This is a genomic window from Nonomuraea sp. NPDC049504, from assembly GCF_040676845.1.
GTDB classification, from domain to species: Bacteria; Actinomycetota; Actinomycetes; order Streptosporangiales; family Streptosporangiaceae; genus Nonomuraea; species Nonomuraea salmonea.
In genome coordinates this window covers 1-191,422 of the sequence record NZ_JBFAPT010000024.1, presented here as the reverse complement: position 1 = coordinate 191,422, position 191,422 = coordinate 1, and the positions used below count along the sequence as shown (strand labels likewise).

205 protein-coding genes and 7 pseudogenes are annotated in these 191,422 nt (G+C 70.5%); 95 read left to right on the top strand and 117 right to left on the bottom strand.

The features are described 5' to 3' along the window. Positions 1–91: 91 nt before the first annotated feature. The 9 genes from AB0K28_RS37725 to AB0K28_RS37685 all read right to left on the bottom strand — a co-directional run bounded on the left by AB0K28_RS37725 (position 92) and on the right by AB0K28_RS37685 (position 6,890). Positions 92–304, bottom strand: a complete 213-nt coding sequence (locus AB0K28_RS37725) for a hypothetical protein (protein ID WP_345407674.1) — start codon at positions 302–304, stop codon at positions 92–94. Between the two features lie 3 nt (positions 305–307). Further along, positions 308–1,042: an alpha/beta hydrolase gene (locus AB0K28_RS37720; protein ID WP_345407676.1), complete on the bottom strand. Its 735-nt coding sequence runs from the start codon at positions 1,040–1,042 to the stop codon at positions 308–310. Next, positions 1,039–1,656, bottom strand: a complete 618-nt coding sequence (locus tag AB0K28_RS37715; protein WP_345407678.1) for a LysE family translocator — start codon at positions 1,654–1,656, stop codon at positions 1,039–1,041. The genes AB0K28_RS37720 and AB0K28_RS37715 overlap by 4 nt, the downstream gene beginning before the upstream one ends. 55 nt (positions 1,657–1,711) lie before the next feature. Then, entirely contained in the window at positions 1,712–2,683 is a 972-nt protein-coding gene (locus AB0K28_RS37710; protein ID WP_364379524.1) for a YafY family protein, read from the bottom strand. Between the two features lie 51 nt (positions 2,684–2,734). Continuing rightward, positions 2,735–3,496 carry a TSUP family transporter gene (locus tag AB0K28_RS37705; protein WP_364379521.1) on the bottom strand — a complete coding sequence of 254 codons (762 nt, stop codon included), beginning with the start codon at positions 3,494–3,496 and terminating at the stop codon, positions 2,735–2,737. Between the two features lie 122 nt (positions 3,497–3,618). Further along, positions 3,619–3,852: a hypothetical protein gene (locus AB0K28_RS37700; RefSeq protein ID WP_364379518.1), complete on the bottom strand. Its 234-nt coding sequence runs from the start codon at positions 3,850–3,852 to the stop codon at positions 3,619–3,621. Between the two features lie 137 nt (positions 3,853–3,989). Next, positions 3,990–5,189, bottom strand: coding sequence for an MFS transporter (locus tag AB0K28_RS37695; RefSeq protein ID WP_364379516.1), 1,200 nt, complete (start codon positions 5,187–5,189; stop codon positions 3,990–3,992). A 42-nt stretch (positions 5,190–5,231) separates the two neighbouring features. Next, complete coding sequence (locus AB0K28_RS37690) at positions 5,232–5,876, bottom strand: GntR family transcriptional regulator (RefSeq protein ID WP_345407686.1); 645 nt, start codon at positions 5,874–5,876, stop codon at positions 5,232–5,234. A 36-nt stretch (positions 5,877–5,912) separates the two neighbouring features. Beyond that, the gene (locus AB0K28_RS37685) at positions 5,913–6,890 is read right to left on the bottom strand and encodes a WYL domain-containing protein (protein WP_364379513.1); all 978 of its coding nucleotides are present in this window, start codon (positions 6,888–6,890) and stop codon (positions 5,913–5,915) included. A 147-nt stretch (positions 6,891–7,037) separates the two neighbouring features. Between AB0K28_RS37685 and AB0K28_RS37680 the strand changes: the two genes are divergently transcribed. Further along, entirely contained in the window at positions 7,038–8,132 is a 1,095-nt protein-coding gene (locus AB0K28_RS37680) for a winged helix DNA-binding domain-containing protein (RefSeq protein ID WP_364379510.1), read from the top strand. A gap of 136 nt (positions 8,133–8,268) precedes the next feature. Then, positions 8,269–9,945 carry an AMP-binding protein gene (locus tag AB0K28_RS37675; RefSeq protein WP_364379507.1) on the top strand — a complete coding sequence of 559 codons (1,677 nt, stop codon included), beginning with the start codon at positions 8,269–8,271 and terminating at the stop codon, positions 9,943–9,945. Here the strand turns inward: AB0K28_RS37675 and AB0K28_RS37670 are convergent. Continuing rightward, positions 9,887–10,399 (bottom strand): GNAT family N-acetyltransferase, encoded by a 513-nt coding sequence (locus AB0K28_RS37670; protein WP_364379504.1) that lies wholly within the window; start codon positions 10,397–10,399, stop codon positions 9,887–9,889. The genes AB0K28_RS37675 and AB0K28_RS37670 overlap by 59 nt on opposite strands. Positions 10,400–10,701: 302 nt before the next feature. On the opposite strand from AB0K28_RS37670, the gene AB0K28_RS37665 reads away from it, so the two are divergent. Continuing rightward, on the top strand, positions 10,702–11,370 hold the full coding sequence (locus tag AB0K28_RS37665) for an HAD-IB family phosphatase (protein WP_364379501.1): 669 nt from the start codon (positions 10,702–10,704) through the stop codon (positions 11,368–11,370). A 62-nt stretch (positions 11,371–11,432) separates the two neighbouring features. Continuing rightward, the gene (locus AB0K28_RS37660) at positions 11,433–12,203 is read left to right on the top strand and encodes an SDR family NAD(P)-dependent oxidoreductase (RefSeq protein WP_364379498.1); all 771 of its coding nucleotides are present in this window, start codon (positions 11,433–11,435) and stop codon (positions 12,201–12,203) included. Here AB0K28_RS37660 and AB0K28_RS37655 read toward each other — a convergent pair. Further along, positions 12,179–12,547, bottom strand: coding sequence for a hypothetical protein (locus AB0K28_RS37655; protein ID WP_364379495.1), 369 nt, complete (start codon positions 12,545–12,547; stop codon positions 12,179–12,181). The two genes, AB0K28_RS37660 and AB0K28_RS37655, sit on opposite strands and share 25 nt — an antisense overlap. A 292-nt stretch (positions 12,548–12,839) precedes the next feature. Between AB0K28_RS37655 and AB0K28_RS37650 the strand changes: the two genes are divergently transcribed. Beyond that, positions 12,840–14,822, top strand: coding sequence for a hypothetical protein (locus AB0K28_RS37650; RefSeq protein ID WP_364379492.1), 1,983 nt, complete (start codon positions 12,840–12,842; stop codon positions 14,820–14,822). 25 nt (positions 14,823–14,847) lie between these two features. Continuing rightward, complete coding sequence (locus AB0K28_RS37645; RefSeq protein WP_364379489.1) at positions 14,848–15,213, top strand: hypothetical protein; 366 nt, start codon at positions 14,848–14,850, stop codon at positions 15,211–15,213. Between the two features lie 29 nt (positions 15,214–15,242). On the opposite strand, the gene AB0K28_RS37640 is transcribed toward AB0K28_RS37645, so the two are convergent. The 10 genes from AB0K28_RS37640 to AB0K28_RS37595 form a co-directional block, all read right to left on the bottom strand. Continuing rightward, a complete protein-coding gene (locus AB0K28_RS37640) occupies positions 15,243–15,863 on the bottom strand; it encodes a hypothetical protein (RefSeq protein WP_364379486.1) in 621 nt (206 codons plus the stop codon). 53 nt (positions 15,864–15,916) lie between these two features. After that, positions 15,917–16,075, bottom strand: a complete 159-nt coding sequence (locus AB0K28_RS37635; RefSeq protein WP_345407702.1) for a hypothetical protein — start codon at positions 16,073–16,075, stop codon at positions 15,917–15,919. Next, positions 16,051–16,197 (bottom strand): cytochrome P450, encoded by a 147-nt coding sequence (locus AB0K28_RS37630; RefSeq protein ID WP_364379538.1) that lies wholly within the window; start codon positions 16,195–16,197, stop codon positions 16,051–16,053. Before AB0K28_RS37630 ends, AB0K28_RS37635 begins: the two co-directional genes overlap by 25 nt. Before the next feature lie 502 nt (positions 16,198–16,699). Then, the gene (locus AB0K28_RS37625) at positions 16,700–16,933 is read right to left on the bottom strand and encodes a hypothetical protein (RefSeq protein WP_364379483.1); all 234 of its coding nucleotides are present in this window, start codon (positions 16,931–16,933) and stop codon (positions 16,700–16,702) included. 110 nt (positions 16,934–17,043) lie between these two features. Further along, positions 17,044–17,739, bottom strand: a complete 696-nt coding sequence (locus tag AB0K28_RS37620) for a hypothetical protein (protein ID WP_364379480.1) — start codon at positions 17,737–17,739, stop codon at positions 17,044–17,046. Continuing rightward, positions 17,736–18,641, bottom strand: coding sequence for an ABC transporter ATP-binding protein (locus tag AB0K28_RS37615; RefSeq protein WP_364379477.1), 906 nt, complete (start codon positions 18,639–18,641; stop codon positions 17,736–17,738). Before AB0K28_RS37615 ends, AB0K28_RS37620 begins: the two co-directional genes overlap by 4 nt. Next, the gene (locus AB0K28_RS37610; protein WP_345407710.1) at positions 18,638–19,012 is read right to left on the bottom strand and encodes a GntR family transcriptional regulator; all 375 of its coding nucleotides are present in this window, start codon (positions 19,010–19,012) and stop codon (positions 18,638–18,640) included. Before AB0K28_RS37610 ends, AB0K28_RS37615 begins: the two co-directional genes overlap by 4 nt. A gap of 283 nt (positions 19,013–19,295) precedes the next feature. Continuing rightward, positions 19,296–20,033 carry a Tn3 family transposase gene (locus AB0K28_RS37605; RefSeq protein WP_364379474.1) on the bottom strand — a complete coding sequence of 246 codons (738 nt, stop codon included), beginning with the start codon at positions 20,031–20,033 and terminating at the stop codon, positions 19,296–19,298. Beyond that, entirely contained in the window at positions 19,954–21,957 is a 2,004-nt protein-coding gene (locus AB0K28_RS37600; protein WP_364379471.1) for a Tn3 family transposase, read from the bottom strand. The genes AB0K28_RS37605 and AB0K28_RS37600 overlap by 80 nt, the downstream gene beginning before the upstream one ends. A gap of 74 nt (positions 21,958–22,031) precedes the next feature. Further along, positions 22,032–22,187: a hypothetical protein gene (locus tag AB0K28_RS37595; protein WP_364379468.1), complete on the bottom strand. Its 156-nt coding sequence runs from the start codon at positions 22,185–22,187 to the stop codon at positions 22,032–22,034. Positions 22,188–22,803: 616 nt separating this feature from the next. Here AB0K28_RS37595 and AB0K28_RS37590 point away from each other — a divergent pair. Together AB0K28_RS37590 and AB0K28_RS37585 are read left to right on the top strand one after the other, a co-directional pair. Then, positions 22,804–30,402 carry a polymorphic toxin-type HINT domain-containing protein gene (locus AB0K28_RS37590; protein WP_364379465.1) on the top strand — a complete coding sequence of 2,533 codons (7,599 nt, stop codon included), beginning with the start codon at positions 22,804–22,806 and terminating at the stop codon, positions 30,400–30,402. Continuing rightward, positions 30,395–30,640 (top strand): DUF2283 domain-containing protein, encoded by a 246-nt coding sequence (locus tag AB0K28_RS37585; protein WP_345407721.1) that lies wholly within the window; start codon positions 30,395–30,397, stop codon positions 30,638–30,640. The genes AB0K28_RS37590 and AB0K28_RS37585 overlap by 8 nt, the downstream gene beginning before the upstream one ends. Positions 30,641–31,655: 1,015 nt before the next feature. Here the strand turns inward: AB0K28_RS37585 and AB0K28_RS37580 are convergent. Then, the gene (locus tag AB0K28_RS37580) at positions 31,656–32,210 is read right to left on the bottom strand and encodes a hypothetical protein (RefSeq protein ID WP_364379462.1); all 555 of its coding nucleotides are present in this window, start codon (positions 32,208–32,210) and stop codon (positions 31,656–31,658) included. Between AB0K28_RS37580 and AB0K28_RS37575 the strand changes: the two genes are divergently transcribed. The 3 genes from AB0K28_RS37575 (at position 32,200) to AB0K28_RS37565 (ending at position 33,639) form a co-directional block, all read left to right on the top strand. Continuing rightward, positions 32,200–32,661, top strand: a complete 462-nt coding sequence (locus AB0K28_RS37575) for a hypothetical protein (RefSeq protein ID WP_364379459.1) — start codon at positions 32,200–32,202, stop codon at positions 32,659–32,661. The genes AB0K28_RS37580 and AB0K28_RS37575 overlap by 11 nt on opposite strands. Positions 32,662–32,845: 184 nt before the next feature. After that, a complete protein-coding gene (locus AB0K28_RS37570; protein ID WP_345407727.1) occupies positions 32,846–32,974 on the top strand; it encodes a hypothetical protein in 129 nt (42 codons plus the stop codon). 62 nt (positions 32,975–33,036) lie between these two features. Continuing rightward, positions 33,037–33,639 carry a superoxide dismutase gene (locus AB0K28_RS37565; protein WP_364379456.1) on the top strand — a complete coding sequence of 201 codons (603 nt, stop codon included), beginning with the start codon at positions 33,037–33,039 and terminating at the stop codon, positions 33,637–33,639. Between the two features lie 211 nt (positions 33,640–33,850). On the opposite strand, the gene AB0K28_RS37560 is transcribed toward AB0K28_RS37565, so the two are convergent. Both AB0K28_RS37560 and AB0K28_RS37555 read right to left on the bottom strand, forming a co-directional pair. After that, a complete protein-coding gene (locus AB0K28_RS37560; protein WP_364379453.1) occupies positions 33,851–35,398 on the bottom strand; it encodes a DUF885 domain-containing protein in 1,548 nt (515 codons plus the stop codon). A 100-nt stretch (positions 35,399–35,498) separates the two neighbouring features. Further along, positions 35,499–36,614, bottom strand: a complete 1,116-nt coding sequence (locus AB0K28_RS37555) for a hypothetical protein (RefSeq protein ID WP_364379450.1) — start codon at positions 36,612–36,614, stop codon at positions 35,499–35,501. A 119-nt stretch (positions 36,615–36,733) separates the two neighbouring features. Between AB0K28_RS37555 and AB0K28_RS37550 the strand changes: the two genes are divergently transcribed. Then, entirely contained in the window at positions 36,734–37,252 is a 519-nt protein-coding gene (locus AB0K28_RS37550) for a hypothetical protein (protein ID WP_364379447.1), read from the top strand. A gap of 118 nt (positions 37,253–37,370) precedes the next feature. Here AB0K28_RS37550 and AB0K28_RS37545 read toward each other — a convergent pair whose 3' ends face one another. Further along, positions 37,371–38,090, bottom strand: coding sequence for an SDR family oxidoreductase (locus tag AB0K28_RS37545; RefSeq protein ID WP_364379444.1), 720 nt, complete (start codon positions 38,088–38,090; stop codon positions 37,371–37,373). An 85-nt stretch (positions 38,091–38,175) separates the two neighbouring features. Here AB0K28_RS37545 and AB0K28_RS37540 point away from each other — a divergent pair, with 85 nt between their 5' ends. Next, positions 38,176–39,138, top strand: coding sequence for a YafY family protein (locus AB0K28_RS37540; protein ID WP_345407739.1), 963 nt, complete (start codon positions 38,176–38,178; stop codon positions 39,136–39,138). 86 nt (positions 39,139–39,224) lie between these two features. Here the strand turns inward: AB0K28_RS37540 and AB0K28_RS37535 are convergent, their stop codons facing one another. Next, a complete protein-coding gene (locus AB0K28_RS37535; protein ID WP_364379441.1) occupies positions 39,225–39,722 on the bottom strand; it encodes a hypothetical protein in 498 nt (165 codons plus the stop codon). A gap of 13 nt (positions 39,723–39,735) precedes the next feature. Beyond that, on the bottom strand, positions 39,736–40,644 hold the full coding sequence (locus tag AB0K28_RS37530; RefSeq protein ID WP_345409899.1) for a LysR family transcriptional regulator: 909 nt from the start codon (positions 40,642–40,644) through the stop codon (positions 39,736–39,738). Between the two features lie 96 nt (positions 40,645–40,740). Here AB0K28_RS37530 and AB0K28_RS37525 point away from each other — a divergent pair, with 96 nt between their 5' ends. The 6 genes from AB0K28_RS37525 to AB0K28_RS37500 are packed head-to-tail and all read left to right on the top strand — an operon-like array spanning position 40,741 to position 46,604. Further along, positions 40,741–41,688, top strand: a complete 948-nt coding sequence (locus AB0K28_RS37525) for a fumarylacetoacetate hydrolase family protein (protein ID WP_364379438.1) — start codon at positions 40,741–40,743, stop codon at positions 41,686–41,688. Next, positions 41,678–42,616, top strand: coding sequence for a cyclase family protein (locus AB0K28_RS37520; protein ID WP_364379435.1), 939 nt, complete (start codon positions 41,678–41,680; stop codon positions 42,614–42,616). Before AB0K28_RS37525 ends, AB0K28_RS37520 begins: the two co-directional genes overlap by 11 nt. A 7-nt stretch (positions 42,617–42,623) precedes the next feature. Further along, positions 42,624–43,736, top strand: coding sequence for an FAD-dependent monooxygenase (locus AB0K28_RS37515; protein WP_364379432.1), 1,113 nt, complete (start codon positions 42,624–42,626; stop codon positions 43,734–43,736). Continuing rightward, entirely contained in the window at positions 43,733–44,734 is a 1,002-nt protein-coding gene (locus AB0K28_RS37510; RefSeq protein ID WP_364379428.1) for an amidohydrolase family protein, read from the top strand. The genes AB0K28_RS37515 and AB0K28_RS37510 overlap by 4 nt, the downstream gene beginning before the upstream one ends. Continuing rightward, positions 44,731–45,663, top strand: coding sequence for a VOC family protein (locus AB0K28_RS37505; RefSeq protein ID WP_364379425.1), 933 nt, complete (start codon positions 44,731–44,733; stop codon positions 45,661–45,663). The genes AB0K28_RS37510 and AB0K28_RS37505 overlap by 4 nt, the downstream gene beginning before the upstream one ends. A gap of 2 nt (positions 45,664–45,665) precedes the next feature. Next, a complete protein-coding gene (locus AB0K28_RS37500; protein WP_364379422.1) occupies positions 45,666–46,604 on the top strand; it encodes a fumarylacetoacetate hydrolase family protein in 939 nt (312 codons plus the stop codon). A 22-nt stretch (positions 46,605–46,626) separates the two neighbouring features. Here AB0K28_RS37500 and AB0K28_RS37495 read toward each other — a convergent pair whose 3' ends face one another. Further along, positions 46,627–47,388: a class I SAM-dependent methyltransferase gene (locus AB0K28_RS37495; protein ID WP_345407754.1), complete on the bottom strand. Its 762-nt coding sequence runs from the start codon at positions 47,386–47,388 to the stop codon at positions 46,627–46,629. Between the two features lie 274 nt (positions 47,389–47,662). On the opposite strand from AB0K28_RS37495, the gene AB0K28_RS37490 reads away from it, so the two are divergent. Further along, complete coding sequence (locus AB0K28_RS37490) at positions 47,663–48,223, top strand: hypothetical protein (protein ID WP_364379420.1); 561 nt, start codon at positions 47,663–47,665, stop codon at positions 48,221–48,223. Positions 48,224–48,229: 6 nt separating this feature from the next. Here AB0K28_RS37490 and AB0K28_RS37485 read toward each other — a convergent pair whose 3' ends face one another. Both AB0K28_RS37485 and AB0K28_RS37480 read right to left on the bottom strand, forming a co-directional pair. Continuing rightward, positions 48,230–48,637: a hypothetical protein gene (locus tag AB0K28_RS37485; protein ID WP_345407758.1), complete on the bottom strand. Its 408-nt coding sequence runs from the start codon at positions 48,635–48,637 to the stop codon at positions 48,230–48,232. Next, positions 48,634–49,578, bottom strand: coding sequence for an alpha/beta hydrolase (locus AB0K28_RS37480; RefSeq protein WP_364379417.1), 945 nt, complete (start codon positions 49,576–49,578; stop codon positions 48,634–48,636). The genes AB0K28_RS37485 and AB0K28_RS37480 overlap by 4 nt, the downstream gene beginning before the upstream one ends. Positions 49,579–49,702: 124 nt before the next feature. On the opposite strand from AB0K28_RS37480, the gene AB0K28_RS37475 reads away from it, so the two are divergent. The 4 genes from AB0K28_RS37475 (at position 49,703) to AB0K28_RS37460 (ending at position 53,462) form a co-directional block, all read left to right on the top strand. Further along, entirely contained in the window at positions 49,703–50,359 is a 657-nt protein-coding gene (locus AB0K28_RS37475) for a hemerythrin domain-containing protein (protein WP_364379414.1), read from the top strand. Between the two features lie 32 nt (positions 50,360–50,391). Next, entirely contained in the window at positions 50,392–51,330 is a 939-nt protein-coding gene (locus AB0K28_RS37470; RefSeq protein WP_364379411.1) for a class I SAM-dependent methyltransferase, read from the top strand. 103 nt (positions 51,331–51,433) lie between these two features. Next, positions 51,434–52,621, top strand: coding sequence for a tetratricopeptide repeat protein (locus AB0K28_RS37465; protein ID WP_364379408.1), 1,188 nt, complete (start codon positions 51,434–51,436; stop codon positions 52,619–52,621). Between the two features lie 31 nt (positions 52,622–52,652). After that, on the top strand, positions 52,653–53,462 hold the full coding sequence (locus tag AB0K28_RS37460; protein WP_364379405.1) for a hypothetical protein: 810 nt from the start codon (positions 52,653–52,655) through the stop codon (positions 53,460–53,462). A 312-nt stretch (positions 53,463–53,774) separates the two neighbouring features. On the opposite strand, the gene AB0K28_RS37455 is transcribed toward AB0K28_RS37460, so the two are convergent. The 7 genes from AB0K28_RS37455 to AB0K28_RS37425 form a co-directional block, all read right to left on the bottom strand. Next, a complete protein-coding gene (locus AB0K28_RS37455) occupies positions 53,775–53,990 on the bottom strand; it encodes a hypothetical protein (protein ID WP_364379402.1) in 216 nt (71 codons plus the stop codon). Positions 53,991–54,081: 91 nt separating this feature from the next. After that, positions 54,082–54,708 (bottom strand): chorismate mutase, encoded by a 627-nt coding sequence (locus tag AB0K28_RS37450; protein WP_364379399.1) that lies wholly within the window; start codon positions 54,706–54,708, stop codon positions 54,082–54,084. Between the two features lie 34 nt (positions 54,709–54,742). Continuing rightward, positions 54,743–56,107 (bottom strand): FAD-binding oxidoreductase, encoded by a 1,365-nt coding sequence (locus AB0K28_RS37445; protein ID WP_364379396.1) that lies wholly within the window; start codon positions 56,105–56,107, stop codon positions 54,743–54,745. Positions 56,108–56,202: 95 nt separating this feature from the next. After that, the gene (locus AB0K28_RS37440) at positions 56,203–56,985 is read right to left on the bottom strand and encodes an alpha/beta hydrolase (protein WP_364379393.1); all 783 of its coding nucleotides are present in this window, start codon (positions 56,983–56,985) and stop codon (positions 56,203–56,205) included. 132 nt (positions 56,986–57,117) lie between these two features. Then, a complete protein-coding gene (locus AB0K28_RS37435; RefSeq protein ID WP_364379390.1) occupies positions 57,118–58,125 on the bottom strand; it encodes a CU044_5270 family protein in 1,008 nt (335 codons plus the stop codon). Next, positions 58,122–58,634, bottom strand: a complete 513-nt coding sequence (locus AB0K28_RS37430; protein WP_345407784.1) for an RNA polymerase sigma factor — start codon at positions 58,632–58,634, stop codon at positions 58,122–58,124. Before AB0K28_RS37430 ends, AB0K28_RS37435 begins: the two co-directional genes overlap by 4 nt. 69 nt (positions 58,635–58,703) lie before the next feature. Then, on the bottom strand, positions 58,704–59,288 hold the full coding sequence (locus tag AB0K28_RS37425) for a TetR family transcriptional regulator (RefSeq protein WP_345407786.1): 585 nt from the start codon (positions 59,286–59,288) through the stop codon (positions 58,704–58,706). A gap of 92 nt (positions 59,289–59,380) precedes the next feature. Between AB0K28_RS37425 and AB0K28_RS37420 the strand changes: the two genes are divergently transcribed. The 4 genes from AB0K28_RS37420 (at position 59,381) to AB0K28_RS37405 (ending at position 61,742) form a co-directional block, all read left to right on the top strand. Then, positions 59,381–59,602, top strand: a complete 222-nt coding sequence (locus tag AB0K28_RS37420) for a hypothetical protein (RefSeq protein ID WP_345407788.1) — start codon at positions 59,381–59,383, stop codon at positions 59,600–59,602. A gap of 60 nt (positions 59,603–59,662) precedes the next feature. Then, positions 59,663–60,217, top strand: coding sequence for a helix-turn-helix domain-containing protein (locus AB0K28_RS37415; protein ID WP_364379385.1), 555 nt, complete (start codon positions 59,663–59,665; stop codon positions 60,215–60,217). A 209-nt stretch (positions 60,218–60,426) separates the two neighbouring features. Next, positions 60,427–61,464: an MFS transporter gene (locus AB0K28_RS37410; RefSeq protein WP_364379382.1), complete on the top strand. Its 1,038-nt coding sequence runs from the start codon at positions 60,427–60,429 to the stop codon at positions 61,462–61,464. Next, positions 61,455–61,742, top strand: a complete 288-nt coding sequence (locus tag AB0K28_RS37405; protein ID WP_364379379.1) for a hypothetical protein — start codon at positions 61,455–61,457, stop codon at positions 61,740–61,742. The genes AB0K28_RS37410 and AB0K28_RS37405 overlap by 10 nt, the downstream gene beginning before the upstream one ends. Here the strand turns inward: AB0K28_RS37405 and AB0K28_RS37400 are convergent, their stop codons facing one another. Further along, positions 61,743–61,961, bottom strand: coding sequence for a hypothetical protein (locus AB0K28_RS37400; RefSeq protein WP_364379376.1), 219 nt, complete (start codon positions 61,959–61,961; stop codon positions 61,743–61,745). A gap of 349 nt (positions 61,962–62,310) precedes the next feature. Here AB0K28_RS37400 and AB0K28_RS37395 point away from each other — a divergent pair, with 349 nt between their 5' ends. The 4 genes from AB0K28_RS37395 (at position 62,311) to AB0K28_RS37380 (ending at position 65,361) form a co-directional block, all read left to right on the top strand. Beyond that, the gene (locus tag AB0K28_RS37395) at positions 62,311–62,724 is read left to right on the top strand and encodes a TOBE domain-containing protein (RefSeq protein WP_364379373.1); all 414 of its coding nucleotides are present in this window, start codon (positions 62,311–62,313) and stop codon (positions 62,722–62,724) included. A gap of 113 nt (positions 62,725–62,837) precedes the next feature. Next, positions 62,838–63,500, top strand: a complete 663-nt coding sequence (gene modA / locus AB0K28_RS37390; protein WP_364379370.1) for a molybdate ABC transporter substrate-binding protein — start codon at positions 62,838–62,840, stop codon at positions 63,498–63,500. Further along, positions 63,497–64,333: an ABC transporter permease gene (locus AB0K28_RS37385; protein ID WP_364379367.1), complete on the top strand. Its 837-nt coding sequence runs from the start codon at positions 63,497–63,499 to the stop codon at positions 64,331–64,333. The genes modA and AB0K28_RS37385 overlap by 4 nt, the downstream gene beginning before the upstream one ends. Then, a complete protein-coding gene (locus tag AB0K28_RS37380) occupies positions 64,330–65,361 on the top strand; it encodes an ABC transporter ATP-binding protein (RefSeq protein ID WP_364379364.1) in 1,032 nt (343 codons plus the stop codon). Before AB0K28_RS37385 ends, AB0K28_RS37380 begins: the two co-directional genes overlap by 4 nt. Here AB0K28_RS37380 and AB0K28_RS37375 read toward each other — a convergent pair. Next, positions 65,349–65,888 carry a hypothetical protein gene (locus AB0K28_RS37375; RefSeq protein WP_364379361.1) on the bottom strand — a complete coding sequence of 180 codons (540 nt, stop codon included), beginning with the start codon at positions 65,886–65,888 and terminating at the stop codon, positions 65,349–65,351. The genes AB0K28_RS37380 and AB0K28_RS37375 overlap by 13 nt on opposite strands. A 365-nt stretch (positions 65,889–66,253) precedes the next feature. Between AB0K28_RS37375 and AB0K28_RS37370 the strand changes: the two genes are divergently transcribed. Then, positions 66,254–66,385: a hypothetical protein gene (locus AB0K28_RS37370; RefSeq protein WP_364379358.1), complete on the top strand. Its 132-nt coding sequence runs from the start codon at positions 66,254–66,256 to the stop codon at positions 66,383–66,385. Positions 66,386–66,468: 83 nt separating this feature from the next. Here the strand turns inward: AB0K28_RS37370 and AB0K28_RS37365 are convergent, their stop codons facing one another. Further along, complete coding sequence (locus AB0K28_RS37365; protein WP_364379355.1) at positions 66,469–68,505, bottom strand: right-handed parallel beta-helix repeat-containing protein; 2,037 nt, start codon at positions 68,503–68,505, stop codon at positions 66,469–66,471. Between the two features lie 172 nt (positions 68,506–68,677). Between AB0K28_RS37365 and AB0K28_RS37360 the strand changes: the two genes are divergently transcribed. After that, positions 68,678–69,409 carry an SDR family oxidoreductase gene (locus tag AB0K28_RS37360; protein WP_364379352.1) on the top strand — a complete coding sequence of 244 codons (732 nt, stop codon included), beginning with the start codon at positions 68,678–68,680 and terminating at the stop codon, positions 69,407–69,409. A 57-nt stretch (positions 69,410–69,466) separates the two neighbouring features. Continuing rightward, a complete protein-coding gene (locus AB0K28_RS37355) occupies positions 69,467–70,327 on the top strand; it encodes an NAD(P)H-binding protein (protein WP_364379350.1) in 861 nt (286 codons plus the stop codon). Here the strand turns inward: AB0K28_RS37355 and AB0K28_RS37350 are convergent. Beyond that, on the bottom strand, positions 70,324–71,205 hold the full coding sequence (locus tag AB0K28_RS37350; RefSeq protein ID WP_364379347.1) for a LysR substrate-binding domain-containing protein: 882 nt from the start codon (positions 71,203–71,205) through the stop codon (positions 70,324–70,326). The two genes, AB0K28_RS37355 and AB0K28_RS37350, sit on opposite strands and share 4 nt — an antisense overlap. 75 nt (positions 71,206–71,280) lie before the next feature. Between AB0K28_RS37350 and AB0K28_RS37345 the strand changes: the two genes are divergently transcribed. Together AB0K28_RS37345 and AB0K28_RS37340 are read left to right on the top strand one after the other, a co-directional pair. Beyond that, positions 71,281–71,718 (top strand): nuclear transport factor 2 family protein, encoded by a 438-nt coding sequence (locus tag AB0K28_RS37345; RefSeq protein ID WP_364379344.1) that lies wholly within the window; start codon positions 71,281–71,283, stop codon positions 71,716–71,718. Between the two features lie 54 nt (positions 71,719–71,772). Next, the gene (locus AB0K28_RS37340; protein WP_345407810.1) at positions 71,773–72,270 is read left to right on the top strand and encodes a MarR family transcriptional regulator; all 498 of its coding nucleotides are present in this window, start codon (positions 71,773–71,775) and stop codon (positions 72,268–72,270) included. Here the strand turns inward: AB0K28_RS37340 and AB0K28_RS37335 are convergent. Continuing rightward, positions 72,265–73,107, bottom strand: coding sequence for a hypothetical protein (locus AB0K28_RS37335; RefSeq protein WP_364379341.1), 843 nt, complete (start codon positions 73,105–73,107; stop codon positions 72,265–72,267). The two genes, AB0K28_RS37340 and AB0K28_RS37335, sit on opposite strands and share 6 nt — an antisense overlap. Here AB0K28_RS37335 and AB0K28_RS37330 point away from each other — a divergent pair. Continuing rightward, complete coding sequence (locus AB0K28_RS37330; RefSeq protein WP_345407814.1) at positions 73,106–73,429, top strand: WHG domain-containing protein; 324 nt, start codon at positions 73,106–73,108, stop codon at positions 73,427–73,429. The two genes, AB0K28_RS37335 and AB0K28_RS37330, sit on opposite strands and share 2 nt — an antisense overlap. On the opposite strand, the gene AB0K28_RS37325 is transcribed toward AB0K28_RS37330, so the two are convergent. Beyond that, positions 73,422–74,489 carry a PEP/pyruvate-binding domain-containing protein gene (locus AB0K28_RS37325; RefSeq protein ID WP_364379338.1) on the bottom strand — a complete coding sequence of 356 codons (1,068 nt, stop codon included), beginning with the start codon at positions 74,487–74,489 and terminating at the stop codon, positions 73,422–73,424. The genes AB0K28_RS37330 and AB0K28_RS37325 overlap by 8 nt on opposite strands. A 56-nt stretch (positions 74,490–74,545) precedes the next feature. On the opposite strand from AB0K28_RS37325, the gene AB0K28_RS37320 reads away from it, so the two are divergent. Continuing rightward, positions 74,546–74,914, top strand: coding sequence for a DNA-binding protein (locus AB0K28_RS37320; protein WP_364379335.1), 369 nt, complete (start codon positions 74,546–74,548; stop codon positions 74,912–74,914). Beyond that, the gene (locus tag AB0K28_RS37315) at positions 74,911–75,546 is read left to right on the top strand and encodes a transcriptional regulator (protein ID WP_345407818.1); all 636 of its coding nucleotides are present in this window, start codon (positions 74,911–74,913) and stop codon (positions 75,544–75,546) included. The genes AB0K28_RS37320 and AB0K28_RS37315 overlap by 4 nt, the downstream gene beginning before the upstream one ends. 3 nt (positions 75,547–75,549) lie before the next feature. On the opposite strand, the gene AB0K28_RS37310 is transcribed toward AB0K28_RS37315, so the two are convergent. Further along, positions 75,550–76,170: a TetR family transcriptional regulator C-terminal domain-containing protein gene (locus tag AB0K28_RS37310; RefSeq protein ID WP_364379332.1), complete on the bottom strand. Its 621-nt coding sequence runs from the start codon at positions 76,168–76,170 to the stop codon at positions 75,550–75,552. Between the two features lie 67 nt (positions 76,171–76,237). Here AB0K28_RS37310 and AB0K28_RS37305 point away from each other — a divergent pair, with 67 nt between their 5' ends. Then, positions 76,238–76,711, top strand: coding sequence for a hypothetical protein (locus tag AB0K28_RS37305; RefSeq protein ID WP_364379329.1), 474 nt, complete (start codon positions 76,238–76,240; stop codon positions 76,709–76,711). Positions 76,712–76,759: 48 nt separating this feature from the next. Further along, a complete protein-coding gene (locus AB0K28_RS37300) occupies positions 76,760–77,500 on the top strand; it encodes a GNAT family N-acetyltransferase (protein ID WP_364379326.1) in 741 nt (246 codons plus the stop codon). Here AB0K28_RS37300 and AB0K28_RS37295 read toward each other — a convergent pair. The 3 genes from AB0K28_RS37295 to AB0K28_RS37285 are packed head-to-tail and all read right to left on the bottom strand — an operon-like array spanning position 77,475 to position 80,655. After that, positions 77,475–78,836: an amidohydrolase family protein gene (locus AB0K28_RS37295; protein ID WP_364379323.1), complete on the bottom strand. Its 1,362-nt coding sequence runs from the start codon at positions 78,834–78,836 to the stop codon at positions 77,475–77,477. The genes AB0K28_RS37300 and AB0K28_RS37295 overlap by 26 nt on opposite strands. After that, positions 78,797–79,798, bottom strand: a complete 1,002-nt coding sequence (locus AB0K28_RS37290) for a DMT family transporter (RefSeq protein ID WP_364379320.1) — start codon at positions 79,796–79,798, stop codon at positions 78,797–78,799. The genes AB0K28_RS37295 and AB0K28_RS37290 overlap by 40 nt, the downstream gene beginning before the upstream one ends. After that, positions 79,795–80,655, bottom strand: coding sequence for an NAD-dependent epimerase/dehydratase family protein (locus AB0K28_RS37285; RefSeq protein WP_364379317.1), 861 nt, complete (start codon positions 80,653–80,655; stop codon positions 79,795–79,797). Before AB0K28_RS37285 ends, AB0K28_RS37290 begins: the two co-directional genes overlap by 4 nt. 112 nt (positions 80,656–80,767) lie before the next feature. Between AB0K28_RS37285 and AB0K28_RS37280 the strand changes: the two genes are divergently transcribed. Both AB0K28_RS37280 and AB0K28_RS37275 read left to right on the top strand, forming a co-directional pair. Next, positions 80,768–81,658, top strand: coding sequence for a LysR substrate-binding domain-containing protein (locus AB0K28_RS37280; RefSeq protein WP_364379314.1), 891 nt, complete (start codon positions 80,768–80,770; stop codon positions 81,656–81,658). Between the two features lie 48 nt (positions 81,659–81,706). Further along, complete coding sequence (locus AB0K28_RS37275; RefSeq protein WP_364379311.1) at positions 81,707–82,132, top strand: nuclear transport factor 2 family protein; 426 nt, start codon at positions 81,707–81,709, stop codon at positions 82,130–82,132. 84 nt (positions 82,133–82,216) lie between these two features. Here AB0K28_RS37275 and AB0K28_RS37270 read toward each other — a convergent pair whose 3' ends face one another. The 6 genes from AB0K28_RS37270 to AB0K28_RS37245 all read right to left on the bottom strand — a co-directional run bounded on the left by AB0K28_RS37270 (position 82,217) and on the right by AB0K28_RS37245 (position 89,914). Then, on the bottom strand, positions 82,217–82,795 hold the full coding sequence (locus tag AB0K28_RS37270) for a YdeI/OmpD-associated family protein (RefSeq protein ID WP_364379308.1): 579 nt from the start codon (positions 82,793–82,795) through the stop codon (positions 82,217–82,219). A gap of 68 nt (positions 82,796–82,863) precedes the next feature. After that, entirely contained in the window at positions 82,864–83,859 is a 996-nt protein-coding gene (locus AB0K28_RS37265) for a C-terminal binding protein (protein ID WP_345407836.1), read from the bottom strand. After that, positions 83,846–85,606: an IlvD/Edd family dehydratase gene (locus AB0K28_RS37260; protein WP_364379305.1), complete on the bottom strand. Its 1,761-nt coding sequence runs from the start codon at positions 85,604–85,606 to the stop codon at positions 83,846–83,848. The genes AB0K28_RS37265 and AB0K28_RS37260 overlap by 14 nt, the downstream gene beginning before the upstream one ends. After that, the gene (locus tag AB0K28_RS37255; RefSeq protein WP_345407842.1) at positions 85,606–86,976 is read right to left on the bottom strand and encodes a glucose-6-phosphate dehydrogenase; all 1,371 of its coding nucleotides are present in this window, start codon (positions 86,974–86,976) and stop codon (positions 85,606–85,608) included. The genes AB0K28_RS37260 and AB0K28_RS37255 overlap by 1 nt, the downstream gene beginning before the upstream one ends. Next, positions 86,973–88,802, bottom strand: coding sequence for a glycoside hydrolase family 15 protein (locus tag AB0K28_RS37250; RefSeq protein WP_364379301.1), 1,830 nt, complete (start codon positions 88,800–88,802; stop codon positions 86,973–86,975). Before AB0K28_RS37250 ends, AB0K28_RS37255 begins: the two co-directional genes overlap by 4 nt. A gap of 59 nt (positions 88,803–88,861) precedes the next feature. After that, complete coding sequence (locus tag AB0K28_RS37245; protein ID WP_364379298.1) at positions 88,862–89,914, bottom strand: NAD(P)-dependent alcohol dehydrogenase; 1,053 nt, start codon at positions 89,912–89,914, stop codon at positions 88,862–88,864. A 297-nt stretch (positions 89,915–90,211) separates the two neighbouring features. Between AB0K28_RS37245 and AB0K28_RS37240 the strand changes: the two genes are divergently transcribed. Then, positions 90,212–90,913 carry a class I SAM-dependent methyltransferase gene (locus AB0K28_RS37240; protein ID WP_364379295.1) on the top strand — a complete coding sequence of 234 codons (702 nt, stop codon included), beginning with the start codon at positions 90,212–90,214 and terminating at the stop codon, positions 90,911–90,913. 166 nt (positions 90,914–91,079) lie between these two features. On the opposite strand, the gene AB0K28_RS37235 is transcribed toward AB0K28_RS37240, so the two are convergent. Continuing rightward, positions 91,080–92,066 carry an NAD-dependent epimerase/dehydratase family protein gene (locus AB0K28_RS37235; protein ID WP_364379292.1) on the bottom strand — a complete coding sequence of 329 codons (987 nt, stop codon included), beginning with the start codon at positions 92,064–92,066 and terminating at the stop codon, positions 91,080–91,082. Positions 92,067–92,201: 135 nt separating this feature from the next. Between AB0K28_RS37235 and AB0K28_RS37230 the strand changes: the two genes are divergently transcribed. Then, positions 92,202–92,654, top strand: coding sequence for a MarR family transcriptional regulator (locus tag AB0K28_RS37230; protein WP_345407856.1), 453 nt, complete (start codon positions 92,202–92,204; stop codon positions 92,652–92,654). A gap of 193 nt (positions 92,655–92,847) precedes the next feature. Here the strand turns inward: AB0K28_RS37230 and AB0K28_RS37225 are convergent, their stop codons facing one another. The 4 genes from AB0K28_RS37225 to AB0K28_RS37210 form a co-directional block, all read right to left on the bottom strand. After that, positions 92,848–94,041 (bottom strand): MFS transporter, encoded by a 1,194-nt coding sequence (locus tag AB0K28_RS37225; protein ID WP_364379289.1) that lies wholly within the window; start codon positions 94,039–94,041, stop codon positions 92,848–92,850. Between the two features lie 249 nt (positions 94,042–94,290). Next, a complete protein-coding gene (locus AB0K28_RS37220) occupies positions 94,291–95,109 on the bottom strand; it encodes a GNAT family N-acetyltransferase (RefSeq protein WP_364379286.1) in 819 nt (272 codons plus the stop codon). A 243-nt stretch (positions 95,110–95,352) separates the two neighbouring features. Next, entirely contained in the window at positions 95,353–95,670 is a 318-nt protein-coding gene (locus AB0K28_RS37215; protein WP_345407862.1) for a hypothetical protein, read from the bottom strand. A gap of 218 nt (positions 95,671–95,888) precedes the next feature. Next, complete coding sequence (locus AB0K28_RS37210) at positions 95,889–96,044, bottom strand: hypothetical protein (RefSeq protein WP_345407864.1); 156 nt, start codon at positions 96,042–96,044, stop codon at positions 95,889–95,891. A gap of 122 nt (positions 96,045–96,166) precedes the next feature. Here AB0K28_RS37210 and AB0K28_RS37205 point away from each other — a divergent pair, with 122 nt between their 5' ends. Beyond that, positions 96,167–96,607, top strand: a complete 441-nt coding sequence (locus AB0K28_RS37205; RefSeq protein ID WP_345407866.1) for a cupin domain-containing protein — start codon at positions 96,167–96,169, stop codon at positions 96,605–96,607. Positions 96,608–96,711: 104 nt separating this feature from the next. Next, positions 96,712–96,930: a hypothetical protein gene (locus AB0K28_RS37200; protein WP_364379282.1), complete on the top strand. Its 219-nt coding sequence runs from the start codon at positions 96,712–96,714 to the stop codon at positions 96,928–96,930. A gap of 138 nt (positions 96,931–97,068) precedes the next feature. Here the strand turns inward: AB0K28_RS37200 and AB0K28_RS37195 are convergent. Together AB0K28_RS37195 and AB0K28_RS37190 are read right to left on the bottom strand one after the other, a co-directional pair. Next, positions 97,069–97,892 (bottom strand): annotated as a pseudogene (locus AB0K28_RS37195) (NAD(P)-binding domain-containing protein). Positions 97,893–97,968: 76 nt separating this feature from the next. After that, the gene (locus AB0K28_RS37190; RefSeq protein ID WP_364379279.1) at positions 97,969–98,256 is read right to left on the bottom strand and encodes a hypothetical protein; all 288 of its coding nucleotides are present in this window, start codon (positions 98,254–98,256) and stop codon (positions 97,969–97,971) included. 198 nt (positions 98,257–98,454) lie between these two features. Between AB0K28_RS37190 and AB0K28_RS37185 the strand changes: the two genes are divergently transcribed. Continuing rightward, a complete protein-coding gene (locus tag AB0K28_RS37185) occupies positions 98,455–98,712 on the top strand; it encodes a hypothetical protein (RefSeq protein WP_345407875.1) in 258 nt (85 codons plus the stop codon). A gap of 206 nt (positions 98,713–98,918) precedes the next feature. Here AB0K28_RS37185 and AB0K28_RS37180 read toward each other — a convergent pair whose 3' ends face one another. After that, entirely contained in the window at positions 98,919–99,506 is a 588-nt protein-coding gene (locus tag AB0K28_RS37180) for a hypothetical protein (protein ID WP_364379276.1), read from the bottom strand. Positions 99,507–99,595: 89 nt separating this feature from the next. After that, the gene (locus tag AB0K28_RS37175; RefSeq protein ID WP_345407879.1) at positions 99,596–99,880 is read right to left on the bottom strand and encodes a hypothetical protein; all 285 of its coding nucleotides are present in this window, start codon (positions 99,878–99,880) and stop codon (positions 99,596–99,598) included. Positions 99,881–99,920: 40 nt separating this feature from the next. Here AB0K28_RS37175 and AB0K28_RS37170 point away from each other — a divergent pair, with 40 nt between their 5' ends. Both AB0K28_RS37170 and AB0K28_RS37165 read left to right on the top strand, forming a co-directional pair. After that, the gene (locus tag AB0K28_RS37170; RefSeq protein WP_364379273.1) at positions 99,921–100,619 is read left to right on the top strand and encodes an alpha/beta fold hydrolase; all 699 of its coding nucleotides are present in this window, start codon (positions 99,921–99,923) and stop codon (positions 100,617–100,619) included. A gap of 132 nt (positions 100,620–100,751) precedes the next feature. Continuing rightward, positions 100,752–102,530, top strand: coding sequence for an FAD-dependent oxidoreductase (locus AB0K28_RS37165; protein WP_364379270.1), 1,779 nt, complete (start codon positions 100,752–100,754; stop codon positions 102,528–102,530). A gap of 243 nt (positions 102,531–102,773) precedes the next feature. Here AB0K28_RS37165 and AB0K28_RS37160 read toward each other — a convergent pair whose 3' ends face one another. Continuing rightward, positions 102,774–103,886, bottom strand: coding sequence for a DUF5685 family protein (locus AB0K28_RS37160; protein WP_364379267.1), 1,113 nt, complete (start codon positions 103,884–103,886; stop codon positions 102,774–102,776). 752 nt (positions 103,887–104,638) lie between these two features. Here AB0K28_RS37160 and AB0K28_RS37155 point away from each other — a divergent pair. From AB0K28_RS37155 to AB0K28_RS37145, 3 genes and pseudogenes are all read left to right on the top strand, one after another. Then, positions 104,639–104,782 (top strand): CGNR zinc finger domain-containing protein, encoded by a 144-nt coding sequence (locus AB0K28_RS37155; RefSeq protein ID WP_345409903.1) that lies wholly within the window; start codon positions 104,639–104,641, stop codon positions 104,780–104,782. A 102-nt stretch (positions 104,783–104,884) separates the two neighbouring features. Further along, positions 104,885–105,001, top strand: a pseudogene (locus AB0K28_RS37150) (phosphotransferase); the annotation flags it as partial. A gap of 291 nt (positions 105,002–105,292) precedes the next feature. Continuing rightward, entirely contained in the window at positions 105,293–106,870 is a 1,578-nt protein-coding gene (locus AB0K28_RS37145; protein ID WP_364379264.1) for an FAD-dependent monooxygenase, read from the top strand. A gap of 49 nt (positions 106,871–106,919) precedes the next feature. Here the strand turns inward: AB0K28_RS37145 and AB0K28_RS37140 are convergent, their stop codons facing one another. Beyond that, positions 106,920–107,438, bottom strand: a complete 519-nt coding sequence (locus AB0K28_RS37140) for a carboxymuconolactone decarboxylase family protein (RefSeq protein ID WP_364379261.1) — start codon at positions 107,436–107,438, stop codon at positions 106,920–106,922. A gap of 230 nt (positions 107,439–107,668) precedes the next feature. Beyond that, positions 107,669–108,403, bottom strand: a complete 735-nt coding sequence (locus tag AB0K28_RS37135; protein WP_364379258.1) for a methyltransferase domain-containing protein — start codon at positions 108,401–108,403, stop codon at positions 107,669–107,671. Positions 108,404–108,430: 27 nt separating this feature from the next. Between AB0K28_RS37135 and AB0K28_RS37130 the strand changes: the two genes are divergently transcribed. After that, the gene (locus AB0K28_RS37130) at positions 108,431–108,733 is read left to right on the top strand and encodes a MerR family transcriptional regulator (RefSeq protein WP_364379255.1); all 303 of its coding nucleotides are present in this window, start codon (positions 108,431–108,433) and stop codon (positions 108,731–108,733) included. Here AB0K28_RS37130 and AB0K28_RS37125 read toward each other — a convergent pair. Beyond that, positions 108,727–109,215, bottom strand: a complete 489-nt coding sequence (locus tag AB0K28_RS37125) for a DUF4396 domain-containing protein (protein ID WP_345407897.1) — start codon at positions 109,213–109,215, stop codon at positions 108,727–108,729. The genes AB0K28_RS37130 and AB0K28_RS37125 overlap by 7 nt on opposite strands. Before the next feature lie 196 nt (positions 109,216–109,411). On the opposite strand from AB0K28_RS37125, the gene AB0K28_RS37120 reads away from it, so the two are divergent. Next, the gene (locus AB0K28_RS37120; protein WP_364379252.1) at positions 109,412–110,833 is read left to right on the top strand and encodes an MFS transporter; all 1,422 of its coding nucleotides are present in this window, start codon (positions 109,412–109,414) and stop codon (positions 110,831–110,833) included. 270 nt (positions 110,834–111,103) lie between these two features. Here AB0K28_RS37120 and AB0K28_RS37115 read toward each other — a convergent pair whose 3' ends face one another. The 4 genes from AB0K28_RS37115 to AB0K28_RS37100 all read right to left on the bottom strand — a co-directional run bounded on the left by AB0K28_RS37115 (position 111,104) and on the right by AB0K28_RS37100 (position 113,394). Then, positions 111,104–112,147, bottom strand: coding sequence for an NAD(P)/FAD-dependent oxidoreductase (locus AB0K28_RS37115; protein ID WP_364379249.1), 1,044 nt, complete (start codon positions 112,145–112,147; stop codon positions 111,104–111,106). 47 nt (positions 112,148–112,194) lie between these two features. After that, positions 112,195–112,914 carry an AraC family transcriptional regulator gene (locus AB0K28_RS37110; protein WP_364379246.1) on the bottom strand — a complete coding sequence of 240 codons (720 nt, stop codon included), beginning with the start codon at positions 112,912–112,914 and terminating at the stop codon, positions 112,195–112,197. Further along, positions 112,911–113,087: a hypothetical protein gene (locus tag AB0K28_RS37105; protein ID WP_364379243.1), complete on the bottom strand. Its 177-nt coding sequence runs from the start codon at positions 113,085–113,087 to the stop codon at positions 112,911–112,913. The genes AB0K28_RS37110 and AB0K28_RS37105 overlap by 4 nt, the downstream gene beginning before the upstream one ends. Positions 113,088–113,181: 94 nt before the next feature. Beyond that, positions 113,182–113,394, bottom strand: coding sequence for a hypothetical protein (locus AB0K28_RS37100; RefSeq protein WP_364379240.1), 213 nt, complete (start codon positions 113,392–113,394; stop codon positions 113,182–113,184). 208 nt (positions 113,395–113,602) lie between these two features. Between AB0K28_RS37100 and AB0K28_RS37095 the strand changes: the two genes are divergently transcribed. Continuing rightward, a complete protein-coding gene (locus AB0K28_RS37095) occupies positions 113,603–113,878 on the top strand; it encodes a hypothetical protein (protein WP_364379237.1) in 276 nt (91 codons plus the stop codon). Between the two features lie 108 nt (positions 113,879–113,986). Here AB0K28_RS37095 and AB0K28_RS37090 read toward each other — a convergent pair whose 3' ends face one another. Further along, positions 113,987–115,192, bottom strand: coding sequence for a cytochrome P450 (locus AB0K28_RS37090; protein WP_364379234.1), 1,206 nt, complete (start codon positions 115,190–115,192; stop codon positions 113,987–113,989). Between the two features lie 91 nt (positions 115,193–115,283). On the opposite strand from AB0K28_RS37090, the gene AB0K28_RS37085 reads away from it, so the two are divergent. Next, positions 115,284–115,910 (top strand): TetR/AcrR family transcriptional regulator, encoded by a 627-nt coding sequence (locus AB0K28_RS37085; protein WP_364379231.1) that lies wholly within the window; start codon positions 115,284–115,286, stop codon positions 115,908–115,910. Positions 115,911–115,914: 4 nt separating this feature from the next. On the opposite strand, the gene AB0K28_RS37080 is transcribed toward AB0K28_RS37085, so the two are convergent. From AB0K28_RS37080 to AB0K28_RS37065, 4 genes are all read right to left on the bottom strand, one after another. Further along, positions 115,915–116,610, bottom strand: a complete 696-nt coding sequence (locus tag AB0K28_RS37080; RefSeq protein ID WP_364379228.1) for an NAD(P)H-binding protein — start codon at positions 116,608–116,610, stop codon at positions 115,915–115,917. Positions 116,611–116,738: 128 nt separating this feature from the next. Beyond that, positions 116,739–118,340, bottom strand: coding sequence for an aldehyde dehydrogenase family protein (locus tag AB0K28_RS37075; protein ID WP_364379225.1), 1,602 nt, complete (start codon positions 118,338–118,340; stop codon positions 116,739–116,741). Between the two features lie 3 nt (positions 118,341–118,343). Further along, entirely contained in the window at positions 118,344–118,928 is a 585-nt protein-coding gene (locus AB0K28_RS37070; protein WP_364379222.1) for an EF-hand domain-containing protein, read from the bottom strand. 121 nt (positions 118,929–119,049) lie between these two features. Continuing rightward, positions 119,050–119,676: an NAD(P)H-dependent oxidoreductase gene (locus tag AB0K28_RS37065; RefSeq protein ID WP_364379219.1), complete on the bottom strand. Its 627-nt coding sequence runs from the start codon at positions 119,674–119,676 to the stop codon at positions 119,050–119,052. A 114-nt stretch (positions 119,677–119,790) separates the two neighbouring features. Between AB0K28_RS37065 and AB0K28_RS37060 the strand changes: the two genes are divergently transcribed. After that, the gene (locus AB0K28_RS37060) at positions 119,791–120,411 is read left to right on the top strand and encodes a helix-turn-helix domain-containing protein (protein WP_345407962.1); all 621 of its coding nucleotides are present in this window, start codon (positions 119,791–119,793) and stop codon (positions 120,409–120,411) included. Positions 120,412–120,427: 16 nt separating this feature from the next. Here AB0K28_RS37060 and AB0K28_RS37055 read toward each other — a convergent pair whose 3' ends face one another. Genes AB0K28_RS37055 through AB0K28_RS37040 form a run of 4 tightly spaced genes read right to left on the bottom strand, consistent with a single transcriptional unit; the run spans position 120,428 to position 124,905 of the window. After that, positions 120,428–121,558: an alpha/beta hydrolase gene (locus AB0K28_RS37055; RefSeq protein ID WP_364379215.1), complete on the bottom strand. Its 1,131-nt coding sequence runs from the start codon at positions 121,556–121,558 to the stop codon at positions 120,428–120,430. 13 nt (positions 121,559–121,571) lie between these two features. After that, complete coding sequence (locus AB0K28_RS37050) at positions 121,572–123,005, bottom strand: S41 family peptidase (RefSeq protein ID WP_364379212.1); 1,434 nt, start codon at positions 123,003–123,005, stop codon at positions 121,572–121,574. Next, a complete protein-coding gene (locus AB0K28_RS37045; protein WP_364379209.1) occupies positions 122,966–124,018 on the bottom strand; it encodes an ABC transporter permease in 1,053 nt (350 codons plus the stop codon). The genes AB0K28_RS37050 and AB0K28_RS37045 overlap by 40 nt, the downstream gene beginning before the upstream one ends. Beyond that, positions 124,015–124,905, bottom strand: coding sequence for an ABC transporter ATP-binding protein (locus AB0K28_RS37040; RefSeq protein WP_345407970.1), 891 nt, complete (start codon positions 124,903–124,905; stop codon positions 124,015–124,017). Before AB0K28_RS37040 ends, AB0K28_RS37045 begins: the two co-directional genes overlap by 4 nt. A 463-nt stretch (positions 124,906–125,368) precedes the next feature. Between AB0K28_RS37040 and AB0K28_RS37035 the strand changes: the two genes are divergently transcribed. Next, positions 125,369–126,031, top strand: coding sequence for an HAD-IA family hydrolase (locus AB0K28_RS37035; protein WP_364379205.1), 663 nt, complete (start codon positions 125,369–125,371; stop codon positions 126,029–126,031). Positions 126,032–126,085: 54 nt separating this feature from the next. Here AB0K28_RS37035 and AB0K28_RS37030 read toward each other — a convergent pair whose 3' ends face one another. After that, positions 126,086–127,108, bottom strand: coding sequence for an L-threonylcarbamoyladenylate synthase (locus AB0K28_RS37030; protein WP_364379202.1), 1,023 nt, complete (start codon positions 127,106–127,108; stop codon positions 126,086–126,088). 326 nt (positions 127,109–127,434) lie between these two features. On the opposite strand from AB0K28_RS37030, the gene AB0K28_RS37025 reads away from it, so the two are divergent. Next, positions 127,435–127,815, top strand: coding sequence for a helix-turn-helix transcriptional regulator (locus AB0K28_RS37025; RefSeq protein WP_364379199.1), 381 nt, complete (start codon positions 127,435–127,437; stop codon positions 127,813–127,815). A gap of 10 nt (positions 127,816–127,825) precedes the next feature. Here AB0K28_RS37025 and AB0K28_RS37020 read toward each other — a convergent pair whose 3' ends face one another. Next, a complete protein-coding gene (locus tag AB0K28_RS37020; protein ID WP_364379196.1) occupies positions 127,826–128,455 on the bottom strand; it encodes an HD domain-containing protein in 630 nt (209 codons plus the stop codon). Positions 128,456–128,534: 79 nt separating this feature from the next. Then, positions 128,535–128,687 (bottom strand): annotated as a pseudogene (locus AB0K28_RS37015) (UBP-type zinc finger domain-containing protein); the annotation flags it as partial. 273 nt (positions 128,688–128,960) lie between these two features. On the opposite strand from AB0K28_RS37015, the gene AB0K28_RS37010 reads away from it, so the two are divergent. After that, the gene (locus AB0K28_RS37010; protein WP_364379193.1) at positions 128,961–129,188 is read left to right on the top strand and encodes a hypothetical protein; all 228 of its coding nucleotides are present in this window, start codon (positions 128,961–128,963) and stop codon (positions 129,186–129,188) included. Here AB0K28_RS37010 and AB0K28_RS37005 read toward each other — a convergent pair. From AB0K28_RS37005 to AB0K28_RS36995, 3 genes are all read right to left on the bottom strand, one after another. Beyond that, on the bottom strand, positions 129,166–129,327 hold the full coding sequence (locus AB0K28_RS37005) for a hypothetical protein (protein ID WP_364379190.1): 162 nt from the start codon (positions 129,325–129,327) through the stop codon (positions 129,166–129,168). The two genes, AB0K28_RS37010 and AB0K28_RS37005, sit on opposite strands and share 23 nt — an antisense overlap. A 74-nt stretch (positions 129,328–129,401) precedes the next feature. Next, a complete protein-coding gene (locus AB0K28_RS37000; RefSeq protein ID WP_364379187.1) occupies positions 129,402–129,851 on the bottom strand; it encodes a group II truncated hemoglobin in 450 nt (149 codons plus the stop codon). Positions 129,852–129,871: 20 nt separating this feature from the next. Then, on the bottom strand, positions 129,872–130,798 hold the full coding sequence (locus tag AB0K28_RS36995) for an oxidoreductase (RefSeq protein WP_364379184.1): 927 nt from the start codon (positions 130,796–130,798) through the stop codon (positions 129,872–129,874). A gap of 78 nt (positions 130,799–130,876) precedes the next feature. Here AB0K28_RS36995 and AB0K28_RS36990 point away from each other — a divergent pair, with 78 nt between their 5' ends. Continuing rightward, complete coding sequence (locus AB0K28_RS36990; RefSeq protein ID WP_364379181.1) at positions 130,877–131,563, top strand: DNA-binding response regulator; 687 nt, start codon at positions 130,877–130,879, stop codon at positions 131,561–131,563. Here AB0K28_RS36990 and AB0K28_RS36985 read toward each other — a convergent pair whose 3' ends face one another. Then, entirely contained in the window at positions 131,564–132,640 is a 1,077-nt protein-coding gene (locus AB0K28_RS36985; protein ID WP_364379173.1) for a GNAT family N-acetyltransferase, read from the bottom strand. A gap of 30 nt (positions 132,641–132,670) precedes the next feature. Between AB0K28_RS36985 and AB0K28_RS36980 the strand changes: the two genes are divergently transcribed. Beyond that, the gene (locus tag AB0K28_RS36980) at positions 132,671–133,129 is read left to right on the top strand and encodes a MarR family transcriptional regulator (RefSeq protein WP_364379170.1); all 459 of its coding nucleotides are present in this window, start codon (positions 132,671–132,673) and stop codon (positions 133,127–133,129) included. A 199-nt stretch (positions 133,130–133,328) separates the two neighbouring features. Here the strand turns inward: AB0K28_RS36980 and AB0K28_RS36975 are convergent, their stop codons facing one another. From AB0K28_RS36975 to AB0K28_RS36965, 3 genes are all read right to left on the bottom strand, one after another. Further along, positions 133,329–133,793 carry a hypothetical protein gene (locus AB0K28_RS36975; protein WP_364379167.1) on the bottom strand — a complete coding sequence of 155 codons (465 nt, stop codon included), beginning with the start codon at positions 133,791–133,793 and terminating at the stop codon, positions 133,329–133,331. A 45-nt stretch (positions 133,794–133,838) separates the two neighbouring features. Then, complete coding sequence (locus AB0K28_RS36970) at positions 133,839–133,946, bottom strand: SDR family oxidoreductase (RefSeq protein ID WP_364379164.1); 108 nt, start codon at positions 133,944–133,946, stop codon at positions 133,839–133,841. A 171-nt stretch (positions 133,947–134,117) separates the two neighbouring features. Then, entirely contained in the window at positions 134,118–134,525 is a 408-nt protein-coding gene (locus AB0K28_RS36965; protein WP_364379161.1) for a hypothetical protein, read from the bottom strand. A gap of 108 nt (positions 134,526–134,633) precedes the next feature. Between AB0K28_RS36965 and AB0K28_RS36960 the strand changes: the two genes are divergently transcribed. Next, a complete protein-coding gene (locus AB0K28_RS36960; protein ID WP_364379158.1) occupies positions 134,634–135,302 on the top strand; it encodes a helix-turn-helix domain-containing protein in 669 nt (222 codons plus the stop codon). Positions 135,303–135,308: 6 nt separating this feature from the next. Here the strand turns inward: AB0K28_RS36960 and AB0K28_RS36955 are convergent, their stop codons facing one another. Both AB0K28_RS36955 and AB0K28_RS36950 read right to left on the bottom strand, forming a co-directional pair. Further along, positions 135,309–135,914: a flavin reductase family protein gene (locus AB0K28_RS36955; RefSeq protein WP_364379155.1), complete on the bottom strand. Its 606-nt coding sequence runs from the start codon at positions 135,912–135,914 to the stop codon at positions 135,309–135,311. A 64-nt stretch (positions 135,915–135,978) separates the two neighbouring features. Further along, the gene (locus tag AB0K28_RS36950) at positions 135,979–136,584 is read right to left on the bottom strand and encodes a TetR/AcrR family transcriptional regulator (RefSeq protein WP_345408008.1); all 606 of its coding nucleotides are present in this window, start codon (positions 136,582–136,584) and stop codon (positions 135,979–135,981) included. A 144-nt stretch (positions 136,585–136,728) separates the two neighbouring features. On the opposite strand from AB0K28_RS36950, the gene AB0K28_RS36945 reads away from it, so the two are divergent. Beyond that, a complete protein-coding gene (locus AB0K28_RS36945) occupies positions 136,729–137,292 on the top strand; it encodes a hypothetical protein (protein ID WP_364379152.1) in 564 nt (187 codons plus the stop codon). Positions 137,293–137,634: 342 nt separating this feature from the next. Then, positions 137,635–137,817, top strand: a pseudogene (locus tag AB0K28_RS36940) (phosphotransferase); the annotation flags it as partial. A gap of 115 nt (positions 137,818–137,932) precedes the next feature. Here AB0K28_RS36940 and AB0K28_RS36935 read toward each other — a convergent pair. Next, positions 137,933–139,516, bottom strand: a complete 1,584-nt coding sequence (locus AB0K28_RS36935) for an MFS transporter (RefSeq protein ID WP_364379149.1) — start codon at positions 139,514–139,516, stop codon at positions 137,933–137,935. A 104-nt stretch (positions 139,517–139,620) separates the two neighbouring features. Here AB0K28_RS36935 and AB0K28_RS36930 point away from each other — a divergent pair, with 104 nt between their 5' ends. The 3 genes from AB0K28_RS36930 to AB0K28_RS36920 are packed head-to-tail and all read left to right on the top strand — an operon-like array spanning position 139,621 to position 142,512. Next, a complete protein-coding gene (locus AB0K28_RS36930) occupies positions 139,621–140,514 on the top strand; it encodes a helix-turn-helix transcriptional regulator (protein ID WP_364379146.1) in 894 nt (297 codons plus the stop codon). A 1-nt stretch (position 140,515) separates the two neighbouring features. Further along, positions 140,516–141,208, top strand: a complete 693-nt coding sequence (locus AB0K28_RS36925) for a hypothetical protein (protein ID WP_364379143.1) — start codon at positions 140,516–140,518, stop codon at positions 141,206–141,208. After that, positions 141,205–142,512: a hypothetical protein gene (locus AB0K28_RS36920; protein WP_364379140.1), complete on the top strand. Its 1,308-nt coding sequence runs from the start codon at positions 141,205–141,207 to the stop codon at positions 142,510–142,512. Before AB0K28_RS36925 ends, AB0K28_RS36920 begins: the two co-directional genes overlap by 4 nt. Positions 142,513–142,617: 105 nt before the next feature. Here AB0K28_RS36920 and AB0K28_RS36915 read toward each other — a convergent pair whose 3' ends face one another. Continuing rightward, a complete protein-coding gene (locus AB0K28_RS36915; RefSeq protein ID WP_364379137.1) occupies positions 142,618–143,214 on the bottom strand; it encodes a DUF1707 domain-containing protein in 597 nt (198 codons plus the stop codon). 149 nt (positions 143,215–143,363) lie between these two features. Between AB0K28_RS36915 and AB0K28_RS36910 the strand changes: the two genes are divergently transcribed. Then, positions 143,364–144,527 carry a cytochrome P450 gene (locus tag AB0K28_RS36910; protein ID WP_364379134.1) on the top strand — a complete coding sequence of 388 codons (1,164 nt, stop codon included), beginning with the start codon at positions 143,364–143,366 and terminating at the stop codon, positions 144,525–144,527. Here AB0K28_RS36910 and AB0K28_RS36905 read toward each other — a convergent pair. Continuing rightward, complete coding sequence (locus AB0K28_RS36905) at positions 144,517–145,104, bottom strand: VC0807 family protein (RefSeq protein WP_364379131.1); 588 nt, start codon at positions 145,102–145,104, stop codon at positions 144,517–144,519. The two genes, AB0K28_RS36910 and AB0K28_RS36905, sit on opposite strands and share 11 nt — an antisense overlap. Positions 145,105–145,340: 236 nt before the next feature. Between AB0K28_RS36905 and AB0K28_RS36900 the strand changes: the two genes are divergently transcribed. Further along, positions 145,341–146,285 carry an MBL fold metallo-hydrolase gene (locus AB0K28_RS36900; protein ID WP_364379128.1) on the top strand — a complete coding sequence of 315 codons (945 nt, stop codon included), beginning with the start codon at positions 145,341–145,343 and terminating at the stop codon, positions 146,283–146,285. 283 nt (positions 146,286–146,568) lie between these two features. Here the strand turns inward: AB0K28_RS36900 and AB0K28_RS36895 are convergent, their stop codons facing one another. The 3 genes from AB0K28_RS36895 to AB0K28_RS36885 form a co-directional block, all read right to left on the bottom strand. Then, positions 146,569–150,789: a tetratricopeptide repeat protein gene (locus tag AB0K28_RS36895; RefSeq protein WP_364379125.1), complete on the bottom strand. Its 4,221-nt coding sequence runs from the start codon at positions 150,787–150,789 to the stop codon at positions 146,569–146,571. 3 nt (positions 150,790–150,792) lie between these two features. Then, positions 150,793–152,019 (bottom strand): hypothetical protein, encoded by a 1,227-nt coding sequence (locus AB0K28_RS36890; RefSeq protein ID WP_364379122.1) that lies wholly within the window; start codon positions 152,017–152,019, stop codon positions 150,793–150,795. Between the two features lie 164 nt (positions 152,020–152,183). Then, entirely contained in the window at positions 152,184–152,516 is a 333-nt protein-coding gene (locus tag AB0K28_RS36885; protein WP_345408032.1) for a hypothetical protein, read from the bottom strand. A gap of 275 nt (positions 152,517–152,791) precedes the next feature. Between AB0K28_RS36885 and AB0K28_RS36880 the strand changes: the two genes are divergently transcribed. Beyond that, positions 152,792–153,052 (top strand): CBS domain-containing protein, encoded by a 261-nt coding sequence (locus tag AB0K28_RS36880; RefSeq protein WP_345408034.1) that lies wholly within the window; start codon positions 152,792–152,794, stop codon positions 153,050–153,052. Here the strand turns inward: AB0K28_RS36880 and AB0K28_RS36875 are convergent. Then, positions 152,973–154,052 carry an aldo/keto reductase gene (locus AB0K28_RS36875; protein ID WP_345408036.1) on the bottom strand — a complete coding sequence of 360 codons (1,080 nt, stop codon included), beginning with the start codon at positions 154,050–154,052 and terminating at the stop codon, positions 152,973–152,975. The genes AB0K28_RS36880 and AB0K28_RS36875 overlap by 80 nt on opposite strands. On the opposite strand from AB0K28_RS36875, the gene AB0K28_RS36870 reads away from it, so the two are divergent. Further along, complete coding sequence (locus AB0K28_RS36870; protein ID WP_364379118.1) at positions 154,023–154,736, top strand: TetR family transcriptional regulator; 714 nt, start codon at positions 154,023–154,025, stop codon at positions 154,734–154,736. The genes AB0K28_RS36875 and AB0K28_RS36870 overlap by 30 nt on opposite strands. A gap of 134 nt (positions 154,737–154,870) precedes the next feature. Here AB0K28_RS36870 and AB0K28_RS36865 read toward each other — a convergent pair whose 3' ends face one another. From AB0K28_RS36865 to AB0K28_RS36855, 3 genes and pseudogenes are all read right to left on the bottom strand, one after another. Beyond that, entirely contained in the window at positions 154,871–155,596 is a 726-nt protein-coding gene (locus AB0K28_RS36865; RefSeq protein ID WP_364379535.1) for an alkyl sulfatase C-terminal domain-containing protein, read from the bottom strand. Next, positions 155,553–155,654, bottom strand: a pseudogene (locus AB0K28_RS36860) (hypothetical protein); the annotation flags it as partial. The gene AB0K28_RS36865 and the pseudogene AB0K28_RS36860, both read right to left, overlap by 44 nt. Before the next feature lie 23 nt (positions 155,655–155,677). Continuing rightward, positions 155,678–156,568, bottom strand: a pseudogene (locus AB0K28_RS36855) (MBL fold metallo-hydrolase); the annotation flags it as partial. Positions 156,569–156,737: 169 nt separating this feature from the next. On the opposite strand from AB0K28_RS36855, the gene AB0K28_RS36850 reads away from it, so the two are divergent. From AB0K28_RS36850 to narI, 6 genes are all read left to right on the top strand, one after another. Further along, positions 156,738–157,187, top strand: a complete 450-nt coding sequence (locus tag AB0K28_RS36850; RefSeq protein ID WP_345408038.1) for a hypothetical protein — start codon at positions 156,738–156,740, stop codon at positions 157,185–157,187. Between the two features lie 240 nt (positions 157,188–157,427). Beyond that, positions 157,428–158,069 carry a response regulator transcription factor gene (locus AB0K28_RS36845; protein ID WP_345408039.1) on the top strand — a complete coding sequence of 214 codons (642 nt, stop codon included), beginning with the start codon at positions 157,428–157,430 and terminating at the stop codon, positions 158,067–158,069. 133 nt (positions 158,070–158,202) lie between these two features. Beyond that, the gene (locus tag AB0K28_RS36840) at positions 158,203–161,790 is read left to right on the top strand and encodes a nitrate reductase subunit alpha (RefSeq protein ID WP_364379114.1); all 3,588 of its coding nucleotides are present in this window, start codon (positions 158,203–158,205) and stop codon (positions 161,788–161,790) included. After that, positions 161,790–163,421, top strand: a complete 1,632-nt coding sequence (narH, locus tag AB0K28_RS36835) for a nitrate reductase subunit beta (protein ID WP_364379111.1) — start codon at positions 161,790–161,792, stop codon at positions 163,419–163,421. Before AB0K28_RS36840 ends, narH begins: the two co-directional genes overlap by 1 nt. Continuing rightward, a complete protein-coding gene (gene narJ / locus AB0K28_RS36830; protein ID WP_364379108.1) occupies positions 163,418–164,026 on the top strand; it encodes a nitrate reductase molybdenum cofactor assembly chaperone in 609 nt (202 codons plus the stop codon). The genes narH and narJ overlap by 4 nt, the downstream gene beginning before the upstream one ends. After that, positions 164,023–164,730 (top strand): respiratory nitrate reductase subunit gamma, encoded by a 708-nt coding sequence (gene narI, locus AB0K28_RS36825; protein WP_364379105.1) that lies wholly within the window; start codon positions 164,023–164,025, stop codon positions 164,728–164,730. Before narJ ends, narI begins: the two co-directional genes overlap by 4 nt. Before the next feature lie 3 nt (positions 164,731–164,733). Here narI and AB0K28_RS36820 read toward each other — a convergent pair whose 3' ends face one another. Then, positions 164,734–165,912 (bottom strand): MFS transporter, encoded by a 1,179-nt coding sequence (locus AB0K28_RS36820; protein WP_364379102.1) that lies wholly within the window; start codon positions 165,910–165,912, stop codon positions 164,734–164,736. A 485-nt stretch (positions 165,913–166,397) separates the two neighbouring features. On the opposite strand from AB0K28_RS36820, the gene AB0K28_RS36815 reads away from it, so the two are divergent. Together AB0K28_RS36815 and AB0K28_RS36810 are read left to right on the top strand one after the other, a co-directional pair. Further along, positions 166,398–167,048 (top strand): pyridoxamine 5'-phosphate oxidase family protein, encoded by a 651-nt coding sequence (locus tag AB0K28_RS36815; protein ID WP_364379099.1) that lies wholly within the window; start codon positions 166,398–166,400, stop codon positions 167,046–167,048. Between the two features lie 77 nt (positions 167,049–167,125). After that, a complete protein-coding gene (locus AB0K28_RS36810) occupies positions 167,126–167,488 on the top strand; it encodes a hypothetical protein (protein ID WP_364379096.1) in 363 nt (120 codons plus the stop codon). 145 nt (positions 167,489–167,633) lie between these two features. Here the strand turns inward: AB0K28_RS36810 and AB0K28_RS36805 are convergent, their stop codons facing one another. Beyond that, on the bottom strand, positions 167,634–167,999 hold the full coding sequence (locus tag AB0K28_RS36805; RefSeq protein WP_364379093.1) for a DoxX family protein: 366 nt from the start codon (positions 167,997–167,999) through the stop codon (positions 167,634–167,636). A gap of 131 nt (positions 168,000–168,130) precedes the next feature. On the opposite strand from AB0K28_RS36805, the gene AB0K28_RS36800 reads away from it, so the two are divergent. Then, positions 168,131–168,508: a helix-turn-helix domain-containing protein gene (locus tag AB0K28_RS36800; RefSeq protein ID WP_364379090.1), complete on the top strand. Its 378-nt coding sequence runs from the start codon at positions 168,131–168,133 to the stop codon at positions 168,506–168,508. A gap of 128 nt (positions 168,509–168,636) precedes the next feature. Here AB0K28_RS36800 and AB0K28_RS36795 read toward each other — a convergent pair whose 3' ends face one another. Continuing rightward, positions 168,637–168,816 (bottom strand): hypothetical protein, encoded by a 180-nt coding sequence (locus AB0K28_RS36795; protein ID WP_364379087.1) that lies wholly within the window; start codon positions 168,814–168,816, stop codon positions 168,637–168,639. A gap of 114 nt (positions 168,817–168,930) precedes the next feature. Between AB0K28_RS36795 and AB0K28_RS36790 the strand changes: the two genes are divergently transcribed. Together AB0K28_RS36790 and AB0K28_RS36785 are read left to right on the top strand one after the other, a co-directional pair. Then, positions 168,931–170,136 (top strand): sensor histidine kinase, encoded by a 1,206-nt coding sequence (locus tag AB0K28_RS36790; RefSeq protein WP_364379084.1) that lies wholly within the window; start codon positions 168,931–168,933, stop codon positions 170,134–170,136. Then, on the top strand, positions 170,133–170,759 hold the full coding sequence (locus tag AB0K28_RS36785) for a response regulator transcription factor (protein ID WP_345408055.1): 627 nt from the start codon (positions 170,133–170,135) through the stop codon (positions 170,757–170,759). The genes AB0K28_RS36790 and AB0K28_RS36785 overlap by 4 nt, the downstream gene beginning before the upstream one ends. A gap of 314 nt (positions 170,760–171,073) precedes the next feature. Here the strand turns inward: AB0K28_RS36785 and AB0K28_RS36780 are convergent, their stop codons facing one another. From AB0K28_RS36780 to AB0K28_RS36765, 4 genes are all read right to left on the bottom strand, one after another. Further along, complete coding sequence (locus tag AB0K28_RS36780) at positions 171,074–171,970, bottom strand: class I SAM-dependent methyltransferase (protein WP_364379081.1); 897 nt, start codon at positions 171,968–171,970, stop codon at positions 171,074–171,076. A 332-nt stretch (positions 171,971–172,302) separates the two neighbouring features. Continuing rightward, on the bottom strand, positions 172,303–172,671 hold the full coding sequence (locus AB0K28_RS36775) for a DUF1622 domain-containing protein (RefSeq protein ID WP_364379078.1): 369 nt from the start codon (positions 172,669–172,671) through the stop codon (positions 172,303–172,305). Between the two features lie 28 nt (positions 172,672–172,699). After that, the gene (locus AB0K28_RS36770; protein ID WP_364379075.1) at positions 172,700–172,975 is read right to left on the bottom strand and encodes a hypothetical protein; all 276 of its coding nucleotides are present in this window, start codon (positions 172,973–172,975) and stop codon (positions 172,700–172,702) included. A gap of 73 nt (positions 172,976–173,048) precedes the next feature. Further along, the gene (locus tag AB0K28_RS36765) at positions 173,049–174,269 is read right to left on the bottom strand and encodes a helix-turn-helix transcriptional regulator (RefSeq protein WP_364379532.1); all 1,221 of its coding nucleotides are present in this window, start codon (positions 174,267–174,269) and stop codon (positions 173,049–173,051) included. On the opposite strand from AB0K28_RS36765, the gene AB0K28_RS36760 reads away from it, so the two are divergent. Continuing rightward, a complete protein-coding gene (locus AB0K28_RS36760) occupies positions 174,198–174,695 on the top strand; it encodes a hypothetical protein (RefSeq protein WP_364379541.1) in 498 nt (165 codons plus the stop codon). The two genes, AB0K28_RS36765 and AB0K28_RS36760, sit on opposite strands and share 72 nt — an antisense overlap. Before the next feature lie 169 nt (positions 174,696–174,864). Here AB0K28_RS36760 and AB0K28_RS36755 read toward each other — a convergent pair. The 3 genes and pseudogenes from AB0K28_RS36755 to AB0K28_RS36745 form a co-directional block, all read right to left on the bottom strand. Next, positions 174,865–176,114 (bottom strand): annotated as a pseudogene (locus AB0K28_RS36755) (IS701 family transposase). Between the two features lie 261 nt (positions 176,115–176,375). Continuing rightward, positions 176,376–177,107: a hypothetical protein gene (locus AB0K28_RS36750; protein WP_364379072.1), complete on the bottom strand. Its 732-nt coding sequence runs from the start codon at positions 177,105–177,107 to the stop codon at positions 176,376–176,378. Further along, a complete protein-coding gene (locus AB0K28_RS36745; protein WP_364379069.1) occupies positions 177,100–177,636 on the bottom strand; it encodes an RNA polymerase sigma factor in 537 nt (178 codons plus the stop codon). The genes AB0K28_RS36750 and AB0K28_RS36745 overlap by 8 nt, the downstream gene beginning before the upstream one ends. A gap of 226 nt (positions 177,637–177,862) precedes the next feature. Here AB0K28_RS36745 and AB0K28_RS36740 point away from each other — a divergent pair, with 226 nt between their 5' ends. Further along, positions 177,863–178,120 (top strand): hypothetical protein, encoded by a 258-nt coding sequence (locus AB0K28_RS36740; RefSeq protein ID WP_364379066.1) that lies wholly within the window; start codon positions 177,863–177,865, stop codon positions 178,118–178,120. On the opposite strand, the gene AB0K28_RS36735 is transcribed toward AB0K28_RS36740, so the two are convergent. Continuing rightward, complete coding sequence (locus tag AB0K28_RS36735) at positions 178,096–178,362, bottom strand: hypothetical protein (protein WP_345408069.1); 267 nt, start codon at positions 178,360–178,362, stop codon at positions 178,096–178,098. The genes AB0K28_RS36740 and AB0K28_RS36735 overlap by 25 nt on opposite strands. Before the next feature lie 182 nt (positions 178,363–178,544). On the opposite strand from AB0K28_RS36735, the gene AB0K28_RS36730 reads away from it, so the two are divergent. Continuing rightward, positions 178,545–178,685, top strand: coding sequence for a hypothetical protein (locus AB0K28_RS36730; protein WP_364379063.1), 141 nt, complete (start codon positions 178,545–178,547; stop codon positions 178,683–178,685). Between the two features lie 116 nt (positions 178,686–178,801). Here AB0K28_RS36730 and AB0K28_RS36725 read toward each other — a convergent pair whose 3' ends face one another. Next, positions 178,802–179,203 carry a hypothetical protein gene (locus AB0K28_RS36725; RefSeq protein ID WP_364379060.1) on the bottom strand — a complete coding sequence of 134 codons (402 nt, stop codon included), beginning with the start codon at positions 179,201–179,203 and terminating at the stop codon, positions 178,802–178,804. A gap of 388 nt (positions 179,204–179,591) precedes the next feature. Between AB0K28_RS36725 and AB0K28_RS36720 the strand changes: the two genes are divergently transcribed. Then, positions 179,592–179,858, top strand: a complete 267-nt coding sequence (locus AB0K28_RS36720) for a hypothetical protein (protein ID WP_364379057.1) — start codon at positions 179,592–179,594, stop codon at positions 179,856–179,858. 96 nt (positions 179,859–179,954) lie between these two features. Next, positions 179,955–180,833, top strand: a complete 879-nt coding sequence (locus tag AB0K28_RS36715) for an alpha/beta hydrolase (protein WP_364379054.1) — start codon at positions 179,955–179,957, stop codon at positions 180,831–180,833. Positions 180,834–181,422: 589 nt separating this feature from the next. Here the strand turns inward: AB0K28_RS36715 and AB0K28_RS36710 are convergent. Then, complete coding sequence (locus AB0K28_RS36710; RefSeq protein WP_364379051.1) at positions 181,423–182,100, bottom strand: phosphotransferase; 678 nt, start codon at positions 182,098–182,100, stop codon at positions 181,423–181,425. Positions 182,101–182,324: 224 nt separating this feature from the next. Beyond that, complete coding sequence (locus AB0K28_RS36705) at positions 182,325–182,801, bottom strand: DUF6326 family protein (RefSeq protein ID WP_364379048.1); 477 nt, start codon at positions 182,799–182,801, stop codon at positions 182,325–182,327. 403 nt (positions 182,802–183,204) lie between these two features. Between AB0K28_RS36705 and AB0K28_RS36700 the strand changes: the two genes are divergently transcribed. From AB0K28_RS36700 to AB0K28_RS36690, 3 genes are all read left to right on the top strand, one after another. Further along, positions 183,205–183,855 carry a TetR/AcrR family transcriptional regulator gene (locus tag AB0K28_RS36700; protein ID WP_364379045.1) on the top strand — a complete coding sequence of 217 codons (651 nt, stop codon included), beginning with the start codon at positions 183,205–183,207 and terminating at the stop codon, positions 183,853–183,855. A gap of 249 nt (positions 183,856–184,104) precedes the next feature. Next, on the top strand, positions 184,105–184,950 hold the full coding sequence (locus AB0K28_RS36695) for an alpha/beta hydrolase (RefSeq protein ID WP_364379042.1): 846 nt from the start codon (positions 184,105–184,107) through the stop codon (positions 184,948–184,950). 334 nt (positions 184,951–185,284) lie between these two features. Further along, positions 185,285–186,601 carry an acyltransferase gene (locus AB0K28_RS36690; protein WP_364379039.1) on the top strand — a complete coding sequence of 439 codons (1,317 nt, stop codon included), beginning with the start codon at positions 185,285–185,287 and terminating at the stop codon, positions 186,599–186,601. A gap of 43 nt (positions 186,602–186,644) precedes the next feature. Here the strand turns inward: AB0K28_RS36690 and AB0K28_RS36685 are convergent, their stop codons facing one another. Next, a complete protein-coding gene (locus AB0K28_RS36685; protein ID WP_364379036.1) occupies positions 186,645–187,742 on the bottom strand; it encodes a VLRF1 family aeRF1-type release factor in 1,098 nt (365 codons plus the stop codon). Between the two features lie 482 nt (positions 187,743–188,224). On the opposite strand from AB0K28_RS36685, the gene AB0K28_RS36680 reads away from it, so the two are divergent. Together AB0K28_RS36680 and AB0K28_RS36675 are read left to right on the top strand one after the other, a co-directional pair. Continuing rightward, positions 188,225–190,018, top strand: coding sequence for a long-chain fatty acid--CoA ligase (locus AB0K28_RS36680; RefSeq protein WP_364379033.1), 1,794 nt, complete (start codon positions 188,225–188,227; stop codon positions 190,016–190,018). Positions 190,019–190,077: 59 nt separating this feature from the next. Further along, complete coding sequence (locus AB0K28_RS36675; protein WP_364379030.1) at positions 190,078–191,163, top strand: acyltransferase; 1,086 nt, start codon at positions 190,078–190,080, stop codon at positions 191,161–191,163. Positions 191,164–191,263: 100 nt separating this feature from the next. Here AB0K28_RS36675 and AB0K28_RS36670 read toward each other — a convergent pair whose 3' ends face one another. Further along, positions 191,264–191,410, bottom strand: coding sequence for a DUF4383 domain-containing protein (locus AB0K28_RS36670; protein ID WP_364379529.1), 147 nt, complete (start codon positions 191,408–191,410; stop codon positions 191,264–191,266). Positions 191,411–191,422: the final 12 nt, after the last annotated feature.

Here is a 191,422-nt window from a genome sequence, read left to right as displayed (position 1 = left end):
TGGTCGTTGACTCATCTACCGGAGACCTCTTCTTTTGTCGATCTACGACACCTCAACGCGACCGTCACTCAGATCACTTCCGAAACGCGCCCTAGCGGCGGCCGTACTTCTTGTGGACCGCCTGCTTGCTCACCCCGATCGCGTCGGCGATCTGCGACCAGGCGAGCCCGGCGACCCGGGCCCGCCGCACCTGGACCGCCTCCAGGCGCTCGATCTCGCGCCGCAACGCGGTCGTGGCGTGCAGGGCCAGCAGCGGATCGTCGTCCTGTGCCTGCCTCATGAGGGTCGCCAGGTCGTTCGTCATGCACTAAAGGTAATCCAGCAGCAGCGCGTTGATCTCCTCAGGACGTTCGAGCGCCGGCAGATGCCCGGCCCACTCCAGCTCCAGCAGCCGCGCCTGGGGCAGCTCGGCGGCCAGGTGGCGGGCGCTGTCGCGGAAGTACGGCAGGTCGTGCCCGCCGGCCACCACCAGCGCGGGCACCTCGATGCCGGCCGGGGAGAACTCGCCTTCGACCTGCTCGGGCTCGGGGTCGGCGGCGAGCTGCACCTCGAACGCGTGCCGCTGCATCGCCACCACCTTGTCCCACGCCTCCTGGCCCGCGTCGGGGCCGAGCAGGGTGCGGGCGTTGAGCTCGGCCGCGCCCCGCACGTCGCCCTCCTCCAGCAGGCGGTTCTCCTCCTGCCAGTAGGCCCGCAGGTCGGGCGTCGGCTCCAGCGTCGAGAGCGGGTTGAGCAGCACCAGCCGCCCGGCGAGCCCGGCCGCCGCCAGCTCCAGCGCCACCCGGCCGCCGCCTGACGACCCGACCAGCGCCGCTCTGCTGACGCCGATCGCGGCCAGCACCTTGGCGACGTCGCCGGCGTCGCTGTAGGGGCCGTCGGAGCGGTAGGGGCTGCGGCCGTAGCCGCGGAAGTCCACCTTGATCACGCGGAAGCGGTCGGCCAGCGCCTCTTCCTGGGCGTCCCACATGCCGGAGTCGGCCGCCGTCGAGTGCAGCAGCACCACCGGCTCGCCGGCGCCGCGCTCGTCGTACCAGATCGTCATCGGGACTCCACCGCCATCCGCACGCCGAGGCCGATCAGCACCACGCCGGAGATCTGCTCGAGGCGCCGCTTGACCGACGGGCGGCCCAGCCACGCCTTGGCCTGGGCGACGGCCCAGATGAGCACCAGGTACCACAGCACGTCCACCGCCACCCAAACGACGGCGAGCGTGACGAGGGTGATCGGCACGTCCTGGCCCGCCGGGACGAACTGCGGCAGGAACGACATCGCGAACACCGCCGCCTTCGGGTTGGCCAGGCAGGTGCCGAGCCCCGCCAGGTACGCGCCGCGCCGGCCCGCCACCGCATCCCCCTCGACGGCGGTGACCGGCAACGGCTTCCTCGCCTGCCACAGCGCCTGCGCGCCCATCACGACGAGCACGACCGCGCCGGTGACGCGCATGACGTCGTAGGCCAGTTGCGAGGCCACGACCAGCGCGGACAGGCCGAACGCGGCGGCCAGGCCCCACAGCAGGATGCCGGTCTCGTTGCCCAGCGTGGCCGCCACGCCGGAGCCGCGGCCCGAGCGCAGGGTCTGCCGCAGGATGACGGCCGTGCTGACCCCGGGCGCCATGGCCACCAGGACGCACGCGCCGATGAAAGCGAGAAGGTACATGCGGGGATGCTGACAGAACCCGCGGCGGGGTGTCGCCTCATTTTCGCCGCGGGCGTCAGCCGTACAGTTTGGCCAGGTCCGTGACGGCTTCGCTCATCAGCGTGCGCAGCTCGGGCGGGCCGAGCACCTCGACGTCGGCGCCCATGCGCAGCAGCAGCCATCGGGCGTGCGTCAGCGACTCGACCGGGACGGTGAGCGTCAGCCAGCCCTCGGGGTCGGGCTCCTCGGCCGCGGCGAGCGCGGCGCCGACGACGTCCGCGCCCATCGTGTACGCCAGCAGGTCGCCCCGCCCGGGTGCGAGCTTGATGACGGCCTCGGCGGTGTACATCCGCTCGCGGAACTCCCGGGCGTACTCCCGCCAGAACGTGGCCAGCTCGAACCCCTCCGGCCTGGCGAAACGTCCCGGCATCGTCTCCAGGGTCAGGATGCGCGCCACCCGGTACGTGCGCGGCGAGCCCCCGGGCGGGGCGGCCACGAGGTACCAGGAGCCGCCCTTGAGCACCAGCCCGTACGGATGGATGACGCGGTCGACCTCCCGCTTGCCCCACCGCCGGTAGGTCATGTGCAGCGGCCGCTGGTCCCACACGGCCTCGGCCACCTCGCTCAGGTGCGGCACGTCGTCGGCGGAGCGGTACCAGCCGGGCACGTCGAGTAGGAACCGCTCGCGCATGCTCGCGGCCTGCGAGCGTGGCTCCGGCGGCAGCGCGGCCAGCAGCTTCAGCTCGGCGTTGGCCGCGAACTCGCCCAGGCCCAGCTCGGCGGCCGGCCCCGGCAGGCCGGCCAGGAAGAGCGCGGACGCCTCCTCGGCGGTCAGGCCGTTGAGCCGGGTGCGGTAGCCGTCGAGCAGCTGATAGCCGCCCGCGGGGCCGCGGTCGGAGTAGACCGGGACGCCGGCCGCCGACAGGGCCTCGACGTCGCGGTAGACCGTGCGTACGGACACCTCGAGCTCGTCCGCGATCTCGGAGGCCGTCATGCGGCCGCGCGTCTGCAGGAGCAGAAGCAGCGAGAGCAGGCGGCTGGCGCGCATGCCGGCCATTCTATTTGCGGCGGGTACGCGCCACCGGCCCCCGAGCGCGGGTCAGGCGAACTGCTGCCAGCCGAGCCTGATCACCATGGCCACGACCACGACCAGCAGCACGATCCGGACGAACGCCGTGCCCCGCTTGAGTGCCGTCCGCGCCCCGAACTGCGCCCCCGCCACGTTGCACACCGCCATGCCGAGGCCGAGCGCCCACTGCACGTGCCCCTGCACCGCGAACACGGCCAGCGCGCCGACGTTCGTGCCGATGTTGATGATCTTCGCGGAGGCGGACGCGGAGACGAAGTCCAGCCCGAGGATGGTGGTGAAGGCGATGATGAGGAACGTTCCCGTCCCCGGCCCCATGATCCCGTCGTAGAAGGCGATGCCGACCCCGGCCGCGGCCACCGCCGCCACCACGCGGGACGGGGTGCGCAGGTGCGGCACCGGCACCGCGCCCATGCCGGGCCGCAACGTCACGAACACCGCGACCGCGACCAGCACCACCATGACGGCGGGCCGCAGCACCTCGGCCGAGATGGACGCCGCCGCCCACGCTCCGAGCCCGGCGCTCACCATGGCCATGGCCGCCCCGGGGATCGCGACCTGGCGGTCGACCTTGGTGGAGCGCGCGTAGGCGACGGCGGCGGAGGTGGTGCCGAACACCGACGACAGCTTGTTGGTGGCCATCGCCTCGACCGGCGGCATTCCGGTGACCAGGATGGCGGGGAGTTGCAGCAGCCCGCCGCCGCCCACGACGGCGTCGATCCACCCGGCTCCGGCCGCCGCGGTCAGCAACAGAAGGACCTGCTCCAGCGGCACGCGCGATTCCCCCCGATTCCCCCAAGAAACGCCAAGAGTGTACAAGCCGGGATCTGGTCACTCCGTCTTCGGGGTCCGGACGCGGAACGGGACCCCGCGGCGGGGGTCCCGTTCCGGCGCGTTCAGAGGGTCAGGCAGCCGGCGAGGGGGACTTCGGGCGGGATGACTACGGCCCCGACGGGGTCGGCGACGGTGCCGGTGGCGCAGTTGGCCATCACGACCGGGTCGGTCTTCTGGAGCGACTCGAGCACGTTGATCTTGGCCGGGTCGACTATGGCGTGCGCGGCCGGCGCCGCCATCAGGAAGCCGCCCGACAGAGCGGCGACCACGGCGATGCTACGAGGGGATGGGCGCATGGATACCTCCATGGATCAGGGAACAGAAGCACGGCGTGACGCCGCGCACCTGCTGTGATTACCCTCCGCAACATTACTCACCGTAACCGTCGGTGACGTTGCGCTGTCGCGGGCTCGGCCTGCTTCTATCGCTCCGGCTAGGCCCGCGCGGTCACTCTCACGCCGGTCGCGACCACCGCGAGGCAGATCAGCGCCACGCCGGCCACTGCCGCCAGCATGATCGGGTACGACAGCCACGCCGACAATCCGGCCAGCAGGGCAGGAAGCAGGAATCCCGTGTACGCCAGCATGTAGTAGACCCCCGTCAGGCCGGCCAGGTCGTCCGCGCCGGCCATGCGCTGAATCTCCAGCAGCCCCGACACGACCGCGATCCCGTACCCCATGCCGAGCACGGCCGCCGCGGCGGCGGCCAGCCACGGCGACAGCAGCACCGCGTCCGCGGCGCACAACGCGGCACCGGCCAGCATCACGCTCATGGCCGCGACCGGCGCGCGCCCGCGCAGTCTCTTGGCCACCGGCTGGACGGCCACGCCCATGCCGAGCATCAGCACGGTCAGGCCCGTCGCGTACGCCAGGCCCCACTCCCCCACGCGGGTCTCCACGAGCTGCGGCATCACCGCGTACGCCAGCCCGGCCGCCCCGAACACCCACGGCGCCATCGGCAGCACCACCAGCCAGAACCGCCGCCGCGCCGGGGCCGGCACGCGCAGGTCGTCCACCAGCTTCGCCGGCAGCCCCGCCGGGTCCGGGCTGGGGGCGCGCGTCTCGGGCACGCGCAGCAGCAGCACGGGGACGGCCGCGGTGAGGAGCACGTGCACGACGTACGGGCTGACCATCGGCCACGGACCCCACTGGGCCAGCGCGCCCGCCACCCCCGCGCCCAGCCCGAACCCGGCCGTCTGGCACAGCGAGGCGCGCCTGGCGGGCAGTGCGCCGTCCTCGCCCGCTGACAGCTCCTTCACCCAGCTGCTGCCCACCGCCATCGCGATGCCCACCGCCACCCCGGCGATCAGCCGGCCCGCGTAGATCGCCCACGCGCTCTGGGCGCCGAAGCACAGCACGAGGCTCGCCAGCGCCGACGCCGCCGTGCCCGCCACGAGCACGGGACGCCGGCCGCGCCGGTCCGACACCGGGCCGGCCAGGAGGAGGCCGGGGACGAGGCCGACGACGTACGCGCCGAGGAAGGCGTCCACGTCGAGCGTGGAGTAGCCACCGAGGCGGCGGTACATGAGCAGCAGCGGCGTGAACTGGTTACCGCCCCACCCGCACAGGAGCATCGCCGCCGCCACGACCCGCCAGGAGAACGTGCGGCGGGCAGCCGGCTGGGTTTCGAGCATGAAGGAGGAACTTTCGAGGTCGTGACGAGCAGGGGTGAAGGGTCAGTGCGGGGTGCCGTGGGTGGCTGTCAGGTGGGCCTCGAGGGCGGCGGCGAAGGCGGCGGTGTCGCCGGCACGCAGATGCTCACGGAGGGTCTCGTGCTCGCCCGCCAGCAGCGGCAGCCGCTCGGGACGCAGCCGCAGGGCCGAGATGCTCATGCGGCGCTGACGGTCGCCGAGGGTGGCGTAGAAGCGGCCGGCCAGCCGGTTGCCCGACGCCTCGACGATGCACCGGTGGAACGCCTCGTCCGCCTCGGCGAACCCGCCGACGTCGGCCGCCGCCGCGAGGTCGCGCTGCCGGGTCAGCAGGTCGCGCATCCGCTGGTCGTACTCGCCGGGCAGACCGTTCCTGGCGATGCGCTCGGCGGCGGAACGTTCCAGGGCGAGGCGCAACTCCAGCACATCGGCCGCCTCCCCCGGCGGCACCGGCACGACCACCGCGCCGCGCTTGGGATGCAACGCCAGCAGCTCCTCCGACTCCAGCCGCAGGAACGCTTCACGCACGGGCGTTCTGCTCACGCGTACGCGCTCGGCGATCTCCCCCTCACTGATGAGGCTGCCACCGGGCAGCTCGCCGGAGAGGATCAGCTCCTTCGTGACGGTGTACGCGGTGTGAGCAGCGGACGGCCGCTTGGCGGTTTCGGGCATATGTCCAAATTAGCAGGCTTGGATGCAAGCTTGTATCTATGATGCCGCCGCGCGGGAGAAGCGTTCGGCGAGGTGGGCGAAGGCGGCCTTCAGCTCGGGCGGCCCGACGACCTCGATGTCGGCGTCGAACCTGCCGAGCGCCGCCGCCAGCCCCGGCCACGACCACGAACCCAGGACGAGCCGGCACCGATCCGGCCCGAGCGCCTCGACCAGACCTTCGCGGGTGTACTGGGACACGACGTCGGCGGGCAGATCGAGAATCACCTCACCCCGGCACGGCCAGTCCGCCCCCGATGTGGGACCCGGGTCGGGGGCGCCGCGGAAGCGGGCGGCCACGAAGGCGGCCACGTCACCGCCGGGCAGCTCGCGCGGGGTGAAGCGGGGGCCGTTCGGGGTGCGCGGGGTGATGCGGTCGGCGCGGAACGTCCGCCAGTCGTCGCGGTCGAGGTCCCAGGCGACGAGATACCAGCGCCCGCCCCAGGCGACGAGATGATGCGGCTCCACCCGCCGCAGCACCTCCTCTTCGGCGGAGCGGTAGCCGAAGCGGAGGACCTCGTGGTCGTGGACGGCGGCGCTGACGGCCATGAGCACGCCGGTGTCCACAGTCGGGGCGGGCCGGTCGGCGGGGCGTCCGACGGCGGTGACGCGTACGGTGTCGATGCGGCGGCGCAGCCGGGACGGCATGACCTGCCGCACGGTGGTGAGCGCCCGCGCCGCGGCCTCCTCGATGCCCGCGCCGGCGGCGGTGGCGAGCTGGAGCGCGACGGCCACCGCCACCGCCTGCTCGTCGTCGAACAACAACGGCGGCAACTGCGCACCCGCCCCCAGCCGATAGCCGCCGTCGGGCCCCTTGAAGGTCACGATGGGATAGCCCAGCTCGCGCAGCCGGTCGACGTCGCGCCGGACGGTACGCGGGCTGACGTCCAGCCGCTCGGCCAGCAGCGCCCCCGGCCAGTCGCGGCGGGACTGCAGCAGGGAGAGCAGGGCCAGCAGGCGGGCGGAGGTCTTCTGCATGCCTGCCATGATGCCCGCAGTAGCGGCCACACCCTGTCCCCTTCTCCTGCCAGGATCAGCGGCGCTCCAGAAGCGGCCACGAACTGGCCGCAATCCCTGCGAGTGTTGCCGGTGCAGCGCCGATCTCGTACCCCCAGAAGGATGCTCATGGTCGTTCTCAGCACGCGGGCGCTCAACCGCGCCACGCTGGCCCGGCAGTCCCTGCTCGAACGGGCCGCCGTACCGGCCCTCGACGCGGTCGCGCACCTGTGCGGGCTGCAGGCGCAGGAGCCGCAGGAGCCGTTCGTGGGCCTCTGGTCGCGGTTGTCCCCGTTCCGCCCTGAGGCGCTGTCGGACCTGCTGACGGGACGGCAGGTCGTCCGCGTCCACCTCATGCGCAGGACCGTGCACCTCGTCACCGCCGAGGACGCCCTGGCCTGGCGGGCCCGCCATGACGCGATGCTGCGGCAGAAGGTGCTGACCACGTACCGGCGGGAGCTGGCCGGCGTCGACGTGGAGAAGCTGCGCGAAGCGGCCATCGAGATCATGGCGGACGGCGAGCCGCGCTCGATGGGCGAGATGGGACGCGCGCTCGCCGAGCGCTGGCCCGACCCCGGCCCGCGGCCGCTGGGCGAGCTGGCGATGGCCGCGCTGGTCCCGGTGGTGCAGCTGCCGCCGCGCGGGCTGTGGCGGACCACGGCGGGGGTGCGGAACGCGCTGCTGGAGTCGTGGCTGGGCAAGGAGATCGAGCCGCTGCCCGCCGACGGCTCCGACCTCGCGGGCCGGCAGCTCGTCCGTCGCTACCTCGCCGCCTACGGCCCCGCCGCCTCAGCTGATCTGCGCGCCTGGTGCGGCCTGACCGGGCTGCCTGCCGCGGTCGCCGCGGTGCGGGACGAGCTGGTCACGTTCAAGGACGAGCGCGGGCGATTGCTGCTCGACCTGCCGGACGCGCCGCTCCCCGACCCGGACACGCCCGCCCCCGTACGCTTCCTGCCCGCCTTCGACAACGCGATCCTCGGCTACGACGACCGTACGCGGATCATCGACGACGCCCACCGGAACCTGTCGGTCAGCGGAGCCCGCGTGGTCCTCGTGGACGGCCGGGTGTCCGCCACCTGGATCACCGCCCGCGATGCGGGCGCGGTGGTCGTCACCCCTCTGCGCGATCTCACGGCGGCCGAGCGGGCCGAGCTGGTCGAGGAGGGGCAGGCGCTGGCGTCGTTCCTGTCGGACGGCGAGACCGACGAGGTACGCCTCACCTGAACGCCGGGTACGTCATTTGTCGCGTCCCGCACCGGGCATCCGCCTGTGTCCCTGGACGCGGCGCCGCGCCTACCGTGGGTCCGTCGCGCCTACGGCAGGCGCGGTCCCGCCCCGGTCCGAGTCGAGGACGATGCTGATGGACGTCTCCTTCGCCACGATCTGGGAAGCCGTCGCCCGCAGGTTGCCCGGCGCGGTGGCGGTCCAGGAGCCGGGCCGGGAGGTGACGTACGCCGAGTTCGACGACCGGGCGGCGCGGCTGGCGGAGGCGCTGGTGAGGGCGGGGGTGGGACCTGGCGGCCGGGTGGCCTGCTATTTGCACAACGGGGCCGCTTACCTGGTGACCGTGTTCGCCGCGCTGAAGATCGGCGCGGTGCCGGTCAACGCCAACTACCGCTACACCGGTAAGGAGCTGTCGGGGCTGCTGACGGATGCCGACGCGGAGGCGATCGTGTTCAGCGGGTCGCTCGCCACCGGGGTCGAGGAGGCGGTCAGGACCGTGCCCACCCTGCGCCTGCTCGTACGGGTTGATCGCCCCGGCCGAGCGGCGGCGCACGAGCAGATACTCCTCGACGTTCCCGGCCGGATATCTGCCGGCTTGGACGACCTGATCGCGACCACGCCACCAAGACCGGCGGAGCCGCGCCCTGGCTCCGACCAGCTGTTCCTCTACACCGGCGGCACCACAGGCCGCCCCAAGGGGGTGGTGTGGCGGCTGGCGGATCTGCTGCACTCCCTGGCGGTCCCGGTCTTCGGCCCGCTCGGCGTACAGGGGCTGCCCGCCACGCTGGAGGAGGCCGTGGAGATCGCGGTGGCGGCGCGCAAGGACGGGCGAGCGCCGGTGACGCTCCCGGTCGCGCCGCTCATGCACGCCACCGGCCTGTTCAACGCGATGGGCGCCCTGCTGACCGGCGGCCGGGTGGTGACCACGCGGCCGGGCGGGCTCGACGCGCGGCACGTCTGGGAGACGGTGGCGGAGCGGCGCGTGCGTACGGTGATCGTGGCGGGCAACGCGGTCTGCGCCCCGCTGGTGGCCGAACTCCAGGCAGGACGGCCCTACGACCTGAGCTCGCTCACCTCCCTGATCAGCTCGGGCACCGCACTGAGCGACGACCTCAAACAGGTCCTCCACGAACGCGCCGACGTCACGATCTTCGACGCGATCGCCTCCAGCGAGGGCGGGCCGTTCGCCTTCGCGGTCACGTCGTCGGCCGCCGACCTGCCCGCCCGTTTCTTCCCCGTACCAGGCACCAAGGTCATCACCCCGGACGGCCGGCGGCTCACCCCGGGCAGCGACGAGACGGGCGTGCTCGCGTACGCGGGCCCGATGCCCCTCGGCTATCACGGCGACCCGGCCAGGACGGCGGCCACGTACCGCGTCATCGACGGCGTCCGCCATGCGATCCCCGGCGACCTGGCACGGCTGGAGGCGGACGGCGCGATCCGCTTCCTCGGCCGTGGCTCCTCCGTGATCAACACCGGCGGCGAGAAGGTCTACCCGCAGGAGGTCGAGACCGCCCTGCTCACCCACCCCGACGTGACCGACTGCGTGGTGGTGGGGCTGCCGGACGAGACGTGGGGCGAACGCGTCGCGGCGGTCGTGGCCACCACAAGCCCGACCCTGACCGAGGACGTTCTCCGCGCGTGGGCCCGAAAAGACCTGGCCGGCTACAAGGTCCCCCGCCACATCCTCCTCCGCCCCGCCCTCCCCCGCTCCCCGGCGGGCAAGCTGGAACTGGCCTGGGCCAGACGTGTCCTCACAGATCACGGACGTAGTGGTCGTACCAGGTGCCGTCCTCGTCCTGGCTCCGCCTGACGTACCGGAAGCCGGACCGCCGGGCGACGGCGATGGACGGGGCGTTCTCCGGCTCCGCCCGGATCAACGCCCGTGTCGCCCCTTCCGAGGCCGCGAACCGGCAGGCCAGGTGGACCGCGCGGGTGGCCAGGCCGCGTCCCCGCCACCGCGGATAGAGCCCGTAGGCGAGGTTCACCTGGTCATTGGGCAGCTCCTCCGTCCTGAAACGCACGTCCATGGTGCCCACCAGGTCTTGATGGCCGACGACGTGGATCCCGAAGGCGCGATGCGGGCCCTTGGCGGCCCACAGCTCCATGCAGCCCCGTATGTACTCCTCGGTGTCGGCCCGGTTGCTCGGCCCGCCGTTGAGCCACCGTACGAGCTGATCATCCTCACCGGCCAGATGCGCATCGAGATCGTCCAGGCACAGCGGGGAAAGGGTGACGACACCGTCGGACAGCGATGAGACGCCCATCTGTCGATGTGTAGCCGCCGATACCCGCATGAGCAACCGAATATCGGCTGGAACCGGCCGCTGACTGGCGGACGACGCCAGGGGGTGTGAAGTGCGCGCTGGGCTGGGTCGCCGCGCAACGCCGGACGCTACGGCGCCGCGGGCTCCCGCCTACCCTGCTCGTCCAGGGCGGGCGGCAGGCAGATCACCCGGCGCGCGATCGAGCGGTTCCTGCGCGAGATCCGATGACTTCGACGCCTTGGATACGCTTCCTCCCGGAACACGACGAGCGGGACGGGGCGGGACGGGGCGGGACGGGGAACGTGCGGCACGAGACTGACGGGGGGACGCGGGCGGCGTCCCTGCACGTGTTCGACATGGACGGCACGCTGCTCACCGGCTCTTCGGCCAGCCTGCAGATCGCCCGCCGGCTCGGCACGTACGACGACCTGGTCGAATTGGAGGCCAGGTTCGCGGCCGGCGAGATCGACACGCGGGGCTTCGCCGCCGCCATCCACGAGCTGTGGCGCGAGCTGACGCAGGCCGCCGTGGCCGAGGCGTTCGCGGCCAGCCCGTGGCTGAACGGCATCGAGCAGGTCTGCCGCGACATCCGCGAACGGGGCGAGCGTTCCGCCGTCATCACCATGTCGCCGGACTTCTTCGCCCGCCACCTGCTCGACCTGGGCTTCGACGAGGTGGTGGCGTCCCGGTTCCCGGCGCCGCCGTTCGCCGAACCGCTCGACCCCGCCGCCATCCTCACCCCGGCCGACAAGGTCGGCATCACCGAGGAGTTGCGGGTGCGCTTTGGTCTGCCGTACGAGCGGTGCGTCGCGTACGGCGACTCCATGTCGGACGCGCCGCTGTTCCGCCGCCTGACGAACACGGTCGCGGTGAACGCCGACCACCACCTCGCCGACCTGGCCGCGCTCAGCTACCGGGGCGGCGACCTGACGGAGGCGTACGAGCTGGGCCGTTCCCTCCTGACCCCTTGACACCCCGCGCCGCCCAGGCAGAAGCTCTATTTCAGAACATTGTTCTAAAATAGGGAGTGGCCATGGGCGACCTTGACGGGCGAGTCGCGATCGTCACCGGAGCCAGCAGGGGCATCGGAGCCGCGATCGCGGAGGCGTTCGGCGCGGCAGGCGCACAGGTGGCGGTCACCGCCCGCACCCTGGAAGAAGGCACCAGCCGCCTGCCGGGCACCCTCCGCGACACGGTCGGCCGCATCCGCGACGCCGGCGGCACCGCCGATCCCTTCGCCGCCGACCTCTCGATCCCCGACGACAGAACTCGTCTGGTGAAGCAGGTCCTCGACCGCTTCGGCAAGGCCGACATCCTGGTCAACAACGCCGCGGTCACGTTCTTCACCCCCGTCGCCGACTTCACCCCCCGCCGCATGGCGCTGATGTTCGAGGTCCAGGTCAACGCCCCGACCCACCTCGCCCAACTCGTCATCCCCGGCATGCGCGAACGCGGTCAGGGCTGGATACTCAACATCAGCTCGGTGGCCGCCCGCCACCCGTCCCTGCCTCCGGGCCCGATGGCCGGCCTGGGCGCCACCGTCTACGGCATGTGCAAAGCCGCCCTCGAACGCCTCACCACCGGCCTCGCCGCCGAACTGTACGCCGACAACATCGCCGTGAACTGCCTCTCCCCCACCCAGGTCGTCCCCACCCCCGGCACCGTCTTCCACGGCCTGACCACCGAAAACGACCCGAACGCCGAACCGCCGGAAGTGATGGCCACCGCCGCCCTGGCCCTGTGCCGCGCCCCGGCAGCCACGCTGTCGGGCCGCATCGCCTACTCCCAGGACCCACTCCCCTGAAGACCCAGCCGTTCGATTCCTACCGGGTCGATGACCAGCAAGCCGTTCTGCCGGCGGCAACGTCCAGGCGCTTGCATGAACAGCGGATCCTCCTGCTGCAGAATCCCGGCACCGCCGAATCGGTCTCCGTCAAGCAGCCGCCCGCCCCCAGGCAACGCCACCCCGCGCCGCTCCCCCACCCGCAGCGGTGTCGCGCCTTGCGGCCAGATCGGCACCATCCTGCCGCTCTCCGTGTCCACGTACAGGCACGCTTCGCCGCCGATCCACTTCACCCGTCCAGTGATCGGGACGGCGCCTTCTTCTCGAGTGCCGTGCACCAGAATCTGTGGATCCACACCGACCATGCAGACCGCATTCGGACAAGCTTTTGAGGAGACTTCGAGCGCAGAAGGCTCAGAGGTGCATCCCGCCAATAGAGCCACACCGACCAGCGTGACAGCGAGGGGGACCGACCTCATCGAGGCTCCGCAAGCTTGAAGAGTGACTGTTTTCCCTCTTCTCCCTGGCACTCACTGAAGCGAGTTACGTCCGGAGGGTGACGGCGTAGTGAACGACATCATAGGTTGCCAAGCGCGGTGGTGACCTTGGAGCATCTCCTTACCTACCGATGCAGGCGACGTTCCCGGGAGCGGCCCCATGATCACCGAAGATCTGTCCGAGCCGGAGATCGCCCTCTGGAAGGCGTATCCCGCGGCCCGCCCGGTGAACCTCTCCGGCTCCCCCGTCCGGGCGACGGTCATCGCCAGGCTGCTGCTCGGCGCCCTCGACGACCTTCCCGGGCAGACGCCGGGCCTGCGCCTGTCCGGGGCGCGGATCACGGGCCGGCTGGACCTGTCGTACGCCGAGGTACACCATCCGCTGAACCTGACCGACTGCGACTTCGAGGAGGCCCCTGTCCTCACCGGCGCCCGCACCGGCCTGGTGCGCCTCGCCGCCTGCCGCTTACCGGGGCTGCTGGCCGGGAACGCGGTGATCGGCGGCGGTCTGCGCCTGGAAGGGTGCCGGCTGGACGGCCCGCTCCAGCTCGGCGGAGCGCACGTCAACGGGGTGATTGAGCTCAGCGGCACGGCGATCCACGCCCACCCCGCCGTCGACGCCGCGGGCCTGATCATCGATCGGGACCTGTTGTGCGCGAACGCCGTCCTCGACGGCGAGTCCCACCTCGCGGGCGCCAGGATCTCCGGGACGATGATCCTCGACGGCACGCAGGTCGGCTCCTCGGACGGCCGCAGCCTCACGGCCGACGGCATCGTCATCGACGGCGGGTTGTCCTGCGGCCGCGGCTTCCGCTCGTACGGCGAGCTGAGTGTCCAGGATGCCCGGGTGGGACGGAAATGCGCGTTCAGCGGCGCCCGGCTCTCCAACCCGTCCGGCATCGCCCTCAACGCGGAACGGCTCTCCGTCGAGGGCGGGCTGCACATCGACGAGGGCTTCACCGCCGAAGGCGAGGTCCTCCTGCGCGGGGCGCGCGTGACCGGCCAGCTCTCCCTGGCCCATGCGACCCTCGTCCACCCCGGTGGGCGCGCGCTCAACGGGCCGCTGATGGAGATCGGCAGCGGGCTGCGGGCGACGCCGGGGTTCGTGGCGGACGGAGTGGTCTTCCTGGACTCGACGCAGGTCCGCGGGTCGCTCAACCTCGACGGCGGGCGGCTGTCCAACCCGGAGGCGACGGCGCTCTCGCTGCGCCGGCTCGGGGTGACCGGCAGGTTCAGCTGCGGCGAGGGGTTCCGCGCCGACGGGGAGATCGTCCTCATCGACGCCAAGGTCGAGGGGATCATGGAGTTCCACGGCGCCGTCCTCAGCAATCCCGGGGCGCGGGTGCTGAGCCTGTGGGAGGTGAGCGTGGGCGGTGGCGTCGACTGCTGCGAAGGCTTCACCGCCCAAGGCGGCGTGTCCATCAGGGACTCCCAGATCGCGGGCGCGCTCTGCTTCGCGCACGCCACCATCGACGGTGATCTTCAGGTACGCCGTGTCCAGGCGGCCGCGCTGAAGATCGGACCGGAGACCGCGCTCCTCGGCGCCGTCGACCTCCGCAACACCCGGGTCGGCGTGCTCGACGACGTCCCCGGCCGCTGGCCCGCCCGGCTCCAGCTGAACGGCTTCACCTACGACAACCTGGAGCACGTCCTGCCCGTCCAGGAGCGGCTCGACTGGCTGGCCAAGGAGGACTACCTGCCGCAACCGTACGAGCAGCTGGCCACCGTCTACCGGCGCCACGGCCACGACGAGGCCGCCCGCGACGTGCTGCTGGAGGGACAGCGGCGCCGCCGCGCGGGCCAGCGCCTCGCCGCCCGGCTCTGGAGCTACCTGCAGGACTGGACCGTCGGCTACGGCTACCGCCCCCTCCGCGCCGCCCTCTGGCTCGCCGCCCTCCTCCTCATCGGTACGTTCGTCTTCGCCACCGACCACCCACCGGCCTTCAAACCCGGCGAAGCGCCCCCGTTCAACGCCTTCCTCTACACCCTGGACCTGCTCCTCCCGGTCATCAGCTTCGGCCAGGAGAACGCCTTCGGCCCCCACGGCACCCAGCAGTGGCTCGCCGCCACGATGATCGCCGCGGGCTGGCTGCTCGCGACGACCATCCTGGCCGGCCTCACCCGCGCCTTCTCCCGCCGCTGAGCCCTCGCAGTGAGGTGGACTGTACGTGCGATTCGCCATTGCCTACCGCGAACGCGAATTCCGGCTGTGGAGTTACGTCCCTTCGCACTCCAGGCTCCTGCTACGCAGTGGCCGGGAGACTTCCGGCACCACGCGCATCGACATCGCGTTCGGCGACGTCTCGGCCGTGAGCCTGCCCGTCCTGATGGACGGCCTCACCGTCGAGCAGCCGGATGCGCAGGCGACGCACGACGTGGCCGAGCGACTCGGACCTCGCGCGCAGCTCGATGATCTGCTGATCCTGCGCGGACACGGCTATCACGGATACGTCCTGGCGAGCCTGGTGGAGGTAGATGAGTCCGACCGTCCTCTTTGGGAGCCGGACAAGTGGGGGATCTGCTCGCCCGGCTGAAACCCGCTGCGCACCCGGGCGGTCTGCGATCAGTCGAAGGCGCACAGCCCGTTGAACTCCCTGATGTCCGTGTTGATGTCGGTGATCACCTGGTTGGGGTCGGCGTCGACCATGCCGGTCAGGCGGAAGCCCAGCTCCTGGAACTCCGCGGCCAGCCGTCTGATCTTCGCCGCGACCACTCCCTGCGCGCTGAGCCCCGCGCCCATCAGGTCGCGGTACGTCTGCTGAGCCGCGGCCGCCTGGCCGCTGCCGCTGGTGCCGGCGTCCCTGCGGTACGCGTTCAGCGCCGTAGCCGCCTCGTCACAGCCGGCGGGCCGGACCTCCGGCAGCGGCGGAGGGGAGTTTCGGGCCGAGGGCGTGCGTTCCGGTGATCGGGACGTGCTGCGCTCAGACGATGAGTCCCCCGGCGAAGAGTCCTCAGGCGAAGGCGATGGGGAGGGCCGGGCGTCTTCCCGGTCCGGCGAGGACGGCTCCGGGGACGGGCTCGAGACCGCGGACGGAGTGGAGACCACCGCGCCGGGCCCCGTTGCGGGCGGCCTCAGGTAGGTGAAGAGCGCCACCACGGCTGCGAGCGAACCCGCCACGGCGCTCACCGCCGTCCAGTTCAGCCGCGAACCCGCTCCCTCGCCGCGCGCTGATCCACTCCCCATGGCCCCATCGTGGCGGACCCGCCCAGCCCGGTCCAGGACACCACCGGCCTTCCCTATCGTGGTTCGACGCGCATGAGCAGCCGTCTCGGGTGCAGGGTGATGCCGATCTTGGTCCTGGTGTCGGTGCCTGGGGCAGGGACCAGGCGCCAGCGGCAGGTGAGCGTGGCCAGGATGATGGCCAGTTCGGTCAGTGCGACGTGATCCCCGGGCACTGCCGGTTGCCGACGCCGAAGGGGATCATCGCCGTTCTCGGTACGCCGGCGGCTCGGCCGGGTGTCCAGCGGTCGGGGTCGAAGGTCAAGGGCCAGGGGAAGGATGGCGGGTCACGCTGCATCGCGTACGGGCTGTAGGCGATGTCGGCCTGCGCCGGGATGCCGTACGCGCCCAAACGACCGCTACCTGCGTCTTTACACCAACCCACCCGACGACATCGCCGCCGACTACGTCGAAGACCTATGACCGCGAGACCTGGTCACGCCTCAACACGACGGGCAGCGTAGCCATCCGCCCAGTCGACGATCCGGTCGGCGAGTCCTATGACGGCAGCCGCGACGCCGGGAGCGCCTGGACCACCGGCTGCGTCGATGACTCTGAGTGTGGGCCGAGTATGGAACACCGCTTGGCCTGGCGTCGGTTCGACCAAGCTGTACCACTACCACATCGCCATGGTGGTGGCGCGCTCCGCGCCGGCTGCTGATCCAACTCAACCGCCACCAGATCTCGGCCCGCCGGGGCGCGATCATCCGTCACGGCCGCCATCGCCAGCGCCGTTGCGTTGCTTCCTGAACTTCCCGGTGGCGCCTACGACCCCGTAGCCGATACTCGGGCTCGACGGTTCAGGAGTCGCGGCGGCCATTCCTTCGCGGCGCGATGAAGACGGCCCAGGCGGCCACACCCAGGCCCGGACCGATGGACGAACCTAGCGCGACACCGTAAGCGAGGTTGTCGAAAAAGCCCCCGACGACGACGCCGACGAGGACGCCGAAGGCAGCGCCGAAGGCGATCCAGATCCCAAGATTCGCCCAGATCCCTAGACCTCCGGCGGGCGGGGGCGTGTTGTTGCTCGTCATTGCATCTCTCCTAAGGACGCGTGGACAGGGCTGACAATCTGGCGGCCCATCACGGCGGATGTTGGTGTTCACGTCGTCCGGTGTCCGGAGCGGCCGAGTGCCCGCCGCGCCTACGCCGTGGCACGGCGTATGAGCCTGTACCCGCCGACCGCGAACGCGGCGGCCACCAGGACCGGCCAGCCGGCGAGCAGCGCCGTGGGGGACTGGTCGAGCAACCAGCGGCCGATCGCGTGCCATTGCCGGGTCCACGTGATCAGCGCGGCGGCCAGCCCAAGCGCCGTGAACGCCAGGGTGAGGCAGGCGATGACGCCGGTGGTGCCCCAGCGCAGGTACAACGTGCCGAGCAGGATCCCGAGGTGGGTCACGACCAGCATGGGTACCGCGTACCCGAGCAGGAGCAGCACCGGGTGGGCGTCATCCATGAACGGCAGGCTGAAGAAGCGCATCCCCACCCCCCAGTAGCCGGTGGTCTGTTCCACGGCGCGCAGCAGGCAGAGCACCAGCGCGTAGAGCACCGACTGGACGACCGCGAGCAGCGACCAGGCCAGGTAGAACTCCCGGCGGGTCACGGTCATGCCCAGCGCGTACGGGAAGATCTGGGTGACCGAGACGGCGGCCATCCCGATTGCGACGCCGCACAGGCTGACCAGGCCGCCGGTGTTCGTCACGCCGTCGCCCAGGTCGTAGTTCGCCATGAAGGTCAACAGGTTGATGCCGAACACGACGGCCGTCATGCCCCACGTCCAGCCCAGGATCTGCGGCCAGGCCGGCATCTGGAGACGGGTCACCTGACGGATGCGGTTCATCGGGTGGCCTCCCGGCCCGCCGCCGCCGTTGTCGTCGGCGGTACGGTCAGGCGGACCACGAGTTGCTGCAACGACAGCGGCTCCAGCTCGACGTTCAGCGTCTGCGCGTGCGCCTTCGCGTGCGGTCCGAGCCCGCCGAGGATGGTCGACCGGACCAGGCCGCTCAACCGCTCGCGGTGCAACTCGGTGCGTCCGGCGGCGAACCCGTCCACGGCCTCCGCCCGTCCGGTGGCCGCCACCGCCCGCCCGCGCAGGTCGTCGGCGTCCTCATCGAGCAGCAGCCGGCCACGGTCGATGAGCAGCACCCGCTCGACCAGATCGCTCACCTCGTCGATGAGGTGGGTGGACAGCACCACGGTGCGGGGATGCCCGGCGTAGTCGGCGAGCAGGCGGTCGTAGAAAAGCTGCCGGGCGGCCGGGTCGAGCCCGAGGTACGGCTCGTCGAAGAACGTCAAGGGCGCCCGCGCGGCCAGCCCGACGGTCACGCCGAGGGCCGACAGCATGCCCCGCGAGAGCCTGCGGACCAGCCGCCCGGCCGGTAGCTGGAAGTCCGCGGCGAGGCCGTGCGCGAACGTGTCGTCCCAGTTCGCAAACAGCCGGCGTGCGGTGCGAAAGACGTGGCGCACGGTGTAGACGTGGGGGTAGCGCTGGCTCTCCCGGACGAAACAGACCTTCGACAGGACGGCCGGGTTCTCCACCGGTGGCGCGTCGAAGACCGACACGTTCCCCGACGACGCGAACGCCTGCCCGGTGAGGATCTGCATCAGGGTGGTCTTGCCCGCCCCGTTGCGCCCGAGCAGGCCGTAGATCGTGTGCTCGGCCAGCGCGAAGCTCACGTCGTCGAGCGCCGTGACGTCACCAAAGCGCTTGGTCACCCCGTGTGCGGTTACCACCGCCGTCATCCCAGGTCCCTCCCGACAACCGCACCAAATGAATCGATCATCTTCATCAGCTCGTCGTGGCCGATGCCGAGCTTGCGCGCCTCGGCGAGCAGGGGTTCCACGTACTGTTCGGTGAACCGTTCCCGTCGCCGCTCGCGCAGCCTGGCCCGGGCGCCACCGGCGACGAACATGCCGATGCCGCGTCGCTTGTAGAGCGTTCCCTCCGACACGAGCTGGTTGACGCCCTTGGCTGCGGTGGCCGGGTTGATCCGGTGAAAGGCGGCAAGCTCGTTGGTGGAGGGGACCTGGGCCTCCTCCGCCAGCGACCCGTCGATGATCGAGTTCTCGATCAGCTCGGCGATCTGAAGGAAGATCGGTCGGTCGTCGTCCATTGCTGGCTTAGCCGCCCAACTGGTTAGCTACATGTGTAAGCAACCATGCAACCTTGCGCTGCGGCTGTCAAGCCACCCGGGCGTCCCGCAACCTCAGCCGCCGGCGGCGCCGGGACCCCCGTTTCCCGCTCAGGAAAGGCCAGCCGGGGATGCATGGGCAGCGTCGTCTCGACGCAAGTGGCCATCTCGAAGTCCATGCCGCGCAACACACGCAGTTCCTTGTACGACTTCTCCAGGCCTGCACGCCTGCCAGGGGCGCGCACGCCCTACCACGATCATGAAGCTAGTCCGGGTTGCCCGCCTCCGGAGCTTGCGCAGCGCCGCCGAGCGAAAGGCGTTTGGCCACGTCCAGGCGGACCTCGCCGTAGGGCTGGACGTGCTGCCAAAACAGCGGGGTCAGCCCGCGCTGGTCGGCGGGCCCCAGCAGCTGAGCCCATTGGGGGTCGGCCAGGACGTCCTGCAGCATGAGGGTGTTGATGTACACGAGCGCGGCCTGCGAGCTGCGCAGGCACAACACGCTCATCTCCAGCTCCTCACGCCGATTGGTGGCGATGTCACCGCCCTTGCCGTAGAAGATCACCGAATTCGCTCCGTTGGAGGACTCCACCACGTTGAGCCCCTCCTGGATCTCCCGCTGCAGCTCACGCAGCCGCAGATAGCGGGCCACGAAGATGGTCTTCTGCGCACGGCCGACCTCCAGCATGGCCTGGTAGGTCGGATGGGAGGCGGACTCGGTGAACCGGCGCAAGATGGCCTCGGTGGAGGCGGTTCCCTGCTTGATCGCGGTCGCGTATTTGATCATCTGGTCATAGTTCTGCTCGATCAGGTCCCAGCGGATCGGCCGGGTCATCGCCGACATCAGCCGCGGATACAGATCGCTCTCGCCGCTCTCCACCCGGTACAGCTTGACCTTGTTGATCTGCTTGATGCGCGGCAGCAGGTCAAAGCCCAGGAGCCGGGTCACGCCGAACCCGATTTCGGTCTGGCCATGGGAGTCGACATAGTTGCCCTCGACCTTCATGGTGATGCCGGCCGTGCCGGACCGTGCCCTCGATCATCGCGTGCACCTCCGAAGCCGAGGCGCGCAGGGTCTGGGAGTGCACCACCATGGACCCGCGCTCGATGTGCCAGTAGATGAGGATGCCGCGGCCTCCATACCTGGAGTGCCACTCGGTGAAAATATTCTGATCGTAGGCGCGCACGTGCGTGGAGTCGGAGGCGACCGTGGTCGTCCCCTCGCCCCACAGCGCCACGTCCCGGGCAGTGAAGGTGGCGTTCGCGATGTCGGTGGCGACCTGCGGGGTCAAATAGCGGCGGCCCACCTCGTTCTTGATCCGGCGCAGGTTCCGCGGCTCATCCGCCGGGCCGAGCTTCGTCAGCTTGATCGCGCCGGACTTGCGCTCGGAGATCGCCAGCCAGTCCAGCTTCGGCAGCGCGGTGTCGAGCGCCTCCAGGTCGGCGCGCATCTCGGCCTTCAACTCGGCGGTGAAGTCGGCCGGGTCCAGCGGCTTGCGCAGCTCGGCGTAGTTCTCCACGCGGCGGGCGGCGAAATCCTTGGGCAGGTCCTCCTCCGGGTCGCGGAAGGAATGGGCGCCGACCACCCAGATCTCCTTGCTCCGCAGGGCCTCGCGCAGCGCCTGGAAGGTGACGATCTCATCCACCATCCGCACCACCCGCCGGCGCCCGCGCTTGTCGTTCTTGAACACCAGGTCCTCCCACTCACCAGCGGTGCCGCGGTGCTCGGGCACCACCTCGCCGCGCGGGTGGTAGGTGGTGTTGCCCGCCTTGGCGTAGCGGCGGATCAACTTCAGCGCCTCGATCACCGGCTGGAAGGCGGTGTTGTTGCTCTTGAACTCCAGGGTGTCCAGCAGCGCGATCAGGCCGCGCCGGTAGTGGTTGGTGTAGGAGGCGCGCAGCGTGGTCTGCACCGTGATTCGGTAGGCGGGGCCCTTGGTCTTGAACTCGTGCACCAGATCCCGCAGCGTCTGCTCGCCGCCGCTGACAGCCGGGAAGATGACCTGGCGGACCGAATCGTCGGGCTGGCCGAGCGCGGCGTCGGCGACCTTGAACAGGATGTTCTCCTTGCCGGTCACCCGCTTGAACGCGTTGATCAGCTCCTTGGTCACCTTGCTGTCGGCCCGCGCCTTGATCCGATGCACGGTGGCGATCAACAGTTCCACTAGCGCGTCGGTGATCTCCCGCTCCCGCTCCTGGACCAGCGCAGCAAGCAGCAGGACCGTCAGTTCGCGCAGATGTGTGCGCATGTGGGAGGGCGCTTCCACCGCCGCCCGGGCCCGCCAGGCGGCCAGCACCTTGGACGCCACGTCGGCGAACAACTCGGGCGGCAGTCCGATCGAGCGCGCCGCCGCCAGCTTGCGGATCTCGGTCATCATCGACTCCAGGCTCACGTTGCCCGGCGCGGACTTGATCAACGCCAGGAGGCCGGATTCGATGTCGTCATCGTCCTCGGCAGGTGCCTCACCCATAGTTTCCTGACGGTCACTGGCCCCCTCGTTCACCGCGCGGCTCGCATCTTCGATGCCGACCAGCGCATAGATCCGCTGCGTGGTCTCGGGACTCAACCGGGAGGCGATCCGCACCAACCAGGCGACCTCCGCGTTGCGCAGGGCCGAGGCCACGATCCGGGAGATCCGTCCAGGCGCCGGCGGTTCGATCCGCTCCTCGCGCAGGTGCTTGAGCAACTCCTCCCGAACCCGTTCAGGCCGTCGCTCGGCGTGCGCGACCTCCTCGGCCAGCCACACCGCCCGCTTCGTTGCGTCCTCGGTCGTGCAGGTGTGAAAGCCCAGGTGCGTACGGATTTGACTGCGGTGGTACTCGATCGTGGAGCCGGACCACTCATAAAAGCCGAGCTCCGAGGCAGCAATCTGGACCTGCTTGGCCACGTGCTGTCTTGTGAAGCTCTCCTCCACCGCCGGCAGGGCCACCTCTGGTGGGACGGTTGGTGGGACGGTGCGGCCAGAGCCCACCGCGCGATGGGCCTGCCGGCGGTAGCCGTCTGTCATGGCGGAGGCCAGGGCAGGACGCGGCCCAGGAACCAGTTGCCGGGAGCGTTGACGTCGTGACTGGTCAGGTATTCGCCGATGCTGCGGGGGAACTCGTCGCGGGCGAGGTAACCGCTGCCGTCGCGGTCGAGGTGCCCGAAGGCGTCGAGCACCTCCTCCTTGTCCAGCGTGGGAAGGTCGCCGCGTAGAGCGCGACGAACTCCTCCTGGGAGAGCCTGCCGTCGCGGTCGGCGTCCCCCGCCATGACGAACGCGTCCACCGCCATCCCCAGCGAACAGGCGTAACCGTCTCTCAGTAGTTATTCAGTTACCTTCAGTATCAACGTGCATCCGGTACGTCACACTCCGTACTAGTTGACGACAAAAAATCACTCTTGTCGCTTGATCTTGCAAAAGATACGCTTCTCCCGTTTGTCAAAGAGCTCCAGAGCTGCACGAGCCAGGTTGCACCCTGCCGGGTGGGTGGAGCGACGTTCGGCGCCCGCTGTGGTGTTCCTCGTTGTGGTTCGGAGTGTGACAACTCATGCGCAGGTTGTTTTCGCGTGCCATCTTCTCCCGTTCTGCGGCCCTTCTGCTTGTCGCCGCCCTGCCGGGGTTGCTGTCACTGGCAGCGGTTCCCGTGTCCGCGCAGACCGTTCGGGAAGGAGCGGTGAGCGTCGAGCAGGGCAGCGTTGTGACACCGGTGCAGCAGCTGGGCTCGGCAGGGGTCTTACCGAGCTTGACGGTCGCGTCTGGCTCTGCGGTGTCGGACGACGGTGGCGACCCGCCCGTGAAGGGCGCTCTGCCGCGAGATGGCGGGGCGTGGCCGCGTACGGCATTGCAGGACGAGTCCGGGTCCGGCCTGCCCGCGGGCACTCGCCGTGCCGAGCAGAAGGACCGGGCGACCGCGGCGAGCACCTTCCCGCTGATCTACGACGTGTATCCCGTCGCGGGATCGTTGGTAGGAACGACGACTCCGCTGCTCACCGTGCGGGCCGAGCGGGTCGGCGTGCCGACGGATCCGTTCAGCGAGTTGCGGTTCACCTACCACATCTGCGAGGTCCCGGAAGAGGACGAGGACGACACCGGCGCTTCCGACCCGACGCCGCCGTGCTGGAACTCCGGAGCTCTACCGGGCGCGGAGACCTGGCAGGTGCCGGCGAATCGGCTGGAGTGGGGCAAGCAGTACAACTGGTGGGTCCGCGTCGTTGACTCCGAGAGCAAGGCGGTCGACACCAGCGACAAGCAGTTGATCGCCATCAGGCCCGCGCAGCCGGTCAACGGCTCGCATCTGGGCGAACGCATCGGAGATCAGGAAGAGTTCTCCCTGGTCAACGGCAACTACACCACCACGGCGGTGGACGCGCGGGTACAGGTGGCCGGTCCCGCCCTTGCGGTGGTCCGCACATACAACAGCTCCGACGCGCGCACCAACGGGATCTTCGGGGCGGGTTGGTCGACCGCCTGGGACATGAAGGTCATGGCCGAGCGGTCGGGAACGGCCGTGACCGGCCTGCTGGTGACCTACGCCAGCGGCCGCCGGGTCCGGTTCGCGGCCAAGGGCGACGGCACCTACCAGCCGCCTCCCGGCATGAAGGACGCGCTGGCAGACGTGGACAGCGGCGGATGGCGGCTGAAGGACACCACCTCGACGATCTACGTCTTCAACGCCGACGGCCGGCTGGTCAGGCTGGAGGACAACCGCGGGCGCGCGCAGACGCTGAACTACAACACCGACGGCACCTTCGACACGGTGACCGGAGCCGGCGGCAGGAAACTGCACCTGACCTGGAACGGCCCGCGCGTCGCCACGGTGTCCACGGACCCGGTCAACGGCGAACCCCAGACGTGGACCTATGGCTACACCGGCGACAACCTCACCTCGGTGTGCACGCCGCTGGCCGCGCCGAACTGCACCGCCTACACCTACGAGGACGGCTCCCGCTACAAGGGCCTGGTGCTCGACTCCGAGCCGGTGGGCTACTGGCGGCTGGGAGACGCACCGAACAGCCCGGCCGAGAACCTCGGCAGCGACGGCGGCACCGGCCAGTACACGAAGGTGACGGTCGGCCAGCCGGGGGCGTTGGAGGGCAGCACCGACACCGCCGGCGGCTTCACCCAGTCCACGATGATGCTGCCCCTCAACCTGCTGGATCACCTGCGCGATCAGGTTACGATCGAGGGCTGGATCAAGACGACCAAGCCCGGCGTGATCTTCTCCGAAGACGACTTCGGCGGCGGGCTCGGCGGGACGAGGCCAGTCCTCTACGTCGGGACGGACGGGCGGCTACGCGGGCAACTGGGTGAGCTGGTCAGTGGCGGATACAAGCCAGTCACATCCGCAAATGCCGTCAACGACGACCAATGGCACCACGTGGTGCTCACAGTGGCGGGTGAGAAGCAGCGTCTCTACCTGGACGGTCAACTGGCCGGCGAGCTGACCGGTGCCGTCTTCGGCGACAGGCGCCCGTACGCCTTCGTGGGCAGCGGCGATCGCGCCAGTTCGTGGTCCGATGTCCCCGGCGGCACCACCACCAGAGGCGCCTGGCCGTTCCAGGGCACGATCGACGAGTTCGCGGTGTACGCAAAGCCGCTGACGGACACCGAGGTGCAATCCCACTGGGCCGCCCGAACCAAGGTCGGCCACGAGCTCTCCCAGGTGACGCTGCCTTCCGGCCGGATCTGGGCGAAGAACACCTACGACTCGGCGACCGACCGCCTCCTGACGCACACCGATCGGCACGGCGGCCTGTGGAAACTGAGTGATTCCACCATCGATTGGGTCAAGGGTCTCTACACGTTCACCTTGACCGATCCGCGCGGCGGCGCCCTGGACTACGCCTACGACTCGCTGCGCGATGAGCAGCCGGCGTACGTGACCGACCAGGCCGGCGCCCAGACCACCTTCGAGTACGACACCGGCGGTTTCTCCATCAAGACCACCGACCCGAACGGCAACGTGTTCCGGCGGTGGAACGACAAGCACGGTTATGTGATCAAGGAGAAGTCCTGCCGTAAGACCGGCGACTGCCAATTCACCCACCACGACTACTACACCAACGAGGACGACGACCTCGACCCGCGCAACGGCCGCCGGGTGGCGTTCCGCGATGCCCGCTCGCCTGACGCGACCAGCGACACGTACGCCACCACGTGGGAGTACAACGCGTCCGGCCAGCAGACCAAGCAGACCACCCCGGCCACGTCCGACTTCCCCGACGGCCGCTCCACCACGATCGCCTACACCGACGGCGGCGAACCCGCCGTCGGTGGCGGCACCACTCCCCCTGGCCTGGCCAAGACCCTCACCGACGCCGAGGGCAACGTCACCGAGTTCCGTTACGACGAAGCCGGCGACCTGGCCGAACGGAGCGACCCGTCCGGGCTGGTCACCAGGTTCACGTACGACGAACTGGGCCGTCTCACCGCCCAGACCACGATCTCCGACGCCGAACCCGACGGGGTCACGACCACCTTCACCTACGACGCCATCGGCCGGCCCGCCACCGCCACGACGCCCGGCGTGAAGAACGAGATCACCGGCATCACGCACACCGCCGAGACGAGCTACGCCTACGACGCCGACGGCAACACGCTCACCGTGATCGTCAAGGACCTGACCGGCGGCGACGCAGAACGCACCATCACCTACACCTACGACGACCACGGTCATCAAAAGACCATGACCGACCCCGAGGGCGGGGTGGTCACCACGACGTGGGACGCGTTCGGCCAGCAGGAGACCATCACCGATCAGCTCGGCTCGGTGTTCGGCTACACCTACACGCCGCGCGGCGAACTGGCCACCGAATCTCTGCAGAACTGGACCGGCAGCCCGGTCGACCCGCAGCCGGCCACGAAGATCGTCCTGAACTCCTATTCCTATGATCCCGGCGGGCGGCTGGTCGCCCAGACCGACGCGATGCGCCGCAAGACGACCTACACCTATTACGGCGACAACCTGCTGTCACAGGTGATCGCCGACGACGCCAAGGTCAACCCTGGTCTCACGACCAAGGACGTCATCCTCGAGAGCAACACCTACGACAAGGCGGGCAACCTCGTCAGCCGGGTGACCGGCGGCGGGACGGTCACCACCTCGTACTCCTACGACGCCGCCAACCGGCTCACCTCGGCCACGCTCGATCCGGACAAGCTGGCCCGCAAGACGGTCTTCGCGTACAACGCCAACGATCAGACCATCAAGGAGACCCGTACGGGAGCGGCCGGGGGAACCCGGCAGGAGATCACCACATACGCCTACAACGCGGCGGGCATCCTGACCCGTCAGACCGTCGAGAACGGCGATCAGGACCTGACCACCACCTGGGAGGTGGACGACCGCGGTCTGATCACCGCGACCACCGACCCGCGAGGCAACGCCGACGGCGCCTCCGCCGCCGACTACACCACCACGACCGGCTACGACCCGCTCGGCCGCGCGGTCGAGGTCAAGGCGCCCAGCGTCACGATCGAAAAGGCCGGCACGGCCGAGCAGAGCCGCCCCACGATCCGGATCGGCTACAACGCCGCGGGAGAGCGCACCCACGTCATCGACGCGGAAGGGCGCCTGTCCACCTCGGGCTTCGACCGCATGGGCCGTCTGACGTCCGTGACGGGCATGCCGTACACGCCGCCCGGCGGCACCCAGCTGGTCCCGAAGACGAGCTACGCCTACGATGCCGCCGGACGACGGATCACGGTCACGAACGCCCGCGGGCAGACCTCGACGACGGAGTACGACGCGCTCGGCAACCCGGTCAGGGTGACCGATCCGCCCGCGGCAGCAGGACAGCCGGCCGGGCAATGGATCTCGGAATACGACCTGCTCGGTGAGCAGCTCGCCACGGTCGACCCCACCGGCGCCCGCGTCCAGGCCACCTACGACGACCTGGGCCGCCAAATCACGCATACGGTGCTCGAACGCAAACCCGCGAGCGCCGCGTACGTCACCGAGCTGCACTACAACGACGCCGGCTACCTCACCCGGCAGGTCCAGCCGGGCGGTAAGACCACCGTCTACACGCCCAACGCGGCCGGCGAGCCGGAAAAGGTCACCGACCCGGCGCAGGACAGCGTCACCTATGCCTATGACCTGGCCGGACGAACGGTCAAAACCACCAACCCGCTCGGCAACGCCACGGTCGGCGACTACGACCTGGCCGGCCGGCTCACCACCGTCAAGAACCTGGACGGCACGGGAACCCCGGTCCGGACCATCGGCATGGGCTACGACGCCGCCGGCAACCTCATCCGCTCCACCTCCGGCGAGGGCCACGTCACCCACCGCCGCTACGACGCCACCAACCTGCTCTTGGAACTGATCGAGCCGGTCTCCGACAGCACGTCGATCACCACGAGCTTCGGCTACGACGCCACCGGCGCCCGCACCCGCGTCACCGACGGCCGCGGCAACGCCACCTGGACCGGCTACAACACCCTCGGCCTCATCGAGACCCTGACCGAGCCGGCCACCACCTCCCACCCCGACCTGGACGACCGCACCTGGACGCACGTCTACGACGCCAGCGGCAACGAGACCGCGCTGATTCAGCCCGGCGGCGTCCGCCATGACAAGCAGTATGACAACCTCAACCGCCTGACCAAGATCAGCACCTCCGGGGCGGGCATCGTCGCCGACGACAAGACCTACACCTACGACCTGGCCGACCGCCCCACGTCGGTGAGCGATCAGCGGCTGGAATACAACGATCGCAGCCTGCTCACCAAGCTCACCCCGCCGACCGGAACCCCCACCACCTACGCCTACGACTCCCTCGGCAACCCGACACAGCGCGCCGACGTCACCGGCACCACCACCTACACCTGGGACGCCGACAACCGCCTCAAAACCGTCACCGACCCGGTCAGCGGCCGCACCAACACCTACGACTACGACCGCGCCGACCGGCTCACCACGATCACCTCGGCCAACCCCGCCAACACTCAGGTCTTCACCTACGACGCCCTGGATCGACCGCTGACCCACACCCTGAAGGACAGCGGCGGCGGCCGGCTCGCCAAGATCGCCTACGGCTGGGACAAGGACGACAACCTCACCTCCAAGACCACCGAAGGCCTGGCCGGAGCCGGCAGCAACACCTACGGCTACGACCACGCCGGCCGCCTCACCTCCTGGACCGGCCCCGACGGCACCACCACCACCTACGAGTGGGACGCCGCAGGCAACCGCACCAGGGCCGGCGACAAGACTTACACCTACGACGAACGCAACCGCCTGATCGAAGGTGACGGCAACACTTACACGTACACACCGCGCGGCACCCTGGCCACGCAGACCAAGAACGGCGTCACCCGCAACCTCACCTTCGACGCCTTCGACCGGCTCATCAACGACGGCGACGCCTCCTACACCTACGACGCCTTCGACCGCATGGCCACCCGCCAGAAGAGCGGCTCCACAGAGCAGCGGTTCGCCTACGCCGGCACGGACAACGACGTCATCGCCGTCACCGGCCAGGACGGCGCCGTCCAGGCCAGCTACGGCCGTGACCCCCTCGGCAACCTGACCAGCGTCAAGGAAGGCATCGCCCCCGCCGCCGGCGCCTTCACCGACCTTCACAACGACCTGGTCGGCACCTTCACCGCTACCACCCTGTCCAGCACCACCACCTACAACCCTTTCGGCGAAGTCACCGCCCAGACCGGCAGCAAACCCGCCCTCGGTTACCAGAGCGAATACACCGACCCCGACACGGGCAACGTCAACATGCACGCCCGCTGGTACCAGCCCGGCACCGGAAACTTCACCAGTCGCGACACCTGGGACATCGCCCCCTCCCCATCCATTCTCGGCAACCGCTACTCCTATGGAGCAGGAAGTCCACTTCTCTATCAGGACCCGACTGGACACGCCCCGAATCCACGTTGCTACAGAGCTGCCTCGATTCCCATAGTCGGTGTCCCGCTCGCCACCATCTGTGACGTCTTCACCGACGCCAGGCCAACCGCCAGCGATGACGTCTGTAAGGACAAGTACGGCAGGACCGCCGCCTGTAACCCGCCCCCGCCACCTGACAAGTGTGCCGAGTTCAGCAACAAGTGCCCCGCCAAACCGTCCACGAACGGAAACGAACCGTCCACGAACGGAAAGAAGAAGAACCCGAAGACACCCGATCGCCCGTCCTCCGAACCTCAGCCGACGAATCCCCCACGTCCGAAGAACCCTACGGATCCCAAGAAGGTCAAAGACAAGGAGGATCCGTGTGAGATCTTCTGCTGGGGACGGTATTTTCCCGGGAAGAACTGCGGCAAGAAATGCATGGTCGACGGCCACGGCCCGCTGGCACCGGAGGACGACTGCCGCATAGGCGAGCCGTGCTGGTGGCTGCTGCCCGCGACGGTGGCGGCCACGGGACTCTTCGAGGCGGGCACCTTCGTCGCCGCCCACGCCGGTCCGGCGCTCGTACTCGGTGCGACCTTCGTCGCCACTACGGCCACCGAGACAGTCACCAGCCTTTTCACCGACGACCCGGTTCCCGCTGACATCCCGACCTACACCAGCGAACGGCCCCCATCCACCGTCGACTGCAACCCCAACAGCTTCGTCACGGGCACCCGAGTTCTCTTGGCCGACGGCAGCAGCAAGGCCATCGAGGACATCAAGGTCGGTGACCGTGTTCTGGCGACCGACGCGGCCACCGGCGAGACCGAGGCCGAACCTGTCACCGCGCTCATCACGGGCAACGGCACCAAACACCTGATCACGATCACCGTGAATGTCGGCGGTACGGGCGATGTCACCACCGACACGATCATCGCGACGGACCACCATCCTTTCTGGGTACCGGATCTGCACGCCTGGATCGACGCCGGCGATCTTCAGCCCGGCATGTGGCTGCGCACGTCAGCGGGCGCCTACGTGCTCGTATCCGCGGTCGAGCGGTGGACGGCCGTCCGGCAGGTCCACAACCTCACGGTCGACGACCTGCACACCTACTATGTGCTGGCAGGAACGACGCCGGTACTGGTACACAATGATTGCGGCACTTGGGACCACGCCGAGGATTGCTACTGCAATTACGAGGGCATGCCAGTGGTTCCGCGCTCTCAACCTGTGCGCGGAGAACCTGAGCCGGCTCAACCTGTGCGCGCCGAACCTGAGCCCGGCCCCGAGCCTGTCGCCGACGACCTCACCAAGCATGCGATCGAACGTTTGGCACGGCGCCAGGTACCAGAAGAGCAAGCTCGAGCCGTTCTCAACAGGGAACCATTTTCCTACTTCCATGAAGGCCAGTGGAAGCTGGGCTATTACCATCCAGGATCCAAGCTGTTCGTCGCCAAAACCATCGATGGGAACATCAACACAGTGATGATCAATGTCGACCGGGCCTACATCAGAAGACTCATGGACGGGCACCATGGCTGATCTCAAAGTCACTTACGATCTGGTGGCGAACGCGGCCTATATACAGCTCGCGGACCCGCAGGCCCGCCCGAATGTGGCAAGCATGTATCCCTGCGACCCCGTCAAAGTCGGCGGCATGATCAACCTTGACTTCGATGCGGGCGGGCGCCTGGTAGGCGTCGAGGTGCTGGACGCCAGGTCGAAGCTGCCCGCGTACATGCTTGAGGCGGCGGAGCGCATCGATCTTGAAGGCACCTGACCTGTGGCGGCCGGCGGGAGAGCCGTCTCTCGCCGAAATGCCGCCGGTTCTTGAACTCGCCTGAGACGCCTGCACGAGATTCGGAGCGGCGGGTGGTGGCGAGCATCGGGAATTGCCGGGCTTCCTGCGATCACTGGGTGCATCCGGGTGGTGGATTTCTGCGGCCCGAATTACAGGGGATCAAGACGACTTGGAAGGGGTGGAAGCGCTCTGGCAGGATCGGGATGTTGGTCTCCCGTTCAGGGGGCGACGTCGCCGAGGCGTACGCAGAGCGCCATGCGAAAATCCGCGCGCATGATCCGAAGCGGCGGCGGATAGCGCGGGCCATGGCGGAGTGCGCCGGCTGGGACGTGCGCTGATTTCCGCCCCACCCTCTTCGGGCGGTGGGGCGACCAGAGGTTTTTGGTAGATCTTTTTGCTCGTCGGTGTCGGCTGATGCGGCGACAGTGCCTCTCCTGCTTGGGTTTTCGCTCCCGGCCGGGGCTTTGATCGCGCCGTGTGACCTGCGAGGACATCCGGTACGCTCGCTGCACCCCACATGCTTCCGGTTTTAGCCCCAATAGTCCTTTCTGCGAGGTTAAGTCCGGTCTCGTCCCAGGAGGTCCCCCGCTTCCATGACGCACGATCTCCAGCAGTTCATCGACTCGGTCTCCTTCTTGACGGGTCAGCCGGACCACCGGCCCCCCTATGACCACGTGGGTCCGCCGGAGCGCGAGCCCCATGATGGGCCGCGCACCGGCACGGACGATGCCCAGGGAAGGCACCAGGGCTCGCATGGGAAGGGCTCGGATTCTCACGGGTTCGGATGGAAGGGCTCCCCGGAGGAGCCGGACTTCTCGCCGGCTCCTCCGGAGCGCGGCGACAGCGGCCATGACGGCCCGCATCAGCACGGATCCGATCAGGGCGGATCCGATCAGGGCGGCTCCCATCAGGGCGGGTCCCACCACGAAGGTGGCGGTCCGTCGTCTGCGCCGACTCGTCCCGGGCCAGAGCCGACTCATACTCCGAGGCCGACTCATACTCCGAGTACGTCGCCATCCGAGAGCACTCCGACGGCCACCCCCACCTCGACGCCGAGCGGGGCCCCCACCACAAATACGCCGCAACCCACCGCTTCGGACACCCCGACGTCCACCCCGTCCGATTCGTCCTCCCCCACGCCCACGGTCACCGAGTCCCCTTCGGCCACCCCCACGGAAACCCCTACAGAGACTCCGACAGCGACCCCCACGGCATCCGACTCGGCGTCGCCCACGGAGACCGCGTCCGAGCCGTCATCGCCCGCAGAGACCGCAACGGCCTCCGACGCACCGGCGCCCACCGAGAGCGCCGCGGCGTCGGAGTCGCCGGCCGCTTCGACGTCCGACGAAGCCGAGGCGTCCGCCACGTCCTCTTCGGAAGCGGCGGCGGGCACGTCGACGTCCACGTCGCCCACGCCGGAGGCCGAGGAGGACGAGGGCGGCGCCGCGGCGCCGTCGGCGTCCGCCACGGCTTCCAGCGCCGTCCCCACGCACCTCACCACCACGGTGGCCAGCCAGCAGCGGGACGTCTCCACCACGATGGTGATCACCTCGACCGTGCTCCTCGTGGCCGCCGTGCTGGCCGTGCTCGCGGTGGTCGTAACGAGGTCCCGCCGGACCCGCCTGGCCACCCCGGAACCCGTCGCCGACCCCGTGCCCCCACCACCGGCCCCGCGCCCGTACCCCGTGCAGGAGGACAACCCCTGGACGCGGCAGCTCCTCGAAGCCCTCGAGAACGTCGTCGCCCTCGACGACCAGAACAAGGCGGACGACCCGCGCCCCGGCTCACCCCCGCAGGACCCCGGCGCGGACCCCGACGCGGACCCTGAGGCGACCGCCGCCTGGAGGCCGCCCTTCGCGTCCTCTGATCCGCCTGGAGCTCTGGACTCCTGGTTCAAGCCCGTGCCACGCGATCCGGACGGGAACGCCGCCCCATCCGAAAGCCCCGCCGATGATGACGACGACACCCGACCTGGGAGCACGGGCAACCCCACGCCGTAACAAGGATCAGGCGCGCATCCGCCTTCGTTACGATGATCGCTTCATGACGGTCGACACACTCGCGTGTCGACGGAACGCGCGAGGAGTGCGGATACAACCAGATCACCGGCAGCCCGGTTTCCCCCAGTCTGGTCACGCACCGGCACCAGGCGGCCCCGCGCTGTGAGGTGGCCCGCCGAACCCGATGCCGCCCAAGCCGCCCGAACCGAAGGCCAACGCCCCGGCCGCGATCATCGCCGGCGTTCTGGCGGCGATCGTGGCGGCGATCGTGGCGGCGATCGCCGCGAACATGCGGTCGTATCCGCGTCCGTGACGGGAGGCTTATTGCGGGTCTATCGTTGTTGCGAATAGTTCGCAACAACGATGAGGAGCGTCATGGGTCAGTACTCGCTGCCCGACATGCCGTACGACTACGCCGCCCTGGAGCCCGCGATCACCGGCGAGATCCTGGAGCTGCACCACGCCAAGCACCACGCCGCGTACGTCAAGGGCGCCAACGACACCCTGGAGCGGCTGGCTGAGGCGCGGGACAAGGGTGAGTTCGGCGGGCTGGTCGGGCTGGAGAAGACGTTCGCGTTCAACCTGTCCGGGCACGTGCTGCACACGATCTTCTGGCAGAACCTGTCCCCCGACGGCGGCGACCGCCCCGGCGGCGAGCTGGCCGCGGCCATCGATGAGCACTTCGGCTCGTTCGAGGCGTTCAAGAAGCAGTTGACCGCCGCGACCAGCACGGTGCAGGGCTCGGGGTGGGGCGTGCTGGCGTGGGAGCCGCTCGGCCGGCGGCTCGTCGTCGAGCAGGTCTACGACCACCACGGCAACGTCGGCATGAACACCACCCCGCTGCTCGTCTTCGACGCCTGGGAGCACGCGTACTACCTGCAGTACCGTAACGTGCGGCCGGACTACGTGGAGAAGCTGTGGGATCTGATCAACTGGACCGACGTGATCGCCCGCTACGACGCCGCACGTAGCGCCTGACCCCTGAGCCGGCGGCGCCCACCCGGCCCGAGCTTGGTCCGCGGGGCCAGGCGGGCGCCGCCTTCAGGAACCGGTCCGCGCTCATGCCGGTTCGATCACCCATCGTCCGGCGACGAGCACCACGATGCCGCCGACGACGGCGAGGCCGAGCCGCACGTACCCCTCGCGACCTGGGCTGACGAGCCCAGGTGCGGCACTGACCGGCGGCGCCTCAGCCGACGTCCTTCAGGGCGTCGACCAGGCCGTCCAGCCCGATGGGGCCGAGGCCGACGGCGGTGGTGTGCCAGCGCCGGAGGTCGAAGCCCGGGCGCCGGCTCGCCGCCTGGCGGGCCGTCAGCCAGGCCCGCTCGCCGAGCTTGTACGAGATCGCCTGAGCGGGCCAGCCGAAGTAGCGGGCGACCTCGGGACGGATCCGGTGCGCGGCGGCGTGACCACGCTCGCGCAGCACCTCGCAAGCCTTGTCGAACGTCCATCGGGACCCGTCGGGCAGCGGCAGGTCCAGGTGGACGCCGATGTCGATGACCACGCGGGCCGCGCGCAGCGCCGACGCGGCCAGCATGCCGAGGCGGGTTCCCGGGTCGGAGAACCAGCCCAGCTCGTCGCCGAGGCGTTCGGCGTAGAGGGCCCAGCCCTCGCTGTGCGCGCTCACCCGGGACGTCTTCGCGAAGCGCGACAGCGTGTCCCCGGCCGCCATCATCCCGCCGATCTGCAGGTGGTGACCGGGCACTCCCTCATGGAAGACCGTCGTCAGCTCACGCCAGATCGCGAACCGCTCCCGGCCCGCCACCGGCCACCAGGTGCGGCCAGGCCGCGACAGATCCTCCGTCGGAGGCGTGTAGTAGGGGGACCCGGCGGTGGAGCCGGCCGCGATGACCACCTCGACCTCGCGCAACGGCTCGGCGATGTCGAAGTGCGTGCCGTGCAGCGTGCTGATGGCGCGATCGTGCTGGTCCTGCAGCCAGCCCCGGTAGGCGTCCACCCCGGTCACGCAGTGGGTCCCATCAAGGTACGCGGCCACCTCCGCCCAGCTCGCACCCGGGCGGATGCGCTCGATCTCGGCGGCCATCTCCGCCTCGATCCTGTCCAGTTCGGCCCAGCCCCACGCGTACGCCTCGGCCGGGTCGAGGTCGGCGCCGAGGATCTGCCGGGCCGCCACGGCGTAGCGTTCCGCCCCCACCCCGTCCCGTTCCGCCGCCCGGGGCGCGTAGTCCGTACGCAGGTAGCCGGCGGTCGCCGCGTAGGCCGCGTGCGCCACGGCCGCCGCCTCGGCCAGCTCTCCGGCCAGCGGCCCGTCGCCATAGGACGTCACCAGCGCGTCGTGCACCCCCGCGAAACGCTCGGCCTGGTCAGCGGCCTCCAGAGCCTGCCTCCGAGCCGCCACCAGCCCTTTCTCCAGGCCGAGATCGAGGCTCGTACGCCAGCTCGCGAGCATCTCCGGCACGGCCGCCAGGCGGGCGGCGACGTCGCGCCACCGGTCGTCGTCGCCGCGTGGCAGCAGGTCGACGCTGTCGCGGATGACGTTGATCAGCCCGAACTGGCCGCGCAGCATGCGCAGGGGCTCCCCGCTGTCGTGCCAGGCCAGCTGCGCTTCCAGCCGTTCCCGAAGGTGCGCGGCGGCGTGCCGATCGGCCTCCGAAGCAGGGCTCAGCCCGGCGAGCTCGGCCAGGGTGCGGCGGATCAGGTCGGCGCGGGCGGCATGGCCGTCGGGGCTGTAATCGGTGGCCGCGGCGAACTCACCGGTGACTCCACGGACTCCCATGCTGATCGGATCGAGGGCCGCCGACTTCCCGACATATCCCTCACAAAGCGCAAAAATCGGTGTCATCCGGACACAGTAACGGGGTCAGGGCGAGAGCAATTCAAGCTCGGGAGTTCTCCGGGGTGAGCCCGAGGTGGGCGAGCACGCCGGCCACCACGTCCGGCACCGGACGGTCGTCGGTGTCGATGCGCACGTCTCCGGCACCCGCCTGATCGAGGCGGGCCGCCTCGGCCGCCGCGCGGGCGGCGGCTTCGTGCAGGGCGTGCTCGTCCAGCCCGCGCAGCTCGTCGCCGGGGATCGTCGGGCCGCCGCCCCTCCCGCGGTCCAGGACGCGTCCGCGCAGCGTGGCCGGGGAGGCGTGCAGCCGGCACACCGTAGGCTGCGCGCCTGGCAGCAGGCCGAGGTAGTCGCGGACGGTCTCGTCGGTGTCCGCCTCGCCGCAGACGATCAGGTACGTCGCCCCGGCCGCGCGGTAGCCGGCCCAGAGCGCGGCGAGGTTGCGGGCCTTGAGCCGGTGTCCGTCGCCGGAGGCGGGCCGCAGCATGGCGATCTGCTTCAGGTCGACGTACGCGGTGCGCGTGCCGGTCCGTACGACGTGGCGGAAGACCTCGTACGCGACCGTCGACTTCCCCACCGCCGTCGCCCCCGTGAACCAGAGCAGCGGCACCGGCGCCGGCTCCGCCCGCACGGGACGTCCTGGGCCGGGTGCGGTGGCCCCCGGCCAGCCCGTGCTTTTTCTGATCAGGCGGGCCGTCTCCGGGATCGTCAGGCCGGTGGTGTCGAGGGTCAGGTCGGCGTAGGACGTGCGGTCCTGGGCCGCGGCCTCGGCCTCGGCGTGCTCCACCAGGTCCGGCTGCCACCCGCGGCCCAGGAAGCGCCGGCGCAGCTCCTCCGCCGGGGCCCGCAGCCGGCACACCGTGAACGCGACGTCGGGCAGGACGGAGGGGTATTCGCGTACCTCGTCCGGTGTGTCCACGAAGCCGGCCAGCACCAGGCACTCCGCGCCCTCCGCCCGGAAGCCGTCCCAGAGGGCGGCCAGGTTGCGGGCGCGAAGGCGGTGGGTGTTCTCGCCCGGCTCGGGGTGGATGAGGCTGATCTGGTCGGCGTCCACGAACGCCGTCCTGACGCCCTCCCGGCCGAGTTGCGCGCAGATCTCCCACCCGGCCGACGACTTCCCGACGCCTGAAGGGCCCGACAACCAGAGCACAGCGTTCATCCGCGCGATGGTAACGGGACGTCCGTGACGGACACGAACGCTTTTCCTGCGGGTGAACCGCGTGCGGACGGGCGTGCGTACCTCGGGTGGGAGCTTCCCTGAATCGGAGGAACATCGCCATGACGCTCACACCGCGGCCGCCGTCCCCCGCACGTGCACGGAGGCGGGTGACGGGCCTGCTGGCCGTCTCGGCGGGTGCGGCCGTGCTGGGCGCGTGCCTGGTGTCCTGCGGGAACGCGCCGACTCCAACCGCCAAAGCGGCGGCCCCCGTCGCCGCGCACCACCAGGCGCACCATCAGGGGCACGTGGCCGGCGGCGGCACGCAGCCCTCCGCGACCGTGAAGCTGCCACGCCGGAGCATGAAGAAGCTCAAAGCCAGCGCCGGCTGCCCCAAGGCACGCCTGCAGATCGACGCCGACGAGCTGAAGCAGACGGCCTGCCAGACCAAGCGCGGCCGGTACACGATCGCCACCTTCGCCGCCGACAAGGGCAAGCGTGACTGGCTCGATTACGCCCAGGCTTATGGAGGGACGTACCTGGTGGGCGACCGCTGGACGGTCGTGGCCGAGCCCGCGCTGCTTGAGGGGCTGCGCAAGAAGGTGGGCGGCAAGATCGAAACCGGCGCCCGGCACCACTGACCAACCCGCCCGGGTCGCCGTAGGCCGACGGGCGTGCCGCATGCCCTGCGCGCAGGGCGTGCGGCGGGTCATGCCGAGGAAGCCTCTGCGATCGTCGCCGCAACCACGGAGCCGGCGGTCACACGAGGCCGCCGTCCGCCCGGAGGTTCTGGCCGGTGAGCCAGGCCGCGTCCGGGCTCAGCAGGAGCGCGACCACCGATGCGATGTCGGCGGGCGTGCCGATCCTGCCCAGGGCCGTCATGTGGGCGACCCCCGCCATCCCCTCCGGCGGCACGTCGGCCCTCAGCAGGTCGGTGTCGGTCGGGCCCGGCGAGACCGCGTTGACGGTGATGCCGCGCCGGCCCAGCTCGCGGGAGGCGACGCGGGTGAGCTGCTCGACGGCCGCCTTGCTCGCCGCGTACAGCGACTCGCCGGCGCTGGGCCAGGCGGTGCCGGTCGAGGAGATCGTGACGATGCGCCCGCCGTCGGCCATCCTGGCGGCCGCCGCACGTACGGCGAGAAAAGCCCCGCGCACGTTGACCGCCATCACCCGCTCGAACGCCTCCGGCGTGACGGCGTCCACGGGCGTGTGATCCATCACGCCCGCGTTGCTGACCAGCGCCGTGAGCGGCCCGCCGAACACGGTGCCCGCCTCCTCGAACAATCGCTCCACCTGGGCGGGGTCGGCCGCGTCCGCCCGCACGGCGACGGCCCGCCCGCCGCACGCCTGCTCCACCTGCCGCGCCGCCGCCTCGTCCGCGACGTAGCTGAACACGACGGTCGCGCCGTCGCCCGCGAGCCGCTCCACCACGGCCCGCCCGATCCCGCGCGACCCTCCGGTCACCACCGCATTCGTCATCGGAACTCCTTCATGTAAGAGGGAGCCCACACCATGGCAGCCCTTGCGGAAGCAGGGCTTCCGCGAGGTGCGAGAGAGTGCGGGCATGAGCACGAAGGACCCTGCGGCCCGCCTGCTGCGGCTGCTGTCGCTGCTGCAGTCCCGCACCGACTGGCCGGGCCCCGAGCTGGCCGAACGGCTCGGTGTCAGCACCCGGACGATCCGCTCCGACGTCGAACGGCTGCGCGCGCTCGGCTACCCGGTGTCGGCCGTGTCCGGTACGGCGGGCGGCTACCGGCTGGGGCCCGGAGCCCGGCTACCGCCGCTGCTGCTGGACGACGAGGAGGCGGTGGCGGTCGCCGTCGGGTTGCGTACGGCGGCGGTGCAGGCCGTGGGCGGCATCGAGGAGGCGTCGCTGCGCGCCCTGGCCAAGCTGGAGCAGGTGCTGCCCGCCCGGCTGCGGCCCCGGCTGGCGGCGCTCGCCGCGTACACGGTGCCGGTGCCGGGCGGCGCCCGCGCGGACGTGGACGCCGACGTGCTGGCGACGCTGGCCGCCGCGTGCCGGGACCGGCGGCGGGTGCGCTTCGACTACCGCGACCACGACGGGAACGTGAGCGTGCGGGACGCGGAGCCGTACCGGCTGGTCTCGACCGGGCGGCGCTGGTACCTGGTGGCATGGGATGTGGGGCGGGACGACTGGCGGACGTTCCGCATCGACCGGCTGACCCCGCGCGTGCCACTCGGCCCCGTCTTCTCCGGACGGGAGATGCCGCCGGGTGACGCCATCGACTTCGTCACCAAGGGCGTCGCCTCGACGCTGGGCCCCTGCCGTACGGTGGCCACCGTCCACGCGCCCGCCGCCGTCGTCGGCGAACGGGTGCCGCCGGTCGCTCGCGTCGAGCATCTCGACGACGAGCGCTGCCTGCTGCACATCGGCGCCGGCACCCCGTTGACGCTGGCCGTCTACCTGGCGGCACTGGGCCTGCCGTTCACCGTCACCGAGCCGCCGGAGCTGCTGGAAGCGCTGCATCAGGTGGCGACGACCTGCGCCGGCGCCTTTACAAAGTAGATCAGCATCCACGCTGCCCGACCCGCCGCGGATGTTCCTGTCGCCCACCGGCCAGGCCGTCATCGCCGCGGGAACCCACCTCATGCTCACCGCCGGCGGCCTTGCACGACCGCCCTCCTGAACGGCTGCGCGGACAGCACCAGCAGGGCGGCCCCCAGCAGGCACGACTCGTACAGTCCCCAGCCGCCGGAGAAGGACTCGAACCAGTCTGCGGTGAACATGGGCAAGCGGGAGCAGATGTCATCATCCCGGTAGTCGGCCGAGAGCGGCCTGGCGGCCGCGATCACCACCAGCGCCCAGGCCGCGCGGGACGCGGACGTCCGCCCGACGAGGGCGGCCAGCACGACCAGCACCGGCACGGCCCAGGTCGTCGCCACCTCGGCGAGCGTGGCGAGGGCGTCGCGCAACGGCGCGGACGGCGAGAAGGAGTGGGGCGGCTCGCGACAAGCCACGAACCCCTCGACATGACCGCCGTAGTGCAGTTTCCCGGAGAACACCTCCAGCGGGATCCTCCAGCACTCCCACGTGGGATAGGCAGCGGCGGCGAGGGCCGCGGTCCAGGCCAACGGCGCTGAGCGTGACACGTGAGCGGCTCCTTCACAGGGCGGGCAGGCTCGCGGCGACGCGGGTGGCGGTCGTGCGGAGCCAGGTGTGGGCGGCGTCGTGGGTGTGCACCGGATGCCACCACAGCGCCTCCCGCAGCGGCACCGCCTCGAACGGGAGGGCCGGCATGCGTACGGGCGCGACGTCGCGGAGCAGCTCGGCGAGCCGCCGCTGGACGAGCGCGACCCGGCGGGTGCCCGCCACCAGGCTCGGCAGCAGCTGGAAGTGCTGCACGGACACCTCCACGTGCGGCTCCAGCCCGAGCATGCTGAGCTGCCGGGTGACGGGCGCGTCGAAGGTGCGCTGGTAGACCACCCAGGGCAGGCGGGCGAGGTCGTCGAGGGTGATCCGGTCGCCGATCTCGGGATGGTCGTCGGCGACCAGGCAGACCCAGGCGTCCTCGTACAGCTCGACGGCGGGCAGTCCGCTGATCACGCCGTGCGGCATCATCGCGCCGTCCACGGCGCCGAGCACGGCCTCGGGGGCCTCCACGAAACCGGGCGGCACGTGCCGGAAGTGCAGCCGGAGGCCGGGCGCCTCGGCGTGCAGGGCACGCGCCAGGGCGGCGCCGAAGACGGCTATGGCGTAGTCGGAGGACAGCAGCGTGAAGTCGCGCTCCTCGTCTCCGGGACGGAAGTCGGCGCGGCTGGTGAACAGGCGGTCGAGCATGGCGTACGCGTTGGCGGCCGGGGCGCGCAGGGCGTTGCCGAGCGGGGTGAGCTCATAGCGATTGCCCTGGCGGACGAGCAGCTCGTCGGCGAAGTGGTGGCGCAGCCGGGCCAGGGCGGCGCTCATGGCGGGCTGGCTGAGCCCGACGCGCTGGCCGGCCCTGGTGACGTTGCGCTCCTCCAGGAGGGCGTGCAGCGCGACCAGGAGGTTGAGGTCGAGGCTGGCCAGGTTCATGTCATCCACCGCATGGATAGTGCGCATCCAGAGAATCGATTTCCCCTATCAGGGCGGGTGGCTCAAGGTTAAGGCACGAAATCCGGAGGAAACCTCGTGGAATCATCCCCCTCTCTCGCCGGGCCCTTCGCGCTCGGCACGTTCGCCGCCGACGGACCTGCCTTCCCCGGCCTGGTCGCCGGTGATCGGGTCCTCGACCTGAGCGGCCTCGCGCCGGACACCCGGGCCCTGCTGGAGCGCTGGGACGACGTGCTGCCCCTGCTGCACGACGCCACGGGCGCGTGGCGGCCGCTGGACGGGCTGCGGGTGCTGCCGCCGGTCGAGCCGCGCCAGATCTTCCAGTCGGGCGCCAACTACCGCACCCACGTCGCCGAGCTGGCCGTGGCGCACGAACCCGCCGGCGGGCGGCCGGCCGAGCAGGTGCGGGCCGAGGTGGCGGCGATGATGGACCGGCGCGCGGCCGAGGACCTGCCGTACGTGTTCGCCGGGCTGCCGTCCTCGATCACCGGCCCGTACGACGACGTCGTCATCCCGTCCTGGTGCACCGAGCCGGACTGGGAGCTGGAGCTGGTCGCGGTGATCGGCCGCCCGGCCTTCCGGGTACCGGTGGAGTCGGCGCTTGGGCACGTGGCCGCGTACACGATCGCCAACGACGTCACCGCGCGGGAGGCGGTGTTCCGGCGGGACATGAAGGAGATCGGCACCGACTGGCTGCGGGCCAAGAACGCGCCGACGTTCACGCCGCTCGGGCCGTACCTGGTGCCGGCCGCGTTCGTCGCCGACCCCCAGGACCTGCGGGTGACGTTGCGGCTCAACGGCGCGACTATGCAGGACGAGTCCACCAAGGACATGATCTTCGACGTGGCGCGGCTGGTGTCGTACGTGTCGCAGACCGTCGAACTGCTCCCCGGTGACCTGCTGCTGACCGGCAGCCCGGCGGGCAACGGCCTGCACCACGGCCGGCTGCTGCGCGACGGCGACGTCATGGAGGGCACGATCAGCGGCCTCGGCACGCAGCGGAACAGGTGCCGCGATGAACGCTGAGCAGGCCGTGGCGCAGGCCGCCGCCGCGTACTCGAACTGGGGCCGCTGGGGCGAGGACGACGTGCTCGGCACCGTGAACTTCATCGACGAGGCCGCCCGCCGCCGCGCGGCGGCCCTGGTCAGGAGGGGCGCCGCCTTCTCTCTGGCGCAGCGCTTCGACGCCGACGGTCCGCAGAAGGGCTGGAAGCGGCGCACGAACCCGGTGCACACGATGACCTCGACCGGCCTGGACGCCGTGTACGGCGAGCCGGCCTTCCCGCACGGCATCGGCGGCGCGGACGACGTGATCTCCATGCCGCTGCAGTGCTCCACGCAGTGGGACGGGCTCGGCCACATCTTCGACCACGGCCGGGCGTGGAACGGCAGGCCCGCCGACAAGGTCGTCACCAGCGAGGGCGACCTGGTCACCGGCATCGAGCACCTGGCCGCCCCGGTCGCGGGGCGCGGCGTGCTGCTGGACGTGGCCGCCGTGTACGGCGAGCTGCCGGACGGTTTCGCCATCACCGAGGAGCACCTGACCGCCACCGCGCGGGCGCACGGCGTCGAGGTGGGCCGCGGCGACCTGGTGTGCGTGCGCACCGGGCAGCTGGCCAGGGCCAAACGGGACGGCTGGGGCGACTACGCGGGCGGCCCCGCGCCGGGCCTGTCGTTCTGGACGGCGGGCTGGCTGCACCGTACGGAGATCGCCGCCGTCGCCACCGACACGTGGGGCTTCGAGGTGCGGCCCAACGAGTTCGAGAACGCGTTCCAGCCCCTGCACCAGGTCGTCATCCCGCACCTCGGCCTGCTCGTCGGCGAGATGTGGGACTTCGACGCGCTGGCCGCCGACTGCGCGGCGGACGGCGTCTACGAGTTCCTCCTCACCGCCGCGCCGCTGCCGATCACCGGCGCGGTCGGCTCCCCCGTCAACCCCCTCGCGCTCAAGTGAGGCCCCCATGGCAGCAGTAGACAGCGTCCTCATCGTCGGCGCCGGCACCGCCGGCTCCGCCCTGGCGATCCTGCTCGCCCGCGCCGGCGTCGCCGTAGACGTCGTCGAGATCGAGCCGGGACCCGCCACGCACGGCTCCGGCATCACCCTCCAGGGCAACGCGCTGCGCGTGCTGCGCGACCTCGGCGTCTGGGAGCGGGCGAGCGCGGCCGGCTTCGCCTTCACTTCCGTCGGGCTGCGCGCCCCCGACGGCACGCTGCTCGCCGAGCCGCCCGAGACCCGCACCGGCGGCTCCGACCTGCCCGCCACGCTCGGCATGAACCGGCCCGAGCTGGCCGCCATCCTCGCCGCCGCCGTCCGCGAGGCCGGGGCCCGCGTCCGGTACGGCACGACCGTCACCGGCGTCGCCGAAAGCGGCGAGGCACACCTGTCGGACGGCACCACCGGCCGCTACGACCTGATCGTGGGCGCCGACGGCATCCGCTCGGCCGTACGCGGCATGCTCGGCATCGACGTCGCGCCCGAGCCGACCGGCATGGGCATCTGGCGGCTGCACACCCGCCGCCCCAAGGAGGTCGAGCGCACCGACCTGATCTACGGCGGCCCCTGCTTCATCGCCGGCTACTGCCCGACCGGCCCCGACACCATGTACGCCTACCTCGTCGAGCAGGCTCGTCCCCGCGAGGCCGTGGGCGACAAGTGCGCCCACATGCGGGCGCTGGCCGAAGGCTATGGCGGCGTCTGGGCCGAGATCCGCGCCGGCATCACCGACCCGGCTCGCATCAACTACACGTGGTTCGAGTCGCTGCTGGTCGAGCGGCCGTGGAACCGCGGCAGGGTCGTGCTCGTCGGGGACGCCGCGCACGCCTGCCCGCCCACCCTCGCCCAGGGCGCCGCCCTGTGCCTGGAGGACGCCGCCGTGCTCGCCGAGCTGCTGCTCGCCGCCGACCGGCTGGACCAGGAGCTGTTCGACGCGTTCATGGACCGCCGGTACGCGCGGGTCCAGGCCGTGGTGGAGGCGTCGTTGCAGCTGGCGCGCTGGCAGCTCGACGGCGTGCGCGACGCCGACGTACCGGGGCTGATGGGGCGGATCTCGGCGATCGTGAGCGAGCACCCATGACCGGCCGCCCGCTCACCGTGGACGTGCACGCGCACGTCCTGCTGCCCGAGATCGACCGGGCCGTGGCCGGGCTGCCCGGCCACGAGCGGCAGCGCGAGCTGGACGCCCGCCGCAACGGCCCGGCCGCGCTGGAGGTCAGCGGCCCGATGGTCGCGGCCAGGATCCCCCTGCTCACCGACGTGGACGCCCGGCTGGCCGCCATGGACGCGGCCGGCGTGGACGTGCAGATCGTCAGCCCGTCGCCCTCCCACTACCACTACTGGACCGGCGAGGAGACGGCCGCCGAGGTGTGCCGGCTGGCCGCCGACGGGGTCGCCGCGCACGTCGCGCGGGCCCCCGAGCGGCTGCACGGCCTGGGCCTGGTGCCGCTGCACCACCCCGGCCTGCTGGTCGAGGCCCTTGACCAGGCGCTCGCCAGGGGCCTGAAGGGCGTGGAGATCTCCTCGCACGCGCCCGGTCGCGAGCTGTCCGACCCCGCGTACGAGCCGTTCTGGGCCCGCGCCGCCGAGACCGGCGCGGTGGTGTTCCTGCACCCGTTCGGCTGCACGCTGGACGAGCGGCTGGACCGCTGGTACCTGTCGAACATCGTCGGCCAGCCGGTGGAGAACGCCGTCGCGCTGTCCCACCTGATCTTCTCCGGCGTGCTCGACCGGCATCCTGGGCTGAAGCTGCTGGCCGCGCACGGAGGCGGCTACCTGCCGTACTACCTGGGCCGTTCCGACCACGGCCACCGGGTGCGGCCCGACGCCCGCGGCTGCGCCCGGCCGCCCAGCAGCTACCTGCGCGACCTGCACTTCGACTCGCTCACCCACGACCCGGCCGCGCTGCGCGAGCTGGTCAGGGTGGCCGGGCCCGAGCGGGTGCTGCTCGGCTCCGACTTCCCCTTCGACATGGGCGATCCCGACCCGCTCGCGGCCCTGCGCGCGGCCGGGCTCGCGGACACCCCCGTCCGTGGCGGCAACGCCGTCCGGCTGTTCGACCTGAAGGACCCTTCATGAGACTCATCACGCACCTGCGGCACGTCGATCTGGCCGTGCCCGACTACGACAGGCAGCGCGACTTCTACGCCGGCGTCTGGGGCCTGACCGAGGTCGCGAACGACAGCGGCATCACCTTCCTGGCCGCCGAGGGCTCGCCCGAGCAGTACATCGTCCGGCTGCGCAAGGCCGAGGAGAAGCGGCTCGACCTGATCTCCTTCGGCGCCGCCGCGCCGCAGGACGTGGACGCGCTGGCCGGGCGGCTGCGCGCCGCCGGCGTCCGGCTGATCTCCGAGCCCGGCAAGCTGGACACCCCCGGCGGTGGCTACGGCTTCCGCTTCTTCGACCTCGACGGCCGCACGGTGGAGGTCTCCGCCGACGTCGCCGTCCGCGCCCACCGCAGGCTGGAGGCGAAGGAGGCGGTGCCCGTACGGCTCTCGCACGTCGTGCTCAACGCCCCCGACATCGACGCCACCCGCACCTGGTACGAGACCCACCTCGGCTTCGCCCTGTCCGACACCCTCGCCCATCCCCGCATGGGCCAGGTCATGCACTTCATGCGCTGCAACCCGCAGCACCACAGCATGGCCATCGCCCGCGGCCCGCACGCCAGCCTGCACCACATCAGCTTCGAGCTGCGCGGCCTCGACGAGTACATGTACGGCACCGGCAGGCTGCTGCGCGCCGGCGTCCGGATGCTCTGGGGGCCCGGCCGTCACCTGGCGGGCGACAACACGTTCTCCTACTTCCTGGACCCGCACGGCAACACCGTCGAATACACCACGGAGCTGGAGGAGCTCGACGAGGACGCCTGGCACCCGCACGTGTACGACTTCTCCCAGCCCGAGGTCAGCGACCAGTGGGGCACCGCCAACCCCATGAACGAGCTGATCGCCAAGGAGTCGTTCAACGACGTCGACCGCGGCGTGTTCGTCGCCCCGCCGGTGTGATCATGCGCCTGGCCACCTTCACCCACCAGGGCCTGCGCGGCTGCGGCGTCGTCTCGGGCGACGCCGTCCTGCCCTTCCCCGGCGGGACCGTCCTGCTCGACGTCATCCGCACCGGCGACCTCCCGGCCACCGGGGAGCCGCTGCCGCTGGCCGGCGTACGCCTGCTGCCGCCCGTCGAGCCCCCGTCGGTCCGCGACCACGTCACCTTCGAGGAGCACGTCGAGGGCGTGCGCAAGAGCGTGGACGGCCGCGGCGGCGTGCCGGACGCCTGGTACGACGCGCCCACCTTCTACTTCAGCAACCCGTACGCGCTGATCGGCGCGCACGACGACGTGCCCGTCCCGCCCGGCTGCCGGGCCTTCGACTTCGAGCTGGAGGTCGCCGCCGTCATCGGCAAGGAAGGCGCGGACCTCAGCCCCGAGCAGGCCCGCGACCACATCTACGGCTACACGATCTTCAACGACTGGTCGGCCCGCGACCTGCAGTCCCGCGAGATGCAGGTCGGCCTCGGCCCCTGCAAGGGCAAGGACACCGCCACCACGCTCGGCCCGTGGCTGGTCACGGCCGACGAACTGGAGCCGTACCGGGACGCCGACGGCTTCCTGCGCCTCACTCTGTCCGTCAGCGTCAACGGCGAGGAGGTCGGCCGTGACCTGCTGTCCAACATGGCCTGGACCTTCGAGGAGCTCGCCGCCTACGCCTCACGCGGCGCCCGGATCCGGCCCGGCGACGTGCTGGGCTCGGGCACCTGCGGCAACGGCGGCTGCCTGGCCGAGCTGTGGGGCCGCAACGGCCGCCAGGACCCGCCGCCGCTTCAGGTGGGGGACGTGGTGGAGATGACGGTCGAGGGCATCGGCACCATCCGCAACACCGTCGTGCCCGGGACGTCCCCGCTGCCCCTGCCCAAGGCCCGGATCCGTCCCCAGGAGAACCCGCGGTGATGTGCGGGGCCTGAGCCGGTGTCTAGCCGGCCTCGAGAACGAAGAACAGGAAGCAGAGGAATCTCGTGCGATCGGGCCCGATGTGGCCGAGCTCCTCCGGGAACAGCTCGCGGGCCTCCGGCGCGAACGGCGGCTCGCTGATGACGTCGATGCGGAAGCCCGCGGCGGCGAAGGCCTCGGTCATCGCGTGCAGCGGCCGGTCCCAGAACCTCATCCGGACGGTCTCCCCGCCCATGACCCATTCCTCGGTGCGGGTGCGGGTCTCGAAGTACGCGGGCTTCTCCCCGGCCATCTGCTGGAAGAGCGCGATGGAGAAAGGATGGTCCACCGAGACGAGCAGCCGGCCGCCGGGCTTCAGCACGCGTCGCAGCTCGGCCAGCGTCGGCCCCCAGTCCTCCAGGTAGTGCAGCACGAGGGACGCGGTGACGTCGTCGAACGTGTCGTCGGGGAACGGCAGCGGCCCGGCCAGATCCACCTCGTGCAGGTCCGCGTCGGGGCCCAGCCGCCGCCTGGCCATCTCCAGCATCCCCGCGCTCGCGTCGATGCCGGTCACGATCGCCCCTCTGCTCCGCAGCTCGGCGAACAGCGGCCCTGAGCCACAACCCGCGTCGAGAACGCGCCGCCCGGCCACGTCCCCGGCCAGCTCCAGCATGGCGGGGCGCTCGTAGTAGGCGTTCGCGAGGCTGGTCTCGTTCTCGGCCGAGTAGCCCTCGGCCATCTGGTCGTAGTCGTTGTACGAGGACGAAGACGTGGCCTCGGCGAACCTGTGCGGGATGGTAGGCATCGGGCCATTCTGCCCAAGATCCACACAGAACGCGGACATCTTCGCGACTGGGCAAGCGGAACACTGCTCCGTATATTGATGCGGAGCAGTGTTCCGCTTTTGTTGGAAGGTCTCCCCTTATGAACGACATCGCCCTCATCTCCGTCCGCCCGGTCGTGCTCCCGGCCCCCGCTGGGCCTCGCCCCCGACGACCCCCGTACGCCGCTGATCTGGCGCCGCTCGCACCGGCGATCTGACCGGCGTTCTCGACCAGCTGGAGGTCATTGAGGCCCAGGTGCCGGGGCTGGCCGGGCGCGTCGATCGCGAACGCGTCGCCGTCGCCGGGCATTCGTGGGGCGCCCGGACGGCGAGCACCCTCGCCGGTGCGCGGGTCGGCGACGGTGAGAGCCTGATCGGCACGCGGGTCGCGGCGGCCGTGCTGCTGCGCCTGCCCGGAAGCGGCGGTGACGACCTGAGCCCGCTGGCCGCCCAGCACTTCCCCTTCATGAACCCCGACTTCTCCGAGCTGAAGACGCCGAGCCTGGTCGTGGCGGGTGACCGCGACCAGTCGCCGCTGACGGTGCGCGGGCCGGACTGGTTCGCCGACGGCTACCGGCTCGGCCCGGGCGCGACCGATCTGCTGACGTTGTTCGGCGCGGAGCACGGGCTCGGCGGCACCCAGGGGGCGTTCGACACCCGTACCACCGATGAGAGCCCTGAGCGGGTCGCCCTCGTGCAGGAGGCCACCCTCGCCTACCTGCGGACCGCGCTCGGCCTCGACGACGACGCCTGGCCCGCCGTCCGCCGGGCGCTGGCGGCGGCCGGCGAACCGCTGGGCCGGATCGACACGAAGTGACCCGCGTCAGCCCGCGTCGGACGGCCGGGGCCACCAGCGGCGCACCGCGTCCACGGTGGTCTGCGGGCCGGTGTTGAAGCAGAGCACGGACGCCGGCGAGTGCGTCCGCGCGATGTTGATGAGCTTCTCGAAGAGCGGGGTCATCGCGGGTTCGAGGCGCACTCCCCCGCCGAACACGATGACGTCGTAGTGCTTGCCGCTTACGGCCTCGCGGAACTTCTCCTCCGCCCCCGCACCCCGGCCGAGGAGGCAGGTCTCGAAGGCGAGACCCATGTCCGCCAGCTCGGCCGCGGCCTTGGCGAGACCGGCCCTGACCTGCTCCGCGTCTACCGTGGGGAACGCCTCGCTCGGCGCGCCGGGGTCGCCGACGACCTGCGGATCGAGTCCCACGTTGAGTACGGTGCCGTTCGTCACAGTCCCTCCCAGAAAGTTCTGACCGGCGCGCTCCCCCTGACTCTCGACCTGAGGCGGTCGAGCTTGTCGCCGAGGGTTCCGACGCCGATCGAGATGTGCCCGTGTCCGCGCTCTATATGAGCACGGACGTTCAGGAGGTGCGCGGTCAGCCACTGACCGTGCGCGACGGGCACCATGCGGTCGAGCGTTCCGTGCCACAGCTCGACGGGGACGGTGGCGACGCCCAGGTCGAAGCCCCACGGCGTGGTCAGCGCCTGGAAGTCCTCCAGCCAGCCCTCCTCGCCCGGCGCGAGCGCGTGGTGCATGTGGGCCATGTTCTCCGCGCCGTAGGCGCCGGCCAGCTCGGCGGCGTCCACCTCGGGGAACAGGCTCGCCATGCCGGCGGCGAGGTTGGCGGCGTCGCCGTCGCGTACGGCCGCGGCCAGCTGCGCCACGACCGCGCGCTGCTTCTCCTCGTCGCGGGACGCGACCCCGAACAGCACCTGGTTCTGCAGTCCCATGCCGTCGGCGAACGCCAGCCCCTCCCCGTCGTGGGGTGCGAACGAGGCGATCAGCAGCACGCCCATCACCCGGGGCGCGTCCCCTGCGGCGGTGGCGAGCGCGTACGGGCCGCCCGTCGACCATCCCGCCACCAGGTACCGGCGGGCGCCCAGGTGGTCCATCAACTGGCGGCACTCCTCGGCGGCGCCGGCGACCGTACGGCCGGGCGCCGGGGTCGAGGCGCCGTAGCCGGGACGCGAGTACGTGACGACCCGGTACCCCTTGTCGATGGCCGAGTCGAAGACGGACCCCATGGGGACCGCGGAGCCGGGCATGCCGTGGTGGAAGAGGACGAGCGGTCCTCGTTCCGGCCCTCGTACCGTGTACTCCAGGATCCGGCCGTCCTGGAGAGGCAGCGTCTCCATCGCCCCGACGTGCTCACTTGCCGGTTCCGTTCTCATATCTTCCCCCTCGCAATACCGAACGTTCTCCCCCAGCCTGGCGCTCGCGCCTCCCTCTGTCAATACCGAACGTTCTATCTCCTGCTGTAGTCTGGGCGGCATCCCTATGCAATGGAGAGTGCTCATGAACGCGAATCGTGCCGACAGCCGCGAGATGATCGCCGTCCACGACATGTTCAGGCGCGAGTTCTCCGCCATGCCCGACCTGGCGGAGAACGTGCGGCCCGGTGACGGCGGCCACGCGGCGGTGGTCGCCGGCCATGTCGAGTTCGTGGCGGGGCTGCTGCACGCCCACCACGCCGCCGAGGACGCCCTGCTCTGGCCGAAGCTCCAGGACCGCGCTCCGGGCGACGTCGCCCCGCTGCTCGACACCATGCAGTCCCAGCACGACGAGATCGACCACCGCCTGGACGCCGTCGCCGCCGCGATAAAGCAGTGGCGCGCCACCCCGGACCAGCCGAGCCATGAGGCGGCCGTCCGCTCCTTGCGCGACCTCCTGCCGGTGCTGCGCGAGCACCTGGCGGCCGAGGAGTCGGCCATCCTCACCCTCATCGACGAGCACCTGACCGCCGAGGAGTGGGCCGAGGTCGGCCGCCACGGCCTCGCCGGCCTGCCACCGTCGAGCCACGCACTGCTGTTCGGCATGCTGCTGCACGACCTCGACCCGGAGCTTTACGAGCTGGTACGCGGCACCGTACCGCCCGAGATCTTCGACGTGGTCTCCGCCGTCGGCCCCCAGGAATACGCCGCCCACCGGGAGCGGTTGCTCGGACGGGCCTGACCACCTTCTGGGCCTGCGGCAGAAAGGCGCACATGTCCCTACGAACCTCGCCATCCGCCCCGGATCCGTCCGCCACTCTGGAGGCGGCGACCTGGGCGCTGGCAGCCCTGATCGCGACCCTTGACGAGGCCGCCACGAAACCCCTGGCCGAGGTCCTGGCCGCCGACCCGCAACGCACCGCCGTCCTGGAGGCGGCCGGGCTGGCGCAGCGGGACGGCGACACCTTGACCCTGCACCCGGCGTATCAGTACGCCGACGGCCCCAGCTACCGCAGCTCGGCGCAGGCCCGGCTCAGCTCGCTGCGCCAGGCGGTGGCGGCGGCCGCGGGCGAGTCGGGCACGGCCGGCTGGGCGGACCATGACGACGAGGTCCTGCGCAACCAGGGCCGCGCGTCGGCCGGCACCGGCCGCGCCCTCGCCACCAAGGTCGTCCCCGCCCTGCCCGGCCTCGCCGCACGGCTGGCCGAGCCGGGCAGCCGCATCCTCGACGTCGGCACCGGCATCGCCGCCCTGGCTCTGGCACTGGCGGAGGCGTTCCCCGAGGCGGAGGTCGTCGGCATCGACATCATGGAGCGGGTGCTGCGCCTGGCTCGCGAGGAGCTGGCCACCGCCGGCCCCGCCGCCGACCGCATCACCCTGCGCCACATGGACGTCGCGGCCGTATCGGACCAGGCCGTCTACGACCTGATCTGGCTCCCCGCCCCCTTCCTCTCCGAACCCACCCTCACACAGGCCCTCCCCCGCCTGATCGAGGCCCTGAAACCCGGCGCCTGGCTCGTGGTCGGCACCAACCCGGCTCCGGCTGACGGCCTGCGCCGTGCGGTGGCGGGCTGGCAGTCGGTACGCAACGGCGGCAACACGTACGACGCCGACCGCACCACCGAGGCTCTCACCACGTACGGGCTGAAGGATCAGCAACGCTTCCCCACGGTGCCGGGCGGCCCTGTCCTGGTAGCGGCGCGACGTACCTGATTTATCGCCCGAAATGACGATAAACCAGGACCCAATGGATTTCACTGGTCACTTTTTGGAATCAGCACTTGGCGAAGCAGGGCGCGTCACTCATAAATGAGACATGCAAGAAGCGGATGCCGCGAGCCCAGCCCTTCCCTCGGATTCAGCCGAAAGCCGGGAGCAGGACACCCGAAAAGCCTACGCGCAAGCCAGCAAACTGCGCCGTAAGGGATTTCCGCAGCAAGCGCTGACCGTCCTGGAGGCCATTCTCCACCGCGACCCGGACGACGCCGCCGCGCGCTACGCGCTCGTCGTGTGCCTGAACGACTTAGGGCGCGCCGCCGACGCCGTCCCTCACCTTCGCCGCATCCTGGCCGCCGTACCCGAGCACCACGAGGCGGCCTACCGTCTGGGCCGCATCCTCCAGGCGACGGGAGATCGTACCGGGGCCGCTGACGCCTACCGGCGTGTCCTGGAGATCGCCGAGTTCGCGGACGCGCGGGTGCGACTGCGCCAGTGCGAGGATCCGCCCTCGGGCCCTGCTGCCTCCGAAGAGCTGAGCCACACTTTCCCCTCAGGCGAGGACGTTCCACCGCCGCTGCGCGCCCGCGTGGACGCCCGCCAGGTCATCGACCGGGGCGAACTGAAGGACGCGCTCCGGCTCCAGGCCAGGCATCTCGCCCCGACCATGGTCGGCAAGGCCCTCCTGGCCACGGTGGCCGCAGTCCTGCTGGTGGGCGCGCTGGCCGGCGAGTTGCCCGGCGTTGCCGTCTTCGTCGTCGCCGGCGCCCTGTTCGGAACGCCTCGGGTCGCGGGGGCGGCAGCGCTGCTCGTCATGGTGGCCGGGGTGATCACCGGGTACGTGCGGTGGCCGGTGCGGCTCTGGAGCAACCTCGGGGACGCGCTGGCGTCGCTGCCGTCTTTCCCGGCGCTGCTCTTCCTTTGTGGAGCGACCCTCGCCCTGATCATCATGGTCATCGGAATCCCGGGCGCCCTCCTGAATTCCCGCATCAATGGGTCAGACGTCTACGAATACGGCGTCGAGATACGTAGAGGGCTTGTCCGGCGTACCGTCCAATTCATCTGGTACTACCAGATCGTTGAGGCGCCCAGTTACCTGCGCACCCTCGGCAGCTACTTCACGCACACCGCGTCGCTGGGAATCCGTTACAACGACAACGGCGCGTCGTCCGTCACCGAGATCGAAATGTCCGGCGTCGGAACTCCGGCGCTCGTCAAAAGAGTCGGCCGCTACCTGGAGTCCCGTATCCCCGCCGAACGCCTGCCCATCCGGGGGCCCTGGACCTGACCGCCCGCACGACCAGAAGGGAATGGCGACGATGGCTCAATCCTCTGACAAGCACCCGCCGACCGAACACCAGCCGACCGACCATCCTGACAAAATGCCCATGGGTCAGGAGCCCGCACCGCCCAACGCGGCACAAACCCTGATCGACCACCAAGCCGTCGAACGCTACTCCCCGCCCTTCGCCCAGACCGATCACTCGGCCCTCCACGCCCCACACAAGGCAGACCTGGCACCGCAGCACGAAGGAACCCGCCCGCAGGAGCACCACCACGCCACGCCCGCACCCGCGCCGCAAACACCCGCCGACGGCGGCACCTCCGAGCCGTCGGTCCCTTTCGACGCGGGTCCTCCCGAGCTGTGGCAGGCCAGAGCACACCCGGCACACACCGGGGCGGACGGCGGCCCTCCCACGAACGCGGCGCCCCCGGCAGGAACCGGCCAGAGCGGGTTGGATCAGATACAGTCGCAGATCGGCATCGACAACTCGCAGCCGTTCACGGTCCCAAGCGCGGAGCCGCCCGGAGCCCCGGGTTACGGCGAATCTCGCGCGGCCCCCGCGCACAAGCTCACACCGTCGGCCGAACACGATAGAGATGCGCAGCCGGCGGCGAACGACGCGTTCAATCTCAAGGCGCCTATGACGGGAACGCTGCCAGGCCTGGACTTCGGCGGCACCTACCAGCAGCCAGGCGACGGCCCATCGCACGGCCACCTGCCAGGCCTGGACTTCGGCGGGCAGAACCCCACCGATCCACCCAACCTGGACCTCGCCCCCGGCCCCGATCACCTCGGCACCTTCGACCATGCCGCGGACATGGGCCCGCCTCCGGCCATCGCCTGAGGCTGGAGAACGGCTTGTTCTATGTGGCTTCACACGCGCCTGTACGCGGCGCTCCCACGTATGGGACGAACATGCAGCCTGGAGTGCGGCTCCTCTGGGTATCCCCGTGCCTACCTGGCGGGCGGCTCAGCACTCTCAAGGACACGTTCTGGACGCTGGCCCGCCGATGTGGCGTGGAACCCGACGAGGCGTCCCTCGAAACAGTGTGCGCGGCCTGCGAATCGGCGTGCTGAGCAACTGCACTGTTGACCTGGCCGAAGAGACATCCGGACACCAGCTCAACATGTTCTCAGTTGCAGGTGAGGTGGACCGTCACGCGTCGCCGAGCGCGAAGGTGACGCCGATGTCGTTCGCGATGCCGTTGTTCCAGACATAGACGCGCGCGGCGAGAAGGGCCAGCATCTCAGGAACGCTGACTTCGAGACCGTCCGCGGCGTGGGCGAGGTTGGTCGCCTCTTCTTCCGAGAGGTTGACGGTCAGCCGCGGGAGAGGAACTACCGAGCGGGGTCGGTTGGTCTGGTCGCTCATAGCCGGCCCTTCACGGAGGGACGCGAGCCCGTGCCACGGGGTGGGCACGTGTTCCCCGCGCTGCCACCCCTGCGGCGACGACCTTGTCCGGTCAGTTGCAGACCGAGGCGGTTGCGGTTCTGAGGGCCTGGCGGTGGAGGGTGTCCAAGTGTTCCCTTTTTGCGCCTGATGCGGTGGCCAGCGTCAGTTGGGTCGCGCAGGCCACCGGCTTCTTCCTGATGTGCTCCGTGGACTTCAGGCTGTCCAGGAGTTCCGTGGTGAGGCGGTCGAGGCGCCGGCGGATCTCCGCCAGGTCGGGGCGGGTGGTCGGGGCCTCTTCCGGGTGGGCGGTCCAGCGGGCGAAGAGGCCCTTCTGGACGACCTTGCTGGCGGTGATCTGGTCGCGGAAGAACGCCACCGCGGCGTCCCCGTCCACCCCCAGGTCCTCGGCCTGCCGGCGTACCTGGTCAAGGACCTGCTGCTCGCGGACCGGGTCCTCGATGGGCGAGTCGGTGCCGAACTTGGAGGCGGCCACGTCGTCGCTCACCAGGAGCCGTTCGATGACGAGGTCCGTCAACGGGCCGAGCTTGCCCAGCGACGACGACGGTGGCGCCGCGACCACGCCGCCCACGGCGGCCGGGGCCGCCGATGCCATCGCCTCGGGCACGGACAGGGCCGTCGTGGCTCCGAACATTCCGGCGATCACCGCGAAGCGGGTCATCCTCGTACGCAGGTTCATGCATCTACCTTTATCTCGTTAGGGAAGAGGGGGTTCAGGACGGGTCCGGCAGCGGGATCGCGCGGAAGATCCGGTCCGGGTCGTAGCGGTGTTTCACCTTCAGGAGCCGTTCGGCGTTCGGGCCGTAGGCGTGGGCGATCTGGGCTGATTCGTCGTCCCCGAGGAGGTTGGGGTAGCCGCCGGGCAGCGCGTCCGGTTCGAGGGCGCGGGCCACGTCGGCGGCCCAGGCGCGGTGGCCGGCCGCCTGCGCGTCGCCGGACTGCCAGAGGGCGATGATCTCGATCATCAGGTGCGGGTCGCGGTTGCCGAACGCCGTCTCCGTGACCGGTACGCGGGCCGCGGCCCCGTGCAGGTGGTGCACCGAGACCGCCGAGTAGGGCGAGGTCAGGGTGGAGCCGGCGACGCTCAGCACCTCGCGTACGCCCGGCGAAAGGGACGGCACGGAACGCGGACGGATCTCGACGTGCCGGCCGAAGGGGAACTGCGCGTCGATGCCCGCGAGCAGCTCGGGCATGGTGGCGGGGCCGATCTGGGAGAGGAGGGGCGTGCCGAGGCCGCCGAGCCGGGCCAGCGCTCGCTCCCCCGCCGCCGTGTCGTCGCCGCTCCAGGTCGGCGAGAGGAACACGACCGGCTTGCCGTCCGGGCCCGCCAGGACGCCGGACTGCACGGTCAGCTCGTCCGGGCTCCCGGTCAGGACGTCCTGCAGTCCGGCCAGTACGGCCCCGGCCTGTTCCCACGCGAACAGCACCATGCCGGACAACAAGGTCGGCACGGCGTGCAGCCGTACGCGCATCGAGGTGACGACGCCGAAGTTGCCCCCGCCGCCGCGCAGTGCCCAGAACAGGTCCGGCTCGCGTTCGGCGTCGGCGGTGACGAGGGAGCCGTCGGCGAGCACGACGTCCGCGGCGAGCAGGTTGTCCAGGGCGAGCCCGAACCGGCCGCTCAGCGGCCCGTAGCCGCCGCCGAGCGTCAGGCCCGCCATGCCCACGGACCCGGCGGAGCCGGTCGCGGCGGTCAGGCCGAACGGCTGCGCGGCGCGTACGACGTCGGCGGCCGTCGCCCCACCCGCGACCTCGGCGACCTTCGCCTCAGGGTCCACGGTCACCTGCCGCATACCGGACAGATCGATGGTGAGGCCGCCGTCGCTGAGCGATCGTCCCGCCCAGTCGTGGCCGCCGCCGCGCACCGACAGCGGCACCCCGGCCTCGCGCGCGGCCCGTACGGCGGTCTGGACGTCGGTGTGATCGCCGCACCGGACGATGACGCCGGGCCGGGCTAGGACGGCGCCGTTCCAGATGGCGCGGCCGGCGTCGTAGTCCGGCCCTGTGGTGATGACGCGGTCGGCGTGGATGGTCCGCCGCAGGGTGTCGGCCAGGCGGCCGATCTGGTGCTGGGTCATGGGTTGAGACCTCACTCGGGAGGAGCGTGCGGATCGGCTGGTCCGCCGCCGGCCGGAGGGTCCGTACCGGCCGGCGGGGAACATGAGGCCCATGCTCAGCGGGCGCTGCGGGCGGCCTTCTCGATCAGGTTCGTGACCGCGTCGGGGCGGCTGACCATCACGGCGTGGGAGGCGTTGACCTCCTCGACGCGCGCACCGGCCCGCTTCGACATGAAGCGCTGCAGGTCGGGCGCGATCGCCTTGTCCTGCCGGGTGATGAGGCTCCAGGACGGAATGGTCCGGTACGCCTCCTTCTCGCCGGCGTCGGTGACCGCCTTGGTGTTGGCGGGACGCTGGACGGTCGCGAGGGTGGCGGCCGTGGCCTTGTCGACGTCGCCGGCGAACGACTCACGGAAGTGGGCCGGGTCGATGGACACCTCGGCGCCGTCCGGGACGGTGGTCGTGACCAGCGGGATGGCCGGGGAGGACTTGGCGGCCAGGTCGCCGACGGTCTCGCCCTTGGCGGGGATGAAACCGGCGATGTACACCAGGGCCTTGACGTCGGGGTCGGAGACGGCGGAGTTGGTGATCACGGCGCCGCCGTACGAGTGGCCGACCAGCACCAGGGGGCCGTCGATCGAGGCCAGGTAGCTGGAGACGTAGGCGCTGTCACTGGTGAGGCCCTGCAGCGGGTTGGCGAGGGCGCGCACCGGATAACCGTCCTTGCGCAGCCGCTCCACCACCGACGACCAGCTCGACGACTCGGCCCACGCTCCATGCACCAGGACGATGGTCGGCTTCGCGCCGGTGGACTTCGCACTGTCCGCCATCGCCACGCCGGGCGCGGTGGCACCGATCAAGGCGAGGGCGCCGACGGCGAGTGCGGCACGGCGAAGCATACGGGTTCCCATGATGTGGCCTTTCAGGTCAGAACGACTTACGACGTTCCCCCAGACAAGGGAGAACGTTCGGTCTCATCATGGCACACCTGGCACACCAGTCAAGACCGAACGTTCTCCCTCACACCTGGATCAGTCCGCGGATGGCGGGGTGTCGGTCCAGCCGGAGTCCAGCACCACGGTGACCCGGTCCTCCTTCGACCCGCCGCCGGTGACCGCGTAGGTCAGCACCTTGGAGGTGTCAGGGTCGATGATCAGCCTGCCCTGAGCAGGTCCACCTCCCTGGAGCGGGAAGGTCACGGAGACGCCCGCCCGCCCCCGGACGTCGGTGGTCCGGCCTTCGACCCGCACCGCGGGCAGTTTCGCCAGCGCTTGGTACGCGGCGCCGCGCACCTGCGGGGAGGCGGGCAGCGCGTACAGGAGTGAGGCCAAGGTGGGCGGCAGGCCGTCCGCCACGGAACCGGCGAAGTCCCGATCGCGGCGGATCGCCTCAGCGGCCCGGTTCTTCAGCGCTTCCGGGTCGGCGGGCAGCGCCGCGATCTCCTTGATGGTCATGGGCATGGCGCTCCAGTAGAGCTTCCGCTCCCCCTTGAGCCGGGTGAGCGTGCCCGCGCCGGGCGAGGTGGAGTAGAGACCGCCGTCCCTTCCGATCGTCCACTCGGTCGGTGATCCGTCCCGGCGCCATGCCTCCCTGTCGAGGGGGCGTGCGGCGAGCCTCCTGCCGCCGATCCACGCCCGGCCGTCCTTGGCGAACCACGTCTCCGAGAGATACGAGGTCTCCAGACGGTAGGTGTCGCCGTCGCGGCCGTACGGTCCCGCCGAGCCCACGTACAGCTCCTTGAGATGCCAGTACGCGCCCTCCGGGGCGGCTTGGGCCTTCGCGGCGGCGGCCAGCAGGAGCGACGTCCCCGGCATGGCAGGTACGACCGTGGGCGTGGGCTGGACGAGGAAGACCGCCGTCGCGGCCGCGGCCGCGGCGAGCCCGATGGCCCCGGCCCGCCACGGCGTCCGCCTGGCCGTCCTGCGCGTGGGCGCCGGAGTCGCCATGATCGCCGCACGCAGGTCGCGCGCGGCGGGCCCCTGTTCCGGCGCGTGCGGTGCCGGGTCGATGGCCTTCATCAGGGTGTCGATGTCGCTCATGCTTCCCCCATCGCGACCGTCATGGACGTCTGCCGCTCCAGCGCCGCCGCCATCCGTTTGCGCGCCCGGTGCAGCCGGGTACGGGCGACGATCGGCGTACATTTCAGGACCTTGGCGATCTGCTGGCCGGTCAGGTCCTCCCAGCAGGCCAGCGCCAGCACCTCGCGGTCACGTTCGGACAAAGCGTCGAAGGCCGCGCGTACATGGTCCAGATCCACCGATCCGGCCGGCCGGTCGGCGGCCAGTTCCGCGCGCAGCCGTTCGGTGAGCGCGGCCCTGCGCGATGCGCCGCGCTGCTGGTTGGCCAGCACGCGGCGGGCCACCCCGTACAGCCATAACAGCGCCTCCTCGCCCTCGGGCACGTCGCCGATGCGCCGCCAGGCGGTGAGGAACGTCTCCGAGATGACGTCGGCCGCGTCGTCGGGCGAGCCGGTACGGCGGGCGGCGTACTGATGTATCGCCGGGTAATACGCGTCGTAGACCGCTTCGAAGCGATCTCGGTAGGTCACGAAGTCTCCTTGCCACAAGGTGTCGAACATCTGGTAAATGTCCGGCACCTTGCGGAATGTGGCGGCTCGCTAGGAGGAGGTTGAGCCGGCCAGTTTGGCGACCATGCGGACCAGGGCGTCGCGGGCGCCGCCGATGCCGTCGCCCATGATCATCTGGGCGAGCGGCGGGGTGGCGTACCACCAGCCGGCCAGGGCGATCACCGCGTACAGCAGCTCGCCCGGCGTGAACTCCGACGGCAGCGTGCCGTCCTTCTGTGCGGCGGCCAGGGCTGAGAGCTTGGCGGCGTAGTGGGCGGCGCGCTCTTCCCTGGCGGCGATGGGGTCGCCGCCGCGGTGCAGGCCCTCCCAGTAGAGCAGCCTGATGAACTGCGGGTGCTCGCGGTGGTAGTCGTAGACGCGGCCGGCGTACGCGGGCAGGTCGGCAGCGAGCGGCCCGTCCAGCGGCACGGCCTCGGCCAAACGCTCCAGACTCCAGCTCAGCACGGCGGCGAACAACTGCTCCTTGTTGCCGAAGTACTGGTAGATGCGCTCCTTGTTGACGCCGGCCGTGGCGGCGATGCGGTCGAGCCTGGCCGCCTCGGGGCCGTGCTCCGCGAACTCTTCGACCGCCGCGTCGAGCAGGAGTTGCCGGGTGCGGGCCGTGTTCCATGCCATGTTCCCAGCATAGCCGCACTATCCAACTCGACAGTTGGAGATTCGTGTGCAAAACTCCAACTGATGAGTTGGATTATCGAGGGGGACCCGTCATGCCTGCCACACCGTCCGTGCACCGCCGCGCCCTGATCACCTGGGCGGCCGTCTACGCGACGCTCATGCTGGTGCAACTGCTGCTGGAGCCGGTCATCAGCCCGCTGCCGCAGGCGCTGCGCACGCTGGTGGTGACCGCGATCGTGGTGCCCGTGGTGGTCTACCTGCTGGTCCCGGCCCTCCTGCGCGTCAACGCCCGCCTTCATCGGCGCGAGCGGTGAAGCACCATGACCGGACGGTCGTCAAGTCCCGTATGCTCGGCCCATGAAGAGGGTGATCTCGTGGCCGTAGGGGAACGCGACGGCGTCCGCACCCGGGCGCGCATCCTGGAGGCCGCGCAGGAGCTCTTCGTGGAGCGCGGCTACGCCGGCACCTCCATCGCCGACATCGCGGGGAAGCTGGGCACCAGCAAGGCCACGCTCTACTACCACTTCAACTCCAAGGAGCTGATCCTCGGGGCGCTCATCACCGAGCCGCTGTCGCTGTTCGCGAAGCTGGCCGAGCGCTGCGCGAAAGAGCGGCTCAGCCCCGAGGAGCTGCTGCGCGCCCTGATCGATCTGACGGTGGAGACGCACGCGGTCAACGCGCTGCTGAGCAGCGACCCGTCCATCTCCCGCGTCCTGCGCGGCATGTACGACGTCGAGGGCAGCACCCGTACGTTCATCCACGCCCTGGCCGGCCCCAACGCGAGCGACGAGGCCCTGGCCCGTGCCTGGGCCGCGTTCGCGGTGGCCAAGCAGGGCGCGTTCTGGGCGGTCGAGGCCGGAAACGGCACGCTCTCGCCGGCACAGAAGCAGGAGTTCCTGGCCGCCGCGCTGCGCTGCCTGGATCAGTGACCGCCCCCGGGGCAACGGCGGGTGGCCACCGGCGTGGCCGGTCGGCTCCCGCCTCGTGGCGCTTGCCCTGACCGCCGGGGCGGCAATCCCGCTCCATCCACCTATGCCGCCGTACCTTTCCATTGCCGCAAGAGCCTTGACGACCGTTCGGTCAGGTACCTACGCTGAGGCCAACTGACCGACCGTTCGACAAGTAGCGGGGGTGCCGCGTGACCGACGCACAGCAGGAGCAGGACGCGGCACCACAGGCAGGGGCGCGGTTCGCGTGGACGCGCCGTCACACGCTCACCGTGGTCGTCATCTGCGCGGCACTGATCCTGGACACGATCGACATCTCGATCATGAACGTCGCCCTGCCCCCGATCAAAAGCGAACTCGGCTTCACCGAAGCCGGGCTGAGCTGGGTCGTCAACGGCTACCTGGTCACCTTCGGCGGCTTCCTGCTGCTGTGCGGACGCATCGGCGACATCCTCGGCCACCGGCGCATGCTGATCGCCGGCCTCGTGCTCTTCGCCGCGTCCTCCCTGGCCGCCGGCCTGGCACCCAACGCGGAAACCCTCATCGTCATGCGCGCCGTCCAAGGCTGCGGCGCCGCACTCATCAGCCCCATGACCCTGGCCCTGCTCGCCAGGATCTTCCCCGAAGGCCCCCGCGCCAAAGCCATCGCCGCCTGGGGCATGGCCGCCGGCCTCAGCGGCATCCTCGGCCTCGTCCTCGGCGGCCTGCTCACCATCGGCCCCGGCTGGCGCTGGATCTTCCTCATCAACGTCCCCATCAGCGCCCTCGTCATCGCGGGCGTCCTGCTCTGGATCGCCCGCGACCACCGCCCAGCCCGCCGCACCCAGCGCTTCGACCTCACCGGCGCCGTCCTGTCCACCGCCGGCGTCACCCTGCTCACCATCGGCATCGTGCAAAGCAGCCAAACCGGATGGACCTCACCCACCACCCTGCTGCCCCTCATCGTCGGCCTGGCGCTGCTCGCCGCCTTCACCCTCCACGAAGCACGCGCGAAAGACCCCCTGCTGCCCTTCACCCTCCTCAAAATCCCCAACGTCGCCGGCGCCAACGTCACCCAGGCCCTCGTCGGCGGCGGCATGTTCGCCATTCTCTACATCGCCACCCTCTACCAGCAGGAAGTCCTGCACTACAACCCCCTGCAGACCGGGCTCGGCAGTCGGGACCCCAGGGCAGCTACCTCGTCAACATCCTCGGCCCGTCCATCGTCATCGGCGTCGGCATGGCCCTGACCTTCCTGCCGCTGTCCCTGGCCGCCGGCACCGGCGTGCCCGCCGACCGCCAAGGCATCGCCTCCGGCCTCATCAACGTCTCCCGCGTCACCGGCGGCGCACTCGGCCTGTCCGTCATCGCCGCCATCGCCGCCGCCCAGACCAACCGGCAACTCGACGCCGGAACAGACCCCCTCATCGCCCACACCAGCGGCCACCAGCTCGGCTTCCTCATCTCCGCCGCACTGCTCCTGCTGTCCGTCCTCACCGCACTGATGCTGCCGCCCAAACCCAGATGATCAGGACTTCTCGTCGCTCGTCAGGGAGGCCGTCAGCTGGTGCCAGGCGGCGCGTTCGGACGGGCTCAGGCGCAGGTCCGGTACGTCGTGCTCCGCGCGCCCGTCCCAGAGCAGGGGCAGCGAGGGCGCGTGGACACCGGCGCCCAGCATGACCAGACCTGCGTAAAGGTGCTTCCCGGCCTTGCGCGCCCACACCTGGGCTGAGCGAAGGAATGACATGAGGCTCTCCAGCGCGAGGGGACCGTCACGTTATCGAGCCGCACTCGAGGGACGCTGGTGCCGCCGCCGGGTGCTGGATCCGTTCCTGCATCACCCTCGTCCCTTCCCCCGAGCGCGGCTGGACGGCCCCTTGAACCGTGAGGGCCATCCGGGTGTTGAGGCCGTCGTCTCCTGGGAGAGCCAATGATCACGAAGCAGCAAGCGGCAGATCGCGAGCACGTCGTCAGCGGTCACAGGGGCCGGGTAACGCCTGACCTCGTGGATGCGATGGCTAGAAAGCGTAACGTGTCGCTCATGCTGCTTCTGACGGGTGTTCGTGCTCGAAAGTGCGGGGGTAGGGTGAGGGCTTGTGACGACGTTTCGGATCAGTGAGGCCGCGGCGCTGCTCGGGGTCAGCTCCGACACCGTCCGCCGGTGGGTGGACGCGGGCCGGTTGCGGGCCGAGCGCGACGAGCACGGGCATCGGCAGGTCAACGGCGCCGACCTGGCGGCGTTCGCCCGCGCGCAGGTCGGGGAGAGCGGCGGGGGCGGGCGTTCCTCGGCGCGCAACCGGTTCAGGGGGATCGTGACGGAGGTGGTCCGCGACGCGGTGATGGCGCAGGTGGAGATCGCCGCGGGGCCGTTCCGTGTGGTGTCGCTGATGAGCCGGCAGGCCGCCGATGAGCTGGGCCTGGAGGTGGGGGTGGTGGCGGTCGCGGTGATCAAGTCGACCAACGTCGTCGTGGAGATCCCTGACCACGAGCGCGTGGCCAGTCAGGTGTGAGGAGCCGGCCCTTGGTGTTTCGGCGCATGTCCTCGTGGGCGCTCGTTCTGCCCGTCGCGCTGGTCCTTGCCGGGTGCGGGTCAGGAGGGCCCGCCGCTGGAGGGAGCAAGGAGGTGACGGTGTTCGCGGCGGCGTCGCTGACCGGGACGTTCACCGAGCTCGGGAAGGTCTTCGAGGCCGCTCATCCGGGTACGTCGGTGCGGTTCAACTTCGGCTCCAGCGCCACGCTGGCCCAGCAGATCGTCCAGGGCGCCCCGGCCGACGTCTTCGCCGCCGCGAGCCCGGCCACCATGAAGACCGTCACCGACGCGTCCCTGGCGGGCTCGCCGGCCACGTTCGTCCGCAACAAGCTGCAGATCGCCGTCCCCGCTGATGACCTGGCGCACATCGACGAGCTGAAAGACCTCACCGACCCGAAGGTGAAGGTCGCGCTCTGCGCCGAGCAGGTGCCGTGCGGCGCGGCCGCCGCCAAGGCGCTGGACGCCGCCGGGCTGCAGGTCAAGCCCGTCACCCTGGAGCAGGACGTCAAGGCCACGCTGACCAAGGTCGAGCTGGGCGAGGTGGACGCGGCGCTGGTCTACAAGACCGACGTCATCGCCTCCGCCGGCAAGGTGCGGGGCATCGCGTTCCCCGAGGCCGACCAGGCGGTCAACGACTATCCCATCGCCACCATCACCGAGGCCCCGGCCGGTGACGCGGCCCGGCGGTTCGTCGACCTGGTGCTGTCGCAGCAGGGCAAGGACGTGCTGACCAAGGCCGGATTCGAAGCGCCATGACGAACGCTCCCGTCCAAGACCAGACCGGCCCCACGACCCGAGGACGCGAGGCGTCCGGCAGGCTGCCGTGGATGCTGGTGGTGCCCGCGCTGATCGGGCTCGTCTTCCTGGTGCTGCCGCTGGCGGGGCTGCTGGTCCGCGCACCGTGGACGACGCTGCCCGGCCGGCTGGCCGAGCCGCAGGTGCTGGAGGCGCTGCGGTTGTCGCTGGTCACCGCCACCATCGCCACCGCCGCGTGCCTGCTGCTCGGCGTGCCGCTGGCCTGGCTGCTGGCCAGGGTCGACTTTCCCGGACGGCGGGTGGTGCGGGCGCTGGTCACCGTGCCGCTGGTGCTGCCGCCGGTGGTCGGCGGTGTGGCGCTGCTGCTGGTGCTCGGCCGGCGCGGAATCGTCGGACAGTGGCTGGAGGCGTCGTTCGGGGTCACGCTGCCGTTCACGACGGCCGGGGTGGTCATCGCCGAGGCGTTCGTGGCGATGCCGTTCCTGGTGATCAGCGTGGAGGGGGCGCTGCGCGGCGCCGACCAGCGGTTCGAGGAGGCCGCCGCGACGCTCGGCGCCTCGCGGTGGACGGTGTTCCGGCGGGTGACGCTGCCGATGGTCATGCCTGGTGTGGTGGCGGGCGCGGTGTTGTGCTGGGCGCGGGCGCTGGGCGAGTTCGGGGCGACCATCACGTTCGCCGGCAACTTCCCCGGCACCACCCGTACGATGCCGCTGGCCGTCTACCTGGCGCTGGAGACCGAGCCCGAGGCCGCCATCGTGCTCAGCCTGGTCCTGCTGGCCGTGTCGGTGGTCATCCTGGCCAGCCTGCGTGATCGGTGGGTGAGCGCGCCGTGACCCTCGATGCCCGCCTGGTGGTCACCAGGCCCGCCTTCACCCTCGACGCCACGCTGCACGCCGCCGCCGGTGAGGTGGTGGCGCTGCTCGGCCCGAACGGGGCCGGCAAGACGACGGCGCTGCGGGCGCTGGCCGGGCTCACCCGCCTGTCCGCAGGTCACATCTCGCTGCGGGGCCGGGCGCTGCACACCCTGCCCGCCGAGAGCCGGCCGATCGGCATGGTGTTCCAGGACTACCTGCTCTTCCCGCACCTGTCCGCGCTCGACAACGTCGCCTTCGGGCCGCGCTGCCAGGGTGTGCCCAAGGCCGAGGCCCGCCGCGCCGCCGCCGAGCTGCTGGAACGCGTGGGGCTGGCCGATCGGGCCGGTGCCAGGCCGCGGCAGTTGTCCGGTGGGCAGGCGCAGCGGGTGGCGCTGGCCCGTGCGCTCGCCGTACGGCCCGAGCTGCTCCTGCTGGACGAGCCGCTGGCCGCGCTCGACGCCCACACCCGGCTTGCAGTCCGCTCCCAGCTGCGCCGCCACCTCGCCGACTTCGACGGCGCGACCGTGCTGGTCACCCATGACCCGCTGGACGCCATGGTGCTGGCCGACCGGCTGATCGTCATCGAGCAGGGGGCCGTCGTCCAGGAGGGGCCGCCCGCCGAGGTCGCGCGCCGGCCCCGTACGGACTATGTCGCCCGCCTCGTCGGGCTCAACCTCTACCGGGGCAGCGCCGACGCCGGCCGGGTCAAGGTCGGCGAGCTCCTGCTGCACAGCTCCGAGCACCTGTCAGGGCCCGCGTTCGTGGCCTTCCCGCCCGCCGCCGTCGCCCTCTACCGCTCGCGTCCCGACGGCAGCCCGCGTAATTTGTGGCGGGCCCGCATCGACGGGATCGAACGGCACGGCGACAACGTCCGCGTCCACCTCGACGGCCCGATCACGGCCTTCGCCGACATCACCCCGGCCGCCGTGGCCGACCTCGACCTCAGCCCGGGGCAGGAGATCTGGGCGTCGGTCAAGGCCACCGAGACGCACGCCTACCCCGCATGAGAGGTGTACGAGCAGGCTCCCAGCACGAGGGCTCCCCCGAGGCCGCCGAACGCCAGGCCCCCGAAGAGGATCATCCAGGTCACGTCCGCGCTGCTGGTGAAGGGCTCCGGCGGCGCGAACGCCGGTATCACCCCGGTCAGGGAAAGCGGCACCATGACGAGGAGGACGAGCCCGTACCCGCCCAGACACACCCCGGCCACCCACGCGGGGATCAGCGGCAGGAGGCGCGGCACCCGTCGCCCGGCCAGGAAAAGCGTCCACCGCGGAAAGATCTTCCCCCACCGATGCACCAGCCCGAGCGCGAGGAACACGCCGAGCAGGGCCGCCAGCACCGTCAGATCGATCCCCACGGCCGCCAGCGCCTCGTAGACCGCGCCGCCGTCGCTCTCGACGCTCCGTAACCAGTCCTGGCCGCTCACCCCGAGCGCGTCTCCCCCGAGGGTCCACACGGTCTTCACCACGGACCACGGCAAAAGCCCGCACAGCAACACGTACACCCACACCCTGACCCGCAACGACGCAGTCACGCCACCCCTCCAGCCCTTTCGAACGCTCGTAACGTGACCAGCGTCCTGTCATGGGCCCAGAGCGCGCCTCCCCCGCGCGAGGGAATCGACGGGATGTGAGGGTTGAGACGTTCGAGGTCGTAACGGAAGCCTGAACCGCATGACGTGACAAGCTACAGAGGGCGATATTTCGGAACTCGTCCGCCGTCACCGACCCGGCGTACCGGCGGCGCGGGCACAGCCGGGCGATCACGCTCGGCCTGCTCGACTGGTTCCGGGCACGCGACGCCGTACGGGTCGACCTCACCGCCTCCCGCGAAGCGGAACCGCTCTGCCGGGATCTCGGCTTCACCGACCACCCCGATCCACTGCCGTGCTGGATAGCCGTGACGGCGTCGCAGCACCGCTGGGTCACGGCGGCGGCCCACCTCGTCTCCCGGCAACCGGCCGAAGACCGCGAGCCGGGCGCGCCCGAAAGCCTCCTGATGCGCCGCCATGAGCCGGAGGCGGACACCTGAGACGTCCTTGGAGACGCTCAAGCGTCGCGCTGGATGCGGCGGAGAGGGTGGGAACGGGTGGTGGGCACCCGTTCCCCACTTATCTAGGCGTTCTCCTCGTCGGCGATCACGATGTCGTCGAGGTCGAGGATCTCGCCGACGGAGCCGTCGCCGCCCAGCTCCAGTGAGACGGCGGCAGTGCCCGACGGGGCGGTGAGCTGCTGGGTGAACTCCTTCCAGTTCGTCGTCAGGCCGCTCAGCGGGATCTCGTCGGTGCGGATCAGCTCCTGCTCGGAGTCGCGCCACAGCACGCTGATCGTCGCGTCGGCGATCCCCGGGGTGCCCTGCCGGGCCCAGAAGCTGATCTGCTTGGCGCCGGCCCTGGTCTCGAAGCCGGGCCAGTTGTCGAGGGCGACGCCCCAGCCGTTCGCCTCGGTCACCGCGATGCGCAGACCGTAGTCGCCCTCGTGGGCGGCATCGGCGGACCGCTCGACGGAGCTGCTGTACCAGGCGGACCACTGGCCGATCGAGCCTTCGAGGGTCGAGGTGTCGGCGTCGAGGGCGTTGGGCACCGGCGGCTCCTCGGTCGAGCCGTTGTAGGTGCTGCCGGCCTCCTGGTTGTACGGGGCCGAGCGCCAGGCGTCCCAGGAGATCGTCTCGCCCCAGCCCTTGGCGAACTTCCAGTCGCCGACGTAGGTGTTGCCGGTGAAGCTGTTGCCCGCGTCGAACATGATGTCCTGCTGGATCTCCGACACTGTGTACGGCGCCCACGGCATGTTGTCGGCGCCCTGGGCGTACAGGGCCTGGACCCCGCAGTAGGTGCCGGCGCAGGGCACGACCGAGCGGTCGAAGCGGAACTCGTTGCCCGTCACCTTCACGTTGCGCGAGTGCCAGCGGCAGTCGGTGCGCTGCGGCTCGTTCGCGATCGAGGTGTAGCAGGGGTGGGCGTCGTTGATCGGGTTGGGGTACTCGAAGTCGTACGGCTCCGGGATCACCGTCGGAGCGACGAACGGCGTGCAGTAGGTCTTGCTGGTGTTGCCGTTGGAGTTGCAGAAGCGGTTGGCGTTCTCGAAGATCGAGATGCCGGAGAAGTTGTCCTCGAAGTAGTTGTCGCTGATCCTCAGGTCGGTGCTGCCGCTGGTGTCGCTCGCGAGGCGCGCGTCACCGCCCGACTCGGAGATGTAGATGGCCGGCGCCGGCGAGCCCTGGTTGTCGTTGCCGCTCACCCAGGCGTTCCGCTTGAAGACGTTGCGGGTGATCGTGGCGTTGTAGCTGATCTCGTACCAGATGCCGATGCTCTCGTTGTGCTCGATCCAGTTGCGGTCGAACAGGAAGTCGATGTTGTTGGTGTCGGCCCAGAGGCCCACGCCCAGGTTGTCGTGGACGTAGTTCTGTGTGACGGTGGCGCCTTCGACGTCCCAGAACTTGACGCCGCCGGAGCAGCCGCACCCTTCGATCTCGGCCTCCCAGTCGTCCTGGTTGTTGCCGGAGATCTCGTTGTTGTGCACGACGATGTCCTTGATCGCCGCGTCGCCCTCGATCTGCGGGCGGTACATGCTGATGCCGTACTGGCCGTTGTCCTTCAGGCAGCTGTTGCGGATCGTGTTGGTGTTGCCGAGGAACACCGCGGCGCCGTCGTTGTGGTGCGCGTAGAGGTGCTCCATCACCCAGCCGCTGCTCGCGTCGTGGTTGATGACGCCCTCGTTGTTGTTGTCCTTGCCGCGGCCGAAGTTGCGGACCTCGAGGTAGGCGATGCGCACGTTGGAGGCGCCGCCGGAGAAGGCGTAGAGGTTCTTGTTCTGGCCGTCCAGGATGGCGCCGGGGGCGCCGAGGAAGACGCTGTCGTCCCCGGGGCTGATCTGGCTGTACTGCTCGTCGCCGAGGGTGTGGGTGCCCGGGGCGAACCAGTAGGTCTTGCCGCTCTGGCCGAAGTCGAAGCCGGCGTTGTCGCCCGCCGGGACCACGATGGCGCCCTGTGGTGCGCCGGCCGGTCCGTCCTGCCAGGTCGCGTTGTCGCAGACCTTCATGGTGTCCGGCAGTTCGGTGTACCAGCCGCCGGCCGCGCTGTCGTCGGCCACCGCGGCGGTGGCCGGTCCGGCCAGCAGGCCGGCGCCGGTCACCAGGGCGAGTAACGCACTCACGACAACAGGGTGTCGCATGAAAGCTCCCGTTCTACGAAACGTTGTTGATCGTGAAGGGTAGCGGTCAAGATCAATAGCAGTCAGCCGAATCACCTGCGAACGTCCGACCGATTTGTCCCGAACCTCCCAAGGACTTGACCCTGACGTCAGCGGTAGGTCTTAGCGTGCTCGCATGACCACGAAGAACCTGAACGGTTTCCGCATCGAGGGCGCGGTGGCGCTCGTGACCGGCGCCAACCGCGGGCTGGGCCGCCACTTCGCCCGGCAGCTTCTGAATCGCGGCGCGGCCCGCGTGTACGCCACCGCCAGGCGCCCGGAGACGATCGACCTGCCCGGCGTCGTGCCGTTGCGGCTGGACGTCACGGACGAGGCGCAGGTCCTGGCCGCGGCCGCCGCGGCGACCGACGTGACGCTCCTGGTGAACAACGCCGGCGTCAGCCACTCCACGTACTTCCTCACGACGGACCCGGCGGCCATCCGCGCGGAGATGGAGACGAACTTCTGGGGCACGCTGGCCGCCGTCCGCGCGTTCGCACCGGCGCTGGCGGCCAACGGCGGCGGGGCGATCCTGAACGTGCTGTCCGCGCAGTCCTGGCACGCCTACCCGGGCACGAACGGCTACCACGCCACCAAGGCCGCCCAGTGGGCGCTGACGAACGGCGTGCGCCTGGAGCTGCCGGGCACGCTCGTGACCGCACTGCATCTGGGGGCGGTCGACACCGACTTCAGCGCCGGTTACGACGGGCCGAAGGGCGACCCGGCCGAGGCCGTGCGGGCCGGCCTGGACGGGATCGAGGCGGGAGCGGCCGAGGTGCTCGCCGACGAATGGAGCAAGCACGTCAAGAGGTCGCTGGCGGAGGATCCCACCCGGTTGTACGACGAGATCCGGGCGGGCATGGTCTGACGTCATCTTGTATGAGTTTCGTATAATATGAACCTCATACAAGAGAGGGGACTCGTCATGATCCTTGTCACCGGCGCCACCGGCACCATCGGAAGCCGCCTCGTCGCCCTGCTCGCCGCCGAAGGCGCGAAGGTGCGCGCCGTCACCCGCGGCCCGCAGGCGTCCGGCCTGCCCGCGAACGTGGACGTCGTGGTGGGCGACCCGTCGCGGCCGGGCACGATGGTGGGGGCCATGGAGGGCGTCACATCGCTGTTCCTCCACCCGCGCGCCGTCGGAGACTCGGCGGCCGAGCTGTGCGCGCTCGCCAGGGAGCGCGGCGCCGGGCGGGTGGTGGCTCTCGCCGCGATCAACGTCGACGAGGACCTGGCCGCCCAGCCGTCCCGCTTCCAGGGCGACAGGAACAAGGAGGTCGAGGACGCCGCCGTCGCCAGCGGCATGGAGTGGGCGAGCCTGCGCGCCGCGTCCTTCGCGGTCAACACCCTGCACACGATGGCTCCGCAGGTCCGCGCGGGCGACGTCGTGCGGGGTCCGTACGCGGCCTTCGCCGAGCCCTTGATCCACGAGGAGGACCTGGCGGAGGTGGCCGCGCGGGCGCTGCTCGACGAAGGGCCGGCGTTCCGCAAGATGCCGCTCACCGGCCCGCAGGCGCTGTCGCACGAGGAGATGGCGACCGTCATCGGCGAGGTGATCGGCCGGCCGCTGCGCTATCAGGAGATCCCGCCGGAGGCGTACGCGCAGGGCATGGTCCAGCGGGGGTTCCCGCAGGCGTTCGTGGCGGCCCTGCTGGCCAGGTACGCCAGAGGCGCCGGACCGGCCGAGGCCGTCACCGACGAGGTGGCGAAGATCCTCGGCCGCCCCGCGCGCACCTACGCCGACTGGGTCGCCGACCACGCCACCGCCTTCCGCGGCGCGGCCTAGCCGATCGCGACGGGCCCGAGGCCGGCGGCGGTCCGTGCCAGCGCGCGGACGGCCGGGCTGTCGGTGACGGACGGCCAGATCAGGGCGAACTCGAGGATCGGGGCGTCGTGGATCGGGACGAACACGACGCCCGGCGGGTTGTTGTAGCGGGCCGCGAGCTCGCCCAGCGGGTGCACGCAGTGCCCGGCGGCCACCAGGGTGAGGATCTCGTTGAAGGTACGGGCGGCGGGCCCGCGCGGGATGCGGCGGCCCGACGGCGTACGGGCGGGGACCATGGACTCCAGCCAATACTCCGGGGCCGCCGGGCCGAGGTCGGCCACCCGCTCGCCGGCCAGGTCCTCCAGCGACACGCCGCGGCGTCCGGCGAGCGGATGCCCGGCCGCCACCGCCAGCACGCGCCCGCTGGTGAGCACGGTGGGGCCGACGGTGAGGTCGGGTTCGGCGATCGGCAGCCACAGCACGTGGGCGTCGGCCTCTCCCGCGCGCAGTGCGGCGAACGGGTCGGCGCCGGTGACCTCGCTGAAGAGCACGTCGCTGTCGGGGTGGCGGGCGCGGAAGGCGTCGATGAGCGGGCGCAGCTCGTACCCGGCGTGGCCGAACACCCCCAGACGCAGCGTCCGTCCCGCCGCCTCGGCCCGGGCGAGCCCCTGCTGGAGCAGGTCGTACGCCTGCGCCAGGTCCTCGCGCAGCCGCCGTCCGACCGGGGTCAGGGCGACGCGGCGGCTGGTGCGCTCGAACAGCGCCACGCCGAGCCGCCGCTCCTGCCGGGCGATGGCCTGGCTGACGCGGGCCTGCGAGACGTGCAGACGCTCGGCGGTACGGCCGAAGTGCAGCTCTTCTGCGAGCGTCAGGAAGATCTCGATGTCCCTCAGCTCCACGGATAACCCCCATGTTATGGATCGCCACACGAAGCCTACGTTGTTCTCTATGGCGCCGGCTTCGATGCTGGAGCCATGAACGACATGCGAGCGATCGCCGACCGCGTCGAGATCGAGGCCCTGCGCGGCGAGCTCACCGACGCCGTGATGATGCGCGACTACGACCGCGTCGAGTCCCTGTTCACTCCCGAGTGCGTGGTGCGGTGGCCGCACATCGGCAGGGAGTTCGCCGGCCGGGAGGCGATCAGGGCCGGCGTCGAGTGGGGGCAGGGCCTGTGGGAGTTCTTCGTTCAGAACGTCCACCCGGGCGTCATCAGGATCGACGGTGACACCGCGACCGGGCGGTCGTACATCCAGGAGTTCGGCCGGTTGCGCGACGGCGGCTCCCACCTGAACTACGCCATCTACCACGACCGCTACGAGCGCACCCCTGAGGGCTGGAAGTTCGCCGAACGCGTCTACGAGGTCAGGTACGCCGACTCCAGCCCTCTGCCGGGCTCGGCGTCCACATGATGTGAGTCACATACAATACGTGGGTCATATTTGTTCGCGCGGGAGGCCCACCGTATGACGTCCTCAGAGGCAGCCGACCCGGCGCGGTCACGGCGCCGGGTGACGAATGAGATCAAGGAGTCGCTGCGCGCCCTGAGCATCCAGCTGTCGCTGCTCAACCACCAGGTCGGCGCGCACGCGGGCCTCAAGGACGTCGATCTGTCCTGCCTCGACCTCATCAACCGGCACGGCCCGCTCAGCCCGACCGCGCTGGCCCGCCGCGCCGGCCTGCACCCCGCCACCATCACCGGCATCCTCGACCGGTTGCAGCGCGCCGGCTGGGTCACCCGCGACCGCGACCCGGAGGCGTCCGACCGCCGCGCCGTCATCGTCCGCGCCAACCGGGAGCGCAACGCGGAGCTGTTCGAGCTCTACGGCGGGATGAGCTCGAAGATGGACGAGATCTGCGAACAGTACGGCGACCACGATCTCGACCTGCTCGCCGACTTCCTCCGCCGCACCACCGACGCCGGCCAGGACGCGACCGGCGACCTGGCCCGCCGGTCATCATGACACGGGCCCCCGCACGATGCGCCGCCAGGCCGGCCCGCTGAGCGCGTACGCCCGCACGCTGCCGGCCGCGAACCAGCGCCACAGGTCAGGACGGGCGATCGTCGCGCCGGCGGCGAGCGCGACCAGCAGCGCGCTGCGCGGGTCGAACCCCGGTGTCAGCTCCTCCCTGCTGCCCGCGTAGCCGCCGCGGCGGGCGGCGACGGTGACGAGCTCGCGCAGCACCGCCTCGCGCCGGCCGGTGCGTTCACCGGCTCGACCAGGCGCGGGTTGAGGTCGATGAAGACGGGCCCGTCGGGGCCGAGGATGATGTCCGCCGACAGCGCGCCGTGCCGGCACAACGCCCGGCCGAGCTTGACCAGGTGGTCGCGGACGCCGGGCAGGGCGAGGCCGCGCTTGCGACCGGCTCCGCCCCGCGCGCCTTCGCCCTCCCTGCGGCAGGCGTGGAAGGCAAGCAGCTCCCCCTCGGAACACCGTCTGGATCATCGCCAGCGTGGCGGCGGCCGAGAGTTTGTCCTGTACGCGGGCGAGCGCGGCGAACGGGGGCACCACGGTGGCGGCCCGCCCGTCCGCCGCCCGGGACAGGACCGCCACCTGTTCCTGGGTGGGCGGGAGCACGTCGAAGCCGCCGGCCTCATATACGGTCAGTGCCGCTTCGAGCCAGGCGAACGGGTCGTCGCCGTAGGGCGGGACGCGGTGCAGGCGGCGTACGTGCCGGGTGAAGGCGCACACGCACAGCGGGTCGGACGTCAGCGCCTCGACCACGTGCCCGGCGCGCGACAGCACGGTGGCGCATTGACGTGAGGTGAGCCCTGAGCCGTCCGTCATCAAGATCCGCATGACCGCTCCTCAGGACCGCCTGCGGCACCTGGCCACCGGCGTACGGCGGTCGGCCGCCCGCCACCCCAGCGTGTTCCCGCTCCTGCTGCAGCGCCCCGCGGTCACCGAGGAGGCCCGCCAGGTCCGCGACCGGGCCCGCGCCGCCCTGCGCGAGGCGGGCCTGGACGACGAGCGGGCCGCCCGCGCGGAACGCCTCATCAGCACCGCCGTCCTGGGCTTCGCCACCAGCGAGGCGGCCGGCCGCTTCGACCACCACGCGCAGGACGTCAGGGACGCCGACTTCGCCTGCCTGCTCGACGCCCTGCGCGCCTTCGTCAGGTGATCGTGCCGGTGGTGCCGTCGATGGTGATGGTGGCGCCGTCGTGGAGGGTGTTCGTGACGTCCTGGATGCCGAGGACGGCGGGGATGCCGCGCTCGCGGGCGACGATCGCGGCGTGGGAGAGCACGCCGCCGGTCTCGGTGACGACGCCGGCGGCGATGCGCAGCAGCGGCGTCCAGGCGGGGTCGGTGAAGGGGCAGATGAGGATGTCGCCAGGACGCACGCGCGCGAAGTCGTCCGGGCCGCGGACGATCCGCGCGGTGCCGGTCGCTACGCCGTGGCTGCCCGGCATTCCGTTCAGCGCGGCCGACGCGAGCGGCGGGGGTGCGGCGGTGATCGGGCGTGCTTGGAGGATCCAGGTGCGGCCGCCGGCGATCGCCCATTCGACGTCCTGCGGGCCGCCGCGTACGGCGGCGATCGTCCTGCCCAGAGCGGCGAGCGCTGTGGCGGTCGCGTCATCGAGCGCCGGCCGATCGCGGGCATCGAGCGGCACGTCGGACGTGACCAGCTCGCCGCCGCGCCGGTCGAGGCGGGTGCGTTTGCGGGCGATCGTGCGCGTGACCGATTCGGCGACGAGGTAGGTGTCGGGGGTGACCGTGCCGCCGACGACGCTGGGGCCGAGCCCCCATGACGCCTCGATGCGGGCCGGGTCGTGCGGGGCCGCGGGGGTGAACAGGACGCCGGACACGTCGGCGTCCAGGTGGCGCTGGATGAGGACGGCCATGGCGCGGTCGCCGTGGTGGTCGAGGGCGCGTGGGGTGAACAGCGAGGCCCGGCAGGCGCGTACGGCCTCGATCACCGCGTCGGGCCCTCGTACGGCGAGAAAGCTCTCATACTGACCGGCTGCCGAAGCGTGCGCGGTGTCCTCGTCCGAGGCGGACGACCGCACCGCGACGGGCGCGTCACCGAACTCCTCGACCGCCCGCCGCAGATCCGCACCGGCATCGGCGAACGGCACGACGAACCCGTCCGGCACCGGCAGCCCCGCCCGCAGCAGCGCACCGAGCGCCCCGGCCTTGCCTCCGCACGTCTCGGGAACAGCCGCCCTCAGGGGTACGATCATCTGCCCTCATCAACAAAAGATTGACAACGATTTATTGATGTTGGACCATAACCGACATGTCACGCAACCCACGAGAGGAAGCCGACCGCGAGAAGGAGGCCCGTGAACGCCTCCTGCGCCTCGGCGCGGACGCGCTCGACCCCCGCCCCTGGCGCCCCGCGCCGGTGCCGCCGTCGGCGATCGACCTCGTCCAGTTCGCCGTCTGGCGCCACGCCGACCTCGGCCCCGGCGACGTGCTCGGCGCGCTGGCCCTCCTGCCCGCCGCCCGCGCCGAGGCCGAAGGACTGGAGTCCGCCCTGCTGTTCATCGCCCGGGGCGCCGGCCTCACCTGGGCACAGATGGCGGACGCGATGGGCTTCAACTCGCCCCAGGCCTGCCAGCAGCACTACACCCGCCTGACCGCGCGGCAGGACACCGGCTCATGACCCGCGACTCCGTACCCGACCTGCTGGTCCTGCACGCCGTACGCGTGCTCGGCTTCGCCGGCACCCCGGAGCTCGCCCGGCGCTACGACCTCGACGCGGCCGAGACGGAGGAACTGCTGCACGACGCCGAGGCGCACGGCTGGGTCGGCCGCTCCGCCTTCGCCGGCACCGCAGGCTGGTCGCTGACCGAACGCGGCCGCGCCGAGAACGAGCGCCGCCTCGCCGCCGAGCTCGCCGACGCCGGCGGCACGGACGAGGTCCGCGACGCCTATCGAGCGTTCCTCCCCCTGAACGCCCGTCTGCAGCAGGCCTGCACCGACTGGCAGCTCCGGCCCGCCCCCGGCGACCGGCTCGCCGCCAACGACCACACCGACCCCGCCTGGGACACCCGCGTCCTCGGCGAACTCGCCGCCCTCTCGGACGCGCTCACGCCACTGACCGACCGGCTCGGGCGCGTCCTGTCACGACTGCGCGGGTACGACACCCGCTTCGCCGCGGCCCTGGCCCGCGCGCGAGCAGGGGACACCGCCTGGGTGGACGGCAGCGAGGTCGACTCCTGCCACCGCGTCTGGTTCCAGCTCCACGAGGACCTCATCGCCACGCTCGGCGTCGACCGGCGCACGGAGATCTGACTTTCAGGGCGCGAGCGCGGCCAGGTGCGTGCGCAGGACGCCGAGGATGGTGTCGGCGTCCAGCCTGCCGGGGTGGAACGCGGCCTGCATCGCCAGCCCGTCGAGCAGCGCGCACAGGCGGCGCGCCTCCAGGGTGACGTCGCGGTCCTGGCGCAGCCGCCCCGACCGGCGGGCGCCCTCGAGGATGCGGGTGGTGAGCGCGAGCAGGCCGTCGTACAACTCGTCGGCGTGCGCGCGCAGGCCGGGCCTGGTGCGCGCGGCGGCGACGAAGGACAACCAGACGATGACCTCGGTACGCCGCTCGTCGTCCAGGGGCAGCAGCTCGGCCAGCATGCGGACGGCGATCTCGCGCTGCTCGTCGGGGGTGGGCGGCGCCGACGGGTCCATGAGGCGTTCGGCGTGGGCGTCCAGCCGGCCGATCACGCGCGCGGACATCTCCCGCATCGCGAACACCATCAGCTCGTCGTGCCCGTCGAAGTAGTGCCGCACCGATCCGATGGCCAGCCCGGCCTCGGCGGCGACGTTGCGCAGCGACGCCTGCTCCAGGCCGTCACGGCCGACCACACGGAACACCGCCTCGGCGACCGCCCGCCGCCGCTCCCCCGCATCCACGATCTTCGGCACCCTGCCTTTATAGCACGCTCATGCTACGTTCTTATTTAGCATGCTCGTGCTACAAAACGGAGGTGTCATGTTCGCGTTCATCGCGCTCGCCCTGGTCGTCGTCGTGGTGATCCGCCGCTTCAAAGGAGAGCCCCTGCGGGCCCGCGACCTGTTCGGCCCACCCGTGGTGCTCGTCGGCATCGGCGCGTACGGCCTGGTCAAGGACGTGCATCCGGTCAGCGCCGACCTCGCCTGGGTGCTGGCCGGCGCCGTCGTGGGACTGCTGCTGGGCGCGCTGCGCGGCCTGACCCCACGCCTGTTCGTCCGCGACGGCCACCTCTGGCAGCGCTACACCGTCTGGACCCTGCTCGTCTGGGCCGCCTCGGCCGCCGTCAACGCCGGCCTCGGCGCGCTGACCACGTCGGAAGAGCTGCGCCCGATGACGTTGTCCATCGGCGTCAGCCTCCTCGGCGAAGCCCTCGCCCTGGGCCTGCGCGCCCGCACCACCGGCGCCCCCTTCGCCCCGGAGGGCGGGAGCTCCCTGCTCGACCGCATACGCTGAATCACCTGGTCAAGCAGCCACACCGGACGCATCGGTGGAGGAGGAACATTGACGCCGGACCTCGAACCGCACCTGGCCAACTGCCGCGACTACTGGCTCGGCTGGGGCGCGGCGGCCCGCTCCGGCGGTGCCCTCGCGTACTACCGCAGCGACATCACCCACTCCCAGCTCAACGGGGTGCTCCGAGCCCAGGACCCCGGGCAGGTGAGCCAGGCCGCCGAGGCCATGGGCGACGTCCCGTGGCTGTGGTGGGTCGGGCCGGACAGCGCCGGCGGCATCGCCGACGAGCTCGTCCGCCACGGAGCCGAACTCGCGGGGGCGATGCCGATCATGGCCGTCGACCTTGACCGGCTCGCCCCCGTCGAGCAGCCCGCCGGCCTGGAGATCGCACCCGTGGACGCGCTGGAGGAGTGGGTGAACGCCTACGGCCCGTCCTTCGGCGTCACCGGCGACCTGATCGACGAGGCCGTCCGCAACGAGTCGGCGCGGACGGACGACGCACGCATCGTCCGCCTCGTCGGACGGATCGACGGCAGGGCGGTGGGCACCGCCCTGCTGTACGACGCGCACGGGGTGGCCGGCGTCTACGTCGTCGCGACCGCGGAGCCGTACCGCCGCCGGGGCATCGGCGCGGCGCTCACCGCCGCGGCCCTCCAGGCAGGACGCGAACGCGGCCTGGCCATCGGCACGCTCCAGGCCAGCGGCATGGGCGCCCCCGTCTATCGGCGGATGGGGTTCGTCGAGGTAGGGGAATACCGCCTGTTCAGCCCGCCGCCCCGGACCGGCTGAGGCCGGCGGCGCGGAACAGCCGGTCGCGGGAGGCCGCCGCCTGCTCGAACACCGTCTCCCTGCCCTTGAGCACGCCGCCCTCCTTCAGGACGCGGCCGGCCACGACCACGGTGTCCACGTTGCCCGCGTGACCGTTCGCGACGATCGCGGCCGCGGGGTCGGTGGCGGGCAGCAGGTTCGCGTGGTCGATCCTGATCATGATCAGATCCGCCTCCTTCCCCGGCGTCAGGCTGCCCGTACGGTCGTCGATGCCGCAGGCCCGCGCGCCTTCGATGGTGGCGAAGGAGAGCAGGTCGGCCGCGTCGAAGGTGGGCAGTCCCGGGGCGCGGTCCATCGGGCCGGCCGCCCCGGCGACGACGAGCTGCTGGTAGGCGAGCGCGGCCCGCATGACGCCGAACATGTCGCCGCTGACGATCGTCTCGGTGTCCACGCTCAGGCTCGGGCGTACGCCGGCGGCGAGCAGGCGGTTGGTGGCCGGCTGGCCGAGCCCCGGCATGAAGACCTCCAGCGCGGACGCCACGGACGCCGTGGCTCCGTGGGCGGCGATCATCCTGAGCTCCTCGTCGGTGGAGGTGCAGCAATGGATGAACGTCATGTCGGAGCCCAGCAGCCCGGAGCCGGCGAGCCTGCCGATCGCCTGCTGCTTCGCGCCCCACTCCCCCAGGCCCACGTGCATGCTGATGCGCAGCCCGAGCTCCCTGGCGAGCCGGATGTCGTGCTCGGCCACCTCGGGGGTGGACAGTTCCGGGCCGCGGAGCATCGCGTTCAGCGTGACGCGGGCGGTGTCGTCGGTGAGCACGTCGCGGCGTACGCGCCGGATGTCGTCCGGGTGCGTACGGTCGCTGCCGAACTGCCATGCCTCGGCCTCCGTGGACGGCCACCCGTGGTCGAACACCGCGCGGATGCCCGACTCCCAGTGCGCGGCGATCGCGGCGTCGGTGTGCTCGGGGCTGTTGCTGATGTGCGACTCGTCGCGCACCGTGGTCACCCCGGCGTCGATGGACAGCAGGTCGGCCGCCAGATTGCCGATGTGCACGTCGCGGGGCTCGAAGTACTGGCCGAGCCCGATCTGGACGCGGCTGCGGTACTCCTCGTAGGTCCAGGCGGGGCCCAGGCCGCGCAGCGCTCCCTGCCAGTTGTGCCGGTGGGTGTCGATGAAGCCGGGCAGCACGACGGTGCCGGAGCCGTCGATCACGCGGGCCTGCCCGTCCTGGAGGTCAGGGCCGATCTCCTGGATCGTTCCATCGGCGATGAGGACGTCCCCGGCGAGGTCGCCGAGCCGCTCGTCCTGGGTCATCAGATACGCGCCCTTGATGAGGATGCGGTCGTGGGGCACCGTGGTTCTTCCTTTCTTTCCTGCTTGCGATGGGCGGCGATCCAGACGGCCGCGAAGGTGAGGACCGCGCCGACGACGGTGAACGCTCCCGGCGCGTGGTCGCCCGAGGGCAGGACGGCGTCCAGGACGATGGAGCTCAGCAGTTGTCCCGCGATGGACGCCATACCCAGGAGCAGCACGCCGATCCTGCGGACGAGCAGGGCGGACGTCGCGATGAAGACGACGCCGCACGCGCCCCCGAGGTAGGCCCACCACTGCGTGGGCAACGGGTGGCCGCCGAGGCCGAAGGCCAGGGTCTTCACGGTCCAGGCGAGGCCGAGGAAGACCGCGCCGACGGCGAAGTTCACCCAGGTGGCGGCGAGCGGCGAGGCCACCGCCGCCCCGGTGGCGCCGTTCATGGCCTGTTGCAGGCCCAGCAGCAGGCCGGCGGCCACGGCGAGCAGCGCGGGAAGCAGCACCGTGGCCGGGGCGCCGGAGAGCCCCGGCAGCGCGGAGACGACGGCGGCCACCAGGGTGAGCGCCGCACCCGCCAGACGATGGACGCCGGGCCGCTGCCGGAGCACGCCGCCGACGCCCCGGGCGTCGACGATCAGCCCGCCGAGGGTCTGTCCCGCGATGGCCGACACCGTGAACACCGCGATGCCCGTGATCAGCGCGGTCGTCGACTGGGCCAGCGTGAACGTCCCGCCCAGCATCCCCGCCAGCAGGTAGCGGCGCGGCAGGCGGCGCTCCCGCGTGACGCGCGGCAGGCTCATCAGCGCCTGGCGCAGCCGCGGCAGGCAGAGCGCGAGCACGGTCATGATGATCGCGCCGCCGGTGAAGCTGATGGCGGCGGCGCCGACCGCGTCGCCGAGCCGGTGGGACAGCTCGGCGTTCACCCGGGACTGCACCGGGACGACCGCTCCGGCCGCGACGGCCGCCAGCACGGGCAGGGCGGGCGAACGCATCCATGGCCGCGTCATGGCGCGATGTCCTCGAGGATCGTGGGGTGTTCCGGTGCCCAGCCGAGGGTGCGCCGTGCGGCGTCCCCGGTGGCCTGCTGGTCGAGCAGCAGGGCCTCGCCGAGCAGCCCGAGCCGCTCCAGCGTCTGGACCACCGGCTCGGGCGCGACCCGGCCGGACAGGCCGATCGCCCGGCTCACCGCCTCGGTGATCTCGCGGACGGTGGGGTTCGCGCCGCTCGCCCCGATGAAGTACGAGCCCGCCGGCGCCTTTTCCAGTGCCCGCACGTAGAGGGCGGCGAGGTCGTCCACGTGCACGGTGCTCCAATGCTGGTCCCCGTGTCCGATCATGGTCAGGGCCCCGCCGGCCCTCGGCCCCGCGGCCACGACATCGAGCAGCCCGCCGCCGTGACCGTGGACCACGGCGGGAGCCACCACCACGCTCCGCACGCCCGGCGCGGACAGCACCCGCTCCGCGATCGGCACCCGCCAGGCCGTCAGGCGCGGCGGGTTCATCGGGCTCGTCTCGGTGATGGCGGCGCCGCTCCCGTGCACCCAGACGCCGGTGGTGTGGACGTACGGCCGGTCGCTGCCTTTCAGGGCGGCGATGATGTGCGTGGCCGCCGTGTCGTCGATCCGCGCACTGCTGCCGTCACCTGGTGAGGCCAGGTGGATGACGCCGTCGGCGGCGCCGGCGAGCCGGTGCACGGTCGCGCCGTCGGCCAGGTCGCCGATGACGGGGTCCGCCCCTTTCGCCCGTACGGCCTCCGCCTTGCCCGGGTCGCGGACCAGCGCGGTGACCTGGTGGCCTTCGCTGATGAGCCGGCCGAGAACCGCCGTGCCGATGTAGCCGGTGCCGCCGGTGAGAAATACGCGCATGAATCGTCCTTCGTGGAAGTGCCGTCATGGCCACTTTCACCGACGCTCACCTATCGTGTCCAACGAAGAATTTCGATGCTGTTATCGCTGATTTCGATTATTGGAGGCGTGGATGGACCAGCGCAGACTGGAGTACTTCATCGCGGTGGCGGAGGAGATGAACTTCACCCGCGCCGCCCAGCGCCTCCTCGTGACCCAGTCGACGCTGTCGGCGGGCCTCAAGGCGCTGGAGAGCGAGCTGCGCGTGGAGCTGGTGACCCGCTCGACCCGATCGGTCCAGCTCACCGAGGCGGGCGCGGCGTTCCTCCCCGAGGCCCGGGCCGCCCTGGAGGCGCTCGACCGGGCCCGCGCCGCCGTCGAGCCGGTCTCCGCCGGCCTGCGCGGCAGCCTCACCGTCGGCATGCTCACCAGCATGACCATCGTGGACGTCCCCGCTCTGGCCGGCGACTTCCACCGCAGGCACCCGGGGGTCCGGCTCCGCCTCGCCATGTCGCAGCGCGGCACCGCGGGACTGGCCGAGCAGATCAAGGACAGCCGCATGGACGTGGCCTTCGTCGGCCGGCACCTCCGCGACGAGCACCTGCACGTCACCCCGATCAAGAAGTACGACCTGCGCCTGCTCGTCCCCGAGGACCACCCGCTCGCCGGGCGTGCGGCCGTGGGCCTCGCCGAGGTCGCCGGGGAGCCGTTCATCGACATGCCGCTGGGCTTCGGCCAGCGGGAGGTGGTGGACGAGGCCTTCGCCCGCGCCGAGCTGAGCCGCCAGGTGACGGTCGAGGTCTCCGACGTCACCACCATCCCCGCGTACGTCGCGCACGGCCTCGGCGTGGCGCTCCTGCCCGAGGCGTTCCCCGCAGCCCCCGGCGTGCGGGCGCTGCCTCTGGACACGGAGCTGTCCTGGACCCTCAGCGTGATCCGCTCAGCCCGCCGCAAACCGACCCGGGCCCTCTACGCCTTCATGGACCTGCTCCCCCAGCACATCCATCGCGAGCGTGCATTCTGATCCCGTATGGTGTACGGTACGGCGTACGGCTTATGGAGGAGGACCCTTATGTACCAGCCCACCACCGAAGAACTGAAGAGCATCGAGGCATGGTTCGCCACCTATGACGCGCTGGCCGAGCAGGGCGCGATCGAGCAGCTGGCCGACCTGGCGGTCTTCCCGATGAACGTGGTCACCGACGTGCCCGACGGCCACGCGGCGGTCCGCCAGTGGACGCGAGCCGAGTACATCGAGGCGATGCGGCAGTCCATGGGCGGCGGCACCGCCGGTCTCGACCTGCGCTCGACCCGCACCCCGCGTTTCCTCAGCCCGAACCTGGTCGTCGTGGAGACCGAGGCCACGATGACCATCGACGGCCAGGAGCACCAGATGCACTACGCCGACCTGCTGGTGCGCACCGAGGACGGCTGGGCCTTCCAGACCATGGTCCAGGGCGGCTGGGGCCACGGCTGGGACCCCGCCAAGCGCGGCTGACGCCCGCCTCAGCAGCTCGCGGACCGAGCTCAAGCGGGCAGCGGCGGCGGACCCGGCACGGGTCCGCCGCCGCTTCATGACCGCTCAGGGATAGATCTTCTTGTTCTCCCGGAGCATCGTGACGAACTTCTCGATTCGGGCCGCCCGGGTCTCGGGCTTCTTGGCGTCGTTCACGCGGTAGAGGATCGAGTAGCGGTTTCTGCCGTCGAGGGTGGCGAAGAACTCCGCCGCCGCCGGGTCGGCGTCCAGGGCCGCCCGCAGGTCGTCGGGCACCGTCGCGGTCTTCTGCCCCGCGTACGCCGCCTCCCACCGGCCGTCGGCCTTCGCCGCCTCGATCTGGGCGAGGCCGGCCGGGCGCACCCTCCCCGCCGCGATCAGCTGCTCCGCCCGGCCGCGGTTCACCTTGGACCACTTGCTCCTGGCCTTGCGCGGCGTGAAGCGCTGCAACCAGTGGTCGTCGTCGAACGCGGCCTTCTGCCCGTCGATCCAGCCGAAGCAGAGCGCCAGGTCGAGCGCCTCGGCGTAGGTGACGGAGGGGATGCCGGACTCCTTCTTCGCGATCTGCAGCCAGAGCCCCGGCGACTCGTGCTCGGCCTCCAGCCATTTCTCGAACGCCTCTTGGGAGGGGAAGGCGATGATGGGCAGGCCTTGCTTCTCCGCCACGGCTGGAGCGCTCCTTCTCTCGGGGACTCGCACCAGCATTCTGTCTTAGAAAATGCCGCCTTGGCGCATCACGTCACGTCGTTGACGGGATGGCGGGGGCTCTGTCCGGTCAGGACCCGTACGGCCTCCTCCGCGGCGATGCGCCGCACCATCATGATGGCCTGCTCCGAGTAGTAGGCGGCGTGCGGTGTGACGATCACGTTGGGCAGCGCGAACAGCGGGCTGCTGGGGCGCCAGTCGCGCTGCTTCGCCGGTTCCTCCTCGAGGTCGTCCACGGCCGCGCCGGCGATCCAGCCCTCCGTGAGCGCCTGGTGCAGCGCCGCGTCCTCCACGATGGGACCGCGCGCGGTGTTGACGAGCACGGCGGTCGGCTTCATCCTGCGCAGCGTCGCACGGTCGAAGAGGTGGTGGGTCTGCGGGGTGAGCGGCGCCTGCACCACGAGGTAGTCGGATCCCTCCACGAGCTCGTCGAACGACACCGGCCGCGCCTGGCGGGATCGGATCTCCGCCTCGTCGACGAACGGGTCGTGCGCCCACACCTCGACGCCGAACGCTCTGGCGCGTTCGGCGATCAGCTGGGCGATGGCGCCGAAGGACAGCAGCCCGAGCACGCGTCCCCGCAGCCGCCAGATCGGCTGTGCGCTGCGCCAGTGCCATTCGCCCTGCCGGGTCGCCCGGTCGTACACGCAGATCTTGCGGGCGGCGGCCAGCCAGAGCGCGACGGCGTGGTCGGCGACCTCGTCGGCGCACCACTCGTTCGGCGCGTTCGTGACCTGGATGCCCCGCCGGGTCGCGGCGTCGACGTCGACGATGTCCACGCCCGTGCCGTAGCGGGCGATCACCCGGCAACGCGGCAACGCGTCGATGGCCCTGGCGCCGACCCGCGCGTACTGGGTGAGGACGCCGTCGGCGTCCCTGCCCCTTTCGATCACCTCGTCCTCGCTCTTGCACTGGGCGGCGAGCAGCTCGAACCCGGCCCCCTCGATGATCGGGCGCTCGATGTCCACGTCGCCGAAGTCGAAGTCGGCGATCATGATGGTGCCCCTGGCGTCAGTGCGAGTCACGCGGGACTCCCTTGGTGTGTACGAGGTCCTGGTAGGCGAGCGCGAGCTCCATGCAGCCGCCGCCGTCCAGCTGCCCGACCGTGGAGCGGTAGATCTCCTGCCAGGGCGTCTGGTGGTCGAGCGGAGGCGGCGTGTAGTCGGCCCACCGCGCGGCGATCTCCTCGTCGGGAAGGAGCAGGTCGACGCGCGCGCCGTCCAGGTCGACCCGGACGCGGTCGCCGGTGCGCAGGATGGCGAGGTTGCCGCCCGCCGCGGCCTCGGGGCTGGCGTTGAGGATGGACGGCGCGTCGGAGGTGCCGCTCTGGCGGCCGTCGCCGAGCGTCGGCAGGGTGGCGACGCCCCGCTGGAGCAGCGCGGCGGGCACCTCCATGTTCACCACTTCGGCCGATCCCGGGTAGCCGATCGGCCCGGTGTAGCGGATGACGAGGATGCAGTCCTCGTCCAGGCCCAGGCCTGGGTCGTCGATGCGGGCGTGGTAGTCCTCCGGCCCGTCGAAGACGACGGCGCGGTATTCGCGCACCGGGCGGGCGTCGCCGGCGAGGACGGAGGTCTTCATGACCGCGGAGTCGAACAGGTTGCCCGTCATGACGAGCAGCCCGCCGCGCGCGGCGAGAGGGTCGTCGCAGGGCCGGATGACCGTCGGGTCGGTCGGCGGCGCCTCGGCCAGGTTGCCCGCCACGGTGTGGCCGGAGACGGTCATGGCGTCGCCGTGCAGGTGCCCGGCCGTCAGAAGCGACCACATGACGGCGGGCACACCACCGGCGCGGTAGAAGTCCTCGCCGAGGAACTCACCGGCGGGGGCGACGTTCGCCAGCACCGGGATGTCGGCTCCGACGCGCTGCCAGTCCTGGATGGACAGCGGCACCCCGGTATGCCGCGCGATGGCGTTGATGTGGATCGGCGCGTTCGTCGAGGCGGCGATGGCCGAGGCGACCGCGATCGCGTTCTCGAAGGCCGCCAGGGTCATGATCTTGCGCGGGGTGAGGTCCTCCTGGACGAGGGCCACCGCCCGGCGGCCCGTCTCGTACGCCATCTGCGCCCGGCGCCGGTAGGGGGCCGGGATCGCCGCGCAGCCGGGCAGCGACATGCCCAAGGCCTCGGCGAGGCAGTTCATCGACAGCGCGGTGCCCATGGTGTTGCAGTGCCCGATGCTGGGTGCGGAGGCGGCCACGCGCTCCATGAACTCGTCGGGGCAGATCTCCCCGGCGGCCAGCAGCCGCTTCGACTGCCAGATCACCAGCCCCGAGCCTGAGGCGCCGGTCCGCTCGCCGTGGTGGTAGCCGTTGAGCATCGGCCCGCCGGACAGCACGATCGCGGGGATGTTCACCGTGGCCGCCGCCATCAGGCAGGCGGGGGTGGTCTTGTCACAGCCCGTCGTCAGGACGACTCCGTCGAGCGGATATCCGTACAGCACCTCGACCAGCCCGAGGTAGGCGAGGTTGCGATCCAGCGCGGCCGTCGGGCGCTTGCCGGTCTCCTGCAGCGGGTGGACGGGGAACTCCAGCGGGATGCCGCCGGCGTCGCGGACGCCCGCCCTGACCCGGTCGGCGAGGGCGAGGTGGTGGCGGTTGCAGGGAACGAGGTCGCTGCCCGTCTGGGCGATGCCGATGATCGGCCGGCCGGACTGAAGCTCCTTCGCGGTCAGGCCGAAGTTGAGAAAACGTTCGAGATACAGCGCCGTCATCTCCGGATTGCCGGCGTTGTCCCACCAGAGCCTGCTGCGCAGGGACGGTTTCGTCTGCGGCATCAGCTTCCCCTCACCACGGCAGGACCGTCCGATCCGGCCGGATAGCCGACGAGCGGCACCAAGTCCCTGGACCACGCCGACATGACCGGTTCGAGGACCCGCCAGGACTCCTCGGCCTCGTCCCCGCGGATGGACAGGGCCGCGTTCCCGTGGAGCACGTCCAGCAGCAGCCGGCCGTACGCGGGCAGGTCGGAAGGCGCCGGCCGGGCGGTCAGGGTGACCGGGGCGAGCACGTGGCTCCCGGCGCCGATGCCGGTCAGCGCCAGCGTCATGCCCTCAGGCTCCAGCCCGAAGCGCAGCACGTTGGGCTCGGCCTCCGTGCCGAAGCCGGCCGGCAGGTGGGGCACGGGCCGGAAGCGGACCGCGACCTCCTTGCGATCCCGGCCGAGCGCCTTGCCGGTACGCAGCCGGAACGTCGTCCCCGACCAGCGCCAGCTGTCGAGCTCCAGCACCACCTCGGCGAACGTCTCGGTGCCGCGCCCCGGGTCCACGCCGTCCTCCTCGGCATAGGCGGGGACGTCCCGATCGGCGATGCGGCCCGCCCCATAGCGGGCGCGGCAGGTGCGGCGCACGACGTCGTCGTCCGTCAGCGGGCGTACCGAGCGCAGCACGTCGATCTTCCGATCGCGCAGGTCACGCTCCCCAAGGCTGAGCGGCGGCTCCATGGCCACCAGGCAGAGCACCTGGAGCAGATGGTTCTGCACCATGTCCTTGAGCGCTCCCGCGCCGTCGTAGTAGCCGGCTCTGCCCTCCAGCGCCAGCGACTCCTCCCAGATGATCTCGACCTCGGCGATGTGCGCACTGTTCCAGAGGGGTTCCAGCACCCGGTTGGCCAGGCGGCTGCCGAGCACGTTCTGGACGGTCGTCATGGCCAGGAAATGGTCGACGCGGAACACCGCCTGCTCCGGGACGACCTGCGCCAGCAGCCGGTTCAGCGCCACGGCGCCGTCCAGGTCCTCGCCGAACGGCTTCTCCAGCACGATCCGGCTGCCCGGCGGCAGGCCCGCGTCGCGCAGGGCGGCCACCGTACCGGGGAAGATCCCCGGCGGGAGGGCGAGGTAGACGGCGGCGGGTCCGTCACCGGCGAGCAGCGCGGCGAGGTCGGCCGGGTCGGTGGCGTCCGCCTGCCGGTACTCGGCGCGCTCGGCGATCGCGTCCCCTGCCTCGCGCTGCTCCCGCGCGGCATGCAGATCGAGCTGGTCGGACGCCCAGCGGCGGAAGTCCTCCGCGGTCTGGTCCTGCCGGTCGGCGCACCTCAGCTCGAAGTGATCGGCCAGGTGCCCGGCCGCACGCAGGGCGGTCAGGGCCGGCAGCAGGTAGCGGCCGTTGAGGTCGCCGGTGGCGCCGAGGATGACGAGCCGGTTGATCATGTCGTACCGCCTGCTTTCGCGCGTGCGAGGTTGACGCCGCTGGCGATGATCCCGATGTGGCTGAACGCCTGCGGGAAGTTGCCCATGAACGCGCCCGTGGCCGGGTCGATCTGCTCGGGCAGCAGTCCGACGGGGCTGGCGCGGGCGCACAGCGAGGCGTACAGGTCCTCGGCCTGTTCGAGGTGGCCCTGCAGGATCAGGTTGTCGACGAGCCAGAAGCTGCACAGCAGGAAGGCGCCCTCGTCGCCGGGCAGGCCGTCGGGTGAGTCGTCGTGCAGGTATCGGTAGAGCAGGCCGTCGCCGGCGGACAGCCGCCGGGCGATGGCCGCGGTGGTGGCCGCCATGCGCGGGTGATCGGCCGGGACGACCTTGCGCAGCGGGAGCGCGAGCAGGCTGGCGTCCAGGGAGCCGCCGCCGTCCAGGTGCTCGCTCAGGCATCCGGCCTTCTCGTCCCAGGACTGTTCCAGGATGAGGCGGCGCAATTTCTCGGCGGTGCTCTTCCAGGTGGTGATCGGGCCGGACAGGCCGAGCCGCTCGCCGATCGCCGCGGCGCGGTCCAGTGCCACCTGGCACATCCCGGTGGAGTAGGTGAAGACGCGGCCTTCGCTGCGTACCTCCCAGATGCCTTGGTCGGGCTGCCGCCACGTGTGGGCGGCGGCTCCGGCCAGGTCCGCCAGGCCGGACCACAACGCCGGCTGAGGCTCGCGGCCGGAGCGCAGCCACTGGTCGGCGCAGTCGAGCACCTCGCCGTAGACGTCGTGCTGGCGCTGGTCGGCGGCGCCGTTGCCCCATTGCACCGGGGCGGAGCGCCGGTAGCCCTCCAGTTCTGCGTCGACGACCTCCTCGGGTACGGGGTCGCCGCGCAGGGTGTACATGATGCGCGGCCGGCCGCTCTGCTCGAAGGCGTCGAGGACCCAGCCGAGAAAGGCGTCCGCCTCCTCCCCGAACCCGACGCGGCGCAGCGCGAACACGGCGTAGGCGGCGTCGCGGATCCAGGTGTAGCGGTAGTCCCAGTTGCGGACGCCGCCGATCGGCGCGGGCAAGGAGGACGTGGGCGCCGCGACCAGCGAGCCGTTGTGCCAGTCGTCGCACAGCTTCAGCGTGATCACCGAGCGCTGCACGAGCGCTTCCTGCGGGCCGTGATAGGTGCAGGCGCCCACCCAGCGCCGCCAGGCCTCGGCGGTCTGCCGCAGCATGGTCTCGGGGTCGAACCGGTGATGACGGTGGATGCGGCCCCACGACAGCACCAGGTCGAGGCGGTCGCCCCGCTGGAGGTCGTGCACGGTGCGCAGGCCGGTCAGCGCACGGTTGGACCGCAGGTGCAGCCGCAGGTCGGGCCGCCGGGTGACGCGCACCTCCAGGCCGCTGTGCAGGGCCCGCGCCTGCGCGCCGCCGCGCGGTTCCAGCTCCGTCCGCAGCCGTACGGTCCCGTCCAGGACGACCGCGGACCTGACCAGCTCGGACCGGCCGCCGCCCGCGTCGTCGCTGAGGTCGGTGCCCGCGCGTAGGGTCATCGCGTCGGTGACGCGCACGAGGCCGGTGGGGCCGCGCAGCTCGGTCACCAGGACGGCGGTGTCCGGTTCGTAGAACTGCCTGGCTTCGCTCAGGTCGTCCACCGTCACGGTGAAGTGGCCACCGCGCTCGTGATCCAGCAGGCCGCACAGCAGCGGGTCGCTGTCGAAGCGGGGCAGGCACAGCCACGGGATGGATCCGTCGAGGCCGACCAGCGCCGCGGTCGTGCCGTCGCCGATGAGGCCGAGGTCCTCCAGCGCCAGGTAGCCGTCGAGGCGGCGCACCGGGCGAAAGGGCGGATCGAGGTCGAGCATGCCTGGGCCTTGTCCTTGGTGGCGGTGTACGTCTGCGAGAAGGCGTTCCTGAGCTTCCGTCACGAGAAGGTGATCAGCACCTTCACCACGTCGTCGAGTTTCTTGTCCGCCACCTCGAACGCCCGCTCCATCTCGTCGAAGCGGAAGGTGTGCGTGGTCATCTGGGTGGGGTCGAGCCGCTTGCCCTCCAGGATGCGCAGCAGGCGTTCCATGCGCAGCCGGCCGCCCGGGCACAGGCCGGTGGTGATCGTCTTGTCGGCCATGCCGACGCCCCACTCGAGGCGGGGGATCCGTACGAAGTCGCCTTCGCCGTAGTAGCCGGTGTTGGACACCGTCCCGCCCGGCTTGGTGATCTTTATGGCGGTCTGGAAGGTCGCGTCCGCGCCGAGGGCCTCGATGGCGGTGTCGACGCCCTGCCCCTGCGTGAGGTCGAGGATGCGTTCGACGACGTCCTCGGTGGTGAAGTCGACGATCTCGTCGGCGCCGTAGAAGCGGGCCAGCTTCTGCCGCCTGGGAACGGATTCGACGCCGATGACCAGACCGGCGCCGCGCAGCTTGGCACCCGCGGTGGCCATGAGCCCCACCGGGCCCTGGGCGAGGACGGCGACCGTCCCTCCCATGGGGATGTCGCCGTTCTCCGCGCCCATGAACCCGGTGGAGAGCATGTCGGCGCAGTAGACCGCCATCTCGTCGGGGACGCCGTCGGGGATCTTCGCCAGGTTGGCGTCGGCCTCGTTCACGTGGAAGTACTCGGCGAAGACGCCGTCCTTGGAGTTGGCGAACTTGAATCCGCCGAGCGGCCCGCAGGACTGCGACGGGTGACCGTTCTGCGCGGCCAGGTCGCCCCAGTCGGGAGTGATGGCGCCCACCAGCACCCGGTCACCGGGACGGAACGTCCGCACCTCGTCGCCCACCTCGTGCACCACGCCGACGCCCTCGTGGCCGAGCGTCAGGTTCTGCCGCGGCCCGATGCCGCCCTTGACGGTGTGGGAGTCCGACGTGCAGATCAGTGCCGTGGTCGTCTTGACGACGGCGTCCAGCGGACCTGGCCGCGGGACGTCTTTGTCCATCAGGCCGACCTGCCCGATCTCCTTCATCACGAACGCTCGCATGGTGCCCCCGCATGTCCCCGAGGTGCCTAGCTCTACCCCTGTGACCTCGGCGTTTAACGCCCTCAGGGCTTTGACCGGGTCCTTGGGGCGGCCTGGCGCCGTGCAGCGGGAACATCCTTCCGACAACCGTCCGTGTTCACATTGCATCTTTCACGGCAAAGGGGCCGAGCGTGTGCCAAGATCGCTGATATGGCTTTCGCTCCCCAGAGTTCCGCAGGTCAAGCAGGCACCGGACGCGTCACGCGGCCGTCGTGGATCCGTCCTGTTGACGGTGCCGCCGCCCTCGCGGAGGGGGCTGTGCCGAACGACTACGACAGCATCGCCGAGGGGTATTCAACCGAGAACGAGACCAGCCTCCTCAACGCGTACTACGAGCGCCCCGCGATGCTGGACCTGGCCGGTGATGTGGCCGGCAGGCGGATCCTCGACGCCGGCTGTGGCTCCGGCCCCCTGTTCGCGGCGCTGCGCGACCGCGGCGCCATCATGACCGGCTTCGACGCCAGCGCCAAGATGCTGGAACTGGCCCGGCAGCGGCTCGGCGACGACGTACCCCTGCACCTCGCTGATCTGAGCAGCCCGCTGCCGTTCCCCGACGCCGCGTTCGACGATGTCGTCGCGTCGCTGGTCCTGCGCTACCTGGAGGACTGGACGGCACCCCTGGCCGAGCTGCGGCGCGTGCTGGTGCCCGGCGGCCGACTGCTCGTGTCCGTCAATCACCCTTTCGCCGACTTCCTGCAAGCCGAGCCCGGCACCAGCTACTTCGCGACGCGCAGCAGCTCCGACGAATGGACCCTCGGCGGTCACACCGCAGTGCTGACCTTCTGGAGCCGGCCGCTGCACGCGATGGCCGACGCCTTCACCGGGGCCGGCTTCCGCATCACCGCCATCAGCGAACCGGCCCCCGCACCGGGCGCCCGCGAAGTGTTCCCCGAGGCCTTCGTGGACAGACCCTCGGGGAAGTTCCTGTCCTTCCTGTTCTTCGTCCTGCAGACCGACTGATGCCCGAAGCTGGCCACGTGCGCCGTGGCGGCGATGCCGGGGCAGAAAACGGCGCGCCGATGTACCGGCGTGAGCACTGTCGCCCCAGACGAGGGCGAGCTACGGGCACAACCCGCCATCTGTCCGGCTGCCTGTGATCTCCCCACCACATTCCCTCAAAGCGGACTCACGAGAAGCCCATCTCCACCAGGCCCCTCTCCAGAGTCAGGTCAGGTGAGTAGCCCAGCTCTCGCCGCGCGGCGGTGATGTCGTAGGAACGGTCGCGGCCGGTGAAGCTCACGAGCCAGTTCGTCAGCGGCGGCGCCGACTTGCGCCGGAGCAGGCGGGCCGTACGGTCCACCAGCGCCGCAAGGGGCACCGCCATCGCCAGGGGGACGCTGCGGCTCTTGGACACGTCCACGCCGCGGGTCGCCAGCAAGGGGGTGAGGAAGTCCCGGATGGGCATCGGCGTACCGTCCGTCACGTAATAAACCCCACCGTGGCGGCCCCGCGTGAGGGCGAGGAGCGTGGCGGCGGCCAGGTTCTCGACGTGCACGAAGTCGGCGATGTGCCTGCCGTGGTCGATCCAGGCGAACCGTCCGGCCTCGGCGACCTCGGCCATGTCGTTGATCGTCGCCATTCCGCGACCCCAGATGAACGGCGGGCGGAGCACCACCAGTTCGGTGTTCCCACCGGAGGCTTGCAGGAGTGCGCGCTCGGTGGCCAGCTTGACCCGGCTGTAGGCGACGTTCGGCCGGCCTTCCGGCGTCGACTCGTCGACGACGGGACGACGTTGACTCCCCGTGGAGACGGATGCGGCACTGATGAGCACGAACCGACGCACCCCGGCCGCGACGCTCGCGGCGTGCAGGGCGACCGTCGGCACGTGGTTGGCCCGCTCGAAGAGCGAGTCGGGACCCCAGAACTCCATGTGCGCCGCGACGTGCACGACCGCGTCGCCCTCGCGCAGCTTGACGACCCAGCTCGGCGCCGGTGAGCCGTCCTGTCCGAGGTCCGTGAGGTCGCCGGGAACGGGCTCGGCTCCGGCCGCACGTACGCGCTGAACGCTCGACTCCGATCGGGCGAGTGCCATGACCTCATGTCCTTCGGCGATGAGGCGACGGACGACAACGCCGCCGACGAAACCGCTGCCCCCCGTGACGAAGACCTTCATGCTTCCGCTCCTCGTGGTTGATCGCGCTGATACATCGTTGATCGCGCTGATACATCGCACTCAAATAGTTTGATGTAGATGCATTGGTGTCAATGTAACCTCTCGTACGATGGGTGCGTCAAGGGGAGGTGGGCGATGCCGCAAGCGAAGAAGAGCGTGACCGCCGCACAGGTCGCCGACGAGTTCAGCCGTACGGCGAAGGTTCTCGTGCGTCACTTCAACGAGCGTCTGGGCGAGCACGGGGTGTCGACGCCGAGGTCCCGCCTGGTGGTGGAGGTGGCGCGTTCGCAGCCCGTCCGTCTCACCGAACTCGCCCTCGCGGTCGGCATCGCGCAGGGCACCGCCTCCACCCTGGTCGACGCGCTCGTCCGCGACGGACTACTCGAACGCCAGGCCAGCGCGGACGACCGCCGCTCCGTGCTCCTCCACGTGACAGCAGAAGGAGCCGCACTGGCGCAGGACTGGACGGCCGGCTATGAACGGGCGGCGGAAGAGCTCTTCAAGCCGCTCACCGAAGAGCAGTTGTCGACCCTGGCCGGCATCTTGCGAACCCTCAGCGCCGAGAAGGCGCCGGCGACCGACGACTGACAAAGCCGAGTTCACGGCCGCCGCGTGCCGCCTCGGTGCTCGCGCGGCAGTGGCTGGTGCAACCCCTCGACGGCACGAACGGACACCGCCACCGTGCCCAGCCGTCAACGCTGCCCCGTCCGCGCGCCGGACGGCCACTGGCCGCCCTTCCCCGGCCCATCGCCGGCGCCCATCGAAACTTTCCGACGAGGAGTCACGTCTGCTGCGGCCGCAATTGACGCATGGTCCGGCTGCAGGTGCTTCCCACGGCGACCAACAGCATCACTCCGTTCGTCGCGAGGAGCGCGACAGAGGCTCCCGATGACTCAGCGAGGAGGCCCGCGAAACCGGGCCCCAGCGGCGCGCCCAAAGAGATGATCAGTCGCATGGACGATATGACCCGGCCTTGAAGACGGTCGGGTGTGACGGCGACCTGGAAACCGATCAGGACCGCGTTCGCGGAGGGGGTCATGAACAGCATGCAGGCAAGGAGCACACCCATCACGTGGACGTTCGGGTAGAGGATCATCGGCCCGATCAGCGCGGAATTGGTCCAGAACACGCCGAGAATGATGCGGCTCGGGGGCCAGCGATGGACGATCTGTGTGGCCAGTACGGCCCCCAGCATGCCTCCGACGCTCCCCATTCCGAATATCAGGCCGATCTCCCCTGCGGAGGCGCCCTCGGACCGTGCCATGACCACAGCACCGAACGTCAATGCCGCGAAGGCCAAGTTGATACCGATTCCGGAAAGGAGAATCACCCGCAGCGTCCGCTGCCGCCAGGTCCAGCGGACACCCTCGGCGATCTCCCGAAGGAGAAACTCGGACTTTCCATGGCCACGCATCTCCGTCCGAACCAGGAGGGTGGCGAACAGTGAAACCAGGAAACCCATGGACTGCCCAAGGAAGGGCAGGGCCTTGCCGAGGCCGAGCAGGGTGCCGCCCAAGGATTGCCCCACGATGGCTGCGGCATGCCCTCTGGCCTCGTTGGCCGCCACCGCCCTCGGCAGGGCATCCGCGGGAACGACGCGACGCAACGCCGCTGTCTCGGCAGGCTGGAAAACGACCTCACACGCGCTGGACAAGGCGACGGCGGCCATCAAGACCCAGAAGGTCAGGCTGCCCAGCAACGCGGACACACCGAGCCCGGCCGCGAGCACGATACGAACGGTGTCGCAAGCGATCATGACATTCCGGCGATCCCAGCGGTCCACAAGTGCTCCAGCCGGCAAGCGGATGGCCGACTGGACAAGCAGGGCGAGCGAACCCAGCAGGCCGGCCTGGGTGGAGGATCCAGTCAGTTCCAGGGCGATGAGGGGATAGGACACCAGCCCGATGTGCACGCCCAGGGCTGAGCCGGCACCGGCGCTCCAGAGCAGGGTGAAATCTCGGTTCTTGCGGAACATCGGTACATTCTCCGGGGGTGAGGCCGTCGGAGTCGGTGGTCGGCTCGCCGATCCGTTCTCCGTGGGCATGCCGCGTGTCACCAGTACTTCTTGAGCGCGGAACAGTATTTCCGTCGCGGCGTTCGCACCGATCCCGGCCACCGTGAGGTTCATCAGCCACGCGTCGCCATAGACGAGGACCTGCAGATAGGAACCGTCGTGCCCGGCGTGGTCTGTTCGGTTCGGGCGGCGGGCCGGTTCGAAGGCCGGTCAGCCCATCGAGATGAGGATCGGCGCGACGTATCGCCCACGGTCGCCCGGGGGTCGGTGAGCGCCATAGACCATCGTCGGCAGGGCTGCGGAGCCCTGGACGGGCCCGAGCTTGGTGAGCCACGGGCGCAGGCCCGGGTAGGCGTCCAGCAGGTCAATGCGCACGTCGCGGTCGGCGCCGTGGGCGGCCGCCAGGATCAGCTCGCGGGCCGCTTCTTCCGAGGGTGAGACGACGGGGCCGATGACACGGTGAGGGCCGGCGGTCCAGGCCACGGCGAAGCCGCCGTCGGTGACGACCGTCCGCTCGGCCCTGGCCAGCAGCCCGGTCAGCGCCTTGCTCCGGTCGGCCCCGGTCACCTCCGCGTCCAGCTTCAGCAGCGCGGCGTGGTCCTCCGGTGTCGCCACGCGAACTCGCGGCGAGCACGCCGTCCCCCGCATCGGACCCATGGTGATCGTCAGGCTGCCAACAGGGCGGAAGCCCAGCCGCTCGTAAACGGGACGCCCGAAACGGGTCGCGGTCAACTCCACGACACGATTCCCGGCCACCTGCAGGGCGTGCTCCATCAGCCGCGTACCCAGCCCCTGCCTGCCGTACCTGTCGGCGACGAGCATCATGCCGACACCGGCCAGCGAGTCGCCGTAGCAGGTCACCACCACGCACCCCGCCAGACCGTCACCGTCGGCCGCATCGACGGCGTACACCGCGCCCACCTCGAACATCAGCCGCCACTTCGCCTCGTCGGTGGACCACCCCCGATCACTTTCCAGCCGCTGGCACAGAGGCAGGTCATCCAGGCCGAGAAGCCGAATATCACTCACAGACGAGAACCTACTCCGTCGCCCCCTCCACCCCAGCAGCGGATGATCTCAGTGACACCGTCCCCCCTCGGTGCCCGTCCCTCGCAGGCCGGGCACCGGTCGCGCACGTGACTGATGGAGCCATGGCGGCTCGCCGAAAAAGCAAGAACCTGGACGGCAACCGGCGATCAGAACGTGAAGGGGTGCAAGGACCGTGGCACAGCCGGTTTATTTCGAGCCGAAATCAGATGAACTCGCGGCGGCTCAGAGCGTTTGATATCCGACCGAGATCGGCCACGAGGTGCTGCTGCATTTCGCATTTGATTTGACGGAATTAGCAACCCATGGGCCGAACAGCGTGGTGTAGCCGCCGCTGCTGTTCTGGCAGAAGAGCACGACCCGCGTCTGAGTGACTCCGGTGCCGCTGCACAGCGCCCAGCCGGTGCCGCCGGGAGTGCCGATCTGCGCGTCAGTGCTGCAGGTCGCCGCCTGAGCAGGGGAAGCCGGTGACACGAGAGCCGTCACGGCGGCGATTCCGGCCGCCGCTGCCGCCGAAACGGCTAACTTCTTGATGTGGCCCATCAACTACCTCCTTCGGTGTCGATCATCACCGCTTGATGGTAGCCACAGCTTTGGTGGATATCCATAGGGAGTGGAACGCATTTTTCCGCGGGTGATCTTACGGACCGACCGCAAGGTATTGTTTTATAGTCCGGAACGAAAATGGTCTGTCAGTGAGCTGTTTTTGTGCCGTCGATCGCGGCGACCGAACCGCCCGGTGAAACCTGTCGTCGCGCTGGTCAGAGGAATTCGCTGCGGTAGGCCGGGGCCAGTTCTGCCGCGCGGCGGCGTTCCGCGAGCTCGTCCGGCGACAGCTGCGGCGGCGGGGCGTCCTTGCCCGCCACCACGTCGCCGATGCGCACGAAGTACTCGTCCCGCCCGGCCGGTGTGCACATGCAGAGCATCCGGGCCGACGCGCCCGAGATGCTGCGGAAGTTGTCACAAAACGGGGCGCTGTCCGGTCTGAGCTGGTGCACGGCCGGATCGAGCCGGCCACCGTTTCGCGGAAGGAAGCCTGATGGGCACCGATCAAGCACACGCTCACCACCTGGAGAACCCCGACAAGAGCGGGCCGCCGCCGCAGATCGACGTGGTCGCCACCGTGCCCGGGGCGCCGCCCGCGCCGGAGGGGGCCGAGGCGATGACGATCCACGTCACGCTGCCGCCGAACAGCCCTGGTGCGCCGCCTCACCGGCACTCCGGTCCCGCATACGGGTACGTGGTCAAGGGCGCCATCAACTTCGAACTCGAAGGTGAACCCGTACGGGTTGTCCGAGCAGGCGAGGCGTTCTGGGAGCCTGGCGGGGACGTGATCCACTACCAGGACGGCAACCACCTCGCCGACGAGGAGTCGGCGTTCGTCGTGACGATGTTCTGCGCGCCCGGGCAACCGATGCTGACCGTGGTCAGCCCAGAGGAGTTGGAGGCTCGGCGAGACCGTCGGGCGCCACGGTCATGACCAAGGTTTCACTGACCGCGCTCGTTCACGATCTGCTCGCGCGTGCCCGTGAGACGGGCAGCGGTCGGAGCGCCACCACTGTCCACGGTGGACACGATCGCTCGTTGCGGCAGACCGTGATGGCATTGCGGCAGGGCGAGCACATGCACGAACACGAGCATCCTGGCGAGGTCACGGTGCACGTGCTGCACGGGCGGGTACGGCTCGTCGCCGGACCTGACTCGTGGGACGGGCTGCCCGGCGACCTGCTGGTCATGCCCGAACGCCGCCACCGTGTGGAGGCCGTGGAGAACTCCGTATACCTGTTCACCACCACGCGGTGAAGACGGACGGCGGGAACCGGGGCCCGGTTCCCGCCGTCGGCGCAGCTGCCGGGAGAAGCTCCCGTGCTCGCGCACATATATAGGTGCGGCGGCTGCCAGGAGACTCGCGGAAGTATCGCTCGGTCAGCTCGGGGCGCGTCACGTGCCGGTGGGCTCGGCCAGCAGCTCGAAAAGGCTGGAGAATCCCTGGTCGCCGTGGCCGCCGGCGATCCTGCGGTCCATCAGCCGCTTGACCTCCCGCATCCGCACGGCTTCCACGCCGGCGGCGTGCCGGTGGCCGATCAGGTCGTCCATGAGCGCGGCCTGCACGGTGAGCGGGCCGAGGTCCGGCCCATAGTCGCCGTTCTTGACCGCCTGCGCCATCGAGGTGAGCAGCGGCGGGTAGGCGGGCAGGGAGGCGCCGACGCGCCCGGCGAACTCCACCACGTCGACCCCTTCGGCCTGGACCAGGCGCAACGTGTGCAGGTAGCCGATGAGCAGCTCGTACGACACGGCGATCTGGGCGAGGAACTCCACGGCCGCCAGACCCGCGTCCTCGCCGTGGTGGGTGACGGTACCCAGCTCCCGCAGCACCGGCTCGCAGGCGGCGAAGGCGGCGGAGGAGCCGCTGAACGGCAGCTGCACGTGCGGTGTGCCCACGTACGGCGGGTCGCCCATGATCTTGCCGTCGAGGTATCGGGCGCCGCGTTCGCGGGCCCAGCGCTCGTTCGCCCGCGCCTGGGCGGGCGAGCCGCTGGTGAGGTTCGCCAGCACCTTGCCCGCGATCGCGGTTTCGACAGACTCCAGGACCTGCTCGACCGCCGGGCCGTCGAGCAGGCAGATCAGGACGAGCGGGCTCGCCGCCACCGCCTCTGCGGCCGTCGCGGCCGTCGCGGCGCCGGCCTCGGCCAGGGGCGGCTCTTGCTCCCCGTCCGGTTCCAGACCGTCGTACGGTGGCCCCGGTCGAGCAGGGTACGGGCGATCGCCGAGCCCATGGAGCCGAGCCCGAGCACGGTGACCTGGGCCGGGCCTGCGTTCGTCGTGGTCATGATGATCCTTTCAGGCGGCGATGAGGCCGCGCCGCAGCGCGGAGGCGATCTCGACGGCGCGGCGGGCCTGGAACTCGACGGCGGTCAGGTTGGCCTCGGCGACGTTCGCCGGGGTGTTGCCGGAGGTGCCGCTCGCGCCATAGGGGTTGCCGTTGGCCGGGTCGAACTGCACGGGGTCGGCGTAGCCGGGCGGGACGATGATCGAACCCCAGTGGTAGATGGCGTTGTTCAGGGCCGGCAGGGTGCTCTCCTGGCCGCCGTGCCCGGCCGAGGTGAAGGAGGAGACGACCTTGTTCACCAGCTTGCCCTGGAACCACAGGCCGCCCGTGGTGTCGACGAACTGCTTGAGTTGCGCCCGCCTTCGCCGCGGCCTCGGCCGCTGCCTCGACCATGGTGTGGACGTTGCCGGTGGAGGAGTGGTAGATGACGGCGACCTTGGTCATGACGTGCTCGTTTCGCAGGTGCGGGTGGTGAGGGATCAGACGAAGAAGCTGTCGTGGCGGAGGAAGAACTCCGCGCGCTCTTCTTCGCTCTTGCCGGCCAGGTCGGCGACGCCTTCGAAGTACTCCTCGCCGCGCCGTACGCGGAGCAGAACACCTGGGCCGCCGCGAGCCTGGCCCGTACCCGCGGCATCCTGTACGACGACCACGCCGCACTGACCGAGGCCGCCGACCTGTGGACCTCGATCGACGCCCGCTTCGAACGCGCCTGCACCCTGCGCCTGCTGCCCAAAGGGTCACCCTTCCGCAGGTAGAACGTCCGCAACCCGCTGCGCGACCGACGTCGGCACCTGCGCGGGGTCGATCCGCGGTTTCGCCATGCCACTACCAGCGACAACAACGCCTCCTCAACCGCTGAGTCCGGCTCGAGTACTAGGTTGAACTCGTGGAAATCAGCGACGGGCGTTGACTGAATGCGGTGGCCGGCGAAGGGCTCATCGCGCCACGGACTTGAGGTGTGCTACCCGTCTCTCGTGTCCTGACCAGAGTCGGCAACCGCGTCGGAGACATCTGAGATTCCAAGGTCACTCCGCATTGCCGCACGCAGGCGCTCGCCCCGTTCCCAGAATCGTTCGCTGTACGCGAGGGCCGCGTCCAGGGTTTCTCCCTCGCCGGCGATCCCTTGATCCAGTCTTCTGACCATCCCATACCAGCTGCTGAGGTGTCCTCTGACTGCGCCAGCCGTATTCAGCACTTCACGGGGGCCGGTCATCTGGGCCTCAGCGTGTCGTTCGATATACATGCGGCGTGTCTGTGCGACGTCAGCTCTTAGCTCATCGCTGGCCGCACCGTCACGGATACCGTGCAGGAGGTCGTTGATGGCCGTGCGGTGTTGCCTGATGGCGATGTTCAACGCCACGTAGCATGCACGCCGCTGTTCCAACCACTCCTTTCGCTCTTTGCTTTCCTGGTCCTCCTTCCGCTGGGACTGCGCTTGCTCGAAATCCATCCGCTTGCCGCGAAGCGCTGATCGCTGGGTGTAGATCGACGCGGTCAATGTCCCCACCACAGCAATCGCTGCGGCAAGGAGGGGGGTGACGTATTCCATCGATGCTCCTCTGCGATGGGCGACAAGCCCGCGATGGGCTCGTGCGGACTCGACTTCGGTGTCAGATCCCGGCGCGTTCATCATCCCCTTCACCAGATGCTTGAAGGCGGTCCGGGTAGCGTTGCACCATCTCGCCGAAGAACGCGCGCGGTCCGCGTCCTTGTGCCCGGCCACCACGGCGGCGGGCGCAGGGCGCGTACCGCGTCGATGCCGCCGTCGGCGAGGTACTGGTGCACGTTGTTGTAGGCGTCGTCGCCTGCGACGACGAGATGGAGCGCCGGTACGTGCAGAACGGTCGAGGCGTCGCCGTCGCTGTGGCCGACCTCGACCGCGTGCAGCTCGTGCCCTTCGAGGGCGAGTCCTTCCGCAGGCAACGGCCGGGCGGTTGGCAGGCTGCTCCGTTACGGTGCGGCCATGGCGAATTTCGTGTTAGTTGCAGGCGCGCGGCTCGGGGCGTGGGCGTGGGACGAGGTGGTGCCCCATCTGCGTGCAGCGGGCCAGGGCGCTCATCCGTTGACGCTGTCCGGCCTTGCCGGCAGACGGGGTGTGCCGGCTGGGCAGCAGACCCATGTCCAGGACATCGTCGACGAGGTCGAAGGTCGGGATCTGCGCGACGTCGTCCTGGTGGGTCACAGCTATTCGGGCATCCCGGTCGGTCAGGCCGCGGAGCGGATCGGTGACCGGCTGTCCCACGTGATCTTCGTCGATTCCAGCGTGCCAGCCGATGGCGAGGCGTGCGTCTCCGCCTGGCCGGACGGTGGGGCCATGGTGAAGGCGTCGATCGCCGAGAACGGAGGATTCTGGCCGCTCGTGCCCGCAACGCATTACGACGGCCACGGCCTGACCGATGAGCAGATCGCACGAATCTTGAGTGGCTCGACGCCGCACCCGGGCGCCACGCTGACCGAGCCCGCCGTGCTGGCACGGCCCCTGGACGAACTCCCGGCGACGTACATCCAGTGCCTGCTCGCCGGAGCGGAGCTCAGCGACGACGTGCGCAGGCTGCTGACCAGCAGGCACTGGCGGCTGGTCGAGATGGACACCGGTCACTGGCCGATGTTCTCCCGGCCCCGCGAACTGGCGCAGATCTTCCTCCAAGCAGCCGGGGAGTGACCGCAGGCTATCCTCGCGCAGCCATGCCACCCGCACGACAATGTGCCTGGTCGGGGTGTCGCCTCGACAAGAACGGCCACCAGATGCAAGATCATCACGCCCCCCACTTGCGGAGCACGCCAGGGGGGCTGCATGAGCATTCACGAGCACAGCCAGGACATCCCAGCCGGAATGCCGTCGGCGAAGGGGGGATCCACGCGGCGCGATCTGCTCAAGGGGGGCGCGGCGGTCGGTACCGCCGCCATCGTCGGGGGAATGCTCGGCGCCCCGGCGCGGGCCGCCTCGGCGCCCGCCCGGGAGGGCGTCATCGACGTCGCCGTCATCGGCGCCGGAGTGTCCGGGGCGTACGCGGGCTGGCGGTTGCTCGGACCGGAGGCCAGGCGCAGCGGCGTGCTGAGCAGGCTACGGCGGCGGCGGCGCGGCGGCCGGCTCGTGGTGCGGCTGTTCGAGAGCAGCGAGCGCGTCGGCGGCCGCCTCTTCTCGGTGACGCCGCGTGGCATGCCGCACTTGCACGCCGAGCTGGGTGGGATGCGCTACTTGAGCAACCAGCCGGTCGTGGCCGACCTGGTGAGCCATCTCCGGTTGCCGACGGCCCCCTTCCCTGTCGACGAGCCACAGAACCTCGTCTACCTGCGCCGGCGCCGCTTCACCATGAGCCAGTTCACCGATCCGAGGGTCGTGCCGTACGACCTGCCGGCCGCGATCCGCGGCAGGACGCCGGACGACGCGCTCCTGTCCGTCATTCAGCGCTTCGTTCCCAACGCCGCCCGGATGGATCACCGGGCCTGGGACGCGATCAAGCCGACGGCGTCGGCCGAGGGGCGGCGTCTGTACGACATCGGGTTCTGGAATCTGCTGCTCGACGCGGTTGGTCAGGAGGGGTGGTCGTTCCTCCGCGACGGCTTGGGCTACGGGTCGGTGGTGTCCAGCGTCAACAGCGTCGAGGCGATGGAGGCGTCCGTGGCGGATTTCGTCGGCTCCCCGCCGCCGCAGTACCTGCTCCTGCGTGACGGCTACCAGACGATGCCCGAGGAGCTCGTCCGCCGGTTCGTGGGGGAAGGCGGGAGCGTCCACCTCCACCACCAAGTACGCCGGATCGACCGGGAGACGGTCGGCGGCGAGGAGGTGCTGTCCCTTGCCATGACGGTGTGGCCAGAGGGCCGGCCGCTCAAGGTCCGGGCGCGCCACGTCGTCTTGGCGATGCCGCAGCGCTCGATCGAGCTGCTGGACCCGGACACGTTCCTCTTCTCCAGCAACCGGTTCCTGTCCGACCTCGGCTCGATCGTCACGAGGCCGGCCTCGAAACTCTTCCTCGCCTACGACCGGCCGTGGTGGGAGGATCTCGGCCTGAAGGCCGGTCGCTCGGTGACCGATATGCCCCTGCGCCAGACCTACTACTGGGGCGTCGAGGGCAACCAGCCCGGAGCCGACCCCGCCAACCGCAATGCCCTGCTGCTGGCCTCCTACAACGACCTCAGCGACGTGGAGTACTGGAACGAGCTGCTGACGCGACCGAAACGCCTGGCACCGGTGTCGGTGACCCGGCCGCCGCGGCCGATGGACGCGACGGCACCGGGAACACTGGTCGACGAGGCGCAGCGCCAGCTGCGCGAGCTGCATGGGCGCCGCGCCCGCATCCCCGACCCGACGGCCGCGTACTTCCAGAACTGGGTGCAGGACCCCTATGGCGCGGCCTACCACTTCTGGCAGGTCGGGGCGAAGAGCTGGGAGATCATGCCGCGGATGCGCCGCCCGATCCCCGGCGCCAACGTGTACATCTGCGGATCGGCGTGGTCGACCGGGCAGGGTTGGGTCTACGGTGCGCTCACCCAGGCCGAACTGATGCTCCAGGAGCATTTCGGCCTGCCACGTCCGGCATGGCTCTCGCCGACCGTCTACCTGGGCCCGTAGGCCGCCCGGCCGGCCACACACCCAGGGACTCCGGGCGGCACCACCAAGTGGTCTGAGCCGTACGGTCTCGTTGCACGCGGCCTGTATGACGATGCGGCCGACATCATCCCGCCCATCGTCCGGGCGGCCAGCTACATCAGCGACCCCTGGTGCTTCTACAACTGGTTCGGTTACGTCCGAAAGCCTTCGTCCCGCGCCGCGCGGCCCTCCCCACCGATGGGCGGTCCGTTGAGACCGCTGACGTCAGTCGCAGCTGCAGCCGTCGCAGCAGCAGCCGTCCTCGCATGAGCAGCAGGAACAGCAGTCGCCGCAGTTGCTGCAGCAGTCGCAGCCGGAGCAGTCGAGGCGGCCGCAGCAGGAGCTGTCGCGCTCCTCGTCCCAGGCGGGCCGGTACAGGCCACAGGTGCAGCAGGTCAGCGCGGCGCACGCCAGGGACAGCAGCCCGCCGGGGTCGCGCCTGGGCGGCCGTTGGTCCGGTGGTGCGCCAGGGTGGTTCGGTTCGGCGACGGCGAAGGCTCGAGAGACGGCGTGGCCGGTCTCCCGTACCAGCAGGGCGTGGGTGAGGGCGGGGCGGGGCAGGTCGAGCGTGTGTACGGCGGCGCTCAGGTCGGCGTGTGCGGCGTCGCAGTGGCGGCGCGCTTCGTCCAGGCCGGTGCCGGTGGCGGCGAGCGGGTTGTACGCCCCGGACGCCCGGTCCTCGGCCAAGTCCTCCACCGCGTCGATCAGGTGGGCCAGTCTCCCGAACGCGCGACCGGTCGCCTCGAGGGCGTCGCGGTTGTGGGGTTTGGCGGCGAGCGTCCCGGTGTGCGCGAACGCCGCCGCCACGGCGTCCTCGGTGGGCCTCGTCAGCTCGCGTAATCCTGGAGACCTCTGGGCGGGGATGCGTTCCAGGAGCGCCTGACGCTCGGCCGCCTCCGTCAGCGGGGCGGGGTCGAAGGCCAGCGTACCGGCCGTGGCCGTACCGGCGGAGGACCAGCGGTTCGCCAGGCGGGTGGCGCCGGCGGCCACGGGGCGGCGGGCGTACATGCCGTCGCCGTCGGCCACATGGTCGTTCACCTTGCCGGCCGCCAGGAGCAGCGACACCGAGGCCGCCAGCCGTACTCCCTCGGACTCCACCACGTCGGCGCCCTTGAACCCGCGCAACGCGCACGGGCCCGCCTTCCTGCGCGGCGTGGACGCGGATGTCTGGGCCTCGGTCAGGACGGACACGAGCAGGCCGTCGTAGTTGGTCACCAGCCGGGACAGGTGTCCGTGCTCGTCGCGGAGGGCCAAGCAGAGTCCGCACAAGTGGCCCATCCAGTCCGCGTACAGGCCCTTGCACAGGACGTGCCGACACGGGCGGACAATGCCGAACATACGTCCCCTTATGGTCACAACGGAGATCCCTAACCGTAGCAGCAGCCCCTGGGTGGTGAGCTGCGGCCGCCGGCCTGCGGACCGCCGATCGCCTGCCGGCATCCCAGCGCGCGGTCGACTCTCAGCATCGGTCGTCCGACCGATCGGCGGGACCGAGGTGAGGAACGAGCCATGCGCGCGATTGAATACGACCGGTTCGGCAGCTATGACGTACTGGAGGTGCGGGAGAGGCACTTGCCGGTGCCCGCCGAGAGGGCAGGTGCTCGTCAGGATGTCGGTGGCCGGGGTCAACTTGCTGGACGAGACGGTGCGTTCGGGAAAACTCGCACCCGCCCTGCACAAGCCGCTGCCGATCCGGCCGGGTGGCTTCGGTGTGGGGCGGGTCGAGGAGCCCGGCGCCACGGGACTGGCCGCAGGTGACCGTGTCGTGCTGAGCGGAGGACGGTACGGGGTGAGCACCGACGGTTCGTGGGCCGACTACATCGCGGTCGACGCGGCCCATCTGGTGCCGATCCCGGACGGCGTCGACGACGAGACCGCCGCCGCGCTGACCACCGGCGCCGGTTACCTGACCGCTTACCTGGCGCTGAAGGAGTTGGCGGGCTTCCGCGACGGCCAGAGCGTACTGGCGCCGGGCGTCGGCGGTGCGGTCGGCCAGGGCGGCGTGGAGGTCGCCCGTGTCCTGGGCGCGTCGCAGGCCATCACCACGGCCACCACCACCGAGAAGGCGGAGCTGGGCCGGTCCGCCGGGTATGAGGTCTCGCTGCCCGTGTGCGTTCTACGACCGTTCACGCAACAACAGCGGCGTCTGGCACGACGTACGGTTCTGCGGCAACGCCGCAAACCTGCGCGCCTACCGCGCCCGCAAGCGGGAACAGGCCGCCTCCGGCGAGTGATCCTCACGCCACCCCCCGCCATCGGCGGCCGAGCAACGGGGCGCCGGCCGGCCGAGCCGGCCTCTTGGCAGGTTGCACGATACGCAGCCGTACATCTGGGCGGCGACCGCGCTGACCGCCATCCACCGGGCCGGGGTGATCCACCGTGACCTCAAGCCCGAGAACGTCGCCCTCGGCCCAGACGGCCCGCGCGTGATCGACTTCGGCATAGCCAGGGTGGACGGCGCCACCCTCACCGACGACGGCCCCTGCACGTCACGGTGCACCACCACAGCGACGCCGTCTGCGGCAAACCAAGATCAAGACCGTGCACAACCCGCTCAGGTACCCACCTCGTCAACTCGCCCTCCGACTGGAGCGGCTGGACGGGCGTCATCTCCTAGCAGAACGCCGAGGTCAGAGCCATAGGACGACGTACACGCCCGCTCTGCCGAATTGACGTGTGGGCGAGCGCCCATTAAGAATGGGCGCTCGCCCACTCTATTGTCGTCATGAAGGGAGAGCGTCTCCATGGAGACCTCGGACATCACGGACGTCCTCGTCGTCGGCGCCGGGCCGGTGGGGCTCACGCTGGCGTGCGAGCTCGCCCGCCGCGACGTGCGCGTGCGGATCATCGATCGCGCCACCGCCCATCCGGCCGGAACGCGGGCCCGGGGCGTCCGGGCCCGCACCCAGGAGGTGTTCGAGGACATCGGCGTGCTCGGCCGCCTGGCCGAACACGCCGAACCGCCACTCCCCACGCGCTTCTACGACGCGCAGGGGAACGTGGTGCGCGAGGTGATCATGTACGACGCGCCTCCGGTGCCGGGCGCGCCCTATCCGGGCAGCCTCATGGTGGGTCAGCAGTTCACCGAGGCGGCCCTGCGCGAGAAGCTGGCCTCACTCGGCACCACGGTGGAGCTCGGCGCCGAACTGGTCGCCCTGTCCCAAGACCGTGACCTGGTCACGGCATCCGTCCGCACCGACGGGCGGCTGCAGGACATCCGCGCGCGCTACCTCGTCGGGTGCGACGGCGGCGGCAGCACCGTACGCAAGCAGGCCGGCATCGACTTCCTCGGCGAGACGTGGGAACGGCAGCGGATGCTGTTCGGCAACCTCAGCGTCGACGGCCTGGACGCCTCGGTCTCCCACATGTGGGCGACCGGCCCCGGCGGCATGCTGACCCTGGCCCCGATGCCGAGCAGCGGAACCTGGTTCTTCACCGCCCCGCTGCCGCCGGACGACGGCCAGGAGCTTCCCCCGGTCTCGGTGGAGACGTTCAGCGACATCTTCGCCCAGCACGTCGGGCTGCCCGGCGTGCGCTTCCACGACGCGATCTACCTGTCGATCTACCAGGTCAACATCCGCATGGTCGACCGATACCGGGCCGGCCGCGTCTTCCTGGCGGGAGACGCCGCCCACGTGCACACCCCCGCGGGCGGCCAGGGAATGAACACCGGGGTCCAGGACGCGTACAACCTCGGCTGGAAACTCGCGCACGTCCTGCGCGGAGCGCCCGAACCGCTGCTGGACACCTATGAGGAGGAACGCCTGCCGATCGCCAGGCACGTGCTGGCCTCGACCACCGCCCGGGGCAGATACTGGGCCGGCGGCGACACCGCACGCGTGTCGGAGCGCATCGCCGGCGCGTTCAAGGGGCAGGACCCGTTCAGCGACGTCAGCCAGCTCACCCTCACCTACCGCGGCGGCAGCCTGGCTTGCGACCTGGACGAGGCGATCGGCATCCGCGCCGGCGACCGCGCCCCGGACGCCCACTGCGTCGAACCGGAGAGCGGCAAGCAGGTCAGACTGTTCGACCTCTTCCACGGCACGCACTTCACACTGCTCGTCTTCGGCTCCGGCCCCGCACCTCAGGTGCGCGGGAGCCGGCGCGCCGACGTGCACCCGCATCGCATCGTTCCCCCGGGCCTGTCCTGTGGCGACGGCGCACTCATCGACGCGACGGGACAGGCGCACGAGCTGTACGGGGTGGACGGCGACGGTCTCGTGCTGATCCGCCCTGACGGCTACGTCGCCCTCGCGGGAGGCAGCTGGAACGACCGCTCCGTGGCCGACCACCTCGACAGGCTGACCGGCGACCCTCGGTAGTCGAACAGCCCTTCATCGGCCCAGCCTTCGTACCAGATTCTGGCGATCGTCAGCTCGACGGCTGCAGGCCGGCCAGGAGGTTGAAGGCGCCGGTCAGGAAGTTGAGCGTGACGACGCCGACGATCTCGGCGATGACCCGGTCGCTCCACCCGTGCGCCCGCAGATCGGCCACGTCGGCGTCGGTGAGGGACGACGGCTCGGCCAGCACCCGTACGGCCACCGCGATCAGGGCCGCCTCCCTGGCGTCGGTGGACGTGCCCTGCCGCGCCAGCGCGATGTCGGCATCGCTGAGCCCGGCAGCACGTCCCGCCTCGATGTGCGCCTGCATGCAGGTGCCGCACCCGATCCACTCCTGTACGGCGAGCGAGACCTTCTCGCTGAGCGCCCGCGGCAGTTTGACGCGTTTCATGGCGCGCGACAGGTTCAGGTAACCCTCCAGCAGCGCCGGGGAGTGCGCCATGGTGGCGACCATCTCCCCCACGCTGCCCCTCCTGTCGAGGATGTCCTGCAGCAGGTCCTGGGACTTGCCGGGAGCGGTCGCGGGCTCAAGCGGCACCAAGCGTCTCATAGCGACGTACCCTACCCCCCTACCGTATAGGAAGGGAAGATGATGCAACGCTTGCTGACTCGGCATCTGTCTCGATGGCTCGGCCGCCGGCCCGCCGGCCAGGCGGGTGCTGGACGAAGGCGCCCTGCCCACCTACATGCACGACCCCGCCAACCGGGCCTCCGCCGCCGTGGCCGAGGCCGCCGGCTTCCGTGACCTGGGGTGGCGCGCCTGCGGCGCCGGCTGATCGGCTACTTGGTGGCGGAGGCGACGAACAGCGGCAGGGCGAGGAACAGCCGGTTCTCCTCGGCACGGCGCGCCTGCTCCCCCGTCCAGGCGTCGCACTCCTCCCGGGTGATGACCCCCGCCGAATGCGCGGCCTGCGCGAGGCCGGTCAGCATGGCGAGCATGGTCTCGCCGGTGAAGACCCCGACGTGCGCCTCCACCTCCACCTCGCGGAACCCGGCGTCCAGCAGCAGGTTGCGGTACGCGCGGGCGGCGCGCGGGTTCGTGGTGAGGTCGGCGCGGGCGTGCACGATGATCCGGGTGAGGGCGGGCTGGTCGGAGTCGATGACGATGGTGTCCCAGTCCTGTCCGATGAGGACGATCCGGCCGCCGGGGGTCAGCACGCGTACGGCCTCGGCCAGAGCCTTGGCCGGGTCGGCGAGCTCGTGGAAGACCTTGTCCGCCCGGTAACCGGCCACCTCGCGATCATGCAAGGGCAGGCGATAGGCGTCGCCGATGCGGAAGTCGGCCTGGGGCCGGCGCCGCCGGGCCACCGTGATCATCTCTTCGCTGACGTCCATGCCGACCGCCGTGACGTTCCTGTCGGCCAGCTCGGCGACCGCCAGGCCCGCGCCGCAGCCCACGTCGACGACGGTGTCGCCGGGCTTGAGCCGGAGCAGGTCGTACGTGCGGGCGCGCAACAGGGCGGCGGCCGGCATGGCGTCGGCGCGGTCGAGGAGCTTGATGAGTTCGTTCGACATGCCCCCACCATGCGACTTGATGTCGACATGAAGTCAACTCCGGCGATGGCCGTCGGCGACGCCGCAGCCAGGTTCGGGCTCGCGCCGCACGTCCTGCGCCACTGGGAGGCGGTGGGCCTGCTCTCCCCGGCCCGCGCCGAGGGCGATCGCCGCCGCCACGGCCGTGACGACCTCTACCGGGTCGCCGCGATCCTGCGCGCCGGGGAGGCCGGCATGAGCCTGGAGGATCTCCGTCAGATGCTCACCGCCGCAGAGCCGGCCACCCGCCGCGAGATCCACCGCCGCAACCGCGAGGATCCGAACGCGTCGGGCAGGCCGACCGGTCAGTGATGGTAGGCGTGGATCACGGCGTGCCCCTTGCCGCGCCCGATGATCCACTTGTTGATGGGCAGAGTGACGAGGAAGGCCACCAGCAGCGAGAACGCCAGCGCCCCCCAGAACAGCAACGAGGCGAGACCGGCGTCCATCGCGCCCGGGATGATCACCATGACGCCGTTGTCGACGATCTCCATGACGAGGATCGACAGGGTGTCGGCGGCCAGGGCGAGGCGTAGCGCCGCACGCCACTTCAGGCCCGCACGGAACAGTCCGCGCAGGGTGAGCGCGTATCCGAAGACGAACGCCAGCGCGACGGCCAGCAGGATGCTGGGCAGGTCGTGCCAGCCCAGGGCGGTGGCGATGACCATGCCGAGCACCTCACCGATGGCACAGCCGGTGAGGCAGTGCAGGGTCGCCGAGGCGGCCACTCCCCACGTCACCTTCCGCTGCCGGTGGACGCCGGAGCCGTCACCGTGGTGCGTCGATTCAGACATCAGAACCTTCTAGCTCGAATAGACACCCAGGCAAACCTATACCCCCTACCCGTATGCTGGCAATGTTCTGCCGCCGGCCCTGCGCAGCCGCGTTCCCCGTTCACCACTCGACCGGCTTGACAGATACCCCCCGGTGGTATTTTCTAGCCGACGCAATACCCCTTAGGGGTATCAGGCTTTCGAGTGGAGAACACCCATGCCCGCACCATTCCCCCGGCGCTGGGCCGCACTGGCCCTGATCGCCACCGCCCAGTTCATCGTCATCATGGACACGTCGATCATCGGCGTGGCCCTCCCCCGTATCCAGCAGGACCTCGGCTTCTCCCAGGAGAACCTGTCCTGGGTCTTCAACGCCTACGTCGTCGCCTTCGGCGGCCCGCTCCTCCTCGGCGGCCGCCTGTCCGACCTGTTCGGGGCGCGCCGGCTCTTCAGCACCGGCTGGCTAATCCTGCTCGCCGGATCCCTCCTGGCCGGCGTCGCACCCGAGGTGTGGATCGAGCTGACCGGCCGTGCCGTCCAGGGCGTCGGCGCCGCGCTGATCGCTCCGTCCGCGCTCACCCTGCTGATGATGCTGTTCGGCCACGACCCGAAGGAGCTGACCAAGGCTCTCGCCCTGTACGGCGCCGCAGCCCCCGCCGGCGGCACCGCGGGCGTCTTCCTCGGCGGCCTCATCACCGAATACCTGAGCTGGCCCTGGGTCTTCTACATCAACATCCCCATCGCCCTCGTCGCGCTCCTGGCCACGGGCGCCCTGATGCCCGCCACCCCATCGGCGCGCGGCTCCATCGACGTGCTCGGCACCCTGACCGTCACCCTCGGCCTCGGCACCGCCGTCTACGCCATCGTCCGCGCACCGGAGGCCGGCTGGGGCTCGGCCGAGACGTGGCTCGTCCTCGCCGGCGCCGTGGTGCTGCTGGCCGCGTTCGTCGCCGTCCAGGCCCGCCGCCGCGAGCCGCTGATGCGCCTGTCGATCTTCCGTACGCCGAACCTGGCCGCCGCCAACCTCACCCAGCTCCTGCTGGGCGGCGCGTGGATCCCGATGTGGTTCTTCCTCAACCTCTACCTGCAGCAGGTCCTCGGCTACAGCGCTTTCCCGAGCGGCGCCGCGCTGCTCCCGATGACCGTCCTCATCATGCTCGGCATGATCGTCCTGGCGCCCCGGGCCATCGGCCGCTTCGGCCCCAAGGCCACCACGGTCGCCGGCCTCGTCCTGCTCACCGCCGGTATGGCCTGGCTGTCGCTGATCAGCCCGGACGGCGGCTTCCTCACCGACGTCCTGCCCGCCGGCCTCGTGGCCGCGCTCGGCATGTCGCTGGCCTTCATCCCCTCCCTCGGCACCGCCATCTCCTCCGCCCGCCCGGAGGAAGGCGGCCTGGCCTCGGGCATCGTCAACACCAGCTACCAGGTGGGCTCGGCGCTCGGCCTGGCCGCCATGACCGCCGTCGCCGCCGCCAACGGCGCCGATCGGCTCGGAAACCTGCCCGCACTCACCGACGGCTTCTCCGCCGCCTTCATCGGAGCCGCCGCCATCGCCCTCCTGGCCGCCCTGACCGCCGCCACCACCCTGCGGACCACCGCCCCGGCTCCCACCGAGCAGGTCACCGCCGCCCGAAGTTGAGTGTCCTCCCACCGATACCGGACCGGGCCGCGATCCCGTGCCGATCCACCGCACGACCTGGTGGGTCGGCGCGGACGACAATGACGCTCTGGGAGAGATCGGCCCGACACCGATCCAAACCGTTCAGATCGACTCACGAAGCTCCTGCTGACCCGGCAATCGGTGCAGGTCGCTCCCCTGCATAGCAGGTCTTCCGGTAGGACAGTTCAGGGGCGTGCAGGGCCCAGCCCGCGGCGGACTGCGGCCCTGCCTCGGCGACCTGCGGTCGAGTCACCGACGTACCGTTATCGCGGAGCCTCTTGACGGGTAGCTTTGTGCCACGCGAGCCGCGTCTTCTCCCACCCAGCCGAGCAAAGCAGAGCCGCGGCTGCTCTGGAAGGGCAGGCCGACGTAGGTGAGGCCGGGCACCGGGCTGATTCCGCCGATGTGCAGCGGCACGTCGCCGTCCAGAGCTCCGGGGATACGCATCCAGCGGTAGTCAGGGCGGTATCCGGTCGCCCAGATCACGGCGGACGGCGTCACCGTCTCGCCTTCAGCCGTTCTGAACCGGTTTCCCTCTACGGAGACGATGCGATCGACGACGCGCACTGCCAAACGGCGCAGTTGCTCGGGACCGGTGCCGATCAGCGGGTCGCGCCTGCGTACGAGGCGGCCGAGACGGCTGGTGACCGGGGCTCGTACGACCCCGGCCAGCTGCAGCCAGGCGAAGAGGTCGCGGCCGAGAACGCGCTGGGGCAACGCCGGTTTACGCGTGCCGAGCGCGACAGTGACCTGCCGGTCCGCACACAGCTCTGCTGCGATCTGCATGCCGGAGTTGCCGCCGCCTGCCACGAGCACGGGTCCGTCGGGCAGTTGCCTGGGGCTGCGGTAATGGGCACTGTGCACAGCGACGATGTCCGGCGGGAGCGGCAGACCGGGAATGTGCGGACGTTGGAAAGGGCCGGTCGCGACCACCACGCCCTCGGCGGTGTAGGTGTCGTGATCCGTGACCGCCTCGAAGGTTCCGTCTTTCGCCCGGCGCAGCTGCCGTACGGGGGTGCCCAGACGGATGGGGAGGTCGAAGTGTGTCGCATAGGTCTCAAGGTAGGCGGCCACCTCGTCCTTATGCGGGTAACGGCCGCCGTCGCCGGGCAGCGGCAGGCCAGGCAGCGAGCTCAGCCGGGCGGAGGTGAACAGGTGCAGCGAGTCCCAGCGGCGCCGCCAGGACTCCCCCACGCGCGAGTGCGCTTCCAGGACGAGCACGTCATGCCCGGCCAGGCGTAGCTCCCGGCCCACGGCAAGCCCTGCCTGGCCGGCGCCGATCACGATTATCATGCGATCAGCCTGGCCCGCCGCCCGCCGGTCTGGCTTGAACGAACCTGCTATCCCCGCAGCCAGCGCACCCCGGTTGACAGCACCGACGGTGCGTCGCCCATCATGCGGCGGATCGTCCGGCTCAGGTGCGGGGCGTCGGAGAAGCCGGCAGCGTGCGCGGCGTCGGTCAGGGTGGCACCGTCCGCCAGCGCGTACAGCGCGAGCCGGAGCCGCATCCACAGCACGTACGGCCGGAACGGCAGTCCGGCTTCCTGCCGGAACAGGTGGGCCAGCCGGCTCTCCGACAGGTGGACGGCGTCGGCCAGCACGGCGAGCCTTACCTGTCCTGGCAAGTACTCTTCTACGAGCCGCATCGCCTGCGCCAGCGCGGGGTGCCGGTGCCGCGCCGGCACCGTATCGGTGGTCGCGTCGGCCAGGGCGACCAGGCTGGGCAGATCGAGGGGCGGTGGCAGGCGGACGTCGATGGCCCATGCGGCGGCCGAGCCGACGGCTCGATGAGTCAGCCGGCCGGTCTGGGCCGGGTCGATCAGGGCGAGCAGGCCGGCGTCGGTACCGCGAATGATCGCATGCGGGGCGTTGGCCGGGATCAGCGCGGCCGTCATCTCGTACGCCGATCCGTCGCTGCCACACAGGATCAGGCCGTCACCGACGAGGAGTTGCACGGCGTAGTGGGCGTGCATGCCGGCGACGCCGATCTCTCCGCCGTAGTAGAAGCGGCCGGGCGTGATCGCCGCCCATCCCCGCCATCCGGCCGCTGATCGGCTCACCGGCCGACGTCGGTGGAGCCGCAGCACCCGTCGGAAGTGCTGGGGATCGTGGCCGCGGTTACGGCGTCGAAGGCGACGTATGTGGCCGGGGCGAAGAAGCTGATGGCGATCACGCGTGATGCGACCCTCCGAAACGGTGCGGAACAGATGCCGGGCACGTTCAGCGCGCTCATGCCACCGGCTCACCTCCGGCACCCATAGTCCGGCCACTGTCATCATTCATCGCCATATGACGATCATATTCCGGCTATGGGAAGCTGCCGGGCTTCACAGGAACAGGCAGCCGATCGCCGCCGCGGCGATGAGCGGGCCCGGCGCGATGGCGAGAGCGGACGCCCGCTGTTCGCGTGTTCCTCCTGGCAGGCCACCGCGGCCGGGCCGGTACTGGTGGTGACGGCGTGGTCGTACGCCTCGGACCCGCAGCCGGGCGTCACGCAGGCCGGGCTCGGCCACCACGTGGTCCTGCCCGGCCCCGCGCACTTCACCTCAGGCGTCATCGCCGACACCAGCCATGCAGCGCTGACCGAGATGCGGCGCCTGCTGTCGATCCTGCGCATTGAGTCCCGCGAGGACGACGAGGGCGGCCCTCCGCCGATGCCGGGGCTGGGCCAGCTGGACGTCTTGAGGGTACAAGGAGATCGCTTCGTCGAAACGGAAATCGTGTTGCCCCTGCCGAGCCCGTCCTGCTGTGATCACCGAGAATGCCGCCGACGTCGAAGGAGGCGTCGCGCACTCGGCCGGCGCCGCTGTGGCCTTCACCGGGCTGGCCATCGCAGCCATCGTGATGACCGTCCGGTGCGCCCGCCGCCGGGCGACGCTGCCCGCCGTGCTCAGCGCCGTCGCCGCGCTGGTGCTGCTGGTGCCGATGTCGCCCGACCACCTGAGCATCCAGATCGCCGTGAACGGCCTGATCACCTTCACCTGGACGACCGTCCTGGCCCTGGCTCTCCGGCGCGTCGCGTGAGGCGGCTGTTCGCGCGGCTCTGCGGCCGCCCTGGTACGCCGGTTCCGGCCGGTGACGTCGAAGGCGTGCTCGGCCACACCGGCCGCGGTGGCGGAGGTCCCGTTCGGGTCACCAGGTCACCGGTAGGCGGTGGATGCCGTAGACGAGCGCGTCGGTCTTGAACGGCAGGCGCTCCACGGGCTCCGCCAGTGCGAGGGTCGGTACGCGGGCGAACAGCGTGTTCAGCACGATCTCCAGCTCGAGCCGGGCCAGGTTCTGCCCGAGGCACTGGTGGATTCCGAAGCCGAAGGCCAGATGGTGGCGGGCGCCGCGGTCGACGTCGATCCGGTCCGGCCGCGCGAACACGTCCGGGTCGTGGCCGGCGGCCGCGGCCGCCACGATGACGCCGTCGCCGGCGCGGAAGGCGATGCCGTCCAGTTCGAAGTCCTCGACGACCACCCGGGAGGTGGCGTTGTCGACGACGGAGTGGAAGCGCAGCAGCTCTTCCACCAGTTGCGGGGTCTGTTCGGGCCGCTCCCGCAACCCGGCCAGGAGGTGGGGATCGTCCAGCAGCGAGGCCACGCTCAGCGAGATCATGTTGGCGGTGGTCTCGTGGCCTCCGACCAGCAGCAGGAGACCGATTCCTGTCAGGGTCTCGCGGTCATAGGCGTCGATGTCGCGGTATTTCGCGATCAGCCGGCTCAGCAGGTCGTCGCCCGGCCTGGCCTCCTTGCCCGCGACCAGGTCGCTGATGTACCCGCGCAACCACAAGGCGGTGTCGCGTCGCTGCTCGCTCGTCGAGTTGCGGCTGAGGATGATCGTGGTTCTGCTCTGGAACTGGCCGCGGTCGGCGTAGGGCACTCCCAGCAGTTCGCAGATCACCAGCGAGGGCACGGGGAGCGACACGGCCTCCACCAGATCGGCCGGCCGCGGCCCTGCCAGCATCTCGTCGATGGCCCGGTCGGTGATGCGCTGGATCTCCGGCCGCATCTGCTTGACCCGCCTGACCGTGAACTCGTTGGTGACCATACGCCGGTGCCGTGAGTGCTCCGGCGGGTCCATGGCCACGATCGTGCCCTTGAGCGGCACCGAGGCCACCCCGGGAACCAGCTGCGGGAAACCGGGGTTCGCGCGGTTGGAGCTGATCTTGTCGCTGGACAGGAACGCCCGCGCGAGTGCGTGCCCGGTGATCAGCCACGCCTGCGTGCCGTCCTGCAGGGTCACCCGCGAGATCGGCGCCTCCTGCCTGAGGTGTGCGTACTGCGGCGGCGGGCCGAACGGGCACGAGCGCGGCATCGGGTATGCGGGGACGGTCTGAGCGGTGGAGCTCGTCATGATGTCACCTCTCGAAATAAGAAACCCCTGGTTTCTTGTCCAGACGATAAGCTCGGCGACCAAGAAACGCAAGGTTTCTTGGGGAGCCGTGATGCCGAACACACCGAGGACGGACCCGTCCGCCGCCGAGACCATGTCGCGCCGCCGGGGCGCCGCGCTCGAAGACGCCATCCTCGACGCGGCCCGCGACGAACTGGCCCAACTGGGATACGCGAAGTCCACGATGAGCGGCATCGCGAACCGGGCCGGCACCAGCAAACCCGTCCTGTACCGCCGCTGGAGCAGCCTGGCCGAGCTGGTGCTCGACACGCTGGGGAGGCGGTTCGCGGACGTGCCGGTGCCCGACACCGGCGATCTGCGCGACGACGTCCTGGCCCTGTTGCGCCAGGCGCGGGCCACCCTCGCCGGCACCAGCCGCGACACGGTCACCGGACTGATCGCGGACACGGTGCACGATCCGCGGCTGGAACAGCGGCTGCGTGACCTCATCGCCGGTTCGGCCCTGTCGGACGCCATGTCCACCGTTCTGGAGCGCGCGGCCGAGCGCGGCCAGATCCCGCCGGGCCCCTGGCCGCGACGCGTGATCACGCTGCCGATGAGCCTGCTGCGGGACGACTTCGTCGTCTTCGGGGTCCGGCCGTCGGATGCCGACCTGGTCGCGGTCACCGACCAGGTGTTCCTTCCGCTCCTGGCCGCCCATCGCGAGCGCCGGGAGTGACCCGTCAGCTCTTGGCGAACGCCTCGCGGCGGAACCACCGGAGGAACGTGGGGTTGCCGACCGTGGTGATGACGCTGAGGGTGGTACGGACGTAGCGGTCGTCGTCCAGGAGGGCCAGCATGCTCGCGGCCAGGTCCGTCCGGGAGGTGAACCTGGCGTCGACGTGGCCCTCAGCGAGGATGTAGTCGGTCACCGACGGCAGATGGTAGAGCCCGCTGGGACGCAGGATCGTCCAGTCGAGATCGCTGGCGCGGACCAACTCCTCCATCCGCCGCATGTCGTCGTACAGCGGCCTGCCCAGCACCCGCGTCACATAGGGCAGCACCACGCGGTTGAACAGGAACCCGCCCTCCGAGTACGGCCGCGGATCGACCCCGCTGGAGCTCACCACGGCGAGCCGGCGCAACCGGTGCCGTCGCATCGCGGCGATGATGTTGGCCGCACCTTGTGAGTAGGTGGTGATCGGTTTCTTCCCCAGCGGCACTCCGAGCGTCGACAGCACCGCATCCCGCTCCGCCACGGCGGCGTCGACGGCCTCGGGATCGTGCACGTCGGCGCCGATGACGTCGAGCCGTTCATGGCGCAGGGGAAACGAGCGTGGCTGCCGAGTGATCGCGGCGACGTGGTGTCCGGCGGCGAGCGCCCGGCCGGTGAGGAGCCGGCCGGTGGGGCCGTTGGCACCGAAGACTGCGATACGCATGACCAGGGTCCTTCCGTACGTGAAGTCGTGGTGTCCGCCCACAGCGGGAGGCGTGTGTGCCTCCGAGGGACGGGCGCCTCTCCTTCAGGACGAGATGGCCGGGTCGCCTGTGACAGCCCGCTGCCGCGTCACCCCACGGGCGGACCGTCGGCCACCGCGGAGGAGTAGTCGAAGAGCAGGTCGTCCGGCACGTCCGTCGCGGTGCTGATCCCTTGCAGATGAGTGGTACGCAGCATCGGCAGATTGGCCTCACCATCGGGACCGCCGGTGCGCCCGGTGCCGCCATCGACGGGCAGCACCGGGACGGGGCCGAGATGGCTGTCGTTGACCTTCAAGGTGCCCCCGTTGCGCACCTCCGTCGCGAAGGCGGCGATGACGGCGGGATCGGTGGCCCATAGGGAGTTGCGCAGCCCGTAGCGGTTGGCGTTGAGGAAGGCGATCACGTCGGCGACATGGGGAGGGTCGGCGATCACCGCGGTCAGCAAGGGGCAGAAGGTCTCCTCGCGTGCCGCGCGCAGCGTTCGTGCCTGCTCCAGCCCGTCCACCTTCAGCAGGGCGGGCCGGATGAACGGCCCTCGCGCGCGCGGCACTCCGTGGACGTCGACGAACTCTCCGCCGGTCACCAGCGTCGCGCCCGCACCGACCGCCTCCGCGACGACCTCGGTGAACTCCGCGCGCCGCACGACCGGGCTGAGGATGACGTCAGGACGTTCCGGGCGCCCCACGGGCAGCCGTTCGATCTCCCTCTGCAGCCCTTTGAGCGCCTCATCGGCGATCTCGGGGTGCAGCACGGCGCGGTTGGGAGTCAGGCAGATCTGTCCGGAGGCGTGGAAGGCCTCCAGCATGGCCCTGATCGCCAGGTCCACGCGAGCGTCCCGCCACACCACCACGGTGTCGTTCGCCGACAGTTCCAGGACCGCCTTCTTACCGTGCCGCAAGCACTCCGCGGCCAGCTCCAGCCCCCGGCCGGACGGGCCGAAGTAGTAGATGTCGTCGAGGTCCGGGCTGGCCAGCCACTCCGGCACCACCTCCCGCACGGGAGCGCACAACGCGCTGAACGCCCGGTCATGGCCGGCCAGCAAGGGCGCGATCAGCTCATGGCAGACGAACGCCGCGCTGAGCGGGGCGCTGGGCGGCAGATCGACCACGACCGCGTTGCCCGCCGCCAAGGTCATCACCGCGGAGAACACCAGGGTGGCGGCGGCCGCGTTGCGGGCCGGGATCAGGCCGACCACGCCGTCCGGCTTGCGTACCAGCTCGATCCTGCGGCCGTTGACCCGGTGGTCGCAGCTCATCGACCCGGCCGCGACGGTGACGGTCCTGGGGTGCACCGCCGCCAGCATGGTGGCGATCTCCATCCGCGCGACGCGTACCGGATGGCCCTCCGCGACCAGAAGGTCCAGCAGCTCATGCCGCCGGGCACGCAGCACCCGGTGGAAGGCGGTCACGAAGCCCACGCGCTCGGCCATGGGCACCCTGCCCCAGGCCGGCTGATGCGCGCGGGCGGCGGCCAGGGCCTGGCGCCGCTGGCCGGGGCTGCTCAAGGCGACCCTGCCGACCAGGGACGGGTGGGTGAGCGCGTCGGGGCCGGCCTCGCCGGTGTCCAGCGTCGCCTTCAGCGCCGCCATGTCGTACGGCGCCTCCAGCATGTCGCCGACCCGTACCCAGTGCACCCATCCGACGCCGTCCGCCGGGTGACCCCCGACCAGCGACCGGTAGCTGCGCAGCACGCCCTAAACCCTCCCGAACAGCCAGTGGCCGAGCGCGTCGGCGTTCTCGTCGGGGTTGCTGTAGTAGTCGCGCATGGCGGCCAGCAGTTCGGTGACGCTCAGGGAGCCGCTGCCATCGGTGTCGAGCTTGCCGAAGGCCAGGTCGGCGTTCTCCACGGAGGTGCGCATGACCTGGTGAAACGCGGCGAACTCCGGGCGGCTCACCGTGCCGTCTCCATCGGTGTCCAGGAGCCCGCACAGCGCCTCGGCCATGGGCAGGAACGCCCGGTCGAAGCCGGTGGGATCCTCGACGAACGCTCGCGTCATGCCCGTGCGGTATTCCTGCGGAGTGAGCCGTCCGTCGCCGTTGACGTCGGCGGCCGAGCACAGCGCCTCCCAGAACCGGACCATCCCGGCGGCCATGGCGGTCGCCTTCGGCGAGGTCGGCGACTCGCCGAACTGGGCGACCAGGCGCGAGCCGAGTCCGAGCAGGTCGTCGCGTTCGACCGTGCCGTTGCCGTCGACGTCGAGATGCCCGAAACAGGTGTCGATCTTGCGGGTCATCAGTTCCAGGGTCCGCATGTCCAGCCTTCCGTCGGCGACCGTCACGCCGGTCACCTGAGGCAACCAGCCGTACGCTCTCAGTATTCTTGTGGTCACCGAGAGTGAAACCTCTGGTGATGCTGGTGTCTCCGCCCGGGCAGCATCCCCTTCTCCTCGGAAAGAGTCGTCAGAAGACCTTGGCGACGTCCCTGGCTCGCGCGTCGGCGGCGCAGCGCGCGTCGTCCCAGTCGCCGGCGAGGGTGGGATGGAACCGTACCTCCTGGATGTCGGTCAGGCCGGTCCAGCGCAGCCAGTCGCCGAAGAACGTCGACTGATGGTCGGTGCCGAACTCCGGGCCGAGCCGCGGCCCCCAGACCGCGCTCGTGTAGATCACGGCGACCCTCTTGCCACGTCCCGCGAGCCGGTGGCCGTAGCCGGCCACGGGGTCGACCGTGAAGATCCAGCCCGGCTGGCTGACCACGTCGACGAACTGCTTGAGCACGTACGGCACCGACGCGTTCCACATCGGCACGCTGAACAGCAGCCGGTCCGCGGAGTCGAACCTTTCGAACGTCCGCCGCGCCTTCGCCCAGGCGTCGGCTTCGGCGCCCCGCGGCTCCTTCCCGCCGAACACCGTCATCTTCGCCTTGGCGCCGACGGCGAAGTCCGGCAGCGAGCCGTCCCACAGATCCCAGTGCTCGACCTCATCGCCGGGGTGTGAGTCCTGGTACGCCTCTGTGAACACTCGTGCGATCCGCAGCGACTCCGACGCCTCGTCACGTGGCGAGGCGGAGATGTGCAGCAGCTTGCTCATGGAACTACCTCCAGAAGTGAATGCGGACTGCAGTCCGCTTGATGCCCGGAAATATACGGACTCTAGTCCGCTTACGTCAACCAACGGGCTTCGAACTGGACTACAGTCGGACCCATGAACGACGCCGTCGCATCGCATCGGAGGGATCTGCCCCTGCTGTCCGGCGGGGTGCCGCAGGAGCGGGCGGACGCGGCTCGCAACCGGATCAAGGTGCTCGCCGCAGCGGAGCGGCTGTTCGACACCCTTGGGGTGGCCGCGGTGAGCATGGACGACGTCGCCGCGGCCGCCGGCGTCGGCAAGGGCACGCTCTACCGGCGCTTCGGCGACAAGTCCGGCCTCGCGGCGGCGCTCCTCGACGAACGCGAGTCCGAACTGCAGACCGCGATGCTGAGCGGGCCGCCCCCGCTGGGCCCGGGTGCGCCACCGGCCGACCGGCTCGCCGCCTTCGCCGCCGCCTACCTCGCCTACGTCGACGCCCACCTCGACCTCGTGACGCTGTCCCAGACCGCGAGCGCCGGGGCGCGGCTCCGTACGGGCTCGCACCGGTTGTGGCAGCACCACTGTGCGATCCTGCTCACCGCCGCCGGCGTCCCGGATCCTCAGATCCGTGCCGACACGCTGCTCGCGGCCCTGACCGCCGAGCAGGTCCGCCACTGGCGCCGGGACGAGAACCGGCCCCTGCCCGATCTCACCGCCGCGGTCGTAGCGATCAGCCGCCGCCTCGCGACGGTCTGACGTCCGCCACCTGCTGTCACTGGCCGCAGGCCGTGGGGCAGTGCTTGGCCTCGGGGTCGCGGGGTTCGTTCAGGAGAGGCTGGGGCTGGGACTTCAGATGCTGGTCGAGGAAGGCCGCCACGTACGTGCGGGTCAGCTCGGCGGCGCGGGCCCCGGGCAGCGTGCCGTACGCCGGCTTGAGGCCGAGGGCGCTCGCCAGCAGCGGGGAGTCGGTGAAGGACTGGTGGTCGGCGCCGGTCAGGACGATCCAGCGTTTCCAGCCGGTCAGCAGCTTCCAGTCGCGGTCCCACGAGGTGTCGGGGCCTCCGGGGACGTGCTGGGCCGAGCCCAGGAACAGGAACGGGCGGGAGAGCCCGCTTCGAGGGATGCGGGCGTAGGTGGTGCCGTCCATGTCGATGCCGGCCCGTACCCGGGGGTCCTGGACCATGGCCGCCAGCGCGCTCGCCCCGCCCAGCGACTGGCCCACCATGGCGATCTCGGAGCGGTCGATCCTGGCCCACTTCGCGGGCAGGTGGTCGAGGACGAAGGAGACGTCGGCCGCCCTGACGGCGACGGCACCCGTACCGAAGCCCGGGTCGTTGTCGCTGTCGCAGGCGAGGCATTCGGCGATGCGCCCGTCGGCCAGGGTCGTGGCGTGGCTCTCGTAGGGGTGGTCGATGCCGGCCACCACGTACCCCCTGCTGGCCAGGTCCTCGGCCAGGGAGGTGAGCGTGCTGACGGGGTTGGTGAAGCCGGGCGAGAGCACCACCAGCGGGAACTCTCCTCCGGTGGGCCGGGCGTTCTTGACGGCGTGCGTTCGGGTGCTGCTCAGGGCGCCGGGCGGCACGCCCGCGATCCGCTTGCCCGCCAGCAGGAGCTCCGCCTCCTGCTGCGTCATGTACGGCGCCGGCGGGCCGTCCTTGCGCGCGGCCGGGTACCACAACGTGACCTTGAGTTCCCTGGCGTTCGCGTCGAGGTTCCAGGGGTCGGGGCGGGAGGTGTCCTTGAGGTGGAGTGCGGTGGTGCCGACCGGGTGGGCGCCTGTCGGGGCGGGCAGGGCGGCGGGGCCTGCCGGGGTGGGCGAGGGTGCGGCGGAGCGGGGCGGGGCGGGCGGGGAGCAGGCGGTGAGGACGGCCAGTCCTGCGGCGACGGCCAGGAGAGGTCTCATCGGAGAGGTCCGTTCACTTGTGCAGCAGGGTCAGGGCCTTGTCGAGGGCGGGGTCGCGTCCTGCGGCGGCGTCCTGCGCGGTCAGGGGGACGTGGTGGTCGGGGGGCACGCCGATGCGGTCGATCACCTCGCGGTTCGGCCCCAGGTGGTGCCTGGTGGGGAAGCTCAGCAGGGTGTTGTTGCTCAGCAGGTACGGCTGCGCGGGGCCCGAGATCACGCCGGCCGTCCTGGTGCCGATCAGCAGGCCGGCCCGCAGATCCTTGATCGCGGAGCTGAAGTGCTCGCACGCCGAGGCGCAGCCGCGGTCGGTGAGCACGGCCAGCGGGAGGCCGACCAGTTCGACGGTGTCGTCGGTCCGTGAGGTCTCGCACTTACCGGCCACCGTGCACTGGTAGGCGGTGGCCTCGCCATGGACGAACGCGCTCACCAGCCTGGTCGCCTCCAGCGGGCTGCCGCCGCCGTTGCCGCGCAGGTCCAGCACGACGCCTGACAACGTCCGGCCCTTGCGCAGCCGGGAGATCGCCCGCAGGACCCGGTCCGCGGAGTCCGGTGGGAAGCCGCGCATCCGGACATAGGCGATGTCGTCCAGCGGCTTCGACTGCACCACCTGAAGCGCGGCCAGGTCCCGCTGGAAGAGGCCGGGCTTGAGCGTCACGCTCCAGCGACGGTTCTCGCGCAGCAGCCGCAGCAGGACGGGCCGTGCCTCCGGGTACCGCGGATACAGCTCCTCGATCGCCGGACTGGCCTTCCCGCCGATGAAGGGCGCCGAGCCGTTGATCTTCTCGATGACGTCGCCGGGCCGGAGCCCGGCGGCCCGCGCCGCACCGCCCTGCACGGCGGTGACGAACAGCGGCGGGAGGGCGGCGTCCGGGTTGCGGGCGTTCGCCTCGAGGCCCAGGCCGTAGCCGTCGCCGTCGTAATAGCCGGGCGGCCGTGCGCCGCCGTGCGCCCAGCGGGCGTGGTTGTCGCCGAGTGCGGCCACGACGGCCTCAAGGGTCACGGCGGCCAGCCTCTCCCGCAGGTCCGGCACCTGGTCGGCGACCTTGCGGTAGGTGGTCTCGAAGGCGGTCCAGTCGGTGGCGCGGTCGCCGGTCAGCGGCGGCATGACGGCTTCCGGTACGTCCTTGCCGTTGCGGTTCAGCTCCTGGGTCAGGGCGGCGAATCCGGCGGTGAGCAGCGTGCGGGCGTCCAGGGTGGGGCCGCTGTAGTAGGTGCCGAGTATGCAGAAGTAGGCCTGCTCGACGACGTCGATCGTGGTGGGGGTCTCCGCGGCGGGCGGTCCCTTCGGGGCGGAGCAGACCGTGCCGGCCGTTCGGCTCGCCTGGCTGCGCGGCGGTGTGGGGGCCGAGCAGCCCGCCGCCAGCAGGACGGCCACCACGGCCACCACGGCCGTCACCATCCTCACCGTCATGACGGGCGCCTGCGGATCCACCAGAAGGACACCCATGCCAGGACGAGGGTGAGCAGGGCGTACATGCCGGTCTCCATCCACTGGAACGGCCAGAAGCGCTCCAAGGGGTGGTACGTCGCCCTCTGCCGGTAGCCGAGCCGGTTGACCTCGGCCATGCACGCGCCCAGGACCGGTGATCCGGAGGGCGCGCATGGTCCGGACGTCGTCGAGACCTTGACGACAGCCATGCCCGACTCGGAGCCGGTGATCGTACGTCCGGACGGATCTACGAGCTCACTGGACAGGACCCAGGCCCCGGCGTATCCCGGCACGGCCGCGTTCAGACTTATCTCGATTTGTCCGCCTTTATCGCGATTTATCCCTACTCCGTCCACGTTCGCCTGGCTGAGCTCGAACGTGCCCGTGACCGGGGACATCAGGTAGGGCCGTACCAGCAGCGGCATGGCGAGCTGGAGCGCGGCGAAGATCGCCAGGGTGAGCGCCATGGCGGGCAGGGTGCGGCGTACCAGCATGCCCACGGACACGCCCAGCACGAAGGCGAACGCCGCGTACCCCATCGGTGCGATGCCCCGCGCCCCGAACACCAGCGGCGCCATCAGCGCCAGCTCGTCCGTGGCCGACCTGTCCAGGGGGCCGGACCACCAGGTCACCACGAGCCCGCACAGGCCGGCGGCGGCGATCGCCACCAGCCCCGTGAGGCCGAGCTTGACGGCCAGCCAGCGGGTGCGGGTGATGCTCTGGTTCCACACCAGCAGGTGCGTGCCGGTCTCCAGCTCGCGGCTGATCATCGGGGCGCCCCAGAACAGCCCGACCACGGCGGGCAGGAGCAGCGTGATGAGGCTGACGGCCATGAAGGGCATGTCGTAGGTGTCGAAGAAGCGGTCGTAGAAGCGGCCGCAGGTGTCGTCCTGGGTGCAGGCGGCGATGCCGGCGGCGTACTCGGAGGCCAGGCCGGGGCCGGTCACGGCCAGGACGATGGCGAGGACGACCAGCAGGGCGGCCATCATCGCGGCCGGGCCGCGTAACTGGCGCCAGGTCAGCCAGATCATCGCTGCACCTCCAGGGCGACGTGCGGGTGCTCAGCGGTGCTTTTGTCCATGTACGCCAGGACGAGGTCTTCCAGGCCGAGCCGGCTGACCGTCCACGCGGGGTCGTGGACCGGGGAGTCGGTGCGGATCACGTACGTGCTCTGCCGCTCGGTGTGGCGCGCCGAGACGACGTGCTGCCCTGCGGGTAGCCGGCCGGGGTCGCGGCGCGGGCCGGTGAGCCGGTGATGGGTGGCCAGCAGCGCGTCCACCTCCCCGGCGACCCGCACGCGCGATTCCACCAGCACGATCAGGTAGTCGCAGGTGCGTTCCAGGTCGGAGACCAGGTGCGAGGAGAGCACGACGCTGACCTCGTGCTCGACGACGGCCTCCATGAGATGCTGCAGGAACTCCCGGCGGGCCAGCGGGTCGAGCGAGGCGACGGGTTCGTCCAGGATCAGCAGCTCGGGCCGCTTGGCCAGGCCCAGGGTGAGGGCGAGCTGGGCACGCTGGCCGCCCGACAGCCTGCCCGCCCGGTGAACGGGGTCGAGCCCGAGCCGCCCGATGCGGTCACGCGCCATGGCCGCGTCCCAGCGAGGGTTGAGCCGCGCGCCCAGCCGCAGATGATCGGCGACGGTCAGCCCGGCGTACACGGGAGTGTCCTGGGCGACGAACCCGACCCTGGCCAGTTGCGCGGGCGTGCTCGCGGGCCGCCCGCCGAGCACCGTGATGCCACCCGCCGTCGGCTCGAGCTGGCCACAGGCCAGCTTCAGCAATGTGGACTTACCGGCTCCGTTGGGGCCGACCAGGCCGGCGACGTGGCCGGCGGGGATGTCGAGCGTGCACTCGCGCAACGCCCAGCGCCTGCCGTATCTCCTGCCCAGACCCTGGGCTTGCACGACGGAAGTCACGCCATGTCCTCCGATCAGCCGTCCCGGCTTTTCTCCATTTATCTATACTCCTAGTACTTTAGGCTTCTAGATGTGAGCGGAACATAAGAATCGCCCGCAGCGGGCCCTGCTTGACGGCGAACTCTTCAGCGACGCTCGCTCACTGGAACTGCTCACCGAGCGGCGCAACCGGCTGCGCGACATCCCCATCCTCCGGTACGGACGGGGCACCATTCCCTTCCGGTTCATGGCGCGGTGCCTGAGCGGCCGGCGGGCATCACTGCCCCCTGCCGGTGCTCTTCAGAGGCGCGGCGCCGAACGCCGGTCTGAACGGGTGTCAGCCGGTACGACGTGGCACCGGGCAGGCCACCATCCCGCCCCAGCTCCAGCCGCCGCGGTCACCGACGGCAAGCGAGGCGGGCGAATGACCTTCGCGCCCGTCCGGGGCACGGCTACGTTACCTTTGGCTGCTGTGATCAGGGCTGTGGTCATCGACGTGGACGACACGCTGTGCCTCACTGAGGCGGTGTGTTTCGAGCTGGAGAACGAGGTGCTGAGACGCATCGGCCGGCGGCCGATGTCGCGGGCCGTGCACCTGTCGACCTGGGGCATGCCCTTGCTTGATGCCATGCTCGAGCGCTCCCCCGGCCTGGACCTGCAGGACTTCACGGCGGCATACCGTCTCGTGCTTGGCGACTACGTCCGAACTGGCCGCCTGGACGTCATCACGCCGGAGAATCTCGCCGCGCTCGACGTCCTGCTGGCGGAGGGACGTCGCCTCATGCTGCTGACCTCGCGTACCGAAGCCGAGATGGAGCATCTTCTCGCTCCGGAACACGTGCTCGCCGACCGGCTCACCGCAGCCTACCACGCAGACAACACGCCTTTCAGCAAACCAGACCCCCGCGCCTTCACCCCGCTCCTCGCCGACACCGGGCTGCGGCCGGACGAATGCGTGTACGTGGGAGATTCCCCGAGCGACGGGCAAGCGGCCAACGGGGCCGGCTTACACTTCATCGCCTGCCTGCACAGCGGCATCCGCCGGCCTCAGCACTTCGCCGGCTGTCGTGTCGACGCGTTCATCGACACCTTCCCCGACGTGGTCGGCGCCGTGGCGAATCTGGAAGGAGCGCTGCGCGGGCCGTGATCCCCCGCGCCCGGGGCAGACGTCATGCAGCGGCGTGACCGGCGTCGGTGCCGATCACGCGGTGGGTCGAGGCCCTGCGGCGCGGCGCAGCCGGTTGGCGATCGCGGCTCCCAGCCCCTGCTCCGGCGGCAGGGACGCGACGATGAGGTCGCAGCCGCGCTGGTCGAGTTCGCGCAGGAAGGCGTACAGCCGTTGCGCGTAGGCGGCCATCGAAGCCGGCAGCGCCACCACGGCGTGCGCCTTCACCTCGGCGCCGGCGAAGGCAGGGGGAAGCAGCACGCCCACCTGGTGGCCCGACTCCTGCACCCGTTCCGCCTCGGCGATCACCTCCTCGGGCTCGACGAGCACGACCCGGGCCCGCGGCGCGTAGTGCGAAGGATGCTGGCCTGGCACCCGTACCGGGCTCGTGGCGGGAGCCGCGAGCGGGCGGCCCAGCGCCGCTTCGAGGTCTTCACGCGTCACGCCGCCGGGCCGGAGGATGCTCACGACCTCGCCCATGGCATCGACGATGGTCGACTCGACGCCTACCGGGCAGGGCCCGCCGTCCAGCACGACGTCGACGGCGTCACCGAGTTCGGCGCGGACGTGGCCGGCCGTGGTAGGGCTGACCGAGCCGAAGCGGTTGGCCGACGGTGCCGCGATGCCGCCGCCGAAGGCCTCAAGCAGCGCGAGCGCGACAGGATGGGCGGGCACCCGCACGGCCACCGTCTCCAGGCCGCCGGTCGTCTCCAGCGGCACCCGGCGGCCGCGCCGCAGCACCAGCGTCAGCGGCCCGGGCCAGAAACGCTCGGCCAGCAGCCGCGCGGCGGCGGGAACCTCCGCCGCCCAGTCGTCCAGGTGCTCCGCGCCGCCGAGGTGGACGATCAGCGGGTGGGACGGCGGGCGGGCCTTGACCTGGAAGACGCGCGCGACGGCGGCGCCGTCGGCGGCGTTGGCACCCAGGCCGTAAACAGTCTCGGTCGGGAAGGCCACCAGACCTCCACCGCGCAGCACCTCGGCCGCCCTGTCGATGGCTCTGCTGTCGATGGCTCCGCTGTCGATGGCCGCGCTGTCGATGTCACCAGGTCTTGCCGTCACCCTCGAAATTCTCCCACTGTTTTCTGCCGCCGGATTCCGCGCAGGATGAGGTCGCTGCTACGGCGAGGCAGGCGGCCCATCGGTGTGGCCGAGGAGACGGGCCGTCGCGTCCTGTACGGCGGCGGAGACCCGGAAGGGCAGACCATTCCCTTCGGTGCGCTGCTCGGGCCCTGTACTCCAGCTCCGAACCCGATCCTGCCCCTGGCCGCGGTACAGACCGTCCCAGCCACCTCGGCCGCACGGTACTGGCTGCTCCAAGAGCTTCGCGAGCGCTTGGAACGCGCCGCGCTGATCGCACCACTGGTGATCGTCATCGACGACGTCCCATGGTGCGGCGAAGGCGCCCTTCTGGCCTTGCGTACGCTGCCCCAGCGGCTGTCCATGCACCCCATCGCGTGGATCCTCTCGGCGCGGACCGGCCCGCTCACCCCCGACGTGCGTGCCGCGCTGGCCGCGCGGCACCTGCCCGCCGGCGCCGGTCACGGGCCGTTCCCGGCAGGCCAGCTGAAGGCTGGGACAGCCTCACCGCCTCCGAGTTGCGGATCGTCCTGCTTGTCGCCGGCGGAGCCACCAACAAGCAGGTCGCCGACCAGCTCTTCCTGTCACCGCACACGGTCGGCACCCACCTGTGGCGCGCCTTCACCAAGCTCGGCATCAGCTCCCGCGTCGAGCTCACGCGGCTTGTCCTCGAACACGACACCGCGTGATGAACATCGCCTACTCGGGCCAGGGCGATTGCAGGATGGTGTCGACGAAGTTGCCGCGCCGGAAACCGGGCACGTAGCGTTCGAGCACGTCCGCCTTGACGTTGCCGAAGGTGGTCTCCGGCTTGGGTGCGATGCCGTCGGCGAACGCCTGCAGGATCTGGTGCTTGAAGTCCGGCCGCGGATGCAGCGCGGTGATCTCGGCCCGCTGCTCCTCGGTGAGGTCGTGGTAGCCGATGCCCAGCACGTCGTACTCCACCCCCGCCGTGACCAGGGCCACCTCCGGCTCCATGAACTCGGGGATGCCCGGCGTGGTGTGCAGGGCGATGGCCGTCCACACCCGGCGCACGCTGTCCTCCGGCACGTGGTGCTCCTGGAGGAAGCGGCGGGCCGCGTCGGCGCTGTCCACCTCGAACCGGTGGCCGCTGCCGCGATGCTCCTCGTTCAACCCGAGATCGTGAAACATCGCGCCGATGTAGAGCAGCTCCGGGTCGAAGCTCAACCCGCGGTTGCGGCCCTGCAACGCGCCCCAGAAGTAGACACGCCGGGAGTGGTGGTAGATCAGGTCGCTGGTCGACTCCCGTACCAACGACGTCGCCTCGGTGGCGAGCTTGGTGTCGGGAACAGTGATCTCGCTGGACATCAGAGTCTCCTCGCGCTGGTGAACACATGCAGCACCGGTCGCGGCCGCGCCACGGACGCCGAATCCCCCACCGATCCCCAGGCTCCAGAGAAGCGGTCGCCGGATGGCCGGTCAAAGCCCAGTGGGCGGCCGCGTGCCGGCCGGGTGAGGAATCACAGCAGCCCACATGACCGCAGGTCAGGCATTCGCGCAGCTCCACCCACCGGCCACCGCTCTGTGGACACTTCCTCACAACCACCGGCGTACCCGGCTGGAATGGGCTGATGTCTGCCCTGTACCTGCAGACATGGCCCCAGAAGCTCGCTGCTCATGATGCGCCTTTCCGCGTATCTCGGTCCTGCCTACGGAAGGCTTCCGCCACATGCCGTCGCGCACATCGCACAAAGGGGTGAGCTCGTCCCTGCCCGGTCAGGCGACGGCCGGAGGGCGGCCGAACGAGATCACGCCTCGGTCACCTTCCTGCTGGTCCCGGCGGCGGCCGTGATCGCTCCCTGGAGGCCTGGCCATGGACACCACCGCGCTCAAGGCCCGCCTCCACGCCACCGACCTCATCACCGCGATCACCGGCCTCGATGGAGACGCCCCCGTGCGCCTCCATCTGGTCACCCGGACCGGAACGCCCGCCCCCGACCAGGGCCTGCCCTGGAACGAGCTGATCCGGATCCGCGCGACCGAGCACCTGCCCGGTCACGCCGCCCGGCTCAGGCGGATCAGCAGGTGGTCTTCTCGCTGATGTCGGTGAAGCCGCCGCCCTTGTACGGAATGCCCGGGCTGACGTGACACGCCATGGCGCCGGCGGCCTGAGCGGGCTGGACGCCCGCGAGCAGTCCGGCGGCTATGGCCAGGGCGCTGATTCCGATCGACAGCCGCATGACCCTTTCGTTCCTTGACTGGATGAAAGCGATGCTACGGAGCCGCGGTATGTCGGCGGTATGCGTCGAGGGATTCAGCGTTGTAAGCCGTCCCACGACCACCGGGGAATGGTCATGCCCTCGGGGACGTCGTCGGGCGAGTCGGGGTAGCGGGCCATCGCCGTGGTGGTGGCCCAGGTGAAGTAGTCGTGGAGCACCTGGCGCAGCCGCTCGTCCGCCCCGAGGCCGGCGTCGTCGAGCGCCTGGTCGAAGCAGGCGATCGCGCGGCGGTCCATCTCCTCATGCGGGCCGTTGCCGCTGTGCAGGCGGACGACCTGCGTCTCATCGCCGTGGGAGGCGGAGTAGGTGGCGGGCCCGCCGAGGGCCTCGGCCCAGTAGGCGGCCAGCCGTTCGCTGTGCCGGGGGTGGAACCCCTGGCTGAAGGCGTGGGCGACGACGTCGTCGGCCATCACCCTGGCATGCCACGCCTCGGCCAGGCGGAGCAGGCCCTCGTCGCCGCCCGCCGCCTCGTACACGCTTCGCATGCGCCGAGTATGTCAGCGGGCTATGACAGTTCGGCGATGCCGTCGAGCAGGGCCATCTCGTCGGCGGTCAGCCGGAGGGCGCCGGCGGCGATGTTCTCCTCCAGGTGGGCGAGGTCGCCGGTGCCGGGGATGGCGAGGACGTGGTCGCCGCGGTGCAGGGTCCAGGCGAGGCGGACCTGCGCGGGGGTGGCGCCGTGGGCCTGCGCGACCTCGGCGACCTCCGCCTGGCCCGCCTCGTGGTGGTCGCCGTGCGGAAGGGCGCCGGGGATGGCGGCGGCGACGGAGAAGAACGGCACGAAAGCGATGCCGTGCCGCCCGCACGTCTCCACCAGCGCGTCGTCCTCGCGCTCGGTCAGGCCGTACCGGTTCTGCACGGACACCACCGGAGCGATCTCCATCGCCTCCACGAGCTGCTCCTCGGTGACGTTGGAGACGCCGAGGTCGCGAATCAGTCCGGCCTCGCGCAGCGCGGCCAGGGAGCCGAAGTGCTCGGCCAGGGAGCCGGGCACGCGTTCGAGGCCGGCGCCCCAGCGCAGGTTGACCAGGTCGAGGTGGTCGCGTCCGAGCTGGCGCAGGTTCTCCTCGACCTGGGCGCGCAGCTCCTCGGGCCCGGCGTACTCCTCGAAGCCGCCGTCCCGCGACCGGCCAGGCCCGACCTTCGTGGCGATGACCAGCTCCTCGGCGTAGGGCTGGAGCGCCGTGCTGATCAGCTCGTTGACCGAGCGGGTGGGCAGGAAGTAGAAGGCGGCGGTGTCGATGTGGTTCACGCCCAGCTCGACGGCGTGGCGCAGCACGGCAATCGACTCGGCGCGGTCCTTGGGCTTGGGATCGGTCGGCGTGCCCGCCACGCGCATCGTGCCGTAGCCGATCCGGTTGACGGTACGGTCGCCGAGCCGCCAGGTGCCCGCGGCGGCGGCGTCAGGGGTGCTGTTCAGGTGAGTCGTCATGGGGCTCAGCGTGCAGGCCGGGCTCGCCATCAGCCGCGGTCTGGCAACAAGCTGCCGACCTGCCCGTACCGTGGGAGCATGGCGCAGAATCGAGGGGTGAGCAACGGACTGACCCGCGTGAGCGAAGCGGTCGCGGTCGTGTACGGCGAGGAGGAGCTGTTCCGCAGGACCGCTCACCTGTTCGCCGCCGTCACCGACCTGGCCTGCGCCGCCAACGACCTCGCCACCTGGGCCTACGACCATTCGCCCGAGATGCCGCCCATGCCCGATGGCTACCCCGGCGACCTCCGCGTCCGCAAGCTCTACCGGCCCGGCCTGCTGCTCGACTCGGTGTCCGCGCGCGAGCTGGCCCGGCGCCGCGACAGCCTCGGCGCGGAGATCCGCATCAGCAAAGAGGAGCTCAACGAGACGATCATCCTCGACCGCCGGGTGGTGATCTTGGCGGGCGACCTCAGGGCCGGTCGGCGCGGCTACAGCGTGATCTCGCAGCCGGAGATCGTGCAGGGCGTGATGTCGCTGTTCGAGACGGCCTGGCGGTCGGCGACCGACCTCGCCGTCTACGACGCGCAGGTCGCCGAGATCCGGCAGCTCGCGCCCGCCGTGCTCGACCTGCTCGGCCAGGGGGTCAAGGACGAGACCGCGGCCCGCAGGCTGGGGCTGGGCGTGCGGACCTACCGGCGGCGGGTGGCCGAGCTGATGGACGCGCTCGGCGCGGAGTCCCGTTTCCAGGCGGGCGTCCGGGCCCGTGAACTGGGGCTGGTCTAGTCAGCCCGCCATCGCGTACGCGGGCACGGGCTTGACCAGCGTGGCCGTGTCGCCGTCGGACGACTCCAGCCGGTAGCCCTGGGCCTGGTAGATGCGGAGGTTGCGGGCGCTTCGGGCGCCGGTGGACAGGACCATGCGGCGGCAGCCGGCTTCGGCGGCGGACTCGGCGTCGTGCAGGAGACGGCGTCCCACGCCCTGGCCGCGCAGGTCGGGCACGACGGCGAGGCGGCCGATGTGCCAGTCGTCGTCCACGCGGCGGGTGCGCACCATGCCGAGCAGCCGGCCGTCCCGCCACAGGCCGGTGACGTTCCAGGTCGCCAGCCAGGCGCGCACGTCGTCCAGCGACTCCCCCAGCGCGGGGATGTCCAGGGTGTCGTTGGCCAGCGCCTCCTCCACCCAGCAGCAGCGCTGGAGCACCAGGACGTCGGGGGCGTCGTCGGGGGTCAGCGTCCTGGCGTACGCGCCAGGCAGCAGGTCCGGTCGTGCGCCGGGACGCGTGCGCTCGCGCATCGGCCGCAGGGCATGGGCGAGGCGGACGAGCTCGTCCAGGACGCCGGCGGCGGCCTGGTCACGTCCGGCATCCGGGCGGAGGGTGCCGCCGGAAATGGCGTCGGCGATGCGCAGGGCGACGGTGGCGCCCAGCGGGACCAGCCGCAGCGTGGTGACGACCTGCTTGGCGTGCTGGACCGACCGGGTGCCGGCCGAGGTGTTGCCGTAGCTGACGAAGCCCATGGGCTTCCACGCCCACTCGCGTCCCAGGTAGTCGAGGGCGTTCTTGAAGGCGGCGGGCATGCCGTAGTTGTACTCGGGGGTGACGGCGATGAAGCCGTCGGCGGCGTCCACCATGGCGCTCCACCGCTTGGTGTGCTCGTTGCGGTAGCGGCCGGATGCGGGTTCGTCCTCCTCGTCGAGGAACGGCAGGTCGAGGTCGCTCAGGGCGACGGGTACGAGCTCGGCGCCCAGCTCGGCGGCCCGCGCCGCGAGCGTGCCGGTCAGCCACCCGCTCACGACGGGGCCGAGGGCGCCGGGGCGGGTGCTGCACGTGAGGACGAGGATCCGCAGGGATTTCGTTGACATGGAAACGACCGTAGCTGGTACCTTGTTTACATGTCAACGAGAACGGTGCGCTGGCTCGACGCCGACGAGGAGCGCGCCTGGCGCGCCCTGCGCCGCATGATGATCGCGATCCAGACGCGCACCGCCCACGACCTCGCCGAGATCGGCCTGTCCGAGCCCGACTACGAGGTGCTCAGCACACTGTCGGAGCGGCCCGGCCACACCGCCACGCTGCGCGAGCAGGCCGCCAAGATGGGCTGGTCACGCAGCCGCCTGTCCCGGCACGCCACCCGCATGGAGGAGCGCGGCCTGGTGCGGCGCGAGCCCGATCCCGACGACGGCAGGGGCTGCTACCTCGTCCTCACCGAGCACGGATTGCGCACCCTGGAGGACGCCGCCCCTGCCCACCTCGAGTCGGTGCGCCGCCACGTGATCGACCGCCTCTCCCCCGCGGACCTGTCCGCCCTGGAGGCCATCGCCGCCAAGCTGGAGGAGCCGCCCACCTCTTGATCGCGCCCGCCGTCATGCTCGCCACGATCTCTGGCCGGCATCCGCGCCGCCTCCATCGCCTACCGCTCGGTGGTCATCGACGGATCCCGCCGACCGGCGGCCGACCGTCAATGCGCCCCGCGCCGACTTCCTGCGCTTGAAGAACGGCCACGCCGTCTAAAGGCGCCACCCGGCTCCCTGCACCTTGGCAGCCGGCCCCTCAGGTCGCTTCGTCGAGCTGCTTGGCGATCCGCTCCAGGCCGTCTTTGATGAGCCGGCCGTAGTCGTCGTCGCCGAGCACGTGGATCTCATCCCGCGCCCGCTGCAGGTGCTCGCGGGCGCCGTCGAGATCGCCCAGCTTGCGGTAGCACTCGCTCAGGTTGAGGTGCAGCGACGGATAAAGGCCGGCCACCGACAGCGGCACCCCTGCCTCCGCCACCCGCTCATCGGTGACGCGATCGGCCGCGGCCAGCGCCCGCAGGTCCCACGTCAGCTCCTCGTGCACGTCGTCCTGCACGTCGGCCATGGAGTGAGCGAGCACGCAGACGTGCAGCGGATCACCCTGCTCGCCCCCGATGTCCTCCCAGATCCGCGCGAACAGCTCACGGGCCGCGTCACGCTCACCACGCCGGTGGTGCAGCTCGACCCCCTCGCCGATGCGGGCCATCGTGTCATCGGGGTACATCGGCGGCTCCTTCACCTCGGGGTCGAAGGAGCACTGTACTCGCGATCACACCTGGCCGATACCGCCGTCCACGGGGAGGTCGATGCCGGTGACGAAGCTCGAGTCGGCGGAGGCGAGGAAGAGCGCGGCGGTGGCGATCTCCCGCCCCCTCACCGAGCCGCCCGATGGGCACCTGGGCGGCGACCCGCTCCTTGAACCCTGCCGGGAGGTCCGCGAACGCAAACCCTGAACCGCGCCCGGCGGCCGGGGGGCTGGAGGCGTCGGATCAGGCGCCGGGCGGCATCACCGAGCCGATGCACCGGCGATGCCGCACTACCGAAGGACCTAGCCGTTGGCCTGGGTCACGGCGGCCACGATCTCGGGTTTGTCCGACTGCAGGCTGCCGCGCCACCCGACGTTGTGCAGCGGGTACTCGTTGATCAGCACCAGCACTTCCGCGGTGTCGGCGATGCCCTTGTAGGCGCCGGTGATGGCCGCCTCGATCTTCCGTACCACCTCGCGCTTGGCGTCCAGCCGGTACAGCTCGGGCGCCTCCAGCGTGCAGACCGGGCGCACCGGGTCGGCGCCGACCCGCCCGTCCTGGGAGACGTTCTCCGCCGGGTATTCGCGCACCCAGCCCCGCGTGTCGGGGATGCGGTACGCCCCGTCGAGCGCCTCGGTGATCTCCTTGAGCATCTTCCGCTTCGCGTCCGGCGACGCGCCCTCAGGGGCGTCGATGGTGAACACGGGCATGTGCCGCCTCCTTGTTGTCTCTCAACCGGACTTGGACAGTAGCAGTGTTCACTTGGAAAATCCAAGTAGATAGGTGGCTTGTCCCATGAGGTGCGCTAGCATCGCCCTGTGGCGGGCAAGCGGAAATACGACGACGGGTGCGCGGTCGCGCACGCCCTCGACCTGGTCGGCGAGCGATGGGCGCTGCTGGTGGTCAGGGAGCTGCTGCTGGGGCCGAAGCGATTCACCGACCTGCAGACCGGGCTGCCCGGGGTGAGCACCGACATCCTCACCCAGCGGCTGCGCGAGCTGGCCGCGGCCGGGGTCGTACGCCGCCGCCGGCTGGCCAGACCCGCCGCGTCCTGGGTCTACGAACTGACCCGGTGGGGTGCCGAGCTGGGACCGATCGTGGTGTCGCTGGCCAGGTGGGGCGGCCGTTCGCCGGGCCTGCGGCCTGACGCGCCGATCGGGGTCGACTCGGTGCTGCTGTCACTGGAGGCGCTGTTCGACGCCCGCGCCGCAGAAGGGTTCGCCGCGACCCTCGGCCTCCGCGTCGGCGAGGACGACTTCACGGTGACCGTCGCCGATGGGCGCATCGCGGTCAGCCGGGGCGAGCCTGACGATCCCGACGCCACGCTGGCCACCGACCTGGACACCCTGCTCGCCCTGCTCCGCACCGACCGGCCCCTCGATGAGCTGCTGGACGGCGGCACCGCGAAGGGAGATCGCGGGCTCATCGAGAGATGGCGGGCGCTGTTCCCGCTGCCGGATCCCGTTCCCGTCGAGGACCGCACCTGAGGGTGCTCAGCGGGCGGGCTCCTCGTACGGGATGCGCGCCAGGTGCAGCACCTCGCCGAGCGTGCCCCACTGGTCGCCGCCCAGCTTGGTCAGGGGGCGGAGGCGTTCGGCGTTCGGGCGGCCGCCCACGAGGTACTCCTGGTGCACGGCGGCGAGGAAGACGCGGCCGAAGACCAGGGTGGAGTTGCCCATGCGCAGAGTCGTGTGGGAGCGGCACTCCAGGACGACGGGCGAGGCGGCCACCCGGGGCGGGCGGACGAGGCGGCTGGGCTCGCGTTCGATGCCCACCATGTCGAACTCGCCGACCGTGCGCGGGACGTCGGTGGCGGTGTCGCGGATCTGGCGCATCAGCGGCTCGGAGCTGAAGTTGACGACGAACTCCGGCGTGTCCTCGACGTTGCGCAGCGAGTCCTTGCGGCCGATCGAGGTGAACTGCACGATCGGCGGGTCGGTGCTGGCGATGCTGAAGAAGGAGTGCGGGGCGAGGTTCTCGACGGCTCCGTCGGGGGTGACGGTCGAGATCCAGGCGATCGGCCGTGGCACGACCACGGAGGTCAGGAACCGGTAGAAGCCGTCCCCGCCCAGCTCTTCGGGGTCGAAGTCGACGCGCATGGCGTCCAGTATTCATCGGGCCCTCCCGCCCGGCGCGGTCGCCACGCGGGAGGACCCGATGACGTCAGGCGCCGGCCGAGGTGGTGCCGCCGCTGGTCGTGTAGACCTCCAGCAGGCGTTCGACGCCGTGCAGGAACGTGTCGCTGATCAGCTCGGGGTCGAACAGGCAGCCGGCCGCCATGGCGCCGTCGCGCATCATGACGAAGTGGCGTCCGGCGGGCTCGGCGCCGTCCTCGCGGATCTGGGCCAACAGGCCCGTGACGGTGTCGAGGAACCACTGGCGGTGGGCGATCACGGCCTTGCGCACCGGCGACTCGGGGTCGGGGTATTCGGCGGCGGCGTTGAGGAACGCGCAGCCGCGAAAGCCCTCCGACTGGATGCCCTGGGCGATGGAGCGGCTGATGGCGAGGATCGCCTCGGCGGGCGGCAGGCCGGCGGCGGCCTCTTCCGCGGGTGCCCGGATGGCGCGATCGACCCCGCCCAGGTAGGCGAGGACGAGCTCCTCCTTGCCGGGAAAGTGCCGGTAGAGGGTGGCCCTGGTGACCTGGGCCTCTCCGACGATGCGATCGATACCGACGGAGTGGATGCCCTCCGTGTAGAAGAGCCGGGTGGCCGTGTCGAGGAGCCGGGACCGCGCTTCGGACGGCCGGCCTTCGGTTTCGGTGCGCATGTGACCATCCTAGTGGGTAGACCGTTCGGTCTTGACAGTTTGCCAAACGGGGAGGAGTCTAGGCAAGACCGAACGTTCTGTTTTGGCGAGTCGACCCCGCATGCGCGGCCTCCTCGTCACCTTCTCGCTGTGTAAAGGACCACCATGAGCTCCATCGCCGCCTCCCCCAGCCTTTCCGGGACCGCGTCCGCACTGCGGCGGCTGTACTTCGTCCGGTTCGCCTTCGCCATCGTCTGGGCCCTCGTGATGTTCACGACGGCCGCGAACCTGGGCCCGCTCGCGGCCACCCTGCTGGTGCTCTATCCGCTCTTCGACGTCGGCGCCGCCATCGTGGACGCCCGCTCCTCGCGCGCGACCGGCTCCCCTGCCCTCCTGTACGTGAACGTCGCCGTCAGCTCGATCACCGCCATCGGCGTGGCCATCGCGTGCGCCTCCGGCATCCCCGCGGTGCTGCGCGTCTGGGGCGCGTGGGCCATCGTGGCCGGTGCGGTGCAGCTCATCGTGGCCGTGCCCCGGCGCAAGATGGGCGGCCAGTGGCCGATGATCCTCAGCGGCGGCATCTCGGTGCTCGCCGGCGCCTCGTTCATCCTCGGCGCCGCCGCCCCCAACCCGACGCTGGCCAACGCCGCCGGTTACGCCATCCCGGGCGGCATCTTCTTCCTCATCTCCGCCTTCCGCCTCGGCCGTACCGCCAAGCGCAAGCACTGACCGTGATTCCGGCCCTGCGCGCTAGGGTCGGAACCCGTGGAGATCCTGCAGGACTCTGCCCATCGCAGGGTCGTACGCATCGGCGACACCGTCCGCCGGCCCACCCACCCGTGGACGCCCGCCGTCCACGCCCTGCTCCGGCACCTGGAGGACGTGGGCTTCCCCTACTCCCCGCGGGTGCTGGGACTCGACGGCGAGGGCCGCGAGATCCTCACCTACCTGGACGGCGAGTCCGGCCCGCAGGGCTGGGCCAAGGTCACCGGCGACACGGGCCTGACCTCCTTCGCCCGCCTCCTCCGCGACTACCACGACGCGATCGCGGGCTTCCGCCTGCCCGACGGCATGCGCTGGTTCACGACGGACGCGCGCGACGACGAGGTGATCTGCCACGGCGACTTCGGCCCGTGGAACATCGTCTGGCGAGGCGAACGGCCCGTGGGGATCCTGGACTGGGACTACGCCCGGTCCGGGCCCCGGCTGCACGATGTCGCCCACGCGCTGGAGTACGTCGCGCCGTTCCGCGACGACGCCGAATGCCTGCGCTGGCTCCGCTATCCCGAGCCGCCCGACCGGCGCCACCGCCTGGAGCTCTTCGCCGCCGCCTACGGCCTGACCTCTACCGAGGGCCTGGCCGACGCGGTCATCGCCGTTCAGCAGGACGGGATCGAGCAGGTTCGCCGGCTGGCCGGCGCCGGGCACCAGCCGCAGGTCCGCTGGGTCGCCGGCGGCCACCTCGACGACCTGCGGCAACGACTGGCCTGGAGCCGGGCCCACCGCCACCTCTTCGGGTAGCGACGGCCACGACGCCGAGCACGACGTGCAGAGCGCTCGCCACCGCGGCGACCACGTGGAGGCCGGTGACGAAGGCCGTCTTCGCCTCCGTGGCCAGGGCGGGCGCCAGGTCGCGCAGGTGGAGCGTCTCGTCGAGGGTGGGGGCCAGGTCCGGGCCCTGGAGGCGGAAGACCAGGGCGGCGAGTGAGCCGAGCAGGGCGATGCCGAGGGCGTTGCCCAGCTCGTTGCTGGTCTCCGCGATCGCGCCCGCCGCGCCCGCGCGCTCGACGGGGACGGCGCCGACGGCGGTGTCGGCGACGACGCTGAAGCTGATGCCGTAGCCGATTCCGGTGACGACCGTGGCGGTGACGTACCAGCCGATGCCGCCGGTGATCGCCGTGGGGAGCAGGAACAGCAGGCCGCCCGCGATGGAGAAGTGGCAGGCGATCAGGGCGGTGCGCTTGCCGATGCGGTCGGCCACGGAGGGCGTGACGACGCACGTGATGGTCAGGACGACGGCGCCGGGGATCGCGAGCAGGGCCGCGTGCAGGACGCTCAGGCCGAGGACGGACTGCAGGTAGACGCCCGCCAGGTACGCGGTCGCCGACCACGCCGCCAGCGGCAGCAGCCCGGTGACGATCGCCAGCGAGAAGAGCCGGTCGCGGAAGAGCGAGAAGTCCATCAGGGGCTGCCGGAGGCTCAGTTGCCTGCGGGCGAACCAGGCCAGGAGCGCCGCTCCGGCGACGCCCGCGATCACCGTGCTGCCCGACAGGCCCTCAGTGGCGGCCGCCTTTACAGCGTAGATCACAAGCAAAAGACCGAGGGCGGAGGTCACGACGCTGAGCGCGTCGATCCTGCCTGCGCGCTTCGTGCGCACCTCGCGGAGCAGGCCGGGCGCGAGGAGCAGGAACAGGGCGACGACCGGCACGTTGACGAGAAAGACCGAGCCCCACCAGAACCGCTCCAGCACGAGACCGCCCACCACCGGGCCGATGGCGAACCCGGCGGCGAACGCAGCGGCGAAGACGCCGATCGCCTGCGCCCGGCGTCGCGGGTCGGCGAACAGCTCGCTCAGCACCGCCAGCGCCGACGGGAGGAGAGTCGCGCCCGCCACTCCCATCAGCGCGCGGGCGGCGATGAGGAGCTCGGCGTTCGGCGCGTAGGCCGCCAGGGCGGAGCCGATGCCGAAGACCGTGGCGCCGATCACGAGCAGCTTCAGCCGGCCGTACCGGTCGCCGAGGTTGCCGGACGCGATCAGCAGGGAGCCGACGGCGAAGCCGTAGCCGTCCAGGATCCAGAGGGCCTGGTCGGCGGTGGGCAGGAGGGCCTGGCTGATCCTGGGCATCGCCAGGAAGAGGATGGATCCGTCCATGGAGACGAGCAGGACGGGCCCGAGGACCACGGTGAGGCCGAGCCAGGCGCGCAGCCCCGGTGCAGTGTGTTGTTGCGACATGTCCCTGACTGTCGGGCCGGGGCCGGATCGTCAGCCATCCCCCTGCCATGGGTGCACCTGACAGGGTCACCCACGCGGGCGCCCGGCCGCCTACGATCGGTCGCATGGAGAGTCTGGGGGCGTTCCTCAAGCGCCGGCGTGATCTGGTCACGCCGGAGATGGCCGGGCTGCGTACGTACGGGACCACGCGCCGCGTCCCCGGCCTGCGGCGAGAGGAGCTGGCCCAGCTCGCGGGGGTGAGCGTCGGTTACTACATCCGGCTGGAGCAGGGGCAGGCGGAGAGCGCGTCCGAGCAGGTGCTGGACGCCCTCGCGCGGGTGCTGCGGCTCGACCCGATCGAGGCCGTCCACCTGCACAACCTCGCCCGGCAACCCGGCAACCCCGGCCTGTCCGAGCCTCCTGCCGAGGAGCCGCATCCCCGGGTCGTCGCGCTCCTGGAGTCTCTGAGCGAGGCGATGCCGGCGATCGTGCTCGGCCGGCGGGGCGACGTGCTCGCCTGGAACCGTACCGGTCACGCGCTCCTGGCCGAGCACGTCCCGTTCGAGGCGCCGCAGGAGGCGGCGCGGCGCCCGTCCGTTCCCCGGATGTTCTTCCTCGACCCGTTCACCCGCGACCTGCATCGCAACTGGGACGAGCTGGCCCGCGTCCACGTCGCCTACCTGCGGCTCACGGCGGGACGGTTCCCCACGGACGCGCTGCTGGCGAAGCTGATCGGTGAGCTGACGATGCGGAGTGCCGAGTTCGCGACGCTGTGGGCCGAGGGTGAGGTGGCCGACTGCACGGTCGGCACCATGCACCTGCGGCACCCCACCGTCGGGGCGGCCGGCGTCAGCTATCAGGTGTGGCTGCAGCCCGACAGTCCCGATCACCGGCTCGAGGTCTACACGCCGAACGACCCCGGGTCCGCCGACGCCCTGCGGCTTCTCGCGCATCGGAGCGCCGAATCCGGCTCAGGTGATTTCCCGCAACTTGCGGCGGAGCACGGTTTCGCGCATTAGCGTGCACGGCATGCTGGTCATTTCTCTGCAGGCCATTTTGGAGGAGGCGCTGGCGGTCGGGCGCTTCAATACGGGAAATGTCCGGCATCTGCCCGATTTGCTGCGGCCGGAGAACATGCGGCAGTTGCGAGAGCATTCGGCGGTCTTCTGTTTTCTGGCCTTTCATCCCACCGGGGACGCCGCCGTCGCCGACTACGTACGTTCCGGCACGATGGCCGATGACAGCGGGCCCGACGTGCTCGTCCTGTTCACGCTCGACCGGTCCGCGCCGATCGCGGTCCCGCTCGGGTCGGACGCGTTCGGGCAGTGGGCGGAGCTGGATAGAGGGGCTAATCCGGCGAATCACATGATTCGCACGCTTTTCGCCGGTTCTCGGGTGCCGCCATTGCCGGGTCTCGCCGTCTTCCTCGATCTGTCCGAGGACACCGAAGGGTTCTATCTGCCGCTGGGGCATTTGGCGTCGGAGCATGAGGTACGGACGTTCCTGCGCGAGGCGTTCGCCGACATCGACCACCTCGCCACCACCGGCGAGCCCGGCAGGCTCCTCGACGACCTCGGCGTGGTGTGGACGCGGCGCGGGCTGGCGTACGAGCGGACCGGCCGAAGACCCGTACGCGAATGGCTGATCGAGGGCTTCCGCACAGCGAGAGAGCACTACGGCGACATCGTCGGCACGATCGGACTGATGGGATGATCGACATCCAGTGGCAGGCCCGGGAGACGCCGCCCGGCGCCGAGACGCTCATGGGCGTCCTCGGCGAGTTGACGCAGGAGGCGTTGTTCGCCGGCACCTGCGATGCCGTGCTCGGCCCGTCGCGCTTCCCGGGCGGTGACCTCCAGAGCCGCGTTCCCCGGCACATCGTGACGGTCCGGCTGGCCGAGGCGCTGGAGCGGGCGATCGGGCTGGAGTTCGCCCCGTCCATGCGCATCCCGTTCCTGTGGCTGGCGCGGCGGGGCGGGGGTGAGCCGGGCGGTTACCTGCCCGCCTCCTTCGGTTTCCCGCCCTCCCACTGGGCCATCGATCTGCTGGCCCGGTGGGAGGCGCACGACTCGGTCAGAAGGTCCTGGGCCGCGGACGCCCGCGATGGCAACAGCCGCGTCCTGGAGTCGGCCCGCCTGCTGCGGGCGGCCCTCTTCCATGCACTTCGGACGGGCGATCCGTCAGCGGCCGTCCGTTATGTCGTGGACGTGGTGGAGTGCGGGTTGTGCCGGGACGTCAAAGGGGCGGCTCGGGCCATCACCCTGCTGCTGCGGGTGCGGTCCGGGGGCGGGACGGCCGAGGAGATGGTCCGGACCTTCTTCGACGGGCGGCTGCCGGGCAGCTTCCACGAGTGGATGACCACCCCGTACGCGCAGGCCGACCCAGAGCCGCGGCCCCTTTCCTCCGAGGCGTCCTCACTGGTCGGGATGCTGGTGGAGCGGGCGTTCCGCCTGCTGGAGGAGGCTCGGCGGACCGATGGGTTCGACTCCTGGTTCATGGCACTGACCAGGGCCGAGAGCGTCATCCAGGTCACCCTGTACGTCCTGCAGTGGAGCATGCCCCGCATGCCGCTGGGGCTGCGGGCCGTGCACGGGCAGCTGTCGGAGCTGGACGCGCACTACAGCGGGATGGTGGCGAGCCTGCGGGTGGCGCGTGCGCCCGTCATGGAGTCGGTCGTCAGGCACAGCCGTGGGCTGGCCGAGGTCTTCCGGGCCAAGGGCGACGTGAGCGGGGACCGGTTCGCCCGGGAGGCGCTGCTCATCCCGCGCTTCCTGCTGGACGAGCCCTTGACGGACGGCTGGCGCGAGCCCGGCCATCGCACGGCGTCCATGCTGCCCAGGCCGGACGGGCTGCGGGAGCGGCTCTCGCCCGAGCAGGCCGTCGTGCTCGCGCCGGACGACCCCTCCTCCTGGCGGGAGCTGGGCTCGCTGTTGCGGGGGCGGGACGCGCCCTGGGCCGGTCAGGTGTGTGATCACCTGGCGGGGGTCGCGGCCGAGTGGGCGCACCCGCCGGCCTGAGACGACCGCGCCCGGCTTGGATTGGCGAGCGCACAGCGTCCCGCTGCGCAGCGCTTCAAGGGAGTCGGCGCTCCTTGGCGAGCGCACGGCGTACGGATGCGGGGCTCAGCGCTCCTGGAGGCGGCGCAGTTTGCGGCGTTCCCAGCTGTTGGCGTGGCGGATGACCACTCCCCCGGCGCCGCCGCTGCCGGCCAGGCGGATCAGCGGGGTCCTGGGCAGCCGGTCGGGCGTGGTCTTGTCTCTGAAGCCGCCCAGACCTGGGTTCATGCGTGAGGTCTCCGCGATCCAGCCGTCGGGGATGACGATCGTGACGCCGGCCATCTCGCCGTGCACCTCGATCTGGATCTCGGGCAGCCGGCACTCGGTCTGGGTGAAGTCGAGCTTGGCGGCGCCCATGCCGCCGTACACGATGATGCGGCCCGGCACGTCCCAGCGCCCGGTGCGGGTGACGCCGTGCATGCCGCCCTTGAGTACCAGCGGCTCCTGATCGACCGGGACCTCCGGCGGCAGGTCGGCGGTGAGGCGCTCGAGATCGCCGTACGTCTTGGCGTTCAGGGCCGCGCTCAGCCGCACGTCCAGCTCTTCGAGGTCGATCCGGCCCTCGGCCGCCGCATTGTTCAGCCGTTCCACCACCGCTTCGCGCTCGTCATGCGAGACGCGCCAGTCGGCACGGCGGACGGGTTCCGGGGGGCCAGAAGTCATAGCCCGATACTACGGCGATTCGGCGCAAGTCCGGGCGGCCCGTCCCAGCTATTCGCTGTTGCTAAGTAGCGGTAGTCAGTGTTACTTTCTAGCAGTACCTAGCAACACCAAGTACCTTTCTAAGGACGATCATGCACACATTGCCGTCGATGCCCACCGAACGCCCGTCAGGGTGCCCGTTCGACCCGCCCAGGGAGCTGCTCGAAGCCCGCGAGCACGGCCCGATCAGCCGGCTCCCTTTCCCCGACGGGCACCAGGGGTGGCTGGTCACCGGTTTCGACCTGGCCCGGCAGATCCTGGCCGACCCCCGGTTCAGCTCCCGCAGGGAGCTCATGCGCCACCACCCGCTCATCGACTACGGCGACATCGAGGTGCCCGAGGCGCCGCCCGGCGAGTTCCTGCTCATGGACGAGCCGCGGCACGGCCGCTACCGCAAGCCCCTGGTCGGCAAGTTCACCGTGCGCAGGATGCGGCAGCTCACCGAACGCGTCGAGCAGATCACCGCCGAGCACCTCGACGCCATGGAGCAGGCCGGTCCTGGAGCCGACCTGGTGACCGCGTTCGCCAAGCCCATCCCCGCCATGGTGATCTGCGAGCTGCTGGGCGTCCCGTACGAGGACCGGGACCGCTTCCAGGAGAACATCGACGCGTTCCTCGGCGGCGAGGCCGGCGACGACGAGCTGATCGCCGCCTACGCCGCGACCCAGCAGTACCTCGCCGAGCTGGTTGCCGCCAAGCGCGCCCACCCCACCGACGACGTGCTCAGCGACCTCCTCGACGGCGACCTGACCGACGAGGAGCTGCAGGGCATGGCCCTGATCCTGCTGTCGGCCGGCTTCGACACCACCGCCAACATGCTGGCCCTCGGCACGTTCGCCCTGCTGCGCAACCCCGGCCAGGTCGCCGCCCTGCACGCCGACCCCGCCTCGGCCGTCGAGGAGCTCCTGAGGTATCTGTCGGTGGCCAAGCAGTTCTTCCGGGTCGCGCTGGAGGACGTGGAGCTGGCCGGCCACACCATCGAGGCCGGCACGACGGTCATCCTGTCCCTCAGCACCGCCAACCGCGACCCCGACCGCTTCCCCGACCCCCACACCCTCGACCTGCGCCGCCAGGACGGCGGCCACCTCGCCTTCAGCCACGGCATCCACCAGTGCCTGGGGCAGCAGCTCGCCCGCGTGGAGCTGCGGGTCGCCTTCCCCGCACTGTTCAACCGCTTCCCGACGCTGCGCCTGGCCCTACCCTCCGAGGAGGTCGCCCTGCGGCCGGAGATGGCCGACATCTACGGCGTCAAGAGCCTGCCCGTCACCTGGTGACCCGGCGGCCGCGGTACCAGAGCACCCAGACCGCGAGCAGGGCGAGGGTGGCGACGTGCAACGCCATCGACAAGCCCGCCATGGTGTCGATGGGCAGCAGGCAGATGAGAACCCCCCGGACGACGGCGTCGAGGAGCAGCCCCGTTCCCATGACGAGGCTCAGCGTGGTGAAGTGGCGGCGGAGGGCGGGCTCGGTACGCCACCGCTCCTCCCAGCGCTCGGCGTCGTCGAGGCGGCGGATGACGGCGTACACGATGGGTCTCCCCATGACGCAGGAGCCCACGAGGAGCAGGCCCGCCGCGCCGGCCAGGATCGACTCCTTGGCGAGCAGGATCCTGGGGTCGCCGGTGAGCAGCGACGCGGCGAGCAGCAGGACGAAGGTGGCGCTGACGAGGGCGGCGAGGCCGTTCAGCCTGCGGCGTACGACGGCGACGTAACCCACCCTCGCCAGGGCGGCGAGCCCGCCCACGGCCAGGGCGGGGAGGGCCTCGAGACCGAGTGCGCGGCAGAGGTAGAAGACCACCGTGGGCAGGCCGACGTCCCACAGCAGGTCCTTGATGAGCTGACGTTTGTCCATGTGCGTGGCACCTCCTGGATCACGTCGGGTGACGCTAGTGGCGCCCTGCCCGGGTGTCCTCAACCCGAGGCATGAGTGCGTGTGATCTCCACCCTGGGGTGGAGATCACGTCTGATCTGGTGCGATATCGACTCCCTTATCGGTCGGCGATGAAGATCGCTATTGGACATGCGGAAACGAGGTCTGCTTCGCTGTCCGGACGTCACAAGGGCCTTCGAGAAAGCAGGTATCCGTTCATGCCGTCCCGCCGTACCGTGCTGGCCGCTGCCACTCTGCTACCGCTGGCGGGAGGCGCGCGCCCGGCGTCGGCCGCGCTCAAGACCGCGCCCAAGACCGCGCCCAAGACCGCGCAGGACTATTACGACCGCGCGGCCAAGCTCGCCGGCGACGACTCCGTACTGAAGGCCCTGGTCAAGGCGCTCTCCCCCGGCCTCCAGATGCCGGCTGTGCAGCCCGTCAAGCCGTTCAAGATCTTCGACGACGTCGCGGTGGTCGGCACCACGTTCGTCCAGGCCACGGCGCTGCTCACGTCGAAGGGCGTCGTCCTCATCGACGCGATGGGCTCACCGGACGACGCCAAAAAGATCATCGTCCCTGGTCTGCGTGATGTGGGCGTGAACCCCGCCCACATCAAGTACGTGGTGGCCGCCCACGGTCACGACGACCACTTCGGCGGCGCGCAGTACCTCGCGGACACGTACGGCGCCCGCGTCATGATGCACAAGGCCGACTGGGACCTCATCGCCGCCGAGCGCCCCGAGCACGCCCCCAAGCGCGACCTGGAGATCAGCGACGGCCAGAAGCTGACCCTCGGCGACACCACGATCGTCTTCCACCACACGCCGGGCCACACCCCCGGCACCGTCTCGCCCATCTTCCCGGTCCGCTGGAAGGGCCGCCGCCACACCGCCATCCTGTGGGGCGGCACCAACCCACCCGCCACGACGGAGGCCAAGCGCACGAACCTGACGTCCGTACGTGAGGCCGCCGTCACGATGCGCAGGGCCGGCGTGGACGTCGAGCTGAACAACCACGGCGGCGCCGACTACGGCCTGACCCGCATCGAGCAACTCCGCGCGGGAGCCACGAAGAACCCGTTCATCATCGGCCCCGCCAGGACGCAGCGCTTCATGAAGGTCATGGAGACGATGCTGCGCGGCCGCATCCTCCAGGACCAGTAGCGGCCAAGGCTGGTGTCGTGGCCATTGTTGCCAGGCGCCACGGCGGGCAGGCTCTCATGGCGTGCGAACACATCGCCTGCACCCTCGCTCTCATCAACATGATGGACATCTTCGGAAAGCTCGCCGAAGCCGCCTCAATCATGGCGAAACCCCTGGAGACGGGTTGGTCACCACAATCACGTCCGTCACAACCAGGGGTCTCGAATGCTGTTCTATCGTGCTGCCGTCGAAAGCCTCCACCGAACCCTGGGCGATTCAGGCTGCCACGCCGGGTCGCCGCCGCTCAGGTTTCGGCGGGCTCCGCCTCCAGCAGCTCTATGAGCCGTTCCAACGCTGCGGCGTGCTCGGGAAAGCGGCGGGTCATCCGCCGTAAACGGGCGACGCCCGCCCGGCGCTGCGTGTCCGTGGCGGCTTCGGCGGCGGTACGCATCCACGCCTCCGGGTCGGATCCGTCCTCGGGTGTACCCCTGAGGACCGCGGCCACGGCTGCCAGGAACGGCGACACGAACGGCGTCGTCATCAGGTGCGGAACTGCTCGTGACAAGGGGGCGAGTTTAATCCAGGCGCCGGCTTCCAGGAACCGGTACCCGTGATCAGCCGCCACGGTCACGTCCGTCACGGCGTCGAAGACCTCGTCCAGCTCCAATGATTCCAGGAGTTCCAGGATGGCCGCGTGCTGGTGGGCGATCTCGTCCTCGGTGCTCTTGAGCAGCGCCACCGTTTCCGGGTGCGCCAGTTCTTCGATGTTCTCGCGGAGGAACGCCCGCGACTGATCCCAGTCCGGACTGTTCAGCCAGGCACGGGTCAGGAGCACGCGCCTGTTGTGGGCGGTCAGGAGGTCGATCACCTGGTCGAGGCCGCCCTCCTCGATGGCGTCCAACAGGCCGGAGAGCTCTTGCAGCCCGTGGAACTCCGGGTACCAGGCTTGGGCCAGGTCGAGAGCGGATCGACCGTCTTCTCCGGACAGCGCGGTGTATTCGGCGCGGAGGTACGCGGCCTTCGTCTCCCAGTCGGCCGCTGTCAGCCAGCGGTTGAGGCGTTCCATCTCCTCGTCGCTCAGGTCGCACACGACCCAGTACGGCCACTTCTCCGGTTTCTTCTCCTCTGCGGCCAGCTGGGCTCCGACGCGTTGCAGGGCTCGCCGCGCTCGGCCGCGCCACTGCGGGTCCTCGTCCGCATCGGCGCACTGTATGGCCCGGGTGAGCGTCTTCACCGCAGCCGAGCGACGCCCGTCGGCGAACTGCCGGGCCACGAGATGCGCCAGGCACTCCGCCTGTGCTCCCGGCCGAAGCCCGGATGCGATCTCCGACCAAACACCGGCCACCTTGCCCGCCCGCTCCAGCTTCTCCAGCAGGTCAGCGAAGGTGTTCAGCGACATGAGCAGGTCCGTCAGGAAGGCGCCGGGGTTGACCTCGGCCAAGGTGCGGTGATGAGCCACCGCTTCATGGCTGGACTTCAGCGCACCCTGACGGTCCCCACACTCGGCCTGTTGAAGGGAAAGGGTGTTCAGCGAGCCGGCCAGGCCAGGCAGGAAGGCAGCAGAGTCCGCCTTGACCAGGGTCTGGCGGATGGCGACGCCTTCCCGAATCGACTTCAGCGCACCTTCCCGATCCCCGGTCTCGGACTGCCGGACCGATAGGGTGTGCAACGCGGCGGCCAACATGTCCAGATATAGGGCACCGTTCGCCGTGATCAAGGCGCGGTAGTGAGCCACTGCTTCCTGAGCCGGCTCCAGCGCAGCCACCCGATTCCCGCACTCAGCCAGCCGAAGCGCCAGGTTGTGCAGCGACATGGCCAGGTCCGGCAGGAAGACGGTGGGGTTGGCTTGGGCCAAGGTGCGGTGATGAACGACGGCCTCCTGGATCGACCCCAGCGCACCCTCCCGATCGCCACACTGAGCCTGCCGAAGGGAGAGGTTGCCCAACGACTGGGCCAGGTCCGGCAAGACTCCAGCAGGGTTCGTGCTGCTCAAGGCCCTGTGGATGGCAACGGCTTCCCGAACCGACTTCAGCGCACCCTCCCGATCCCCGGCCTCGGCCTGCTGATTCGACAGGTTCTGCAGCGAACCGGCCAGGCCCGGCAGGGAGGCGACATGGTTCGTCCCGATCAAAGCCCGGTGGATGGTGACAGCTTCTCTGGCCGACTCCAGGGCACCCTTCTGATCCCCAGTTGCGGACTGATGGACCGAAAGATTGCTCAAGGACATGGCCAAGTCCGGCAAGAAGGCAGCCTGGTCCGCCTCGACCAAGGCTCTGTGAATGGCGACGGCTTCCCGAACCGACTCCAGCGCACCCTCCCGATCACCGGCCTTGGCCTGCTGATTCGACAGGTTCTGCAGCGATCCGGCCAGATCGGGCAGGAAGTCCTCCTGGTTCGCCTCAGTCAAGGTGCGGTAGTGTGCGACGGCTTGCTGGATGGTGGCCAGGGCGGCGGACCGGTCTCCGACGTCGGATTGCCGGACGGCAAGAGTATTGAGGGCCCAGGCTTGCCTGGCCAGCGCCTCTTCGTCGGCTGCGGCCTCCCTCGATACCTGGGCTTTTGCGGCGATCAGCGCTAGCCCGCCCAGCGCACTGTGCCGGATCGGGATCTGTCCGGCGAGGGACGCGAGCGGCAGCGGTGTATCGGGCTCGCGGGCCAGGGCTTCGAGGGCAGGTACGAACGGGCCGCCTTGAGCTGCGGCGACGATATAGGCGACCTGCCACAGATTTCGCCGGCGCCCGAGCGCTGCGGATGCGAGGTCGCGCGCCTTCGCCGTGTCGTTCTGGGCGGCGCGGGAGATCGCCAGGCATGCGTGGGCCGCTTCCGCATCGGTCGCTGCCTGGATGCAGCGGTCGAGCAGGTCGGGGTCGCGGGGATGGGGACGTACGAGGAGGTGGGCGCCGATCGGGTCGGGGCGGATGGAGACGGTGCCGGCCTCGGGGTCGGTGTGGAGCATCTCTTCGATGAGGTCGGCCAGATGGTCCCGTACGAGCCGATCGTCGATGCCCAGGACCGCGGTGACCAGTTCCGGGATGCGTTCCTTGCGTGGGGACAGCAACGCCAGGCAGGCTCCCAGCGACCAGAACGTGTGCTTCGACGGCGCGTCGCTCGCGTGCCGCTCCCTGTATGTCTTCTGCCAGTACTGGAACTCCCGCCGCATGACCTCTTCGTAGAGGTGGGCGTGGCCGCGCGGCAGGTCGCGGACACCCTCGGCGGCGAGCCAGGCGTGCAGGACGAGGTCGAGCGTCGTCCATTGGGCCGGTTGCGGGAGGTCCGCCGGTGAGGGGGCGGTGAGGTCGTGGCCGGTGAAGGCGCGGTAGGCGAGCAGGAAGACGCGCAAGGGTGCCGGGTGCAGGGGTTCGATGGGACGGGGCGATACGGCTACGTCGTGGTCGTCGACGGACAGCAGGCCCTCGAGGTCGGTCCACCAGTCGCCCATCAGGCGTGCGGTCAGGACGACGCGCGTGGGAGCGGCTCGGCCCCGGACGGCGCGGAGCAGCGCGTTGACGTCCTCCGCTTTCACTGCTTCGGCGTAGTCGATGACGACGAGCAGGGGTGAGACGAGGCGGCCGAGCCAGGCGAGTTGGACGTCGTCGGGTTTGCGGATGAGGAAGCCGGTGTGCCAGCCCCGGTTGGCCATGGTGGCGGCGAGTTCGGCTGCCAGGTGGGTCTTGCCGGCTCCGCCGAGGCCGTGCAGGATCGTGATCTTCGTACGGTTCTGCGGGTCGGCGACCTCGCACCAATCGATGAGCAGGTCGAGTTCTTCGCGCGGCGCGAACGGGATGCGTCCTCTGCGTGCCTGGAGTTCGGCGAGGGGTCCTGCCCTCGTCCGCGCCTTGTAGTACGGGAACGTGAGCGGGTCGTTCGTGGGTGTCGCCGGTTGCGGGAGGACGTCCCCCTCGTAGAGCCCGATGTCGACCGCGAAGCTCCAGCGTCCGCACAGCTCTGTGCCCGCTGTGACGGCGTCTGTCCAGGGCAGTGGATCGGCTCGTCCGCCGTATCCGTGTGCCGCGCCGGTGACGTCGATGGCGAGGAATGTCCCGTTCGTCTCCTGGACGAGCGCGACCTCCGCGGGCATCTCCTGGTGGACGAGAGACGTCAGCGGATAGTCGAACGACGCGGGACGCTGGTACTCCCCGCCGAGCCACACGACGACGAGCGCATGGAACGCTCCCCCGGCCGTGGCAGGTTCGGCGATGACGATGAGGGGATGCAGGCCGGCATCCAGGCAGCCGCCCGCGTATGTGACGGCGATGTCGAGGCAGGTGGCGTGGCGGTGATGCAGCAGCACCTCCCCCGGGGTCCTGATCATCTGGCCGGCCGTGTCGCTCGCCGGGTCCTCGTGCGCGTACGTGATGTCTCGCCGGGCGAAGGCCTCGTAGAGTGCTCGCGCCCGGTCCAGTCGCGCGCCCGCGCCGGGGGCCGGGCGGTCGTCGCCGAGCATCTTGCCGACGACGCCCCGCTGCACGTACGCGGCGAGCAGCCCGGGCGCGGAGTCCCTCGACCAGCGCAGCCATCCGCTCATGGCTCAGGTCTCCTGTTCGACGGCTCCGATGACGTCGGCGCAGCTCACCGGGTCCCGGCCGGGCGTGTGGGCGATGACCTCGACGCGATGCTCGCCCGGCGGCAGGGGCGGGAGGCCGAACTCCCAGACGCCCTCGTCCGTCGCCACACCGGGCACGGCCTGACCGGCGACGCGGGCTTCCACGACGGTTTCTTCCGCGACGGCCGCGCCGTGCCAGCGTGCGCGTAGCGGCACCGGTGTCCCGGCCGGGACCGTCTCGTCCAGGTCGAGTCCCAGCCACGGCCTTTCGGGCGTGTCCCCGCGCGTTGCGGAGGTCGAGGCGCCGGACAGGAGTGCGAGCGCCTGGAGGATCGCCGGGCTGGACGCCATCGGCAGGTGCCGGTCCCGGACGGGCCGCCACCGCGACCGCTGCGCGTCCAGCTCGATGGGCACGGCCGAGAACCACGGCACCGTCCCGTCGCCGCCGCGCTCGGGCTCCGGGAGCCATTCGGCGTTGACCTTCTCCACCTTGAGGCGGCCGTCCTTGAGCGTGCTGCGGCCGAGCGTGGCGTGGCCGGGCGCGAACAGCGGCAGGAGATCGGGCGCGTGCTCGCCGAGCTCTTCCCAGGCGGTGCCGATGTCTTCGTGCATGGCGTACGCGCGGCGCGCGTGCTCGGCCTGGGCCCGGTCAGGCCACGGCAGGTCGGCCGGGTAGAGCGCTGCCGGGTCGGCGCCCGGTTCCAGCCCGGGGGTCAGTTTCCCGGCCAGGACGGTCCGGTAGCGGGGCAGCAGGTCGTACGCCGACGGCCAGCGCCGCATGATCTTTGTGAGCCGCGGGTCGCGTACGGCTCCGGCGCCGACGCCGTTCCACAGCCAGTCCAGAGCTTTCGGCGCTCCTCGGTGCGGTGTTCCGGCCGTGATCAGGGACGCGCAGTAGGGCGCGCCGCTGAGCGGCCCCAGCCAGTACCGGGCGACGAGCCCGCCCATCGAGTGCCCGATGACGATCACGCGCCGCCGGTTGTGCTCCGGCGGGCCGAGACGGTCCCGTATCGCCCGCGCCAGGTGTTCGGCAGCAGTCGCGACCCCCGAGCGGAAGTCGTACGGAAAAAGCAGGATATTTCCGGACGAGCCACCACCTCCGCCCGGCACGATCGTGGCGACCTTCGCGTTCGAGAAGGCGTTCTGGAGGCGTTTGACCAGATTGTCGTATCCCGGTGCCAGCGTTTTCCCGATGAGTCTGATCGTCGGCATCAGCGTCACCGGTTCAAGCGGAACGTCGATGTCGAGTGCGCCCGGCTGGAGCAGCCGGCGAACCCCTTCCGGGAGCCCGCCCCATACGCGCGTGCCGCGTTCGTCACACAGGACGCTCCCGAGAATACCCGGAACGATCACCACGACGTGCCTGAGTCGCACCTTCATCCCTCCCGATCCACCGGGCGAGTGTTCGTGATGATCGTGGCGAAGATGCGGTACAGCAGGCTGACCAGCCCGAGGGCCACTCCGGCGATGACGACGCCTCGCAGCCCCGCCGAATCCGGCACCGTCCCGGCGAGGACGAGCAGGCAGACCGCCAGGTCCGCGATGATGACCGTGGCCACGGATAAGGCATAGATACGGACCCGCTTAAGCGTCCAGAACCGGACATTTCGCTGCCGCTCGGAGAGGCCGTCGAAATACTTCGAGTCCCAGACGAACGCCAGTAATACGACGGGAAGCACCTGCGCCACCGTCGCATAGAAGTCGCGCATCCTGCCCCCTTTCCAGGAGGAATGCGAGCATCTTATTTCACGATAAGTCGGACCAGCGTGGACGGGCAGAACCCTTACACGAGCTGGCGGAGCGGTCCTCGGAACGCCCGGCCTGTCTCCGGTTCTTCACCAGCGGCTGGAGCACCCTGCGTACCGCCGCCGCAGGCGCTGCTGCGGCGGCCGCGCTGACCAACGACCGCCCCGACGGGGACCTTCGCCTCCAAGCCGGGGCACCTCTGAAGCGTGTGATGGGGGTAGCCGACAAGGAGGACATCATGCGCATGACCGTCGCGGACGTGACGACGGAGAAGGTCATCGCCGTATCCGCCGCAACCCCGTTCAAAGAGATCGCGGAGACGCTCATCGCGGCCGGCGTCAGCGCCGTTCCGGTCATCGACGACGACCGGCAGGTACTCGGCATGGTGCCGGAGGCCGGCCTGCTGCGCAAGGAGGAGTTCAGGGAGCAGTACTACCGCGAGGGCTACCGGCCTCCGCTGTCTTTCCGGACGGCGTGCGGTGCTGCGAGCGCTGGTTGAGCGCGCCGTACTGGCCGCCTCGTACACGCGCCGGGTCGAACAGGTCCGCCAGCAAGGCGAGGTCGTCCGCGCTGAGCGGCACGGACGTGGCGGCGATGTTCTGACGCGCGTACGCCGCCCGCTTCGTGCCGGGAATGGGCACGATGTCATACGGCTGGGCCAGCAGCCAGGCCAGGGCGACCTGCCCGGGCGCGTATCCCCGTTCGCTGGCGAACGTCTTGAGCCCGTCGATGAGGCGGAGGTTGTGCGCGAAGTTCTCCCCCTCGAACTTCGGCAGGCTGGAGCGGAAGTCGTCGGCGGACAACGACGTGCCGGTGGTGAAGCGGCCGGCGAGTGCGGCTCGCCCCAGCGGGCTGTAGGGGACGAAGGTGATGCCCAGCTCGCGGCAGGTGGGCAGCACCTCCTGCTCCACCTCGCGGGCCCACAGCGAGTACTCGCTCTGGAGGGCCGAGAGGGGCGCCACGGCGGACGCCCGGTGAAGCACGTCCGGCCCGACCGCGCTGAGCCCGATAGCGCGCACCTTGCCCGCCGTCACCAGAGCGGCCATCGCGCCGACGGTGTCCTCGATCGGCACGGAGGTGTCATGGCGGTGGCAGTAATAGAGGTCGATGTGGTCGACGCCGAGGCGGCGCAGGCTGGCGTCGCAGGCGGCGGTCACGTAGTCGGGATGCCCGTCGAAGACCACCCCGCCCTCCGGGGCGAGCCGCGCGCCGAACTTGGTGGCCAGGACCACCTGGTCGCGCATCCCGCGCACGGCACGGCCCAACAGCTCTTCGTTGTGCCCGAAACTTCTCTGCCGCCGGCCGACGACCGCCCCTGCCGCGCCGTAGATGTCGGAGGTGTCGAAGAAGTCGATGCCGGCGTCGATCGCGGCGTGGATCGCGGCGACGGACTCCTTGTCGTCGGCGTCTCCGTAGAACTGGGACATCCCCATGCAGCCCAGGCCGATCGGCCGGACGGAGATGTCGCTGTGCCCAAGAGTGATGCGGGCCTTCTGCATGTTGCTCCTGAGCCGCCGGCCTTCCAGCGGGCCAGGCGGCCTGAGCAGCGGGAGCTTCGCCGGCAGGAGATCCTCGTCGCCGCCGAGGCGCTGCTGGGCGAGATGCCGGCCGAGAAGATCAGCCTCCGCGAGCTCGCGCGGCGGCTGGGCGTGTCCAAGACGCACGTGGTGCGCTACTTCGAGACCCGCGACGGCGTCTTCCTGGGGCTTCTGGAACGGATGCGGCTCGCCTGGATCGAAGCCCTGGCCGGCGAATGGCCCGCTCCTCCCTGCGAGCCGGGACAGGTCATACGGGCCTGGGTTGACTCCCTCGCCGCCCGGCCGGTCCTGTGCCAGCTGTGGAGCCTGCTGCCGAGCGTTCTGGAGCGGAACGTCTCGTCCGAGGCCGTGCACACGTACAAGCTCTCCTACCAGGAACACCGCGCCAGGCTGGCGAAGGCGGTCGGCGAGCGGGTGCCGGCCCTTGCCGAGGAGGACGCGATCAGGCTGACGGACTACGCCGTCGTCGTGCTGGTGGGTCTGTGGCCATTCGGCAATCCGTCCCCGGCCGTCGTCGAGGCCACGGCCGATCCCCGGCTCGCCAGCTCACGGGTGGACTTCGCCACCATGTACGGCGAGATGCTGGGCACCATGCTCGCGGGACTGCTCGCCCGAAAGCCCTCGCCGGAAGGGCGGACCAAGTAGACGCCAAGACGCAACCCGCAGGTCAGAGGGCCTGCTGGAGGCCGAGGCGTTCAACCCCGAGCTCAAGGAGATCGACTTCACCGCGACCGGCTCGTCCTGACCAGAGCCTCATCGGTCTCCGGCCACGCACCTGTTCAGGGTGTGACGATGGCGAAGTCCGGGGTGGGCTGCTCCAGGACCGCGGTCAGCCGTCGCAGGACGGTCAGGTCTCCGTCGTGGGCGAGGCCGTCGCCGCCGGTGTCGCCGGTGATCAGGCTCATCAGGCGCTCCTTGGTCAGCCGTAGCGTCAGGTCGGCGCCGTTCCCGCGCGGGTTGCGCTCGTGGATCAGGGCGCCGTTGGACATCGTGGTGCGATGGTGCTCGCCGGTGTCGGTGAGGTGCCAGTCGATGGCGAAGCGCTCGTTCCAGGCTCCGGGGCCGTTGACGCGGATGGCCAGCGAGTCGAAGACCTGCTCGGCGGTCAGGGCGCTGAGCAGGTCCGGTGAGATGGTGCCGGCCGCGGGCTTCGACGGCGAGCCGGTCAGCTCCTGGGCGCCGGTCAGGTAGAAGTTGCGCCAGGTGGCGTTCTCGGCGCCGTGGCCCAGGCGGGTGTAGACCTGCGCCAGCAGGCCGCGGGCGGCGGAGTCGCCGGGGTCGGCGAAGACGGCGTGGTTGAGCAGGGTCGCGGCGAAGCGCAGGTCGTTCTCCCGCATGTAGCGGCCGGCCAGGGCGACCACGGCGGAGGCGCCGCCGAGCAGCTCGACGTAGCGCCTGGCCAGCTCGGCCGGGGGGGTGCTCCCACAGGTGGGCGGGGTTGCCGTCGAACCAGCCCAGGTAGCGCTGGTAGATCGCCTTGACGTTGTGGCTGACCGGTCGTGCAGGTAGGCGTACAGGTCGCGCTGCTGGGACAGGAAGGTGACGATGTGCTCGCGGCCCCAGGTGGGCCAGTGGTGGGAGGCGAAGGCCACGTCCGCCTGGCCGGCGAACAGCGCGATGGCCTCGGCCAGGTAGCGGGACCAGACGCGGGGTTCGCGGACCGGCGCGCCGCGCAGGGTCAGGACGTTGTGCAGGTTGTGCGTGGCGTTCTCGGCCATGCACAGGGCGCGCCGGTCGGGGAAGAGGACGTTCATCTCGGCGGGCGCCTCGGTGCCGGGCGTGAGCTGGAAGACGATGCGTACGCCGTCCACCGTCTCCTCCTGGCCGGTGCGGGTGACGTCCAGGGTGGGCGGGATGAGCGAGACGGTGCCGGCGGAGCTGCCCATGCCGAGGCCGCAGCCGAGCTGGCCCTCCGGGCCGCGGGGCAGGTGCTGGCCGTACATGTAGGCCTCGCGGCGGTTCCTGGCGGTGCCGGCGTAGACGCTCTCGGCGACGGCGTGCTCCATGAAGTGGGCGGGCGCGAGCACGGGAACGGCGTCGCCGCCGGTGACGCCGCGGGCGCCGCCGAAGTGGTCGACGTGGGGGTGGGTGTAGATCAGGCCGGTGACCGGGCGGTCGCCGCGATGGCCGCGGTAGAGCTCGAGCGCGGCGGCGGCGCATTCGGTGGAGACGAGCGGGTCGATGACGATGACGCCGCGCTCGCCCTCGACGAGGGTCATGTTCGACAGGTCGAGGCCGCGTACCTGGTAGACACCCTCGGTGACCTCGAACAGGCCCTGCTTGGCGCACAGTTGCGCCTGCCGCCAGAGGCTGGGGTGCGCGGTGCCTGGGCAGTCGCCGTCGAGGAAGGCGTACGCGTCGTTGTCCCAGACGACCTCGCCGTCGGCCGCCGTGATCAGGGCGGGTGACAGGCTCGCGATGAAGCCGCGCTCGGCGGCGTCGAAGTCCGCGCGGTCGTGCAAGGGAAGGCGTGCCATCCGGCGGTCATGCCCACGTCCGGCGTCGATCAGGGCAAGCGAACACTCAAGAAACCCACAGCGCCTGATCATGCGCCGGCAGGAGGTCGTCGAGGGCGTCGGACGCGCTGGGGACGTTATGGAGTAAGATCGCGCGAGTTTGTGATCATTTGCGCGAAAGGCCCCCCACATGTCCCTGCGTAGCAAGCTGGCCGCCGTCCTGGCGGCGTGCGTCGTGACCATCCCGCTGTCGGCGGTAACGGCGCAGCCCGCCTCCGCCACCGGCGGCAGCTGCGGATCCGGGTACAACTTCCTGTCGTCGTACCCGCTGCGTTACGGCGACGCCGTCGGCGGCAGCCTGGACCTCTACTACAACCCCTCCAACGGCTACAACTGCGCCATCGCCCGGGCCAAGGCCGCGTGGGACGGCGTGGCGCACCACATCAGGGTCTTCCTGAGCGACGGCGGCTCGCGCACCGTCAGTGACCCACCGATCGGCAGCAGCGCCAACTACCGCTACTACGCGGGCCCGGTCAAGCTGTACCTGAAGCACAAGTGCGTCTACGCCGAGGGGCAACTGACCTACAACGGCGACTGGTACCGCACCGGCGATGCCGCGTTCGGAGTCCACTGCGGCTGACGAAAGCCGCCGGCGGTAGCTCAGGCGAGGGACTCCTCACGGAGTCGCGGTCCGGCGGCGGCGAAACACCCGGTACGTCCACACCTGGTAGGCCGGCGCGCCCGCGCACCGTTTCGGCTGACACGCCGAGCGGCGCGCCTGCCCGAGCGTGCGGGAAGCCGTGCGGCAGTGGACCTTCGGCGGTCGGGCAAGGGACTTTCGTCCTTTCGGCGGGAGCGCCGCTTCGGTAGCGTCACAGACATGATTCGTGTGTTCCTCCTCGACGACCACGAGGTCGTGCGCCGAGGTGTCGCCGCGCTGCTCGACTCGGAGGACGACATCGAGGTGATCGGCGAGGCGGGCACCGCCGAGTCGGCGATCGCACGCATCCCGGCGCTCACCCCCGACGTGGCGGTGCTCGACGTCCGGCTGCCCGACGGCAACGGCGTGGACGTCTGCCGCGAGGTGCGCTCCCGGGTGCCGGGGCTGGCGTGCCTGATGCTGACGTCGTTCGCCGACGACGACGCGCTGTTCGACGCCGTGATGGCGGGCGCGGCGGGATACGTGCTCAAGCAGATCCACGGCTCCGACCTGGTGGGCGCGGTCCGTACGGTGGCCTCGGGGCAGTCGCTGCTCGACCCGCAGACCACGGCGGCCATGCTGCAGCGGCTGCGCGACCAGGCCGCCAGGAAGGACCCGCTGGCGGCGCTGACCGAGCAGGAGCGTCACATCCTCGAGCTCATCGGCGAGGGGCTGACCAACCGGCAGATCGGCGAGCGCATGTTCCTGGCCGAGAAGACGGTCAAGAACTACGTCTCCAACCTGCTGTCGAAGCTCGACATGCAGCGCCGCACGCAGGCCGCGGCGCTGGCGGCACGGCTGCACGCCGACCGCAAGGACTGACTTCTGCGAAGGACCTTGGTCCTTCGCGCGGGTGCCTTTCGGCCCCCGTTCCCGCCGCCCTGATCAGGAAGGGTGGGCGGCGGGGGCGGGCACTTTTTCTCCCCCACCACCGACGACGGCAGGGGCGAGTGACATGGACGGAGCGGTCAGCGACGCGCTGCTGAGGCTGGGACGGCACCTGCGGCCCGGCACGGTCTCGCCGGACCTCAGGGCGCTCCACCAGGTGGGCGGCCGGCGGGCGGACGCCTTCTACCGGGACCGGTGGAGCCACGACAAGGTGGTCCGCTCCACGCACGGCGTGAACTGCACCGGCTCGTGCTCGTGGAAGGTGTACGTCAAGGACGGCATCATCACGTGGGAGGCGCAGCAGACCGACTATCCGAGCGTCGGGGGCGACCGGCCGGAGTACGAGCCGCGCGGCTGTCCTCGTGGCGCGGCCTTCTCCTGGTACACCTACTCCCCCACCCGCGTCCGCTACCCGTACGCGCGCGGCGTCCTGGTGGAGCTGTACCGGGAGGCGAAGGCGCGGCTGGGTGATCCGGTGGCGGCGTGGGCGGAGGTCACCTCTGACCCGGGCAAACGGGCCGGCTACCAGTCGGCGCGGGGCAAGGGCGGGCTCGTCCGCATCAGCTGGGACGAGGCATGCGAGATCATCGCCGCCGCGCACGTGCACACCATCAGAACCTACGGCCCCGACCGGGTGGCGGGCTTCTCCCCCATCCCGGCCATGTCGATGGCCTCGCACGCGGTCGGCGCCCGGTTCGTCTCGCTGATCGGCGGCGCGATGCTGTCCTTCTACGACTGGTACGCCGACCTGCCGGTCGCCTCGCCCCAGGTGTTCGGCGACCAGACGGACGTGCCGGAGTCGGCCGACTGGTGGGACGCGGCGTACCTGATGCTGTGGGGCTCGAACGTGCCGGTCACCCGCACGCCGGACGCCCACTACATGGCCGAGGCGCGCTACCGCGGGCAGAAGGTGGTGGTGCTGGCGCCCGACTACAACGACGCCGCCAAGTTCGCCGACGAGTGGCTGGCCCCGCACCCGGGCACGGACGGCGCACTGGCGATGGCGATGGGGCACGTGATCCTCAAGGAGTTCTTCGTCGATCGCGAGACGCCCGCCTTCACCGGCTACGTCAAGCGCTTCACGGACCTGCCGTTCCTGGTGCGGCTGCGGGAGCGCGGCGGGTCGTACGTGCCGGACAAGTTCCTCACGGCGGCCGATCTCGGCAGGCCGGAGGGGGCGTTCGCGACGGTGCTGCTGGACGCGCGCACCGGCGAGCCGGTCGTGCCGAACGGCTCGCTCGCCTTCCGCTACGGCGAGCAGGGGCAGGGCCGCTGGAACCTCGACCTGGACGGCGTGGACCCGCTGCTGACCTGCATGGGAGCGGAGGCGGTGACGGTCGCGCTGCCCCGCTTCGACAGCGAGGGCGTGCTGGAGCGCGGCGTGCCGGTGCGGCGGGTCGGCGGCCACCTGGTCACGACGGTGTACGACCTGATGCTCGCCCAGTACGGGGTGGCGCGCGACGGGCTGCGGGGAGCATCGGAGAACGAGCCGTGCACGCCGGCCTGGCAGGAGGCGATCACCGGCGTCCCGGCGCAGGCGGTGGCGAGGATCGCCAGGGAGTTCGCCGCCAGCGCGGAGGAGTCGGGCGGCCGTTCGATGATCATCATGGGGGCGGGGACGAACCACTGGTTCCACTCCGACGCCATCTACCGGGCGATGCTGGCGCTGACCACGCTGACCGGCTGCCAGGGCGTCAACGGCGGCGGCTGGGCCCACTACGTCGGGCAGGAGAAGTGCCGGCCGATCACCGGGTGGGCGCAGCTGGCGTTCGGGCTGGACTGGCTGCGGCCGCCCCGGCAGATGATCGGCACCGCGTACTGGTATCTGCACACCGACCAGTGGCGCTACGACACCTACAGCGCCGACGTCGTCTCCTCACCGCTCGCCGAGGGCGTCTTCGCCGGGAAGGCCACCGCGGACCTGCTGGCGCAGTCGGCCCGGCTGGGGTGGATGCCGTCGTATCCGACGTTCGACCGCAACCCGCTCGACCTGGCCGACGAGGCGGGCGACGACCCGGCCGCGTACGTGGCGGGGCAGGTCGCCACCGGGCGGCTCGGCTTCGCCTGCGAGGACCCCGACGCCCCCGCGAACTGGCCGCGCGTGCTGACCGTGTGGCGGGCCAACCTGCTGGGCTCCTCGGCCAAGGGCAACGAGTACTTCCTGCGCCACCTGCTCGGCGCCGACTCGGCCGTCCGCGCCCAGCAGGCCCCGCCCGAAAGCCGTCCCGAGGGCGTGGCCTGGCCGGAGGAGGCGCCGCGCGGCAAGCTCGACCTGCTGCTGTCGCTGGACTTCCGGATGACGTCCACGACGCTGTTCTCCGACATCGTGCTGCCGGCCGCCACCTGGTACGAGAAGCACGACCTGTCCTCGACCGACATGCACCCGTTCGTGCACGCCTTCACCCCGGCCATCGACCCGCCGTGGCAGACCCGCACGGACTTCGCCGCCTTCCACGCCATCGCCCGCGCGTTCAGCGACCTGGCCCGCACTTACCTCGGCACGCGCAAGGACCTGGTCGCCGTGCCGCTGCTGCACGACACCCCCGACGAGCTGGCCACCCCGCACGGCCGCGTGCACGACTGGCGCGCGCTCAACAGGCGCCCCACACCGGGCCGCGACTTCCCGAAGGTGGTCGTGGTGGAGCGCGACTACGCGGCGGTGGCGGAGAAGATGGCCGCGCTCGGCCCGCTGCTGGAGCGGCTCGGCGCGACCACCAAGGGCCTGACGTACGACGTGTCGGGCGAGATCGACCGGCTGTCCCGGCTCAACGGCACGCGGGACGGCCGCCCGTCGCTGGCCCGCGACAGCGACCTGTGCGAGGCCATCCTGGCGCTGTCGGGCACCACGAACGGGCGCCTGGCCGCGCAGGGGTTCGCCACGCTGGGCCGGCGGACCGGCACGTCGTTCGACGGGCTGGCCGACGAGCACCGGCAGATCACCTTCGCCGACACCCAGGCCAGGCCGGTGCCGGTGATCACCTCGCCGGAGTGGTCGGGCAGCGAGAGCGACGGGCGGCGCTACGCGCCGTTCACGATCAACGTCGAGCACCTCAAGCCCTGGCACACGCTCACCGGCCGCCAGCACTTCTACCTCGATCACGACTGGATCCACGAGGCGGGCGAGGCGCTGCCGGTCTACCGGCCGCCGCTGAACATGACCGCGATGTTCGGCGAACCGGCCTTGGGTGCGAGCGAGCAGGGCGTGGTCGTGCGCTACCTCACCCCGCACTCGAAGTGGTCCATCCACTCCGAGTACCAGGACAACCTGCTCATGCTGACCCTGTCGCGGGGCGGGCCGACGATCTGGATGAGCCCGGCCGACGCCGCGAAGGCCGGCGTCGGCGACAACGACTGGGTGGAGGCGGTCAACCGCAACGGCGTCGTGGTGGCCCGCGCGGTCGTCTCGCACCGCATGCCGGAGGGCACGGTGTTCATGTACCACGCCCAGGAGCGGGTGGTGGACGTGCCCAAGAGCGAGATCTCCGGCCTGCGTGGCGGCATCCACAACTCGCTCACCCGCCTCCTGGTCAAACCCACCCATCTGATCGGCGGGTACGCCCAGCTCAGCTTCGCCTTCAACTATCTGGGCCCGACCGGCAACCAGCGCGACGAGGTCACCGTGATCCGCCGCCGCAGCCAGGAGGTCGACTACTGATGCGCGTGATGGCACAGCTCGCCATGGTGATGAACCTGGACAAGTGCATCGGCTGCCACACCTGTTCCGTCACCTGCAAGCAGGCGTGGACCAACCGGGCGGGCACCGAGTACGTCTGGTTCAACAACGTCGAGACCCGCCCGGGCCAGGGCTACCCCCGCGGCTACCAGGACCAGGAGAAGTGGCAGGGCGGCTGGGAGCTGAACCGGCGCGGCCGGCTCACGCTGAAGGCCGGCGGCCGGCTCAGGAAGCTGCTGACGATCTTCGCCAATCCGCTCATGCCGTCCATCCAGGACTACTACGAGCCCTGGACGTACGACTACGACCGGCTCTTCTCCGCCCCCATGCAGGCCGACACCCCGGTGGCCCGGCCCCGCTCGCTCATCACCGGACGCCCCATGAAGATCGGCTGGAGCGCGAACTGGGACGACGACCTGGCCGGCGACCCCTCGCCCGACCCGGTGCTGCGGAAGCTGTCGGAGCAGGTCAGGCTGGAGTTCGAGCGGGCGTTCATGTTCTACCTGCCGCGCATCTGCGAGCACTGCCTCAACCCCTCCTGCGTGGCCTCCTGCCCGTCCGGCGCGCTGTACAAGCGGTCGGAGGACGGCATCGTGCTGGTGGACCAGGACCGCTGCCGGGGATGGCGGATGTGCGTGACGGGGTGCCCGTACAAGAAGGTGTACTTCAACCATCGCACCGGCAAGGCGGAGAAGTGCACGTTTTGCTTCCCGCGCGTCGAGGTGGGCATCCCGACGGTCTGCTCGGAGACGTGCGTGGGCCGGCTGCGCTACATCGGCCTCGTCCTGTACGACGCCGACCGCGTCGCCGAGGCCGCCTCAGTGCCGGACGAGCGGGATCTGTTCGCGGCGCAGAAGGGCGTGCTACTCGACCCGCGCGACCCCGGCGTGATCGCCGCCGCCCGCGCCGAGGGCATCCCCGACGACTGGCTGGACGCCGCCCGTGACTCCCCGATCCACCGGCTGATCTTCGAGTACGGTGTCGCGCTGCCGCTGCACCCGGAGTACCGGACGATGCCGATGGTCTGGTACATCCCGCCCCTGTCCCCCGTGGTGGACGTGCTGGCGGGCACCGGGCACGACGGCGAGGACGCGGGCAACCTGTTCGGCGCGATCGACGCGCTGCGCATCCCGATCGGCTACCTCGCCGAGCTGTTCACGGCCGGCGACCCCGAGCCGGTGCGGGCGGTGTTGCGCCGGCTGGCCGCGATGCGCTCGTACATGCGCCGGCTCAACCTCGGCCAGGAGCCCGACACGTCGATCGCGCAGGCGGTCGGAATGAGCGGCGCGCAGGTCGAGGCCATGCACCGGCTGCTCGCGCTCGCCCCCTACGGCGAGCGGTACGTCATCCCCAAGGCCCACGCCGAGCAGGCCGCCCAGTTGGAGGAGCTGGGCTGCAGCCTGGACTACGAGGGCGGCCCCGGCATGAACGGCCCGTTCGGCGAGGCGTCCGGGCGGCCCGCGCCGGTCGCGGTGGAGAACTTCCACGCCCTGCGCGAGCGCCAGACCGGCGACGACCTGGACGACGCCGACGAGCTGCGCGGCCGGGTCAACCTACTCAACTGGGACGGCAAGGGCGTCCCAGACGGCCTGTTCCCGAGGAGGAAGAAGTGAGCGTGCGGACCGTCCACATGGTCGCCTCTGTGCTGCTCGGCTACCCCGACGACCGGCTGCACGACGGGCTCGCCGTGCTGCGCGAAGCGGTCGGCGGGCTGCCGGCCGGTGAGGCACGCGAGCGGCTGTCCGCCTTCCTCGGCCACGTGGCCGCCACCGGCCAGGCCGCCCTGGCCGCGCACTACGTGGCCACGTTCGACATGAAGCGGCGCTGTTGCCCTTACCTCACCTATTACGCCTACGGCGACACCCGCAAGCGCGGCGCCGCGCTGCTGCGCTTCCAGCACGCGCTGAAAACAGCCGGCTTCGAGCTCGCCGACGGCGAGCTGCCCGACCACCTGGCCGTGGTGTGCGAGCTGTCGGCGCGCGGCGCCGTCCGCGAGGCCCGCCGGCTGCTGCTGGAGCACCGGGCGGGCGTGGAGGTGCTGCACGCGGCGCTGCGCGAGGAGGGTTCGCCGTACGCGGACGTGGTGGCCGCCGTGCTGGCCACGCTGCCGCCGGCGGGCGCGCGCGAGCGGGAGGCCGCGCTGCGGCTGGCCGCCGAGGGCCCGCCCGCCGAGGCGGTCGGCCTGGAACCGTACGCGATCATGGAGGCGGGCCGATGAGCGTCCTGCTGTGGGTGGTGCTGCCGTACGTGGCGCTGACCGTGTTCGTGCTCGGGCACGTGTGGCGCTACCGCTACGACAAGTTCGGCTGGACGACGCGCTCGTCCCAGCTGTACGAGTCGCGGCTGCTGCGCGTCGGCAGCCCGCTGTTCCACTTCGGCATCCTGGTCGTGGCGCTCGGCCACGTCGGCGGCCTGGTGATCCCCAAGAGCTGGACCGAGGCCGTCGGCATCGGGGAAGGGCTCTACCACCTGCTCGCCGTCGTCCTGGGCACGATCGCGGGCGTCGCGACCGTGGGCGGCCTGGCCATCCTCATCTACCGCCGCCGCACGGTCGGCCCCGTCTTCACCGCCACCACCCGCAACGACAAGCTCATGTACGCCGTCCTCGCCCTCACCATCGCCCTCGGCCTGGCTGCCACGGTGCTGGCCAACATCACCGGCGGCGGCTACGACTACCGGACGACCGTCTCACCCTGGTTCCGGTCGATCTTCTCTTTCCAGCCGCGGCCCGAGCTGATGGCGGGCGTGCCCCTGCTGTTCCAGCTGCACGCCCTGAGCGCGCTGGTGCTGTTCGGGATCTGGCCGTTCACCCGTCTGGTGCACATGCTCACCGCGCCGGTCGGCTATCTGACCCGGCCGTACATCGTCTATCGCAGCAGGGACGAGGGCCGGCCCCGGCGCGGCTGGGAGCCGTCGCGCTGACGCTCACGCGTGGGCCCGTACCGCGGTCAGGGTCAGGACGACGGCGAGCGCGGCGGTGACGGCCAGCAGGGCGAGGCCGAGTCCGTACGAGCCGAGCCGGCCGTAGATGAAGCCCATGACCAGCGGCGGCACGAACCCGCCCAGCCCGCCGGCCGCCCCCACCAGCCCGGTGACCGAGCCGACCTTGTCGGCCGGGGCGACCTGGGCGACGAGCGCGAACGTGGCGCCGCTGCCCGCGCCGAGCGCCGCCGCCATCGACAGGAACGCGACCGTGCCCACCGGCAGCAGCGGCGGAGTCAGGGCCTGGATCGCGGCCATGACGGCGACCACGGCGAACACCCCGGCCAGGACGCGGACGGGGCCGATCCGGTCCGACAGCCAGCCGCCGAGCGGCCGCATCAGCACCGCCAGCACGACGAACCCGGCCATCCGGTACGCGGCGTCCGCCTGCTCCAGGCCGTACCCGGTCTGCAGGTAGGCGGGCAGGTAGACGGAGAAGGCGACGTAGCCGCCGAACGCGACCGCGTACAGCAGGCAGGCCTGCCATGTGATCGGCAGCCGCGCGGTGGCCGCCAGGCGCGTCATCAGCGGCTGCCCGGGGATGCTGCGGCCCGGCGCGTCCCGCAGCACCAGCCACGACACGACCGCGTAGATCGCCAGCACGACCGCCGTGATGACGAACGGAGCCGCCGCGCCACCCCACTCGACCAGCCCGACCGTGGTCAGGGCGCTGACGGCGGTGCCGCCCATGCCCGCGCCGAAGATCCCCACGGCGAGGCCGCGCCGCTGTGGCGGGAACCACGCGTTGACGAACGGCACGCCGACGGCGAACGCGGTGCCCGCGATGCCGAGGAAGAACCCGCCGGCCAGCAGCGCCGCGAAAGACGTCTGGCCCGCCAGGCCGATGAACAGCACAGGGACGATGGTGACGGCCGACACCAGGGGGAACATCACCCGTCCGCCGTACCGGTCGGTCAGCGCGCCCACCGGGATCCGGCCCAGCGAGCCCACGATCACCGGCACCGCCACCAGGAGCGCCTGCTGCGGCGCCGAGAGGCCGAGCAGCTCCTTGAAACGCGGGCCCAGCGGGCTGAGCAGGGCCCAGGCCCAGAAGTTCACCGCGAACCCCACGGTCGCGAGGGACAGCATGAGCATCGCCTGCCGTCCGCCGGTCTCCGTCATCTCGCCCTCACCCTTCGACGTCGTTCGGTGACCCTCAGTCTCCGAGCCGCCCGTCTGCTCGTCCAGGCACCGCGCGGGGTCATCGCGGGACCCTGACGAAGGCGAGCGGGCACGGCGCGTGGTGCAGCAGCGCGTGGCTGACCGAGCTCCGGCGGGAGCGCTCGTACGGTCTCGGCGGGCGCGCCGGTGCCGTCGAACAGCTCAGCCCTTGGGCGAGCGGAGCACGATCACCGGCCGTTGGCCGCCCGCCACCAGGGGTCCAGCTGCTCGGCCTCTTTCTCCTCCGGCGCGGCCAGCAGCTCCATGACTGGGGTCATGAGCACAGTCCTCTTCTCGATGGGGTGCTCGGGTTCACCGCCATCCGACCCCAGCGCGAGGCCGGCGAACAGGGCCGGAAGTCCCTCCGGTCCGGCCGGCGATCAGGGACCAAAGGCCCTGTCGGCCGCGCCGTACGGATCGGTAACTTCTGACGCATGGAGAGCCTTATGAAGAATCCCGGCGATTTCGGACGTCGCATCACCCACCACCGCACCAAGCTGAGCTTCACGCTGGAGGAGGTGGCCGGTCGCGCGGACATGTCGCCCGGATACGTCCAGTACCTGGAGGACCACCTGGGCACCCCCGACAGGGATACGGTGACCCGGCTGGCCAAGGCGCTGGAGACCACGCCCGAGGACCTGCTGGGCGGCGGCTTCGACCGCCCGCCCGGCCGGGGCGCCACCGCCGGGCAGCCCGAACTGGAGCGCCTGGAGCCCGGGGAGTGCCTGCGCCTGATCGCGCCTGGTGGCATCGGTCGGGTGGCGTTCAACGGCTCGCACGGCCCGACGGTGCTGCCGGTGAACTACACGGTGCACGACGGCGCGATCGTCTTCCGCACCCAGCACGGCGGCCCCATGGACCAGGACCTGCGCACCGGCCTGAAAGGCGTGGAGATCAAGATCGGTTTCGAGGTGGACAGGATCGACGAGGCGCGCCGCGAGGGCTGGAGCGTCCTCGTCCAGGGCCCCGCCCACCACGTCACCGACGACGAGGCCCCGATCGACGCCGATGTCACCCCGTGGGCGGGCGGCGAACGCCACCTCTACATCCGCATCGTCCCCCACCAGGTCACCGGCCGCCGCATCCACGGCCTCTAGGGAGTGGGTCTGGCCCCACCCGGCCGTACGTACAGCCTCATACCGGACACACCCTCACCGTCCGTAACGTCGCCGGCATGACGAAGAACGCCTTCAAGTGCATCTACATCTACGGCGTGTTCAGCGCCCTCACCCTCGTGACGGTCGCCGTACTGACGATCATCGGCGACACCGCCAGCACCTTCATGTGGGTACGCGCGGTCATCCTCCTCGCCGTCGCCCCGCTCCTGCACCGCCTCCTCACCCGGGCTGAGGGAGGCTCGCGAACGAGCTTGGAACGCGTACGCACCATCACCACGATCATGCCGATCGCGATCGTCGGCGTGGACCTGATCCCCGGCCTCTGCCCGCCCTGGTACGCCACCATGCAGGGCCTGAGTGCCATCCCCCTCGTCGCGGTCGCCTTCCTGACCCGCGCCGCCCTCGCCGAACGTTCCTGACGTCTCGGTAGGGTCGACGGCGTGGCGGGGGGCCGGTCAGCCCACACGAGCGCGCCACCTCTGTCTGGCCCTGGACCACCCGTGACCAGCTCTCCTCATGCGGCGCAAGCGCTCGACGAGGTCGGGCCGGGACCGGGCGGACGGTTCAGAGCCACGTTGTGCCGAGCCAGGCGGTTGCCGCAGCGGCTGCCAGGAGGACGATGTTGAGTCCGATCAGCCGGGCCTCGCCGCGGGTCAGGTGGACTGCGATGCCTCCGACCTGGATCAGGACGAGGCCGACCGCTGCGGCGATGGCCAGCCAGGACGCGATCCCGGTCAGCGGCGGCAGGATCAGCCCGGCCGCGCCGAGGACTTCCAGCACTCCGATCAGGCGGACGAGCGGCATGGGAACGGTGTCGACCCAGCCCATCATCGGCTGAAGTCGCTCCTGGCTCTGCACGACCTTCTTGCCTCCGGCGTAGAGGTAGAAGAGGGCCAGAAGGACTGCGACGATCGTGTAGGAAATCTCCATGAAGGCACCTCGGAATAGGGTGACGCAGGGCTGGCTCAGGATGGTTACCAGTCGTAAGTAGCCTCATGATGCGTCACTATTGGATGCCTCACAAAAGGCACATACGTGTGCGTTGCGCACAGGGGGCTGTCATGTCGGAGTACGAGCACACCTGCATGATCCGAGGGGACGGAGGACGGACCATCCGCGCCATCCTCGACCGCATCTGCAACAAGTGGACGTTGCTGATCGTGGCGACCCTCGACCAGGGAAGCCTGCGCTTCACCGACCTGCACCAGCAAATCCCGGGGATCTCCCAGCGGATGCTGACCCTGACACTCCGGAACCTCGAACGCGATGGCCTGGTATCGCGGACGGTGCACGCCGAGGTTCCGCCACGGGTCGAATACGCGCTGACCCCCACCGGAAAGAGCCTCATTCCGCCCGCACTGGCCCTCGCCGGCTGGGCCATCGAACACGTCCCGCACATCGAGGCCAGCCGAGAGGCCTATCAGGCCCGAAACGTTTGACCCGCTGCCCCGCCTTCAGTTATCTGCCCTGGTGACCGCTGGCCGGTGGGCACCCCCAATGCGACGCTCGATCGCCGTGCCCGTGCCCCGCTATGACCGCGGGCGGCTGAGGTGGGCGGGGGGAGCCGCTATCCGCGGCCGGTGAACAGGCCGCGCACGACCCATAGGCCGCCGAGCACCACGGCGCCGGCGATGAGGAAGGTCATCATGGCCGTCTGGGCGACGCCGAGCAGGGCCAGCAGGCCGACGGTCAGGCCGTAGACGACGGACAGGGCGACGAGGATCCGTGCGGAGCGTTTCGCGTTCATGGCCGGTGAGTCTTCCCGAGCACGACGGCACGCGGACAGTCACCGGAGGACGGGACCCCGATTCCGACGACAGTCGGATACCGGGCGGAGGCATCGCCGGTCCATACTGGCGGGATGGCTGGCGGCACGCTCACAGCTCCGGTCGATCCCGGACGGGACGACTGGCACCGGACCGTTCCCGGCTGGCATCTCGCCTTCGCCGTGTTCGCCCTGCTCACCGCCGGTCTCGTCATCATCGGCGACGCCGGTCCGCCCACCGTCGAGCGGCCCGCCGCCCTGGTCATCCTCGCGCTGCTGTGCGGCTGGTACGCCGTCACCGGCGCCCGCGCACTCCACCGCACCCACGGCCGGCTGGGCGTCGTCTACCTGTGCGGCGCCCTCCCCCTGTCGGCGGCGCTGTGGGCGGCGGCGCCGTCCGGCCCGCTGATGTCGTTCATGCTGTACCCGCACATCTGGGCGCTGCTGCCGCTGCGCAGGGCCATCCCCGTGACGGTCGCGAGCGTGACGTCGATGGCCGCCGTCATGATCGTCCGCAGCGACGCGTACGGGCAGGAGCCGGCCTCGGTGCTCCTGATGGCGGCGGTGGCGCTGCTGACCGCACTCGTCCTCGGTGTCTGGATCACCCGGATCATCGAGCAGAGCCGGCAGCGGGCCAGGCTCGTCGAAGAGCTGGCCGCGGCGCGGACGGAGCTGGCCGAGGTCAGCAGGGAGGCCGGGGTGCTGGCCGAGCGGGAGCGGCTGGCCAGGGAGATCCACGACACGCTCGCGCAGGGCTTCACCAGCGTGCTGCTCCTGATCGAAGCCGCCAAGGCCGGCACCTGCGAACGCGACCAGGCCGCCCGCGGCCACCTCGACCAGGCCCGCCGCACCGCCATGGACAACCTGGCCGAGGCCAGGGCCCTGGTCGCCGCGCTGCCACCGCCCCAGCTCCGCGACTCCTCGCTCCCGGACGCGCTGCGCGGGCTCATCGAGCGGTTCGCGGCGGAGACGGCGCTCGACGCCGCCTTCACGGTGACCGGCACACCCCGCCGGCTCACCCCCAACGAGGAAGTGGTGCTGTTACGCGTCACCCAGGAAGCCCTGGCCAACGTGCGCAAGCACGCCTCCGGCGCGGCCCGGGTGGAGGGCATGCTGACGTACGAGGACACGGACGTGACCCTGAGCATCGGCGACGACGGCCACGGCTTCGACCACCGCGCACCCGGCGCCGGGTACGGCATCGGCGGCATGCGCGAGCGCGTCACCGAGATCGGCGGCACGCTGACCGTCGGCCCCAACCGGCCCTCGGGAACGCTCCTGCAGGTGGAGCTGCCGTCGTGACCGTACGCGTGCTCATCGTCGACGACCACCCCATCGTCCGGCAGGGCCTGTGCGCCGTGCTGGCCGCCCAGCAGGGCCTCTCGGTGGTCGCCGAGTGCGGCACCGGCGAGGAGGCGGTCGCGCTGGCGGCGGCCGTCGAGCCCGACGTGGTGCTGATGGACCTGCGGCTGCCCGGCATGGGCGGCGTCGAGGCGACCCGGCGGATCGTCGCGGCCGGGACCGCGAAGGCGATCGTCGTCCTCACCACCTACGACTCCGACGGCGACATCCTGCGCGCCGTCGCCGCGGGTGCGACCGGCTACCTGCTGAAGGACACCTCGGCGGAACAACTGGTCGCCGGCATCCGCACGGCCGCGACGGGCGGCACCGTGCTCGCCGCCCCGGTCGCCGCCAAGCTGGCCACCCGCATGCGCGGCGACGTTCCCTCCCTCACCAGCCGGGAGATCCAGGTGCTGGAGTGCGCCGCCCGGGGCCTGTCGAACCCGGAGACGGGCCGGGAGCTGTTCATCAGCGAGGCGACCGTGAAGAGCCACATGATGCGCATCTTCGACAAGCTCGGCGTCACCGACCGCACCGCCGCCGTCACCACCGCCATCGCCCGCGGCATCCTCACCCCGCCCTGACCCCCGCCTCCGGAACAGCGCTGAAAACGCCGAGGAAACCAGGTCGTGTGCGGGCTGTCCTCGCCGGCCGCGTTCGGCCGGCGGAGCGGCTGGCCGAGTGCTTCATCCGGCAGGACCGGCAACCCTGAACGGGCAGCCGTGCGTGGCTCGCTTGGAATGGTGGTGGCAGGCGTTCTGTGCCACGCACGAACGTCCGTGACGCTGTGGCGTTGTGGCAGACGGTCCAGCACTTCTGGCACCAGGTCTGCCAGGCGAGAGCGGGACCTTCCGAGGCCGGCCCTGTACGCCGGCCCCGGAAGGTCCGAAAGTTCGGCTCACCCGGGCAAAGGGCTGCCTGACGAGCTGGAGGTCATGTCGTCGAGGACGGTGTCGATGGGTGCGGCGGCGATGTGTTCGCTGGGCCTGGCAAGGAACACGTTGACGTGGTACTCGCCGGCGTCCTCCTTGCCGGCGGGGTCGAGCCCTTGCGCGGCGAGGCTGTCCAGGGCGAAGTCGCGTTCGCGGTCGTCGGCGAATCTTCGCTGGGGGAAGGTGGTGTCGTGCAGCTGTTCGGTGACGAGCCCGTGGCGGGCCAGTGTGTCGGCCACGGGAGTGAAATCGACGGTCCGCAGGCACAGTGCGGCGAACCACGGGCGCTGGCCGGGCAGGGTGCAGTCGAGCAGCCGGTCGATCGACCGGTCAGTGATGTAGCCGATGCCGCCGGTGACCGTGATCAGGTCGGCCTCGCTCACAGCCGCGGCCAGTTCGGGTGACGGGTCGTCGCACTCCATGTTCTCGATCAAACCTTCGTCCAGCAGGCCGACCTGGAGGCCGTACTCGACGGCCGGTGCGGAGGTGTCGATGCCGACCACCCGGGGAGGAGTGCGCCGGCGCCGGTCCTCGTAGAAGGCGCGGTCCGCATCGGCGAGTTCCTCGCTCGCCAGGCAGGCCATGTCCTCGTCGCGGTAGTGGTCGTAGAGGTGGTCGAGTGTGAGATCGCATTTCAGCAGAGCCGCATTCACTCCGTAGGAGCAGCACAGGTCCACCACGGTCGGGGTGTCGACGTCGAGGGCGTCGAGTACCTTGCGGAAGACGCGTTGTCCATGGTGGGGGACGGCATAGTCGAGGCTGCCGAGGCGATCGTAGTAGGGGCGGGGATCTGGCTGGTGGTAGATGTCGTTGAAGTCGGCCTTCATCAGTTTCTGGTCAGAGATCTGATTGTCGGCGCGCACATTCCGCCTTTCTGTACGGCACTATTTGCCAAGGACAGAGACAGCGCTCAACGTATCAGATCCGATACATCCCCTGGTGAGGCCCACGTCGACCACCGTTTCCCGCCTGACACCCGTCCGGCCAGGACCAGCCGAACGCGTTCCGCCACGTCGTGGATCGGCTCGACGTCGTGGCCAGGGGTGGACGACGGGATCTCGGCGACGATGTGGCCCACCTGGCGTCCGATCTCCTCGCCCTGCTCGTCGTCCCGGAATGGCCCCGGTGACCGGCCACGTCCACAACTCCGCCCGTGAGCTGCCCGGCCGGTGAGCACGGCGCCAGGATCCCCACCTCATGCCTGCCTCCTCCGCGCGGCTGGAGGCCCCTGCTGCCACGGCCACCGACCCTCCAGCTCCACCTCCAGCGAGAAGCTGAGAAACGTCCGCACCAAGACGATCACCGCGAGGACACCGACACTCGCGAACGTCGGGGAGATCGCGACCGTCCGGATGATGTCCGCCGCGACGAGGAACTCAAGCCCCAGCAAGATGGCCCGCCCAAGCCCCTCGCGATACCTCTGGTAGGCGTCATGAGCGGGATGCCGCAGCAGCAGCCGGTAGCCGAACCGGCAGGTCGCCACCAGCGCCCCCACCACGATGACGGCGACACCGGCCAGATCGACCGCCTGTCCGGCCATCTCGATGACGGGCTTCAGATCCATCGCGGGTCCTCGACCGGCTCGACGAGGCTCACCGTCCTACTGGGTTCTTCTCGCAGGCGAGCCGCGCACGCCGCGCTTCGACGGCGCAGGCAAAGTCGCGCGAGGGCAACATGTCTAGACGTTGGCGCTCAGCCCGGGTGACGGTGTCCCCGCCGTCCCCACCGTCCCCGCCGTCCGAGCCGTCCCAGCCGTCCGCGGCCACGCCGGTCACGAAGAGGTACGCCTGTCCGGCGGGAATGCCGAGCGCCGCGGCGCTCTCCGTGCAGTCGTGTCCCTGCGACACCAGCCGCAGCACCTGTTCCATCGTCGGCATCGCCACCCCCCGATGCGCGATGCCCGATTCCTAGGGATGCCTACGCCATTGACCGGTCAAGGATTCACCGCCGGCCGGTTCGCGGATCACCCGTGCCCCGCCGGTCGCCTGCCCGGCCGCCCCGGACATACCGGTCAGCACGCCGTCCTGTGCCGGCTCGGCGGGTGCGAGCATCTCCACGTCGGTCCCGCCGGGCAGCAAGGCGCCGGTGACGATGCGCCGGCGCAGTTCCCGCTCGGCCGACCGTTACGAGATCATCCAGCGTGAGGTGAGCGTGGAGCTGCTGCCCGGCATTCGGAAGCGGCCGGCGCTGCTGTGGTATTACGACCACCGGATGGGCCACCGCGAAATGACCGATGCCCCTTCCTGTGCCGGGCCTCATCTTCTCCGGAACCAGCCCCGCACAGTCGTCGCCTTTCCGAGAGCACCCAGTCACGCGGCAGATGCCGGATTGAGCCGAAGGCTCATAGCGTCCATCGAACAAAGCAATGCCGATCCCGGCAACGAAAAGGAGGCTGATCATGGCGAGGTGCGCTGCCCGATCCGCTCGGAGGTGGAAGCAGTGACACAGGCGGACCGCGATGATTTCGTGACCTATGACGAGTTCAACGGGCCGGACCTGGACCCCGCTCTGTGGAGGACGGTCAGCCTGCCGGTCCCAACGGGCGGCGAGCATACCGCGCAGGATCCGAACACACAGGTGGCCGTCGGCGGTGGTGTGGTGCGGGTGAGGATCCCCCGCTTTTCGGTGTCGAGCGACACGTTCCAGCCCGCCGACAGCGCGAAGTACTTCAAGCTCACGACGCGGCAGTTCGAGCTGCCGCCGGATTTCGGTCCGGGAGGCCACGCCGAGCTTGGGATACGCGTTGTAGAGGTGATAGCCGACGGTCCGCGGGCTGACGAACAACCGGGCGCCGATGTCCCGGTTGGACAGCCCCTTCGCGGCCAGCCGCACGACGTTGAGCTCCTGCGGGGTGAGGCGGTCGAGGAGATCCGGAGCGGCAGCTTGGGCCTGGCGCGCCTCGCCCGCGGCCCGCAGCTCTGCTCCCGCCCGCTCGGCCCATGGTTTGGCCCGGAGCCGTTCGAAGATTTCCAGGGCCGAGTGCAGTGGCTCACGCGCGTCGTTGCGGCGCCGGTCCCGTCGCAGCCACGTCTCATAAAGCAACTCGGTGCGCGCCCGCTCGAACGGCTGCGCCCGGTCCTCGCGATGTAGTTGTACGGCTCGCGCGTACAAACGTCCGGCCTCGGCACCATCGGCCAGAAGAGCCCGGCAGCGCAACTCCATGGCCTCGGCACAGGGGCGGCCGGCGACCTCGGCCCAGGCACCGAAGCGGGCGGCGGCATTCTTCGCCAGGTCCCGCCGACCGGCATGCACCGCCGCTTCGACCTGGTTGACCAGCGTATTCGTCAGATACATGGCGGGATCGTGCAGTGTCTCCGCCATCCGACGCACCACGGCCTCGTATCGGCCGAATCCCAGATCGAGCAGGTCCATCGCGTATCGGGACTCAATACCGCGCTCGGTCGGCTCGCCGACGAGCACATCACCGATCGCCTCCCGGCAGCCGGCCTCGTCCCCTTCGATCGCCGCCACGCACGCCAGCAGCCCCGACAGATGTGCCGCGAAGTGTGGCCGATCGGTATCCTCAGCGATCTTGAGCCCTTCTTCGGAGGCGGCCCGCGCATCGCGGTGCCGCCAAGAAGGAGGTGACCTCGGCCGAGGTGCAGACAAACCCGGGGCAGCAGCCCGATCACCCCAGTCGACCGGCAATGATCGAGGAGTTGTGTCAGCCCCGCCACCGCGTTCTCGAGGTCGCCGGCCCAAAGCGTCCAACGCCACCACCGATTACGGGACAGAGCCGTTGTTCTTACAGTCCCGATCAGGGCTGGGATCTGCGCTGGTAGTGGCAGCGTCGGGCGGTGGCTTGATGGCGGCGGCGCCACTGTGACCAGTGCAGGACATGGTGGACGGGGCGGTGCCGGGTGAGGATGAGGGCGGCCAGCAGCCGGCGGATCTCGGGCATGGTCAGGGGGATGTGCTCATCGCCGCAGGGAGGTTGGAGCGCTGCGAGGTCAGCGAGGAAGGCAAGGGCGAGCATGGCCAGGGTGATGTGCCGGTGCCAGGCAGTCCAGGTGCGCACCTGGTAATGGTCCAGCCCGACCTGGCCCTTGGACGCTTGGAAGGACTCCTCCACGGCCCAGCGGATACCGGCGATCTTCACCAGAGCCATGAGGGGCATGGGCGTGGGCGCGTAGCAGCGGTAGAAAGCCAGCTCGCCGGTGCTCAGGTTGCGGCGGATCAGCAGCCACCGGTACCCCTCGGCGGTGGCTTCGTCGATGCGCGCCCAGGCCCAGGCGTACCAGCGCGGACCTTTGGCGCCTTGGCCGGCGCGGTAGCGGTGCCAGTGCCGATCGGCCACGCCGGCGGCGATCTGGGCCGGGCTGTGATCGATCCCGTCCAGGTTGACGCGCTCCGGTTGCCGGCGATGGCCAGTACGTAGCCGACCTGGCGCTGTTCCAGCAGAAGGCGCAGATGAGGATCTTGGCCGTAAACTTCGTCACCGCTCACCCAGCGGGTCGACAATCCGGCCTCCAACGCGGCGGCGATCATTGCGGCGGCCAGGGTGGGCTTGGTGGCGAAGGTGGCCTCGTCGGGCACTCCGGCCGACCGGCAGCGGTCGGGGTCGGCCAGCCAGGGGTGTTCGGACAGGTAGAGCCGCCGGTCAAGCAGCGCGCGGCCCCGCGGGGTGGCGTAGGCCAGGAACACGCCGACCTGACTGTTTTCGATCCGTCCCGCGGTGCCGGTGTACTGCCGCTGCACCTCGGCCGAGCCGGCGCCCTTCTTCAGGAAGCCGGTCTCATCCACGATGAGCACGCCGTCGTGGCCGAGTTGGTCGATGACGTAGGCGCGTACGTCATCGCGGACGGCGTCGGCGTCCCAGCGGGCGCTGCGCAGCAGGCGCTGCATGGCCTGCGGGCCGGTCAGTCCGGCGTGCTCGGCCAGGTTCCAGCAGTTCTTGCGGTCGATGTCGGCCAGCAGGCCGCGCACGTATGCGGTGGCCGTGCGCCGGGGTTCGACTCGTCCGAAGTGGACGGCGATCCGGCTCATCAAGTCGTTGAAGGTGACCATCCAGCCTTCAGGGTCTACGCTGTCGGCCACGGCCATCACGCGATCTTCAGATGTCTTCACAAACTCCGAGTGATCACGTGGTGGCCGTCTTCATGCCACCTCAAAGCCCAAGATCGCTAAGTGTCAATGGAGTCCTAGGCAGCGCCGACCACTGGGTGCCCGATCATCGGGGCGACAAAGTGCCGGTCGTGAACATTGGGGACATGAACATCAGCAAGGCCGGTTTCGGCGCCTGGGCCGGAAGGTTCTGAGAAACAGCCCTTAATCCACGGATGAAACCGTGGGCGCGGCCGGGGCGTCGTACGCCGCGATCGACCAAGCCCCGGGACGCTTGCCGAGTTTGGCGGCCAGCCGGTCGGCTGTCTTCGGGTCGGAAAGGTCGTACCTCCCCTTGCATGCATCCTTGCGTGGGCACGAACCGCGTCCGCGCGCGACGGGGGCATCTGGGGGGAAGACCCAGATAGTGATTTGGTGATCGCGGCCGAGCCAACCCGGCTCGTGCGCCTTGTCCGCGAGCATGCTGAGCCCGCCGTCCGGGCCACATATGCCGCCGGCGCTGCTCGTTCCCTCATTGGTGAAGAAAATCGAGCCCGGCTTCTGGCAGAAGATCACGATCTTGATGTTTTCGCTCGTGGGACGGAAGCGGAGGCGCTCTTTTGTCGCCGACCGCGGCACCGTCGTTGCCGATAGACGGTTCAGCCCCTTATAGGAGCGTGGTGGCTCTTCGAAGGCCGGCGGGGTCGCGGGCGGGGCCAGCGGCGCGGGTTCGGGAATGCCGATCAGGTTCGACACCAGCATGGCCACTGTCATGACGACCGCCGCGGTGACGACGGCGGCGGTCGCCGTCCAGCCCCAGCCCCATTGTCGGCGCGGGCGGGGCTGACGTACCGCAGCCTTGCGGGCGATCAGCCGCGCACGGGCCCTGGCCACGGTCTCGGCTGAAGGCGGCGGTTCATCCGGGATCGCCTGGGCGAGCAGCGTGATCTCATCCATCGTGCGCCTCCTTTAGCGGGTTGACGTCGCCTAGTGCCTTGCGAAGCTGCTTGCGTGCCCGGTTGAGCCGGGACGCGACGGTGCCATAGGGGATTTTCAGGGCGGCTGCGACTTCCCGGTGGGTCAATTCGCCCAGCGCCACCAGCAGCACCACGTCCCGGTCGCCGCTGTTCAGACCGGCAAGCGCCCCCGCGAGCCTGCCAGTGAGCCTTCCAGCCGTGACACGCGTGAGCGTCGTGTCCTCGTGGCTTTGTGCCTCGCGTTCGGATGTCCGGCTCAGCGCTCTCCATCTGCGGATCTCGCTACGGCGGTGTCTCGAGATGAGCTTCGTGGCGATGCCGTACAGCCAAGGTCTGACCTCACCGCGCGAGGATTCATATCCCCCTCCGGCAGCGATGAGAAAGACCTCGCCCGCCAGGTCATCGGCGTCGTCTCTGGAAAGCCGCTGAGCGATGTAGCGATGGATCTCGGCGAAGTGCGCATCGAAGATCTGATCCAGGTCCAGTCCCAGATGGGTGGGAACGTTCATGCAAGCGGCCCCGTTGGCATTCGTGATTGGGTCACGCGCTGCTCTCCGTCCAATTCGACAAGGCGGTCACCCCTGATTGCCCGATGTGCCGGAAAGCTTTCACCATCCCTGCGAGGCATGCCGAACGGCAGCGTTGGGCTGATCGCGCCCCAAGAGGCCAACCTCATCACCACCGACGGACGGACGAGGGGCGCACTGCAGCGCCTGGCCCTGGCCAATTCCCTGTATGCACGCCCCCGATCTGCTCATCCAGCAGGTCGCCGCCGTCCTCGTCCACAGCGGGGTGCCGCCTGCCGAGCTCCACCTGGAGGAAGAGGAAGCCTTTTCCTGCGCACCGTCGCGCCCGAGGCCGCCCCGGCTGCTGGCCGCACTCTTGCTGACCCGGCACCGCTCGATCATGGACGTTCTGCACTGGTCAGATTGGCGCCGCCGTCACCAGACCACAGCCCGACGCTGCCACTACCAGCGCAGATCCCAGCCCTGATCGCGACCCGGGGTATGCGGATGGTGGCGAGCACTCGCCGGAACTGCGGGCTGTCGCCGTACTGACCCGGTGTCAGGACACAGCGCGCAACCGCCCACGAGCCCCAGCAGCACAATGGCCCCGGCGGCACCGCGGACATCGCCGACCACCGGCAGGTCCGCGCCTTGGGTGGCGGCGACGTAGATGGCGACGTTCACCCCCGCTACCACGGTGGTGAGGGCGTCCTTCCAGGTCAGTCTCATCGTGCCACCTCCTTTCACCCCTGAGCGTCCGCCGGGGCGACGACCGCGAGCAGGGCCGTTGGCCCCTGGCGGCGGGGCCGTTCGCCGGTGTCCGCAGGAGACGAGCCGCGCCACCATGGGGGCATCACTGTCAGGGGAGGCGAGCCGTCATGACTGGCAGGCGCATGATCATGGAAGTACCCGTGGACACGGAGCTACTGGCGCTCAAGAAGCGGGTGACGGCCCTGGAAGAGCAGGTCCGTACGCTGACGGCGGCCAGCCTCGCCCTCGTCCGCACCATGGAACACCTCCAGCGCACCGGCGACCGGATGAGCCCTTCATGACGGCTCAAGCGGAGGGTTGTGGTCGAGAGCCGTCGCTGCTGCCCCACGGACGCATACCGCATGCTCCGGTCGTACCTCACCCGAAGCGATCCGCGCGACGCCGAGACTTTACACATTCATCCTGTGGAGCGATCAGGCAACGCTTCGACCATTCTTCTCGCCGTGTCATCCCACTCAGCGCCAAGCGCCATACGCACATGCAGGAGGGCATCGATTCGCTTTTCGCCGAACATTCGCGGGCGAGATGACAAGGCAATCGCCTGCATACGTCTCCAGAGAATGTTCACTCCCAGCGCGGCCGCTTCTTCCATACTCTCTTCATCGCCAGCGAAATGCTGATGAAAGTTGATCCCGAAGTGAGGAATGACCCACGTGAAGACACAACCACCCTGCTGGTGCAGTCTTATATATGTGGCGCTATCGCATCGGATCGGTTGCACAGACGAAAGGCGGACCGGTCCAGCACTCGCCGGGTTACCCTCTTTGATCGCGTAGGGCGAATTGAACCAGAAACCCACTTGGCAGTAATCCCGGTGCCCGGCTGGGGTCTCAGGGCTACTTGCAGTGGATGGTGAGAGGAAGCGCACGCTTATCGACTTCTCCACGCCATCGTCCCACTCGCGTAGGGTATGAGTCCGGGTCCCGCTGCTGGGGTTGGGATCGACCTGGCATTTCATCGGACGAAGAGGTCCTTCCCGATATCTATCCCCATGGTGACGGACTTGCCCCAGAAGCTTGCGGCATTGGGGGCGGTTCCCCAGCTGTCCATCGTCGAGCCGCACCTTCAGCGCCTCGGCCGCGTGGAGCGACGACCTGGCAGTCGGCGGACCACCGGCATCGGGTCGGCGTTCCCCGGTCGCTTCTTATCCGCGACAATGCGGGAAACCCCTCTCTTCGAGGAGCACCATGAGAATGCTTACGAAGCGTCTGGGTGCCGTCGCGCTGACTGGTGTGATCGCCGCCGCCCTCGTCCCGGGTACGGTCGGCGCCACGGTCAAATCAGCGGGGCACTGGGAGTATGTCGCGTCCTACCCGCTGACGTCGGCAGGCTCCGCATCCTGCAGATCCGCAGGCAAGCTGTGGGGCGGGACGTGGCAGTGCCGCGCGATCAACGGCCCGCACTGGTCGCACACCTCGTCGCACTACCACCTGGAGATTTACTACGCGGATTAGCTCGCCCAGGTGGTAGTTCGAGCGCCGGGGCCCGTACGGATGAGGCCAGTAGTCCTACGGAAGGCACCCGTAACCGGCGACGGCAAGCTGTGAGTCATGCAGAACGTGAACATCTGGAGTGAAGAGTTCGGCGCCGCCACCGACGAGCCGATCCTGCTGATCATGGGCTCGATGTCGCAGGGCGTGCTGTGGCCGGAGGAGTTCGTCGGCTTGCTGACCGCCGGGGGCCGCCGGGTCATCCGCTACGACCACCGCGACACCGGCAGGTCCGACACCGTCGACTTCGAGAAGACCCCCTACACCTGGACCGACATCAAGAACGACGTCTACCGCGTCATGGACGCCCACGGCCTCGACAGCGCCCACCTGGTCTGCCACTCCGCAGGCGGCCTGCTCGGCCAGTACATCGCGGTCGAGGCCCCCGAACGGGTGCGCTCGCTGACCGTCATCGGCTCCTCCCCGCTCGGCGGCGGCGAAGGCGCGGTCATCATGCGGGCGCTCATGGGCGAGCCCCAGCCCGAAGGCAGCCTGCCGGAACCCACGCCCGACTTCGTGGCGTTCTTCCGCACGCTGATCACCACCCCACCGCCCACCGACCGGCGCGCGCAGATCGACCTCATGATCGCCGAACAGCGTGTCCTGCACGGCACCGCCCTGCCCTTCGACGAGGACGCCGCCCGCCGCCTGCAAGAACGCATCTACGACCGGGCCCGCGACCTGTCCGCCGTGGCCAACCACCGGCTGGCCGCCGCCGCCGAACCCGACTTCGAGCCGGTGGGCGTGCTCCACCAGGTCAAGGCGCCCACGCTGGTCATCGAAGGCAGCCACGAGCCGGCCAAGCCGGGCCACGGCGCGCTCATCGCCGACCAGATCCCCGACGCGCGCCTGATGATCGTGCAGGGTATGGGCCACACCCTGCTGCCCGAGGTGCACGATGAGCTGGCCGCCGCCATCCTCACGCACACGGCCGGGTGAAGACGTTCGATGCCAGATCCCTGCACCCCCGCCATCGAAGTGAGGGATCTGGTTCAGCGTTTCGGCGCCGTGCTCGCCGCCCAGGTCGTGACCGACGTCAGCGGCGACGCCTCCGGCGACGCGAACTACGGCTGCTGTCCGTTCCGCTCCCACTGGGCGTGCGCGGCTCCGGATACGGGACCGACGGGGCTCTCACCCCGAGTAGCCCGAGATATTGCCTGCTCCGCATGATGTCCCCCCGTTGTTGCACCGTTTCTTCCGGCCTCTTCTCTTCGGCCATCAATCAGGACAACAGGGCAGGTATAGCGAGACATCCCAGATAACGCGATACAGGGTGATCTCTTGCTAAATTTTGCCTCGACGCACATTTCCTGGGCCTGTGACCGGCCAGGAGCCAGGAGCCAGGGGCCGAGCCGCTGGACTGGCGGTTGCCGGAGTGAGCCACCCGACGGATCCTGATCAGGCAGGTTTCGAGAGCGTTCTGGTCGCAGGGAAGGACTGCTACGCGCCACCTCCTCGGGGCGGCGTGTCCTGAGCCCCTGCCGTGCGGCTCGGCCAGAGAGCAGACACCACAACGGCGCCAGCGGTCTCAGCTCGGCCCGGCCAGCCGCCTGATCAGCGCCACCGCCTCGTCCAGCAGGCTCACCTCGTGCGCGGTGAGCCCTCGGTCGGCGGCGCGCCGGGCCTTGGCGTCGTCGAGCGGGCCGCCCGCGTCCAGGTCTTCGTCCAGCTCCCTAGCCAGGACGGCGAGCAAGGCCCGCGCCGCCTGCGCCAGCTCGCTCTCACCGTCCACCGCCGCCTGCGCGATGATCAGTGCCGACAGGGCGCAGTCCAGCGCGGGCCGCCCTTCGCGGGCGTTGCACCAGTCGATCACCACGGGCCCGTCCGGCGTCAGCATCACGTTGTCGGGATGCAGGTCCAGGTGCAGAATCCGGTCACTGGGCTCGCGGGACAGCCGGGCCGGGATCCGGTGGAGCCGACGCAGCAGCGCGGCGAGAGCCCGCCCCGTCTCCTCGGCCCCGATCTGCCCGGCCAGCAGGGCGTGCAGCATCGTCGGGCCGGACAACCGGGCCATCACCAGGTCGGTGGCGGTGCTCTCGCCGGGGAAGACCTCCGGCACCGGGAACCCGTGCGCCGCCACGTGCGCCATGATCTCCAGCTCACGCCTGGCGTCGGCGTCCACCCGGTAACGGCGCAGCACCCGTCCGTCGCCGAACGCGTACACGTCGGCGCTGCGTCCCGCACCCACCAGCTCCCCGACCTCCATGCCCCCAAGCTACGCGGCGACCGCCCGACCCGGCGGGCGGGTCGGGGCGACTGGTTCTGTGGCGTCGGCACGCGCGTGCGTGCGTCCTTCCCGTTGCGATCTCGCAACGGGAAGGACGCACGGTGGGGGTGCCATGCCGGGCGGATGGTGAAGGCGTGCGGGCACCGGGGACTGTCTGTGTCGCTGTAGCTGGAGCGGCTCCGCGAGCTCGACCACCCGGATACCTACTGTCGAAGGCCGGTCGTGGCGGGAGCGGCTGGGGCGGCGGGGGTTCGGGGCCAGGTCCAGGCGGAGCGCAGGATGAAGGCCAGGAGCAGCACCTCGATTCCGATGGAGAGGCCGTAGAAGGAGGCCCAGTTCCAGGACTCCCCTGCCGCGTTGAACACCGAGTAGGGGATGCAGATCGATGCGACGACGAGGTTCGTGGCGCGGTTCGCCCGGGCGGGCAGCGTCATGGAGACCATCACCATCAGAGCCGGGATCGCCACGGACGCGAGCATCATGGTTAACAACGTCGGGCTGATGTCGAACTCGAAGACGACGCCGGCGCGGAGGCCGTCGATGACGCCGGGCTTGTAGAGGGCGAAGTAGTCGACGTAGATGTAGAGGAACATGAAGCTGGTCCATGCGGCGGCGAGCTTGGCCTGCACGGGGACCGGCGGGTTGTCGAGCAGGTTCGGGGTTTTCGTTCGGCTGGTCATCGGTTCTTCTTTCCAAAGGAGCGGTCCCTCCGCCGGAGTCGCGGCAGGGATGTACCGAGGCCGCGCCCACCTGGACGAGCACATCGCCTCGACCGGGCAGCGGTAGCCCGGACTTCGGATGAATCGAGCGCTGAGGGCAGACCGTAGCGGCGCTGGTCGGCGGGCCGCATCGTCGTCGCCCCAGTGGACTCGCCCCCGGCGCCAGGCGTACTCCGGCACTCGATCGCTGTTCGATTCCCGCAGCAGCCTCCTCACGTCCGAGCTGCGACCGCCGCTGGTTCGTACATCGTACGTCGTACGATGTACTACGACTAGTACGCTGTACCAAGAATGTGCGCTCAACGATCGTCAAGCGGCTCGAGCGAGCGAGAGGAGACCCGTGTCTGCGAGGGAAAGACGCCAGGTGACGTCACACACGGCGCTGAGCAAGCAACGGGTGGTGGCCGAGGCGGTCCGGCTCGCCGACCGCGAGGGGGTCGGAGGGCTGAGCATGCGCCGGCTGGCCGGCGCGCTCGGCGCGGGCGCGATGTCGCTCTACTACTACGTAGCGAACAAGGAGGAGTTGCTGGACGCGATGATCGACGTCGTGTTCGAGGAGATCGAGCTCCCGCCCGAAGAGACCGACTGGCAGTCAGCGATGCGACGTCGGGCGGCATCCGCCCGGCAGGTTCTCGCACGCCACCCGTGGGCGATCGGCCTGATGGAGTCGCGGACATCGCCGGGGCCCGCGAACCTCCGCCACCGCGAAGCGGTCACCGCCTGCCTGCGAAAGGCCGGCTTCACGGTCATGATGGCGACGCACGCCAACTGGTTGCTCGACAGCTATGTCTACGGTTTCGCGCTGCAGGAAGCCAGCCTGCCGTTCGACACCGCCGATGAGTTCGCGGACATGGCCGAGGACGTTTATCTTCCCCAGCTTCCTCCTGACGAGTTCCCCTACCTCAACGAGTCCGCGGCGGTGCTCGCCGCTGCCGGCTACGACCCGGCGGAGGAGTTCACCTTCGGCCTCGACCTCGTCCTGGCCGCCCTCGAGCCCCTGAGAGTGCCTACGTGAGCCTCTACCCGTGATGTCGTTATGTGATCGTGTGGATATGGTGTGTTACCGCCAGTCTGCGGGTCCAGATGCGTAGCTCGATCAGGAGCGTCTCGGTGACGCCGGCGGCTTCTCCCTCGATCAGCTCCCACCGCGCGCCGGTCAGGTCCTAGGGATGACGATCAGGGGCATCCGGCCGCCCTGTCGTCCGCTGAGAACGCATCAGCCCTGCTAGCGTCAAGAGGGTGGTGACAGGTACGGGGGGTGAAGGTGAACTGGACACTGAGCGAGGTGTTCGAGACGCCTGACGGAAATGTCCGGTGGAGCCGCATGGGCAGCGGGGACCCGGTCGTGCTGCTGCACGGCACCCCGTACTCCTCCTTCCTCTGGCGGGACATCGCTCCAGCGCTCGCCCGTACCCGCACAGTCTTCGTCTTCGACCATCTCGGCTTCGGCCAGTCGGACAAGCACGAGGGCCAGGACCTCAGCCTGGCGGCTCACGCGAGGAACTTCGCCCGGCTCCTCGACCACTGGGAACTCTCCTCCCCAAGCGTCGTCGCCCACGACATCGGCGGGGCCGTGGCGCTGCGAACGCTGCTGTTGGAGGGGAGAAGCTACCGGGATCTGATCCTCTTCGACGCGGTGAGCGGAGGCGAGTGGGAGCGAGGGCTCTTCCGGCTCATCCTGGAACACACGGAGGTCTTCCAGCAGCTTCCGGACTATGCGCACGAAGCACTGGTCGCCAGCCACCTGCGCCACGCCACACACGTCGGCCTCCGGCCGGGAGTGCTCGACGCATACCTCGCACCGTGGCGGGGAACGGCAGGTCAGGCCGCTTTCTACCGCCAGTACCGCCAGATCAGGCAGAACGACACCTTCGCGTACGAGCACCTGCTGGGCGAGTTGTCGCTGCCGATCCGTCTCATCTGGGGCCGCGAGGATCGCATCCTTCCCCCGGAGTACGGCGAATGGCTGCACGAGCGCATCCCGCACGCCGAGTTGCACTGGATCGAGGGCGCGGGCCACCTCCTTCAAGAAGACGCTCCTGGGCGGCTCATGGCCCACCTGACCGCCGAATTCCGGCCCGACCACGATCCCAGAGATCGCCTGTCTTGAGGCGGATCGTGGATGCTTGATCTGAGCCTGTACGTTTCCAACGCCCTCTGGTGACACTCGTGGCCATACGGCACGTGGCCCCGACCGCTGACCGCCTGGCACCGCCGGCCGCCCGGTCCGCGGGGCGTTCCGCGTCGGCTATCGCCGGCGCCGCCGAGAAGGCCCTGCAGACTGCCCGGCAGACTGCCCGGCACCTGGCCGGCCAGGCCCACATGGTGGGGCGGGCAGGCGTCACCGTTTCACATCGCTGCGGGTTGGGGACAGCGTCACCATGGCCTCCGACCTGAGGGCGAACGGGGCACGGGACGATCCACGGTGAGCGAGGGCTGACGTCATGCGCGGGTTGGCGGCGATGGTGCGCGACCTGGCGGCGCGTACGCCCGGCAACCGCGAGCGCAGCGCCGACATGTGGCGCGCACTGGCCATCTGCCTGGTGGTGTTCGGGCACTGGTTCGTCGTCGCCGTGACCTACCGGAACGGCCGGCTGTCCGGGTACAACGCGCTCGACGTCCTGAGCTGGATGGACCCGGTGACCTGGCTGTTCCAGGTGATGCCGATCTTCTTCCTGGTCGGTGGCTACGCCGGCGGCGCCTCGATGGCCTCCCACCGCGCCTCCGGAGGCGACGGCATCGGCTGGGTGCTGAGGCGGACCGACCGGCTGCTCCGGCCGACGACCGCGCTGTTCCTGGTGCTGCCGCTGACCTCGCTGGTCATCGTGGCGGCCGGGGTGAACACCGACCTACTCGGCCACGCGGCGTGGCTCGCCTCCATCCCGCTGTGGTTCCTGCTGGCGTACCTCGTCCTGGTGGTACTCACGCCGTGGTTGTACGCGCTGCACCGCCGAGCGGGGCTTGCCGCCCCGGTGGCGATGGTGGTCATCGTCGCCGTCGCCGACCTGCTGGGGCGGGGCCTGCACGTGCCGGTCGTCGGTCTGAGCACCTACCTGTTCGCGTGGATGGCGATCTACCAGTTCGGATTCTGCTGGCGGGACGGGCTCCTGCGGCTGAGCCGCAGGCAAGCGCTCGCGGTCGCGGCCGGCGGCCTGGCCGCCCTGATCGGGCTGACCGTGGTGGGCCCCTACCCGGTCGGCATGGTCGGCTACAACACGGCGCCGCCGAGCCTGGCGCTGCTGGCGCTGGCCACCACGCAGATCGGACTGGTCCTGGCCCTGCGGCCGGCGGCCAACCGGTGGCTTCGCCGGATCGGCCCGTGGAGTGCGGTCATCGCGACCAACGCGGTCATTCTCACCGTGTTCCTGTGGCACATGGCGGCGGCGGTGATCGCGGCCGTCGTGCTGGTCCCGACCGGGATCCTGCCGCAGCCCCCGCTGCACTCGACGGCGTGGCTGCTGTGGCGGGTGCCGTGGCTGGCGGCTTGCGCCCTCGTCCTCATCGTGCTGGTCGCGCTGTTCGCGCGCATCGAGCTGCGCCGGCCGCTGACGCATTCCGTCGAGCGCGGTCCGTGGCGTGACGGCGCGACCGTGCTCGGGTCGGCCGCCGTGCTGGCCGGGCTGCTGATCGTCGCCGTGGCCGGCCCCGGCTACCACGGCCCCACGGGTCTCCCGTGGGGCGGGGTGCTCGCGTACCTGTGCGGCGCCGCCGTTCTGCGCGTGACGCGGGACCGGTCTGTCCGGTCGGACGCCGGCCCCTGAGCGCGGCGGAGCACCGCAGAACCGGCGTCGACCTGGGTGGGTCTCACCAGCGCAGCATCGCGGCCACTCCGCCCGCCTCGGCGAGCTCCTCCGCCGCTCCGGTCTCCAGCACGGTGACCTCGCCTCCGTGCTCGAAGGTGAGTTCGATCATCTCCTCCTCCAGCTCCTCGGGGGTGACGCCCACGGGCTCGGTGTTGCGCGGGCCCGCCTCGTCGAGCAGCAGGTGCTCGACGCGGCCCTGCCGCAGCAGGGAGAGGATGTCGTCGAGGCCGACCGCGCCGTTGCCGCCCGACAGGGCCAGGTCCCGGGCGCGCACGGCCAGGGCGGCGTCATGCCTGGCCCGCGCCTCCTCGCGAGCGGGGCGGACGAACTCCAGCACCTCCGACGGCGACAGGGCGGGGTCGAGCACGGCGTCCATGTGGACGATCTCCGGGCCTGCCGGCAGCGCCTCGCCCAGAACCGCGGTGTCGCGGGGGTCGCCCACCAGCAGCAGCGTCTCCCAACCCAGCCGCCGGGCCTGGCCCGCCACGTGCTGGGCCGCCTCGCGCAGGTACTTGGCCAGGTGCTCCTCGATGCGCTGGTCGAAGCGGTCGGGGTGGATGCCGCGCCGGGAGAGGCCCGGCAGCGTCGCCGATCCCTGCGCGGACCCGCCCGCGGTCGCCAGCTGGAACATCACCGGTTCCAGCTCGTCGGCCAGGCCGTACCGGCTGTCGAACAGGCGCACGCCGTCACGCCCCACCCTGGCGATCCCTGCGGGCCTGTCGGCCTGTACGGCGGCGACGAGCGGCAGCAGGTAGGCGTGCTCCCTGACTGTGGCGAGGCCACCCACCGGGAGCTGAAGCCACGCGGTGCGCACCTCGTCACCGGCCACCTGCGCGAACAGGGCACGTCCCAGACCGGGACCGGCCGGGTCGAGCAGTTCGTCGATCCGCGGCTCCAGCAAGTCCAGACGGAGGCCCACGAGCCTGGCCCGTTCCTGGTCGGGGCCTGCGGCCAGTTCCTGGCGCAACGCGGCGATCTCGTTGCGCAGCCGGGTCCGCCCGGCCTGTGTGCCGGGCTCCATCGTGGTGTAGAGCGACAGCACACCGACCTCGTCACCGAACGCGGCCAGTTCGCGCAGATCTGTCTGGTCGAACACCATGGCGCGCTCACCTCCTTGGGCTGGGCGCCCTGCACGGGCACCAGCGGAGGGGGTTGCCCCATTTTAACCGAGGCGCCCATCGTCCCTGTTCAGCGGCGTTCGCGAGCGCCTCTCAGCCCTGCCCGGCCCACTCCCCCACCTCCAGGACCCGTGGGGACCTCATCACCTTTATCTGATTGCTCTTGCGTTGTTCTCCAAGGGCTCTGCCATCAGGCAGCCCCCGGCCGTGGACGTTTTGTGACCACTTGTCGGGTGTTTCCCAGTTGAGGAGGGATCCTTGTCCGGGCAGCTCGGCCCGCCCCGGCGATGAGCCCGTGCCGGGCACGTTCGGCATGAACCCGGTCGCACCGTCGTACGAATCTCCGTGTTTGTGCCCGCTGACCTGGGGAAACAACACATTCGGCTGCTTATCGCCGCCATTCACGCGGCGCCCGGCGCCGCATTCCGCCTCATTCGGCCTTTTCGTCACAGGGAGATGGACGATGCGTGTCCAAGAGGCCCCGGCCCCGGTGACCATCGCCCCCGACACCCAGCTCGCCGACATGGTGTTCAGCGACGACCGGGTGAACGGTGACATGGTCCTGTTCCAGCGCCGGTCGGCCGGAGGCTGGAGTCCGGTGACGGCCAGGCGGTTCGCGGCCGACGTCCGCGGCCTGGCGGCCGGCTTCCTCGCCGCCGGGATCCAGCCAGGAGACCGCGTCGCGCTGCTGGCCGCCACCAGCTACGAGTGGACGGTGGTGGACTACGCCCTGTGGGCGGTGGCGGCGCTGCCGGTCCCGATCTACGAGACCTCCTCGGCCGAGCAGGTCCGCTGGGTGCTGGAGGACGCCGGCCCGGTCGCCGTGGTGGCCGGGGACGAGGCGCAGCGCCGCCTGGTCGATGAGGCGGCCGCGGGCCTCTCGTCCGGACCGCCGCGGGTGTGGCAGATCGACGGCGGCGGGCTGGACCGGCTCCGCGAGGGCGGGCACGGCGTGAGCGACGCTCAGCTGCGCGAGCGGCGCCGGATGGTGTCGGCCGACGACCTGGCGACGATCATCTACACCTCGGGCACCACCGGCCGCCCGAAGGGCTGCATGCTGAGTCACGGCAACCTGCTGTACGAGGCCCGCGCCGCGATCGACAGCCTGGAGGGCATCTTCGGCCGGCACGCCTCGACCCTGCTGTTCCTCCCGCTGGCGCACGTCTTCGCCAGGGTGATCCAGGTGGCCTGCGTGGAGCGGGGTGTGTGCCTGGCGCACAACGCCGACCGGGCCACGCTGACCGAGGACCTGGCCGCCCTGCAACCGACGTTCCTGCTGGCGGTGCCCAGGGTTTTCGAGCGGGTCTTCAACGCCGCTCAGCAGCAGGCCCGGGCTCAGGGCAAGGAGAGGATCTTCGCCTGGGCCGAGCGGACCGCCGTGGCCTACAGCCAGGCGCTGGACGATGGGCGGCCGGGCCGGCGCCTGCGCCTGGCACATCGCCTGGCCGACCGGCTGGTGTACCGGCGGCTGCGGGCCGCGCTCGGCGGCCGGGTCGGGTACGCCATCTCCGGCGGAGCGCCGCTGGGAACCCGGCTGGGCCACTTCTTCCGAGGGATCGGCCTCACCGTGCTGGAAGGCTACGGACTGACCGAGACCAGTGCCGCCGCCACCGTGAATCTGCCCCACGCACTGAAGATCGGCACGGTGGGGCCGCCCCTGCCCGGGGTCGACCTCCGGATCGCCGACGACGGCGAAATCCTGATCAAGGGCCCGATGGTGTTCCAGGGCTACTGGCGCAACGAGCAGACGACCAGCCAGAGCCTGACCACCGACGGTTTCCTGCGCACCGGCGACGTCGGCGCCGTGGACGAGGACGGGTTCCTGACGATCTCCGGCCGCAAGAAGGAGATCATCGTCACCGCCGGCGGCAAGAACCTCGCACCGGAGCCGCTGGAGGACCGCCTGCGCACCCATCCGCTCATCAGCCAGGCGGTGGTCGTCGGCGACCGGCGGCCGTACACGGCCGCGCTGATCGCTCTGGACGCCGCGGCGCTGGCGTCGTGGAAGCGGGCCACCGGCAAGCCCGAGCAGGCCGGCCCGGCCGACCTCCGCGACGACCCGGATCTGCTGGCCAGGCTGCAGACGGCCGTGGACGAGGCCAACACGACGGTGAGCCGGGCCGAGTCGATCCGCAGGATCCGGATCCTTCCGGTGGACCTGACCGAGCAGAACGGATATCTGACCCCGACCCTGAAGGTCAAGCGTGCCTTGGTCCACAAGGACTTCGCGGCCGACATCGAGGAGCTGTACCGCTGAGCGGCGCACCATCGGCGCTCGACCGGCTGGTCTCGGCCACGCCCGCGTCCCGCGACCGCGTGGTCGACGCCGCCCGGGCGCTGTGCATCGTGGTCGTCACCCTCTGGCACTGGACGTTGTCGGTCACCCACCGCACCGCCGACGGCAGCCTGTCCATGCCCAATCCGATCCACACCGTGCCCGGCGGCTGGCTGGCCACGTGGTTGCTGCAGATCATGCCGGTGTTCTTCCTGGTCGGCGGGTACGCCAACCTGGTCGGCTGGCAGCGGGCCCGGGCGCGCGGGACCACCGCCGGCCAGTTCGTCCTGGACCGGCTGCGCCGGCTGCTCTGGCCGACGGCCGCCTGGGCCCTGCTCTGGCTGGCCGGTGAGCTGATCGCGGCTGCCCTGCCCGGCCCGCACCGATGGATGTGGGAGTGGTTTCCCGGCTACCTGACGCCGCTGTGGTTCCTGGGCGTGTACGGCCTGCTGATCGCCGCGGTGCCGATCACCACGAGCCTGCACGCCCGCTACGGAGCCCGGGTCCTGGCAGCGCTCGTACTGCTGATCGCCTTCGGCAGCGTGGCGCACCGCGGCGCCGGCCTGGACTGGGCGGGCTGGGCGACCGCCGCCCTGGTGTGGGTGTTCTGCCACCAGCTCGGCTACGCCTGGCGCACCTGGCAGCTCGGGCACCGGCCGTTGCCGCAGCGGCTCGCGATCGCCGCGGCAGGTCTGGCCGCGCTGGCCGGACTCACCGTGGGAGCGGGCTATCCCCTCTCGATGGTGTCCACCGCCGGCGAGGCCGAATCCAACATCTTCCCGACCAACGCCACCATCGCCGCCCTGGCCGTCTTCCAGCTCGGGCTGCTCGTCCTCATCACGCCGGCCGCCGAGCGCCTGCTACGCCGGCCGGCCGTCTGGAAGCCGGTGGTGGCCCTCAATGTGGTCGCGTTGACCATCTTCCTCTGGCACATGACCGCGTACCTGGGGGTGCTCTGGGCCTATGAAGGGCTGGGCGGCACCCTGCTCACGCAGCCGACCGCCGGCTGGTGGGCGCAGCGCTGGCTGTGGCTCCTGGCCCCCTCTGCGGTGCTGGCCGCGCTGGCCCTCCTGTTCGCCCGGGTCGAGCTGGCCGCCCGCCGGCCCCGGAAGGCGGCGAGTCGCTGAGCTCGGCGGGGTACTCAGCCAAGCCCCTGTCGATCGCGTCGCGCCCCACATGATCAGGTAGCTGTGGATCGGCGTACCGGGCCGCGCGCACCACGCTCGGCTAGCGAGTGTCCAGGCGGTGCTGGAGCCGCGCACGCGTCGCTACCGCCCCGAGCACGATCATCACGACCCCCAGCACCAGGTGCAGCCAGTTGTCGGCCGTGTTGAACGGGACGAAGTTGGCCCCGCCGCCGTGCGGGACGAACAGCCCGTAGAGCCA

What these genes read in the sequence shown, in the direction of transcription:
- AB0K28_RS37725 (WP_345407674.1), bottom strand. Translation starts at nt 304, where the DNA reads ATGACGAACGACCTGGCGACCCTCATGAGGCAGGCACAGGACGACGAT.
- AB0K28_RS37720 (WP_345407676.1), bottom strand. Translation starts at nt 1,042, where the DNA reads ATGACGATCTGGTACGACGAGCGCGGCGCCGGCGAGCCGGTGGTGCTG.
- AB0K28_RS37715 (WP_345407678.1), bottom strand. Translation starts at nt 1,656, where the DNA reads ATGTACCTTCTCGCTTTCATCGGCGCGTGCGTCCTGGTGGCCATGGCG.
- AB0K28_RS37710 (WP_364379524.1), bottom strand. Translation starts at nt 2,683, where the DNA reads ATGCGCGCCAGCCGCCTGCTCTCGCTGCTTCTGCTCCTGCAGACGCGC.
- AB0K28_RS37700 (WP_364379518.1), bottom strand. Translation starts at nt 3,852, where the DNA reads ATGCGCCCATCCCCTCGTAGCATCGCCGTGGTCGCCGCTCTGTCGGGC.
- AB0K28_RS37695 (WP_364379516.1), bottom strand. Translation starts at nt 5,189, where the DNA reads ATGCTCGAAACCCAGCCGGCTGCCCGCCGCACGTTCTCCTGGCGGGTC.
- AB0K28_RS37690 (WP_345407686.1), bottom strand. Translation starts at nt 5,876, where the DNA reads ATGCCCGAAACCGCCAAGCGGCCGTCCGCTGCTCACACCGCGTACACC.
- AB0K28_RS37685 (WP_364379513.1), bottom strand. Translation starts at nt 6,890, where the DNA reads ATGCAGAAGACCTCCGCCCGCCTGCTGGCCCTGCTCTCCCTGCTGCAG.
- AB0K28_RS37680 (WP_364379510.1), top strand. Translation starts at nt 7,038, where the DNA reads ATGGTCGTTCTCAGCACGCGGGCGCTCAACCGCGCCACGCTGGCCCGG.
- AB0K28_RS37675 (WP_364379507.1), top strand. Translation starts at nt 8,269, where the DNA reads ATGGACGTCTCCTTCGCCACGATCTGGGAAGCCGTCGCCCGCAGGTTG.
- AB0K28_RS37670 (WP_364379504.1), bottom strand. Translation starts at nt 10,399, where the DNA reads ATGGGCGTCTCATCGCTGTCCGACGGTGTCGTCACCCTTTCCCCGCTG.
- AB0K28_RS37660 (WP_364379498.1), top strand. Translation starts at nt 11,433, where the DNA reads ATGGGCGACCTTGACGGGCGAGTCGCGATCGTCACCGGAGCCAGCAGG.
- AB0K28_RS37655 (WP_364379495.1), bottom strand. Translation starts at nt 12,547, where the DNA reads ATGGTCGGTGTGGATCCACAGATTCTGGTGCACGGCACTCGAGAAGAA.
- AB0K28_RS37650 (WP_364379492.1), top strand. Translation starts at nt 12,840, where the DNA reads ATGATCACCGAAGATCTGTCCGAGCCGGAGATCGCCCTCTGGAAGGCG.
- AB0K28_RS37640 (WP_364379486.1), bottom strand. Translation starts at nt 15,863, where the DNA reads ATGGGGAGTGGATCAGCGCGCGGCGAGGGAGCGGGTTCGCGGCTGAAC.
- AB0K28_RS37630 (WP_364379538.1), bottom strand. Translation starts at nt 16,197, where the DNA reads ATGCAGCGTGACCCGCCATCCTTCCCCTGGCCCTTGACCTTCGACCCC.
- AB0K28_RS37625 (WP_364379483.1), bottom strand. Translation starts at nt 16,933, where the DNA reads ATGACGAGCAACAACACGCCCCCGCCCGCCGGAGGTCTAGGGATCTGG.
- AB0K28_RS37620 (WP_364379480.1), bottom strand. Translation starts at nt 17,739, where the DNA reads ATGAACCGCATCCGTCAGGTGACCCGTCTCCAGATGCCGGCCTGGCCG.
- AB0K28_RS37615 (WP_364379477.1), bottom strand. Translation starts at nt 18,641, where the DNA reads ATGACGGCGGTGGTAACCGCACACGGGGTGACCAAGCGCTTTGGTGAC.
- AB0K28_RS37610 (WP_345407710.1), bottom strand. Translation starts at nt 19,012, where the DNA reads ATGGACGACGACCGACCGATCTTCCTTCAGATCGCCGAGCTGATCGAG.
- AB0K28_RS37605 (WP_364379474.1), bottom strand. Translation starts at nt 20,033, where the DNA reads ATGAAGGTCGAGGGCAACTATGTCGACTCCCATGGCCAGACCGAAATC.
- AB0K28_RS37585 (WP_345407721.1), top strand. Translation starts at nt 30,395, where the DNA reads ATGGCTGATCTCAAAGTCACTTACGATCTGGTGGCGAACGCGGCCTAT.
- AB0K28_RS37575 (WP_364379459.1), top strand. Translation starts at nt 32,200, where the DNA reads ATGGTGATCACCTCGACCGTGCTCCTCGTGGCCGCCGTGCTGGCCGTG.
- AB0K28_RS37570 (WP_345407727.1), top strand. Translation starts at nt 32,846, where the DNA reads ATGCCGCCCAAGCCGCCCGAACCGAAGGCCAACGCCCCGGCCGCGATC.
- AB0K28_RS37565 (WP_364379456.1), top strand. Translation starts at nt 33,037, where the DNA reads ATGGGTCAGTACTCGCTGCCCGACATGCCGTACGACTACGCCGCCCTG.
- AB0K28_RS37560 (WP_364379453.1), bottom strand. Translation starts at nt 35,398, where the DNA reads ATGGGAGTCCGTGGAGTCACCGGTGAGTTCGCCGCGGCCACCGATTAC.
- AB0K28_RS37555 (WP_364379450.1), bottom strand. Translation starts at nt 36,614, where the DNA reads ATGAACGCTGTGCTCTGGTTGTCGGGCCCTTCAGGCGTCGGGAAGTCG.
- AB0K28_RS37550 (WP_364379447.1), top strand. Translation starts at nt 36,734, where the DNA reads ATGACGCTCACACCGCGGCCGCCGTCCCCCGCACGTGCACGGAGGCGG.
- AB0K28_RS37545 (WP_364379444.1), bottom strand. Translation starts at nt 38,090, where the DNA reads ATGACGAATGCGGTGGTGACCGGAGGGTCGCGCGGGATCGGGCGGGCC.
- AB0K28_RS37540 (WP_345407739.1), top strand. Translation starts at nt 38,176, where the DNA reads ATGAGCACGAAGGACCCTGCGGCCCGCCTGCTGCGGCTGCTGTCGCTG.
- AB0K28_RS37530 (WP_345409899.1), bottom strand. Translation starts at nt 40,644, where the DNA reads ATGAACCTGGCCAGCCTCGACCTCAACCTCCTGGTCGCGCTGCACGCC.
- AB0K28_RS37520 (WP_364379435.1), top strand. Translation starts at nt 41,678, where the DNA reads ATGAACGCTGAGCAGGCCGTGGCGCAGGCCGCCGCCGCGTACTCGAAC.
- AB0K28_RS37515 (WP_364379432.1), top strand. Translation starts at nt 42,624, where the DNA reads ATGGCAGCAGTAGACAGCGTCCTCATCGTCGGCGCCGGCACCGCCGGC.
- AB0K28_RS37510 (WP_364379428.1), top strand. Translation starts at nt 43,733, where the DNA reads ATGACCGGCCGCCCGCTCACCGTGGACGTGCACGCGCACGTCCTGCTG.
- AB0K28_RS37505 (WP_364379425.1), top strand. Translation starts at nt 44,731, where the DNA reads ATGAGACTCATCACGCACCTGCGGCACGTCGATCTGGCCGTGCCCGAC.
- AB0K28_RS37500 (WP_364379422.1), top strand. Translation starts at nt 45,666, where the DNA reads ATGCGCCTGGCCACCTTCACCCACCAGGGCCTGCGCGGCTGCGGCGTC.
- AB0K28_RS37495 (WP_345407754.1), bottom strand. Translation starts at nt 47,388, where the DNA reads ATGCCTACCATCCCGCACAGGTTCGCCGAGGCCACGTCTTCGTCCTCG.
- AB0K28_RS37480 (WP_364379417.1), bottom strand. Translation starts at nt 49,578, where the DNA reads ATGAGAACGGAACCGGCAAGTGAGCACGTCGGGGCGATGGAGACGCTG.
- AB0K28_RS37475 (WP_364379414.1), top strand. Translation starts at nt 49,703, where the DNA reads ATGAACGCGAATCGTGCCGACAGCCGCGAGATGATCGCCGTCCACGAC.
- AB0K28_RS37470 (WP_364379411.1), top strand. Translation starts at nt 50,392, where the DNA reads ATGTCCCTACGAACCTCGCCATCCGCCCCGGATCCGTCCGCCACTCTG.
- AB0K28_RS37465 (WP_364379408.1), top strand. Translation starts at nt 51,434, where the DNA reads ATGCAAGAAGCGGATGCCGCGAGCCCAGCCCTTCCCTCGGATTCAGCC.
- AB0K28_RS37460 (WP_364379405.1), top strand. Translation starts at nt 52,653, where the DNA reads ATGGCTCAATCCTCTGACAAGCACCCGCCGACCGAACACCAGCCGACC.
- AB0K28_RS37455 (WP_364379402.1), bottom strand. Translation starts at nt 53,990, where the DNA reads ATGAGCGACCAGACCAACCGACCCCGCTCGGTAGTTCCTCTCCCGCGG.
- AB0K28_RS37450 (WP_364379399.1), bottom strand. Translation starts at nt 54,708, where the DNA reads ATGAACCTGCGTACGAGGATGACCCGCTTCGCGGTGATCGCCGGAATG.
- AB0K28_RS37445 (WP_364379396.1), bottom strand. Translation starts at nt 56,107, where the DNA reads ATGACCCAGCACCAGATCGGCCGCCTGGCCGACACCCTGCGGCGGACC.
- AB0K28_RS37440 (WP_364379393.1), bottom strand. Translation starts at nt 56,985, where the DNA reads ATGCTTCGCCGTGCCGCACTCGCCGTCGGCGCCCTCGCCTTGATCGGT.
- AB0K28_RS37435 (WP_364379390.1), bottom strand. Translation starts at nt 58,125, where the DNA reads ATGAGCGACATCGACACCCTGATGAAGGCCATCGACCCGGCACCGCAC.
- AB0K28_RS37425 (WP_345407786.1), bottom strand. Translation starts at nt 59,288, where the DNA reads ATGGCATGGAACACGGCCCGCACCCGGCAACTCCTGCTCGACGCGGCG.
- AB0K28_RS37420 (WP_345407788.1), top strand. Translation starts at nt 59,381, where the DNA reads ATGCCTGCCACACCGTCCGTGCACCGCCGCGCCCTGATCACCTGGGCG.
- AB0K28_RS37405 (WP_364379379.1), top strand. Translation starts at nt 61,455, where the DNA reads ATGGCCCTGACCTTCCTGCCGCTGTCCCTGGCCGCCGGCACCGGCGTG.
- AB0K28_RS37400 (WP_364379376.1), bottom strand. Translation starts at nt 61,961, where the DNA reads ATGTCATTCCTTCGCTCAGCCCAGGTGTGGGCGCGCAAGGCCGGGAAG.
- AB0K28_RS37385 (WP_364379367.1), top strand. Translation starts at nt 63,497, where the DNA reads ATGACGAACGCTCCCGTCCAAGACCAGACCGGCCCCACGACCCGAGGA.
- AB0K28_RS37360 (WP_364379352.1), top strand. Translation starts at nt 68,678, where the DNA reads ATGACCACGAAGAACCTGAACGGTTTCCGCATCGAGGGCGCGGTGGCG.
- AB0K28_RS37355 (WP_364379350.1), top strand. Translation starts at nt 69,467, where the DNA reads ATGATCCTTGTCACCGGCGCCACCGGCACCATCGGAAGCCGCCTCGTC.
- AB0K28_RS37345 (WP_364379344.1), top strand. Translation starts at nt 71,281, where the DNA reads ATGAACGACATGCGAGCGATCGCCGACCGCGTCGAGATCGAGGCCCTG.
- AB0K28_RS37340 (WP_345407810.1), top strand. Translation starts at nt 71,773, where the DNA reads ATGACGTCCTCAGAGGCAGCCGACCCGGCGCGGTCACGGCGCCGGGTG.
- AB0K28_RS37330 (WP_345407814.1), top strand. Translation starts at nt 73,106, where the DNA reads ATGACCGCTCCTCAGGACCGCCTGCGGCACCTGGCCACCGGCGTACGG.
- AB0K28_RS37335 (WP_364379341.1), bottom strand. Translation starts at nt 73,107, where the DNA reads ATGCGGATCTTGATGACGGACGGCTCAGGGCTCACCTCACGTCAATGC.
- AB0K28_RS37325 (WP_364379338.1), bottom strand. Translation starts at nt 74,489, where the DNA reads ATGATCGTACCCCTGAGGGCGGCTGTTCCCGAGACGTGCGGAGGCAAG.
- AB0K28_RS37320 (WP_364379335.1), top strand. Translation starts at nt 74,546, where the DNA reads ATGTCACGCAACCCACGAGAGGAAGCCGACCGCGAGAAGGAGGCCCGT.
- AB0K28_RS37315 (WP_345407818.1), top strand. Translation starts at nt 74,911, where the DNA reads ATGACCCGCGACTCCGTACCCGACCTGCTGGTCCTGCACGCCGTACGC.
- AB0K28_RS37305 (WP_364379329.1), top strand. Translation starts at nt 76,238, where the DNA reads ATGTTCGCGTTCATCGCGCTCGCCCTGGTCGTCGTCGTGGTGATCCGC.
- AB0K28_RS37290 (WP_364379320.1), bottom strand. Translation starts at nt 79,798, where the DNA reads ATGACGCGGCCATGGATGCGTTCGCCCGCCCTGCCCGTGCTGGCGGCC.
- AB0K28_RS37285 (WP_364379317.1), bottom strand. Translation starts at nt 80,655, where the DNA reads ATGCGCGTATTTCTCACCGGCGGCACCGGCTACATCGGCACGGCGGTT.
- AB0K28_RS37280 (WP_364379314.1), top strand. Translation starts at nt 80,768, where the DNA reads ATGGACCAGCGCAGACTGGAGTACTTCATCGCGGTGGCGGAGGAGATG.
- AB0K28_RS37275 (WP_364379311.1), top strand. Translation starts at nt 81,707, where the DNA reads ATGTACCAGCCCACCACCGAAGAACTGAAGAGCATCGAGGCATGGTTC.
- AB0K28_RS37260 (WP_364379305.1), bottom strand. Translation starts at nt 85,606, where the DNA reads ATGCCGCAGACGAAACCGTCCCTGCGCAGCAGGCTCTGGTGGGACAAC.
- AB0K28_RS37255 (WP_345407842.1), bottom strand. Translation starts at nt 86,976, where the DNA reads ATGATCAACCGGCTCGTCATCCTCGGCGCCACCGGCGACCTCAACGGC.
- AB0K28_RS37250 (WP_364379301.1), bottom strand. Translation starts at nt 88,802, where the DNA reads ATGCTCGACCTCGATCCGCCCTTTCGCCCGGTGCGCCGCCTCGACGGC.
- AB0K28_RS37245 (WP_364379298.1), bottom strand. Translation starts at nt 89,914, where the DNA reads ATGCGAGCGTTCGTGATGAAGGAGATCGGGCAGGTCGGCCTGATGGAC.
- AB0K28_RS37235 (WP_364379292.1), bottom strand. Translation starts at nt 92,066, where the DNA reads ATGAAGGTCTTCGTCACGGGGGGCAGCGGTTTCGTCGGCGGCGTTGTC.
- AB0K28_RS37230 (WP_345407856.1), top strand. Translation starts at nt 92,202, where the DNA reads ATGCCGCAAGCGAAGAAGAGCGTGACCGCCGCACAGGTCGCCGACGAG.
- AB0K28_RS37225 (WP_364379289.1), bottom strand. Translation starts at nt 94,041, where the DNA reads ATGTTCCGCAAGAACCGAGATTTCACCCTGCTCTGGAGCGCCGGTGCC.
- AB0K28_RS37215 (WP_345407862.1), bottom strand. Translation starts at nt 95,670, where the DNA reads ATGGGCCACATCAAGAAGTTAGCCGTTTCGGCGGCAGCGGCGGCCGGA.
- AB0K28_RS37210 (WP_345407864.1), bottom strand. Translation starts at nt 96,044, where the DNA reads ATGTGCACACCGGCCGGGCGGGACGAGTACTTCGTGCGCATCGGCGAC.
- AB0K28_RS37205 (WP_345407866.1), top strand. Translation starts at nt 96,167, where the DNA reads ATGGGCACCGATCAAGCACACGCTCACCACCTGGAGAACCCCGACAAG.
- AB0K28_RS37180 (WP_364379276.1), bottom strand. Translation starts at nt 99,506, where the DNA reads ATGGAATACGTCACCCCCCTCCTTGCCGCAGCGATTGCTGTGGTGGGG.
- AB0K28_RS37170 (WP_364379273.1), top strand. Translation starts at nt 99,921, where the DNA reads ATGGCGAATTTCGTGTTAGTTGCAGGCGCGCGGCTCGGGGCGTGGGCG.
- AB0K28_RS37165 (WP_364379270.1), top strand. Translation starts at nt 100,752, where the DNA reads ATGAGCATTCACGAGCACAGCCAGGACATCCCAGCCGGAATGCCGTCG.
- AB0K28_RS37160 (WP_364379267.1), bottom strand. Translation starts at nt 103,886, where the DNA reads ATGTTCGGCATTGTCCGCCCGTGTCGGCACGTCCTGTGCAAGGGCCTG.
- AB0K28_RS37155 (WP_345409903.1), top strand. Translation starts at nt 104,639, where the DNA reads ATGAGGTCTCGCTGCCCGTGTGCGTTCTACGACCGTTCACGCAACAAC.
- AB0K28_RS37145 (WP_364379264.1), top strand. Translation starts at nt 105,293, where the DNA reads ATGGAGACCTCGGACATCACGGACGTCCTCGTCGTCGGCGCCGGGCCG.
- AB0K28_RS37140 (WP_364379261.1), bottom strand. Translation starts at nt 107,438, where the DNA reads ATGAGACGCTTGGTGCCGCTTGAGCCCGCGACCGCTCCCGGCAAGTCC.
- AB0K28_RS37135 (WP_364379258.1), bottom strand. Translation starts at nt 108,403, where the DNA reads ATGTCGAACGAACTCATCAAGCTCCTCGACCGCGCCGACGCCATGCCG.
- AB0K28_RS37130 (WP_364379255.1), top strand. Translation starts at nt 108,431, where the DNA reads ATGAAGTCAACTCCGGCGATGGCCGTCGGCGACGCCGCAGCCAGGTTC.
- AB0K28_RS37125 (WP_345407897.1), bottom strand. Translation starts at nt 109,215, where the DNA reads ATGTCTGAATCGACGCACCACGGTGACGGCTCCGGCGTCCACCGGCAG.
- AB0K28_RS37120 (WP_364379252.1), top strand. Translation starts at nt 109,412, where the DNA reads ATGCCCGCACCATTCCCCCGGCGCTGGGCCGCACTGGCCCTGATCGCC.
- AB0K28_RS37115 (WP_364379249.1), bottom strand. Translation starts at nt 112,147, where the DNA reads ATGATAATCGTGATCGGCGCCGGCCAGGCAGGGCTTGCCGTGGGCCGG.
- AB0K28_RS37105 (WP_364379243.1), bottom strand. Translation starts at nt 113,087, where the DNA reads ATGAGCGCGCTGAACGTGCCCGGCATCTGTTCCGCACCGTTTCGGAGG.
- AB0K28_RS37090 (WP_364379234.1), bottom strand. Translation starts at nt 115,192, where the DNA reads ATGACGAGCTCCACCGCTCAGACCGTCCCCGCATACCCGATGCCGCGC.
- AB0K28_RS37085 (WP_364379231.1), top strand. Translation starts at nt 115,284, where the DNA reads ATGCCGAACACACCGAGGACGGACCCGTCCGCCGCCGAGACCATGTCG.
- AB0K28_RS37080 (WP_364379228.1), bottom strand. Translation starts at nt 116,610, where the DNA reads ATGCGTATCGCAGTCTTCGGTGCCAACGGCCCCACCGGCCGGCTCCTC.
- AB0K28_RS37065 (WP_364379219.1), bottom strand. Translation starts at nt 119,676, where the DNA reads ATGAGCAAGCTGCTGCACATCTCCGCCTCGCCACGTGACGAGGCGTCG.
- AB0K28_RS37060 (WP_345407962.1), top strand. Translation starts at nt 119,791, where the DNA reads ATGAACGACGCCGTCGCATCGCATCGGAGGGATCTGCCCCTGCTGTCC.
- AB0K28_RS37055 (WP_364379215.1), bottom strand. Translation starts at nt 121,558, where the DNA reads ATGAGACCTCTCCTGGCCGTCGCCGCAGGACTGGCCGTCCTCACCGCC.
- AB0K28_RS37050 (WP_364379212.1), bottom strand. Translation starts at nt 123,005, where the DNA reads ATGGGTGTCCTTCTGGTGGATCCGCAGGCGCCCGTCATGACGGTGAGG.
- AB0K28_RS37045 (WP_364379209.1), bottom strand. Translation starts at nt 124,018, where the DNA reads ATGATCTGGCTGACCTGGCGCCAGTTACGCGGCCCGGCCGCGATGATG.
- AB0K28_RS37025 (WP_364379199.1), top strand. Translation starts at nt 127,435, where the DNA reads ATGGTGCGGCGAAGGCGCCCTTCTGGCCTTGCGTACGCTGCCCCAGCG.
- AB0K28_RS37020 (WP_364379196.1), bottom strand. Translation starts at nt 128,455, where the DNA reads ATGTCCAGCGAGATCACTGTTCCCGACACCAAGCTCGCCACCGAGGCG.
- AB0K28_RS37010 (WP_364379193.1), top strand. Translation starts at nt 128,961, where the DNA reads ATGGACACCACCGCGCTCAAGGCCCGCCTCCACGCCACCGACCTCATC.
- AB0K28_RS37005 (WP_364379190.1), bottom strand. Translation starts at nt 129,327, where the DNA reads ATGCGGCTGTCGATCGGAATCAGCGCCCTGGCCATAGCCGCCGGACTG.
- AB0K28_RS37000 (WP_364379187.1), bottom strand. Translation starts at nt 129,851, where the DNA reads ATGCGAAGCGTGTACGAGGCGGCGGGCGGCGACGAGGGCCTGCTCCGC.
- AB0K28_RS36995 (WP_364379184.1), bottom strand. Translation starts at nt 130,798, where the DNA reads ATGACGACTCACCTGAACAGCACCCCTGACGCCGCCGCCGCGGGCACC.
- AB0K28_RS36990 (WP_364379181.1), top strand. Translation starts at nt 130,877, where the DNA reads ATGGCGCAGAATCGAGGGGTGAGCAACGGACTGACCCGCGTGAGCGAA.
- AB0K28_RS36985 (WP_364379173.1), bottom strand. Translation starts at nt 132,640, where the DNA reads ATGTCAACGAAATCCCTGCGGATCCTCGTCCTCACGTGCAGCACCCGC.
- AB0K28_RS36980 (WP_364379170.1), top strand. Translation starts at nt 132,671, where the DNA reads ATGTCAACGAGAACGGTGCGCTGGCTCGACGCCGACGAGGAGCGCGCC.
- AB0K28_RS36975 (WP_364379167.1), bottom strand. Translation starts at nt 133,793, where the DNA reads ATGTACCCCGATGACACGATGGCCCGCATCGGCGAGGGGGTCGAGCTG.
- AB0K28_RS36965 (WP_364379161.1), bottom strand. Translation starts at nt 134,525, where the DNA reads ATGCCCGTGTTCACCATCGACGCCCCTGAGGGCGCGTCGCCGGACGCG.
- AB0K28_RS36955 (WP_364379155.1), bottom strand. Translation starts at nt 135,914, where the DNA reads ATGCGCGTCGACTTCGACCCCGAAGAGCTGGGCGGGGACGGCTTCTAC.
- AB0K28_RS36950 (WP_345408008.1), bottom strand. Translation starts at nt 136,584, where the DNA reads ATGCGCACCGAAACCGAAGGCCGGCCGTCCGAAGCGCGGTCCCGGCTC.
- AB0K28_RS36945 (WP_364379152.1), top strand. Translation starts at nt 136,729, where the DNA reads ATGAGCTCCATCGCCGCCTCCCCCAGCCTTTCCGGGACCGCGTCCGCA.
- AB0K28_RS36935 (WP_364379149.1), bottom strand. Translation starts at nt 139,516, where the DNA reads ATGTCGCAACAACACACTGCACCGGGGCTGCGCGCCTGGCTCGGCCTC.
- AB0K28_RS36930 (WP_364379146.1), top strand. Translation starts at nt 139,621, where the DNA reads ATGGAGAGTCTGGGGGCGTTCCTCAAGCGCCGGCGTGATCTGGTCACG.
- AB0K28_RS36920 (WP_364379140.1), top strand. Translation starts at nt 141,205, where the DNA reads ATGATCGACATCCAGTGGCAGGCCCGGGAGACGCCGCCCGGCGCCGAG.
- AB0K28_RS36915 (WP_364379137.1), bottom strand. Translation starts at nt 143,214, where the DNA reads ATGACTTCTGGCCCCCCGGAACCCGTCCGCCGTGCCGACTGGCGCGTC.
- AB0K28_RS36910 (WP_364379134.1), top strand. Translation starts at nt 143,364, where the DNA reads ATGCCCACCGAACGCCCGTCAGGGTGCCCGTTCGACCCGCCCAGGGAG.
- AB0K28_RS36905 (WP_364379131.1), bottom strand. Translation starts at nt 145,104, where the DNA reads ATGGACAAACGTCAGCTCATCAAGGACCTGCTGTGGGACGTCGGCCTG.
- AB0K28_RS36900 (WP_364379128.1), top strand. Translation starts at nt 145,341, where the DNA reads ATGCCGTCCCGCCGTACCGTGCTGGCCGCTGCCACTCTGCTACCGCTG.
- AB0K28_RS36895 (WP_364379125.1), bottom strand. Translation starts at nt 150,789, where the DNA reads ATGAGCGGATGGCTGCGCTGGTCGAGGGACTCCGCGCCCGGGCTGCTC.
- AB0K28_RS36890 (WP_364379122.1), bottom strand. Translation starts at nt 152,019, where the DNA reads ATGCCGACGATCAGACTCATCGGGAAAACGCTGGCACCGGGATACGAC.
- AB0K28_RS36885 (WP_345408032.1), bottom strand. Translation starts at nt 152,516, where the DNA reads ATGCGCGACTTCTATGCGACGGTGGCGCAGGTGCTTCCCGTCGTATTA.
- AB0K28_RS36880 (WP_345408034.1), top strand. Translation starts at nt 152,792, where the DNA reads ATGCGCATGACCGTCGCGGACGTGACGACGGAGAAGGTCATCGCCGTA.
- AB0K28_RS36875 (WP_345408036.1), bottom strand. Translation starts at nt 154,052, where the DNA reads ATGCAGAAGGCCCGCATCACTCTTGGGCACAGCGACATCTCCGTCCGG.
- AB0K28_RS36850 (WP_345408038.1), top strand. Translation starts at nt 156,738, where the DNA reads ATGTCCCTGCGTAGCAAGCTGGCCGCCGTCCTGGCGGCGTGCGTCGTG.
- AB0K28_RS36845 (WP_345408039.1), top strand. Translation starts at nt 157,428, where the DNA reads ATGATTCGTGTGTTCCTCCTCGACGACCACGAGGTCGTGCGCCGAGGT.
- AB0K28_RS36840 (WP_364379114.1), top strand. Translation starts at nt 158,203, where the DNA reads ATGGACGGAGCGGTCAGCGACGCGCTGCTGAGGCTGGGACGGCACCTG.
- narH (WP_364379111.1), top strand. Translation starts at nt 161,790, where the DNA reads ATGCGCGTGATGGCACAGCTCGCCATGGTGATGAACCTGGACAAGTGC.
- narI (WP_364379105.1), top strand. Translation starts at nt 164,023, where the DNA reads ATGAGCGTCCTGCTGTGGGTGGTGCTGCCGTACGTGGCGCTGACCGTG.
- AB0K28_RS36820 (WP_364379102.1), bottom strand. Translation starts at nt 165,912, where the DNA reads ATGACGGAGACCGGCGGACGGCAGGCGATGCTCATGCTGTCCCTCGCG.
- AB0K28_RS36815 (WP_364379099.1), top strand. Translation starts at nt 166,398, where the DNA reads ATGAAGAATCCCGGCGATTTCGGACGTCGCATCACCCACCACCGCACC.
- AB0K28_RS36810 (WP_364379096.1), top strand. Translation starts at nt 167,126, where the DNA reads ATGACGAAGAACGCCTTCAAGTGCATCTACATCTACGGCGTGTTCAGC.
- AB0K28_RS36805 (WP_364379093.1), bottom strand. Translation starts at nt 167,999, where the DNA reads ATGGAGATTTCCTACACGATCGTCGCAGTCCTTCTGGCCCTCTTCTAC.
- AB0K28_RS36800 (WP_364379090.1), top strand. Translation starts at nt 168,131, where the DNA reads ATGTCGGAGTACGAGCACACCTGCATGATCCGAGGGGACGGAGGACGG.
- AB0K28_RS36795 (WP_364379087.1), bottom strand. Translation starts at nt 168,816, where the DNA reads ATGAACGCGAAACGCTCCGCACGGATCCTCGTCGCCCTGTCCGTCGTC.
- AB0K28_RS36790 (WP_364379084.1), top strand. Translation starts at nt 168,931, where the DNA reads ATGGCTGGCGGCACGCTCACAGCTCCGGTCGATCCCGGACGGGACGAC.
- AB0K28_RS36775 (WP_364379078.1), bottom strand. Translation starts at nt 172,671, where the DNA reads ATGGATCTGAAGCCCGTCATCGAGATGGCCGGACAGGCGGTCGATCTG.
- AB0K28_RS36770 (WP_364379075.1), bottom strand. Translation starts at nt 172,975, where the DNA reads ATGGAACAGGTGCTGCGGCTGGTGTCGCAGGGACACGACTGCACGGAG.
- AB0K28_RS36765 (WP_364379532.1), bottom strand. Translation starts at nt 174,269, where the DNA reads ATGGAGTTGCGCTGCCGGGCTCTTCTGGCCGATGGTGCCGAGGCCGGA.
- AB0K28_RS36750 (WP_364379072.1), bottom strand. Translation starts at nt 177,107, where the DNA reads ATGGATGAGATCACGCTGCTCGCCCAGGCGATCCCGGATGAACCGCCG.
- AB0K28_RS36745 (WP_364379069.1), bottom strand. Translation starts at nt 177,636, where the DNA reads ATGAACGTTCCCACCCATCTGGGACTGGACCTGGATCAGATCTTCGAT.
- AB0K28_RS36740 (WP_364379066.1), top strand. Translation starts at nt 177,863, where the DNA reads ATGCACGCCCCCGATCTGCTCATCCAGCAGGTCGCCGCCGTCCTCGTC.
- AB0K28_RS36735 (WP_345408069.1), bottom strand. Translation starts at nt 178,362, where the DNA reads ATGAGACTGACCTGGAAGGACGCCCTCACCACCGTGGTAGCGGGGGTG.
- AB0K28_RS36720 (WP_364379057.1), top strand. Translation starts at nt 179,592, where the DNA reads ATGAGAATGCTTACGAAGCGTCTGGGTGCCGTCGCGCTGACTGGTGTG.
- AB0K28_RS36715 (WP_364379054.1), top strand. Translation starts at nt 179,955, where the DNA reads ATGCAGAACGTGAACATCTGGAGTGAAGAGTTCGGCGCCGCCACCGAC.
- AB0K28_RS36710 (WP_364379051.1), bottom strand. Translation starts at nt 182,100, where the DNA reads ATGGAGGTCGGGGAGCTGGTGGGTGCGGGACGCAGCGCCGACGTGTAC.
- AB0K28_RS36705 (WP_364379048.1), bottom strand. Translation starts at nt 182,801, where the DNA reads ATGACCAGCCGAACGAAAACCCCGAACCTGCTCGACAACCCGCCGGTC.
- AB0K28_RS36690 (WP_364379039.1), top strand. Translation starts at nt 185,285, where the DNA reads ATGCGCGGGTTGGCGGCGATGGTGCGCGACCTGGCGGCGCGTACGCCC.
- AB0K28_RS36685 (WP_364379036.1), bottom strand. Translation starts at nt 187,742, where the DNA reads ATGGTGTTCGACCAGACAGATCTGCGCGAACTGGCCGCGTTCGGTGAC.
- AB0K28_RS36680 (WP_364379033.1), top strand. Translation starts at nt 188,225, where the DNA reads ATGCGTGTCCAAGAGGCCCCGGCCCCGGTGACCATCGCCCCCGACACC.